Here is a 225,721-nt window from a genome sequence, read left to right on the forward strand (position 1 = left end):
GGTTCGCGGTAGAACTCGACGAAGGTGCGCGCCGCGCCATAGCCGGCGATGAAGACGCCGGTGACGAAACGCGGCGATCTCAGCTTCAGGAAGGTGTGGGTGCACAGGCGCAAGACGAGCAGCAGGACAAGGCCTTCCAGCGCCGCCTCGTAAAGCTGGCTCGGATGGCGGGCGATGTCGCCGCCTGTCGGGAAGACGACGGCCCAGGGCACATCGCTCGGGCGGCCCCACAGCTCCGAATTGATGAAATTGGCGACCCGCCCGAAGAACAGGCCGATGGGTACGACGGCGGAGACGATGTCGATCAGGCTCCAGACCGGCAGGCCGCGCCGCCAGGCGAAGGCGAACATGGCGACCGTCGTGCCGATCAGTCCGCCGTGGAATGACATGCCGCCCTGCCATGTCTGGAGAATGCGGGACGGTTCCTCCAGATAGAGAGGCAGGTCGTAGAACAACACGAAGCCGAGCCGCCCGCCGACGATGATGCCGATGGTCGCCCAGAGCAGGAAATCGTCGAGATCGGGAACGGAAACCGGGGCCTTGCCGCCCCAAAGCCGCTCATTGCGGACGATGCGGCGGGCATAGAGCCAGCCGAGCACGATGCCGACGATATAGGCGAGCGAGTACCAGCGGATGGCGAGCGGGCCGAATTGCACGATGATCGGATCGATGTCCGGGAAGGCGATGGCGAGTTGGCTCAATGCGGGGGAAAACATCGGATCCAGTTTCTCTTTGGCGGGCGTTCTGCCGGACGCAATGGCGGTCATGCTCTCGCCGGCTTGCAATGCGCCGGGCGCGGCAATACCTATTGTCTTGAACACGGGAGTAGCCGCCATGACAACTGGCCCGAACAAGTTTATGGATGATTTTGCCCGCCTGATGACCGACATGGCCGGCACTGCGCAAGGCATGCGCCGCGAGGTGGAAACAGCCTTCCAGCACCAGGCGGAGAAGTTCCTGGCCGGCATGGATCTCGTCCAGCGCGAGGAGTTCGACGCGGTGCGCGAGATGGCCATCAAGGCGCGCGACGAGAACGAAGCGCTGGCAAAGCGTATCGCCGAACTCGAGAAAAAACTCGCCGATTCCGCCAAATAGGCGGCGGCAGAGCCTTTAATTAAAATTCACAGTGATTTTTTTTCGCCTCTTATTCCTCGAAAAAATCGAGGATTAAGAGTCGGTTAATGACTCCCCGGAATCGCGCGCCCAAACCTATCCACACCTGATTTGGGTTGGGGGGGCTTTTCCGCGACTCACGGATCAATAGACTGAAATTATTGAGTGATTCGTACCATGCGAATGAAAGTAAGCGCAGCCGCGTCAGTCCGTTGCAGCACTCGTTCGCCTTCATCGTAACCGTGTCGCGTCTCTTGAACCGGTTTTGAAAGCGCCGCCTTCGGGCGGGAAACGAAAATAGGATTGGCAATGAGCCTGATTGAGCTTGATTATTACCGTGCCGCGCATCCCGTCGATGTGATCGAGCAGGTCGCTCACGTGAATGACTGGAATTTCGAACGAACCGGCGACGACGAGATCGCCGTTGCGGTCGCGGGGCACTGGACCAACTACCACATCTCCTATGCATGGATGGAAGACTTCGAGTCGCTTCATTTCGCCTGCGGCTTCGACGTCAAGGTCCATGAAAGCCGCTTCGTCGAGCTGATGCGGCTGCTGTCGCTGATCAACGAACAGTTGCTGATGGGGCATTTCGACCTCTGGGAGAAGGAGGGCGCCGTGATGTTCCGTCACTCGCTTCTGCTGGCCGGCGGCGCGGAGCCGACGGAGGCCCAGGTCGAGGTGATGCTGTCGAGCGCCATCGAAACCTGCGAAGCCTACTATCAGGCATTCCAGTTCGTTCTGTGGTCGGGCGCGACCGCGAAGGAAGCGCTGGAAAGCACGATGTTCGAGACCCAGGGCGAAGCCTGAGGGAGATGATGGATGGCACAGGATCTCGAGGCGCTCGCGCCTGAGATAGGTTTCGACGACTATCTGCGGGTCGATATCCGGACCGGCACGATCGTCGAGGCCGAGCCGTTTCCGGAGGCGCGCAAGCCGGCGATCAAGATGATGATCGATTTCGGTCCCGAGATCGGCGTGAAGAAATCGTCGGCGCAGATCACCGAGCACTACAAGCCGGAAGAGCTGATCGGCCGCCAGGTGATGGCGGTCGTCAATTTCCCGCCGCGCCAGATCGGGCCGATCCGCTCGGAAGTGCTGACACTCGGTTTCCACGACGAGAACGGCGCGGTCGTGCTGGCCGGACCGGGCCAGACCGTGCCGAACGGCAAGCGGCTTCTCTAGACCTGCTTTTTCCTGTCTTCCCCGTGGCCCGGCCATGTGTCGGCGACACGGTAGCCTGCGGGCCAGGGATCGCCCGGGTCCAGCATGTGCTGATGGGTGCCGGTGATCCATGCGCGTCCGCTGATCTGCGGGCGGATGGCCGGCAGGTCGCCGACGCGGGTGGTGCCGAGAATGCGCCCCTCGAATTCCGAGCCGATGATCGAAACGCCGGTGAAGCTGTCCGCCTCCGTCATTTCGCCTTGCGCGTGAAGAAGTGCCATGCGGGCCGAAACGGCGGTGCCGGTCGGCGAACGGTCGAGCTTGCCCGGCTGGATCGACACGACCGATTTGGCTCTCAGCGACGAACCCCGGCGTTCGATCGGGCCGGCGAACAGGCAGAAGGAATGATGCTTCCAGTCTTCGCGTTCCGGATGGGCGAAGGCATAGCGGTCATTGGCGGCGTTTGTGATCCGGACGCCGAGTTCGGCGAGATGGCGCGCCTCGGCGGGCTCGAGCGATAATCCCAGGGCATCCGCGTCGACAACCACGAAGCTGTCGCCGCCGAAGGCCGTGTCGACCGTGATCGTGCCGAGGCCGGCGACCTCGAGAGGCACGCCGGCAAGGCCGACGAAAGCGGGCAGGTTCTCCACCGTGATCCGTTCCGCCTTGCCGTTCGCGCAGTCGGCGCGAACGCGCACGAGGCCGCCGGGCGCTTCGAGCACCATCTCCGTCACCGGCTCCTGCATTGCGACGATGCCGGTTTCGAGCAGCACGGTGGCGACGCAGATGGAATTCGAGCCGGACATGGGCGGCGTGTCTTCCGGCTCCATGATGATCCACGCGGCCTGCGCCTCGGGATGCTTCGGGGGCACGAGCAGGTTCACATGGCGGAACACCCCGCCGCGCGGTTCGTTCAGGACGAAATTGCGCAAGGTCTCGTCCTCGGCGATCCATGTGCGCTGGTCCCAGACCGTGTCGCCCGGCGGCGGCGCGACGCCGCCGACGATAACGTCTCCCACCTCGCCCTCGGCATGGCAGGAGACGACATGGATGACCTTTGTGCTGCGCATCAGGGTTCCTTCAGACCGGCAGGCGGAGAACGGCACGCAGGCCGCCCATCGGGCTGTCGTCGAGTTCGATGTCGCCGCCATGGCCGCGCGCGATGTCGCGGGCGATTGAAAGACCAAGGCCCGTCCCGCTCTCGTTCAGGTTCCTCGCCTCGTCGAGCCGGAAGAAGGGGCGGAACACATCCTCGCGCCGGTCCTCGGGAATGCCGGGTCCGTTGTCGTCGATGGTCAGGGTCAGCCGGCCCTTCGAATTGCGGGCGACGATATCGACATGGTCGGCATAGCGGAAAGCGTTCGAAGTCAGGTTGGTGACCAGCCGCAAAAAGGCGCCGGGCCGCACGACGATATCCGGACGGCCGATGAGGCTGGTCTTGACGGTGTTGCCGGAGAGCTTTCCGTCGGCGCGGATCTTGTCGAGAACCTCGTTGAGGTCGAGTTCCTCTGTCTCCTCCTTCGCGTCGCCCTTGGCGAAGGACAGGTAGCCCTCCAGCATGGACTGCATGTCGGCGACGTCCTTTTCGAGCGCCTCGTTGACCTTCTTGTCGCCGGAGAGCGCGAGTTGCAGCTTGAAGCGCGTCAGGATGGTGCGCAGGTCGTGGCTGACGCCGCTCAGCATGGTCGTACGTTGCTCGATCTGCTTTTCGATGCGTTCGCGCATCTGGATGAAGGCGAGGCTGGCGCGGCGGACCTCGATGGCGCCGCGCGGGCGGAAATCGGCGGGCAGGGGACGTCCCTTGCCGAAACTCTCGGCGGCTTCCGCGAGTTTCTGGATCGGCCTGATCTGGTTGCGCAGGAACAGGATCGCGATGAACAGCAGGACCAGCGACGTCCCCACCATCCAGAGCAGGAAGATATGCGTGTTGGACGCGTAGGCCTGGCTGCGCCGTGCCAGCACCCGAAGCACCTTGCCCTCCATCAGGATGCGGATTTCGACGAGATTGGAGTTGCCGACCGTGTCGATCCAGAAGGGTCTGCCGATCTGCCTGGTGATTTCCTCCGAAAGAATGCGGTCGAGAATGGAAAAGAACGGTTTCGGCGCGGGCGCGGGCAGCGGATCGGGCGGCAGGATGGCGACGTTCAGCGCGAGACGCTCGCGCGCCATGCGGATGACATCCTCATATTCCGCGTCATGCGGATAGGTCTCGATGATATCGATGATCGCCGCGATATCGCGCGTCACGGCGGTCGACAGGCGCTGGGTGACCGTCTGCCAGTGGCGCTCCATGAACACGAAGGCCACGACCGACTGCAGCAGAACCATAGGCGCGATGATGATGATCAGCGAGCGCGCATAGAGGCCGCGCGGCATCGACCCGGTGAAACGTCCGAGGAAGCGCCGCAACTGGATGGAGGAATTGCGCGCGAGCCGACGCACGCGTAGCGCCATTGTGCGCCTGCGCGATCTCTTCACCCGGTTTTCGCCGAGGTCTGCCGTGGCCATGCCGCCCGTCTGTCATTCGAACGGGATCGTCCCGTTCCGTTTCGTTATTCGATGGAGAGACGGTAGCCTATTCCACGGACGGTTTGAAGATAACGGGGATTGGCCGGATCCGCTTCGATCTTGCGGCGCAGGCGGTTGATCTGCACATCGATGGTGCGCTCGCCGATGCCGGCGCCTTCGGCGAACATCTCGTGGCGCGGAATCGTGTCGCCGGCATTTTCCGCGAACCGGACCATGATCTCCTGCTCGCGGTCGGTCAGATGAACCAGTTCGCCGTTGCGCTTCAGTTCGCGGCGTCCGATCACGAAGGTGAAGGGGCCGAAGACAATCTGCTCGATCTTGGGCTGGGATGCGGGCGCGCCGCGCCTGACGATGTTGCCGACCCTTAGAAGCAGTTCGCGCGGGTCGAACGGCTTGGGAAGATAGTCGTCGGCGCCGGCTTCAAGGCCTTCGATGCGCTGTTCGGTGTCCGAGCGGGCGGTCAGCATCAGGATCGGCACCTGGCTGTCGTCCTTGCGCAGGTTGCGGGCCAGCGACACGCCGCTCTCGCCGGGCATCATCACGTCGAGAACAAGGAGATCGAATTCGAGGCCGGCGATCTTGCGGCGCGCTTCCTCGGCGGTGGCCGCGCTGGTCACGCGGTAGCCGTTCTGGCACAGAAATTCCGTCAGCAATGTGCGAATTCGGGTGTCGTCGTCGACGATCAGGATGTGGGGGGCATCATCTGTGATGCCGGCATCTGCGTTTTCGTTCATTCATCCTCGCTCGCGGCCGTTCCGGTACCTTCCGGTTTCCGGGTCGGACCGGCTTCGCGTTGCGCCGCGGACAGCATGGCGATCTGGGTTTTTGCGTCCTCGGTCGCCATGGCCAGCAGAAACTTCGCGATTTCCTCCTCCGCGCAGCCCGACCGCTCCAATGCCGCCACTATGCGGCGAGACTGTGGCTCCCGCAGTTCGCGGATCAGCGTCTTTCCGGTGTCCGTCAGGTAGAGTTCGCGTTGCCGGCGATCCTCCGGCCCCGGCTTCTGCGCCACATGGCCGGCATCGACCAACTGCTTGAGAACCCGGGCAAGGCTCTGCTTGGTGATCTTCAGGAGATCGAGAAGCTCGGCGACGGTCAGGCCCGGCTTGCGGTCCACGAAATGCAGCACCCGGTGATGCGCGCGTCCGAAGCCGATTTCGCCGAGAATCGTGTCCGGATCGGAGATGAAGTCCCGATAGGCGAAGAACAGGAGCTCGATCAGTTCGGATGCGGGAAGGGGGTCGGTTTTCGGTTTCATCGCGGAAGTTGGCCGGAGGGAACGGGAAGGCATCGTTATATGTCAGCTATGTTGACATAAATTGCAACGACGAGTAATTTCTTTCAAGGGTGCGGCATGTACCGCGCAGCATTTGAAAAGAACCGCGATCCGGTTTTTCATGGTTGTTGCGCCCAAACGGGTTCATACTGTCCCTCAAAACAAGACGCAAAACAAAAGATCACGGCGGAAGAACGGAGTTTCCCATGGCTGGAGTGCCTTTTGATCAGCTGGACGGCCATATCTGGATGAATGGCGAATTCGTGCCGTGGAAGGACGCCAAGATTCACGTCCTGACCCATGGCCTGCATTATGCGAGCGCGGTATTCGAGGGCGAACGTGCCTATGGCGGCGAGATCTTCAAGCTGACCGAGCACACCGAGCGGCTGCATGAATCGGCCCGGCTGCTCGGTTTCAAGATTCCCTATTCTGTCGAGGAGATCGACCAGGCCTGTATCGACCTGCTGCACAAGCAGGGCTTTACCGATGCCTATGTTCGTCCGATCGCCTGGCGCGGTTCGGAGATGATGGGCGTGTCGGCGCAGCAGAACCGCATCAATCTGGCGATCGCGATCTGGCAGTGGCCGTCCTATTTCGACCCGGCCCAGAAAATGAAGGGCATCCGCCTCGATCTCGCCGAATATCGCCGTCCCGACCCGCGTACGGCGCCGTCGAAATCCAAGGCGGCGGGCCTCTACATGATCTGCACGCTGTCCAAGCACGCGGCCGAGGCGAAGGGTTATGCCGATGCGCTGATGCTCGACTGGCGCGGCCAGGTCGCCGAGGCGACGGGCGCCAATGTGTTCTTCGTCAAGGACGGCGTGATCCACACGCCGACACCGGACTGTTTCCTCGACGGGATCACCCGCCGCACGGTGATCGGCCTCGCCAGGAAACGCGGCTACGAGGTTGTGGAACGCGTGATCATGCCGGAAGAGATGGAAGGCTTCGAACAGTGCTTCCTCACCGGTACGGCAGCGGAAGTCACGCCGGTTTCGGAGATCGGGCCGTATTCCTTCGAGGTCGGCGAGATCGCGTCCACGCTGATGAACGACTATACCGAAGCGGTTCATCCGCGTGCGGAAGCCGCGGAATAAGTCCGACGGATCGGCGGCAAGGTATCAGGGCGGCTCGAGTGGCCGCCCTTTTCCATTGGCCTTGAAGTTGCGGCGGATAAGTCGCAGGTAGCGGGAACGACAATCCGGAAACGAGGAAATTCCCATGGCGGCGACGCTCAACGCGCTGATCATCCCGGTCACCGCATTCCAGCAGAACTGCACTGTGCTGTTCGATTCGGAGACAAAGCAAGGCGTCGTGGTCGATCCGGGCGGGGACGTCGATCATATCCGCGAGGCGCTGGACAAGAACGGCATCACGGTCGATGCGATCTGGCTGACGCATGGCCATATCGACCACGCCGGCGGCGCGATGGATCTCAAGGAGGCGCTGGGTGTCGAGATCATCGGTCCGCACAAGGACGACAAGATGTTGCTCGACGGACTGGAGGCCCAGGCGCGCATGTTCGGTCTCGACGACAAGGTCCGCAACGTGACGCCTGACCGCTGGCTGGATGAAGGCGAGACGGTCTCTTTCGCCGGGCACGACTTCGAGGTGCTGCATTGTCCCGGTCACGCGCCGGGCCATGTCGTCTTCTACAACCGGACGGCGGGTTTCGCCCATGTCGGCGACGTGCTGTTTCGCGGTTCGATCGGCCGGACTGACCTGCCGGGCGGCGACCACGCGACGCTGATCGCGTCGATCAAGACCAAGCTGTTTCCGTTGGGCGACAATATCGGATTCATCTGCGGGCACGGGCCGGGCGGCCAGATCGGCGAGGAACGGAAAACCAACCCGTTCCTGACCTGAAGGTCTTCGGCTGCTGGTGTCGTCTTGTGGCGCGGAAGCGGCCGATCCGATAGCCGTCTAATTAATTTCGATATTTGGCATTATTCATGTGCTTTACGTTGAGTAACGTGCTAGCGTCGCCACGTTGGCGGGGGGCTTTCTTCCACATCGTTGCTCCGTCGGTATCGGCGGCTAGGTTCGGGCCAAATCCGGGTTCTAGCCGCCTTTGAAGGCCGGGAGCATGGGCCGTGCTGCGCATTCGCCGCCGAACGCCCAACTCGAATGACAAAGGCCCGGCGGCGGATGCCGGCCGGGCCTTTCCTTTAACGTCCCTGGAGGTCACTTGGGGACGCAGAAATGATCCAGCCCGTCATAGCCGCGATAAGTGCCGGTCTTCGGGTTGAACGAGCGGTAGCGCTCGTCGCACCATTCGTACCAGCCGACCGTCCAGGGCTCGAGCGAGGACTCGTAGGTGATGACGTTCGGTCCGCGGGACGGTGCGGGCGGGTAGGCGTCTGGCGCAACATAGTGATCGCGCGGGGCCGGATTATTGGCTTCCGACAGCGCGCCGGCGATGATCGCGATACCGGCGATGCCGAGGATCGCGGCGGCCGCCGCATCGCCATTGTCGCGATGGACCGGGCGGGGATTGTGCCATCCGCCGCGCGGACCGCAGATGCGCTTGCCGTGGCGATAAACGCAGTTGTTGCCGCGGCGATCGTAATGGCGCGCCGAATTGCCCTTGTGCCAGCCATCGGCGGCGGCCGGCGCTGCGGCGAGCGGCGAAAGCGCGGCGGTCGCGACCGTTCCCGCGGCGATCAGGGATTTCAGCGCTGATGTCTTGAATGTCCGTTTCATGTTTTCTGCTCCGTTCGCGTCGTTCCCAACCGGGGTATGCCCATCTTGGCGATCCGGTTTTCCGGCGGGCGGTCATGCGACGCCCGAACACGTGACGCCGATAATGGCGCGGCCAAGCTGAACGCAGCCTGAACGGCCGTTCACGGTTGCTTTCGGCGCGCCGCCGGGACGCGGCCAAGCAAAAGGCGCGAACCGGTGACCGGTCCGCGCCTTGCAAGACTGTTCCGCAAAGACGGCGATTTTACGCCGTCGATGTCGGACTATTCAGCGAGCTGAAGATTGACGGCCTTCGGGCCCTTGCCGCGACGATCCGGCTCGGTGTCGAAGGAAACTTTCTGGTTTTCGGTCAGGGACATCAGGCCCGAGGCCTGCAGAGCGGAGATGTGGACAAAGATGTCCGCGCCGCCGTCGTCCGGCTTGATGAAGCCGAAGCCCTTGTCATTGTTGAAGAATTTCACAGTACCAGTCTGTGCCATTGAATCGGATCCTTTTCCGTTCGCATAAGCGGCTGCCCATTCTGCCGCGTAAAAATCGCCGCACGCATCATGCGGGCGGTCAGGGCAGGCAGTTCTCGAATGCATGGAAAGGAACCAGTTCTCGCGCCACCCTTTCAGGAGGCGCCCGGCTTGTTCTTCAGCGTGCCGGTGCGCGGTATTTCCGACTTCCGTTGTTCGCAAATTGCCCGAACGGAAAAATCGTTGCGTCATCCGGGTCCGGAAGTAAAGCAAAACTTTTGTGAAGTGGGCCGTGAAACGGTTGCATAATCTCGCATATATGCACGCGTCAGCCGTGACAGAACGGCCGAAGCATCCTAGAGTTCAGTCTCAAATCGGGAGACGGCGATGCGTAATCCGGCGGGCGTTTCGAGGGGTGCGGTCATGGCTGCGGCGGTGACGACAGCCGCGCTGGCATTGGCCGGATGCGAGGCGACCGTCGCGCCGCAACCCGCCGATCCGCAATATTGCCCGAAGGTCTACCAGCCGGTCTGCGCACGGCGCGGGGCGGAACGCAAGACGTTCCCGAATGCCTGCGTGGCGAGCGCCGAGGGCTACGACGCCTTTTCGCCGGGCGCCTGCGAGCAGCCCAAGCCGGATCGTATCTGCCCGCAGATCTACCAGCCGGTCTGCGCGGTGCGCGCCGGTCAGTATTCGACCTATTCCAACGACTGCGTCGCCGGCGCCGAGGGCGCGCGTGTGGTGAAGCCCGGCCCGTGCTGACCAGGGCCGCGTGGAGGATATCGTGACCGGGAGGACAACATGATCAGGACCCTGCTTTTCGCCGCCGTTGCCATGGTGCTCGGCTATACGGCGCGCGGCCAGGCGGAGGAATTGAAGGTGGGCATCGCGCGCGACATGCCGAGCGTTATGGTGGAGACCGCCGATGGCCCGGTCGAGATCAGCCGCATCCAGGACCAGGATCACGAGATCACCGGCGATTTCGCGAAGACCTCGCGCGCCTGCCCGCCCTTCTGCATCCAGCCAATGACGCCGGCCGAGGGCGTGACGACGATCGGCGAACTCGAACTGATCGCCATGCTGAAAGATCCGGAGGCGCTGGTGGTCGACAGCCGCACGGTCGACTGGTTCGCGGGCGGGTCGATCCCCGGCGCTATCAGCCTGCCTTACACGCAGGTGGGCGACCGGCTTTCCGATCTTGGCTGCGAGCCGGATTTCGACGGCTGGGACTGCACGAACGCCAGGCGCGTCGCGCTGTTCTGCAACGGGCTGTGGTGCGGCCAGTCGCCGACGGCGATCCGGGCGATGATCGCGGCCGGCTATCCCGCCGAGCGGATCTTCTATTATCGCGGCGGCATGCAGAGCTGGCGGGTGCTGGGATTGACGGTGACCGGCGGGGAAGGCTGACGGCGGGCCGTTTTCAAGCCGACCGCATCGCGCTATGATGGGCTTTCGCCGCCCCGGAACCCTTGCAGGAGGGACGCATGGTGGAAAGCCCGGTCAAGAACCCGAAAACCACGACAAAGCCCAAGGTCGAGCGGCCGAAGCTGCACAAGGTCATCCTGATCAATGACGACTACACGCCGCGCGACTTCGTCTGCATGGTGCTCAAGGCCGAATTCGGCATGGGCGAGGACCGCGCCTACAAGGTGATGATCACCGCGCACCAGCGCGGCGTCTGCGTCGTCGCGGTCTATCAGCGCGACGTGGCCGAGACCAAGGCGAAGCGGGCCAGCGAATACGGCCAGAAATACGGCTATCCGCTGATGTTCACCACCGAACCGGAAGAGTGAGTACCACCCCGCGGAGCGATGGCGCGGCGATCGGGGCTTATTGGATCAGGTCCAGGATCAGTTGGTGGATGGGGCCGTTGCGGGCCATTTCGGCTTCCTCGAAGGCCCGGTTGCGGGCCTTGTAGCGTGCATAGGCCTGTTTGAGCGGGGTCTGGATCGACTGGCGGATCGCCTTGCAGCCGGGGTCGTTGTCCTGCCGGAAACCGACCGTCGTGTCGTAGATCTCCTGCGCCATGGCGCGGATGTATTCGCCATGGACGGCCTCGTGGGCGCGGATGCCGGCGATGAAGACGCGCCAGCGCGTGGCGACGGCGGGCGGCAGATTTCCGGAGGGTTGGGGCAGCGTGTAGGTGATGGTGAGGAACGGCCGGGCGGCGGCGAGGACGCAGGCGTTTCCCTCGCGCACATAGTCGCGGCCCCATTTGAGATCGAAGGTGGTGTGGGCGATGGCGCGGGCAACGCCGACCTTCGGGCCGCGCTCGCCGATGGAGGCGTAGAGCGCGCGGCCGGTCGCGCCGGAGACCGCATAGGCGTTTACGACCTCCTTGCCCCTGATATCCGCCTGGGCGGACAGGGCGGGGAGGAGCAGCAATAGTATAAGGCCGAGGCGTTTCGTCATGCAGGGTCTCTCTCGCCGGGGCATGGCCGGCCTTGCCCGCCACCTTTACCGATTGGCGCATGCGGTCAACCCCGGGCGGAAAGTCAGGCCGCTCGCGAATTTTTACCGTTGGTTGTTTATTGTGATAGGATGCACGCAGAGCGCGCGATGACGCGCGCCGTTTTCAAAGATTGGATATTCAATGCAGATTCCCGAGTGGATGAAACCCGCGCTGACCGGCGCGGCGGCTGGAGCGATCGCGCTCGCGATTGTCGGCTTCGGCTTTGCCGGCTGGGTTACGGGCGGTACAGCACAGGAAATGTCCGACAAGGCAGCGCGCGACGCCGGCGTGCAGGTGGTCGCATCGATCTGCGTCAACCAGTTCGCCGCCGCACCGAACGCCAACATGCAATTGGCCAAGCTGAAGGAAGCCAAGGCCTGGGACCGCGACGACTTCATCGAAGAGGGCGGATGGTCGACCGTGGCCGGTGTCGACGAGGGTGTCCGGGGTGTTGCGGCGGAATGCGCCAAGCAGCTCGCCGCCATGGACACGCTGCCTTCCGAAGCGCCGATGGTTCCGAACGCCGACAATAGCTGACCCTACGCGGAACTCGCAAAAGCCCGGCATCTCGCCGGGCTGTTTTTTTGTCCCATCCTTAAGCTTCGCGTTTCCCTTTTCGTAAGCGGCAAGCCGCTATCCGGCGGGCTCGCTGATGGGCCCCTGATTGTCCCATCCTTAAGCTTCAAGTTTTCTCCTTCATAAGCGGCAAGCCGCTGTCCGGTTGGCTCGCTGATGGGACGCCCCTCTATTCTCGCCACCTCGATCGATCAGGCCAGCGGTTTCTCGTCCGCCAGGACGCCATCCTTCTCGCGCATGCCGATCTCGATGCGGTCGGGGGCGTTGGCGAGGAGGGCGAGGAGGAGATCGCTCATGGTGGAGGCGGGGGCGGTGCCGAAATCGGCCTCGAAGGCATAGCCGGCCTCCGTCACCTCGGGCGTGGTGGCCGTGTGGATGACGTGCTGCAATTCGATATTGTCCTCCGCCTCCTCGTCGCCAAAGGCGCGGCGGTGCCAGTCGGTGAAGAGCCGCGTGGCGAGCGGGTCCCAGTCGCCGGCAACGCGCAGCTCCGCATAATCCCAGGCAAAGGGCGCGACGACGATCTCGGTGGGGCCGAGCGTGAAGGAAAATGTGTCGAAGCGAATCTCGCGCGGCGCGGTGAACGATTCCAGCTTCCCGGTCTCCAGCGAGGCGTAGTCGGCCCGGTAGGGCAGCCGCAGCGGACCCTCGGTCGCGATGTCGCCCTCGGAATCGAGCAGAACCGGCTCGACCACATGCGTCTCCTCGGAAAAACCGGCCACGGTTTCCGAGAATTGCGCGACATAGATCTCGCGCACGGCTTCCACGATCTCGACGAATTGCGGGGGGAGGGTGTCCATGCAGTGGAAGTAGGTCGAGCGAGAGGGGAGTGCAAGGCAGGGCGGCGCGTCCCTTGCGCGCGCCCTTGCCCGCCTGTCCCGTTACTGGACCGTGACCGTGCCCTTCATGCTCGAATGGAAATTGCACTTGTAGTCGATCGCGCCGGCGGACGCGACCGTCACCGAGGCGGAGTCGCCCTTGTTGAGGCGGCCGGTATCGAAGCTGCCGTCGCCCGCCGTGGCGGTGTGCGGCGCGCCGTCCTCGTTGACGAAGGTGATCGTGTCGCCGGCGGCAACGGTGATCGCGGCCGGCTGGAAGGCGAAGCCGCTGATGGTGACCGTGTGGTCGGCGGCAAGCGCCGCGCCGGCGGGCAGTATGGCGAGGCAGGCGAGAGCGGCGGCGAAACTAGCAATGCGGTTTGTCATGGGGGCGTCTCCTGTTGTGACGGCGGCGAGACTACAGCGGAAACGGGCGGGGGTGCCATAGGGGAAACCTTGGCGGGCGGCGGGTGTCCGGACAGGCCGGCGCGGGCGTATAGGCGCGCGTATTCGGCTCCGCGCCCTGGGCGCGAAGACGGATGCAGCGGCAGTGGCATCTGTGCGGGGATCACGACGTGTCGAGCCGCCGGGCATTGAGCGCCATCGTGTGGCACTCGCGCAGAATGTCGTCGATTTCCTGAGTGGGCCGCCGGCAGTGGCCCGGCGGGCGGCCGAGGCGGAACGTTCGTCTATGATACGTGCCCTTTGTCGACTTCAAAGCCATTTCGCGCCGCGCCTCGTGGCGCGCGAGCCGTTTTGCGTGGCCGTCGAGATCGTCCAGCGCGCGTTTGAGCGCCAGCACGCGGCGGCAGATGCCGGTGGCGTTCACGTCCTCGTTCGGATCGGCCGGGGCGACACCATCCTCCGGGAAGGGGCGAAGCCCCTCCCATCGCAGCGTGTCGAAGCGGCGGGGCGGGTCGGTCAGGCAGAAGGCGGGCATGCGCGGCGTCGCGGCGCGCGGCCTGGCGGCGTCCGCGTTTCGTGCCGCGGGAACCTCATCTTCCGGGCGGGGCTTCGGGGCCTCGATGTCGAGCCCACGCGCGGCGACGACGATCAGCCGGCGGACGGCGGATTCGGCCGGGCGCAACAGCCGCATGATCCGCCGCCAGACCCGGCGCGGCACCTCATCCGCGCCGCCCCCGTCCAGCCCGGCCATGAAGAACAGCGTCGTCACGATGCGCAGAAGCGCGGTGCGGTTGCGCGTGATCGCCGGGGTCCAGCCGAGGGGTTGCGGGTGCGTCATCCGGGGGAGGGTACGGGCGGTGGGGAGAAGGTGGATGGGTTTTTTTCGGTGGGAGGTGCAAGAGTGGAGGCAGTTAGCAAGCGAATAGGCTTATCGAGCCGAACAAGCGGCGCGCGACGACTGCCGCGGCCGGATTGAGGGACAGAGTATTCAGAAACGCAGTTATCAAACACAAAAACTGTGTCGGAACCTTGAATTCAATTGGTTCCATCACAATATGTTAAAAGCAGGGCTCTGCACGAAAGCGCAAGTTTTCGGATCGCCAGTAGCGCGGCGAGTCAGCTGTTAGCGCTGTCAATAGGACAGACGGTGTCCAGTAGCATATTTATAAGATGCATTAATTTGTATCCTCGTGCTGCTGCCCGTCTAATCATGACTGCGGCCAAGGCCTTAGTCATGCCTACACAGACAGTATAACATACTTCGTTGTATTAAGGACGATATGTGGTCTTCTTGACCATGCTTAACTGGCGGGGGGAGTGACAATATCATGCCTAGTGATGTCATTCCCCTCTCTCACACTAAAGAGTGGGAGCCCCGCGAAAAAGATATTAAAAATTATATTCATTTTGATCGCCGTATCGGATCGAAGAAACTTAAGAAAATTTGCAACGATCCGGATCTTGTTGCTAAACACGCCTTTTATCCTTTACTGCGTTTTTCGCAAGAGTGGATTCGTTTTCGGGGAAATGGTTCGAAGAAGGTTAAGAAGAAGCGGCCTATACGCTATGCTGCAAGGCTTGATGCTGCAATTTTTGCAAAATACAGATCAGATTTGTCTGATTTGTATGAGAAGGAGCTTGTTCGCCGGGGGCTTGAAGATGTGCCAACGGCATATCGAAGAATTCCAAAAGATAATAGTGGTGGTAATAAATCGAATATCGAGCTCGCACGAGATGTTTTTGATTTCATCCGAGACGTCGAGGATTGCGTCGTTACAGTAGTTGATATTTCTAGTTTTTTCGAAAAAATCGATCACTCTAAGCTGAAAAAGGCTTGGATAGGATTGCTGGCCGGTGAAATGCCCCCCGATCATAGCGCGGTTTTCAAAGCTGTCACAAAATACAGTGTTGTAGATTTTGAACCTATGGCAGCGCGATTGGGGCTTTATAAGTCAGTTAATGGTACAAATCGATACGCTAAAAGAAAGCGCCGTATAGATGAAATGCGGGATCTGGGTCATACTCAAATTTGCTCTAATCAGGATTTTAGACGTTTAATATGTGGTGGTAGCCCACAGCACCCCAGTTTGATTCAAAAAAACAATTCAGATTTTGGAATCCCGCAAGGGACACCTATCTCGGACCTGCTGGCAAACATCTATCTTCTGGATTTTGATGAAAGAATGCATCACTGGGCTACAAAGCGCCACGGAATTTATCGTCGTTACTCTGACGATATAGTTTTGATAGTTCCAAGTTGTAAGATTACAAAAGTTCTTGAGGTAAAAGAGCTCCTCCAATCTGAAATCTCTAGAGAAGGCGCTGAGCTTCAGATCAAAGATAAAAAGGTCGCTGTTTGCCGTTTCTCCGCAAATGGAAGCAATCAAGCTTTCTCTCACATTTTTGGAGAAGCATCTAAGAATGGTCTAGAGTATCTGGGATTTCAGTTTGATGGTAAGCGGGTTTCTATTAAGGACTCCACTCTATCGAATGCTTGGCGGAAGCTTAAGAGGCGCTCTTACGGCTTTGCTCGGCGATATGTACGTCGTTACCGCGGAAAAGGTCAGATTTGGATAATAGAAAATTATCCTTTTAATTTTTTAATTAAGAAATTTCTCTTGAAGGTTACGTACGGGCAAGACATTGGGTATGAAGTCTGGACTTTTCGGAGCTATGTTAGGCGAGCTTCAAACGCATTTTCTGGTTATGAAACTATATTTTCAAAACAAACGAAAAAATATCGATCTTTTGCCGAAGATCTTTTAACTCGCGATTTAAATTTGGCTTTGAGGCGTCACTTTAAAAAGTGACTCAAGTTATTTGGGTACTACTGCCCCGTTTTCTCCGCCTTGCTCTCGCGGGCGTCCTCTTCCTCGACCAGCTTGCGGATGTTCGCCGGCATCTCGCGGCAGGCGCAATGGGCGGCGTGGGCGCGGTGCCAGGCTATGCGTTGCGTAAGCGTCGGGTTCTTCGGAATAGGATTGGCGTTGTGCCATTCGGCGTTGACCTTGCCCATGTCGGTGCTCCTTACCGCCCCGGGCGTCCGGTCTTACCCGGCTTGCGCTTGCGGGCGCGTTCGTCGGCGGGGTCTTCGTAGCTGCCGACGCCGATCTTGTGGCGCTTGATGGGTTTGGCGGCGTTGTCGTCCTCCGTTGAAGGCAAATCGCCGGGTTTTTGTGGCTGCTTGCCCGTGCCCACGGGCTTCTCGGTGCGGCCGACGGTCATTTCGTCGAGGGTGTTCTTGCGGAAGTAGCTGACGCCGTCGGAGCCCATTTCGTCGAGGTCGGGTTTCTTGAAGTTTGAGGACGGCGCGTCCGTCTCTGGAATGGGTCCCCTTGCAACGACGTCGCTACGCTTGTCTTGGGTCAAGCCCGAGGATGACGGCGGTGTTTTACCGTCGGGCTTGGAGCCCTTCGGCGGTTTGCCCTGGGCGGTGCGTTTGCGGGAGTCCCTGGTGTTCTCGATGCCGGTGTTGCGCGCCAGGGCGTCGTCCATGACGGCCAGTTCGGTTTCGCGGAGGCGCTTGATCTCGTCGCGGAGGCGGGCGGCGGTTTCGAAGTCGAGGTCGGCGGCGGCGTCGCGCATCTGGGTTTCCAGCGCCTTGATATGGGCCTCCAGATTGTTGCCGATGAGCGCGCCCTGGTCCTTTGCCCCACCCTTTGCCCCGGTGATGTCGGCGCGGACGTGGTCGCGCTCGTAGACCGAGTCGAGAATGTCAGCGATGTTGGCCTTGACCGATTGCGGCGTGATGCCGTGTTCCTCGTTATAGGCGAGCTGCTTCTCGCGGCGGCGGGTGGTCTCCTCCATGGCGCGTTCCATGGAGCCGGTGATGTGGTCGGCATAGAGGATGACCTTGCCGTCGACATTGCGCGCGGCGCGGCCGATGGTCTGCACCAGCGAGGTTTCGGAGCGCAGGAAGCCTTCCTTGTCGGCGTCGAGAATGGCGACGAAGCCGCATTCGGGAATATCGAGGCCCTCGCGCAGCAGGTTGATGCCGACCAGCACGTCGAAGGCGCCGAGGCGCAGGTCGCGGATGATCTCGATGCGCTCCAGCGTGTCGATGTCGGAGTGCATGTAGCGGACCTTGACGCCCTGCTCGTGCAGATATTCCGTCAGGTCCTCGGCCATGCGCTTGGTGAGCACGGTGACCAGCGTGCGGTAGCCGGCCCGGGTGGTCTGGTGGATCTCGTCGAGCACGTCGTCGACCTGGGTCTTGGCGCCGCGCACCTCGACGGGCGGGTCGATCAGGCCGGTGGGGCGGATGACCTGCTCGGCGAAGACGCCGCCGGACTGCTCCAGCTCCCAGTTGCCGGGCGTCGCGGAGACGGCCACCGTCTGCGGGCGCATGGCGTCCCATTCCTCGAAGCGCAAGGGTCGGTTGTCCATGCAGGAGGGCAGGCGGAAACCGTATTCGGCCAGCGTCGCCTTGCGGCGGAAGTCGCCGCGATACATGCCGCCGATCTGCGGGATGGTGACGTGGCTCTCGTCGATGAAGACGATGGCGTTGTCGGGGACATATTCGAACAAAGTGGGCGGCGGCTCGCCGGGATTGCGGCCGGTCAGGTAGCGCGAATAGTTCTCGATGCCGGCGCAGGAGCCGGTGGCTTCCAGCATTTCGAGGTCGTATTGCGTGCGCTGTTCGAGGCGCTGCGCCTCCAGCAGGCGGCCGGCCTTGTTGAGCTCCTCGAGGCGCTGCTTCAGCTCTTCCTTGATCGACTTGGTCGCCTGGTTGAGCGTCGGGCGCGGCGTGACATAGTGAGAGTTGGCGTAGATCTTAACGCTTTTCAGCGAGTCGTTCTTCTTTCCCGTCAGCGGGTCGAACTCGTCGATCGACTCGATCTCGTCGCCGAACAGCGAGATGCGCCAGGCGCGGTCCTCAAGGTGGGCGGGGAAGATGTCGATCGTGTCGCCCTTCACGCGGAAGGTGCCGCGCACGAAATTGATGTCGGCGCGCTTGTATTGCTGGGCGACGAGATCGGCGAGGAGCTGGCGCTGGTCGATGCGGTCGCCGATCGACATCTGGAAGGTCATCGCCGTGTAGGTCTCGACCGAGCCGATACCGTAGATGCAGGAAACCGAAGCGACGATGATGACGTCGTCGCGTTCGAGCAGCGCGCGGGTGGCCGAGTGGCGCATGCGGTCGATCTGCTCGTTGATCGAGGATTCCTTCTCGATATAGGTGTCCGTGCGCGGGACGTAGGCCTCCGGCTGGTAGTAGTCGTAATAGGAGACGAAATACTCGACCGCGTTGTCCGGGAAGAAGGACTTGAACTCGCCATAGAGCTGGGCGGCCAGCGTCTTGTTGGGCGCGAGGATGAGCGCCGGGCGCTGCGTCTCCTCGATCACCTTCGCCATGGTGAAGGTCTTGCCCGAGCCGGTGACGCCGAGCAGCGTCTGCGTGCGGTCGTCGTCCTTGAGGCCGGAGACGAGATCGCGGATCGCGGTCGGCTGGTCGCCCGCCGGCTCGTAGGCCGACTTCATGACGATCTCGATGCCGCCCTCGGATTTCTCCGGCCGCTCGGGGCGGTGCGGCACCCACATCTGGCCGTCCTTGAACAGCGGATTGCCCGAATCGATCAATGCCTTGAGGGATTCGACGGTCGCAGTGACGCCGGCGGTGGAGGTGAGCTGGGTGGCTTCCTCCAGCGACACGTCGAGGCCGGCGACCGGGTTGAGGCCCGCCGCGGCGCGCTCGCGCGGATCGTTGGTGCCGCCGATGGAGACGCCGCCGCCGGTGCGCTTGTCGCCGACCGTGTAGGTGCGGTCCTGTTTGTTCTTACCCCGCGAAGGCTCGGACGGCCGGTCGGCCTTGCGGCCCTTCGGGCCGGGACGTGCGCTACCGCCATCCGCCTTTTCGGCGGCTGCCGCATTCTCCGCCTTCCGGCGGTGCTTGCCGGCCTTGGAGCGGATTTCGCGGGTTTCCTGCGCGCGGGCGTCTCGCTCGGCTTCGGCTTCGAGCTGCTTCACCCAGTCCTCGACACTGCCGCCGAGCGGCGCGCCCTCGAATTCCGCCTGAGGCGCTTCCTCGAAGCCGGAAGGCTTGCCCGTTTTCTTCTCTTGTCTGGCCATGGGGCCAATATGGGAAATGGCGTGCGCGATGGGAAGGGGAAAACGGGAACATCGTGCCGGGATGCTGACAGCAGGGTGTCAGGAGGCGCGGGATTGCGGCTGACGCGAAGGAACCGAACGGCCGCGCCGCCGTTGCGTTCAGGATGACACATGTTCAATCCGTTGAAACCGCCCACGGGCGCGAGGCGCGCGCCATGCGCGACGGCCTTCGCAGCCGGCTCGATCCAAATCACAACCATCCGCCGCTCGCCGTGCTCTGGTCGATCGTGGCCGGAAGCGTGCTGGTGTTCGCGCTGACGGCTTTCGCGGTGCGCAATGGCTGGACGGACTCCCTCGACCGGAGCATCCTTCTCGCGTTGCGCGACGCGTCCGATCCCTCCGATGCGTGGGGGCCGGCATGGTTCGAGGAGACGGCCGCGGAGCTGACCGCGCTGGGCGGCTATCCGATCCTCGTGACGGTGTCGGCGCTGACACTGGCCGTGCTCGCGCTGATGCGCAACTGGGCGGCGGCGCTGTTTCTCGCCATTGGCCTGAGCGGCGGCGCGGCGCTGTCCTCCGTGCTGAAGCTCGGTTTCGAGCGCGCGCGGCCCGACCTCGTCGACCATATGGACCGGACCTTCACGTCGAGCTTCCCCAGCGCGCATGCGATGGTGGGAATGCTGTTCTACCTGACGCTGGCGGCGGTGGCCGTGCGGTTCGTTCCGCGTCATTCCGTGCGCGTCTTCATGGTCTGCGCCGCCTTCGCGATCGCCATCGTCATCGGGTCGAGCCGGGTCTATCTCGGCGTTCACTGGCCGAGCGACGTGCTCGCCGGATGGTCGCTGGGCGTCGGCTGGGCGAGCCTCTGCTGGCTCGCGGCACATTATCTTTCGCGCAGACGCGGCGACCGCGACGCGCTCGGCCACTCCAGGACATGACAGGAGCGCCCGTGCACAAGGCCAAGCCATGGATCGAACCGCTCGCGCGCATGGGTTATGCGGCGCGGGCGCTCGTCTATCTGATCATCGGCGTTTTCGCCTTCCTGTCGGCCATCGGCGGCGTCGAGAAGAAAGGGTCGCGGGACGCGTTGCGGACCCTCTTCGAGCAACCCTTCGGCGAGATCATCGTCTGGCTCATGGTGGCCGGGCTGGCCGGCTATGTCGCGTGGCGGGCGGTGCAGGCGCTTCTCGACACGGACGGGCACGGCATCGGGCCGAAGGGGCTGGCGATCCGCGCCGGACTGCTGGTCAGCGCCTTCACCTACGCCACCATCGCGATCTATGCGCTGTCCCTGCTCGGCGTCTTCGCGGGCGGTTCCGGCGGCGGGGGGAGCGGGTCGACGGTCGCTGATTTCGTCGATGGCGCGATCGGGCAGAGAAACGTCTCGCTCGGGCTCGCCATCGTGGTGTTCGGCGTCGCCTGCGCGCATTTCTGGAAGGCCTTCAAAAGGAAATATGCCGACCGGTTCGATGCCGGGCCGCAGGCGATGGCGATCATCGATCCGATCTCGATCGTCGGCCTGACGGCGCGCGGCTTCGTGTTCGCGGTGATTTCCTTCCTGTTCCTGCTGCGCTTCGTGAATGCGGAGGATTCCGGGGAGCATCCGGGTCTGGAAGAGGCGCTGTCCTATGTGCAGTCGCTCCCCGGCGGCGCATGGCTGCTCGCCGCGACAGGCGCGGGGCTCGTCGCCTTCGCGGCCTATTCCGCAATCGAGGCGCGCTGGCGGAGAATCCGCATCAATTCGGCGGTCTAGTGCATTTCAGGTTGCAATAGAATCAGAATGCGCTGCCTCTCGCCTTCGGCTCGAACGCGCATTCCGATGCTGATGTTTCAACCAAAACCTGAATTGCACTAGTGCAGTTCAGGGTGGATTGAATCAGGCCCTGTATCTTTGCGGCCAGCGGACGCCGGATATCATCAGCACGGCGAGTGTCGCCAGAAGCAGGCCGGCGAGCTGGATCGGGCCCAGCGTCTCGCCGAACAGGAAGTAGGCGATGACCGAGGTGACGGCGGGGACGAGGTAGAACAGGCCCGAAACGCTTGCCACTGCGCTCTGGCGGATCAGGAGCATCAGCAGAGAGATCGCGCCGATCGACAGGACCAGAACCAGCCAGGACAGCGCGAAGATGAATTTCGGTGTCCAGTGGATAACGCGCGTTTCCAGCATCAGCGATCCGGCGCCGACCAGCAGCAGCGCGCCGGCATATTGCCAGACCGTGCCGACCACGAGATCGGTGCCGGTGGCGAAACGTTTCTGGTAGATCGTGCCGGCGGTGATGCCGAGCAGGGCACAGGCGCAGGCGGCGACGGTGGCCGGGGTAATGCCGCTGTTAGCCTCCATCGCGCTGGCGAGACCCGGTTCGAGGATGAGCACCGCGCCGGCAAGGCCCAGCGCCAGTCCCGTCCAGTGGCGGGCCGAGAGTTTTTCGCCGAGAAGGGGCGCGGACAAAAGCGATGTCAGGACCGGCTGCAGCGAGACGATCAGCGCGGCGACGCCCGCGGGCATGCCGTGGCGGATCGCCCAGAAGACGCCGCCGAGATAGGCGCCGTGGATCAGCATGCCGACGACGACGGCATGTCCGCGCTCGTTCCATCCGCGCGCCCGGCGGCCCGAGACGACCAGCACCGGGGCCAGCAGGGCAAGGACGATCAGGAAGCGCAGCGCCAGAAAGGTGAACGGCTCGGCATCGTCGGCGCCGAGTTTCGAGCCGATGAAGCCGGTCGACCACAACAGCACGAAGACGACGGGCGCGATGCGCATGAGCATGGGGCAGGATCCGGATTCAGGAGCAGGCCGGAACGCCGGCGCTGGTGGCGGGTCTATTCGGCGCGACGAGGGGCGTCAATCGGGGGAGGCGGGTATGTTTCTTAAGCACATGTTATATGGAGGCGATGCGCGAATACTTGCCTGAAAAATGCAAATGGTGGTAAAAAACCTAAATGAAACATGATCGTCAGCCGCTCCTGCGACTTAGAAACTCTAAGGTCATCGATTCTAAAGGCCAGCCTTTACTTGTTTTTCGAGGAGAGCATGGGCCGATAGTTAAAGAAAGAATTTTTCACACTAGGTTGGGATCGATATCTTTCGGATCTAAAAGTGCGGCCAAATTATATTCAAATATACCAAATTATAGATCAGATATAGTTTCTCATTCACGTGTAATAAGTTCGTATTTGTCAATCAACAACCCAGTAGTGAATCGCCCTTTTGATCCATTTGTCGATTTTACAGAAATCATAGCTGCGATTGGGTTTGATAAATCTAAAGAGATAGCCCTTCGCCTCTCATGTTATATTGAAAATACAAATAATTGGACTGATAAGATTCAATATGGACATGAGTCTGTGGTTGAATTTATTAATTCTATAGATGACGCTTTGGAGCATCTGTATGTTGATGCTTATGCAATTTTTGACGAAGCGGAATTTGTGAAATGGTTTAGCGATGTCGGGTTTGATGGGGCAATTCATGGCGGTTCTGGGATGACAGCCGGCGAACCAGAATACAAAATATTTAGTTCTTCTCAGGCGCTTTCTTGCAAAATAATTTAATTTTTCTCTGTAAAAACCTATGACTAAGGAATAAATTTCATATCTTGATGGTATTCAATAAACTCGAGGGTCGGGCGAAATTTGTTTGGAAAATATATAAATTCTCTGTTGGAAATAGATATCAATTTTTCCCTAGAATTCGAATCTAGAGCTGATGAATATATTATTTTCCCTTTTGCGGTAAATGTCATAAGCCCGTTTTCGAACGCTGAGTCATGTAACCTGTTTAGACAAATCCCATTACGCGGATTAAGACGATTTTTTGGGTCAATGGCCCATGGTTTAATATGCCCGGCAATAAGAAGTTCCGGTCGAAAAATACCGGAGATTGCGCATCGATTATCATACGCGGAAAGCACCATACGTCTAAAAAGGCTCTGGTTTAGGCGTACCTTTCCTAAGCGAATCGTATCCAGGCCATTCGTCTGCTCGAACTCAAAATCGGCTTGATGTTCTTCTTGCACGCTTAGAGCGGAACCCGACTGGTCGAATGGATTTTCGGAGCAGGCCATTCCTGCCTGTTCCAGTTCATCGAAAAAAGAAGCCCAAACCTGTCGGTCTAACAACGATGTTTTGGACATTCCCTTCCGTGGAAGTGAGTTATCTAGATTAGCAAAATTGGCGAGTTTAAGCGCTATGGACCCGGGTGTTCTTTGTAAGGAGGCGGCGAGTGATACAATCTCAGGATTACGAGAATGAATCCGTCCGAACGGCGTTCGAAGGTAGAGCTCAAGAGCGGCCCTTGTTTCGAATTCTGTCCATCGTTTCCGTGCCATTTATGAGGCAGTTTTCTGTGTCTGTTTGCTAAAGCCAGATTCGCAGATTTCCAATGTCTTTCAAGCTATGGTTTGGAAAGAATTTTGTCGGACGAATTTTCCGTCAAATCTTCGTATTGAAGTCCAACTGTCTTCAAAAATAACTTTCGTATAACCCATACCCGCTTCCTTGTGGGGCAATTCTTGAGGGGCGGCGTTATATCGGTGTTAAGGATATTCCGAGCGGCGCGGCGACCGACTACAAGAATTAACACTATGGCAAGCGTCCCGACCCCAATCTGCCCGAAACGAACCGGGGATGTTTATGGACGGAATAGCGGCTTATTCGGCTTTCCTTCAGGGGCTCGGTGTGGTCGCGTTCGCGGTCAGGCTGCATGAATTGGCCCTTACGCGCTGCACGTCGCAGCGGGCGGAAGTCTTTGCGACGTCCATGACCTTCGCGCTGGGCGCCGCGGTCTCGATGACGTTTCCCCTGCATTTCACGCCCGGCATCACCTTCGATCTTCGCCATGTCTTTCTCGTGCTCGCCGCGCCCTTCGGCGGATGGCCGGCGGTGCTGGCGACGGCCGGAACGGCCGGGTTCCTGCGCTTCCTGCAGGGCGGCATCGGCATGGAGGCGGGATTCGCGGGGATCGCCATTTCCGCGATGGTCAGTCTCGTCATCGCACATTTTCACGCCAAGCGGCGCGGATACAGCTTCGTCGGGCTTTCGGTGATAGGTCTCGCGTCATCGCTTTCCCTGATCAGCCTGTTCCTGCTGCCGATGCCCCTCGCGATCGAGGTGTTTCAGCGCGTGGCGCTGCCGTTTATCGGGGTGAATTTCGTCGGTGTGCTGGTTTCCGCCGAGTCGCTGAACAAGATTCGCCTGCAGCTGCATCGCGAGAAGGCGCTGGTGCGCGACACGTCGATCGATCCGCTGACCGGGCTGTCGAACCGCCGCGTCTTCGACGCCAGGGGGCCGGAGCTTGCCGAAAGCGGCATCCAGGACAAGGGCCGCTACGCGATCATGATCATCGACATCGACCGCTTCAAGTCGATCAACGACACGTTCGGCCATGCCAATGGCGACAAGGTTCTCAAGGACGTCTCCCGCATCATCTCCGATTATGCCCGCGAGGACGATCTCGTCGTGCGGTATGGCGGCGAGGAGATCGCGCTGGTGCTGCCGGGATGCGACGAACAACGCACGGCGGTGATCGCGGACCGGATCCGGGAAGGCATCGAGAGCAACACGATCGAGGTGAGCGGCATCAACCTCAAGGTGACGGTCAGCATCGGATATGTGGTGGTCGAGGAAACCGGCAAGGGCTTCTGGGCCGCCTTCGAGGAGGCCGATACCGCGCTCTACCGCGCCAAGAACGCCGGCCGAAACCGTGTCGAGCAGGCCAAGGGCAACGAACTGGCCGCCTGAGCGGCCGGTACCGTTTCAGCGGGCCCAAAGGCGTGAACGGGCGCCATAGCGGTGCTGTGACGGAGTGCACATCGCCTGGCGGGGCAGGCGGGTAGCTTCATGGTCAAGGAGGCGGTGACAGGGATCACCGTAGAGCACCATGACAAACACCAACGTTACTTTCGGAACTTTCACCTACGAATCCTCAACCCGCCGCTCGGCTGCCGAAGCCAGGGGCCTGCGCCGCGCCGTTGCGCTGGCCGCCGCCGCTGCCACGCTGTTCGCCGCAACGGCGCTGTTCTCGGCGACCCAGCCCTCCGCCATGCCTCTCGAGGCCGAAGCGGACGGTTCCTACCTCGTCGCCTATGCCGAACCGGAGCAGAACCGTTTCGGCGTTCTCGACGGCGTGTTCGGCGACGACAATCACGAGATGAACGACGCCTGGATGGGCATGGAAGTGATCAGCGCGGACGGGACCATGCTCGGTTACGTTTCCGACGCCTTCGTCAATCCGGACGGCTCGATCGACGAACTGGTCGTCACGCCCTCCGGCAACGACAGCCCGTTCTTCGCTCCGGTCTACCTCCCGGCGCGCTACGCCGAACTGGGACCGGACGCCGTCCGCATCTCGCTCGGCACGACCCGCGCCGTCGCCACGCTGACGCCGGCAAACGATCTCGCCTACCTTCCGCTGTAAGCCGCGACCCGGAAAACATCGCCGTTAACCGCGCGTTAACGGCGTTTTCGAAAGGCTTGTTTACCGCCCCCGCTTACCATTCGTTCGGGACAAACCGGATGGATGGACACAATGCGAAGGACCCCATTGGCGGGACTGGCCGCCTTGACCGTGTGCAGCGCGCTGCTGAGCGGCTGCCTCATGCCGGAGCTGCTGGTTCCCTATGCGGACCCGTCGCCGACGGCGGCGGTGCCGGTCGCGCAGGTCGATGCGCCTCAACCGGTGGTGCAGACGCAACAGGCCATGGCGCAGCCGCAGCAGGCGATGGCACAGCCGGTCTTCGGCTTTCCGAATGTCACGAAACCGCTGTTTGGCGGCGGGGCCGGGAACTTCATGCCTGCCGAGGAAGTACAGTGCCGCCAGCAGCTGAAGCGCCTCGGCGTGAGCTTCCGCGACATCCCGCGTATCCGTGATTCCGAATCCTGCGGTATCGACTATCCCGTCGAGGTGAGGTCGCTCGGCCGCACGATCGCGCTCAAGCCGGCGGCGAAGCTCAATTGCGCCATGGCCGTCGAAGCCGCGCTGTGGGCGCAGCGCGATCTCGCGCCGGCGGCGCGCACGCGCTACCTCTCGGGTATCGCCGAAGTGCGCCAGATGTCCTCCTATTCCTGCCGCAAGATCGCCGGGTCGCGTTCCATGTCGGAACACTCCAAGGGCAATGCGCTGGATATCGGCGCGATCAAGCTGAAGAACGGCAGGCTGATCTCCGTGCACCGGCCGGGACCGTTCGCCTTCCGCGAGCGCAGCTTCCTGCGCAAGGTGCGCGGCGAGGCCTGCGGGCGTTTCGGCACGGTGCTGGGCCCCGGCTACAACCGCGCCCATGCCGATCATTTCCATCTCGACCTGAAGCAACGCCGCAGCGTGGCCTGCCACTGACAGATCCGGCCACGGGCCGAACCGGAAAAGGCAACATGACGGATTTCGCGCAGCCATATCCCGACGCGGTCGAAGACGAACGGCCGGCGCGGACAGCACCGACCGGCGCAATCGGCGCTGACATCGTTCCGGCGCGGCGTTTCCTCTATCCCGCCTTCGCGGCGCTGGTTGTCCTGAAACTGGTCAATGTGTTCCTCGCCGTGCCGCTGGCCGACGAGGGCTATTACTGGCTGTGGGGCAAGTTTCCGGACTGGTCCTATTACGATCATCCGCCGCTTGGCGGCTGGGTGAACGGGGCGGCCAGCGCGATCTTCGGCGACGGGCTTCTCGGCATCAGGCTGGCGACGCTGGTCAGTTTCGCGGCGACGATGGCGGTGCTGGCCTGGTGGACGCGGCGGCTGACGCCCGCAATGCGCGGCCCGGACGCGCTTCTGGCGGCCGCCTGCGTGTGGCTCGCCTCGCCATGGCTGATGAATTTCCAGTCGATCGCCTTTCACGACCATCTGCTGATCTGTTTCGGGGTGCTTGCGGCGCATTTCCTCGGCCTGTTCGTATTGTCGATGGACGCGGCCGAGGGGCCCCGGTTCCGCTGGCTCTATGCGGGCTGTGTGGCGGTCGGCCTTGCCGGGCTGTCGAAATATAGCGGCGTCTTCATCGGGCTTTCCTTCGCGGCCTGGACGATCGCGACGCCGAAAGGGCGCGGGCTTTTGAAAAGCCCGCATCTGTGGGCCGGCGGGGCGCTTGCCGTCGCGATGCAGGCGCCGGTGATCTACTGGAACGAGGTCAATAACTGGCCGTCCTTCCAGTACAATCTGCATGACCGGATCGGCGACACGCATCACGCCACCGCCGCCGAACGCATCTTCTCCTTTTCCAAGAATTACGTGCTGCTGTTCTCGCCGGTGCTGTTCGTGGCGCTGATGCGCTTCGTCTTCGGGCGGCGTGTCGACGGGCCGGCGGCGGCGCTGCAGGGGATCGGCCGGTTCGGCTTCGCGATCCCGACCGTCGTGTTCCTGGCGCTCGGGTTTTCGACATCCGTCCTCTATTACTGGAACGTCGTGTCGCTGGTCTTCTTCCTGCCGGTGGCGCTGCTGTTCATGCGCTCGGCGATGGAAGTGCGGCTGCATGTGTTCTGGGGCATCGCGTTCTCGGCGATGGCGCTGTTCAATTCTACCTTCTTTCCGCTGACGCTGATCACCGGCCGGTCGGTCAGCGATTTCAACATCTCGCACGGCCTGCCGGAAATCGCGGCGATCGTCGAGGAGGAGGAACAGCGGCTCGGCGCGGATATGGTGCTGACGACGGACTACCGGACCGCGTCGCTGCTGGCGCTGACGACGAAGCGCACCGATATCGCCTCGCTCGGCGAGCGCGAGGACATGTGGGATTTCTGGTGGGACCCGTCTCTCCACAAGGGCGAGGACGCCGTGGTGCTGGCCTATGACCGGTTCCCGGAGACGGAACTGATCGACAAGGTGTTCGGGCGCACCGAGGTGATCCGAGAATTCACGATCGTCCGCCATGGCTACGAGATCCAGCGCTACTGGCTGGTTCATGCGGAAAACTACTCGGGCGAGGGACCGCAATAGGCATGGCGACGGATATCGGATACGGCAGCGCAGGCGTGCCCCGGCGGCGGGGCGCCGCGGTGTTTGCCAAGCACGACCTGCATGCGGTTCTGCCGCGCGGACGCGTTCTCGCCGTTGTGCTTGCCGTGCTGATTGCGATGAAGGTGGCCGCGCTGCTTTTCGCGATGCCGCTTCCCGACGAAGGCTATTACTGGCTGTGGGGGCAGCATCCCGGCTGGTCCTATTACGACCATCCGCCGCTCGGCGGCTGGCTGCACGCGCTGACAAGCTTCCTGTTCGGCGACGGGATCGTTCCGGCCCGGCTCGCCACGCTGCCGACATTCGCCGGAACGCTCGCCATCCTCTGGTACTGGTGCGGGCGGCTGACGCCGCCCTTCCTGCGGATGCGGGCCTTCCTGACTGGCGTCGCCATCTGGCTCGCCTCGCCGCTGATGCTGGTCTATCAGAGCCTCGCCATCCACGATCACCTGCTGATCGTCTTTTCGCTTGCGGCGCTGCATTTCTTCGTCCTGTTCGCGGAAAGCCGGGACATCGGCCGGCCGCGCTACGCGCTGCTCTATCTTTGCGCCGTCGCGCTCGGTTTCGCGGCGCTGTCGAAATACAACGCCGTCTTCGTCGCGGCGGGGCTTGCGGTCTGGATCCTGTCGCGGCGCGACCGGGCGAGATGGCTGACGGACAAGCATCTCTGGCTGGCGGCGCTGGTGACCGTCGCGATGCTGGCGCCGGTGATCGGGTGGAACTGGAGCCATGGCTGGCCGTCCTTCCGGTTCTACGCGCATGACCGGATCGGCTTCGAGGCGACGACGCCCGGCGCGCATCTCTACCGCTTCACGATGCAGAGCCTGCTCGTGGTTTCGCCGGTGCTGATGTTCGCGATGCTGCGCTTTCTCATCCGCGGTGCGGAGGGAATCGGAGCCGCGTTGCGGGGGCCGGCCGTGGCCGTGTTCCTGACGGGCACGGTTGCCTGGTACGCGCTCTGTTTCGTGACGCCGGTGGCGCATTACTGGAACGTGACGTCCTATCTGCTGCCGCTGGCCATCGCGCCGTTCCTGCTGCGCAGCGCGATGGAGTTTCGGCTGCATGTCCTGTGGGGCGTGCTCTATGGCGGCTCTTTGCTGTTCACCTCGACGGTGATGCCGGTCGTGACGCTGACCCAGCCGCCGGGCCGTCATGACGAGAACATCCTGTTCGCCGCGCCGGCGATGCTGGACGAACTGGAGGCGGCGGAGGCGGAATACGCGCCGGACATGCTGGTGACGACGGACTATCTGGCCGCTTCGCTCCTGTCGCTGCACGGGCAGCGCACGGATATCGTGCATCTGGGACCGCGTCGCGACATGTGGGATTTCTGGTTCGATCCGGCGGCGCACAAGGGCGAGGACGCGCTGGTGATCGCCTATGACGCCTTTCCGGAAACGGAGCTGATCGACACGGTCTTCGAGCGCACCGAAACGGTGGCGACCTTCGCGGTCGAGCGTTTCGGCACCGAGATCATGCGCTACCGGCTGATCCACGCCGAGAATTATTCGGGCGCGGGGCCGCAATAGTCATGGGCGAGGCGCGAACCCGGCAGTGGCTCGATGCCGGCCGTTTCTCTGGCGCGGGCGCGGCGGCGCGGCAACCGGGCCTCGATGCCGTTTTGCCGGCGACGCGCTGGCTCGTTGTGCTGCTGCTGCCGCTTCTGGCATTGAAAGGCGTGCAGGTGTTCGCCGCTGCGCCGACCGCCGACGAGGCCTATTACTGGCTCTGGGGCCAGCATCTCGACTGGTCCTATTACGACCACCCGCCGCTGGCCGCATGGCTGCAGGGGCTTTCGGCCTCGCTGTTCGGGTGGAACCTGTTCGCCTTGCGCGCGACGACCCTTCTGAGCTTTGCCGGAAGCCTGTGGATCCTGTGGTTCTGGTCGAAGCGGCTCGCCGGCCGCGAGGATGCACCACGCGCCTTCCTCGCCGGTCTGGTCGTGTGGTTGTCGATGCCGATCCTGATGCGCTTCCAGTCGCTTGCGCACCAGGATCACCTGCTGATCTTCTTCGGGCTTGTGGCAGCGCATTTCTGGGCGCTGTTCATCGAAGGGCTCGGCGACGGCAAAAGGATCTGGCGGTTTTATTATGCCGGTTGCGTCGCGCTCGGGCTTGCGGGGCTGACGAAATACAACGCCGTCTTCATCGGGCTCGGTTTTGCGGTCTGGGTGATGGTCTCGGCGAAAGGTCGCCCGTTGCTGGCTTCGCCGCATCTGTGGGCGGGCGCTGCGCTGTCGATGGCGATGCAGGCGCCGGTGATCGCCTGGAACGTGGCGCATGACTGGCCAAGCTTTCACTACAATCTGGAAAGCCGGATCGGTCAGTCGGTCCATGGCGGTTTCGCCGGCAATCTGCGCGACTTCGTGATTTCTTCTTCGATGATGCTGTCGCCGGTCATCGTCCTGGCGCTGGTGCGTTTCGGGACGGGCAGCGGCGCGATCCGCACACCGTTCGAGGCTGTCGGGCGCTGGGTTCTGGTCGTCTCGACGGCGGTCTTCGTGGTGCTGTGCGCCTCCAACACGATCCTGTCCTACTGGAACCTGACGGCCTATCTCTTCGCGCTGCCGGTGATGGTCTTCTTCCTGCGCAGCCGCGCCGAATTCTCCATTCACGCCCTTTTCGGCATCGGCATGAGCGCCTGGATCGTGCTCGGACAGGTCGTCTACCCGTCCTACAAGCTCAATGGCGGAGACTTGCGCGACAACGACATCTCCTTCGGGCTGAAGGAAATCGCGGCGATCGTCGCGGAGGAAGAGCGGTTCATCGGCGTCGACATGGTCATGACGACGGACTACCGCACCGCGTCGCTGCTTTCCTTCGCCGGCAAGCGGACAGACGTCCTGAAGATCGGGTTGCGCAACGACCAGTTCGATTTCTGGTGGAACCCGGCCGACTACAAGGGCAGGGACGCGCTGGTTCTGGTCGACGATTATCTGCCGGAAGACGAACTCGTCACCGCCGTCTTCGAGCGGGTGACGACCGTGCGCGAATTCACGATCGAGCGCTTCGGCCTGCCGATCCACAGCTACCGTCTGGTACTGGCGGAGAACTACTCAGGCGAAGGGCCGCACTGACCGCATCGGGTGCCGCCGGGTCACGTTGTCAGGGCGCCCGAATCGCGACTATGTCGGGGTGCTTCCAAGGCGCGACCCATTTCGGGGCGCCGATAGACCCAAGAAAGGATCACCCCATGAAGCGCATTTCGCTCGCGCTCGCGTTCCTGCTTTCCGCAGCCGCGCCCGCCTTCGCCCATCTCAATCCCGACGAGCACGGCTCGTTCTCCGCCGGCTTCTCGCATCCCATGTTCGGCGCCGATCACATCCTTGCCATGGTCGCCGTGGGATTGTGGGCGTGGATGATCGGCGGGAGGGCGATCTGGATCGTACCTGCCGCATTCGTCGGCACGATGCTTGTCGGCTTCGCGCTGGCGCTTGCCGGTGTCCCGCTGCCCTTCGTCGAGCCGGCAATCCTCGCCTCGGTCGTCGCGCTTGGACTTCTGGTCGCCGTCGCGGTGAAGCTGCCGGCCGGCCCGGCCGCTGTCGTGGTCGGCGTTTTCGCGCTGTTTCATGGCCATGCGCATGGCGGTGAAATCGGCACGGCGGGCGAACTGGGCTATGCGGCCGGTTTCGCGATCGCCACGGCGATCCTGCATGCGATCGGCCTCGGGCTTGGGTTCGCTTTGTCGCGTATCTTCGGCGAAAGCGACCGCCGCGCCCATTTGCTGGCCCGTGTGCTGGGCGGCCTGACGGCAGTCAGCGGGCTCTATCTGATGGCCGGCTGATCCCGACCGAAGACCTCTCAAAGACGCGCCGGCGGCAATCGCCGGTGCGTTTTAGATTTGAAGGGCGCATTTCAGTTCGCAACGGAATCAGGATGCGCTGCTTCTCGCCTTTGGCTCGAACGCGAAATATCTCGATCCAGACGTGAATTGCGCTACAGGCCGGCGGCCTTGCGGAGCGCCCTGTTGATGCGGTCCTGCCAGCCCGGGCCCTGGTCCTGGAAATGCTCCAGCACATCGTGGTCGATGCGCAGGGTTACGCTCTCCCGCGCGGCTGGAACCGCAGTCTTTCGCGGCTCTTCCGTCGCTTCGGAAGGTTTCTTGGTCGCAGCTTTGAACAGCGCCTCCGCCTTGTCTCGGGCGCTGGAAGTGCGGCGCGGTGAATAGGCCATGTCGGTTTGCCCCGTTAGATCGCAACGCGAATCACGCGTCCTATTATTGCATGATTGTCGCGGAATGTTCCGACGCTTCGTCGTCGTCGGCGGTCGATCCACATTGTTTCGCCAAAATGGCGCAATTCCGGCGGGTGGGAAATTTTTCGGCCCGCCGCCTTGACCCTGTCGCAAGGGCGGCCTTAACACCGTCCGCCTCGGGGCCATTGGCCCGCTTCCCTGAAACCGACACGAAGAGCTTCTTTCATGAAGACGACCGCGATTGGCGTGGATTTCGGCACGTCCAACAGCACGGCTGCATTCGTCGATGGCGCGGAGCCGGTTCTTGTGCCGCTCGAAGGGGGCCGGTTCGACCTGCCGAGCGCGGTGTTCTTCGATTTCGAGACCGGTTCGCGGAAATACGGCCGCAGCGCCATCGACGGCTATGTGGGCGACGCCGAGGGGCGTTTCATGCGGGCGCTGAAGAGCATCCTTGGAACCAGCCTCGAGGACGACTCGACCTATATTGCGGGCAAGCGCGTCGCCTTTTCCGACATCATCGCCGGTTTCATCCGGTCGATCAAAGCCACGGCGGAGGAGTTTCGCGGAACGGAGATCGATACGGTCGTCGCCGGACGGCCGGTCCATTTCGTGGATGACGACAGAAAGGCCGACAGGCAGGCGGAGCAGACGCTCGAACGGATTTTCCATGCCGCCGGATTCCGGGACGTCGCGTTCCAGTACGAGCCGATTGCCGCCGCGCTCGATTACGAGCAGACGGTGGAACGCGAAGAAATCGCGCTGATCGCCGATCTGGGCGGCGGCACGTCGGATTTCTCGGTGGTGCGGATTTCGCCGGACGGCCGGACGCGGACTGACAGGGGCGACGACATTTTGGCGACCGGCGGTGTCCATGTCGGCGGCACCGATCTGGACCGGCTGGCGAATTTGAGGAAGGTGATGCCGGAACTGGGGCTCGACAGCCGCCTCCGGCGGGATTTCGGCGACGGGCTGATCACCATCCCGCGTCACGTCTTCGTCTCGCTCAGCACATGGCAGCGGATCCATCTTCTCTACGACCGGGCAATCCTGCGCGAGGTGAAGGATTATCTCAGGCTCTCGAACAGCCCGCACCTGATCGAACGGCTGCAGCATGTGCTGGAGGAGCGTCTCGGGCACAAGCTGGCGCTGGAGGTCGAGGCGGCGAAGATCGGGCTGACCGATGCGCCGACAGCGCGGATCGGGCTCGATGTCATCGAGCAGGGCTTGGGCGTGGAAATCGACCGGGCCGAGTTCGACGCCATCATTGCCGCCGAAACGCGCGCGATCCGGCGCGCGCTGGACGGGACGCTCGCGGATGCCGGGCTGGGGCCGGAGGCTGTCTCCGCGATCTTCCTGACCGGCGGCACGACGGCGGTGCCGGTCGTGCGGCAAGCCCTGCTCGAAGCGGTGCCGCAGGCGGCGGTCGTCGAGGGCGACCGGTTCGGCAGCGTGGGTATCGGGCTGGCGCTGGAGGCGGAACGCCGCTTCGGCCCTGCGCGCTGACGGCGACGCCGGACTTCGGGCGTGTTGCGCTTCCTACCGCGCCCTGGTTTCGGCCCGGTTCCAGAACTCCAGCAGAATATTTGCCGTGCGCTCCGGTTCGGTGCGATGCGGCGGGTCGAAATGGTGGCGGTCCTCGAAGATTTCGACGGTGAAATCGGGGAAGATTTTCGCGGCACGTTCCTGGATGCGCAGATACATTGACGGGTTGGAGCGGGCGCCGCGCATGTAGAGCACGGGGCAGGCGAGGCTGCGCAGCGCGTCGAGGTCAAGGCGATGGTCCCGGCAGGCCGGGCCGATCGCGAAAATGCCGGCGGGGCGGTGCTCCATCCATGCGGGCGGGTCGCCCTGCGGCGGGGCAGGTAGCTCGACATCGTCGGCGACGTTGAGCCGGGCGAAGGCGGCAAGCGATTCTGCGTAGGGCAGATCTTCCGTCGCGCGGATCGCGTCGCGCACAGCGATCTCGTCATCCGTCTGGTCTTCATTGCCGAGCCAGGCGGGTTCCAGCAGGGCGAGGCTTGCGAGGCGGTCCGGATGCCGCGCCGCGAAGGCGGCGGAAATCGCGCCGCCGCCGGAAAAACCGCCGAGATGGAAACTGTCCAGCCCGGCATCGTCGGCCGTTCGCAGAATGGCGTCGATCTCCATGTCGAAACTGTAGTCGGGCGGCGGTGCGCCCTTGTCGTAAATGGCGAGGTCGCGCGTGATCACCGATGCTGCGCCGCCGAATGCCGGCAGCAGATACCGGTAGGTGATCTCGGCAGGCGTGATGATGCCGGGCAGGAGGATGGCGGTGTGGTTCATGACCGGCTTCGCCTAGCGCGGGATCGGGGTCGGCTTGCCCTCGGCGTCGAGCGCGACCATGACAAAGCGCGCGTCGGTGACCTTTTCCATGACATGCGACAGGTAGCGCTGCGCCCAAGCCTCGATCAGCAGGATCATCGAGGTGCGGCCGATCTTCTCGACCTCGGTGTAGACGCACAGCGTGTCGCCGACCTTCACCGGCATGGCGAACGACATCTCGTTGACCGCGGCGGTCACGATGCGACCGCCCGCCACCTCGGCACCGCGAATGCCGGAGGCCAAATCCATCTGCGCCATCACCCAGCCGCCGAAAATGTCGCCGGCGGCGTTTGTGTCGCCGGGCATGGCAAGCGTTCTGAGTGTCAGTTCCCCGCGCGGGGCGGCAGTCTCGTCGACCATGGCGGCGCAATTCCTTTCAGCAAATCCCGAGCGCCACTTGAAGGCCAAAAGCCGCCCGGACGCAACAGCCGGGCCGCACGCGGTTTTCACCCCGCGCGCGATGTGATTAGCTTATTACGTTACGTAATTTGGAGGCGTGCATGGCAGATCGGAAAGCGCTCGGCATTGTCGGTGGTACGGGAATGCTCGGAGGCGCGATCGCGCGGCGGCTGCTTTCGAGCGGGTATGTCGCTCCCGATTCGCTTGTGGTGTCCAACCGGTCCGGCCTGCCTGCGGGGCTCGAAACATGGCCCGGCGTCAGCGCGGTCGCAAGCAATCAGGTTCTGGCCGATGCCTGCGACACGATCCTGCTGGCGGTGCCGCCCGCGCAAGCCGGGTCGCTCGAGATGAGTGTCGCCGACACGCTGGTGATATCGGTGATGGCCGGCGTCAGCCGGGCGCAATTGTCCGATTTCACCGGTTCGCCGCGCGTCGTAAGGGCGATGAGCAGCCCCGCGGCGGAACATGGTCTGGCCTATTCGCCCTGGATCGGTTCGGACGCCGTCACGGAAGCGGATCGCGCGACGGTCGGCGGATTGCTGTCCGCTTGCGGCGCCAGCGACGCGGTCGCCGACGAAGGCCAGATCGAGTGCTTCACGGCGTTGACCGGACCGGTGCCGGGCTTCGTCGCGCTGTTCGCGGACGCCATGGTCTCCTATGCGGTCCGGTCCGGGATCGAGCCCGACATCGCGCTGAAGGCGATCCGGCAGCTTTTCCTGTCGGGCGGGACGATGCTGCATGATGGCGGGAAAACACCGGGCGATCATGTTCAGGAGATGATCGATTATGCCGGGACGACGGCGGCGGGGCTTGTCGCAATGCGCGACGCCGGACTGGTGGACCTCGTGCATGACGGTCTCGATATGGCTGTGCGCAAGACCCGATCGATGGCCTGATTTCCCGTCAGCATCACAAAGCCGACAGACAATGTCGCCGCAAATAAGGACGGCGGGACGGGGCGGGCACTAGCGTTTCCGGACGTTCAACCGGATTTGCCTCCATGCCAGAGACCATTCGAGCGGCGGTTTGCCGCGACTTCAATGCGCCGCTGTCGATCGAAAGCGTGACGCTCGCCGATCCCGGGCCGGGCGAGGTGAAGGTGGCGGTGAAAGCCTGTGCCATTTGCCATTCCGACGTCATCTTCGCCGAGGGCGGCTGGGGCGGCGAATTGCCGATGGTCCTCGGTCACGAGGCGGCGGGCGTCGTGGAGACGGTGGGCGCGGGCGTGAAGGGCGTGCAGCCCGGCGACCACGCCGTGGTGACGCTGATACGTTCCTGCGGCCAGTGCCCCTATTGCGCAGGCGGCGATCAGGTGTTGTGCGAGGAGGTGTTTCCGCTCGACCGGCGCTCGCCGATTGCAACGCAGGGCGGCGCGCCGCTCGTCCACGGGCTGCGCACCGGCGCGTTCGCCGAAAAGGTGGTCGTGGAAAAAAGCCAGATCGTGGTGATCCCGAAGGATATCGCCTTCGATGCCGCCTCGCTGCTCGCCTGCGGCGTGATCACAGGGTTCGGCGCGGTCACCAACACGGCGCGGATTCCGGCCGGGGCCAATGTCGCGGTGATCGGCTGCGGCGGGGTCGGCCTGAACGCGGTGCAGGGCGCGCTGGCCGCCGGCGCGCGAATCATCGCGGCGATCGATCTCGCCGATGACAAGCTCGACGCCGCGAAGCGCTTCGGTGCGACGCTGGCGCTCAATCCGGCGCATGGCGATGTCCGCGATATCCTGATGACGGCGACGGGCGGGCGCGGCGTCGACTATGTCTTCGTTACGGTCGGCGCTAAATCGGCGATCGACGGCGCGTCGCAATATATCACCAAGAACGGCTCGATCGTCATCGTCGGCATGCCGCCGTCGGGCGTGATGGGGGAATTCGATCCGGGGCTGCTGGCCGCCTGGAACCAGCGCATCATCGGCTCCAAGATGGGCTCGGCGCGGGTGTCTCGCGATATCCCTTATCTGGTCTCGCTCTACAAGGCGGGACGCCTGAAGCTGGACGAGCTGGTGACGGGGCGGTTCGCGCTCGACGACATCAACGCGGCGATCGAAAGCACCAAGCGTGGCGAAGCACTGCGCAATGTGGTGGTGTTCTAGTCGGTCGTCATTACGGGCGCATTCGCGCAGCGGAGGATTTCATGCAGATCAAGGACGTCGAAACCTTCATCGTCGGGACGCCGGAGGGCGCGCCGGGCGGGCGGTATTTCCTGTTCGTCAAACTGACGAGCGACGGTGGCGTGACCGGTTGGGGCGAGGCCTATGGGGCGACCTTCGGGCCCAAGGTGATGGCAGCGGCGATCGAGGATGTCGCCGCGCGGCATCTCGTCGGCCACGATCCGCACGACATCGAAGCGTTCTTCCGGCGCTGCTATTCGTCCGGTTTCACGCAGCGGCCGGACCTTTCGATGATGGCGTGCTATTCGGCGCTGGAGATGGCCTGCTGGGACATCGTCGGCAAGGAGGCCGGCAAGCCGGTCCATGCGCTGATCGGCGGGCGTGTGCACGAGGCGTTGCGCTCCTACACCTATCTCTACCCTGCCGACGGGCCGATCTATCCTGACGAGGCGAGCGGGAAGACTGTCTACAACGATCCCGACATGGCGGCGGAGAATGCGGTGCGCTGGGTCGAGCAGGGCTTCACCGCGGTGAAGTTCGACCCGGCCGGGCCCTATACGCAATACGACCCGCACCAGCCGCTGCTGACCGATATCGAGCGCTCCGCCGCGATGATGAAAGCGGTGCGCGAGGCGGTCGGCACGCGGGCCGACATATTGTTCGGCACGCATGGCCAGTTCACGCCGTCGGGCGCGGCGCGGATGGCAAAGGCCATCGAGGCCTGCGATCCGCTGTGGTTCGAGGAGCCGGTGCCGCCGGACATGCCGGAGGCGATGGCGGAATTCGCGGCGAAGACCTCGATCCCCGTGGCGACCGGCGAGCGGCTGACGACGAAATACGAATTCCAGCGGCTGCTGGCGCTTGGGGCGGCGCAGATCGTCCAGCCCAATTGCGGCCGGTCCGGCGGTATCTGGGAAACGAAAAAGATCGCGGCCATCGCGGAGGTGCATCACGCGCTGGTGGCGCCGCATTGCTATTGCGGGCCGGTGGTCGCCGCCGCGAATATCCAGCTTGCCGCCTCGACCCCGAATTTCCTGATCCTTGAAGCGATCAAGGACTGGGGCGGGTTTCACGCCGAGTTGCTGAAAATCCCGCTGAAGATCGAGAATGGCTACACGGTGATCCCGGACGCGCCGGGTCTCGGCGTCGAGATCGACGAGGCGGTCGCGCGCGCCAATCCGTATGAGGGAACGCATCTGCATCTGGGCATGGCGGAGACGCCGGTTCAGCCCTGAGCGTGACACGGTAGTCTTCCCCGGGCGATACTGGCGTGAACGAGAAGGAGCGGACCATGCCCAAATTCATAACGATCGGATACGGCGACGAAGCCGGTTATGCGCGGACCCCGGCGTCGGTACGCGCCGCCGCGCATGAGCAGGATGCGTGGCTCGGCGCGCAAGGTGCACTGATGGGCATTGCGGGAACGCCGGTCCAGGTCCGTAATCCGGAAGCGACCGGTGTGAAGACGGGTGAGGGCGCCTTCATGTCCGCGCCCCTTCCGGTTGCCGGCTTCGCAGTGATCGAGGCCGCGACGATCGAGGAGGCTATCGAGAAGGTCTCGGGCGTGCCATGCGCGGTGGCGCATGGCGTTGTCGAGGTATGGCCGCTGGTTCAGGGAGACGAATGATGATTCCTGCCGTCAATCTCGCCGACAAGCTGTCGCAGTTTACCGAGCACTGGTCGCCGAAGATCGTCGGCGGGTTCAACGGCCATGACCTGATGGTGGTGAAGGCGAAGGGCGAGTTCGTCTGGCACTCGCATCCCGACACGGACGATTTCTTCCTCGTCCTGAAAGGGCGGCTTCGCATCGAGATGCGGGACGGTAGCGTAACGCTGGGCCCGGGGGAGCTTTTCGTCGTGCCGAAAGGGGTGGAACACCGCCCGGTGTCAGAGGAGGAGACCGAAATCCTCATCATCGAGCCGGCGGGGACGCCGAATACAGGCGATCCCGAAACAGCGGTAACGAAAACGTTGATCTGAACGAAACGGCCGGACACGGGGTCCGGCCGGTCGTGGCGGAGCGCGGAATCAGTCCGCGAACACGATCTTGGTGATTTCGCCCGAATTGTCGTCGACGACGATGTTGACGAGATCGCCTTCGGTGATCGAGGAATAGTCGACGCCTTCGGCGACGATCAGGGTCTCGCCGTCATCGAGGGTTATGGCGTTGGCGTCATAGTCGACGGCTTCGACGACGGCCTGCATTTCGGCGGCATGAAGGGAGACGGTCGCGGCAAGCGTCGCGACCATGGCGATGAGAGCTTTTCTCATTTCGGTTTTCCGTGAAAACAAACCCGGTCTCAGGAGGCACGTCGATGTGGACGGCGCTGCCGGGCGGAAAGTCACTAGCGCTGTCCGGAGCGCTTTGCAATTGAATTTTGCGTTTGAAAACAGTGGCTTGAAAAAGCCCCGAATTTGCCGTGAAAACGCCGCGATCGAAATCGCGGTCCGGTCGAAGACGGGATGGCGACGCCCGGCAGGAGGCGCGCCATCCCTGCTGGCGGACCGGAGAGGGACCGGTCGGCCGGGCGCCTACATCGCGGTCTTTTCGACCGACGTCAGCATTGTGGTGCCGTCTTCATAAACGACCTTGATCGCATCGCCGGGCGCCAGCGCGGCGAGATCGACATCATCGGCCGCGGTCCAAGTGGAGCCGTCCTGAAGCACAATGGTGCGGGTCTCGGCGTCGACGCTGGCAATGACGCCCTCGCCTTCGCCGGCGAACGACGCGAATGCTGTCGCCGTCATGGCGACGCCGGCGAGAATGGCTGTGACGAATTTCTTCATGCTCGGGATCCTTTCCCATTTCTGTTGGCTTTGTCGCCGCGACCGATCCGGGCTGGTAGGGAGGGGGCTTGGATCAAACCGCGGCGACGGGCCGAACTAGACGCCGGAAGTGACCGAATTCAAATCACGAAGCGTGTCGATAAATAACTGAAAACAATGACATAATCCGGCCTTCTTGCCCGAATTCGGCCACAGTCGGCGCATGCGCGCCGTCCTGTCCGGGAACGAGCGGCACCTGGCGCGGTGAAATTGTGGCGCGCGGGCATCCGTCCTTCGTTCCGACGGGGCTTCGACCGGTCACGCGGCACGCGGCGCCCGCTCGATTTGATCGCGGTTACACTTGGTGAGAAGCGCTGTCGCGGCCGGTCTGCGCCACGCAGGCGGGCATCCCGGAGGATCAGGCATGTTCTTCGGAGAAACCGGCAGGCTGCTTCGGCGACGGATCGCTAGCTCCGTACTGTCCCAAGACGACACGTGGACACAGGAGACAAGCATGACCACCGAAACGAAAATCGCCCTGATCACCGGCGGCAGCCGGGGGCTGGGCCGCAACACCGCGATCCATCTCGCCCGCAAGGGTATCGATTGCGTCGTGACCTACAATGCCTCTCGCGAACAGGCCGAGAGCGCCGTCGCGGAGATCGAGGCGCTCGGGCGGAAGGCCGTCGCGCTGCAACTCGACACGTCGGATATTTCCCGCTTTCCCGGTTTCATCGACGCCTTGAAGGCGGCGCTTGGGGAGATCTGGGGCCGCAACACGATCGACATCCTCGTCAACAATGCCGGGACCGGGTCGCACAATCCGATCACGGAGACCACGGAGGCCGAATTCGACGCGCTGATGAACGTCCATGTGAAGGGTGTCTTCTTTCTCACCCAGGCCCTGCTGCCGCTGATGGTGGATGGCGGACGGATCGTCAACATCTCGTCCGGTCTGGCGCGTTTCGCCCTGCCAGGCTACGGCGCCTATGCGACGATGAAGGGCGCGGTGGAGGTGTTCACGCGCTACCTCGCGCTTGAGCTGGGACCGCGCGGCATCGCCGTCAACACGGTGGCGCCGGGTGCGATCGAGACGGATTTCGGGGGCGGTGCGGTGCGCGACAATCCGCAGGTCAACCAGATGGTCGCTTCGACAACGGCGATGGGCCGTGCCGGCCTGCCGGACGACATCGGCGGCGCGATATCGAGCCTGATCGCCGCCGAGAATGGCTGGATGACCGGTCAGCGCATCGAGGTGTCCGGCGGGCAGTTGCTGTAATTGCAAGGGGCGGGCGGCTCAGGCCGCCCGTTTCGGCGTTCGCATCATCGGGACGATTTCGACGGAGAGCATGGCGACGAAGATCAGCGCGCAGCCGGCGAAACCGGCCGGGCCGATGCGCTCGCCGAGAAGAAGCGCGCCGAAGAGCGCGGCAAACAGCGCCTCCGAGGACATGAAGATCGCCGCCTGCGGCGCAGTGGTGTGACGCTGGGCGATCGCCTGCAGCGTGAAGGCGAGGCCGCCGGACAGGACGCCGGCAAAGAGGATCTCGCCGGCCGACTCCCGGATCATCGACAGTCCGACCGGTTCGATGGCGAATGCCAGGGCGGTTCCGGCGACACCGCAGACGAAGAACTGCGTGCAGGCGAGCTGCAGCGGACGCGCGCCGGAGACGAAGCGGCCCAGAAACTGGACATGGCAGGCCCAGAGGCCGGCGCACAGGATCGTCCACCAGTCGCCAGCCGTAAGGCCCGTCGGCTTGCCGCCGGACAACAGCCAGATGCCGCCGAGCGCGAGCAGTGCCGCCGGCCAGATCACGGGATGCGGCCAGAAGCGCCACAGAACGACACCGAGTATCGGCGTCAGCACGACATAGAGCCCGGTGAGGAAGCCCGAATTGGTGACGCTTGTCGTCAGAAGCCCGACCTGCTGGGCGGCGAGCGACGAGAACAGCAGCATGCCGAGCAGCGAATAGCGTTTCCACTGGCCAGCGTCCGGCAGTAGCGGCGCCTTCGCACGGCGCGCTTCCAGCGCCGCGAATGGCAGGACCGCGAGCGCGGCGGCGAGGAACCGTATGCCGGTGAACAGCACCGGCCCCATCGTTTCCATCGCGGTCGCCTGCGCGACGAATCCACCGCCCCAGATCGCGCCGGTTATCAGGAGCAGGAGGTTGGCTGTGGCGCGGTTCATGGGATTGTCACGAGATGATGCGGATACGCGCAAACACGCGAATCCGGGCAAGAAACGGTAAACCAGAATTTGCTAGCGTGTGGCGAATGGCGACGCAATTGTCCAAATATATCTCGCGACGGGTGCGGATTCTGATCCTCACCGTGATCCTTGCAGGACTGTTCCTGGCCGCTGCCGATTTCGTTCATCGGCAGATCGCGACCACTTTCAAGCACCAGAGCGTGGCCGCTCTCGCCGAGAGCACGCTGGCCCGCGCCGAGATCGCAACCGATTACGCGGTCATCCGGCTTGGCGAACTTTACGAGAAGGGGCATGTCGACTGCAGCACCGAAGCCATGGTGGCGCTCAACGACGCCGTCTTCCGCTCCGGGTCGATCACGGACATCCTCACGGCGCGCAACGGCAGCTTGTGCTCTGTCGCCACGCACAGCCAGACGCTGACGCGCAACTATTTCAATCCGGTCGACGGCTTGCAGGCCCGCAATTCGAGTATCGTGCTCAATCCGCTGCGCCTGGACGGTACGCCGGCGCTGGCCGTGTCCTGGTTTTTCGACGAGACGACCTCGGCGGCGGCGCTGGTGAACACCGAGGCGATGTTTTTCGACGTGTTGCCGCCGGTCTTGCGCGAGAACGGGGCAGTCCGGCTGTCGTTGAACAACGGGCGAACGATCGGCAAATTCGAAGGCACGCGCTGGGAAATCGGCGGCGCGACCGAGATGTTCGAGGTGCGGTCGCAGCGTTATCCGTTCACGGTTCGCATCCATGTGCCGATCGTGTTGCTGGAGGCGCTGAACGCACAGCGCAATCCGGCGACGCTGGCCGCGGAATCCTTGCTCGCCATCGTCCTTGCCTATCTGATCGCGCGCGGGCTGATGTCGCCCTCCAATATTTCGAGCAGGATCGGGAGCGCTTTGTCGCGTGGCGAGATCGTGCCGCACTTCCAGCCGATCTACGACATCGAAAGCGGTGAAATGACGGGCTTCGAGGTGCTCGCGCGCTGGCCGCAGCCGGACGGCTCCTTCGTGTCGCCGTCGGTCTTCGTGCCGATGATCGAGGCCGGCGGCCATTCCGACCTTCTGCTCGAAACGCTCGTGTTCCAGACCGCCGAGGCGATGGGAGATCTCATCGAAGAGGCTCCGAACCTGACGTTCTCGTTCAACGCATCGCCTTCGCAGGTCGTCGACGAGGCTTTCGCGAACCGGTTCGCCAACCTGCTGCGCCGGGCGCGACTGGAACCGTCATGCGTGGTGATCGAAATCACCGAACGCGAAGAGATCGGCGACGTGCGCAAAGCGCGCCGGCGCATCGAGGCCTTGCGGGTGAATGGCGTGCTCATCGCCATCGACGATGCGGGGACAGGCCATAACGGCCTCGTCGCCATCCAGGGGCTCGGCGCGGCGATCCTGAAGATCGACAAGTTCTTCGTCGACGGTATCGAACTTGACCCGCGCGCCGGCACGATGGTGCGGATGCTGGTGAGCATGGCGCGGGAATACGGCATGAAGGTCGTGGCAGAGGGTGTCGAGACGGGCGAACAGCTCAGTGCGCTCAGCAAGATCGGCGTCGATGCGGTTCAGGGCTATTTCCTGTCGCGGCCACTCGATGCAGATGCCGCCAAATCCGAATATGCACGCCACCAGGCGATCCTGCTCGGCACCCGAATGTCGGGTTCCGAACCCGGCGCCGCTCAGGCGGATATGCCGGAGCGCGAGGCGATCTCCGCATAGACAAAACGTCGCTCCGGCCTTTTCCGGGAGCAGGGGCTGCTATAGGTATGGCTCGTCAAACGCGGTTCGAAAAAGGATATCCATGCGAGCGTATTCCCGGAACGGTTTGTGGCCCCGACTTGGGCGCGCGCTGTTTGCCGTTCTTCTTGTCGCCGGATGGGCGGCGATCGCGGGCACGGCATCCGCAAGCCAGTTCAAGCGCATTCGCGACATATCGGTGAGCTGCACGGACGGGCTGACCTGCGACGTGTCGGCCTACAACGCGCAATCGGAAGTCTACACGGTGATTTTCCGGCGCACGGCGCGGCCGGAAGCGCCGGTGCGCCTCGTTCTCGGCGTGCGTGAGACGCTGACCGCAGGGTCGAGCGTCGGCATATCCATCGACGGGCGGACCGTGCTGCAAATCCCGGTATCCGACCTTTCGTACCGGGCGGCGGTCTACGAGTATATTTTCGACGACGAGGAGCAGATATCCGCACTGATCGCGGAGGCGAAAGCCGGGCGCGAATTGCGGGTCACCTATCGTTCGCGCGGCCTCGACACAGGCTCGTCCTTCTCGCTGTCCGGCTTCGTCGCCGGGCTGATCTTCATGGACGAGGTGCAGGGGCGCGTCGGGCGCGAAGACGCCATTCAGGCCGAGGGTGCCGCTCCGGGCGATCAGGGCGCGCCGGTGCGCGCGATCGCGGCGATCTCCGATCTTCCGTTCCAACTGCGCGGCGAGTTCCGCGACAGTCCGGACGCCGCATGCGGTGCGATGGACGATGAGCTTTTCGCAAATCTCGGCGGTTTCGAGGCGCATTCCGGCGGCGATACATGGCTGATCGGCCTGCCCTGCGGCATGGGCGGCGCCTACAACCAGCCCTATGCCTTCTGGGAACGGATCGGTTCGAGCCTGCGCATGGTTCCGCTGCCGGTGATGACCGAGGAAGGCCCCTCGACCGACAACGTGGCCTGGAACATCTCCTGGGATCAGGACAAGCAGGAACTGTCCGGTTTCTTCAAGGGGCGCGGGCTCGGCGATTGCGGCGTCTACAACCGCTGGACATGGCGCGAGTGGACGAAGGGCCATGTCTTCATTCTCGCGGAATCGCGCGCAAAGGGCGATTGCGACGGCGACCCGGCGGGCGGACCGGAAAACTGGCCGGCACTCTGGCCGCCGGAGTGACTAAGTGCATTTCAGGTTGCAACAGGGATCAAGGGCGCTGCCTCTCGCCTTTGGCTCGAACGCGCATTGTGATGCCGATGTTTCAATCCAACCCTGAATTGCGCTAGCGGTCGATCCGCGAGACGATGGCTTCGAGGCGCTTGCGGTTGTTGCCGACGTCCGATTTGCCGAGCTGGGCGCGGGCATAGGCGACAAGCCCGGTGCGCCCGTCGCCAAGCGGGACGGCCTCGAAGGAATTCGTGTCCGGAAAGCGCAGCGCCTCGGTATAGGTGACGAAACGGGCTTGTGCGGGGTCGCCGCCATCATCGACGCGCTCCGCGACAGGGGCGATTTCATCCATCGCCGCGACGATCCTCTCGATCAGTTCACCGGGCGGCATGGCATATTCGGGAAGCTCCCGGTCGACCGGCACGCCCTCGCAAAGGCCGGGGGTGCAGAACAGGGCGTCGTTGGGTTGTTCGGAGCGGGCCGGCGCCGAACGGTCGAACTGGCCGAGATCCGGATCGCCGGCGACAAGCCGCCATGTCTCGGCGCGGCCGTAGACAAGGAAGAACGCGACGAGAATGGCGACAAGCGCCGCGAAAGCTATCAGAATGGTCAGCATTATCTTGCGCACGCGTCAGTCGCGGGTGACCCGGACGATCGCGCCCGGATCCTCGTCGGTTAAAAGATAGATCGATCCGTCCGGCGCGACGGTGACATCGCGGACGCGGCCGAACGCGCCCTCCAGCAAGCGCTCCTCGCCGGTGATCGCGCCGCTTTCGTCGCGGTCGAGGTGAACGAGCATCCGGTATTTCAGCGCGCCGACCAGAAGGTCGCCATTCCATTCGGGAAACATTTCGCCCTGATAGACCGCCATGCCGGACGGCGCGATGGAGGGATCCCAGTAATATTGCGGCTGTTCGTAGCCGGGGGCCTCGGTTCCGACACCGATCTCGGCACCAGAATAGTGGCGGCCATAGGAAATGACGGGCCAGCCGTAATTCTTGCCGGCTTCGGGCCGGTTGATCTCGTCGCCGCCACGCGCGCCGTGTTCGACGGTCCACAATGCGCCGGTTTGCGGATCGAGCGCCGCGCCCTGCAGATTGCGGTGGCCTTTCGACCAGATTTCCGGCGCGGCGGCCTCGTCGCCGGCATAGGGATTGTCTTCGGGTATCGAGCCATCGCGATTGACGCGCAGCACGGCGCCGGCGTGATCGGAGAGATCCTGCGCGCGTTCGGAATCGCCGCGGTCGCCGGTTGTCACGAAGACCGTGCCATCGCCGGCAAAGACGATGCGGGAGCCGAAGTGGTGGCCGGTGCCGGTTTTCTTCGCCATCGAGAAGATCGTCTCGACGCCGGAGAGGCGCGGGGCGGGGCTGTCCCAGTCTTCCAGGACCGCGCGGCCCAATGCGGTGCCGGCGCCACCCGGTCCGGGTTCGGAGAAGGTGAAATAGACCTCGGCGCTATCGGCGAAATCCGGGGCGAGGGCGATATCGAGAAGCCCGCCCTGTCCCTCCGCCGCGATCTCCGGCAGGCCGGTGGCCGGTTCGGACAGTTCGCCGTCGCGTGCAATGCGCAAACGGCCCTCGCGTTCGGTCACGAGCAATGCGCCGTCGGGCAGGATGTCCATGCCCCAGGGATGCGACAGACCGTCGGCGACCACCGTGGCGGAGATATCGACCTTGTCGGTCTTTTCGACGTGGGTGTCAGCGGCGGCCGGAAAGACGGCCACCGCAAGAGCAAAAAGGGTTACTGGCAAACGGTAATGGGTCATGCCGGATTACTTAGGTAGGCAATCCGGCAAGCCAAGGGTGGTTTCACCAGGAACGGCGTCTGCGCTCGGTTTCGGAGATCTCGCGGGCGAGGCTGCGGAACATCAGCGCGCTGACGCCGGCCATGGTGGCGAGCGCCGCGCTCATCAGCGCGATCAGCAGGAAGCGGTGATGGCGCTCGGCGGACAGCGCGACCGCTTTCGTGCTTGGCGAGGCCTCGCTGCGGATCTCGACGAAATTGCGCGCCGTCGCTGATGTCGCCGTGTCGATTTCGTCGCGCAGCAGTGGGCGGACGGCCGATGCGGCATTCGTTGCGGCGGCGGTTTCGGCCTGCGGCGCCTGGTGCATGACCGGCGCCTTCTTCTCCCATGTCATCGGGGCGTAGCGCAGCGCGTCCGGGAAGTCTCCCGCTTGAGCGGCCGCGCCGAGGCCGAGAATGGCGACGACATTGGCGAGGACCAGCACCGCCATCAAAAGCGCGGTCGATCTGAGCGAATGGCTCCTGCTCTGGAGGCTCGATTTGCGAAGTGCCGTAAACATGTCGTGTCCTCTCCGGTCCCGCTTGCGAACGCGATTGCGTACGCCATCGCAAATTCCGCCGGGATTCGGGCCGGTTCACGGAGACAAATGGGCGGCCACCGGGAGATTTTGTGGCAATTTGAAGAAATCGATTAACGAAACCTTTATGCCGCGCCCGGGACGAAGGCGAGCGGCACATGGCCGGGCTCGGCCGCGATCCGATCCAGCCACGCATTGACTGCGGGAAAGCGCTGCATATCGAAGCCGCCCTTTTCGGCACTGTGCGTGTAGCCGTAGAGCGAGATGTCGGCCACGGTCGGCGCGTCGCCGGTCAGGAATGGCGTTTTCTCGAGTTGGGCTTCCATGATCGACAGCGCGCGATTCCCGCTTTCAAGCAGCGGGTCTAGCCTGTCCGGCGTGCGCAGATGGGCGCGTTGCGGGTAGGTGAGGATGGCGGCCCGAACGGCGATGCTGGTCTCGTGGCTGTTCTGCTCGAAGAACATCCACTGGTGGCAGTGGGCCTGCTCGTAGGCGTCGTCCGGCAGGAAGCGCGTGCCGCGAGCGAGATAGAGGAGAATGGCGTTGGATTCGGCGATCAGGCGGCCGTCTTCCAGCTTCAGCAGCGGCAGCTTGCCGGCCGGATTGAGCGCGCGGAACGCATCGCTGTCGGTCAGGCCGCTGCCGTATTCGCCGCCGATATGGTCGTAGGGCGTTCCGAGGAAGGCGAGCAGAAGGCGCACCTTGTAGGAGTTGCCGGAGCTCGGCATCGAATAAAGCGTCAACATCTCTATGTCTTTCAGCGGAAGGTCTTGACCATCCGGACAGCGGGGGCTTCGGGCTGCGGACGGAACTGTGCGATCCAGTTGGAGAAATCCGTACTCACGATGCGTGGCGCGGCGAGGGCGTAGCCCTGGACCATGGGCGCGCCCGTGCTTTCGGCCGGGCCGATTTCCCACAGGGCCTCGAGGCCTTCGAGGACGGAATGGATGCCTTGCTTGTGGAACTCGGAAACCATCATGCGCAGCGTCGCGGCGCCCGCCGGATTGGACAGAAGCCTTTTGACCATGCGTCCGTCGAACTTGACGATGTCGGGCGCGATGGCCGCGATGCGTTGCTGGCGCGAGGCGCGGGTTCCGAAATCGTCGACGGCGAGCATGTAGCCGCGGGCGCGCAGCTCGTAGGCGAAATGGGTGAGCGCGGCGTTGTTCTGCGTTTCCGCCTCGGTGATTTCGCAAACGACGTCGGCCGGCGAAATCCCGGCGGCGCGCAATTCCGCGCCGAGGGTGCGCAGGGCCGCCTCGAAGCGGGCGGGATGCTCGGGGATGCGCGGATCGAAATTCAGGAAAAGTCGCCGCTCGGAGGACGGGATATGACAGGCGTTGCGGATGTGCAGGCTGCGCAGTTGCGGTTCCAGCGCCTCGAAGGCCGGCTTATCGAGCGACGTGAAGAAGGTGTCGGTGAGCACCGGGTTGCCGTCGCGCGACACGCGCAGCAGCGCTTCGCAGGCGATCGGTGCGAGGCGGCCTTTCTCGAATCGGAAGATCGGCTGAAACGCGGTGCGCAGGACATGACCGGCATAATCGCCGACCCATGTCCCGTCCGGACTTTTCTCGATGCGAAACTCCGGCGTTTCCGGCAAGGCTTCCGTCTCCTTCGTCCACCACGCCCGAAATTGCCCCCGAAGCGATGAATTTATGGTTAACGAAGGGTTAGCGCGTTTGCGAAGCCGCCGCAACGCTTGCGAATTTTCGATCAATAGCGCAGATAGCACGCGCGATGCGGAACCGGACCGCACAACATCCCAGGAGACATCGAAATGGCCTTCCTCGCCGACACCCTTTCCCGCGTGAAACCCTCCGCCACGATCGCCGTGGCCCAAAAGGCACGGGAACTGAAGGCCCAGGGCCGGGACGTTATCAGCCTCGGCGCGGGCGAACCCGATTTCGATACGCCGGACAACATCAAGAAAGCGGCGATCGAGGCGATCAATCGCGGCGAGACGAAATATACGCCGGTCTCGGGCATCCCGGATTTGCGCAAGGCGATCGCGGCGAAGTTCAAGCGCGAGAACGGCCTCGACTACGAGTGGACGCAGACCATCGTCGGCACCGGCGGCAAGCAGATCCTGTTCAACGCGCTGATGGCGACGATGAATCCCGGCGACGAGGTGGTGATCCCGGCGCCGTTCTGGGTTTCCTACCCGGAAATGGTGCTGCTGTGCGGCGGCACGCCGGTCCCGGCGCCGACGACGCTGGAAAACCAGTTCAAGCTGACCGCCGAGGCGCTCGAGGCGGCGATCACGCCGAAGACCAAATGGCTGATCTTCAACTCGCCCTCGAACCCGTCGGGCGCGGCCTATAATCGCGACGAGATGAAGGCGATCACCGACGTGCTGATGCGCCATCCCCATGTCTGGCTGCTGACCGACGACATGTACGAGCACCTCGTCTACGACGATTTCGAGTTCGTCACGCCGGCGCAGGTCGAGCCGGGGCTGATGGACCGCACGCTGACCATGAACGGCGTGTCGAAGGCCTATGCGATGACCGGCTGGCGGATCGGCTACGCGGCCGGGCCGATGGAGATCATCAAGGCGATGGACATGATCCAGAGCCAGCAGACATCGGGCGCTTGCTCGATCGCGCAGTGGGCTTCCGTCGAGGCGCTGAACGGGCCGCAGGATTTCATCGCGCGGAACAAGGCGATCTTCCAGGGCCGCCGCGACCTCGTGGTCTCGATGCTCAACCAGGCCTCCGGCATCGAATGCCCGACGCCGGAAGGCGCGTTCTATGTCTATCCGTCGGTTGCCGGCCTGATGGGCAAGGAAGCGCCGTCGGGCAAGGTGATGCAGAACGACCAGGACTTCGTGACGGAATTGCTGGAAAGCGAAGGCGTGGCGGCGGTGCATGGCGAGCCGTTCGGCCTCGGCCCGAATTTCCGAATCTCCTATGCGACGTCGGAGACGCTGCTCGAGGACGCCTGCGGCCGCATCCAGCGATTCTGCGCGAACTGCCGTTAATTTGTGCAATCCGCCGGCGTAACTGCGCGCCGGCGTATTTTTCGTGCCTTTTTCTTGCCGTTGAGGAACGATTGTTGCCGATTTGCACTGGAGTCTTTGCGATTTAACCGTTTATAAACTCGCAGGTCATGCATGCGAGAGGGCGGATGCGACGTATGAGGCGGGTACGAAACAGTGTGGCGGCGGGACGATTGGTCCTGATTTTGACGCCGGCCGTCCTTGCAGGCGCTCCTGCTGCGGCCGACGAAGCGTCCTATTACAATGCATTCGACCTGCGGGTCACCGACATCGGCAGCCGGACGGCGCTCGACCGGTTCGTGGTCGAAGCGGTCAATCAGGGGCAGTATGATCAGGCGCTCTCGACGCTGGAAGAAGTGATCCTGCGCAATCCCGCCGATATCGGCGCGCGCATCGCGCTGGCCCGGATCTACTACCAGATTTCCTCCTACGATCTCGCCGCGGCCCATATCGAGCAGGCATTGCTGACTGCCGGCTGGGAAGCTTTCGAGAAGGAGATCGAGGCACTCAAGGCCAAGATCGACCGCGCGCAGTCGGGCTGGGAGTATATTTTCACGATTTCGGGCGGTGTCGACTACAAGAACGTCACCGAAACGGTCGATACGTTTCTCGGTCCGGACAAGAACGATGGGTCCGGAACGGTCCCCTACGGTTCGATCAGCGGCGTCGTGATCCGGGATCTGTACACCGCATCGAGCGACGAGATCCGGTTCGGCGGCATGATCCGGTACATCCGCAATGTCGGCGATCCCGATTTCGACAACAATTACGACCAGTTCGATCAGTTCAAGGGACGCGCCTACACGACCTATTCGAAGGGCCTGCCGGATATCGTCGATACGTTGAGGGTGGACCTGACGGCCTATGCCGAATTCGACCGGCAGAACAGTATCCGCCAGATCAACACCTACGGGGCCAAGGCCCAGATATCGGTGCGGCCCAGCGTGGAAAGCCAGTTGTGGGCGTTCGTCGATTACGGCTGGCTCGGCAGTTCGCAGAATTATTACACCGATCATCGCCTGACCTATGGTGTGCAGGGCGAATATCGCATCGCCGCCGGCATCGCGCTCGGCCTCTATGCGAACGGTTATTACGAATGGGGGAGATCGCCGGAAGCCTTCGATTTCATAAGCGATTTCGACTTCGAAACCAGCGGCTATGAAGTCGGCGCTTCCGTGTCGCATCTTTTGTGGGTGTTCGAGGACGGGCGTAGCTGGGTGCATGAGGGCGGTGTGCGCTACACCAATGGCGAGGTTCTCGACTACGCTTCGCTTGCCGACTTCTTCGCCAATGCGAGCCTCGTCGACCGGGAGGCCTGGGAGGTGTTCTGGAATCACACCGTGCAGGTTCGCACAGACACGATCCTCGATTTCGGCGTCTATTACGGCTAGGCGGACTACACGAACTCGACGATTAGCTTCGATCGCAGTAGCGCGTATTGGGGCGTCAAGGGCGGTCTGACCTTCCAGATCAATTGAGGGCGAACAGATGCTCGGAACAACCAAATATCTTCTGGCCGGCGCGGTCTGCATGGTCTCGGTCGCGAGCGCGCAGGCCCAGGACGTCGGAACGATGACGATGGAACAGTCCACGGTCATGCGCGACGGCGCGCGGGTCACCGATGGTACGGGCATTGCGCTCGGCGACCAGCTGGCGGCAAACGCCACCGGTTCCGGCGTTATCGTTTTCAAGGACGAATCGACGGCCCGGATGGGCCCGAACGCGGTTCTGACCATCGATGAGTTCGTCTACGATCCGTCGCGCCGCAACGGTACGATCCGGTTGCGGCAGACGAACGGTCTCGCGCGCATCTATGGCGGGCAGATCTCCAAGCGCGGACGCTCCGAGGTCCGCACGCCGCATATCGTTCTCGTCGTGCGCGGTGGTATCGTCGACACCTATGTCGACGAGGGCGACGGCAATGGCAACAATGGCGAGACGATCACTACGCTGCGTGGTGGTATCATGAAATGCACGGTCGGCGACGAGACGCGAACGGTGACCAATCCCGGCATGTCCTGCGTCAGCGACGGAGAGACCCTGACCATCACGCGCAATACACAGTCGGGCGGGCAATTGGTGCCGCCGGCCGGACAGGGCGGCGGGACCTCGTCGGGCGGCAACTACGACCAGGCGAATTGTGCCAGCGCGAATGCAAGCGCCTCATGCAAATCGGATAATGGGGGGCTTCCGCGACCGGGCACAAACACCCAGGGCAGAGATCCGCTGGGTGGAGGCGCGTCGGGCGGCGGCAGGGACGATTGCGACCCCGAATATGACGAGTGTTATATCATTACTTACTGATCGAGAAACACGGCTGGTCGGTCCTGTTTCAGGTTGGCCCGTCGACTCCGAACGCGTGGCATGGCTGAGAGAAAATCCATACGGCCCCGAAATGCCACGCTGAGCCGGCTTCTTGCGTCCTTTGCAGCCTTGTCAGCGATCATGGTTGCGGGGCATGTCGCGCTCAACGACACGTTTTCCACGCTTCGCGAAAAAACCTACGATCTATACCAGGCCTCGGCGCCAATTCCTCTCGATTTCTCCCAGGTCGCTGTGGTGACAATTGACGAGGCGAGCCTGCGCGCTTACGGGCGATGGCCGTGGCCGCGCCGGCAGGTGGCGGAAGTGGTCGATGCGATCACGCAGAGCGGTGTCGCGGCGGTCGGTCTCGACCTCTTCTTCTCGGAACCGCAGGGCGGGCCGGATGGCGACGCCAGCGACGCGGCGCTGGCCGAGGCGCTGCTGCGCGCACCGTCGGTGCTTGCCATGTCGCTCGACCCGAATGCCGGGCCGCTCGACATCAAGAGCAAGGCGGGGTGGACGGTGGTCGGGCTCGATCCGAATGCGGCGGCTGCGGTGCAGGGCGGTATCGCGCCGCTGCCGGCATTCGCCGACGCATCGGCCGGTCTCGGCATCGTGCGCACGCTTCCCGGGCGCGACGGCGTGATCCGCCACGTGCCGCTGGTCTGGGCGGAGACGCGTGACGGTACCGATGTGCGGCTGTGGCCGACGCTTGCCCTGGACCTGCTGCGGGTCGCGCAGGGCGAGGCGAGCTACACGCTGCGGCTGGAGGGCGTGGCGACCGACGCGGTGCGCGCGGGCGGGGCAACCGTGCCGCTCGGCGAGGACGGACGCATTCGCATCGTCGATACGACAGTGCCCGTGCCGCATGTCTCGGCGAAGGACCTGCTCGAAAACGGCCCGTCGGACGCGCTTGCCGGACGGGTCGTGGTGCTTGCGGTCGATGTCGCCGGCGTCGACCAATATCACCTGACCGCGCGCGGCGGGCACCGGCTTGGCGCCGACATTCATGCCCTGCTGCTGGCGCAGATGCTGAACGGCCGCTACCTGTTCGAGGCGCCGCATGCCCGCTGGATCGAGCGTGGCCTGTTCGTGGGCGGGGCGCTGGCGCTGCTGATCATCCTGACCGCCTTTTCGCGGCGGCCGTTCCTCGCCGTTTTGTTTTCCGGCCCTGTCATCCTTGCGCCGGTGGCCGTCGGGGCGGTCGCTTACGCTTCGCGCGACCTGCTGCTGGACGGTGTCCAGCCGGCGGCCGGATTGCTGATCATGGGCGCGGCGGGCGGATATATGCTCTATCGCGAGGCCGAGCGGCGGCGCGGCGTGCTGCAGAAACAGTTCTCGCAGTTCCTGTCGCCGGAAGTTGTCAAGCGCCTTGCCGAGACCGACACGGCCGCGGCCCTGAAGGTCGAGGACCGCGAGATCACGGCGATGCTCGTCGACATGCGCGGCTTCACGGCGATGTCCGGCCAGCTCGGCGCGGAAAAGGCGGTCACCGTGGTGAACCACTTCCTCGCGATCGCCAGCCGCGAGATCTTCGCGCGGGAAGGCACCGTGGACAAGTTCATGGGCGATGCGGTGCTGGCCTTCTGGAACGCGCCGCTGGAGGTGTCCGACCATGCCGACCGGGCGATCGATTGCGCGCAGGCGATCATCGCGTCCGTCGCGGCCTCCAACCCGCAACTCGAGGCGCAGGGCCTGCCGGCGATCGAATGCGTTGCGGCGATCGAGTCCGGCGTCTGCTCCGTCGGCAATATGGGGACCGAACAGCGTGTCGACTACACGGCGATCGGCCCGACCATCAACACGACCTCCCGGCTGGAGGGCGAGACCAAGAAAATGGGCCAGAAGATGCTGATCGGCCCGACGGCGGCGGGGCTTTCGAAACGCGGGCTCACGGCGCTGGGCGAGGTGGAGCTGCGCGGCGTGGAAGGTCCGGTCACGGTCTACGGCCCGACCGCCGGAGCCGCCTGACCGCTCACGCCTGCCGCACAAGGGCCTGGCGGGCGGTCCGTTTCATGGATTCGACATAGTCTTCCTGCGTCCAGCTGCACTGGCGAACGAGCTGTTCCCAGTTGCGCACCGACAGAAGCGTCCACAGCAGGTCCGTCGCGCGTTTGCCCGGATGGTCCGGTGACAGAACGCCGTCGCGTTCGAGCGCCCTGACGGCGACCTCGCAACCTTCGCGCACGGCCTGCATGCGGCTTTCCCAGGCGTGGCGGGCTTCCGCGTCGGTCTCCTGCATGGCCATTAGCGCCCTTCCGACACCGTAGATCTCGGGGATGTAGTTTCCCCAGGCCTCGATGAACGCGTCGAGGCGTTCGACGCCGCCGGTTGCGGCGCGGCTCGCGGCGAGACGGGCGTCGACATTCTTGACCGCGTCGACATGCAGGGTCGTCGCGACCAGCAGTTCGGCCCTCTTTGGAAAATGGAGATACAGCGCCTGGCGGCTGATGCCGGCGGCGCGGGCGATATCCGACATGCGGACCTCGCCGCCAGTGCCGGATTCCAGAAGTTTCCAGGCGGAATCGAGGATGCGGGTTCTCGTATCGGGTTTTTCACTTGACATGGTGTCAAGGTAACTCTAATTGACGCCATGTCAACTTGACGCGGTGTCAAGTTGTGAAAAACCTGGAAAGGACCGGATCATGAAAGTCATCGTCTTCGGCGCCACCGGCACAATCGGAAGGCTCGCCGTCGAAACCATGTTGAAGGAGGGGCACGAAGTCACGGCCTTTGCTCGTCGGCCGGGATCGCTTGGTATCGACGATCCGAAACTGGGATTGTTCGCGGGCAACGCGCTGGATCCGGCCTCGGTATCGGATGCGGTGCGCGGTCACGATGCGGTGGTGATTACGCTGGGCGCCGGAATGTCGCGCAAAAGCGTGATCCGTTCGCAGGGCACGATGAACGTCATCGAGGCGATGCATGCGCATGGCGTGCGCCGGCTGATCTGCCAGTCGAGGCTGGGCGCGCATGAGAGCTGGAGCAACCTGAACTTCTTCTGGCAACGGATCATGTTCGGCCTGCTGCTGCGGCCGGTCTTCCTCGATCACGAACTGCAGGAAAAGCTGGTGCGTGCCAGCGGGCTCGACTGGACCATCGTGCGCCCGAGCGCTTTCGCGGACGGTCCGGCGCGAGGCGGTTTCCGGGAGAATTTCGGCCCGGAGCTGCGCACGCTGAAACTGACGATCCCGCGCGCCGATATCGCTGCCTTCCTCACCCGGCAGCTTTGCGACGCGACCTATATGCGCCGCGCCGTCGGCATCTCCAACTTACATCAATCACCGGAAAGGACAGAACAATGGTCGATCAAATCTTTCCCTGGGTGCTCGCGGCGGCGTCCGTCGCCACGGGGCTCGTCGCGGGCGTCTTCCTGACGTTTTCGGACTTCGTGATGCGTTCGCTTGTCGCTTCGGCACCGGTGGCCGGCATGGAGGCGATGCAGGAGATCAACCGCAAGGTCTACCGCTCGGTTTTCATGGTGCTGCTGCTCGGCATGGTGCCGGCCTCGCTCGCCATCGCGGCTTATGGCGCGGTTTCGGCCACCGGCGCGGCGGGTGCGTGGCTGGTCGCCGGTGCGGCGCTTTACATTATCGGCGTTTTCGCAGTGACCGCGGCCGGCAATGTGCCGATGAACAAGCGGCTCGACGCGCTGGAACTGACGGAGAGTGCGGGGTTTGGATACTGGGCCCATTACGGGCAGAGATGGACGGCTCTGAACCATTTGCGCACCGCAGGGTCTGCAGGCGCCGCGATCTGCTACCTCGTTGGAGCGATGCTGCTTGCAGGCAATGCCGCATGATCCATGCCTCATCGACGATGAAAAGGGCGCCTCGTCGGTTTCGAATGGGCGCCTTGTTTCGTTGAATGGGCGCTAGGTCGGTCGCCGAATTCCCGCTACGCTCATCAGCCAACCAAGGAGTTCCATGATGACCATAGAAAACGGCCGTTGCCTGTGCGGAATGGTTTCTTATGCCGTCTCAACCGAACCGATGCGGGTGACCTTTTGTCATTGTCGGTTCTGCCAGCGGGGCACGGGCGGCGCCTATCTCGTGGAACCGATCTTCGACAAGGACGCATTCACGGTGACTGCCGGAAAGCCGAGGACCTATGATCATCGTTCCGAGGGCAGCGGCAAGATAGTCCATATCCATTTCTGCGAGAATTGCGGGACGAAGCTCTTCATGACATTCGAGCGATTTCCTGCTGTCGCCGGCGTGTTTGGCGGCACATTCGACAATCCGAACTGGTTCGAGCGCTCACCCGAAAATGCCAAGCACATATTCCTCGACGTGGCGCAGGTCGGCACCGTCATACCGGCGGGATTCAACACATTCGGCGAACACGCGGCGACCAATGACGGATCACCGATCGCGCCATTGGTCTTCGAATGCCATCACGTGATCGGCGAGGCGTGACCGCGCGCTAGCGCAGATAGAGCGTCGAGCCCTCGACCTTCGAAATCTTCGGCCGGTAGTTTTCCGGATCATACATCGACGCGACATTGACCCGGTGTTCGCCCTGCGTGGAGATGTTGGCGGGCTGGGTGGTGTAGTGGCCATCCCGGATGGACATCATCAGGCCGGTGCGGCCTTCCTCGATCAGGTGGACGGCCATGGTGCCGAAATTCTTGGCGACGGTCAGGTCAACGGCGTCCGGCGGGCCGGAGCGCAGCAGATAACCGAGATTCTGGATCATCATGTCGGTGCCGGTCAGATCCTTGAGGCTGACGCCGATATGTTCGCCGATGCCGCCGAGCTTCTTGTGGCCATAGGCGTCGGCCTCGCCCTTCTCGATGATACGGCCGCCGCTCTCCATCGCGCCTTCGGAGACGATACAGACCGTGTAATTGGAAGGGTTGGCGGCGCGGTCGCGGCTCAGCAATTCGGCCAGCCGCTCCATCTCGAACGGAACCTCGGCGATGAGCGTGCGATCCGCGTCGGAGAGGTAACCGGCGCCGAGCGCCGACATGCCGCAATTGCGGCCGAACATCTCGACGATCAGGAAACGCTCATGGCTTCCCGCCGTGGTGCGCAGATTGGCGATCATCTCGACGGAGCGGGTGACACAGGTGGAAAAGCCGATGCAGTAGTCGGTGCCGAAGACATCATTGTCCATGGTCTTCGGGATGCACATGGTCGGCGCGCCGCGCTCGTGCAGTTCGGCGGCGTAGGACAGCGTGTCGTCGCCGCCGATCGCGATCAGGACGTCGATCTTCAGCGCATCGATGACCGACAGGACATGATCGGTCGCGTCGACATAGCCTTCATCGGCATGCGGGGCGGTCTTCTTCACGTGGCCGGGCAGATCGGCGGCCTTCATGCGCGACGGGCGGGTGCGCGACGAATGCAGGATCGTGCCGCCCGAGCGGTTGATCGACCGCACGAAATCCGGCGTCAGTTCCTGGCGGTGGGCGGCGGTGGCTTCGAGATCGAGCGGATCGGTCTCAACGGGACCGGCCCAGCCGCAGCGAAAGCCGGTGACTGTCCAGCCGCGCGCGAACGCCTCGTTCACCACGGCCTTGATGGCGGAGTTCAAGCCCGGAACGTCTCCGCCGCCGGTCAGGATACCCAGATGCATGTCGACCTCCTCGTTTCATGACCGCAATGTTAGAGCAAGTCAGGTCGTCTTTAAATCGATTTGTTTCGCCTTTTTCAAACCGCTCTTGCGTTCGAGGTCAAAATCAGGGCACGATGGATTTTTGTGCAGTGCGACACCAGGGTTTGCGGGACGGATGATCGCTGTCAATTCGCAGTTGCGGGCGCGGTTGGTGTCGCTCGTCAAGGAAATCTATCCGGACGAGGATGCCGCGCATCTGGCGCGGAGGATCATCGAGGCCTTCTGGCCCGACGGTCGCGGGCCGCGTCAACGCGTCCGTCCGCCGGGCAACACGTTGTGGTCCCAGAAGGACTCCGTGGTCATCACCTATGGCAACACGGTGATCGACGGCCAGCACAAGCCGCTCGACCTGCTGCACGACTTCCTTCGCCGCTATCTCGCCGACGCGATTACCGGCGTGCATATCCTGCCGTTCTTTCCCTTCACCTCGGATGACGGCTTCGCGGTTACCGATTACGAGCAGGTGAACTCTGCGCTCGGCGACTGGGCCGATGTGAACCGCATCGGCGAGCATTTCCGGCTGATGTCGGATCTTGTGCTCAACCACATGTCGGCGCAGTCGAAATGGTTCAACGAATATCTGCAGGGCCACGAGCCCTATGACCGCTATTTCTTCGAGGCCTCGCCTGAGGACGATCTCCGCAGCGTGGTGCGTCCGCGCGCCCACGACCTGCTGCGCGAGGTCGAAACGCCGAACGGCAAGCGCCATGTCTGGTGCACCTTCTCCTATGACCAGATCGACCTGAACTACGCCAATCCGGACGTGCTGGTGGACATGATCCGGATCATGCGCCTGCATGTGGCCAATGGCGTGCGCATCGTCCGGCTCGATGCTGTCGCATTCGTCTGGAAGGAAATCGGCACGAGTTGCATCCACCTGCCGCAGACCCATGCCATCGTGCGGCTGATGCGGCTGTTGTGCGACTATGCCGAGGAACGCATCGTGCTCCTGACGGAGACGAATGTGCCGAACGCGGAGAACCTCTCCTATTTCGGCAACCGCAACGAGGCGCATGCGATTTACAATTTCTCGCTGCCGCCCTTGATGCTGCATGCGCTGCTGAACGGCACCTCGCGCTATCTCAACACCTGGCAGATGGCGATGCCGCCGGCGCAGCTTGGCTGTGCCTATCTGAACTTCAGCGCCTCGCATGACGGGATCGGCATGCGGCCGGCCGAGGGCCTTCTTTCCGAGGACGAGATCGACAGCGTGATCGCCACGGTGCAGCGTTTCGGCGGTCTGGTCTCGATGCGCGCCATGCCCGACGGGACGCGCCGGGCCTACGAACTCAACATCGCCTATTACGAGGCGATGAAGGGAACGGTGGACGGGCCCGACGAATGGCAGTTCGAACGCTTCATCGCCAGCCAGACCATCATGATGGGACTGGAAGGCATTCCGGCATTCTATGTGCATTCGCTGCTGGGCACCGGCAACGACCACGAGGGCGTGGAAAAGACCGGGCACAACCGGGCGATCAACAGGAAGCGCTGGGATTACGAGGAACTGCGCGGTCTGCTGGACGATCCGGAAACGACACATGCGCGCGTGCTGGCGGAACTGAAGCGCCGGATTATCCTGCGGGCGGGCCAGACGGCGTTCCACCCGAACGCGACGCAGTTCACGCTGCAATTCGGTGACAAGCTGTTCGGCTTCTGGCGCCAGAGCCTCGACCGCGACCAGTCGATCTTCGCGATCCACAATGTCACCAACGAGGAAATCTCCATCCCGGCGGTGTCGATCAACCTGATCACCGGCATGGCATGGAAGGATTTGCTGTCGGGCGAGGCGATCGACCCGGCGCGCGGCGACATCATCTTCGCGCCCTATCAGTGCCGGTGGATCTCGAACCGGGGATAGGCCTCAGGCGAGAACCGCGAAAGCCTCCCAAGGCGCGAGATGCATCGTGCCCGCGACCCGGTCGCGTGGCGTGTGGTTGAAAACGACACATTCTCCCGAAGTCTCGAGGTCCTGCGGCACAGGAAACTCCGTCGGTTCGCCGGAGAAATTGCAGACGACGACAAGCCGCGTGTCATCGAGACGCCGCTCGAAGACGAACAATCGAGGATCGTCTTCCAGCTAGGGAGTGTAGTCGCCCAGAGATATGACCTTGTGGCTCCGCCGAAGAGCGATCAGCGTGCGGTAGTGGGCCAGAACGGATTTCTTGTCGCCGGTCTGCGCCTCGACATTGATCGTCGCGTGGTTCGTGTTCACCTCGATCCACGGAACACCGGCCGTGAAGCCGGCGTTTTTTCCTGCGGTCCATTGCATCGGCGTGCGGGCGTTGTCGCGGCCATTTGCGGCGGCGCCGGCCAGAAAGGCCTTCGGGTCTCCGCCATCCGCAACCGTTTCCTCGTAGTGATTCAGCGTTTCGACATCGCGATACTGGTCGATCGCGGTGAAGCCGGCATTCGTCATGCCGATTTCCTCGCCCTGATAGACATAGGGTGTCCCGCGCATCAGGTGGTTGACCGTGGCAAGCGCCGTGGCCGACTCGCGCCAGTGGTCCGTGACGTCGCCGTAGCGCGATACGGCGCGGGGCAGGTCGTGGTTCGAGATGAACAGCGAGTTCCAGCCATCGGATGCGAGTGCGCGCTGCCAATCGTTCAGGGCCTTCTTGAAGAGCACGAGATCGAAGAGTTTAGGATCCCATTTGCCCGCGTCGCCCCAGAAGCAGGTCACATGCTGGAACTGGAAGACCATGGACAATTCTTTGCTGGAGCGGCCTGAAAAGAGGACACCCATTTCAGGTGTCGCTTCCCAGGTTTCTCCGACGGCGAGCACGTTGCGGCCCGCCAGCGTCTCCCGGTGCATTTCCTTCAGATAGTCGTGCAGGCGCGGGCCGTTGTTGAGGATCTGCCGGTTGGGTTCCTTGCCGATCAGGTCGATCACGTCCATCCGAAAGCCGGCGATGCCGCGGTCGAGCCACCAGTTCATCATGGCGTATATCTCGGCTCGCAGGTCCGGATTTTCCCAGTTGAGATCCGGCTGGCCCGGCGCGAACAGATGCAGATAGTACTGGCCGGTCACCTCGTCCAACGCCCAGGCGGACCCTCCGAAATAGGAGCGCAGCGTGTTGGGCGGGCCGCCGTCGGGGGCGGGGTCGCGCCAGATATAGTAGTCGCGTTTCGGGTTTTCGCGGGAGGACCGCGCCTCGGCAAACCACGCGTGGTCGCTGGAGGTGTGATTGACCACGAGATCCATGACGATGCCGATATGGCGCTCCGCGGCCTCGGCGATCAGCCTGTCTATGTCGGCCAGCGTGCCGAATTCCGGCGCTATGTCGCGATAGTCGGCGATGTCATAGCCATTGTCCTCCATCGGCGATGTGTAGACCGGGGACAGCCAGATCGCGCCGATGCCGAGATCCGCGAGATAATCGAGTTTCGAGATGATGCCCGGGATGTCGCCGATACCGTCTGCGTTCGAGTCGCAGAAGCTGCGCGGATAGATCTGATAGATGGCGGATGACTTCCACCATTGCAGATCGTCGCGGTAGGGTTTGCGTGTCATGAGGGTCCTTTGGCGGCGCCAGAGATGAAACGCGTCGGTCTGTAACTGCGTCGGCGGCCTCAGCCGAATTCCGCGTCGTCCGCCTTCACGGCCTCGACGAGGTCGCGCATCAGGTCGGGGTCGGCGGCCTGGACGCGGCTCCAGTTGGGAATGAAGGGCGTTTCCATCGGATTGTCGAGGAAGGTCTGGCCGGCCTCGACGATGTTGGAGGCAAAGAGCTCGACGGCACGTTCCTCCGAATGGCGGTCGATGTGGAGGCCGTTCATGCGGGCGTCGTTGTAATAGGCCTCGATCATGTCCAGTGCCTCGCGGTAATAGGTCGCCTTGATGGTGCGGAAAGTCTCCTGGCTGAAGATCGTGCCGTCGGTGGCGAGCTTGCGGTACAGCGCCTTGCAGATGTCGATCGACATGCGCGACAGGCCCTTTTGCGGGTCTTCCTGCGACAGCGGCTGGTGCTTGTGATCATAGGCGTCGGCGATCTCGACCTGGCAGACGAGGCGGGTCGACAGATTGCGCCAGACTTCGGACAGGACGCCGATCTCCAGCCCCCAGTCGGACGGAATGCGGATATCCGGCAGGATCGCGGTGCGCATGGCGAATTCGCCGGCAAGAGGGTAGCGGAAGGCGGCGAGATAGGTCAGGTAGTCGCGGTGCCCGACCGTCTTGGCCAGCGACAGCAGGAGCGGGGTGACGAGCAGCCGGTTGACCCGGCCGTTCATCTTGCCGCCCGCATAGCGCGCGTAGAATCCCTTGCAGAAGAGGTAGGAGAAGGCCGGGTTGGCGACCGGATAGATCAGCCGTGCCAGCATCTCGCGCGAATAGGTGACGATGTCGCAGTCGTGCAGCGCCACAACGTCGGAATCGCGACGCGCGAGCGTGTAGCCGATACAGTACCAGACATTGCGCCCCTTGCCGGGTTCCTCCGGCGAAAGGCCGGCTTCCTTGAGCCGCGTGTCGATCGCCTTGAGGCGCGGGCCGTCGTTCCAGAGGATTGAATGCGGCTGCGGAAGGACCGAGAAGAATTCGCGGGCGTGGCGGTATTCCGCCTCGTTGGCGCGGTCGAGGCCGATGACGATGTTGGAGATGAAGCGCGCGCCGGAAAGTTCCTTGACGATATTGGCAAGCGCCGGGCCTTCCAGTTCGGAAAACAGGGATGGCAGGATCAGCGTGATCTTGCGGTGTGCCGACAGGACCTCCAGTTCGCGTTCCAGCGTGCCGGTATTGTCGGCGCGAAGATTGTGAAGCGTGGCCACGTGGCCGTTCTGGTGAAAGTCCGCCATGTCGTTATCGCGCTCCGCTGGCTGTCCGCATCTCATCAATTATCCGCAGAACGGATTCGTTCCAACCGGTCGGACCGGATTTTGCGGTGCGGCGAATTCGTCCTTCGGCCTCGCCCGACAGCGCGGGAAGCGCCGCGCCGTGCGGATTTGTCACGATCACGCCGATATCCGCCGTTTCGAGCATTTCGATGTCGTTCGGCGCATCGCCCAGCGCGATCATGCGCGGGAGGTCACCGTCCGACGCGTAGCGGCCCGCGATCTCGCGCATGCGCGCGGCCTTGGTGGCGCCGAAGGAGAGGGTGAGGTAGCGGCCGCCCTGACGCGCCGTGATGCCGCTTTTTTCAAGTTCGGCCTCGAACCGGGCGCGCCCGGCCTCGGTGCCCGTCCACAGGCCGGGTTCGGAGAAGCGCCGTGCGGCGGCTTTCTTGGCGGCATCGGGCGCGAGCCCCGTCCGCGCGGCCACGTCTTCGACGGACCAGTCGGAAAAGCCGGTATAGTCGCCGCGCAGATCGGCGGGCAGGCCGTCGAGCGCGGTGCGCAGCCGGCGATGGACAGTGTCGTCGTCCGGCGTTCCATCCTGTCCTTCGGGTTCGAGGATGCCGGCGCCGTTTTCGACGATCGCGGGGCAATGCGCGAAGCCCATCTCTGCGCGCAGATCCGCGATTTCGGCAGCGGTCTTCGAGCTGGCGAGGACAAGCGGGATGCCGAGCTTTGCGAGTTCGCCGAGCGCGGGGCGGGCGGGATCGAAGGAATAGGTCTCGTGGTCGAGCAGCGTGCCGTCGAGATCGGAAAAGACGATAAGGTGCGGGGCGGAGTGGGCAGGCATGCGCCGTGAACCGGTCATGCTTCTTGTTACCGTGCCGCCGATTGTCGGGAAAGCGCTTATTCGCGAAACGCGGACGAAAGGGAACCGTCAGGCCTCTCGCCGTGTTATGCGTGGCGTGTGGACCGCATGGCGGTGACCGACGCAAGGCCGGACCATCCGGGTCCGGTGACAGGAGAACGATCTTGAAAATCCATAGTTGCCCTGTCTGCGGGGAATTGATCGCCTTCGAAAGCCTCTTTTGCGGCTGTGGAGCGGCGGTCGCCTTCGATCCCGACGCCGACCTCTTCATTCCGCTGTCGGCGGGATGCGCCAACAGGGACAAGATCTCGTGCAATTGGGCGGTTTCCTCCGACGGCGCGCTTTGCCGGTCCTGCGAGATGACGACGGTGATCCCGGACACGTTCCATGGCGAGAACAGCGCTTTGTGGGCCGAAAGCGAACATGCGAAGCGCTGGGCGCTCGCCAATCTCGCGCGCTGGGGCTGGTTCACGTCGTCGGATGAGGGCCCGAGACCGGAGTTTCACCTTCTTTCGGAAAGCACCACGCACGGCAGCGTTCCCGTCACGATGGGACATGCGGATGGCGTGGTGACCATCAATGTCGCGGAGGCCGACGAAGTCGAGCGCTCGCAAAGGCGCTCCGATCTCGGCGAAAGGCTGCGCACGATGATCGGCCATTACCGCCACGAACTCGGTCATTTCTTCTTCTTCAAGCGGCTCGCCCCGCAATATGGCTTCACCGAGCGGTTCCGAATGCTGTTCGGCGACGAAACGATGGACTATTCGGAGGCGCTCGAGCGGCATTATCGCGATGGGCCGCCGTCGGACTGGAACCAGAACCATGTCAGCCCCTATGCGTCGAGCCATCCGCACGAGGACTGGGCCGAGACCTTTGCGCATCTGCTGCATCTGACCGACATTACCGACAGTTTCGCGGCTGCGGGCCTCTCGAACCGGGACGTCACGGGCCCGGATTACGACGCCTATGAGGAGGCCGATTCCGAGCGGCTGATCACGATCGGCGCGGGGCTTGGCATAGCGCTCAATCACGTCAATCGCTCGATAGGTCTCCAGGATATCTATCCCTTCGTTCTCACGCCGGTCATCCGCGAGAAACTGGCCTTCGTCCACCGCTGGATGCGGGGCAACGCGGCCTAGGATTGCCGTCCGCGGCAGAGCGATGAGGCGTTGCGCGTCCGGTCAGTCCGCTTCCTTGTCCGGGGCGGTCTCCGGCTCGCGCGGGTTGAAGGCGATGAAAAGTCCGTGGAACGCCAAGGCCGAGATGGCGAGAAACAGAACGCCCCAGAAGGTCTGGCCGGTCATCAGTTCGACAACGGCCCAGAGCGCCGGGGCGACGACTACCGCGATCCTGATCCAGAGCGGCTTGAAAAACGGGTCGTTGAAATCAAAAAACTTCAGAATGCTCTTTCTCCTTGCGGACGGCGAATGTGTCCCGGAGGGACGTCACTCAACCATAATGGTCTTCGGCGATCCTTGAAACCGGCGTTTGGTTCCGTGGCGGCAAATCGCTGCCCAAAGCTTGGCAGTATCGGGATCGGCCGCTTTTTCGAAGAATTTCGTGGACTTGGGCAAGGAACATGGCCGTAATGACTTGCCGAACCGGCCGACTCACCTAATCTGGCCGTCCGAAATTCATTGAGGAGAAATGCATGCCCCACAAGTTCAAGATCGTGGAACGCAAAGGGGGCCAGTTCGGCGTCCAGTTCCTGTACAACTCCGAAATCATGGTCTGGTCGGAGAGCTACAAGTCGAAGTCGAGCGCCCAGAACTGCATCGACTCGATGAAGAAGAACACGCCGGGCGCACCGATCGTCGACCTGACGAAAGAGGAGGAAGGCTCCGGCTATCGTTGGGAGATCGCCGGCTCGAAGGACGGGCAGTTCTACAACCGCTTTGTCGCGTCGAATGGTGAAACGATGGTGCGGTCGGAGACCTATACCGACAAGCGCAACGCGATCGGCTGCGCGGAAAGCGTCTCGAAGAACAGCCCGGACGCGGCTGTCGAAGACGAGAGCTGATCGGAACCGTTTGCGGCCCGGTTTGGCCGGGCCGCTCTTTCTTCAGCGCAGGGCCGCTTCGATATTGCCGCCATCGACCGTCATGACATGCGCGGTGGTCCGCTCTGCGCGGGCCAGTGCGACGAAGGCGTCTGCCACGTGGCGCGCCTCGACCTCGGCGTGAAGCAGGTTCCCGGCCATATAGTCGTCCACGCTCACGCCGCGCGCCTCGGCGCGCTTGACGATGAAATCGTCGGTCAGGAGGCCGGAGCGGATCCGGTCCGCATTGACGCCATTGACCCGGACGCCTTCCGGTCCCAGTTCCAAAGCGAGTTGCCGTACGAGAAAGAAGGTCGCGGCCTTCGGCAGGCCATAGGCGCCGAAGCCCTTGCCCGGATTGACCGCCTGCTTGGAGACGTTGAACAGCAGCTGCCCGCCCGCGCCCTGCGTGCGAAACATTTCGACGGCGGCGCGCGCGAGCGCGAAGTGCGAGAAGAAATTGAGTTCGAAGCTGCGCCGGAACTCCGCCTCGTCGAGATCGCAGATCATGCCCTGAAGCGCCGCGCCGGCATTGGACACGACGATATCCAGCCCGCCGAACCGGGCGGCCGTGCGGGCAACGGCATCGGCAGGCCCGTTTGCCGACGTGAGGTCGACCTGGACGGGGAAGGCGGAGCCGCCGAGCGTGGCGACGGCCGTGTTGAGCGCCTCGGCGCTGTAGTCCACGAGGGCGATGTCGGCACCGAGATCGGCAAAAGCCTTCGCCGTGGCGAGGCCGATGGCGCCGCCGCCGCCCGTGACCATCACGACCCGTCCGCCGAAGGCTTTCGGTTTCGATTTCGCCAGCTTGGCCTGTTCCAGCGACCAGTATTCCATGTCGAAGAGGTCGTCCGTCCCGATCGGGTGGAAACCTCCGGCGGCCTCGCCAAGCGTCATGACCTCGACGGTCTGCTCGGCGATGTCGGCGGCCGCAGCGGCCGAGGCCGCGTCCTTTCCGATGCCCGCGATGCCGACGCCTTCGATCCAGGCGACGTTGGGCGAGGGGTCGAGCATGGTCTTGCCGCCGCCGATGCGCTTCGACTGGCTGGAGAAATAGGCCTTGTAGGCGTCCGTGTATTCGGCCACCGCCGCCGCGATGGCGTTGGCGTCGAGCCGGTCCTGCCTGAGAACCAGCGGACGGCCCTTGGTGCGGATGACATGGTCGGGCGACGCGACGCCGCGTCCGGACAGTTCTGCCAGATCGCCGCGTGCCAGGAATTCGTCGATGGTGTCGCTCATGCGCAGATCGACCACCGGCAGGGCGGCGCCCGCGCCGGCATGGTCGCGCCGCGCCGCGCCGATCGCGCCGCGCAGCGTGGGCAGGACGTCCGCCGTCGCCGGACGATTGCGTCCGACCGTGCAGGAAAAGGTGCGTCCGCCGGTCCGCCCGGCGAGCCATTCCTCGACCCGGTTGGTGTGGTCGATGACCCGGTCGTAGCTTTCCTTCGCCGTCTCGCCAAAGGTGAAATGGCCGTGGTTGAGCAGCACCATGCATTCGACGGACGGATCGGCCTCGAAGATTTCGGCGGCCTTCTTCGCCAGTGCGAAGCCCGGCATGATGTAGGGAACGATGGCAGCCTTTTCGCCGAAGATCTCGCGGATGGCGTCCTTGGCTTCGGGAAGGTTGGCGAGGGCGAGAAAGGCGGTGGCGTGGGTGTGATCGACGAAGGTATGCGGCAGATAGGCATGCAGAAGCGTTTCGACGGACGGATTGGGCGCGGAGGAATCGAGCAGGTTCGAGCGCTGGATATTGACCATGTCCTCGTCGGAGAGGCTGTCGAGGGTGCGCAGCCGCATCAGCGGGTCCATCGCGACGCCCGGCAGGCCGGGGGCCTCGATCGTGTCGAGATCCCAGCCGCTTCCCTTGACGTGGAGGACCCGGATTTCATCGCCGTGGATGTTGCGGCGGGTCACCTTGACCGAGGTGTTGCCGCCGCCATGCATGACGAGATCGGGATCGGAACCGATGAGGCGGGAGGAATAAACCCTGAGGGCAAGCGCCTGGTCGGCGGGCGTATCGCTCGCGGCCGCCGTGAATTGCGATGCCTTTTCGTCATTCCACAGATTGTGCCGCATGGTGTTTCGTCCTCCTCGGTCAGCGATCCTTTTTGACAAATGTCAGCGCCATATGTCAAATATTGAAAAAGCGAGGTTTTGACGATGCCGTCGATATCGACAAGAAGGGCTTCGGGGCAGATCAGCGGCGAGGATATCGTGGTCGAGGCCGCGTGGCTCTACTACCATGACGGCCTGAACCAGAACGAGATCGCCAACCGCCTCAAAGTGTCGCGCGCGACGGTGGTCAACTACCTGCAGGAAGCGCGTGAGCGCGGCTTCATTCACATCTCGCTTGCGCCGGAAGCTTTCACCAATCACCGCCTGGCCTGCGAATTGTGCAGCGTCTTCGGGCTGCGCGCGGCCTATGTCCTGCCCGACGGAACCGGCGGGCCGGACGAGCAGTTCGCGCGGGTGACGCGCGGCGCGGCCGACTGGCTGCCCTCCCTCGTCGCGCCGGGGGATCGGCTCGGTGTCGCCTGGGGCAAGACCATCTACGACATCGCCGAGAATATCGAGGAAGTGGTCATTCCCGGCCTGACGGTGCTGCAGCTGGTCGGATCGATGTCGACGCCCTACGGCTTTTCCGCCGAGGTGTGCTCCTCCAACGTCGCGCGCAAGCTCGGCGCGAAATGCCTCAACCTGCATGTGCCGGCGGTGTTGAGCGCGGCGGAGGTGGCGACGGTGCTGCGCAAGGAACCGATCATCGCGGCGCAGCTCGAGGCGACGCGGACCTGCAACAAGTCGCTGTTCGCGGTCGGGTCCTGCGACCATGACAGCCATATCGTCTCCAGCGGGGTCTCCACGCCGGAGGAACTGGACTGGTATGTCGATCACGGCGCGGCCGGGGTTCTGTGCGGCCGGTTTATCGATGCGGCGGGCAATCCGCTGCCCGGCCCTCTCGACGAGCGTATGATGGGCGTCGACCTCGAAGACCTGCGCGGCAAGGAAATGGGTATGCTCGTGTCGCTCGGCGAGGAAAAGGTTGTGCCGATGATCTCGGCGATCCGTGGCGGCTATGTCACGCATCTGGTGACGGGGCAGAGCGCGGCGCGCCGCCTGCTCGACATGGCGGCGGCCGAAGCCGCCTGACGCGGGATCAGGCGGCCGTCGTCTGACGTTCCGGGAACAGGCCGAGAAGACCTTCGCGGCTTGCCGCCGCAACGCCGCGCTCGGTGATCAGCCCGGTGACGAGGCGCGCAGGCGTGACGTCGAAGGCCGGGTTCTCGCCCGGCGTGCCGTCGGGCGAAATCTGCACCGAGGTGACCGAGCCGTCCTCCAGCTTGCCGAAGACGCGGGTGACCTCGCTTTCGTGGCGGTTTTCGATCGGGATTTCCTTGACGCCGTCATCCACGTTCCAGTCGATCGTCGTCGAGGGCAGGGCGACGTAGAAGGGGATGCCGTTGTCCCTGGCGGCGAGCGCCTTCAGATAGGTGCCGATCTTGTTGCAGACGTCGCCGCGCGCGGTGGTCCGGTCGGTGCCCACGATGACGAGATCGACCTGGCCGTGCTGCATCAGGTGGCCGCCGGCATTGTCGACCACGAGATGGTGCGGGATGCCGTGGCTGTTGAGTTCCCATGCGGTCAGTTGTGCGCCCTGGTTGCGCGGGCGCGTCTCGTCCACCCAGACATGAACCGGAATGCCCGCCTCGACGGCCTGGTAGATCGGCGAGGTCGCGGTGCCCCAGTCGACGGTCGCGATCCAGCCGGCGTTGCAGTGGGTGAGGATGTTGACGGGCTCGCCGGGCTTCTTGGTCTTCGCGATCTCGCGGATGATCTCGAGACCGTGAACGCCGATCATGCGGTTGGTCTCGACATCCTCGTCGGCGATTTCGCCCGCGCGCTTCATGGCGAGCGCGGGCCGGTCGGCTTCGGGCACGCCGCGCAGCCGCTCTCGCATGTCGTCGAGCGCCCAGCGCAGGTTGATGGCCGTCGGGCGGGTCTCGTGCAGCACGTCCCACGCATTGTCGAGCGAGGCGTCGGAGGCGTCGCGCGCCATCTCGACCGCCACGCCATAAGCGGCCGTCGCGCCGATCAGCGGCGCGCCGCGCACCCACATGTCGCGGATGGCCACCGCGAATTCGTCCAGCGTTTTCAGCGGCACGACGTGGAAGTTGTGCGGCAGCCAGCGCTGATCGAGGATCATCACCTCGCCCGTGTCGGCGTCGCGCCAGATCGCGCGGTAATGCGTGCCGTCAACCTTCATCGTCCGTCTCCCTCGTCGATTGCGCGCGCCATGGCGATCACCGCGTCCATGCCGGCGAAGCCGGCCCGGTTCACGGCCAGATGCCGTCCGAGCCTCAGTGCCTTCGTCTCGCATGCGGCGCGCAGCGCCGTGTCCTCGATCTCGTCAAGCTCGGCGATATGGGCGAGCCCGAGGATGCGGCGGTGCATTTCGACACCGGCAAAGCCAAGCAGGTCGCAGAAAATCTCGTGCAGCAATTCCTGCAGCGCCTGTTCGGCGGCGAAGCCCTGGCCCTGATCCTCGTAGAGCGCCGCGGGATAGAGCATGCCGTTGCGTTCGGTGCGCCATAGGGTCGAAAACTCCTCGCGGAACGTCTCCCAGGTTTCCGCGACGACGTCGAGAAGCCAGTCCTTGTAGTCGGACCGTGCCGCCTCGTCGACGATGTGGCCGGGCATGGCGTAATAGGCCATCAGGTAGTTGCCGATCAGCATCCCGACATCGAAACCCAGCGGTCCATAGAATGCGAATTCCGGGTCGATCACCCGCACCTCGTCGGCGGTCACCATTGCCGAGCCGGTATGCAGGTCGCCGTGGCAAAGCGTTTCCGAGCGCGCGGCAAAGGCGCGCTTGAGATGCTGGGCGGCAATCTTCAGGTCGATGTCGGCGCGCAGTTCCGCGACGATTCCGTCGAGTTCCGGCGTGTGGCGGTTCAGTTCCGCGTCGAAATAGGGATCGGTGAAAACCAGGTTCTCGGTGATGTCGCAGAGTTCGACATTGCCGGCGAAGAGCGCGACATCGGCCTTGCGGTCGGGCGCCGACATGGAAAGGTCGGAGCCGCGAAAGGCGGTGCGCGCGGCGAAGGCGCCGAGCACCTTGCCGAGATCCTTCACCTTTTCGCCGGCCATCATCTGCTGGCGCAGGATGATGTGCGGGTGAAGGCGCTCCATGACGATGAGCGCCTGCTCCTCGTCGAAGTGGAAGATTTCCGGCACGCTGCCCGGGTCGCGCGCGGCCTGTCGGGTCAGCGCGTGATATTCGAAGAAGGCGCGCTTCAACGGCAGCGGCCAGCTGTCGCCGACGAGGCGAACATAGGGCAGGGCCTGCTTGACGATGACGCTGTCGCCACCGCCCTCGACGATGAAGACGAGGTTGAGATTGCCGTCGCCAACCTCGCGGACGGTCCATGATGACGGGTCGGTTCCGAGCCGGTCCGTAATCGCTCCGATCTGCGCCAGCCTGCCGCCAAGCGTCTCGGGTGTGAGGGGTTCGTATTGCGAGCTCATCGCGTGCATTCCTCCCATTTCCCGGCGGCCGAAGCGCGCCTTTTGACCACAGCGTGAAGTCAATTCATGCAGTTGTCAATATCCATTGACTTTTGTCATGTAGCCTGTTTTCATCGTCTCGGGAGGAGACAATGCACGAAGCCGCATGCCGTATCGACAGGGTCGAGAAAGCCTTTGGGGACAACCGCGTCCTGAAGGATATCACGCTCGATCTGCCGGCAGGAACCGTCACCGTGCTCATGGGCGCGAACGGCGCCGGCAAGTCGACTCTCGTCAAGATTCTCAGCGGCGTGCATTCCAAGGATAGCGGGACGATCCGGCTGAGCGGTTCGGAATTCCGCCCGGAAACACCTGCCGATGCGATCCGCGCCGGCATCGTCACAGTGCATCAGAACATCAATGACGGCGTGATCCCCGACCTCGATGTCGCCTCCAATCTCATGATCGACCGGCTGGCCGAGAATTCCTACGGTTTCCTGTTGAAGCGGTCGAAACTGTTCAAGGCGGCGGAGGACATTGCGCGGCGCATGGACCTGCCGGTCAATGTGCGCCGACCGGTTTCCGATTACAGCATCGCGGACCGGCAATTGATCGCCATCGCGCGCGCGCTGTCGCATGATCCCAAGCTTCTCATCCTCGACGAGCCGACCTCGTCGCTCTCCGCCTCGGAGGCGGAAAGGCTGTTCAGCTATATCGAGCGGATGCGTGCCGAGGGCGTGGCCGTGCTCTACATCTCGCACCGCATGTCCGACATCCGCCGCATCGCGGACCGTATCGTCTCGATGCGCGACGGGGAAATCTCCGGCGTGTTCGAGGGCGAGAGCCTGGACTATGAAGGCGCGGTGAACGCCATGCTGGGGCATCGCATGACCGATGTCGGCATCGTCGTCCCCGAGCAAGGAAAGGCCGTCGCCGAACTGAGCGATATCCGGCTCATTCCGACGGCGAAGAGTTTCTCGCTGACGCTGCGCGAAAACGAGATCGTCGTGGTCACCGGGCTGCTCGGCAGCGGCAAGACCGCGCTGGCGCAGGCGCTTTTCGGCCTGCATCCGGTTCATGCCGGGTCAATTCGCCTCGACGGGCGGGACTATCGGCCGAAATCGCCGGGCGAGGCGGTCGCGCGGGGCGTGTTCATGTCGCCGAAGGATCGCGCCAACAACGCGGTCATCCGCGACTTCGACATCACCCGCAACATGACGGTGCCTTTCCTGCGCCGTTATGCCGGGCTGTCCTTCGTCAATCGCGGCGCGGAGCGGGCGAAGGCGCGGGAGATGATCGACGCGCTGTCGATCGTCTGCCAGAGCGAGCGCGACGACATTTCGACGCTTTCCGGCGGCAACCAGCAGAAGGTGATGCTGGCGCGCTGGCTCGCGCAGCAATGCCGGCTGCTGGTGCTCGACGAACCGTTCCAGGGCGTCGACATTCGCGCCCGGCGCGATATCGGCCACAAGATCCGCGAGACGGCGGGCAATCGCGCGACGCTGGTGATGGTGGCCGAGTTGGACGAGGCTCTGGAAATCGCCGACCGCATCATCGTGTTCTCCGAACACGCCGTCGTGGCGGAGTTCCGCAACGAGAACGTCAACCCGAACGACATCCTGACCGCGGTCGCCGGTTTCGCGGCCGCAAACCAGACTGTGCAGGCCGCATGACCATGACATTGAACGAGAAGGACGCAACCGTGGCGCAGGAGGGCAAGCCGGCCCGCAAGGACGGCGCACAGTCGAGGAACGCCATCGATTTCGCCATCCGTTTCGGCTTCATCGGCCTGCTGGTCGGACTGGTGATCTTCTTCAGCCTTGCCGCCGACGGCTTCTCGAGCCCGCGCAGCGCGGTCTTCATCTTCCAGTCGGTGGCGATCACCGGCATCCTCGCGCTTGGCGTGACGTTTACGCTGGTCGTCGGCGGGTTCGACCTGTCCATCGGTTCGGTCGCCACCTCGTCGATGATGCTGTCGGCCTATGTGATGGTGGTGCTGGAACAGTCGGCCTTCGTCGCCATCGTCGCCTGCCTCGTCATGGGCGCGGTCATCGGCTTCATCAACGGCGTGCTGATCGTCAAGACGAAGGTGCCAGACCTGCTGGCGACGCTTGGCATGATGTTCCTGCTGGTCGGGCTGCAGCGCATTCCTACCGAGGGCCGCTCCATCGCGACCGGCATGACGCTGCCGGACGGCTCGACGGCCAACGGCACCTTCTCGCCCTTCTTCCTGCAGATGGGCCGGCACCGGTTCGATCTCGTGCTGGACAATCTCCTGCCGATCTCGGTCGTGTTCCTGCTGGTCATCGGGGTGCTCGTCTGGGGCTTCCTCGAACTGACGCGGCATGGGCGGCTGATGTATGCGATCGGCTCGAACGAACGCGCGGCGAGCCTGACCGGCACCAATGTCAACGCCTACAAGATCGTCGCCTACATGTTCTCCGGCGTGCTCGCCTCGGTTGGCGGCATGCTGCTTGCCGCGCGGCTCGGCCGTGGCGACATCGCGTCGGGCACCAACCTGCTGCTGGACGCGGTGGCGGCGGCGCTGATCGGCTTCGCGGTGCTGGGCGCGGCCAAGCCGAACGCCTTCGGAACCGCGATGGGCGCGCTGTTCGTCGGGATCCTGCTGCAGGGCCTGACCATGATGAACGCGCCTTATTACACGCAGGATTTCGTCAAGGGCGCGGTGCTCGTGGTCGCCCTGGTCTTCACCTTTTCGCTGTCCGGCCGGAAAGCCGGAGGGCACTAACACGCAGTCAAATATCAACGGGAGGAAATGACATGAAAATCATCCGCAGAACCGCCATGGCCATGATGGCCGGGCTGACTGTCGCCGCGACCGGGCTTTCGGTCCGCGCGGCGGACATGCCCGCGCCGCTCGACAATCCGGGCGAAGTGAAGATCGCGCTGGTGCGTTATCTTTCGACCGGCGACTTCTTCCAGGCCTATCTGTCGGGCGTCGAGTCCCAGGCCGAGGCGCTGGGTGTCGATCTGCGCGTCTTCGACAGCCGCCAGGACGCAGCACTCCAGGCCGACATGGTCGACCAGGCAATCGCGCTCGGCGTGGACGGCATCGTCATCCAGCACGGCCTGACCGAATCCATGAAGGAAGCGGCGCAGCGCGCCGTCGATGCGGGCATCAAGGTCGTCGCCTTCGACGTGAATGTCGAAAACGAGGCGATCCCGCAGATCGAGCAGTCGGACTACCTGCTCGGCAAGCTGGCGCTGGAGCAGGCCATCAAGGACAACGGCACCGAGTGGGAAGCCGGCTATGTCTATGTTCCGGGCATTGCGCCGCTCGACCGCCGCCACGTCGCCTGGGAAGAAGTGAAGGAAGCCAATCCGGGTATCGTCGAAGTCGCCCAGATGGGAACGCTGGACAACCCGATCGCCAACTCCAACGCCAACCAGGCGCGCTCCGTGCTGCAGGCCAATCCGGGCATCTCGGTGTTTTTCGCGCCTTATGACGAGTTCGCCAAGGGCGTGAAGATCGCCGTCGACGAGGCGGGTCTCTCGCAGGACGTGAAAATCTATTCGGCAGACGTCTCGACCGCCGACATCTCCGCGATGCGCGAGCCGGACAGCGCCTGGGCCGCGACCGTGGCGACGAACCCCGCCGTCGTGGGCGAGGTTTCCGTGCGCGCGCTTGCCATCATGCTGACGGGTGGCGATCCGGGCGCACAGGTCGTGGTTCCGCCGACGCTGATCACGCAGGACTTCCTCAACGAGAACGACATCAAGAACATGCAGGATCTTTCGGCCAAGATGCCGCAGTTCGCTCATGCGGATGTCGCCATGACCGACTGGATGCCGCTGCCGGCGCGCTGAGCCGGCCAAGGCACCGAATACGAAAAGAAAAGGGGCCGCCATCGAGCGGCCCCTTGCACGAAGGAGGCGAGACACATGCTGAAAACCATCGATCCGCGCATGACGCCCGATCTCATGGATTGCCTGATGCGGATGGGACATGGTGACGAAATCGTCATCGTCGATGCTAACTACCCGGCCGAGTCCACCGCGGTGCATACCGTAAATGGCGCAGTTGTGCGGTTGCCCGCCATCGATGCGCCGGAGGCGATACGGCTGATCACCGGGCTGATGCCGCTGGACGGCTTTGCCGATTATTGCGCGCTGCGCATGGAGATCGACAATTCACCCGACGAGCTTGGAGACGTGCATCGCGCGGCGCTGGCGGTCATCGACAGCGAGAAACCGGAAGGCGCGGCGGTCAAGGGAATCGAGCGGCAGGGTTTCTACCAGCATGCGCGTAAGGCCTATGCCGTCGTGGCCACGACGGAGGCGCGCCCGTTCGGCTGTTTCGTGCTGCGCAAGGGCGTGATTTTCTAGGCCGCGTCCACGGCTTCGCGCATGGCGCGCACGCCGTCGGCGATACGGTCGCCGTAGCGGAGAAGACTCCCGCCGAGCAGGTAGACGACGTCTTCACCATACATGGACACCATGTCGCCGGCCCTTTCGACGCTCATGCCGCCGCCGGGGCTCGGGAACATCGGCTTGCCGATGCCGTCCGGCGCGCGGCAGGCTTCCGCGATCGAGCGGCATTCGTTGGCGGAAAAGCCGAAACGGCCGCCGACATTGGGGAAGACCGAGATGTCGGAGCCGGCGAGGCGCTGCAGGACGCCGAACATCATGGCGTGGGTGAAGCCCGTGTCTTCCGATAGCACATAGGGGCCGAGGAAGCTCGGATGGGTCATGATGGGCAGGCCGAACTCCGCGTCGCTTGCCAGTTCATGAACCGCGCCGAAGCCGTGCAGGCCCGGCATCAGCAGCACGCCACCGGCGCCGCATTGTTTCGCAAAGCGCGCATTGGCGACGATGTCGCTGCCCGGACCCGCGAGGTTCGGGAAATAGAGCGACGAGCCGCCCGTCTCGGCGTTGGCCTTCGCGACGGCGGCGGAGACCTTCTCGACGCGCTCGCGGAACGGCGCCATCGCCTGGTTGGCGAGGCCGTGGTCGTCCTTGACGATATCCGCGCCGCCGAGCGAGCAGCGATAGGCGATTTCGGCGAGTTCATCGGCGGTCGAGCCCATCGGCTTGATGACCGGCGAGATCAGGCCGCCTGTCGGCCGGTTGGCGAGGCTGCGGACGCCCTCGATGCCGAAGCGCGGCCCGGAAAACCGTTCGGCGATCGTCGCGCCGGGGTCAAAACCGATGACCTTGATGCCCTTCTGGATCGACGAATTGCCGAAGATCACGTTGAGCAATTGGACGATGTCGTTCCCGGCGCTGTCCGGGCTGTAGGAGATCGCCGTGTCGTACATGCCGGGCCCGGCGTCCTCGATGCGCTCGATCCGGCCGACGATCTCGTCGCGGATATAACCCTCGGGCACGATGTCGTCCGGGATTTCGACGGTCTGTTCGAGGGCGATGCCTTCGGCGCGTTCGCGGGCCTCCTTCTCGGACCCGGCGAAGATCCGGTAGCTGACGGTGAAGCGCTCCATGGCGTCAGAGCGCCTCGGCCTTGACGGCGGAGTGGACCGCATCGACACGGGCGACGGCCAGCGCGTCTTCGGTAATCCCCGTCCTGGCGCCGATGATCTTCTCGATACCGGCAACGAGCGCGGCGGCGTCGAGCCCGTAATGCTTCATCAGGTAGGCTCGCGAACCGCCATGGGCGTAGGTATCGCGCAGGCCGAGGCGCACGAGCGGTTTGCCGACGGCGTTCTCCGCCATGATCTCGGCGACGAGCGAACCGACGCCGCCGTCGATAACGTGGTTCTCAAGGACCACGACGCCCTTCTTCACCGAGGCGATGTGATCGAGCAGCGGCTGCGGATCGAACGGCTTTATGGTGTTGATGTGCAGATGGCGGATCGAGACGCCCGCGCCGGACAGGGCGTCGCGCGCGCGCAGCGCCTCTTCGGTCGCGATACCGGAGGTCACCACGAGGACGTCTTCGCCCATCGCCAGTTCGCGCATCCGGCCGACCTCGATGGGCGTGTCGAAGAGGCGCGGCACGGAGCCCCGCAGGACGCGACAATAGACCGGTCCGTCGATGGAATCGGCGGCCTCGCAAATGCTCTCGACCTCTGTCGCGTCACCGGTCTCCAGGATCGTCATGTTCGGAATAGACCGCATGACCGCGACATCCTCGATCGCCTGATGGGTCATGCCGCCGGGCGTGGTGATGCCGGGCAGGAAGCCCATGAGGCGGACCTTGCGGCGCGGATAGGCGACCGACGCCATGAGCTGGTCATAAGGGCGGCGGTAGAGGAAGACGCCGAAGGAGTGAAGGAAGGGCCTGAAGCCGGCGAGGCCAAGGCCGCCGGCAAAGCTCATCATGTTCTGCTCCGCCATGCCGAGCGACAGGAACTGCTCCGGATGGCGGTCGCGGAACCCGTCGATCTCGCAGGAGGATGTCAGATCGGCCGACAGGCAGAGCACATCCGGATTGGCGACGGCAAATTTCTCGAAGGCGCCGGCGTAGGGGCGGTTGACCATCTCGACCATGTCAGTGCGCCTCCAGTTCGACCGGCTCGATTCCGAGTTCTTCGGCGATCGCCGCATTCATTTCGTCGCGTTCCTCGGTCGTCTTGAAGCGGACGTAGTGAAGACGGGGGAAGCGTCGCTGCAGGAAGGACATTCCGTGTGTGGGCGAGGACCGCGCCAATATGATCAGGGGCTGGCCCTCATGCGGTTCGGCTTTGGCCTGGCGCAGCGCGTCGAGGTCGTGGGCATCCACCTCGACACAGACCGCGCCGAAGGTCCGGAACTTGGCGGCGATGTCGCGCACATCCATCACGCTGTCCATCGCGCCGTCGCATTGCTGGTCGTTGACGTCCATCAGGGCCCAGAGATTGTCGATGCCGTGGTGGGCGGCGGCTTGTACGGCTTCCCATGTCTGGCCTTCCTGGACCTCGCCGTCCGACATGAACACGCAAACCTGTCCGGTTTCGCCGCGGCGCTTGCGGCCCCAGGCGAGGCCAGCCCCTGTCGACAGGCCGATGCCGAGTGTGCCGTTGTGGACTTCCATGCCAGGCGAATGTTCCGCGCCGATCATCTCGACGGAGGAGCCGTCCCGGTTGAACATCTCGAGGCCTTCCGGCGCCATGCGTCCGGTCTCGATCAGGGTGGCGTAGGCGACGAGCGCGTAATGGGCGGGCGCGATGAAGAGGCGGTCATATTGCGGCTCGAAAGGACCGTTGTAGCCGGCACCGGTGACATATTCGTCATTGCCCGCGCGCGGAACGCCCGCGAAGGGTTTCGGGATCGCCGGCAGCGTCGGATCGCCGAGATTGAGCGCCTCGTTGTAGAGAAAGGCGAGCTGTTCGGCGGCCGAGCAGGCCTGGCTCAGATAGCCACCATTGTTGCGCATCGAATGCTCGAAAACGCGGCGACGTATGCCCAGCGCGACGTCCTGTGTCGATTTGCGATTGGCCACCTGCCTCACTCCCTTCGGTCACCGACCATAGGAGGGGGATTATACAAATGTCAAGGTGATTGGCTTTTGTATATAAAGAGTGGAAATCAGGTGCAGGGGATTGTGTTTCTCAAGCCGCGATCCGGGGCGCGGATGATCGCAGAATTCGAACGCAGCATACGCTTTGCAATCATCCTGTGTTCGGGGGTCGTGCGGCAAGGCCGTGAACGTGACGATCAGTGCCTGGCTGAGCTCGCCCGGCGAAGGAGGTTTCCTTCACTCATGACGTTCTGGCGGGTTGGCCGGAGGCGGCTTGGCGCATGGGCATTTGGCGAAGGCCGCCTGCCGGTTCCCGATTTCCATCGCCCCAATGGACCCGATGCCGGCTATGCACTAACAAGCGTTCCTGATCCGTGAAACGAGGCCGCTCGCCGATGAGTCGGCTCGCTACCAGTTGGAAGCAACAATCAATGAAGAATGCAATTCTGAGCTTTGCCATGTTGCCTTCCGAAGAGCTCGTCCGTCTTCGAGACGCTTTGAATGGGTATGAAATCGCAGTGCCCGCCATTGCGTCGCATCTCTCTCAGCGGGGCACCATCCGAAAGACTTTCGAACAGGCCGAACACTACGCCTGGGCATCCTACAGATACGACATAACCTGGGACGAAAAACTCGACCTGAAGCGGTTCTCCGAGATCGCCGGGGATCCCGCGACCTACCTGCCGGTTTTCGACCGGTACGGCCCGTATGAAGGGGGGAGCATCGCGACGATGACGCGGGCGCTTCACGACTTCTCGCGCGCGGAGCAGATCATCGGGAAGCACCGGCCGGATATCGTCATGTTCGTGAATCAACCCGAATCCGGTCTGGATTACATGCTGTACCGGATCGCGCTGCACGAGAATATCCCGATCATACTGACCCGGAACGGCGCGTTCTTCCATGCCCGGATCGCCGCAACGCGCTATGACGGTCCGATCATCGGTGAAGACGGTTTGCCCGCACCGTCCATCATTCCCCTGCACATGGCGAGCAGCGAAGGGAGGTTGTCCGTGGCGTCGCAGGCCGAAGTGGACAAGGTCATCCACGGGACCCGGACCTACAAACCGGGCTATCTGAAATACCGGCCCAACTTCAGGAAAAAACTGAGAAGACTAAGAACCGAGGGGCATCCGTTCAGGCCGGAAAAGCTGAAGAAGATTGCGGATATCTCGCAGAGCGGGTTCATCTTCAAGCGGCTGCTGAAGAGCCGGTACAAACGCTATTGCACGCCACTGGATCGCGCTCCGGTCAACGGGGTTTCGGTCTTTTTCCCGCTTCACTATCAGCCCGAACTGACCACGATGCCGCTTGGCGGCCGCTATGTGAACCAGATTCACGCGGTCAAGGCGCTTTCCGACACGCTTCCCGAAGGCTCGGCGATCTATGTCAAGGAACACACGAGCATGTTCTCCGCCGGGACGCGGGCGAGCACGAATTTCAGGCCGAAAGATTATTACAAGTGGCTGGCGAGCATCCCGAAGGTGCAACTGGTAGGGCTGGATGTTCCCTCACGCGAATTGCAGGAGATGACCGACTGCACGGCGTGCATCACGGGCACGGCTGGGTTCGAGGCGCTTCTTCGCGGCCGCAAGGCGATCCATTTCGGGACTGCCGCCTATGCCAATGCACCCAATTCGGTGGCGTTCGACGCGCTTGCGGCTTCGGGCGTGGAAGACTTCCTCGCGCACAGCGAACCGGTGGAGCGTGTCCTGGATTTCGCGGTCAAGGTCGAGCAACTGTCATATGTTCCGGACGAATTCGAGCGCCTGGAGGATATCTTCGCCTTCGGTATGCCGCGGCTTCGTGTCGAGACGCTTCTGAAGGGTATCGCTGCGTCCGCCTGAGCGCATTCTCCGGCGATTATGCGAAATCGTTCCGTCCCGGCTCGGCCGTTGCGAGATACTCCCCGAGGGCTGCCGGCATCGTTTCGCGGAACTTGATCTCGGCGAGATGGAAGTCGTCCGGTCCATCGATATCGATCGCCGTTTCCAACGGCACGTGCAGCGCGTGAATGTTTGCGCCTGTCATCGATCCGCCGAGAAGCGTCTCGGTGCGAATGACGTCGACCTGGCCCGTATGCCAGAGGATTTCCGGCAGTGACTGGCGCGGCAGGTTATAGGCCTCGTCCACGCCCGGGAGTTCCATCGCGGGCATGAGCCGATCGCCATCGGCGCTGCGCCACATCTTGTAGGGCGTGATCGGCGTCGGCGTGACGGAGCGCATGCATGTGATGCTTCTGTCAACCTTCATCCGGGCAATCGCGCGGTCGATCCATTCCGGCTCGCGGAACGGTGTCGTCGGGCGCAATTGCACGAAGAACTCGGGCAGATCGGCGCCGCGTTCGGTATGCCATTCGATGAGGTGAGAGAAAACGTCCATATCCGTGGCGGCGCTGCCCGCCGCGCTGGAAGGGCGGCGAAACGGCACGTCGGCTCCCGCGTCGGCGGCGGCCCGCGCGATTTCGGCATCGTCGGTGGAGCAGAGGACGCGGTCAACGCCGCCGGCGAGTTTCCCGACCGCAACGGCCCAGGCGATCAGCGGATGACCGCCGAGTTGCCGGACATTCTTTCCGGGCAGGCCCCTCGATCCTCCGCGGCCGAGGGTGAGCCCCCAGCACAGATCGGGGACGATGCGCACGGTCACGACCCGGAATCCACCGATTGGCCGAGCCATGGCTCAAGCTTGTTCAGCGCGTACCAGAAGCCGGCGCCATTGTTCTTGTGGCCCTGCCAGACCTCGGGGACGAAGCTCGCCTCGGGGCAGGTTTCATTGAGCACGTCGCATATGGGCTTCAGATCCATTGTGCCGTCGCCCACCTGCAGGCCTTCGCCGTCGATCCCCTTCGCATCGGCGATGTGGAGATGCGCCGTATGCGGACCGACCTTACGGGTGAAGTCGATCATCGACCATTTGAAATGGTTGCAGGCGAGTTGCGAGTGGGAGATGTCGAAGCAGACCCGCATGCCGGTGCGGGCGCAGAAGTCGGCGATCTCGTCCGGATCGACGAACAGATTGTGATGGCTCTGTCCGCCGAAATGCCAGGGAAAGGGCGGCATGGTCTGCGGAATGATCTCGACGCCGGTGGCGTCGATCTGGGCGAGGCTTTCCTCGATGAGCGCGTAAAGGCGGGTGCGCTCGGACAGGGGGCGGAAACCGCTCGTGGTGAAGCCGCCGAGATTGGCGATGATGAGCGGAGTGCCGGACTTGCCGTGCCAGGCCGCCAGCTTGCGGGTGAGGTCGCACACACGCTGAAGTTCACGGATCGAGCGGGACCGATACGCCTCGTCCTCCGAGGCGAGGTCGAGGATATGGTCGCCGGAGAACAGTTCCGGGGCGTGGACCGTCAGGTCGATGTCTAGAACGTCGTCGAACCAGTTTTCCAACGGTTCCTCCATGTCCTTGTAGGACAGGTGGTACTCGAGGAGGTCGGGGTTCGAGACATCCAGGATTTCCCGGTAATCGTGCCAGCGGACGGGGATGCCCCAAGGCCTGTCGAAATGGAAATCGCGGGCGGAAACATCGACGTCCTCGAGGTCGGTCCTGAAGAACGGCGTTCCCGGCGCAATCGCCCGGTTCGCCCTGCGGCCGATCAGGTCGGCGCGGTAGTTGGGCTGCAGCCCCTGGCCCGGGCTTCGGACCTCGATCAGGTCGTCGGTGATGACGGTCCCCGCCTCGATGGCGCTGCTTGCATAGAGCGATTTCGCCAGGACCTCGCGGTTCATCATTTCGCCCTGGGTCAGTTCGCGCTCGGCGGGCTGGCCGGTCGCTTCCTCGATCGCCCGGATGGAGCGAACCATCTCGGCAAGTTCATCCGGCAGGAGCGACACCTTGTGATCGTTGCCTTCCATGGAGCGGTCGACCGAGATGTGTTTCTCGATGATACGCGCGCCGAAGGCGATCGCCGCGAGAGGAACGATCCATCCCCTTTCGTGCCCGGAATAGCCGACCGTGCAGTCGCCGATCTTCGCCAGACGGGGAATATATCGCAGATTCACGTCCTTGTAGGGCGTGGGGTAGGTCGAATTGCAGTGCAGCAGCGCATAGGACGCGCTGTTTGCGCGGAGCAGCCGGACAGTGTCGACGATCTCGATCTCGGTCGCCATGCCGGTCGAGCAGATCAGCGGCTTTCCGGTTTCGGCCAGCACGGTCAGGAAGCCGTGATTGGTGAGATCGGCCGATGCGACCTTGTAGCCTTCGAGCCCGTAGCTCTCCAGCGCATGGAGGCTAGGCTCGTCCCAGGGCGTGCAAAGCGGTTCGATGCCGACCGCGCGGCAGTGATCGAAGAGCCGGAACATGTCGTCACGGCTCAGATTGTATTTCGCCAGCAGGTCGAGCGTGTATTGGGCGCCAAGATCGTGCGAGGCGCCCGCCGTGCCGCGGCCCGAGCCGTAGAGGGCCTCCATGTCGCGCATCTGGAACTTGGCGCAATCCGCGCCCGCGCTCACCGCGATGTCGACCAGCCGCTTCGCCAGTTCGACGTCGCCATTATGATTGTTGCCGATCTCGGCGATGATATAGGCGGGTTCGGCGTCGCCGATCTTCCGCGCGCCGATGCGGAACTGGTCCTGTCCCTGCCGGGCGATCGCGATCAGGTGGCCGGCTTCGTCGGTCAGTGGAATGACCCGGACGCGACTGTCCAGCCTTGCCGCTATCTCTTCCGGGCTTGCCGTGACGGGCAGGGTGACGAATTCCCGGTTGGCGACGAGGCCGACGGGGACATTCAGGTCGAGCTTGTCCGCGCTGGACAGCCAGCGCCGCACGTCGCCGTCGGTCAGGACGCCGATCGCACGGCCCTTCTCCGAAACCGCGACGACGAAGCCGCTCTTGTTCTCCGATATCTTCTGCAGGGCGAGGATCAGCGGATCCTCGCTGTAGATCAGAAATGGAGAGGTTTTTCTGTCGATGATCATTCGTCTTCGCCGTAACCGCGCATATGCATTTAAACCGGTGGGTGCGCCGGTTCACCCCTTCGGGACCCGGGCAATGCCGCCGGCACTCGCACCCTTGTCAGGATTGTCGCGCGCCTCGGGCATCGACAACGCGGCTGCTTACTACGCACTCGCCGCGATGTTGTCGATGGCGGGATGTTCCGGGGGGCTTCGACCGGTCATTCACGAACAGTCGATGATGGACAAGGGACAAAGACCGGAGGTCAGTTTCCGGCGGAGGGCCCGAATTCGACTGTGCAGCGCTGGCCGGCGAGGATGGCGCCGTCGGGATTGTCGAGCGTAAGCCTGACACCGAATGTCCCGGTGGCGCCGTCGAGGAACGGGTCGATCACGGTCACCCTGGCGCTGGCCTCGCCACCTGTTTCCAGCAGAACCGAAACGGTTTCGCCCGGCTCCACCTCGGTCAGTTGCTCGGACGGCAGGAAAGTCTCGATATCGAGCGGATCGATGCTGGCGAGCGTCAGGATCGGCTCTTGTTCGTTGTAGAGTTCGCCTTCGGCCATCAGCCTTTCCGTGACCACGCCGTCGAACGGGCTGCGCACCATCTTTCGTTCGAGCGCCGCTGACTGACGTCAGTGACAACGATCGCCGCGCATGAGGACACTACGGATTTTTTCCGCCATCGATCGGACCTCGATCCACGACGCCACGCGGAGCGTAAGTCTTTGATAGTCAACAGATTTCAATGGGTTGGAATGGTGCTGCCGGAGAGATTCGAACTCTCGGCCTCTCCCTTACCAAAACATGCGTCGGCTTTGTCGGCCAACAAAGAAGCCGTTGAAATCGCAGTTACACGGGGCTGCGGGTTTATCCAATCAGGTTTGTAGGCCGACAAAAGTGTGCTGCGATGCTGCATTTCAGAGCGTGTGCTGCACTTTGCAGCATGTCTTCCGGCACTGTTTATTGTCGATCAACTCACGCTACCTAGAGCAGAATCCGTTCATGCTGCATCGTATCCGGCGGCGGCGAAGTAGTTCGCGCATTCCTGCGTCGTGAATGTCGGGATCAGGCTCCCGATCCTGTCCCACAGGTCATCTATGGTCCGCTCGGCCGCCTTCCTGAGCATGGCCTTCAGCTTGGAGAAGGCATTCTCGATAGGGTTGAAGTCTGGGCTGTAGGGCGGAAGAAACAGCAGGGAGGCTCCGGCCGCCTCGATCATCTGGCGGGTCCGAGGTCCCTTGTGGCTGGAGAGGTTGTCCATGATCACGATGTCGCCATGCCGCAGTTCCGGCACGAGCACTTGCTCTACATAGGCCTCGAAAGCGATCCGGTTGATCGGCCTGTTCAAGACGAAGGGCGCGATCATGCCCCGCAGCGTCAGTGCGCCGACAAAGGTCGTAGTCTTCCAATGGCCATGAGGCACGCCCACCCGCAACCGTTCACCGCGCGGAGCCCGGCCATGGGTGCGCGCCATGTTCGTCTTGGCCCAGGTTTCATCGATGAAGACCAACCTTGCCGGATCGAGGTCGATCTGGTCGTTGAACCACGTCCTTCGTCGCTTCAGGATGTCCGGACGGTCCTGCTCACTGGCGTGCGCGGTCTTTTTTTGCGCGTGATCCGGTGACGCTTGAAAAAGCGTTGGATCGTGCCGAAGCCGAAAACGTGGCCGCGTGCGGCAAGCGCTTGGCGCATCTCCTGGATGGTAATGTCGGGCGTCTCCTTGAGCAGCGACAAGATCAATCCCTTGCAGGCGTCGATGCGCCCGGACCGTCGATCGCCGCCCAGCGCCTTGGGACGAGGATCGCCTTGTTCGCGTTCACGCGTCCGCCAGCGGCTGACACTGGCCGCGCTGACGCCAAAGCGCTCACCCGCCTGACGATGGCTGAGACCGCCGGCGACAGCGGCGAGAACACGTGTGCGAAGATCGAGCGACAGAGCCTTGGACATGTCCGCCGGCCTCCTTGCTCCGGCAGACATCATGAATCATCAAACCGCTGATTTGGGAATCCCTGCCGATTCAATCAGATCGGGTGCCGCTCTAGTGGTTGCCGGAAACCTACTTTGTATCAAACATGGCGCATGTTCTTGCGCCGTTCAGGCCAGCGGACTTGATACTTTTCCATCCGAGTCTTACATTGTGTAAGCATTATGGATGGAGGGATGAGATTTGCGTGTCTCGCGTATGGAATATGAAATCTTAAACCTTCTGCGTTCGCAGGAGATGTACGGATTAGAAATGGTCAAAACCTCCTCGGTCTTGAAGCGGGGAACGGTATACGTCACGTTGGATCGAATGACTGACAAGGGCTATGTAAGGTCGCGGACCGAAGACAATCCCAAGGAGCCGGGAATGCCTCGGCGCTTATATTCAATAACTGCCCTCGGACAGCGTGTCATGCAGGCTACTGATGCCGCAACCGCAGTGTTCGCTGCCGGCGAATTGGCGGGAGGGGTGTGATGTCCTTCGGCGACAAAAAAGGAGCAGACAATTCATCAAAAATCGTGGCCGAAAATTTGGAGAGAAGTCGCGCGGGAGTCGAAGCAAGGATCGTGTGGTTCAACATACAGGAAAACATCCGAGCACAATTCGGTAGGCCGCTAACGCAAGCTGAACTGGAAAAGGCCAGCGCGGAACATTTGGCTTATCGGAAGATGACGCAAAAATTTAGGCTGGAACTCAAAGCCACATCATTGAGTATTGAAGCCGCAGAAAAGTTGTTGCAGCCGCGTGTAACACGTCCACCAGCAGCCCGTCTTGTCGGGTTGTTCCGTCTTGTATTTACACGAAAAGCGTTTGAACACGTCTTCTCACAGGTAATCCTTGATGGAAGAGAAGAGTACTATGAAGCTTTGAGTGACGGAAAAATTGGTTTGGCGCGTTTCCGCGCGATCCGCCTGTATGGCATCCTGCTGTTCGCCGTGGTCGTCTGGGCGGCATCAGGAGTTCTGCATCCCATTGCTAAGAGTCCGACTCGAAACTCATGCTGACCGGGCCAGTCGTCGTGTGAGCAGCATGACGGATGCGGCGTAGAGGAAGACCTCGGCGGAGGCGATGGTGCCTTCGAAATCCTTGGCCAGCCGTCGGTTGCGACTGATCCAGGCGAATGTGCGTTCGACCACCCAGCGGCGCGGCAGGACGTGGAAGCCGATCTGGTTGGCGATCTTCTTGACCACCTCGATGGCGATGCATGTTGCATCCTTGACCCTCTGGGCGCCATAGGCGCTGTCGGCGAAGGTGATTTCGACGAAAGGGAAGGATCGTCGTGACGCCTTGAGCAGCGGGACGGCACCGTCACGATCCTGAATGTCGGCCGGATGCGCCTGGATGACCAAGGCCCGGCCATCGGTATCGACCATGGCGTGGCGCTTGCGCCCTTTGATCTTCTTGCCAGCGTCAAAGCCCCTGGGGCCGCCGGCCTCGACGGTCTTGACGCTTTGGCTGTCGATCACCGCCGCCGAGGGACTGGCCTCACGTCCGGTCCGTTCTCGATCGGTCATGACAAGGTGGTGATTGATTGTCTGGAACAGACCTTCGCGGCGGAAGCGCAGGAACCAGCCATAGACCGTCGTCATCGGCGGGAAGTCCTTGGGCAGAAGCCGCCAGGCGATGCCACCCCGCAGCACATAGAAGATGGCGTTCATGATCTCGCGCATCGGCCATTGACGCGGCCGGCCGGTCCTTGCCGGCGCCGGCATGAAAGGGGCGAGAATTTCCCATTCCGCATCACTCAGATCGCTTCCATAACGCAGATGATCGCGGCTATGCTGCCGCCGGGTGGCCGGTGTCCACATGAGGCTCTCCAAACTGGCTTTGACAACCGTTTGGAATCACATTCGGGACCGGCCATCCAGCCTCGCCCCGAGTTTCAGGACGGCCTCTAAGATTTTCAAAATCGGGGAATGAAGCTAGCCGCTATCGCGGACCCGGACCCCGATGTGTTTCTGGCTTGAGGTCGAGGATCGGTGTCTGGACCCAGTAGGTCCGCGGACCTGAAAACAGGTCCAGGTCCGGAAACGGCATTCGTAACACGACATTTTGTGCTGCGATGCTGCACTTTGCAGCATGTCGGTCGCTTTGTCTGGCGGCGACAAGAACTGAAAAACAATAACAATTTCAATGGGTTGGAATGGTGCTGCCGGAGAGATTTGAACTCTCGGCCTCTCCCTTACCAAGGGAGTGCTCTACCCCTGAGCTACGGCAGCGTATCCGGAAAATCGTGAGCGGCTTCTGCCACAAGCGTTTTGCGAGTGCAAGGCGTAATCACCGGCAATATCGGTTGTCCGGGCTCCTCATCTCCGGGCCATGCGGGGGCTTTGCCGGGGCGGCGTTTTGCGCCATACGGGGTGGATGACGCAAAAGCCGCCGAATGATCCGAAGAAGGACCGTCTCGCGAAACAGCTTCGCGCCAATCTGGCGCGGCGCAAGGCGCAGGCGCGCGCCAAGCGGGCGGGCGGTGCGGATGACCGCGCCGAGGGGATCGACGCAGCGGGGCGGGGGGCTGTCGAAAAGGCGTCGCCGGAAGACGGCGCGCCGGGTGGCGGTGGAAAAAGCGACTGAAATCGTCCCACGGACACGGTCCGGGCATGTCCGCGCAATAATTGGACAATTTTCCCACTTGATCAAAATTTGATCATGCGCTTCGATGTGCGCCGCAGCATCAATCACGATGCAAGGGAGATTGACGTGTTCAAGAAGATGTTCATCGCGGCGGCGCTGCTCGCAGCCGCCGTTTCGCAGGCCGGCGCGCAGGAGAAGGCTCCGTTCGCGCTCGACTGGAAATTCGAGGGGCCGGCGGCTCCTTATCTGATCGCCATCGACAAGGGCTATTTCGGCGACGAAGGCCTCGCGGTGGAGATTTCCGAGGGCAAGGGCTCGCTCGACGCCATTCCGAAAGTCGCCACCGGCGCGTTCCCGTTCGGCCTCGCCGATATCAATTCGCTGATGCGCTTCCTCGACCAGAACCCGGGCGCTCCGGTCACGGCGATCATGATGATCTACGACAAGCCGCCCTTCGCGGTGGTCGGCCGCAAGGACATGGGCATCGAGACACCGAAGGACCTGGAAGGCAAGGTGCTGGGCGCGCCGCCGCCGGACGGCGCATGGGCGCAGTTCCCGATCTTCGCCGCAGAGAACGATCTCGACATGTCGAAGATCACTGTCGAGCCGGTCGGCTTCCCGACCCGCGAGCCGATGCTCGCCGAAGGCAAGGTGGCGGCCGTGACCGGCTATTCCTTCACCTCGACGCTCAACGTCATGCGTCTGGGCGTGCCGATGGAAGACCAGACCGTGCTGCTGATGTCGGATTACGGCGTGTCGCTTTACGGTAACGCGATCCTGGTCAACACCGATTACGCGGCGGAGAACCCGGAACTCGTGAAGGGATTCGTCAAGGCCGTCGCCATGGGCTGGAAGGACGCCATCGCAGATCCGGCCGCCGCCGTGAAGCCGTTGATGTCGCGCAACCCGGCCGCCGACGAGGCGCTGGAGACCGAGCGCCTGTCGCTCTCGATCAGGGACAACGTCCTGACCGACTGGGTCAAGGAAAACGGCTTCGGCGGCATCGACGCCGACCGCATGGCCAAGTCGATCGAACAGACCAAGTCGGTCTACGAGTTCGTCAACGAACCGGATGCAGCGCTCTATTTCGACAGTTCGTACCTGCCGGAAGAGCCCTTCATGCTGCAGTAATGCCTTGTCCGCCCGCCGATCCGGCGGGCGGACTCTTCCCTGGGGGCGCGGGTGACCAATCTCATCGAAATCAAGGGCGTGACGCACGCCTACAAAACGCCGCTCGGGCCGCTCCCGGTGCTGGACAATCTCGATATCGCCGTGCCGGAGGGCGAGTTCTGCGCCGTCGTGGGGCCGTCGGGTTGCGGCAAGTCCACGCTGACGCGCCTGATCGCCGGGCTGATGAAGCCGGACAAGGGCGAGGTCTGGCTGCATGGCGAACTGGTCAAGGGGCCGCGCAAGACCGTCGGCATGGCGTTCCAGAACCCGGTGCTGCTGGAATGGCGCACCATCCTGCACAATGTGATCCTGCCGCTGGAAATCGTCGCGCCGTCGATGCCGAAGAAGGACCGCGAAGCCCGCGCGCACGAATTGCTGACGCTGGTCGGGCTCGAGGGGTTCGAGGACAAGCGCCCGTCGGAACTGTCGGGCGGCATGCGCCAGCGCGCATCGCTGTGCCGCGCGATCGTCCACAAGCCGGACGTGCTGATCATGGACGAGCCCTTCGGAGCGCTCGACGCATTTACCCGCGAGGATCTGTGGCAGACCATGCACCAGCTGCGCGAGAAGGAGCCCTTCACCTGCGTGCTGATCACGCATGACCTGCGCGAGAGCGTCTTTCTCGGCGATCAGGTGATCGTGCTGTCCGGCAGGCCGGCGACGACGCAATATGTGCTCGACGTGCAATATCCCGGCGAACGGGTGCTCGACGGGCTCTATACACCGGAATGTTCCGACATGCTGCACACGCTGCGTGACCAGATTCGCATCGCGCAGGGGCGCGCCGGGGAGGACGCGGCATGAAAACCGCCCTGCACAAGATCGGCGTGCCGATTGCCGCCATCGTCATCTTCCTCGTGCTGTGGGAGCTGCTGGTCTGGGCCAATGGCTGGCCGGATTACGTGATGGCCTCGCCCTCGGACCTGCCCAAGGCCTACTCGCGATTCTGGGAACTGTTCCTGATCGGCAGCTGGCAGACGCTGTGGCGCACGGTCGCCGGCCTCATCATCGCGGTTCTCGCCGGCACCCTGCTCGGCATGGTCATGGGCTTTTCGCGGATCGCGCGCGATGCGCTCTATCCGCTGCTGGTCGGCTTCAACGCCATTCCGAAGGCGACGCTCGTGCCGGTGCTGGCGCTGCTGTTCATCGGGCAGCACAATTTCAACACCGTGATGATGGCCTTCATGATCTCGTTCTTCCCGATCGCCGTTTCGGTGGGCATCGGACTGTCGACACTGGAGCCGGAATATCGCGACATCCTGCGTTCGCTCGGCGCGTCGCGCTACACGATCTTCACCAAGATCGCGCTGCCGAAGACGCTGCCGGAGTTCTTCGGCGCGCTGAAGGTGGCGGTGACGCTGGCCTTTATCGGCACTAACCTGGTAGAGATCGTCTCGCCGCACGGGCGCGGCCTCGGCGCGCTGTTCCTGTCGGCGCAAACCAACTCGAACTATCCGCTGATGTTCGCGGTGCTGATCGCGCTCGCCGTCCTGGGCATCGTTCTTTATTACGCCGTCGTCTATCTGGAGCGCATCTTCGCCGGCTGGGCGGAGCGGCCGGCGACCTGACGGCCCGCGCCTTGAAGCGGCCATGACGATGCGTTAAACGCTCGCCACCGCATAATCGGCCACGACGTGCCGTCCCGCCCGGGGACGGCAGCCGCCCGAGGGGATTGGGAACAGCAGACATGGACCAGATCAGGATCAGGGGCGGCAATGCGCTCAACGGCGTCATTCCGATTTCCGGAGCCAAGAATGCGAGCTTGCCGCTGATGATCGCGAGCCTGCTCACCGACGACACGCTGACGCTGGAAAACGTGCCGCATCTGGCCGATGTGGAATCGCTGATCCGCATCCTGTCGAACCATGGAGTCGATTATTCCGTGACCGGCCGCCGTCAGGCGGAGGCGTCGGATTACGCGCGGACCGTGCATTTCACGGCGCGCAACATCGTCGACATCACCGCGCCCTACGAACTCGTCTCGAAGATGCGGGCCAGCTTCTGGGTGATCGGGCCGCTTCTGGCGCGCATGGGCGAGGCGCGGGTTTCGCTGCCGGGCGGCTGCGCCATCGGCACGCGCCCCGTCGATCTCTTCATCGATTCGCTTGAAGCGCTGGGCGCCGATATCGAGATCGAGAATGGTTATGTTCACGCCAAGGCGAAGAACGGCCTGATCGGCACGCGCTACCGGTTCCCCAAGGTTTCGGTCGGCGCGACGCATGTGGCGCTGATGGCGGCATCGCTCGCCAAGGGTGACACGATCATCGAAAACCCGGCGCGCGAGCCGGAAGTCGTCAATCTGGCCGATTGCCTGAACGCGATGGGCGCGAAGATCGAGGGCGCGGGAACCGATGAAATCCGCATCACCGGCGTCACCTCGCTGTCGGGCGCGCGCCACCGCGTGATCCCGGACCGTATCGAGACCGGCACCTATGCGATGGCGGTCGGTATGACCGGCGGCGACGTCGTGCTGAAAGGAGCGCGGGCGGACCTTCTGGAAAGCGCGCTGGATGCCCTGCGCGAGGCGGGCATCGAGATCACGGACACGGAAGAGGGCGTCCGCGTCTATCGCAACGGCAACGGGCTGATGCCGGTCAATGTGCGCACCGATCCCTATCCGGGCTTCCCGACGGATCTTCAGGCGCAGCTCATGGGGCTGATGACCATGGCCAACGGCACCTCCCACATTACCGAGACGATTTTCGAGAACCGTTTCATGCATGTGCAGGAACTGGCCCGTCTCGGCGCGGATATTTCGCTCGACGGCCAGACCGCGACCATCCACGGCGTGCCGGTGCTCAAGGGCGCGCCGGTCATGGCGACCGACCTGCGGGCCTCGGTGTCGCTGGTGATCGCCGGGCTTGCGGCGCAGGGCGAAACGACGGTCAATCGCGTCTACCATCTCGACCGGGGTTTCGAGCGGCTTGAAGCCAAGCTGCAGGCCTGCGGCGCGGATATCGACCGCATTTCGAGCTGACGGACGCCACAAGGCGTGAAACGCCTGTCCGGTCCGGTTGCGTTGCACCATGGAAAGCCGTATCAGCACTGCGATATGGCGGCGCGCGCCTGTTGAAAAACCCTGGTTGCAAGGACGATGGACCGGCTCAGACTGATGGCCCTGGATGCGGAAGACCTCGCCGTCGTTTCGGCGCAGGTTCAGGATTCCGTGACGAAATTCGAAGCACTGGACTATCGGCCCCGCGAAAAGCGGTTCACGCTGGTCGTCAACCGTTTCGCGTGGGACGCGGCAGGACGGCAATCGGGCGGCAAGGACAGCTATGAGCGCCGGCAATCGGTGCTGTCGTTTGCGCGTGTCCTGAAGGTTCGCACATCCGGCATAAAGCGGAACGACACCGACCAGGTGCTGTCGCTGCTGGCCATCCAATTCGCCGAAACCGACGCGCCGGCCGGAACCATCGAACTCGTCTTCGCGGACGGCCCGCTGATCCAGCTCTACGTCGAATGCGTCGAGGCGCAGATCGAGGACCTCGGCGCCGCATGGGAGACGCGTTTCAAACCGCGCCATCCCGCGAACTGACCCGGCGGAGAACCAAAGTGCCGCTCTTTCTCAAATCAGGCGATCCGGATTTCGAATCCCGTTTCAAAGCGCTTCTCGCAACCAAGCGGGAAGTGTCCGAAGACGTCGATGCGACGGTTCGCGCCATCCTGGACGACGTTCGCGCACGCGGCGACGCGGCTGTCATCGAATACACCGCCAAATTCGACCGGCTCGATCTGACGGCCACGACAATGTGCGTCGGCGAGGACGAGATCGCGGCGGCGCTTGAGTTGGCCGATCCCTCGGTGGTCGAGGCGCTGCGTCTGGCGCGCGACCGCATCCGTTCGCATCACGAGCGCCAGATGCCGAAGGACGATGTCTATGTCGACCCGATCGGCGTGAAACTCGGCTCGCGCTGGACCGCGGTGGAGGCCGTCGGCCTCTACGTGCCGGGCGGCACCGCGTCCTATCCAAGCTCCGTGCTGATGAACGCCATTCCGGCGGTTGTCGCCGGGGTGGAGCGCATCGCGATGGTGGTGCCGTCGCCGAACGGCACGCTCAACCCGCTTGTTCTGGTCGCCGCGCATCTGGCCGGGGTGAGCGAGATCTACCGGATTGGCGGGGCGCAGGCCGTGGCCGCGCTCGCCTATGGCACGGAAACGATCGCGCCGGTGGCGAAGATTGTCGGGCCCGGCAACGCCTTTGTCGCGGCAGCCAAACGGCGAGTTTTCGGCACGGTCGGCATCGACATGATCGCCGGGCCGTCGGAAGTGCTGGTCATGGCCGATGGCGAGAACGATCCGGACTGGATCGCCGCCGACCTTTTGGCGCAGGCCGAACACGACACCTCGGCGCAGTCGATCCTGATCACGGACGACGCGGATTTTGGCGCGCGGGTGGCCGAGGCCGTGGACAACCAGTTGAAGACACTGCCGCGCGGCGAGACGGCGGCGGCGAGCTGGCGCGATTTCGGCGCGGTGATCGAAGTCGACCGGATCGACGGCGACACGGCCTTCTCCATCGCCAACCGGATCGCGCCGGAGCATCTCGAACTGGCTTTCGAGACAGCGGAAGCGGCCGTCGAAAAGGTGCGAAACGCAGGCGCGATCTTCATCGGACGCTATACGCCGGAAGTCATCGGAGACTATGTCGGCGGATCGAACCACGTCCTGCCGACCGCCCGCTCGGCGCGGTTCTCGTCCGGGCTTTCGGTTCTGGATTTCGTCAAGCGGACCTCGTTGCTGCAACTGGGTCCTGACCAGTTGCGCGAACTGGCGCCGGCGGCGATCGCGTTGGCCGAAGCCGAGGGGCTGGACGCGCATGGCCGCTCGGTCTCCATCCGGCTCAATCTCTGAGGATCGTGTTGCAGCGATGGCGAGCGACGAAACATTCGGGTCAAATTCGCGACTGGTCGATGTCGTCCTCGACGAATCGATCGGGCGGTCGACGCCGGATGTCGAGCATGAGCGCGCCGTCGCGATCTTCGACCTGCTGGAGGAAAACAGGTTTCAGCCGGTCGGCGACGAGACCGGCGGTCCCTACAAGCTTTCGCTCTCGATCATGGAAGGGCGCCTGGTCTTCGACGTGACGCGCGAGGACGGCGAGAAAGTCGCGACGCATATTCTTGCGCTCGGTCCGTTCCGGCGGATCATCAAGGATTATTACATGATCTGCGACAGCTATTACGAGGCGATCAAGATGTCGACGCCGGGGCAGATCGAGACGATCGACATGGCGCGGCGCGGCGTTCACAACGACGGATCGCAGACGCTGATGGATCGCCTGGCCGGCAAGCTGGACATGGATTTCGATACGGCGCGGCGGCTTTTCACCCTCGTCTGCGTGCTGCACTGGCGCGGATAGGCGCGGAACCTCCGGGGTTTGCGGGCATTAAACGGTTGTCGGTTTCCGATCGACGCGATAAGAGATGGCCGAACAACAGGCTGCGCCCGAACGCCAGCCTTTTTTGCATTGGAAGAAAAGAGACCGAATGGCGAAAGAAGAAGTTCTTGAATTTCCCGGCGTGGTGACGGAATTGCTGCCGAATGCCACGTTCCGCGTGAAACTGGAAAACGAACACGAAATCATTGCCCACACGGCTGGCAAGATGCGCAAGAACCGCATCCGCGTGCTCGCCGGCGACAAGGTCCTCGTCGAAATGACACCCTACGACCTTACCAAGGGCCGTATCACCTATCGTTTCAAGTAACGTCCGTCCGGCGCCCGCGCGCGGCAAGACCGGCGGCGTTGCGGAACAGGGTATTCCGAGACCATGAGCGTGCAACAGAAACTTGTTCTGGCATCGGGATCGCCCCGGCGGGTCGAACTGCTGAACCAGGCCGGCATCGAGCCCGACCGGCTGCTGCCGACCAATATCGACGAAACGCCGCTCAAGTCGGAACATCCGCGATCGCTGGCGCGCCGCCTGAGCCGCACGAAGGCCGAAAAGGCGTTCGAGCACCTGCGCGAAAACGACAGCCATCACGATTGTTTCGTGCTTGCCGCCGACACGGTTGTGGCGGTCGGCCGGCTGATCCTGCCGAAAGCGGAACTGGCCGAAGACGCGCGTCAGTGCCTTCGCCTGCTCTCCGGCCGAAACCACAAGGTTTATACCGGGCTCTGCCTGATCACGCCGAAAGGCAAGATCCGCCAGAAGATCGTCGAGACGCGGGTGCGCTTCAAGCGGCTCTCCTCGGAGGAACGCGAGGCCTACCAGTCGTCGGGCGAATGGCGCGACAAGGCGGGTGGCTACGCCATTCAGGGCCTTGCCGGGACCTTCGTCGTGCGGCTTGTCGGCTCCTATACCAATGTCGTCGGCCTGCCGCTCTACGAGACCTCCGCTCTGCTTGGCGGAGAAGGCTACAAGCTGCATCTGCGCTGGCAGCAGAGCGGAGCCTGATCGAGCGATGAGTGCCAAGATCGAACCGCTCCGGCCAAAGCGCAAATGCCCGGAATGCGGCAAGGAATCGAAGCGCGAGACCTATCCCTTCTGCTCGCAGCGCTGCAAGGATATCGACCTCAACCGCTGGCTGTCGGGCGCTTATGCTATCCCGGTGACCGAGACCGAGGACAATCTCGACGACGAATGACGCGGGGCGCGATCGCGCCGGATTCCGGCGCGGATTGTGGCGGAGCGCCATCCCGAAGGGCTACACTGGCCCCGGGAGGTTCGCCATGGAACACGATGACGACAATCCGGCCACATTCGCCTCGCCGCCCTGCATGGCGCATGAACTGGCGGAAGGGTATGACGGTGGCTTCACTCCGGTCGACGCGGAACAGCGTCGGGACGTCGCGCGCCGGCGCAAGGCGGAGCGGGAACGGCTGATCGCGGCGCGGCTTGCCTGTTCGGCGGATGAGCGGCGGCAATGGTCCGCGACGATCGCCGAGCGCGTGGCGGAACTCGCCGGGGATTTGTCCGGCCGTATCGTCAGCTTCTACTGGCCGTTTCGCGGCGAACCGGATCTGCGGCCGCTGATGGATCGGGTCCGGACGAAAGGCGGCGAGGCTGCTCTTCCCGTCGTGATCGCCAAGGGACAACCGCTCGTCTTCCGAAGCTGGAAGCCGGGCGAGGCGCTGGAAAAGGGTGTCTGGAACATCCCCGTTCCGAAGGCGGGACGCGAGGTCGTGCCGGATATCGTGCTCGCGCCGGTCGTCGGTTTCGATGACGACCTGTTTCGCCTCGGCTATGGCGGCGGTTTCTTCGACCGCACATTTGCCGCGATGGCGCGAAAGCCACTGGCGATCGGTGTCGGCTACGCCTGCGCGCGGATTGCGACCATCTTCCCGCAGCCGCATGACGTTCCGATGGATGCGATCGTCACGCCCGAGGGCGTGCGCATGCCGAAGGCGGGCTGAGGGGCGGGCGCAGTTGACGCGCTGCTCAAGAAGGTGTGATTCCCGCGCCGGAACATGTGAAACCGGCCCCAGAAGCCGCGTGATATAGCGTGAATATGCCAATCATGCCGTGAGGAGGCACAGTTGCCCGCATATCGTTTCCCCGTTCCGCCGGCGTCCGAGATCACGCCAAAACATGCCATTCTCAACCGCCGCGCCTTCATGGCCGGCGCGGCCGGCTTGGCCGTTGCCGCCGCCGGCGCTCCTGCCCGGGCCCAGGCGGGAGAGATGCTGAAGACCGTCGCCGGTCCGTTTTCGACCGACGAGACGCCCAATTCGCTGGACGACATCTCGGGCTACTGCAATTTCTACGAATTCGGCACCGGCAAGGGCGACCCGGCGAAATATGCGGACAAGTTGACGACGCGACCGTGGGCGATCGAGGTCGGCGGGATGGTGAACAATCCCGGCGCGATCGATATCGAGGACCTGCTGACGCAATATACGCTGGAAGACCGCATCTACCGGCTGCGCTGCGTCGAGGCGTGGTCGATGGTGGTGCCATGGGTCGGCATTCCGCTTTCCAGCGTGCTGGAGAAATTCGATGTGCAGGGGAGCGCGAAATATGTCGCGTTCGAGACCCTGGTGCGGCCGGAAGAAATGCGCGGCCAAAGCTCCACCTTCCCGATCCTGCCATGGCCCTATGTCGAGGGTCTGCGTCTCGACGAGGCGATGCATCCTTTGACGATCTTGGCGGTGGGGCTGCATGGCGAGGTGCTGCCGAACCAGAACGGCGCGCCGGTGCGGCTGGTCGTGCCGTGGAAATACGGCTTCAAGAGCATCAAGTCGATCGTCTCGATCAGGTTCACCGAGGAGGAACCGCCGGCGACCTGGAACCTCCAGAATCCGCGCGAATACGGCTTCTACTCCAATGTGAACCCGACCGTGGACCATCCGCGCTGGAGCCAGGCAAGCGAACGCCGCATCGGCGGCGGCCTTTTTTCCTCGCGCATCGAGACGCAGATGTTCAACGGCTATGGCGAACAGGTTGCGTCGCTTTATGACGGCATGGACCTGAAGAAATATTTCTGACCCGATGGCGCAATCGAAACTCTGGACCGCGGCGCCCGAATGGGCCGTCTATCCGCTCGGCCTCCTGCCGGCCGTCGATCTTTTCGTGCGGGCGTTTTCCAATTCGCTCGGCGCTGACCCGCTGCGCGTGCTCGAAAACGGCCTTGGCGAGTGGGCGCTGCGTTTCCTGATCCTCGGCCTCGCGGTGACGCCGCTGCTGCGCTTCGGACGGATCAATCTGGTCAAGTATCGCCGCGCCTTCGGTCTTGTCGCCTTCATCTATGTGGTGCTGCATCTGTCGGTCTATCTGGCGCTCGACAAGCAGTTCTTCTGGGGCGAGATCGGCAAGGACATCATCAAGCGGCCCTATATCACCATCGGCATGGCCGCCTTCCTGATGCTGGTGCCGCTCGCGGTGACGTCGAACCGCTTCTCGATCCGCAAGCTCGGATCGCTCGGCTGGCGCAAGCTGCACCGGCTTGTCTATCCGGCCGTGCTCGCGGGCGCGGTGCATTACCTTCTGCTGGTCAAGGCATGGCCGCCGGAGCCGATCATCTATCTGGCCATCGTCGTCGCGTTGCTCGCCGTGCGGCGGATCAGGCCCGCGCGCCGGGCAAGACAGGCTGCGTAGACGGTCGCGCCTTGCCAAGCGCCGCTTTCGCCAATAGACGGGGCGGACCAGCCGGCCGGACGGCCGCGCCCGACCAATGCCGAAAGGCGGCGGGCGAGGAAAGTCCGGGCTCCATGGAGACACGGTGCCGGATAACGTCCGGCGGGGGCGACCCTAGGGAAAGTGCCACAGAAAGCAAACCGCCCCGTCTGCCTTTTTCGCCGTAAGCGGGCGCAAAAACAGGCGGGGCAAGGGTGAAAGGGTGGGGTAAGAGCCCACCGCATGGCTGGTGACAGGCATGGCATGGCAAACCCCACCGGGAGCAAGACCGAATAGGGATGGCACAGGGCTTCGGCCCGGCTCTGTTTCCGGAGCGCCGTCCGGGTAGGTTGCTTGAGGCGGACAGCAATGTCCGTCCCAGAGGAATGGCCGTCACGGCTCACGCCGTACAGAACCCGGCTTACAGGCCGGCTGGTTCAATCTATTTTCGTGTTTAGCACGAGAATTGCTTCTCTCGGGGGCTACTAAAGGTTTATTTTAATGAGTTGTGGAATATTTTAATAGTTTTAAAAAGTGATGAGTTTTGAGGTGAATAAGGATGAAGAAAAAGTTCTTTATTAAGGCTCGTTTTAAGCGATATTTGAATCGATTTAAAAAAGCGAATGAAAATTGGTCTATTCCTGGAACAGGAATTAAGGTTCCTGTGCTTCCGTCTGGGGGTATCAGTCCGTCTCGTTCTGGTATAGATTACGAAGATAAACTTGGCAATTATGCACTTGAGTTAGCAAATGCCAAATGATAGAAAATCCGGCGACAGGCCGGCACCAGAAATCGAAATTACTCCTGCTATGATAGAGGCGGGGGCGGAAGTCATGGCGGGGTACGACCGCGACTTTGACACGCTTGAATCGATTGCGTCCGAAACGTATCGAGCGATGGCGGCACTTAGTCGAGGGGAATGCCGGAAAGCGGGTTCTCTTGATCGGCGAAGTGCGGAAATTGAGCCTCTATAATCGCGATTGTGTAGAGGGAGATTGTTCCCAGAAACCGGCGTCGCGGGGTGTTCATTGGTTGGTCTACACCTTCCCATCGGGAGGGATCAGGGAACCGTTCCGGCAGTGTTATTTGCGCGCAGGCGTCAGAGATTTCAGGCGTATCGAAAAAGATCACTTTTCGGGAATGCGCAAAGGCGTTGCGTATTAATCGGATAATATCGAGGTCGCGCCTTGTGTTCTTGCCGATCAGGCCAAGCGCATAGGCCATCTGCGTTTTGGCGCTAAACGAGCCGAGCAACCGTTCGCCCGTAAACATTTCGTCCGTTTCGGTCTTGTTCAGAGCGACCATTTGCGCCGCTAACAAATCACGAAGACCGTCCTCCAGGTCGGTCGCGGCGATGATTGCTGCCGGCCTGTCTTCGGTTTTCTTGATGTAATCGAACTTTGTGAAAACGTCGCCAATGCTCTGCCTCTCGCGGGAGAGCTGCTTAAGCGCGCTGATGAATGTTGGATCGCGTGACATCGCCGCCAGCCCTAAAAATCTTCGAAAAACCTCTTACTCGGCGCACCGCCCAAGGCCTCGCCGGTCAGGAATTCCCGTGTCCAAGCCAGCAGCTCCATCTCTTCAATATGATCTTTCCGATGATCGTCCTTCAGATCGCGAAAGGCCCACTCTAGTCGCTTTAAAAAGCGCTCTCGAAAGGACGGATCGGATTCATGAAGAGTTTCAACGATGCAAGCGGCTAGGATTGCCGCTCCCCTCTTTGCACGATGTAGATCGGATGTTTGGTCGGTCATAAGTTTCTCCTGATCGTTTCGCTTTATCCGAGTCGATGATAGACTCCGCCCATGAGCGATGACGACACAATGACAGAAAAGGAAGTGGAACAGAAAGAGCGCGACACGCTGCAGCGCCTGCTTTCCACTCCGCCAAAGCCAAGAGCCCAAAAGAAAGGGACGGCGAAGCCCAAAAAGCCTGACCGTCCATCAAAGGCGAAAGAGCGAAGCGACTAATCCTTCGCCCAACGCTTGCGCCGCCTCTTGTCCGGTTTTGGCGCCGGTTTCTCGGGCGGTTCCCAAGGCCGCTTAGTGGGCGGCCCCGCTAGCAGGCTGTTGGTAGGTAAGCCGCTTGCCTTCAATGCCCTTGAGGACCAGTGCAGCCCGCTTGGCGTCGTCAACGCCGAGTGCGACACGGTTGGAATACCTGAAATCGAACTCGTTCAAGTAGCGGTGCAAATGCGCCTCGCTGACGGTGTGATAGACGCCAGTGATGCCGCGCTTGAGAATGCTGAAAAAGTTCTCGGCGGTGTTTGTGTGGATGTAGGAGCCGAGGCGCACATACTCGTTAGCCGAATGGTTCACGGCATGGTGACTTTTGAACTCCCTGCCGACCTTGGGATAGATCGGGCTTTCATCCGTCATCATGACGCTGGCGCGGTCTGCATTGGTGACGATCAGCGGGCGGACCTCTTTCGCAGAGACGTTCGCAACGTGAAAGGACTTCGCGCGCCCGTCGCGTTCGATGAGCGTGAGAACAGCCTTCTTCTTGGCAGGCTCACGGAACGCACGGTTCTTTGCCTTGCCGCCGATATAGCTCTCGTCAGCTTCGATCACATGGCCGTCGCCACCCATGCCGCCCGATGCCGTATGGCTGTCGTCGCGCATGGCTTCACGGATACGGTGGGCGAGAAACCAAGCCGTGCGATAGGAGCCAAGGCCAAGGTTGCGCATGAGTTGATGCGCCGAAATGCCTTTCTTGCTGGACGCCATCAAATGGATCGCCAGCAGCCACTTATGCAGCGGCACATGCGAGCGTTCCATGACGGTTCCGGTGCGGCAGGTGAACTTGCCCCGGCATTCGTTGCAGAGAAACATACCGGCCTGCGTCTTGCCGCCCATGCGATGAACGTTGTCGCTGTTGCAAAGCGGGCAAACAGCGCTATTCGGCCAACGCGAGGCTTCGATATGCTCGCGGGCTGCATCTTCGTCGTGAAAGCGTTTTTCGGAAAGGCTGGTCATTGTCGTGATCTCCAATAACCGGAATATAGCAAATCATATCTGCTAACTCAAGTGCATAATTGCCATAAACTTAGTCCCTTTGTTCATGAAAATATCGAGATTCTTTTCAATTATTATAGCAGATATAAAAATAGCGTAGAATATAAATCTATTTTAGCACCATATGCGGAGACGGTTCCGCTTCGCCAGGGAGATTTGGGCTTTATTGATGGCGTTGATGTATCTAATATGAGGGTTAAATTGCTATCCTCTTCTTATAGTATACCTAAACGACTGCAGGCGCATAGGGATGGCGCTGTGAAATTATTTAAAGCGCTAGGCAAAATTCGTAAAGGAAATAATGGTGATTGGGAAAACAACCAATCAGCGAGAATCTGTGATGCTGATTTTCAGAATAAGATAATAACAATCTCGCGTGCGATGTATTTTGATCAAGTGGGAACAAACTTAACCTCTGATTGGGCTTCTGGTCTTTTGGGTGGCGATGAGCTTAATACGCTTAGACAAGTTGAGCCTCCGCAGAATGGTGAATTGTGTAATTTGCGAGATTCGATACTTGCTAACACCTTAGGTGTGGCTGCTGTTGTAGTAGATCGCAATAAGGACATGCTGATTCGAATTAGAGGTAGCGAGCAGGCGGTGATGAACGCCCAAGGGGGTAGGTTTCATTGTTCTGTATCAGGTGTATTTGAGCTTGATGAATCGTTATCCCATGGGAATCTTGATTTTTCCGAATTTTCAAAAGGTATGACTGCAGAAATAAGAACAGAATTAAATATAGATCAAAATGAATATGATCTTTTCCCTGTTGCTTTTTCCAGAGAGCTGGTTCGGCAGGGTAAGCCTCAATTGTTTTTCGTAATTAAAACTGAACTTACGTTTGACGAAATAGAAAATAGGGCGAGAAATGCAGAAGAGGCTTGGGAGTTTATCGATCCTACGGATATTCCCGAATCTAATCCTCTTTTTCCATATTTGGCGTCGCCGGGAGATGCGCCAACCGAGCTTTTCAGTTTCGAAGGGAGTATGGCCTTGGCAATCGTATCGAGCTACTTAGATGGTACGATCGGGCCCTTTAGGCTATAGCTTGGTAGGGTGTCTTTAAGTATGATATATACTTGCTGCGCTTGTGTAAATTTGTTGTTCTTTTATGCTGATTCTTCCATTTTCATCGGATCTGAATTGAGGTGATATCGGAGTGGCGGCATTTTCCCGTGTTGGGGAATTCTCGGACCAAAGAGTGATTGACGCCGGATGTTCTAGAGCCGCTGTTCATTCCGCAGCTTCGCTTTAATAGCGGTTTTCCGCTCGTCCCTATTTCGTTGTCCTTCACTTGAAAATGTGGAGCTCTATATAAAGGGCTTAAACGTGGGCGGAATTCCAATCTGTTCGCTGTCTGCGGTGAAACGGTCGTTCCTTATTCTGTTTTTTGTTAGAGCGCTTGGTAGGTGGACATAAAGGTGCTCGCCTTGTTCAAGTTTCCTCCCAGTACGATAAATTACCCAGCATAAACGGCATAAAGTCTAGTACCTGTTTTGAAGGTTAGAGGGCTGGCGATGTATCGCGACACGTTATGCTGACGTGCCCAAAGCCTTCCGCTCTGTAATCGGCTTCGAAGCAATTCTATCCTAGCTGTGATCGACGAGATCGGAGTTTGGCGTCTCAACCGTTCCTTAAGGTTAATCCCAGCATAATGACCAATGCCCGCATTGCGCGCGCAATTGGCTGCGAATGCGGAATGTGTCCCTTGATCCCATTGATTCCCAAGTTGACCCATGTTATCCCATAAGCACAAATTTCGAGCCGGGCAGGAACGCCTTCCTCACCAGGAATTGCACGCCGCTCGCAAGGGGCGGGCGAAACGGGGGCTGTCGTCTCCGGCAGCGCCCTTTGCCCTTTACACGGCACTTCTGGACGGTCGGCGCGAGGTCAAACCGCCTTGCGCGGCTCGGTGAACGGAAAGTCTTTGTCGATGGCTTTGGGACGGGCCTTCAGCGGGACGGAAGCGGCGGGTGTTTCGCGTGGACCGGTTTCTGTCAAATGCAGTGAACAGGGTGGACTCCAAGGGGCGCGTCTCCGTGCCCGCCCTGTTTCGCACGGTTCTGCAGCGGCGTGGCTTGGGGGAGCTTTACGCACTGCAGGCCATCGACATGCCGGCGATCGACACTGGCGGAACAGACCTGTTGGAACGCTACGAGGAGCGGCTGGCGCAGGACGATCCGTTTCTGCGCTCATCCGACGACATGTCGATCTTCTTTCACGGGGATGGCGCGTTCCTGAAACCCGACGGGGAGGGCCGGATCAGCGTGACGGACTTCATTCGCGAGCATACCGGGATCACGGACGAGGTCGCCTTCGTGGGACGCGGACATTTCTTCCAGATGTGGAAGCCGGAAACCTTTCGCGCCTATCGCGAGGAAGTTCGGGCACGGCTGCGCGCGCAGCGCGAGGCGCAGGCTTGACCGCCGAGGCGCCTCATATCCCTGTCATGCTCGACGAAGTCGTCGCCGCGCTGGCGCCGGCCGACGGCGAGCACGTGATCGACGGCACGTTCGGCGCGGGCGGCTATTCGCGTGCATTGCTTGACCGTGGCGCGCGCGTGACCGGTTTCGACCGGGACCCGGACGTCATCCGGGACGCGGCCGCGATGCTTGGCGAGTACGACGGGCGGCTGGAGCTGATCCACGCGCCATTCTCGCAGATGGGCGAACATTTTGACGCGGCGAGCGTCGATGGCGTCGTGCTCGATATCGGGGTTTCCTCCATGCAGATCGACCAGGCGGAGCGCGGCTTTTCCTTCCAGAAGGACGGGCCGCTCGACATGCGCATGGCGCAGTCGGGTGTGAGCGCGGCCGACGTGGTCAACACATTCGCGGTTTCCGACCTGATCCGGATCGTCGGCATTCTCGGCGAGGAACGCCATGCCAGCCGCGTGGCGCGCGCCATCGAGCGGGAGCGGGAGGCCGGCCCGATCGAGACGACGGCGCGTCTCGCAAGAATTGTCGAAAAGGCGGTCGGTCGCGGGCCGAAGGACAAGATCCATCCGGCGACGCGAACGTTCCAGGGATTGCGCATCTTCGTCAATGACGAACTCGGCGAACTCGGGCGTGCGCTGTTTGCGGCGGAAGGCATTCTGAAGCCCGGCGGGCGGCTCGCGGTCGTCACCTTCCATTCGCTCGAAGACCGCATCGTCAAGCGCTTCTTTCAGGAGCGGACGGGCGGTTCCGGCGGATCGCGCCACATGCCCGAAGTCTCGGCGAAACCGGAAACGTTCCGCGTCGCGGGCCGGGCGATGGTCAAGGCGTCGGAGACCGAGGCGGAGCGCAACCCGCGGGCCCGCTCGGCGAAACTGCGCGCCGGCATTCGCACGGACGCGCCGGCTCCGATGGCAGACATGGCGCTGTTCGGCCTGCCCAACCTTCCCTGGCCTTCGGGCGAAAGCGAGACACGGAGACGGACATCATGATGCGGATCGTCAACATCGTTCTCGTGGTGGTGATGCTGGGCGCGGCGACATGGACCTATGCGGTCAAGCACAGCGCCGAACGCAATGTCGCGCAGATCGAGGAACTGGAGCGGCGGATCACGCTGGAACAGGAGACGATCGACCTGCTGGAGGCGGACTGGGCCTATCTGAGCCAGCCCTCGCGGCTGAAAAAGCTTTCCGACCTCTATGCCGAGGAACTGCAGCTCCTGCAAACCCAGCCGCGGCAGATCGTGCATCCCCAGGAACTTCCGGCGGCGCCGGAAATACCGGCAGGCGACGGGATCGCCGACATCATCGCGGGCGAGATGCCCGACACGATGACGACCGGCAGCGTGGGGGGCAACTGACATGGCGTTATCGCTTGCCGGCCTGAAGCCGCGTCCCAGGGACAGCGCCGCGCAGGTGCGCTCGCGCACCGGGATCGCGATCGCGTGTTTCCTCGCCGTCTATGGCGCAATCGGCGCGCGGCTGGTGCAGTACGGTCTGGCGGATGTGGAGAGCGGGCGTCACTACGCCGTGACGGACCGCAGTCTCGCTTCGCGTCCGGACATTGTCGACGTCAATGGCGACGTTCTGGCGACGGATATCCATGTCGCCTCGCTGTTCGGCGAGCCGCGCCGCATCGTCGATGCGGACGAGGCCGTCGAAGCGCTGTCGTCGGTGCTGCCCGACGTGGACTACCGCGAGTGGCATCGCAAATTGTCGTCGGGCGCGGGTTTCGTATGGCTGCGCCGCGAACTGACGCCGCGCCAGCAGGCCGACGTGCTGGCGCTCGGTATTCCCGGCCTCGGCTTCCGCACCGAGAAACGCCGTTTCTATCCGGGCGGGCCGCTGGCCTCGCATATTCTCGGTCTCGTCAATATCGACAATGCGGGGATCGCGGGGCTCGAGAAATATGTCGACGACCAGGGTCTCGGCACCATGCAGGATCTCGGCCTCGACATCACGACGGATCTGCCGCCGGTCAAGCTCTCGCTGGATGCGCGCGTGCAATATGCGGTGCGCGACGAGCTGAACCAGGCGCTCGAGCGCTATCAGGCGATCGCGGCCGGCGCTGTCGTGCTCAATGCACGTACCGGCGAGGTGGTGGCGATGGCGTCGCTGCCGGATTACGACCCGAACAATCCCTACAACGCGCTCGACAAGGACCGGCTGAACCGCATGTCGGGCGGCGTGTTCGAGATGGGATCGACCTTCAAGAGCTTCACGACCGCGATGGCGCTGGACACCGGGGTGGTGAATATCGACTCGCGGGTCGACACCCGACCGTTCCGGGTCAGCGGCTATACGATCAAGGAATTCCACAACAAGGGCAGTTCGCTGACCGTGCCCGAAATCTTCAAATATTCTTCGAATGTCGGCTCGGCGCGCGAGGCCGACATGGTTGGCATCGAGGGGCACAGGGAATTCCTGACACGGCTCGGATTGTTGAGCCGCCTCGAAACCGAGCTGCCGGAAGTCGCGACGCCGACCCAGCCGAATGAATGGAAGAAGATCAACTCGATGACGATCTCCTTCGGCCACGGAGTCGCCACGACGCCGCTCAATACGGCCGTGGCCGCGGCCGCGCTGATGAATGGGGGCTGGCTTATCCCGCCGACTTTCCTGCCGCGCAGCGAGGAGCAGGCGGCCGCGATCGCCAAGCGCGTGATCTCGGAGCAGACGAGCCGTTACATGCGCGAGCTCTACGATCTCAACGGTGCGCACGGCTCGGGCCGGCAGGCGCTGGTGGAAGGCTATGGAGTTGGCGGCAAGACCGGTACGGCGGAGAAGGTCATCAACGGCCGCTATGTCGGCAACAAGCGGTTCAACGCCTATCTCGCTTCCTTCCCCATCAACGATCCAAAATATGTCGTGCTGGTGGTGGTGGACGAGCCGAAACCGGTGCCAGGTTCCGGGCAAGGGGCAACAGCGGCGTCCAATGCTGCGCCGACTGCCGGCGCAATCATTCGCCGTTCTGCACCGCTTCTCGGCATCACGCCGGAGTTCGGCGATGGCAAAGACGCCTTGCTCGTGTCGTATTGACGTTTAAACAGGCAAGGGAAACGAATCGGGGAAGATCAGGGCGACCCATGCGATTGCAGGAACTGGACGGGGTAACATTCGCGAACCCGGCAGCGTCGCCGATCGATGTCGAGATTACGGGTGTGACCGCGGATTCGCGCAAGGTTGCGCCGGGTGACCTGTTCGTCGCCGTCACCGGCGTCAAGGCCGACGGCGCGGCCTATGCGAAATCGGCGGCGGACGCAGGGGCCGTGGCGGTGCTGTGCGGTCCGGATGCCGATGTGGGCACACTTGGCATTCCCGTCATCCGCACCGACGATCCGCGCCGCGCACTGGCCCTGATCGCAGCGAAACTCCATGCACCGCAGCCGGAAACCGTGGTCGCGGTGACCGGCACCGCCGGAAAGACCTCCGTCGCCTCCTTCACCCGTCAGATCTACGCCCATGCCGGGCACAGTGCTGCGAGCCTTGGCACGACAGGCGTCGCCTCCCCGAAAGTGACCATCGATGCGTCGCTGACAACGCCGGACCCGGTGGTACTGCACTCGATCCTGCACGATCTCGCGGAAGCCGGAACGACCCATGTGGCGATGGAAGCATCGAGCCATGGGCTGGTGCAGCGCAGGCTGGACGGCGTCACGCTCGCCGCCGGCGCGTTCACCAATCTCGGCCGCGATCACATGGACTACCATCCCACGGTCGAGGATTACCTCGCCGCCAAGATGCGGCTGTTCGATACGCTCCTGGCCAAGGGCAGCCCCGCCGTGATCTTCGCGGACGACGCGTTCTCGCAGGCGGCATGCGATGCGGCGGCCGGAGCCGGGCTCGAGGTTCTCACCGTCGGGCGCAAGGGCGCGTTCATTTCCCTCAAGCGGGTCGAACACGAGCGCTACCGGCAGGTGATCGAGGTCACGCATGCCGGGGAGACCTATCGGGTCGAGCTGCCGCTGGCGGGCGATTTCCAGGTTTCCAACGCGCTGGTTTCGGCTGGTCTCGCGATTGCGACCGGCGTTGCGCCGGCCATCGCCTTCGAGGCGCTGGAGAAGCTCGAAGGCGCGCCGGGCCGGCTCGAACTCGTCGCCAACACCGAAAACGGCGCGCTGATCTACGTGGACTATGCGCACAAGCCGGAGGCGCTCGAACAGGTGCTGCTGTCGGTCCGCCCGTTCACCTCGGGCGAGGTGGTGGTCGTGTTCGGCGCGGGCGGTGACCGCGATGCGGGCAAGCGTCCCATCATGGGCGAAATCGCCAGCCGGCTGGCGGACCGCGTCTATGTCACCGACGACAATCCGCGTTCCGAGGTTCCGGCCGCGATCCGGGCGCAGATCATGGCGGCGGCGCCCGGCGCCATCGAGATTGGCGACCGGCGCGAGGCGATCCGCGCGGCGGTGGCGTCGCTGAAACGTGGCGACACGCTGATCATCGCCGGCAAGGGCCACGAGACCGGCCAGGACGTGAATGGCGTGAAGACCCACTTCTCCGATCATGAGGAAGCACGCGCGGCCATTGATGGAGCTGCGGCGTGAGCGAAGCGGCGGACCTCATCGCGGACGAACCCTTGTGGACGGGCCAGGACATGGTCGATGCCATGGGCGCGCGCCCGGTGCACGACATGCCGGCGGCCGTCACGGGGATTTCCATCGACAGCCGGACGCTGAAACCCGGCGATGCGTTCTTCGCCATCAAGGGCGACAATTTCGACGGGCACAATTTCGCAACTGCTGCTGCGGCCGCGGGTGCATCGGTGCTGGTGATCTCGGAGAACAAGCTTCCGGCGCTCGGCCGGCTGACCGTGCCGATGATGGTGGTCGGCGACGTGCTGGAGGCGCTGGGGCGGCTCGGCATGGCCGCGCGGGCGCGCACCAAGGCGCGGATCATCGCGGTGACCGGCTCGGCGGGAAAGACGACGACAAAGGAAGCGCTGCGCCACGTGCTTGCGCCTTCGGGCACGGTGCATGCGTCGGCCGCCTCGTTCAACAATCACTGGGGCGTGCCACTGACTTTGGCGCGCATGCCGGCGGCGACGGATTTCGGCGTGTTCGAGATCGGCATGAACCATCCTGGCGAGATCACGCCTTTGGTGAAAATGGTGCGTCCGCATATCGCTATCATCACACTGATCGCGGCGGCGCATCTCGGTCATTTCAAGGATCTCAAGGAGATCGCGCATGCCAAGGCCGAGATTTTTGCCGGCGTGACCTCGGACGGCCATGCGCTGCTCAATCGCGACGACGCGCATTTCGGGCTGCTGCAGAAGCTCGCGAAGCAGGCCGGCGTGCCCAATGTGCATGGATTCGGAGCGCATGACCGCGCCAATGTCCGGCTTATCAACGCCAAATATGCGGATGGCGGCACGGAGGTGACGGCCAAGGTTTTCAAAGACGAGGTATCGTTCCAGCTTCCCGTTCCAGGCCGGCACATGGTCCAGAACGTTCTGGCCGTGCTCGGCGCGGCGAAGCTGGCCGGTGCGGACATGGAAACGGTCTGCGAGGCGCTCGGGACGCTGCAGTCGGAAAAGGGCCGCGGGCAGCGGCACCGGCTGCAAGTCGGTGCCGGATATTTCACGCTGATCGACGAGAGCTACAACGCCAACCCGGCCTCGATGCAGGCGGCGCTGGACGTGCTGGCCTCGGCGCCGATCGAGGATGGCGGGCGGCGTATCGCGGTTCTCGGCGACATGCTCGAACTGGGCGATCATTCGCGCGACCTGCATGCGGGCCTAGCGGACGCGGTCTCGGCGGCTGCCATCGATCGGCTCTATCTGGCCGGGCCGGAGATCAGGGTGCTGGCGGACGCATTGCCGAACGACATGCATTGCGAATACGAGGCGTCCGCGGACGACCTGACCGGCGCGCTCGTCGCGTCGCCGCAGCCCGGCGACGTGATCATGGTCAAGTCGTCGAACGGGATCGGGTTTTCGCGTATCGTGAAGGCATTTCTGGAGAAGTACCCGCAAGCGGCGGGTTAGGGGATATCGTCCGGCAGGCCGGGAGAGGGATTGGCGACATGTTTTACTGGCTGACGGAATTCTCCGATCACTTTCAGATATTCAACCTGTTCCGGTACCTGACATTCAGGACCGGCGGTTCGCTGATCACCTCGGCCTTCATCGTCTTTTTGTTCGGGCCTCGGATCATCGCGTCCTTGCGTATCCGCCAGGGCAAGGGTCAGCCGATCCGCGCCGACGGGCCGCAGACCCATTTCAAGAAGGCCGGAACGCCGACCATGGGCGGGCTGATGATGCTGTGCGGCATCGTCGGATCGACGCTTCTGTGGGGCAACCTGACCAGCCTCTATGTCTGGGTCGTGTTGCTGGTCACGCTGGGATTCGGCCTGATCGGCCTTTACGACGACTATCTCAAGGTCACCAAACAGAGCGACAAGGGCTTTTCCGGTAAGGCGCGTCTCGCGCTCGAGTTCGTGATCGCGGGCGCGGCGACCTTCCTGATCATGAAGACCGGCGATTCGCCGTTCTCGTCGAGCCTGACCTTTCCCTTCTTCAAGGACTGGATCATCAATCTCGGCTGGTTCTTCATTCCGTTCGGCGCCTTCGTGGTCGTGGGCGCGGGCAATGCGGTCAACCTGACGGACGGGCTCGACGGACTGGCCATCGTGCCGATCATGATCGCGGCGTCCTCCTTCGGCGTGATCGCCTATCTGTCGGGCAACGCCATCTTCGCCGAATATCTCCAGATCCATTTCGTGCCGGGCACCGGCGAGTTGTCCGTCATTCTCGGCGCGGTCATCGGAGCCGGGCTGGGCTTCCTGTGGTTCAACGCGCCGCCGGCGGCGATCTTCATGGGCGACACCGGTTCTCTGGCGCTGGGTGGCCTGATCGGCACCGTGGCCGTGGCGACTAAGCACGAGATCGTCATGGCGATCATCGGCGGGCTGTTCGTGGTGGAGGCGATGTCGGTGATCGTTCAGGTCGCCTATTTCAAGGCGACGGGCCGGCGGGTCTTCCTGATGGCGCCGATCCACCATCACTATGAAAAGAAAGGCTGGACGGAGAGCCAGATCGTCATCCGTTTCTGGATCATCGCGGTGATTCTCGCGCTGATCGGTCTGTCTACGCTGAAGCTCAGATGATCCCGGTCACCACAGCCAAAGGCACGCGTATCGCGCTGTTCGGCCTCGGCGGCTCGGGGCTCTCGACCGCGCGCGCACTGATTACCGGAGGAGCCGAGGTGACCTGCTGGGACGACAATCCGGGCACGGTGGAAAAGGCCGAGGCGGACGGGATACCGGTCGGCGATCTGCATGCGCTGGACTGGGCGTCGGTCGACAGCCTCGTTCTCGCGCCGGGCGTGCCGCTGACCCATCCCAAGCCGCACTGGTCGGTCGATCTGGCGCATGGGTCGAATACGGAGGTGATCGGCGATGTCGAGCTGTTCTGTCGCGAACGCCGCGCGCTGGCGCCGAAATCGCCTTTCGTCGCGATCACGGGCACCAACGGCAAGTCGACGACGACGGCGCTGATTGCGCATATCCTTCGCGAGGCGGGCCGCGACGTCCAACTCGGCGGCAATATCGGCACGCCGATCCTCGAGCTGGAGCCGCCGGCGGCGCATCGCCACCACGTCGTGGAGTGTTCGTCGTACCAGATCGATCTCGCGCCTTCGCTCGATCCGAGCATCGGCATCCTGCTCAATCTCTCGCCGGATCATCTCGACCGCCATGGCACGATGGAGCGCTATGCCGCGATCAAGGCGCGGCTGTTGCAGGCGAGCGACTACGCGGTTTGCGGCATCGATGACGACTGGTGCCGGCGGATCGCGATCGGGCTTGAGGACGACCAGGCGCGTATCGAGACGATATCGGTGACCGACGGCGCATCGCTCGATCTGTCGGACGCGCCGTCGCTGCGCGGCGACCACAATTTGCAGAACGCGCTGGCCGCCGCCGCGGCATGCCGGGCGCTGGGGCTCGATGAAAACGAGATCAAGGCCGGGCTCGACAGTTTTCCGGGGCTCGCGCACCGGATGCAGATCGTGGCGCGGCGCGGCAATGTCAGCTTCGTCAACGATTCCAAGGCGACCAATGCGGATGCGGCCGCAAAGTCGCTTTCGAGCTTCAACGGGATCCACTGGATCGCCGGCGGCCTGCCCAAGGAAGGCGGGATCGAACCGCTTCGGCCATTGTTCGGGCGGATCGCCAAGGCCTATCTGATCGGCGACGCCGCGCCGCAATTCGCGGCGACGCTGGGCGAGGCCGTGCCCTACGAGATATCGGGCACGATGGATATCGCGGTGGCCCATGCTGCCGCCGACGCGGCGGATGCGCCGGAGGGCGAGCCCGTGGTGCTGCTCGCGCCCGCGGCGGCCAGCTTCGACCAGTTCAGGAACTTCGAAAAACGTGGTGAAGCCTTTGTTAATGCCGTCATGGCATTGAAGGGGATGGGTACTTTACCGACAGGGCAAACGGGGGACGATGCATAATGTATAATCGCAGCGACCGCAGCGCCGTGGCGGAATGGTGGTGGACGATCGACCGCTGGTTCCTCGCCGCTTTCATCGTGCTGATCGGCTTCGGTGTCGTCCTGTCCTTTGCGGCCAGCCCGGCCGTTGCCGAACGCATCGGGCTCGACGCCTATCACTTCGTGGAGCGGCACGCGCTGTTCCTTGCGCCCGCGATCGCGCTGATGATCGGGGTCTCCTTCCTCGATCCGCGCCAGATCCGGCGGCTGGCGCTCGTCGTGCTCATTGTCTCGGTGGCGCTGATGGTGATGGCGCTGTTCTTCGGCGTCGAGGTCAAGGGATCGCGGCGCTGGGTGCGTATCGCCGGGTTGTCGCTGCAGCCATCGGAGTTCATGAAACCGGCCTTCGTCATTCTGTGCGCGTGGCTGTTCGCGGAATCCAAGCGCCGGCCGGAAATTCCGGGAAGCCTGATCGCCATGATCCTGTTCGCGGCGATGTCGGTTCTCCTGATCGCGCAGCCCGATCTCGGCCAGACGGTCCTGCTGGCGGGAACATGGGGCGCGATGTTCTTTATCGCCGGCCTGTCGTGGCTGTGGATCGTTGTGCTCGGCGGCGTTGCCGCATCGGGCATGGTGGGCGCCTATTTCGTCTTCCCGCACGTGGCCGCGCGCATCAACCGGTTCCTGACCGGCGAGGGCGACACCTACCAGGTCGATACCGGCCGCGAGGCGATCATCCGCGGTGGATGGTTCGGCCAGGGGCCGGGCGAGGGCACCGTCAAGCGTATCCTGCCGGACAGCCACACCGACTTCGTCTTCTCCGTGCTGGCCGAGGAATTCGGCATTCTCTTGTGCGCCGTGCTTGTCGGGGTTTTCGCCTTCATCGTGCTGCGCGCGCTGTCGCGGGCGATGCGCGACCAGGACCCGTTCCAGCGTTTTGCCGTGAGCGGGCTGGCCGTACTGATCGGCTTCCAGTCGACGATCAATATCGCGGTGAACCTGCAACTGATGCCCGCCAAGGGCATGACGCTGCCCTTCGTTTCCTATGGCGGTTCGTCGATGCTCGCGGTCGCGCTGACGGCGGGCATGCTGCTGGCGCTGACACGCCGCCGTCCGGAAAGCCGGGCCGGGCGCGTGCAGTTCCACGCCTCATCGCATTTCCAGCCGGCGGCGTAGGTCGGGCAATGGCGAAATCACGAGGCACGATCCTGATCTCGGCCGGCGGGACCGGCGGCCATCTGTTTCCGGCAGAAGCGCTGGCGCATGAGTTGAAGGCGCGCGGCTGGTCCGTGCCGCTGGCGACGGATTCGCGCGCGACGCGCTATGCCGACCGCTTTCCCGAGGACAAGCTGCACGTCATCCACTCGGCGACGCCGTCGGGCAAGAACCCGGTTCGGCTGATCGGCGCGGCGTGGACGCTGTTCAAGGGCATGCGCCAGTCGAGCGCGTTGCTGAAATTTCTCAAGCCGAAGGCCGTGGTCGGGTTCGGAGGCTATCCGACCGTGCCGCCGCTATGGTCGGCGACAGGGGCGTTTCCCACCGTGATCCACGAACAGAACGCGGTGATGGGCCGGGCCAACAAGATGCTGTCGCGCCGGGTGACGGCGATTGCCGGCGGCTTCCTGAAAGCGGAAGGGCCTTTGGCGGACAGGATCGTCGAGACGGGCAATCCGGTGCGTCCGGCGGTTATCGCCGCGTCTCAGACGCCGTTCGAGACGCCGCAGCGCGGCGGGAAGCTTCGGCTCGTTGTCTTCGGCGGCAGCCAGGGCGCGCGGTTCTTTTCCGATACGCTGCCGGAAGCGGTCGCCCTGATGGGCGAGGACATGCGGTCGCGTCTCGAGGTTGCCCAGCAGGCACGGCCGGAAGACGAGGAACGCGCAAGGGCGCGCTACGCGGAACTCGGCGTCAAGGCGGAGGTTTCTCCCTTCTTCTCCGATCTTCCGGAGCGGATCGCCGGCGCGCATCTCGTCATGTCGCGGTCCGGCGCATCCACCGTATCCGAGATCGCGGCCATCGGCCGGCCGGCGGTCTTCGTTCCCTATCCGCATGCGCTCGACCACGATCAGGCCGCCAACGCGGCGGCGCTGGAGGCTGCCGGCGGAGCGCTTGTGCGCCGCGAGCAGGATCTGGACGCCGCCGCCGTCGCGGCGCTGCTGGAGGAGCTTCTCGACGATCCGGACCGGCTCGACGCCATGGCGGAAGCCGCCCGCAAGGCCGGCAAGCCGGAGGCCACCGCCTTGCTTGCGGACCTTGTAGAGGCTATTGCCTCGGGCCGGACCGCGGCCGAATTCAAGGCCGGCTAGGACAGCAAAGCAGGACAGTTTCCCATGAAGATGCCGCAGAATATCGGCCTTGTGCATTTCGTCGGAATTGGCGGCATCGGCATGAGCGGTATCGCGGAAGTGCTGCACAATCTCGGTTACGAGGTGCAGGGTTCCGACCAGTCCGACAACGCCAATGTGCAGCGGCTCAAAGCGAAGGGCATCGAGGTCTTCATCGGGCATTCCGCCGACAATCTCGGCGCGGCGGAAGTGGTCGTGGTCTCGACGGCGATCAAGCCGGACAATGCCGAACTGATCGCGGCGCGCGAGCGGGTGCTGCCCATCGTGAGGCGCGCCGAGATGCTGGCCGAGATCATGCGGTTCCGCAACGCGGTCGCGATCGGCGGCACGCATGGCAAGACGACGACCACCTCCATGGTGGCGACGCTGCTGGAGGCCGGCGGGCTCGATCCGACCGTGATCAATGGCGGCATCATCAACGCCTACGGCACCAATGCCCGCATGGGCGAGGGCGAGTGGATGGTGGTCGAAGCCGACGAGAGCGACGGCACCTTCCTGAAGCTCCCCGCCGACGTCGCGGTGGTCACCAATATCGATCCGGAGCATCTCGACCATTACGGTTCGTTCGACAAGGTGCGCGACGCGTTTAGGCAGTTCGTCGAGAACGTGCCTTTCTACGGCTATGGCGTGATGTGCATCGATCATCCCGAGGTGCAGGCCCTGACCTCGCGCATCGTCGACCGGCGTATCGTGACCTATGGCGAGAATCCGCAGGCGGATGTGCGCTTTTCGGGTCATCGCATGGATGGCGCGGTTTCCGTGTTCGACGTGACGATCCGCGACCGCAAGACCGGCGCAGTGACCGAAATCCGCGACCTGCACCTGCCGATGCCCGGCCGGCACAATGTTTCCAACGCGACGGCGGCGATCGCCGTTGCGCACGAACTCGGCATGGACGCCGAGGCGATCAAGCGCGGGCTGCTGTCGTTTGGCGGGGTGAAGCGGCGCTTCACGCCGACGGGAACGTGGGACGGCGTGCGCATCTTCGACGATTACGGCCACCATCCCGTCGAGATCAAGGCCGTGCTGCATGCGGCGCGCGACGCTGCCGGCGAGGGCCGGGTGGTCGCGGTCATGCAGCCGCACCGCTATACGCGCCTGCGCGACCTGTTCGACGATTTCGCGTCCTGTTTCAACGAGGCTGACACGGTGCTCGTCGCACCGGTCTATGCGGCGGGCGAACAGCCGATCGACGGGATCGGCTCGGCCGAACTGGTGTCGCGCATGAAGGCGGGCGGGCACCGCGACGCGCGCGCCATCGACGGACCGGAGGCCATCGCGCCGATCATTCGCGATGTCGCAAAGGCCGGTGATTTCGTGATCTTCCTTGGCGCCGGCAATATCACGCAGTGGGCCTACGCGCTTCCGAAGGAGCTTGGAGGCGAACCGGTCTCATGACGGCGATCGACGGAAATCTCCTGCTCGAGCGCCTTTCGGACCGTCTCGACGGCATTCGCGGCCGGCTGACGCCGAATGCGCCGATGGACCAGATCACATGGTTCCGCACCGGCGGACCCGCCGAGCTGTTGTTCCAGCCTGCGGATGCGGACGACCTCGCGGAATTCCTCAGGGTGCTGCCCGCCGACGTGCCGTTCACCGTCGTCGGTGTGGGCTCGAACCTGCTCGTGCGCGACGGCGGTATCCCGGGTGTCGTGATCCGGCTTTCGGCGAAAGGCTTCGGGCAGGTCGCTCTGCAGGAAGGCAATCGCATACTGGCCGGCGCGGCGCTCCCGGACAAAAGGCTCGCCGCATTCGCGCTGTCGCAGTCGCTTTCGGGTTTCTCGTTCTACCATGGAATTCCGGGCTCCATCGGCGGTGCGTTGCGCATGAATGCCGGTGCAAATGGCGGCGAGACGCGAGAGCGTGTCGTCGAGGTTTATGCGGTCGACCGCCAGGGCAACAGGCATACGCTGTCGAACGAGGCGATGGGCTATTCCTACCGCCATTCCGGTGCGCCGAAGGATCTGATCTTCACCGGTGCGCTTTTCGAAGGCTATACGGAAGACGAGGCCGTCATAAAGGCTGAGATGGACGCTGTTCAGCACCACCGCGAGACGGTGCAGCCGGTCAAGGAGAAGACGGGCGGATCGACCTTCAAGAATCCGGAAGGCACCTCGGCCTGGAAGGAAGTCGACAAGGCGGGTTGCCGCGGACTGATGATCGGCGGCGCCCAGATGAGTCCGATGCATTGCAACTTCATGATCAATACCGGCACGGCGACCAGTCACGATCTCGAAACTCTGGGCGAGACGGTGCGCGCGGAAGTCCTGGAGACCTCGGGCATCCGTCTGGAATGGGAGATCAAACGGATCGGCCTGTTCAGGCAGGGACAGGAAGTCCAGGAATTCATGGGCCTGATGCTCTAGGGCGCATTTCGGTTGCCCCATATGCAAGAAGGCGGTGACCTCGGTCGCCGCCTCCCTGCATCAGCTCGGGTATCCGGTCAAAAACGCTGGCCCGAAGGCATCACAACGTCATTCACCGACGTCTCGACCGATGTTTGTCCCTGAGGTCCGCAAGGAACCTTTCGGGCCCGCTGTCCAAAAGCCCGAAGGCTTCCCGACCGCGTTGGCGTTACGGTAAGAACCGCCGTTCGCCACGTTACCGGCCGCACCGGCTCCGGCCGAAGCCGTCTCCGATACGCCCCACCGCTACGACCTGAAGATCGCCCTTGCGGGCCTTCGCGGCTTCACGATTGGGCTGCGGCTGGATCCGGTCCGGATTTCGCTGCTCGGCAGGTAATTTCCTTGTCCGGGCCGCAGTAGGGACAGTCTTCTCCCGATCGCGCGACGTGTCGAGCGGCGAATCGTGCTTATCCCCGGTGTCCCCGGAGTTCACAGGCAGGAATGTCAGAAAAGGGTCAGGAGTCGCAGACGATGCGGTTGCGGCCCGATTTCTTGGCTTCGTAGAGCTTTTCGTCGGCGCGCGTCAACAGCTGCTCCGGATCGTCGCCCGCGCGGAATGTCGCAACGCCGAAGGAGGCGGTGAGCTTGCCGATCGGCTTCTTGCCCTGCGAGAGGACGAGGCGCGATTTGTCGAGCTGGTGCATGATGTGCTTGCAGAGCGTGCGAGCACTGTCGGCCTGCCTGGCCGGCAGGATCAGCGCGAATTCCTCGCCGCCATAGCGCGCCGCGAGATCGCGTCCCTTGACGTTGGCCATCAGGATCGTGGCGAAATAGCGCAGCACGTCGTCGCCAACGAGATGGCCATGCGTATCGTTGATGACCTTGAAATGGTCGATGTCGAGCAGAACGAGGCACATGGGCGCCTTGCTTTTCTCCGCCTCGACCACTTCCTGGGCGAGGCGCGTTTCGAAGAAGCGCCGGTTGGCGAGATTGGTCATCGGGTCGCGCAATTCCTTCTCGCGCGATTTCTCAAGGCTGGAGCGCAGTCTTCGAACCTGCGCGCGCGACTTGGTGAGGCATTCGTTGAGCGCCGACGTTTCGGACCGCATCCGGGCGTTTTCACGAAGCAGCAGTTCGATTGCGCTCCGGACCTGCGAAGGCGATGAATTCGCCGACAGGTTGCCGGCCATCTTCGTCAACGAACCGGAATAGCTGTCGCTGGACGAAAGATGCGCCTGCACCAGCTTCGCGATCTCGTCCATTTCGCGGTCGAGATGGTAGCTGACGGCATCCTGGTGCCGGCGTTCCTGCTCGGTCGCGGAAAGATGTTCCAGGTGAACCTGGTCGAGTTCGTAGGTCCCGAGCGAGCCGCCTTTTTCGAGGATCTTGTTGATCTTGCGGGCGACCGCCTCCGGAATGCCGGAGGCGTAGGAGTACCAGACCTCGTAGGTCTTCGGCACCGGCGGCGTCTGATAGGTGTTGGCGAGCAGCATCGCCTTGGCGGCGAGAGCCTCGGCCGCCTTGAACTCGGCGTTCTCCGACTTCGGCGTGTCCGGTTTCACCGGCGCCGGTCTCATGAAATCGAGCATCGGATCACCCCGTTCGGCGCATTGTCGCGGAAGATCGTCACGCGGCCGGATTCTCGCCAGCCGCCGTTTCGGCGCGCGGTGCCCGTCTCTTTCCGCAGATCGATATCGCCTGACATTCCAACCCCTTTTCCCCACGTGACCCGTTTCGCCCGTTTCCGACAGGAGATCCGGACATCGCGCATGGATATGCGCGGTCGAACGGGTCTCACTTGAAGGAAAACATCCCGGATCGATGCCGGGCCACAGTGCGGTGTCATGCCGCCGGAAGGCGCTAGGTCGCGTATCGCCGGTTGTAAACGAGGCGGCTTAAGAAAGCTCGAAGCGGGATGGTTAACCGTCCGGAACTTAGGACATGTTGCGCCGGCGGCGAGGATTTGCGTGGCGCCGTCGTCCGAAATCGGGCATAGCGCGGCGATGACCCACACTGTCGATTCCAAACCGTCTGGCGGCGAACTCCGGAGCGAGACCGCTGCGCCCATGGGGCGCATCGGGCATTTGCGCGCGACGCTTGCGCTGGGCGTTCCGCTGGTCGGGTCGCAGATCGGGCTGATGCTGATCAATACAACCGACACGATCATGCTCGGCTGGTATTCGGTGGAAGCGCTTGCGGCCAGCGTGCTGGCGACGCCGTTCTTCTTCGTGGTGATGATTTTCGGTTCGGGCTTCAGCCAGGCGGTGCTGCCGATCGCCGCGCAGGCGGAGGGCAAGGGCGACACGCGCGGCGTGCGACGCGCCGTGCGTATGGGCCTGTGGGTGGCCATCGCCTATTCGGCGCTGGTCATGCCGCTGCTCTGGTATGCCGAGGCGATCCTTCTGGCGCTCGGGCAGGAGGCCGACGTCGCGGCGCTGGCGGGGGATTACATGCGAATCGCCCAATGGGCGATGCTTCCTGCGCTGGCCGCGCAGGGGCTGCGCGCCTTCCTGTCGGCGGTCGAGCGGCCGCGTATCATCTTCTGGTCGACGGTCGCCGGCGCGCTGTTGAACGGGTTTCTCAACTGGCTGCTGATCTTCGGCAACTGGGGCGCGCCGGAAATGGGCGTGCGCGGCGCTGCGATCGCCTCGCTCGGCACCACCGCGCTGACCTTCGCGGTGCTCGCCGCGCATGTCGTCACCGACCGGAAAGCGGCGGAGTACGAGATATTCGCCCGTTTCTGGCGGCCGGACTGGCCGGATCTCCGCGACGTGCTGCGCATGGGCGTTCCGATCTCGATCACCATTCTCGCGGAGGTGATGCTGTTCGTCTTCACCTCGGTGATGATGGGCTGGCTCGGCGTCGTGGCGCTGGCGGCGCACGGCATCGCCATGCAGCTTTCCTCCATCGCCTTCATGGTGCCGCTCGGCATGTCGCAGGCGGCGACCGTGCGGATCGGGCGGGCGTTCGGGCGCGGCGACGCGCTCGGGCTCAATCGCGCGGCCGTTTCGGCGATGGGCATATGCCTGGCCTTCGCGACGATGAGCGGGCTGGTGTTCTGGACGCTTCCGGCGCCACTGATTTCGCTGTTCCTCGACAATACCGAAGCGAAGGCGGCGGACGTGATCGCCTATGCCGTGCCGCTGCTGGTCATCGCGGGCGTATTCCAGCTCTTCGACAATGCCCAGGCCGTCGGCACGGGGCTGTTACGCGGGCTGAAGGACACGCGCGTGCCGATGCTGCTGGCGATCCTGTGCTACTGGGGCATCGGGTTTCCGCTGGCCTACGTGCTCGGTTTCGTGTTCGATCTCGGCGGCGCCGGGGTGTGGACCGGTCTTGCCGGCGGGCTGGCTTTTGCGGCCGTTTCGATGAATTTGCGCTTTCTCATGCTGCGCCCGAAACCGCCAGAACAGACCGCGGTCACATCAAGCTGACTCTCGGTTTTTTGGCCGCTGCTCTTGCCAGCGAATCAAACCTCTGATTCTTTTCGGTTCAGTCCCATGATCGGCTGATTCGGACGCTGTGCGCGTCAATCTGTTCGCGTAATCCCGGCACGCGACGCCGTGCGGATTCATGCCGTCGCCGAGCGGGAAGGAAAGGGAAACATGAACGATCGCAAGCCGAAGCACGTCGCAGTCCTGATGGGTGGGTTCTCGTCCGAACGACCCGTCAGCCTGATGTCCGGCACGGCCTGCGCCGACGAGCTGGAGAGGTGCGGCTACACGGTCACTCGCGTCGATGTCGACCGCGACGTCGCCACTCGGCTCGCGGAACTCAGGCCGGACGTCGCCTTCAACGCGCTGCACGGTCCGTTCGGCGAAGACGGCAAGATCCAGGGCATCCTCGAATATCTGGAAATTCCCTACACCCATTCCGGCGTCCTTTCGGCAGCCGTGACCATGGACAAGGAGATGGCCAAGCGGGTGGCGAAATCCGTCGGCATCCCGTTGGCCGAATCGAAGGTCATGAACCGGCACGACTTCGCGTCGACCCATCCGCTCAAACCGCCCTATGTGGTCAAGCCGGTTTCGGAAGGGTCCAGTTTCGGGGTCGTGATCGTCAAGGAGGACCAGCCGCATCCGCCGCAGATCCTGACCTCGCCGGAGTGGAAATATGGCGACCGGGTGATGGTGGAGCGGTACGTTCACGGGCGCGAACTGACCTGCGCGGTGATGGGCGACGTCGCGCTCGGCGTGACCGAGATCGTTCCGCAGGGACATCAGTTCTACGATTACGATTCCAAATACGTCGCCGGGGGATCAAATCATGTGTGTCCGGCAGAAATTTCACCAAATATTTACCAAACAATAACCAAGCTGGCACTCAAAGCACATCAGGCCTTCGGGTGCCGGGGCGTGACCCGTTCCGACTTCCGCTACGACGACCGGTTTTCCAAGAACGGAGAGGTCATCTGGCTGGAGATCAACACCCAACCGGGGATGACGGCGACGTCGCTGGTTCCCGAACTGGCCGAACATGCCGGGCACTCCTTCGGGGAGCTCTTGAGTTGGATGGTGGAGGACGCATCTTGTTTGCGTTGAACGGGAAAAGCAGAGGAAAGGGCCGCGTCGCGCCGGATGGCAGCGAAGGCGAAGGCCGTTTCGTCGTGCCCAGGCTCCTGCGCCGCCCCGCCCGCCTGTTTTCCAAGATTTTCGCCGGTGACATCACGGTTCCGCGTTACGCGGAAGCGGTGGGGCTCGTTTCGCTCTTCGCGGCGACCGCACTCTACGGTTCGGTGGCGGGCGGTCAGTTCGGCGCGGTCGCCAACACGGTGACGGCGTCGCTCGGATTCGCGGTGCAGGAAGTCGAGATTTCCGGCCAGGTGAATACGTCCGAAGTCGCCGTGATCGACGCGCTGGGCCTCGGCGAATCAACGTCGCTTGCCCTGCTCGACGTGCGCGATGCGCGCGAATCACTTCAGGATCTGCCCTGGGTCGAGCGGGCCGAAGTCCGCAAGGTCTATCCGGGCAAGCTGGAAATTCGCATCGACGAACGCCAGGCCTTCGCGATCTGGCAGTCCGGTGACGCGCTGTCGCTGATCGAACGCGACGGGCGGGTAATCGCCGCCTATTCCGGATATGGCTTCAACAATCTGCCGCTGGTCGTCGGACCTGGCGCGGCGACATCAGCGGCGTCCTTCATGGAACTGCTTTTGGATTATCCCGCTGTTGCCGGCAAGGTGAAAGCGCTGATCCATGTGGGCGAGCGCCGCTGGGATGTCCGGCTGGCGAACGGTATCACCGTGAAGCTGCCCGCCGAAGAGCCCGAAAAGGCGGTCGAGCGGCTGCTCGTCATGGATGCGGGCACGCAGATCCTGTCGCGCGATATCGCCTCCATCGATCTCCGGCTCGCCGACCGCACGACCGTTGCGCTGACCGAGAACGCCATGGCGCGCCGCGAGGCTGCGCTGAAGGCGCGTGAAAAGGCCATCAAGGCCGCGAAGCGGAGCAGCATCTGATGCCAACCAAGCCCCGCGCTCCCGAACAGAAAAAGCCACGGCGGACCGCCGTCGTCACGGTGCTCGATATCGGCAGCGCCAAGACGGCCTGCATCATCGCGCGCATGGTGCCCAACGAGGGTGGACAGTACCTGCACGGCCGCACGCATGCGCCGGAGGTGATCGGCATCGGTCACACCAAGTCGCATGGCGTGAAATCGGGCCTGATCAACGATCTCGACGCCGCTGAGCAGTCGGTGCGCCACGCGGTGGACGCCGCGGAACGCATGGCCGGGCTGACGGTCGATTCGATGATCGTCAATGTCAGCGCCGGGCGGCTTTCGAGCCATGTTTCCAGCGCGTCGATCGAACTCGACGAGAACCGGCCGATCTCGAAATCGGATATCGCGAAGGTCCTGAAGGCCGGCGTGGCGCGCGCATCCAATGTCGATCGCACCGTTCTGCACATGCTTCCCGTCGACCACGTGCTCGACGGCGAGCGCGGCATTGTCGATCCGCGCGGCATGGTCGGGCGCGAGCTGACGCTCAACATGCATGTCCTGACCGCCGATGCCGCACCGCTGCGCAACGTGGAAATGTGCGTGAACCGCGCGCATCTGAGCGTCGAGGCGATGGTTGCGACGCCCTATGCGAGCGGGCTTGCCGCGCTTGTCGATGACGAACTCGACCTCGGCTGCGCCTGTGTCGACATGGGTGCGGGCACGACATCGGTGGCGATTTTCGCCGAGCGCGCCTTCATCCATGCCGACAGCATCCCGGTTGGCGGGCATCACGTGACGATGGACATCGCACGCGGCTTTTCCTGCCGGCTCGACGATGCCGAAAGGCTGAAGGTCATGCAGGGCTCGGCGCTTGCGGGGCCGGCCGACGAACGCGACGTCATCCAGGTGCCGGCGATCGGCGATGAGGACAGCGGTTACGCGACGCAAGTCCCGCGCAGCCTGCTTAACCGTATAATAGCCGCACGTGTCGAGGAGACCCTTGAGATGCTGCGCGATCGCATCAACAAATCCGGCTATTCCAGCGTTGTCGGCAAGCGCGTCGTCCTGACGGGCGGCGCGGCGCAACTGACCGGCATGCCGGAACTGGCGCGGCGTATTCTCGGGCGCAATGTGCGGATCGGACGTCCTCTCGGCGTCAGCGGCCTGCCGGCAGCGGCCAAGGGGCCTGCTTTCGCGGCAGCGGCGGGGCTTATGATTTATCCGCAGGTGGCGAAAAACGACCACAGCACGATGAAATTCGGGCACCCGTTCCGCATGGCGGGCACGGGGACCGACGGGCCATTGGGACGCATGACCCAGTGGCTAAGGGACAGTTTTTAAAGGAATCGCGGGGCGGCCCGCGTTCGGATGTGGCGGCGCATCCGGCATCAGAAAGGATGGAAACCATGACGATCAATCTTCAAAAGCCGGATATCACTGAGTTGAAGCCGCGTATAACGGTCTTCGGCGTTGGTGGCGGTGGCGGAAACGCCGTCAACAACATGATCAATGCCGGCCTGGAGGGCGTCGACTTCGTGGTCGCCAACACGGACGCGCAGGCTCTGTCCATGAACAAGGCGGAGCGGATCGTCCAGCTCGGGCTCGGTGTTACCGAGGGTCTCGGCGCGGGATCGCAGCCGGATATCGGACGCTCGGCCGCCGAGGAATGCATCGACGAGATCAACGATCATCTGAACGGCACGCATATGTGCTTCGTCACCGCCGGCATGGGCGGCGGCACGGGCACGGGCGCGGCACCGGTCGTTGCCAGCGCGGCGCGCGCCAAGGGCATCCTGACCGTTGGCGTCGTCACCAAGCCGTTCCATTTCGAAGGCCAGCGCCGCATGCGCACGGCTGATGCCGGCATCGAGGAACTGCAGCAGAACGTCGATACGCTGATCGTCATTCCGAACCAGAACCTGTTCCGAATCGCCAACGACAAGACGACCTTCGCGGACGCCTTCGGCATGGCCGACCAGGTTCTCTATTCCGGCGTCGCCTGCATCACCGACCTGATGGTCAAGGAAGGCCTCATCAACCTCGACTTCGCCGACGTGCGTTCGGTGATGCGCGAGATGGGCAAGGCGATGATGGGAACCGGCGAGGCATCCGGCGAGGGCCGGGCCATGACCGCCGCCGAAGCCGCGATCGCCAACCCGCTGCTCGACGAAACCTCGATGAAGGGCGCGCAGGGCCTTCTGATCTCGATCACGGGCGGCCGCGACATGACCCTGTTCGAGGTCGACGAAGCCGCAACCCGCATCCGCGAGGAAGTCGATCAGGACGCCAACATCATTCTCGGTGCGACCTTCGACGAATCGCTCGAGGGCATCATCCGCGTCTCGGTCGTCGCGACCGGCATCGAAGCGCAGCCTGCCGCGTCGAGCCGCCCGGATACGGAACTTCGAGCCCAGCCGCGCGCCGTCTCCGCTCCCGCGGCCCGTCCGGCCGCAGCACCGTCTTCGACGCCTGCGCCTTCATCGACCGCACCGCGCGCCGCGGCACCGTCTCCGGCGCCTCAGGCCACGGCGCCCGCGCCCCGGCCAGCGATGCAGGAAGAAGAGGTTAGCGAAGTGATTCGCGAGGCCGAGCGCGACATGTCGGCCTTCGAGCAGAAAGCCGCCGCGGCACCGGCTGCTCCGGCTCCGGACTTCAAGCCGCAGAGCCGACTCTTCACCAGCGCGCAGCAGCCTATGCGCGCGGCACCGGCAACCGCGCCGATCGCAGCCACCCAGGCCGCGCCTGCCGCTCAGGCTCCAGCACCCGCCGCTCATGCCGCGCCCGCGCGGCCGCAGCCGATGGAAACGCAGATGAGCGAATCGCCGCGGATGCCGCGCGTCGAGGATTTCCCGCCGATGGTTCAGGCGGAAGTCGATTCGCATTCGACGCACAGCCATGCCGGCGAGGAGGACGATCGCGGTCCGATCGGTCTGCTCAAGCGCCTGACCCATGGTCTTTCCCGCGATGAGAAACCGGCTGCGGCGCCGAAGTTGCGTCCGGCCGATCCCGGGCTCGATCATGGCCAGGCGGAGCCCCGTCGTCAGCTTTCCCAGGATGCCCAGCTCTATGCTCCGCGGCGTGGACAGCTCGACGATCAGGGCCGTCAGCAGGCACATGGCGGGGCTGCTTCGGAAGACGATCAGTTGGAGATTCCCGCGTTTTTGCGCCGGCAGGCCAACTGAGCCTCAACGAATGTAACGAAGTGAAAGGGCGGGCCGTCGAAAACGGCTCGCCCTTGTCATTTAAGCTTCTGAAATAAAAGGGTTTTCTTTTAGGTTCGCAAATTGTAAACTAGGTAACAATTAGTAAAAAAGCGTGATTTGGTCCGAGGGGCGAGTCACGGATAATGTCCCCGCAGAGGGGAGAACCAGCCTGGTGGAAGCCGCAGGCGGTTCGTGCATTACGCCAAAGAGCATCGCGTTTTCGTTGGTGCTTCAGCGGAAAGGCCAATGGGGACCAAGTTGCAAGGATACCAAGCCACACTCTGCGAAAAGGCAGATTTGTCCGGCGTCGCTGTCCACAGCGGTGAACAGGTTTCAATCAGGCTTCTCCCTGCTGCCCCGAACACTGGTGTCAAATTCAGGCGAATTTATGAGGACGGATTGGTCGCGGAACTGACGGCAGTCGCCGGTCAGGTCGGCGCGACGGACCTGTGTACGATGCTGGGCGATCCCTCCGGCGTGCATGTCGCAACCGTCGAGCATCTCATGGCCGCGTTCTGGGCGACCCGCCTGGACAATGTGGTGGTCGAGATCGACGGCAACGAAGTGCCGGTGATGGACGGATCGAGCCGCGTTTTCATCGAAGCCATCGACGAGGCGGGCATCACGCACCACGCGGTGAAGCGCCGCTATGTCCGCGTCAAGAAGACGGTCCGCGTCGAGATCGGCGGCTCATGGGCGGAGTTCAAGCCGCATATGGGAACGCGTTTCGAGGTCGTGATCGATTTCGACAGCCCGCTGATCGGCCGTCAGGAATTCAAGTCCGACGTCAATGGCGACGTGTTCCGGGGTGAACTCGCCAATGCCCGCACATTCGGTTTCATGAAGGATGTCGAGCGGCTTTGGGCGTCCGGCCATGCGCTCGGGTCCTCTCTCGAGAATTCCGTAGTCATCAGCGACGATCACGCCGTGATCAATCCGGAAGGGCTGCGTTTCCGCGACGAATTCGTTCGCCACAAGACACTCGACGCCATTGGCGATCTCGCCCTTGCCGGCGCGCAGTTTATTGGGTGCTATTCATCCTATCGCGGCGGGCACCGCCTCAATGCGGCGGCGCTCAAGGCGCTGCTGACGGACCGTACAGCCTTCGAAATCGTTGAAACGCCGGAAAAACGCGAACGTGTTTTCTCCGGCGATTTCGTTGCCGTCGCGGCGGCACAGGCACAGATGCACGCACCCTGGGTGCTCTGATCCCGAACGGCGTGCCATTTTCACAACGCATCGCAACTGATTGCAGTGAAGGACGTGGTGATTGACGCCGCGCCACAAAATCGCGACATTCTGGCCGCACGGCGTTGCCGGTCGAATTGCGACACGGTAATGGACGATCTCGCGAGCGGCTTCCAACCGCCAGCCGCGAATACGGGAAGATGAATATGACGACCTTGTCTGCGGAAAATGCAATGCGAGCCAGCCGAAATCTCGTTCGTGTCGCGACGGTGGCGGCCTGTGCCGGGCTGATCGGCGCTTGCGCAAGCAAGGACAAGGGCGTGGACCTGCAGGCCTATGTCGACACGATCGAACCGGCCGACGTGCTCTACAACCAGGCGCTCGCCAATATGAACAACGGCAAGTACCGCGAGGCGGCGCGCAAGTTCGAGGCGGTCGACCGGCAGCATCCCTATTCGGAATTCGCCCGCAAGGCGAATGTCATGGGCGCTTTCAGTTCCTACAAGATGGGCGCTTATGACGATGCGGTGCAGGCGGCACGGCGGTTTGTGAATCTCTATCCGACCGACGAAGACGCGGCCTACGCCCAGTATATCATCGGCCTGTCCTATTTCGCGCAGATGCCCGAAGTGACGCGGGACCAGCGCGACACGGTGCTGGCGATGCAGAACTTCAACGAGCTGATCGAGCGCTATCCCGATTCGATCTATGTCGAGGACGCGAAGGAAAAGATGCGCGCGGCCCGCGACCAGCTCGCCGGCAAGGAAATGCAGATCGGGCGTTACTATCTCGAACGCCGCGAATACCCCGGTGCGGTCAATCGCTTCCGCACGGTGGTCGAGGATTATTCCAATACGCGTCACGTCGAAGAAGCACTGGCCCGCCTGGTCGAGACCTATCTCTCCATGGGCCTTGTTTCCGAGGCGCAGACGGCGGCCGCGGTGCTTGGCCACAACTTCCCGGACAGCCAGTGGTACTCCGATTCCTACGCATTGCTGCAGAGCGGTGGCGTGGAGCCACGCGAGAACACCAATTCCTGGATTTCGCGCGCCAGCAAAATCTTCGGTAGCTGAGGCAAGCGGGCCGGGGGAAACTGAGCGGTCATGCTGTCACAGCTCTCGATCCGCGACATCGTACTGATCGAGACTCTCGATATCGATTTCTCCAAGGGGCTTTCCGTCCTGACCGGCGAAACCGGTGCGGGCAAGTCGATCCTGCTCGATGCGCTGTCTCTGGCGCTGGGCGCGCGTGGTGACGCCTCGCTGGTCCGCCACGGCGCGAAGCACGGCCAGGTTACGGCGTTGTTCGACCTCGCACCCACTCATCCCGTTCGCGCATTGCTGGAAGAAAGCGGTATCGACGCCGAGGCGAGCGAACCGGTTATCCTGAGACGCATGCAGTCGGATGACGGGCGGACCCGGGGCTTCGTCAACGACCAGCCGGCAAGCGCGGGGCTCCTCAAGTCGATCGGCCGCGCGCTGGTCGAGATCCACGGCCAGCATGACGACCGGGCTCTGGTCGATGCGGCGACCCACCGCGATCTCCTCGATGCGTTTGGCGGCCTCAAATCTGAAGTGGCGCATGTCGGGTCGCTTTTCCGGTCCTGGAAAGCGGCTGAGAAGGCGCTGGCGGTTCATCGCGCGCGTGTGGAGGAAACGGCGCGCGAGGCGGATTACCTGCGCGCTTCGCATGAGGAATTGTCCAAGCTTGCACCGGAACCGGGCGAGGAAGAGGGGCTGGCCGAAAAGCGTGCGCAGATGATGCGCGCCGAAAAGATCGCCGGCGACCTCAACGAAGCGCATGACGTGCTGTCGGGACAGGCGTCGCCCGTGCCGCATATCGCAAGCCTGTTGCGGCGGCTGGAACGCAAGGCGGAAGAAGCGCCGGGTCTGCTCGACGACGTCAACACCGCGCTCGGCTCGGCGCTGGACCATCTTGCCGATGCGCAGGCTCGCATCGAGGTGGCGGTCAACACGTCGGAATTCGATCCGCGCGAACTGGAAGCGATCGAGGAGCGTCTCTTCGCGCTTCGCGCCGCCTCGCGGAAGTTCAATGTCGCGGTGGACGACCTGCCGGCGCTCACCATCGATTTCGCCGACCAGCTTGCCGATCTCGATGCCGGCGAGAGCCGGCTCGGCGAACTGGAAAAGGCGGCGGAGGAGACGCGCGAGGTCTATGACCGGGCGGCCGCGGCGCTGTCCCGGGCGCGCCTCGGCACGCGCGACGAACTCGTCGCGGCGGTGATGGCGGAGCTTCCGGACCTGAAGCTGGAACGCGCCGAGTTCATCGTGGAGATGGCCAGCGACGCCGAACAACGCTCCGAAGAGGGCATCGACCGGATCGAGTTCTGGGTGCGCACCAATCCCGGGACACGGGCCGGGCCGATGATGAAGGTCGCCTCGGGCGGAGAGCTGTCGCGTTTCCTGCTCGCGCTGAAAGTGGCGCTCGCCGATCGCGGCTCCGCGCCGACGCTGGTCTTCGACGAGATCGACACCGGTGTCGGCGGCGCCGTGGCGGATGCGATCGGGTCGCGGCTGCGCAGGCTGTCGGAGACCGTGCAGGTGCTTTCGGTGACCCATGCGCCGCAGGTCGCCGCGCGCGCCGCATCGCACTTCCTGATCGCCAAGGCCCCGTCGCATGGCGAGCAGGTGGTTACCTCGGTCGCCTGCATGGGCGATGACGAACGCCGCGAGGAAATCGCGCGCATGCTGGCCGGCGCGACGATCACGGACGAGGCGCGGGCAGCCGCCTCGCAGCTTCTGAAAGCCGGCTGACAGCAGAGTTCATGGATTGCGGCGAAAGCGGTTTGCCCGTTGAAGGTTCGCCGCTAAATTCCGCTTGGATATGAGTCGGATAGGCGGCATGGCTGACAACAAGCTTACACCTGTTGAGAAATTGAATCAGGACGAAGCCGCCGCCGAGCTGGCGCGGCTGGCCGCCGAGATCGCGGAGCATGACGCGCGCTATCACCGCGAGGACGCGCCGACGATTTCGGATGCGGAATACGATGCTCTCAAGCAGCGCAACTTCGCCATCGAGGCACGCTTTCCGGACCTGAAGCGCGCGGATTCACCGAGCGAGAAGGTCGGGGCCGCGGTCTCCGAGAAGTTCGAAAAGATCCGCCATCGCATTCCGATGCTGTCGCTCGACAATGCGTTCTCCGATGACGACGTACGCGATTTCGCGGCGCGTGTGCGCCGCTTCCTCAAGCTTGGAGAGGATACCCCGCTCAAGCTGACCGCCGAGCCGAAGATCGACGGGCTGTCGCTTTCGCTGCGCTACGAAGAGGGCGCGCTCGTCTATGCGGCGACGCGCGGCGACGGTACGACCGGCGAAAACGTGACGGCGAATGCCCGGACGATTTCAGACATTCCGAACCGGCTGAAGGGAAACCCGCCCGCCGTCATGGAGGTGCGCGGCGAGGTCTACATGACCAAGGAGGATTTCGCCGAGCTGAATGAAAGGCAGGCGGCGGCGGGCAAGCAGACCTATGTCAATCCGCGCAACACGGCGGCCGGTTCGTTGCGTCAGCTGGACTCTTCCATCACCGCCGGCCGGGCGCTGAAGTTTTTCGCCTATGCCTGGGGCGAGGTTTCGGACATGCCGTCCGATACACAGATGGGAATGGTCGAAGCGCTGAAGGAATTCGGCTTTGTTACCAATCCGTTAATGGCGGTCTTTGAGAATGTTGAGGAACTTCTCGAGCATTATCACGCCATCGAGATGGAGCGGGGCGAACTCGCCTACGATATCGACGGAGTCGTCTACAAGGTCGATGATCTGAAATTGCAGGAGCGTCTCGGCTTCGTCTCGCGCAGCCCGCGCTGGGCGATCGCGCACAAGTTCCCCGCCGAAAAGGCGATGACGACGCTCAACGCCATCGACATTCAGGTTGGCCGTACCGGTGCGATCACGCCGGTCGCGCGGCTGGAGCCTGTTACAGTGGGTGGCGTGGTGGTCGAGAACGCGACGTTGCACAACGCCGAGGAGATCGAGCGGCTTGGCGTAAAGATCGGCGACACGGTGATCGTGCAGCGCGCCGGAGACGTTATTCCGCAGATCCTCGGCTTCGTGGAAGAGAAGCGGCCGGAGGATGCTACGGCGTTCGAATTTCCGACTGTCTGCCCATGTTCGCTTGAAACGCCGATCGTGCGCGAGACCAATGCGAGCGGCGAGGAAAGCGTGGTGCGGCGGTGTTCCGGCGAGTTCGCCTGTCCGTTCCAGCGCAAGGAGCACCTGAAGCATTTCGTGTCGCGCCGCGCCTTCGACATCGAGGGATTGGGCGACAAGCAGATCGAGTATTTCTTCGATGACGAGAGCGGGCTCGAGATCAGGACCCCAGCGGACATCTTCACATTGGCGAAACGCGACGAGAGCGCGCTGACCAAGCTGAAGAACCGCGACGGCTATGGCGAGGTCTCGGCGCAGAAGCTGTTCGACGCCATCGAGGAGCGGCGCACGATCCCGCTCGAACGGCTGATCTATGCGCTCGGTATCCGGCATGTCGGCGAATCGACGGCACGGACGCTCGCGCGGTCCTATGGCGACTGGGGCGCATTCGAGGAAGCTTCACTGAAGATCGCGGAAGGCGACGAGCCGGCGCGGGAGGAGATGGACGCGCTGGAGGATGTCGGCGGCGCGGTGATCGACGCGGTGGCGCGCTATTTCTCGGAGCCGCACAATCGCGACATGATCGACAAGCTGATCGGCGAACTGACGGTGGAAGAAGCCGAGAAGCCGCAATCCGATACCGCGTTCTCCGGCAAAACGATCGTCTTCACCGGCTCGCTGGAGCGAATGTCGCGCGACGAGGCGAAGGCCATGGCGGAGCGTCTGGGCGCGAAAGCGTCGGGCTCCGTGTCTAAGAAGACGGATCTCGTCGTCGCCGGTCCCGGCGCGGGGTCGAAGCTCGCCAAGGCGCAGGAATTCGGCGTCGAGGTGATCGACGAGGACGAGTGGTTCCGCCGCGTCGAGGCGCTTTAGCCTTTCCGGCTATTTTTTCCTGGCGCGGGTGAACTTCATGGTGTGCCCGGTTATCGCCTCGGGCGTGCCCGTCCAGGCATAGGCGAGAAGGGCGGGTTCGTGAATCGACGTCCTGATCGTGTGGGTCGTGCCGGCGGCATTGAAGATCATGGATGGCGGCCGGAAGACGCCGAGATCGTTCTCCGAAACAGCCCCGGAGAGGATGGTGTAGCTCTCGGTGACGCCGTCGTGGCGATGGGAGGGGTAGACGCATCCGGGTGCGAAGAGGACGAAACCCAGGACAAGGTCCGAGGCTGCCACGTGGCCGGCGGGGCCAAGAATATCGGCGTAACCGTATTTGCGGGCCAATGCCGGCCGGAGGTTCTCGTAGCCATATTCCCAGCGCAGACGCGGCGCCATCTTGGCCGTCGTGCGCACGAAGACCTCGGTCGGCTCACGTTCGCCATTGTCGAGCGCGCGTCCCAGATGGCTCGTCACTGGCAAGGTTGCCGGCTCGGTCAACCTTATCGGCGGATTTGCCTTCATGATCTTCGCGAGCCGTTCGCGCACCATGCGCATATGGGCGCGGATCGGGGCACTTCCGCCGGTCGGCGCATAGCGATAGGCGGTTTCGAATTCGCGCAGAAGGTAGAAAAGGTCGGTATCTTCCGCGAGCAGCGGAGAGGCGGGCGTTTGGAGTTCGGCAGTCACGAGACGTCTCCCGCGTAGTGAAACTGGATGGCGTGACCCGCGGCACGCCGATGGCACGCCTTGAGATTATGCCAAAACAGGGTTCGATGATGATGCAAAAGCGGCGTCGTCCAGCCCAATGATGGCGTTTTTTTGCTCCGGCGGCCCGCAGCCATATTGGCTGGAAACGAAAAAGACGGTGGTGGGACATGGCGTGAGCGCTGTCCGCCAATCGTTGTCTCCCTGACAATTCTTTCCGTGACGCGTCAGTATTGTTGACCTATACCGCTCGCGGAGTTGATCACCATGAACGCAAGACGGGACATAGCCGCAGGCATTCGTGCGGTCTTGCCGGCGATGCTGGCTGCCGCGCCCTTCGGGCTTCTGTTCGGCGCGCTCGCCGTGGACAACAGTTTCACGGTTGGCGAGACGGTGCTGATGAGCGCCACGATCTTCGCCGGGGCGAGCCAGATGGTCGGCATCGACCTGTTCGGCGACAAGATCGCCCCGTGGCTGATCGTCCTGTCGATCTTCGCCGTGAATTTCCGGCACGTTCTCTATTCGGCCGTCATCGGTCGGCAGATGCGCGCATGGTCGGCGCTTCAGCGTTATGTCGCGTTCTTTTTTCTGGTCGATCCGCAATTCGCCGAGTCGGAAAAGCGTGTCGAATCCGGCAGGCCGCTGACCTTCGCCTGGTACATGGCCGGCGGGCTCACATTCTACACGACATGGATCGTGGAAGGATGGCTGGGCGCGACCTTCGGCAAAATGGTGGACAATCCGGCGGCCTATGGCGTCGATTTTCTCTTGCCGATCTATTTCCTCGGCCTCGTCATGGGGTTCCGCAGGCGCGCCAACTGGCTGCCGGTGGTGGCGGCCAGCGCCGTCGGCTCGATCATCGCCTATGTGCTGGTCGGTTCGCCCTGGCATGTCTCGATCGGCGCGCTGTGTGGTGTCGCCGTGGCGGCGGTCATCGGCGCGAAACCGGCGGGCGAGGCGGTGGAGTAGACGATGGAACTTTCCACGATAACCTGGATCGTGCTGGCAGGTGCGCTCGCCACATATCTCACGCGGATCGGCGGCCATCTCATCCTGTCGCGGTTCAAGACGATCCATCCGCGTGTCGAGGCGGCGCTGAACGCGGTGCCCGCCGCGGTCCTGACGACGCTGGTCGCCCCGGCCGCTGTGTTCACCGGCCCGGCGGAGACGGCGACCGTCATCGTCTGCGCGCTCGCCGCCTTCTACCTGCCCGGCATGGCGGTTTTCGTCATCGGATGGGCGGCGGTGCTGGCGTTCCGGGCCCTTATCGGCTGATCGGTGACGTCATCGTTTCCAGCCATGACCTGACAACCGGATCCTCAATCAGAGGGCTCACTTCCTCCAGCACGCGGGCGTGGTAGGCGTTCAGCCAATCGAGCTCCGCCTCCGACAAGAGCGAGATGTCGATCAGCCGGCGGTCGATCGGGCATAGCGTGAGCGTCTCGAAGGAATGCACGGCGATCTCTCCGCCCTGCGGGATTTCGGCGGGCTGGACCAGCACCAGATTCTCGATGCGGATGCCATGCGAGGCAGGCTTGTAGTAGCCGGGTTCGTTGGAAACGATCATGCCGGGCAAAAGCGCCTGCGTGCCGCGACGGGAAATGTTCTGCGGGCCTTCATGAACGCCAAGGAATGAGCCGACGCCATGGCCGGTGCCATGGGCGTAGTCGAGCCCGGCCTGCCAGAGGGCGTTGCGCGCCAGCACATCGATGTCGACGCCGCGCGTTCCCGCGGGAAAACGGGCCAGCGTGATGGCGATCATGCCTTTCAGCACCAGCGTGAAGTGGCGGCAATATTCCGCCGACGGTTCGCCGAGCGGGATCACCCGGGTGATGTCGGTCGTTCCGTCATGATATTGCGCGCCGGAATCGACCAGCAACAACTCGCCGGTCGCCAGCTTGCGATTGGTCTTCTCGGTCACTCTGTAATGGACGATGGCGCCGTTCGGGCCGGCGCCGCAAATCGTGTCGAACGATATTTCCGCGAGCGGCATGGCGAGGCGCTCGCCGGTTTCGCGGCGGAATTCCTCGAGCGCGCTCACCACGGCGATTTCGTCGAGTTCCTCCGGCTGCTGATTGTCGATCCAGGCGAGAAAGGCCGCCATGGCGGCGCCGTCGCGGCGCTGGGCATTGCGCGCGCCGGCCTGCTCGGCGGCGTTCTTGCAGGCCCGGGGCAGGCGCACGGGATCGGAAGCTTCGACAAGGCGGGCACCGGCGTCCTGCAACTCGTCTGCGATCTTGCGGGCGGTGAGAGCCGGGTCGATCAGCACCGCGCCGCCTTTCGCACCCAGTTCACGCAACCCGTCGTCGAATTCTGACGGCGGGCGCAACGTCGCCAGTTGCGTGAGATAGGCTTCCGTGCGGATGGGCAGCTTGCGCTTGTCGATGAAGAGCACCGGATCGCCCTCGACAGGCAGGATGGCGAAGGCGAGCGCCAGGGGCGTGTGCGAGACGTCGTTGCCGCGAATATTGAACAGCCAGCAGATCGAGGCGGGATCGGTGAGTATCGCCGCATCGGCCTTCTCGTCGCGCACCGCATCGGCGATGCGGCCGATCTTGTCGCGGGGCGTTTCGCCGGCAAATTCGAAGGGATGGATGGCGACCGGTTCGAGCGGCTGGGCCGGCAGGTCGTTGCGGATGGCGTCCACGAGGTTGCGTTCCACTGGCACCAGACCGGCGTCCGCGCCGGAACAGGCGGTTGCGAGCTGTTTCGCGCCCTGGACGGTGTGCAGCCATGGATCGAACCCGATGCGCATGCCGGGCTTCAGGTTTTCGGCGAGCCATTGATGCGGCGGCTTGGCCATGAGGTCCTGCGGCGTGAAGACGGCCGGGTCGGTCTGGGCACGGACCTGCAGCGTATATCGGCCGTCGGTGAACACATGGGCTTCGTCCTGAAGGATAATGGCCGCGCCGGCGGAGCCGGTGAAGCCGGTCAGCCAGGCGAGGCGCTCGGCGCGTTCCGGCAGATACTCGTTCTGGTGTTCGTCGGCATGCGGAACGAGGAAGGCGTCGAGGCCTTCCTCCGCCATCCGGGCGCGCAGGGCGGCAACCCGGGCCTTGCCCATCGACGGATCGCTCTTTTCGGTAAATTTCTGGAACATCGCCGGGCCTCTGGTTCGGATTCGCCGGGCGGACGTTATGCGCTGGCCTTAAGCGGATCAATCCGGCGCGGCGCATTTCGACTCATGCTGCGGCGCGTCATTTCATTTCGCATATGCGAAGGGCGCATGGCTGCCTTGCCATATTGGCCGTGGTCACATTTGCCGCAGGCGCCCATATTGATCGTGTCGGTGCGTTACCGATTCAACCAGGAGACCCTAAATGACCGTCAAATCGAAAAAAGGCATGTTCCACAACGCCTTCGACGCCATGGTTAACGCACGCGCACGCCAGGCTTCGTCTTATGTCAACGGCGCGCTGCTGATGCTCGATGACAAGACGCTCGAAGCGCATGGTTACGACCGCGCGGAACTCCGCCGCCGTCCGACCGCCTTCTATCCGTTCTGATTATCCGCATCGTTGATGCGACAAGGGCGGCCACGAGCCGCCCTTTTTCGTTTCAGCCGCGATCGAGATACATCGTGACCCATTCGTCGCGCCAGATCGTTTCGCGGTGATACAGCCCGGCCGAGCGAAAGCCGGCCAGCACCATCTGGCGCTGCGTCGCCAGGATGCCAGACAGCACGACACGTCCGCCCCGGGCAAGATTGCGTTCGATTTCCGGCGCCATGCGCATCAGCGGCCGCGCAAGGATGTTGGCGACGACGAGATCGAACGGCCCCTCCTCGATGAAGGCGCGGCCGGACAGGCCGGCGGTCGTCTCGAATCGGATCAGGCCCGCCTCTCCGTTGAGCCTCGCATTCATGACCGCGACCTTCGTCGCGACCGGATCGATATCCGTTGCGAGTATCGGGCACTTGGCGAGTTTGGCCGCTGCGATGGCCAGCACGCCGCTGCCGGTGCCAAGGTCGAGCAGGTTGGCCGGATGACGGGTCCGGATAAGCCGTTCCAGCATGATCAGACAGCCCGCCGTCGTGCCGTGATGGCCGGTGCCGAATGCCTGCCCGGCCTCGATCTCGACGGCGATGTCGTTGGCGCGGACCGCGTCGCGGTCGTGGCGCCCATGCACGAGGAAACGTCCGGCGCGCACCGGCTTCAATCCTTCCAGCGACTTGGCGACCCAGTCGATATCGGGGAGCACCTCGCGTGCGATCTCCAAACCGAAACCATCCGATCCGAGGCGGTTGGCCATGCGCGCCTCGATATCCGAAACCGCATCCTCGTCGCCATGCGCGTAGACGGACACTTCGTAGATCTGGCGTGGTTCGTCGATCTCCATATTGGCCAGCGCGAGGCCGTCATCCTCGAATTCCCGTTCGAGCAGGTCGAAGATCCTTTCCGCCTCCAGCTTCTCGGCGGTCAGATACAGGCGGATTTGCGTCATTCGGGCTTTCCTTCGGATTCGGCCATTTTGGCGCGTTCTTTTTGGCGTGTTTCGGCTGCGTCGGGCGGGGCAAACCTCAGAATCACGTCGTCCTCCTGCGCCTTTTCGACGTCGGAATTCGTTTCGAAGACAAGCGAGCCGTCGGGCTTGCGCCACAGGATCACGCGCCCCTCTTCGGGGCTGCTGGCGAGATAGGCGTCGTAGTCGAATTCGTCGGTCAGGCGCGTCGACTGAAAGGTCCAGCCCGCGGCATGTTTCTCGCGCAGGTCGCGCAGTCCCAGACCTGGCTTGAAGAGCTGCCGTCCGCCGATGGTGAAGCGAAGGGCGCGCCGGTCTGGCTGTTCGCGCGACACTCCGATCTCGTAGACATTGTTGCGACCGATCTCGGGTCCGAAATTGGTACAGACGAGGGCATTGTAGGCGTCGTTGTCGGTCGCCGCGACAAGGGCGTTGAACCGGCCGATGGCCAGATGATGGTGGGCGTGCTCGGACAGGGTCTCGCCATAATGGGTATCGAGGCCGGCCTGGCGGGCATCGCTGAGGTGGTTCCAGTTGGCGTCGGCGATGGTCACGGGCACTTCCATGTCCTTCAGCTTCGACGCGAATGCGGTCGCCCAACGCGATCCGCCGACGATCAGCACGCCGGGCTTCTCCGCCATGCGCAGGCCGAGGATGCGCGCGAGCGGCGCGAGCGAGAAACCGTGCAGCACGATGGTCGCGACCACCACGGCGAAGGTCAGCGCCACCATGCGTTCGCCATCGGGGACGGATGCCTGAAACAGGAGCGAGCCGAACAGGCTGGCGACAGCCACCGCGACGATGCCGCGCGGCGCGATCCAGGCCGTCAGCAGGCGCTCCTGCCAGGTCAGACCGCCGCCGATCGTCGCGACGAAGATCGCAGCCGGCCGGATCACGAGGAGGAGGGCGGCGACGAAACCCACGGCCCGCCAGTCGAGCGCCTGGATGACCGACCATTCGAGCGCGGCCGTCAGGAGGACGAAGAGGCCGGAGACGAGCAGGACGGTGATCGTTTCCTTGAAGCGACGCAGTTCCGACAGCGAGGCGAGCCGCGAATTGGCCATGCGGATGCCCATGATCGTGACGGTGAGCAGGCCCGATTCTTCCAGAATCAGGTTGGAGACGGCGAAGACAGCCAGCACAGACGCCAGAAGAACCGGCGCCTTGAGGTACTCGGGAACATGGCCGCGTATGAAGGCCCAGATCAGCAACTGGCCCGCGCCGATGCCGGCAACGACCGCGAAGACAAACGCGACGATGATCGTCAGCAGCAGATTGTCGGAGTCGTGACCGCCGTGAAAGGCGAGGAACACCTCGAAGGATATGACCGCCGCCAGCGCCCCGATCGGGTCGTTGACGATCGCTTCCCAGCGCAACAGCGAGGCGGGACGGGATTTCAGCGCCGACGAGCGGAGCAACGGCATGATGACCGTCGGGCCGGTGACGATAAGGATCGCGCCAAGAATGATCGCGACCGGCCATTCGAGGCCGCCGATATAGTGACCGGCGCATGCCGCGCCCAGCCATGTCAAGGGACCGGCAATCAGGATGATTCGTCGGACGGCGGTGGAGGTTTCGCGGATTTCCGTGAAGTTGAGTGTCAGCCCGCCCTCGAACAGGATGATCGCCACGGCCAGCCCGACGACCGGCTGGTAGATGTCGCCGAAATCCTGCGCCGGCACGATGAAACCGGTAACCGGCCCGGCGAGGAAGCCCGCGGCGAGAAGCAGAACGATCGCCGGCAATTGCAGTCGCCATGCGAGCCATTGGGCGCCGATACCGGCCACGCCGATAAAGGCCAGTTTGGCGGCCAGATCTTCCATGTTTTCTCGCGTCCTGAGCGGGTCACACGGTCATATTGCCATTGTACCCGGTGGGGCAAGGGCCTGGATCGCGCTGCGTCAGGTTTCCGCGAGATCGCGCAGTTTCTGGATGGCGGTCTCGGTATCTTCGCCGAAGGCGATCGTCTTGCGGAAGCGCCCCTCGCTGTCGAGCAGGATGACCGAGGCGGTGTGGTCCATCGTGTAGTCGCCGTCATCCATGTCGATGCGTTTGAAATAGATATTGAAGCCGCGCGCCATCTCCCTGACGGCGTCGGGATCGCCGGTAATGCCGCGCACGCGGTCGGTCACGCTCGATACATATCCGCCGAGAATTTCGGGCGTGTCGCGTTCCGGGTCGATGGTGATGAAATACGCCTCGATGTCCTTGCCGTCCTCGCCGAGCGTATCGAACCAGGTGCTCATTTCGTAGAGCGTGGTCGGGCAGATTTCCGGGCAATGGGTGAAGCCGAAGAAGATCGCGGTCGGGTGACCGCGAAAGGCCTGCTCGCTGATCGGCTCACCGTCCTGGTCAATGAGGTTGAAGGCGACACCGTAGGGTTCGCCGGATCCGCCCGATCCCTGACGGTAGATCTCGTATCCCAGCCATGCGCCGACGACGGCGAGCACGACGACGAGACCAGCGATTATCGCACGCATGATGGACCTCTCATTGTTATCGGGTTCCACTTAGGGGAAATGCGTCGGAATTTCATCCGGTCATTTTGGCGCGGCTTCGCTGCGCCGGGTCAAAGGCACCAGGCCAGGCCGGCCTGCAGCATCGACCAGAACAGCGTATCGCCATTTGCGAGCCATCCGGCGACGCCGACCGCGCCGATAACAGCGGCAATCGCGGACGCCACGATGATTGCGCGCGTTTCGGTGCCACGCGCCTGTTGCGGTCGAAGGGTCATCCTGTCGTTCATGGTGGCGTTCTAGCGCATTCGGGCCGTCAATCCAATCGGACCGAATTGCGCCGCGCATGTTGACTTGCGTCAATGAGCACAATTGCCGCGCGTTACAATGTGTCGCAGTCTGTGACGGGAGGACAAATCATGACGAATGAAAACAACGCGGACAGCGCAGCACGGCGGCCGCCGGCCATGCCGACCGTCAACACGATCGCCGTCGGCGACATTGCGGAGGTCCTGAAAGCCGGCCTGTCGGATTTCTTGCGCGCGCCATTGTTCGGGCTGTTCTTCGGCGGGGTCTTTGCGCTTGGCGGCATCATCATCGCCCTTTCGCTGACGACATGGGACATCCCGTGGATGATCTATCCGGTGGCGATCGGCTTTCCGCTGGTCGGACCGTTCGTGGCGGTGGGCCTCTACGAGGTCAGCCGGCGGCTGGAGGCGGGGAAGCCCCTGTCATGGGGTGAAATTCTCGGCGTGGTCTGGCTGCAACGCCAGCGTGAACTGGCCTGGATGGCGTTCGTCATGCTGTTCGTGTTCTGGGTCTGGATGTACCAGGTGCGCCTTCTCGTTGCGATCATCCTGTCGCGTTCGTCCTTCTCGACACTCGACCGGTTCATCGAGGTCGTGTTCACGACGCCGCAGGGCTGGACGTTCCTCGCGGTCGGTCACGTGGTCGGCGCCATCCTGGCGATGGTGCTCTTTTCCATCACGGTCGTCTCGATCCCGCTGCTTCTCGACCGCGAATCCGATTTCGTGACCGCGATGATCACCAGCGTCAAATCCGTGACCTCCAACCCGGTTCCCATGCTCGGCTGGGGCGTGTTCGTCACGCTTGCGGTGATCGTGTCTTCGCTGCCAATGTTTCTGGGTCTGATCGTGACGCTTCCGGTGCTCGGGCATGCGACGTGGCATCTGTACAAGAAGTGCGTTGCGCCTGAATGACGCCGCATAGCCGCTCGGAGGCGGCGCGCGCGCGTTCATCGATCGAGATGAGGCCGCACACGACGTCACAACCGTCGATTGTGCGGCTGCCGAGAAGCTCGAAGCCGAGGCTGAAGACGCGGGTCAACTCGTACATCCGGCGTTCGGTGACGATGATGTAGTGGGTGATACCGTTGCGCAGCGCGTAGTCGAGATTGGCGAGAGACAGTTCCAGCGTCGCCATTCCAAGCCCGACCGGCAGGCGCTCCGCCGCGGCCGCGCTGTCGACGCAGAACCGCGAGAGTTCCCAGATCGTGGGTGAGTGGAAATCGAAGTCCTCCGGCACGAGGCCGTCGAAGGCGAGATCCAGCAGCGTCGTCTGCGTGGTCGGAATCAGCCGGATTCCCGCATTCACCTGGCCGTTTTCATCGACGGAAAGCGCGTAGGTGCAGGGCATGTCGTCGAGGCAATCGCGTTCCTCGTCGCCCTGGACCTCCACGTCCCAGCCAAGCCGGTCATGGAACACCGTCTTGCGCAAACGGTAATAGCCAGCCACTTCGCGCGCATGGTCCGCGCGGTCATGCATTTCCACATGGATGATCATCGACGCCTCCGGTCCGAGCCGGAGTCCGTCTTAGCGAAGGCAGGATCGAATTACAACTTCTGATCGTATCGACTTAACAATTTCAACTCCAGCGCGCGAGCAATCGCCGCCGACTTGTTGGACACATGCAGCTTCGTCTTGGCGCTCTGGAGGTGGGCGATGACCGTCCAGCGCGAGATTTTCAGAATTTCGCCGATCTGCTTGTCGGTCTTGCCCTGCGCGCCCCAGTAGAGAACCTCGATCTCGCGGTCCGTGAGGTCGACCTTGAGCGGATCGTTTTTCAGGAACTGTTCGGTGACGGTCAGCGCGATGATATGGGAGTGTTCCCGGAATTTTGCCATCAGGCCGCTGGCCTCGTCGCGGGCGTTGGTGACATCGACATCGGTGGCGAATGTCGTCACGGAGCGGATGTTCTTGCCGATATGGACGGGCATGCCGATGGTGTAGAGGCCGATATCATGCGCTATCGCGCCTTCGGCCAGTTCGGCGAGTTCGGCATTGTCCGGATGACGGTGATCGAAGATCACGGCGCTGACCGACTCGAGTCCCTTCGCGATGACGGGATCGATCTGCGCATAGTTGCGCTCGGTATAGCGTTCCAGCCACTTCTCAGGGTAGGTCGTCACGATGATGTTGGAGGCGATTCCTCCGCCGCCGACCTGGGCCCAGAAGGATATGTAATTGCTCCCGGTGTCCGCGCATGCTTTCTTCATGGCTTCCAGAATGGCGGGCGGAAAGTCGGGATTCGATGGCGCCACGACGAAATCGGGCGCGACCAACACGCGATACATTACAGATTATTCCCCCAATGACACGCAACCGGACGTCGTCTGACGCGTTCGAAAGACAGTGCCCGAAAAATCATACAATTAATTGTAGGCGATTACAGCGCGCCGGGACAACCCGTATATCGGGGCCGTTATCACCGCCGGGCTTTGGCGATTTGGTGGAGCGCCCCATTTATACTCGCAGCGCCACAGCCGGAGAAAAGAGAGAGGTCGTTTCACCGCCATGCATTTCGCCGCAGTGATCAATCCCGATGCCTCGACGCTGAAAACAGTCGACAGGGACCGGCTTGCCGATTCTCTGCGCGAACGGTTCACCGAAAAAGGCCACTCCATCTCGATCGGCTTCCACCATGGAGCGGAGATGGGCGAGGCGTTGACCGAAGCCTGCGAGGCGAAAAATACCGATGCCGTGATGGCGGGCGGCGGTGACGGTACGATCTCGGCGGCAGCCGGCATCATCCACAAGACGGACAAGGCGCTCGCTATCCTGCCCGGTGGCAACATGAACCTGTTCGCGCGTTCGCTCGGCATTCCGCTCGACATCGAACCCGCGATCGCAGCGCTTGCGGCCGGCGAACCGAAAGCGGTCGATATCGCCTTCGCGAATGATCGTCCCTTCATCCACGAATTCTCGCTCGGGTTGCATCCGGAGATGATCGAGGAACGCGACCGCCAGAAATTCGGCTCCCGCCTCGGCAAGCTGATTGGCGGCATGCGGTCGCTCTCGGGGGCGATCCTGCGTCCTCCGCGGGTACGGATCCGGATGGAGAATGGTGATGAATCTGGGCGCGCCATCGTGACGTCCGTGTTGGCCATTTCAAACAATCCTTACGGGGAAGGGCATCTGCCCTATGCCGACCGTGTCGATACCGGCGAGCTCGGCGTCTATATCGCTCATGCGCGCAAGCCGGCGGAGCTGGCGGCGATAGCGGCCCGGATACCGGTCGGCACCTGGGCGGGCATGCCGCAGATGGAGGTTTTCACGGCGACGCATCTTCGACTGACGCGAAGGCGTACGGTGAAGGCCGCAATCGACGGCGAACTCGTCAAGATGAGCAGCCCGGTCGAGGTGCGGATCGCGCCGGGCGGGCTCAATGTGATCATGCCGCGCGAGGCCGATGCCGTGCGCGGTCAGTAGGATCAGTACTTGCTCGGCACGTAGAGTTCCGGCGGCAGCACGGCGCGTTCGTATTCCGGATTGAACACGCGTTCCGGCAGTTCGATATCGTCGTGCGGTACAGGTTCGTAGGGAATCAGGTTCAACAGGTGGTCGATGCAGTTGAGGCGCGCGCGCTTCTTGTCGTTGCCCTCGACGATGTACCACGGGGCTTCGGGAATGTTGGTGCGCGCGAACATCTCCTCCTTGGCCTTGGTGTATTGCTCCCAGCGCACGCGCGACTGAAGGTCCATTGGCGACAGTTTCCACTGCTTCATCGGATCGTGGATGCGCATGAGGAAGCGCATCTGCTGTTCCTCGTCGGTGATGGAGAACCAGTATTTGACGAGGCGGGTGCCGTTTCGCACCAGCATGCGTTCGAATTCGGGAACGTCGTCGAAAAACTGTTCAACCTGGTCCGGGTTTGCGAAGCCCATGACCCGCTCGACCCCGGCGCGGTTGTACCAGGAACGATCGAACAGAACGATCTCGCCGGCAGCCGGCAGATGCGGGACATAGCGCTGGAAATACCACTGCGTTTTTTCGCGATCGGTCGGCGCGGGCAGGGCGACGACGCGGCAGATGCGCGGATTGAGACGCTGGGTGATGCGCTTGATGACGCCACCCTTGCCGGCGGAATCGCGGCCCTCGAACAGCACGACGATGCGCTCGCCGCTATAGGCAACCCAGTCCTGCAGCTTGATCAGTTCGGATTGCAGGCGGATCAGCTCGCGGAAATAGACCCTGCGGTCGATCTGCGTGGGATGCGCCTTGTTGTAGATCTTGCGCAGTTCCATCGATAATGCGGGCTCGGAAATCTCCAGCTCGAAATCTTCATCGAGCGTGTCCGCTAGTTCCGCCTCCAGCCAATCCTGAACATCGTCGTGCTGACCCGTATCCATCGTCATTGCATCCTTGTCCTTTTGATCTGTCCCGGCGCCGGGCGTGCCGACATTCCTTGGCTGCGCTGTTTGAAGCTTTTGTGACACACGCACCTTACGCCAATCCATCGCGCGGTGGATATTTGGCGGCAGCCGGCCCTTGCGATGAGGGTGCTTCTCCGGTCTTGACGTAAAAAGGCGGGCCGAAGCCCGCCTTTTCTCCTCCTCCAAGGATCGCCGGGTCAGGCGGCGAACTGGTTCATGGTGTTGTCCTTGCCGCTGGCCTTGAGCGCCGCTTCGCCCGCGAACCACTCCTTGTGGTCGTCGCCGATGTCGGAGCCGGCCATGTTCTGGTGCTTGACGCAGGCGATGCCCTGGCGGATCTCGGCGCGCTGGACGTTCTTGACGTAGCCGAGCATGCCCTCCTCGCCGAAATACTCCTTTGCCAGATTGTCGGTCGACAGGGCGGCCGTGTGGTAGGTCGGCAGGGTGATGAGGTGGTGGAAGATGCCGGCATCACGCGCCGCGTCGCGCTGGAAGGTGCGGATGCGCTCGTCGGCTTCGGCGGCCAGTTCCGACCCGTCATAGGCGGCGCTCATCAGCGTCGCGCGGTCGTAAGCGGACACGTCGCGGCCCTCGGCCTCCCAGGCATCGTAGACCTGCTGGCGGAAGTTCAGGGTCCAGTTGAAGGACGGCGAGTTGTTGTAGACCAGCTTGGCGTTCGGGACGACTTCGCGGATGCGGTTCATCATGCCGCCGATCTGGCCGATATGCGGCTTCTCGGTCTCGATCCAGATCAGGTCCGCGCCGTTCTGCAGCGAGGTGATCGAATCGAGCACGCAGCGGTCCTCGCCGGTTCCGGGCCGGAACTGGAACAGGTTGGAGGGCAGGCGCTTCGGGCGCAGCAGCTTGCCGTCGCGCTTGATGACGACATCGGAGGAGCGGAGCTCGTCGGCCGAAATCTCCTCGCAGTCGAGGAAGGCGTTATACTGGTCGCCGAGATCGCCGGCTTCGCTGGAATAGGCGATCTGCTTGGTCAGGCCCGCACCGAGAGAATCGGTCCGCGTGACGATGACGCCGTCATCGACGCCAAGTTCGAGGAAGGCGTAGCGGCAGGCGCGGACCTTGGCGAGGAAGTCCTCGTGGGGAACGGTGACCTTGCCGTCCTGGTGGCCGCACTGCTTCTCGTCGGACACCTGGTTTTCGATCTGCAGCGCGCAGGCGCCAGCCTCGATCATCTTCTTGGCGAGCAGGTAGGTGGCCTCGGCATTGCCGAAGCCGGCATCGATATCGGCGATGATCGGCACGATGTGGGTCTCGTGATTGTCAATTCTGTGCTGGATCTCGGCCGCCTTGTTGGCGTCGCCGGCATCGCGGGCGGCATCGAGGTCGCGGAAGAGCAGGTTGAGCTCGCGTGAATCCGCCTGGCGCAGGAAGGTGTAGAGTTCCTCGATCAGCGCGGGCACGGAGGTCTTTTCATGCATGGACTGGTCCGGCAGCGGGCCGAAATCGGAACGCAGCGCGGCGACCATCCAGCCGGACAGGTAGAGATAGCGGCGCTTGGTGGAGCCGAAATGCTTCTTGATGGAGATCATCTTCTGCTGCCCGATGAAACCGTGCCAGCAGCCCAGCGACTGGGTGTAATTAGCCGGATCTGCATCGTAGGCCGCCATGTCCTCGCGCATGATCTTCGCCGTGTAGCGGGCGATGTCGAGGCCGGTCTTGAACTTGTTCTGGGCGCGCATGCGGGCGACCGCCTCGGCATCGATGGCGTCCCAGCTGTTGCCGCGATCGGCGATCAGATTACGAGCTTCCTGGATATCCTGGGTGTATGACATTTCGGGTTCCTCTCGTCGATTTGTAAAAATCTGTCATGTCGCAATGCAGCGGAGATGGGCGAGAGTCACGAAAATCGCGCAAAACAGCGCCGCAATTCGTGTCGAAATGTTGCGGCGCGGTGTAACGGGCAGTAAAATTGTAAAAAATTTACAAGACGGGGCGTGTCAATCCGGCGTCTGTCAGGCGGCGATGGAGGCCGCGTGGTCGTCGATGAACTCGCGCAGTTCCTCGAGCTGGTAGCCGGCCTGCGCGGCGCTCTGCAGAACCGTGTCGGTGCCGAGGCGGGCGGCGGAGGCCTGCGCCCACAGGATGGTGGAGCGATTGCCGGAGCGGCAATAGAACAGGATCGGGCCGGGAAGATCGCGCAGCGCCTTCGCCTGCGCGGCGACGGGCTCATCCTCGGTGACGTCGTGATTGGTCACGGGCAGGTGGCGATAGACGAGGCCGTAGCGCAATGCGGCGACTTCGGCTTCCTCGCTTGGCAACTGGTCGTTGGCCTCGCCGTCGGGGCGGTTGTTGACGATGGTGCGGATGCCGCGCGCGGCGATGTCCGCGAAATCGTCCGCCGTGAGCTGCGCGGCGACGAAGACGTTGTCTTCAAGCTGTGCGATCCTGGCCATGCGGGCCGCCTTTCCCGTTCGAACCGCCCGGTGCCGGACGCAATCCGGGCTGGCGCCATTATCGCTCTCGCCGAGGCCGGTGGATAAGATGGCGAAGCTCAATTGGCGGTGCGCGGAGGAATTCCTTTGCGCGGGCGCGGCGTTCGGTGAAAAGCGAATCCGCATGCGCGTTTGACGCAGGCGGGCGATTGGCTCATTAAACGCGGCGTTCCTTCCAAGGCGGGCCCCATGAAACCGTTCCTGATCCTGCAATTGCGCCCCGAGGCGGAGGCCTCCGACGACGAGTTTCGCGCCATCCTGGACAAGGGCGGGCTGAGCGAGGATCGCGCGCGGCGCATTCGGCTGGAGCGCGAGGAACTGCCGGCGATCGACCTTGCCGATTATGCCGGCGTGATCGTCGGCGGCGGGCCGGGTTGCGTGTCCGACGCGCCGGAGGACAAGAGCCCGCTGGAAAAGCACATCGAGGACGAGGTGATGAGCCTGATGCCGGCGATCACCGGGGGCGACGTGCCGTTTCTCGGCTGCTGCTACGGCATCGGCATCCTGGCGCATCACCTGGGCGGCCGCGTCTCGAAGGACCGCTTCGGCGAGCCGGTTTCGGTGGTGCGCGCGACGGCGACCGAGGCCGGGCGGGCCGATCCGCTGCTTTTCGGGATCGACGGGCCGTTCGACGCCTTTGTCGGCCACAAGGAAGCGGTGCAGGACCTGCCGGAGGGCTGTGTGCATCTGGTGGCGGGCGATGCCTGTCCGTTCCAGATGATCCGCTTCGGCGAGAACGTCTATGCGACGCAGTTCCACCCGGAAGCCGATGGCGAGGTCTTCGCGCTGCGCATCCGCATCTATCGCGAGAAGGGCTATTTCGACCCCGGCGACGCGGAGCATCTGACGGCGGCGGCGCGGCGGGGCGACCCGCAGGCGGGCGCGCGCATTCTCAGGAATTTCGTCGAACGCTACGGCTAGTGCCTTTTTTCCATAGCAACTTGAGTTGCACCAGCCCTTCACTTCCCCGCGACGCGGCCCTCGGGCCGGTATTTGTCCATCACCGCATCGAGGCGGGTGTTGGAGATCGCGGGATTGGCGGCCTGGAGGCAGGGAAGCAGGATCGCCTTGTTGGCGGTTTCGCGCGCCCCGGACGCGCGGGAGCCTTGCGGGGCCGGGTTCACATTGGAAAAGCAGGCGACGAACTGGCCGGGCGCGATGTCCAGATCGGCGGCGATCTTTTCGACCGGGCGGTGCGGATCGTTCTTCAACGGTTGCCGCGCCAGCGCGGAATTCGCAGCAATGCCGGCCACGGCGACGGCCAGAACGAGCAGGTAGAAGCGCATGGGAGACCTCCGGATGCGTTTCGGATCATGGCACGATAGGGGCGGAATCGCGGCAGGCCCAGTTACAAATCGGTAAGGAAGAAGGGCAGGGCGCGCGCGATCGTCCCCGCGCGCCGGTTGTTCCGGCCGCAAGCGCCTTGCCGTCTTTGTCACGGGCGCACACCCGGTCACGACGTGTTCAGCGGCATCGCCGCCTGACACGCCAGCGCATGGCATTCGCGCAGGATATCGTCGGCCTCGTTTGCCGGCCGCTTGCGATGGCCGGGCGGAAGGCCGCGCCGCAGAAACGGGCGGTGCCAGGGACCGCGCAGGCCGGCATCGCGGCGGGCGCGCCGGCGAGCGAGGCGCTTCGCGTGGCCGTCGATATCGTCCAGCGCGCGTTTCAGCGCCTGAAGGCGGCGGCAGAGCGTGCGGGCGCTCACCTCCTCGTTCGGGTCGGCAAGCATGAACCCGTCCTGCGGGAAGGGGCGCAGGCCGTGCCAGCCCCGCGCATCGAAGCGGCGGGGCGGATCGGTCAACGGAAAGGCGGGAATGGCGGGCGCAGGTTTTCCGGGCCTGGCGGCAGGTTCGGCCCGTCTCGCGCGGGCAAGACCGAAATCGACATTTTCGAGAACGGTCACGCAGCCGGTTGCCCGCGTGACGGGCGCGGGCGCTTTTTGCGCGCGGGGTTTCGGGGGCGGAACCTCGATGCCGCGCGACGCGATGACGATCAGCCGGCGGGCGGCGGCCTCGGCCGGGCGCAACAGCCGGATGATCCTGCGCCAGACCCGGCGCGGCATCTCGTCCGCGCCGCCCTCGTCCAGCCCGGCATAGATGAACAGCACCGCGACGATGCGCAGGAGCGCATCGCGGTTGCGGGCTATGGCTCCGGGCCAGTCGAAAGTGTGGGCTTGCGCGGCGGTCATGGCGCAAGGGTAGGGGGAGGTGGTGGGGCGGTGGATGAGACGTTGGCGCGTCGTCCTGCGCTTTCCTTATAAGGCGCTGTTTTCACGAAGGATCTTTGTGTGTCGCTTCGCGACGACCCCCACCCTGTATCCCTCCCCACAAGGGGGAGGGAGGACGTGAGCATCGCTGCTCGCCGTCACCCTTCAGCCAGCGTGTGGCGCTGTATCGGCGCGGAGGAGCGCGGCGCAGTTGCGGTCGATGGCTGCGGGCCGGTGGAAAGTTTGGGTTTGAGCGGCGATTGTGGCGCAAGGGTAGGGGGCGGTTGCGGGGCGGTGGATAAGTCTTGCCGGGTTTGCGTGATTTCGGGCTTCTTTGAGGGCTCCGATCCAGGAGCCCCCGTTTCGGTTTTGCGGTTCAGGCCCGCACGACAATTCGCGACAGAGCCGATTACTCTGGCGCCGGTGTGAAACGCGCGTAATTGGGGCACTGGTCTGCGTGGAATGTCGCACATCCGGAGTATTTGTTTACGTGGTCATAGTTCGTGCAGCAGACCCGTTTCGTGCCGACCCGACCTGCCTTGAAGGTATTTGAAGCACCTCCGCTGCGCTGACTCGCCGAATTTCCATTGATGATCTGGGTATTGCTTTGCGCCTGGACGAGTATGAGGCTTGAATCGGCGCTCGCAATGGCCGGATTGAAGGTAACTGCCGAAACCAGCAGAACAGATGATACTGCGATATTCGATAGGGAATTCATCTTCCGATCCTCCTTTGTGGATACGGCAAGGATGACCTGTCCGTTACATCCGGGCTGTGCATTTCTGCACAAGCACCGGTGCCTGAATTCTTGACCCGACGCCTGCCCGAACCGCGCGGGGCAGCATGTCTGCGCCGTCCTCGTCGAGACCGGCTTGGATGAAGAGCGCATCGCGATTGCGGGCGATGGCTCCGGACCAGTCGAATGTGTGGGATTGCGCGGCGGTCATGGCGCAAGGGGCGGGGAAGGTGGCGACGCGGTGGATAAGACGTTGGGGAGTTGTCCTGCGCCTTCGTTACAAGGCGCTGTTTTCACGAAGGATCTCGGTTTGTCGCTCCGCGACGACCCCCACCCTGTATCCCTCCCCACAAGGGGGAGGGAGTTCGTGAGCATCGCTGCTCACCCGTCACCGTTGAGCCAAGCGGATGGGCGGTGCATAAGATTTGTCGATCGCCGAGGCTTTATCGGGAAGACGGAACTCGCGAATTTGTTCGGAAACGAGAAGCATCCGGATTTGTTGAAGAGGCGGATGCCGAAGCAGGCGCGTACATAACCATGAGAGTCCGACTCGAAACTCATGCTGACCGGGCCAGTCGTCGTGTGAGCAGCATGACGGATGCGGCGTAGAGGAAGACCTCGGCGGAGGCGATGGTGCCTTCGAAATCCTTGGCCAGCCGTCGGTTGCGACTGATCCAGGCGAATGTGCGTTCGACCACCCAGCGGCGCGGCAGGACGTGGAAGCCGATCTGGTTGGCGATCTTCTTGACCACCTCGATGGCGATGCATGTTGCATCCTTGACCCTCTGGGCGCCATAGGCGCTGTCGGCGAAGGTGATTTCGACGAAAGGGAAGGATCGTCGTGACGCCTTGAGCAGCGGGACGGCACCGTCACGATCCTGAATGTCGGCCGGATGCGCCTGGATGACCAAGGCCCGGCCATCGGTATCGACCATGGCGTGGCGCTTGCGCCCTTTGATCTTCTTGCCAGCGTCAAAGCCCCTGGGGCCGCCGGCCTCGACGGTCTTGACGCTTTGGCTGTCGATCACCGCCGCCGAGGGACTGGCCTCACGTCCGGTCCGTTCTCGATCGGTCATGACAAGGTGGTGATTGATTGTCTGGAACAGACCTTCGCGGCGGAAGCGCAGGAACCAGCCATAGACCGTCGTCATCGGCGGGAAGTCCTTGGGCAGAAGCCGCCAGGCGATGCCACCCCGCAGCACATAGAAGATGGCGTTCATGATCTCGCGCATCGGCCATTGACGCGGCCGGCCGGTCCTTGCCGGCGCCGGCATGAAAGGGGCGAGAATTTCCCATTCCGCATCACTCAGATCGCTTCCATAACGCAGATGATCGCGGCTATGCTGCCGCCGGGTGGCCGGTGTCCACATGAGGCTCTCCAAACTGGCTTTGACAACCGTTTGGAATCACATTCGGGACCGGCCATCCAGCCTCGCCCCGAGTTTCAGGACGGCCTCTAAGCCCTTGGAGCTCTTCCTCTTAAGAAAGTCCCTCTATAGGTCCTTCTGACGGAACAGGTCCGAAATCGACATCCCGCCGGGAAGGTGCAAACCGTATTTGGATTCCGCAGCGGCAGTGCCGTAGGTGGATACTATGTATTCGAATTGGTCCAACGACATCATGTGGGATTCGCTAAGCCGATAGCATCTGGATTTACGCGCTTGGCCACGGTTTCCAGTTGTGAGATCTAAAACAATAAGATCGTGAAAGTTTGGATCGTCGCGAAGATGAAATTCATAACCACCACGCATGACGAACGGAAGTACGTCCGGCATATCAAAAAGGATAGACCTTCTCGTCACCGCGACCACCGGCGAAACTATACCGTCCTTGATAATAATTCCGCGTATACTCGGCTTTATCCATAAGTTATTTGAGGCACGAAAGGGTTTTCGCCCAACATCAATCCAGCGATCTGCGTGCTCTCCAAGAAACTGGTTCATTCCCAGGGCCACTTCCACACATGCGCGCTGAACCCAATCCCTTTTGTCGAAGGCGCGCCTCCGAATATAGTCCTCCTTAAGCAGTCCAGACGGCATCAGCCTGCAATCACTGAAAGCAAGGTTGTATGACATGAATGCGCCACTGCGAGCATTAAGGACTGCTGTGGTGTCGCTAGGACGTATGTCCGCTAATCCAGGACTAGCGTGCTCGACGATATCTATTAGCTCTATGCTTAACCGCATTGCCGAATCCTCGTGCGAGATCAGAGGCCTATTCTAATGGATTCGAGATGATTCGGTATCTGCAAATTAGTTACCTACACGGCTTCCAAAGTTTTCCACAAAGAATTCATTGATCCATTCGTCTGGTATGCGATCGCGCAATCTCATTCCGCGCTCTGCGTTCCGAGCTCGCGTCCACGGAGTTCCGGGTCTGTGGGTAAGTCCGACTAATTCTCTAGCGCTGAATTTAACGTAATAGGAAATAACGTTATCGATATATTCGATATCTTCCTCCGGAATATGTTCAAATCCGGCCGGGATATGAGATTCTTTCAGATAGTCATAGATTAAAGCGGAGTTTGTAATTGGCTCTGCACCATTCTTTTTAAAGGCGTCAAATATCACTTTTACTACGGGGCCATTTTCCCATGCTTCAAAATGATTTCGTATGAGCCTCTTTCCGAACCTCGCACGGTAGAAACCATGTGCGAAATAGAGAAGCTTATTTATTTTAAGATTTGTGATTTGAAATTCGGTCGGGTTGAAACGATCGAGTATCAGGTTTGCAACCTCCCTTGCGTCAAAACCTTCATCGGCGTCAAATCGCATTTTTCAGTTTCTCGTTCTGACACGTATACATGATGCACGAAGAAAGCGTTCTTGTCTGTTTACCCAAGTGATGGCATCGATTATCCACGCGTTTCTAATCACCGCCTGAAATGAAATTTAGCTAAAATTGATTATTAATTTCTGTTGAAATGATCTCAGTCCTATAGACAAGGGGGCTTGGTTATCACGTATAATCGCGCCTGCGCGAGCGCCCATCCTGCGGAAGGTCACTCTTAGATTTTCACGTTTTTGCTTTACCGGTCGAGTGACCTTCCGCAGGATGGGCGCTCTGTTGGGCCTGAAGGCTAAAGCCTTCAGGCCCATTAAGCCAGTAGCCAAATTTCTGTTTTTGTCTTTGATTGGCGGCATTTTCTATGACCTCTTTAAAACGATTCTGCTATCGCTAATATAGCAGAAAAACTTTAAATTTCAAATAGTTATTGATTTTCCTCTTCCGCAAGCCCGTCCAGCACACGCTTCTGCCGGGCATTGTCGATATCGACCGTCAGCTTGTCGCCTTTCGCACAGGCTAGGGGCGAAGACATATTTCGAGATGGCTTCCCTATTCTTCCTCGGACGTACGGCGCATCGAGACAGATGAACTTATCTCAGCGAGTATGCCCAAGGTGACGCCGATCAAGATGGTGTAGATTCCCTTGTCTATAGCCTCGGCGCTCGTAGAGCTTAGATAGCGGTTGGCCGCGAACGCGTATCGTTCCGGGTCATCGATTGAGGCGACGAAAATCCCTGCGCTGACGCGAAGCGACCCGACTATCAGAGTCAGCCAAGCGATGATTTTTCCGAGCGATGTGAAAATCAATCTAGTCCCCTTTTCGAAGCCGGCGACTTGCCCCTCTCTTGCAAAAGCTAAGGGCTTAGCTTCGCTAAACCCAAGCTTTTGCTTTCTCCCCCGCCAAGGGGGAGAGGGGCGAACCTCACACCCGCTCCACAAACCCGTCCAGCACGCGTTTCTGCCCGGCCTTGTCGAAATCGACCGTCAGCTTGTTGCCTTCCACGGACACCACGTTGCCGTTGCCGAACTTCATGTGGAAGACGCGGTCGCCTGTCGTGAAGTCGGAGGGGGTGTCGGAGACGGATTTGGCGACGAGTTCGCCCTCTATGGTGCGGCCCTTGACCGATTTGCGGCCGGCGCCGTAGCCCGAGTCGGTTTCGCCATAGCCAATGCGTTCGACGCCGACGCCGGAGCGCGAACCCCAGTTTTGCGCGGTGCCGGCGTTGCGGTTTTGCCGGGCGCGCTGCCAGCCGGGCGAGGAGCGGTTGGCGGTGAAGGGATCGGCCTTGTCGAAGCGCGAGGCGCCATAGGAGCCGTAGCCGCCATAGTTGGATGACGGCTCGGCGACGTCGCAATGGTTGGCCGGCAGTTCGTCGAGAAAGCGCGAGGGCACGGTGGATTGCCACAGGCCGTGAATGCGGCGGTTGGAGACGAACCAGATGTGGCAATTGCGCTTGGCGCGGGTGAGGCCGACATAGGCGAGGCGGCGCTCTTCCTCCAGGCCGGAGCGACCGCCTTCGTCCAGCGCGCGCTGGTGCGGGAACAGGCCTTCCTCCCAGCCGGGCAGGAAGACGGTCTCGAACTCCAGCCCCTTGGCGGCGTGCAGCGTCATGATGGAGACGGCGTCCATGTCCTCGTTCTGCTCGGCATCCATGACGAGCGAGACATGCTCCAGGAAGGAGCGCAGGCTCTCGAACTCCTCCATGGAACGGACCAGTTCCTTGAGGTTTTCCAGCCGGCCCGGCGCATCGGCCGAGCGATCGTTCTGCCACATGGCGGTGTAGCCGCTCTCGTCGAGGATCTCCTCGGCGAGCAGGTGGTGCGGCGTGTTCTCCAGCCGCTCCTGCCAGCGGCCGAAATGCTCGACCAGTTCGCGCAGGGCGGCGCGCGGTTTCGGCTTCATTTCCTCGGTCTGGACGATTTCCCGCGCGGCTTCGAGCATGGGAATGCCCTGTTTGCGGGCGTGGTCGTGCACCATGCGCACGCTCGCATCGCCAAGGCCGCGCTTCGGCGTGTTGACGATGCGCTCGAAGGCGAGGTCGTCGGCCGGCTGCGCCACGACGCGCAGATAGGCCATGGCGTCGCGGATCTCCATGCGCTCATAGAAGCGCGGGCCGCCGATGACGCGGTAGTTCAGGCCAAGCGTGACGAAGCGGTCCTCGAATTCGCGCATCTGGAAGGAGGCGCGAACGAGGATGGCCATGTCGTTGAGACGGTGGCCCTTGGTTTGCGCGGCCTCGATCTCCTCGCCGACGGCGCGGGCCTCCTCCTCGGAATCCCACGCGGCGTGGACCTGCACCCTGGTGTGGTCCGGGTCGGACATCTCGGTGAACAGCGTCTTGCCGAGGCGGCCCTCATTGTGGGCGATCAGGTGCGAGGCGGCGCCGAGAATGTGCTCGGTCGAGCGGTAGTTGCGTTCGAGGCGGATGACGGCGGCGCCCGGAAAGTCCTTCTCGAAGCGCAGGATGTTGTCGACCTCCGCGCCGCGCCAGCCATAGATCGACTGATCGTCGTCGCCCACACAGCAGATGTTGATCTTGTTTTCGCTCGCGGCCGTGCGCTCGCTCCGCTCGCTGGCCTCCGCGGGGGCGGCCTGACCGGCCGACGGGCGGTCGCCCTTGCCGCCTTCGGCGGAGGGCGGGTAATCGGCGGGGAAGAGGGCTTCCGCGAAGCCTTCATTTTCGCTCACGCTGTCGCCGCTGCGCGGCTCGCTCCGCGAGGGCGCGCCAACGGGCGCGGCGGCCGGTCGGCCTTGCGGGCCTTCGGCCCGGGACTTCGGCCTCTGCGCCAGCAGGCGGAGCCACATATACTGGGCGGTGTTGGTGTCCTGGTACTCGTCGACCAGGATGTATCTGAACTTGTTGTGATACTCGGCAAGCACGTCTGGATTGTCGCGGAAGATGCGGATCGGGTGGCACAGGAGGTCGCCGAAATCGCAGGCGTTCAGCGTCTTGAGGCGGTCCTGGTAGGCGGTGAAGAGTTCGCGGCCCTTGCCGTTGGCGAAGGCGCGGGCGTCGCCCTCGGGGATGTCCTTCGGGCCGTAGCCCTTGTTCTTCCAGCCATCGATCATCTGCGCGAAGGTGCGCGGCGCCCAGCGCTTGTCGTCGAGGCCCTCGGCCTGGATGACCTGCTTGATCAGGCGGATCTGGTCGTCGGTGTCGAGAATGGTGAAATCCGAGCGCAGGCCGGCCAGTTCGGCGTGGCGGCGCAGGATCTTCACGCCGATGGAGTGGAAGGTGCCGAGCCAGGGCATGCCCTCGACCGCCTCGCCGACGAGGAAGCCGATGCGCTCCTTCATCTCGCGGGCGGCCTTGTTGGTGAAGGTGACGGCGAGGATCTGGCTCGGCCAGGCGAGGCCGAGCGACAGGATATGCGCGATGCGTGTCGTCAGCACGCGGGTTTTGCCCGTGCCGGCGCCGGCCAGCACGAGAACCGGGCCCTCGGTGGTTTCGACGGCGCGGCGCTGCTCGTCATTGAGGCCGTCGAGATAGTCGGGCGGCTGCGCCGGCCGGCGGGCCTGCATGGCGCGCGCGGCGAGTCCGGAAGGCTCGCCGACCGGGCGCGGGGGCTCGTCGCCGAAGGGAATGTCGTCGAAAGGATCGCTCATTGACACGGAATGTAGTGATTCGGGGCAGAAAGACCAGAACGGAACAGGAATGGCCCGAGTGGGCGCGCAGGTTTTTTCGGCGCGGGGTTTCGCGGAAATGGCCTGCGGCGGCTCGAAAGCCGTGCTATGGGCGAAACATGATGGGCGTGTTTGTTCGATTTGCGGTGGCGGCGGTGCTGGTTGCGGGGCTCAGCGGCTGTACCGGCATCTCCTATTACGCGCAGTCGGTGAACGGGCATCTGGAGATGCTCTCGGCGCGGCAGCCGGTCGCAAAGCTCGTCGACGATCCGTCGCAGCCGGCGGAACTGCGCGCGGAGATGGCGCTGGCAAGCGATATCCGCCGTTATGCGACGGATGAACTCGCGCTGCCCGACAACGCCAGCTACCGCAGTTATGTCGATACCGGGCGCGATGCGGTGACGTGGGCGGTGTTCGCGGCGCCGGAATTCTCCCTGGTTCCGCAGACATGGTGTTTCCCGGTTTTCGGCTGCGTGCCCTATCGCGGCTATTTCTCGCGGGACGCGGCGATCGAATTCGCGAAGGATGTGCGGGACGAGGGCATGGATGTCCATGTCACAGGCATCACTGCCTATTCGACGCTCGGCTGGTTCAGCGATCCGCTGCTCAACACGATGTTTCGCCGCGACGAGGCGTTTCTGGCGTCGCTGGTCTTTCACGAACTGGCGCATCAGCGGTTCTATGTGCGCAACGATACCGCCTTCAACGAGGCCTTCGCGGTCACGGTGGAAACGAGCGGGGTCAGGAAATGGCTGAAGGACAAGGGCGATGCGGCCGCGTTGGGGCGCTACGAGGCCGAACTGAAGCGCGAGGCGGATTTCCTCGATCTGATCGCCGAGACGCGAACCGAGCTGATCGGGATTTATCGCGGCGCGGACAGCGCTGCGGAAAAGCGCGCCGCGAAGGCGGCCGCCATCGACAGGCTGCGGGCGCGTTACCGGCGTTTGCGGGACGGGCGATGGGGCGGATATGCGGGCTACGATGCGTGGTTCGACACGCCGATCAACAACGCCAAGCTGGCGGCGACCGCCGTCTATAACGACCTCGTGCCGGCATTCGTCGACCTGTTCGAGGTCTGCTCGGGCGACTATCCGAAATTCTACGAGGCGGTCCGGCGGATCGGCGCGCTGGACAAGACAAAAAGGCTGGCCGCTCTCAAAGCGGCGCGCCGTTGCGGGACATGAAAAAGGGCGGCCGTTGTGGCCGCCCTTCTCGGTGCGAATGACCGGTTATTCGGCCGGCGCGGCAGGCGTTGCCGGCTCGGTCGCATTCGGATCGACGGGCGCGATCGCGCCGGTCATGCCCGAATCGGTGCCGAGTTCCTCGATCGTCTTCTTGCGCTGTTCATTGGCGGCCTGCTCTTCCTTCGTCACGAAAGAGGGAGCGGCTTCCAGCTCCTCGCGCGTGGTGTCGAGGACCAGCTTCATGTCGCCGGCTTCCACATTCTCGGAAATCGACAGGGCGTCGAAGCGAACGCCGACATCCTTCTCGCCAATGCCGAGGAAGCCGCCGACGCCGATAATGACGCCTTCCAGCTGACCGTCGGCGGAAACGACGAGGTCGTTGATGTCACCCAGCGTCTCGTCCTGGCCGTTGATGACGGTGTGGCCGACGAGCTTGGTCGAGCGATACTGGTTGTCTTCCTCGTAGATGAAGAACATCGAATCGTCGGCTTCGGCCATCTCGGTGGTTTCGGCAGCAGGCGCGACCTCTTCGGCCGGCGCTTCGCCGGTGATGGTTTCACCGGTGTCGGACCCCATCGTGTCCGTGTCCATCGAGTTGACGTCGTCGCCCGGCAGGATGACAGCCGGCTTGTCGGCCGGGGCCTGGTCCTGTGCAAATGCCGGCGCCAGCGGGGCGGCGATCAGGGCGATGAATGCGGTCGAAGTCAAAAGTGTGCGTTTCATGACAATCTCCTCTGTTCTGGCGACTGGAGGGTGCGCCATTGGGTCCACAACGGCGCCGAAGCCGAACATGTTCCTTTTTCGGTCGGGCACATATTTCGCCCGGGCTGAAATAGAATGTGATGGAACCGGCCGGGCGTATTCTCGTGGTGACGCGACCGCGCCGAGGCCCTATTAATCAGCGGAAGAGCGCCGCATTTTCGGGAGGAACCAGATGGAAGGCACGATCTATGGCGAGGGGCTGGAACGCAACGCGGCCAATTACCAGCCGCTGACACCGCTCAAGCATCTGGAGCGGGCGGCGGCCGTGTTTCCGGACCATGTCGCGATCATTCACGGTTCGCTGCGCAGGACCTATGCCGATTTCTACGCACGGTCGCGCAAGCTGGCCTCGGCGCTTCAAAAAGCGGGCGTTAAGCGCGGCGACACGGTGGCGGCGATGCTGTCCAACACGCCGGCCATGCTGGAAGCCCATCACGGGATTCCGATGGCGGGCGCGGTTCTGCTGTCGATCAATACGCGGCTCGACGCCGACATCATCGCGTTCCAGCTCGATCACGGCGAGGCGAAGGTGGTGCTGGTCGATCGCGAATTCGCCGATGTGATGGCCGCCGCGCTGAAGCGGGCGGAATGCAACCCGCTGGTGATCAATTACGACGATCCCGATTACCCCGAGGACGCGCCGTTCCCGAAGGGCGCGATGATCGGCGATATCGAATACGAGGCGTTAATCGCCGACGGCGATGCGGAGTTCGACTGGCAGATGCCGGCCGACGAATGGGACGCGATCTCGCTCAACTACACGTCGGGGACGACCGGCAATCCGAAGGGCGTGGTCTATCACCATCGCGGCGCGGCGCTGATGGGCTATGCCAATGTCATCGCGTCCGGCATGGCGAAGCACCCGGTCTATCTGTGGACGCTGCCGATGTTCCACTGCAATGGCTGGTGCTTTCCCTGGACGCTGGCCGTGCAGGCGGGCACGCATGTGTGCCTTCGCTGGGTGCGTGCTGGCGCGATGTATGACGCGATCGCGGATCATGGGGTGACGCATCTGTGCGGTGCGCCGATCGTCATGTCGCTGCTGATCAACGCAGCCGACGAGGACAAGCGCGATTTCCCGCAGACCGTGACATTCAACACCGCCGCCGCGCCGCCGCCGGAAAGCGTGCTGTCGGGCATGGCGGATGCGGGTTTCGAGGTGACCCATCTCTACGGGCTGACCGAAACCTACGGGCCGGCGGTCGTCAATGAGTGGCATGCGCAGTGGAACCTGCTCGACGGCCCGCACAAGGCGGCGCGAAAGGCGCGCCAGGGCGTGCGCTACACGGCGCTGGAAGACGTGACCGTGATGGACCCGGAGACGATGGAAAAAGTGCCCGCCGACGGCGAGACGCTGGGCGAGGTGATGTTCCGCGGCAATATCGTGATGAAGGGTTACCTGAAGAACCCGTCCGCGAGCGACGAGGCGTTTCGCGGCGGCTGGTTCCATTCCGGTGATCTCGGCGTGATGCACGAGGACGGCTATATCCAGCTGAAGGACCGGTCCAAGGACATCATCATCTCGGGTGGGGAGAACATCTCCTCGATCGAGGTGGAGGACACGATCTACAAGCACCCGTCCGTCGCCGCCGTGGCGGTCGTGGCACGACCGGACGAGAAATGGGGCGAGACGCCCTGCGCCTTCGTGGAACTGAAACCGGGCAAGGAGGCCTCAGCGGACGACATCATCGCCCACTGCCGCAACCTGATCGCGCATTACAAATGCCCGCGCCACGTGGTGTTTTCGGAGTTGCCGAAGACCTCGACGGGCAAGATCCAGAAATATGTGCTCAGGGAGCAGGCGAAGGGGGTGTGAGCGCGGTTCAGCGCCGTTCCAGGACGATCAGGTTGTCGATTACCTCGGCGGTCTGGCCTTCCGGGCCGGTCGCCTGCCGCGTGAGCGGGCCGACCTGAACCGTGGTCCAGCCTGACATGTCCAGCGCCATGCCGGCGAGGACTTCGTCCGCCGTGGAGAAGACGTGGTCGGGATTGCCGGAACGCCAAGGCAGGGCGGAGCCGTGGGTCGCGACCAGCAAGAGGCCGCCCGGCACGACAGCCGAAGCCGCCTGACGCAGCGCGTTGGCGCGGCCGAATTCGACCGGCGATTCCAGGAACATTGCGTAGACCATGTCGAATTCGCCTTGCGGGAATGTCTGCGACAGGTCGTGGCGGGCGAAGGTGACGCGGTCGGCGACACCGGCGCGTTCGGCATTGGCGCGGGCGAAGCCAAGGACGGTCGCCGAAACGTCGACGGCGGTGACGGTCCAGCCGCGCCCGGCGAGCCAGACGGCGTCGTCGCCCTTGCCGCATCCCAGTTCAAGCGCGCGGCCCGGCGTTCTTTTCTCGGCATATCGCACGAGGACGGTGGAGGGGCGGCCGGAGGTTTCGGGAGAGGCGTCGCGGTAAAGGTCTTCCCAGAAGGTTTCGGATTCACTCGGTGCGGTCATGTCGGTTCCAGCGGTTCGTGAAAGGGATGATGGCGTTCGGGGTTTCATGGAACTTCAATTGATACATGAAAACGGCGTTGTCAATATCACGTAAGTTTCATTGTTGCATGAAAAGTCACGACCGCGACCGAGATTTGGTGCTGCGCGATACGACCCGACCGTTTAAACGGTTTCCGGAGTGATTGTTCGGGCGAGAGCCGCATGGAAGGAGACAGACATGACCCATAAACATTCCGGCTCGTGCCTTTGCGGCGCGGTGGCGTTCGAGATCGATGGGGATTTCGACAAGTTCTTCCTGTGCCATTGCAGCCGCTGCCGGAAGTTTTCCGGGACGGCGCATGCGTCGAACCTGTTCTCCTTTAACGGCAAGCTGACATGGCTTTCCGGCGAGGAGAAGGTGAAGCTGTTCGAGGTGCCAGGCACGCGCTTCATGAAGGCGTTTTGCGCGGATTGCGGCTCGCCGATGCCGCGTGCCCGCGAGGAAGCCGTGGTCGTGCCGGCGGGCTGCCTCGACACGCCGGTCGACATAAAGCCGGACGGGCACATCTTCTTTGCCGACAAGGCGAATTGGGACGAGCATCTGGAGGCGGTGGAGACGTTCGATCAGCGACCGGGGTAGGTGGCTTACGCCGCTCCGATCATCGATGCGATCTTATCGAGAACGAGGCGGCGTTCCTCCTCGCCGAGAATGGCGGTTCCGAAGACCTGCTGGGCTCTCATGCCCTCCAGAACGAGGAACAGGGTGAGCACCGCGCCGGGATCGGGCGTTTCCTGGAGCATCCGGTCGAGAAGCTCGCGGTTGAACGTCTTGACCGGCGCCAGCAGGCACGGATCCTCGGCCAGCGCGGCCAGAAGGCCCGATGACGGCGGCGATTTCTCGTCCAGCGTCCTGACGACCTGATCCATGTAACGCGCCGCGAAATCGTTTCCCTGCAACCGGTCGGCCTTTTCGTCCAGCTCGGCGCGAAATTCATCCAGAAAACGCTCGACGAGGGCACGCATCAGTGCCGCCTTGTTGGGGAAATTGTAGAGCAGGCCGCCCTTTGACACGCCGGCGCGGGCGGCGACCGAGTCCAGCGAGAGATGCGCGGCGCCATCGCTCATGGCCAGTTCGGAGGCCGCCGTCAGGATCTTCTCGCGCGATGATTCTCCACGCGCCATCTGCGACCTCCCATTGACTTTACCGTCCAGACGGTACAGTAAACTGTCCCGGACCGCAACTGCCTTTCCAGCTGGATGGGTGCTGCCGCCGTCCAACGAACGACAACGGACCCCGTTCATGATCAAGAGATTCATCATCGCCTTCATTCTGCTCGTCGTGATTTGCGGCGGACTGGTGGGTTTCAACCTCTTCCGCGATCAGGCGATCGAGGATTTCTTCGCCAACATGCAGCAGCCGCCGGTCGCGGTTTCGACGACCGAGGTCCAGTCCGTTTCCTGGGAGCCGGCGATAAGGGCGATCGGGACGGTCAACGCGGCAAATGGCGTCGACCTGACGATGGAAGTGCCCGGCGTGGTCAAGGAAATCCAGTTCGAAGCCAATGCGACGGTCTCTGAGGGCGACCTCCTGGTCCGGCTCGACGACGAGGTGCAGCAGGCCGATCTCGCGTCGGCGAAATCCCAGCTGAGCCTCAACGAGCAGTCTCTGGTGCGTGCGCGCGAACTCCAGGAGCGGGGCGTCGGCTCGCAATCGACGCTGGAAACGGCGCAGGCGGCCGCGACGGCTTCGACATCGCAGGTGACCAAACTGCAGGCGGTGCTGAACCAGAAGCAGCTGCGCGCGCCTTTCGGCGGGACCATCGGTATCCCGCAGATCGATATCGGCCAGTATATTTCGCCCGGCCAGGTCGTCGCCACGCTGCAGGACCTCGAGACGATGAACGCGAATTTCACGGTTCCCGAGCAGCAGTTCGAATTGCTGGCGATCGACCAGCCGGTGCGCATCGGCCTCAGCGAGGATGATCTGCCCTTTACGGGAAAAATCACGGGTATCGATCCGAAGATCAATCCGGCCACCCGGCTCGTTTCCGTGCGCGCCGAAATTACCAATCCCGAGGGACGGCTGAACCCGGGCCAGTTCGTGCGCGTGCGCGTGGGCCTTCCGGTCGAGGACGACGTGGTCGTCATCCCGCAGACGGCGCTTGTCGCCAGCCTCTATGGCGACTTCGTCTTCCGGATCAAATCCGTCGAGGCCGAAGGGGATTCCGACGCCGAGCCGACGCTGACGGTCGAGCAGGTCTTCGTGAAGCCGGGACGGCGCTCCGACGGCACCGTGGAAATTCTCGACGGTCTGGCGGGCGGTGACGAGGTGGTCAATGCCGGGCAGAACCGGTTGTCCAACGGCGCCCGCGTGACGATCAACAACTCCGTTCAGCCCGACGGGGCGAAGGACAGCGCGCAATGAATATTTCCGCGCTCTTTATCCGGCGGCCGGTTCTTGCGACCGTCTTCGGCATCCTGATCCTGCTGCTCGGTTTCCAGGGCATCTTCAACCTTGCGGTGCGCGAGTATCCGGAGGTCGAGGAAACCGTCATCACGGTGACCACCGTCTATCCGGGCGCGTCGCCGGAGCTGATCCAGGGCTTCGTGACGTCGCCGATCGCCGCCGCTGTCGCGACCACCGAGAATATCGACTACGTGACATCGCAAAGCCGGCCGTCGGCCAGTGTCGTCACGGTGCAGATGAAGCTCGGCTCCAATCCGGACGTCGCGCTGACGGAGGTGATGTCGAAGGTTCAGCAGGTCCGCGGGCAGTTGCCCTCGGATGCGAAGGACCCGACCATCGTCAAGGGTACGGGCCAGCAGTTCGCGATCATGTATATCGCGATGCAGAACCCGAACATGTCGGCGGAACAGCTCACCGAATATATCGAGCGCGTCATCCGGCCGCGCATGTCGACCATCGAGGGCGTCGCCGAGGTGCAGGTGATGGGCGCGGCGAACTATTCGATGCGCGTCTGGATCGACCCGATACGCCTCGCGGCGCGCGGGGTCACCGCAGCGGAGGTCGTCGGCGCGATCAACCAGGCCAACTTCCTGTCCGCGCCGGGCAAGACCAAGAACGAATACGTCACCTATTCGATCACGACGGAAACGACGCTCAGGACGCCGGAGGCGTTCGGTTCGCTGCCGTTGCGGTCCAGCGGCGACGAACTCGTCCGGCTGCGCGACGTGGCGGATGTCGAACTCGCCGCCGAGAGCACCGACATGGTGGTCAATTTCAACGGCGAACCCGGCACGTTCATCGGCATTTTCCCGACCCCCGCCGCGAACCCGCTCGACACGGCGGACGCGGTCATCGCCGAATTGCCGGCCATCCAGGCGACGCTGCCGCAAGGCATGGAGATGAACCTCGTCTACAACGCGACCGAGGCCATCAGCGCGTCGATCGGGGAGGTCTTCAAGACAATCGGCGAGGCGGTGGCCATCGTGGTGGTGGTCATCCTGCTCTTCCTCGGATCGTTCCGATCGGTGCTGATGCCGATCGTGACGATCCCGCTCTCGCTGATCGGTGCCTGCGGGCTGCTTCTCGGCATGGGATATTCGATCAACCTCCTGTCACTGCTCGCCATGGTTCTGGCGATCGGCCTTGTTGTCGACGACGCGATCGTGGTGGTGGAGAATATCCACCGTCATATCGAGGAGGGGATGACCGCGCGAAAGGCGGCCTTTAAGGGCATGAGCGAAATATCGGGCGCGGTCGTCGCCATGACGCTGACCCTTGCCGCCGTGTTCGCGCCGCTCGCCTTTACCGGCGGGCTGACCGGTTCGCTGTTCAAGGAGTTCGCCTTCACGCTGGCGGGCGCGGTCGTGATCTCAGGTATCGTGGCGCTGACGATCACGCCGTCGATGAGCGCCCGGCTGTTGGCGCATGACGGAGAAAGCCGCTTCCAGGCCTTTGTCGACCGGACTTTCGAACGGCTGGAGAACTTTTACGAAAAGCTGGTCTCCGGGTCGCTGAAATACCGGCCGGTGACGCTGATGATCGTCATCGCGCTGGTGACGCTGACCGGCTTCCTGTTCGTGAAGACGTCGACCGAGCTCGCGCCCGAGGAAGATCGCGGCGCGCTGTTCTCGCTGATCACGGCGCCGCGCTATGCGACGAGCGACTACACGACCGTCTATGTGGACGAGATGCGGGAGAAGACGAAGGATCTGCCCGAACTCGACGCCAGTTTCTCGATCGTCGGTTTCGGCGGCCAGACGAATAGCGGCATCGCGGTCTGGGCATTCGACGACTGGAGCGAACGCGACCGGTCGCAGAAGGAAATACAGGGCGACATCCAGGCGCGCCTGTCCTCCATCACCGGGGTCCAGGCGCTGGTCTTCGCGCCGCCATCCCTGCCGGGCGCGGGCGGCGGGCTGCCGATCTCCGTGGTGATCCAGTCGACCGGCGATCCCAGCCTGGTCTACGAGGTGGCGGAGCAAATCCGGCAGAAGGCGCAGGCATCCGGACGGTTCATCGTCGTGCAGAACTCGCTCGCCTTCGACGCGCCGCAGGTGACGGTGTCGGTGGATCGGGAACGCGCCGCGGCGCTCAACATCCCCGCGAGCCAGGTCGGCACGACGCTCGGCGTGCTTGTCGGCGGCGGTGCGGTCGCCCAGTTCGACCGCGATTCCAACAGCTACGACGTGATCACGCAGGTGCCGCGCGAGTATCGGGAGAACCCGGAAAGTCTCGGCGATTTCTTCGTGCGGAGCGCGACCGGCGAGATGGTGCCGCTTTCGGCGGTGACCTCGGTCTCCACGGCGGCGTCGCCGGCCTCCATCGAGCAGTTCAACCAGCTCAATTCCGCGACGATCTCGGCGCTGCCGCTTCCCGGCGTGACCACGGGCGATGGCCTGCAGGCGATCGAGGAGATCGCCCAGGCGGCGCTGCCGGACGGGTTCTTCGTGGATTATTCCGGCCAGTCGCGGCTGGAGAAGGAGCAGGGCAACACGATCCTGATCGCCTTCGCGATGGCTGTGGTCGTCATCTACCTGGTGCTGGCGGCGCAGTTCGAGAGTTTCCGCGACCCGCTGATCATCATGATGGCAGTGCCGCTATCGATCTTCGGCGCGATCGTGCCCCTGAATCTCGGCCTCGGCACGCTGAACATCTATACCCAGATCGGTCTCATCACGCTGATCGGACTGATCACCAAGCACGGCATCCTGCTGGTGGAATTCGCCAACCAGCAGCGGACGCATAATGGCCTGTCGCGCCTGGATGCGATCATCGCCTCAGCGAAGGTCAGGCTGCGGCCCATCCTGATGACCACGGCGGCCATGTCGCTCGGCGTCGTGCCGCTCATCCTGTCGTCGGGCGCCGGCGCGGCCGCGCGCAACTCGATGGGGCTGGTGATCTTTTCGGGCATTCTCATCGGAACGATGTTCACGCTGTTCGTCGTGCCGATGTTCTACACCTTCATCTCCGCACGCGAACTCAGCCCCGAAACGGAGGATGATGCCGAGGCGACGCCGGAACACCCATGACGAGAAGACGCGGCAGCCGGAACAGCTTCGACTGGGCAGGGTTGGAGACCCTGTCCGTGGACGAGGATGAATTGATCACGCCGGCCCAGTGCCGGATGGCGCGGGCGGGTATCGTGATGTCGGTGCGCGAACTGGCGCGGCTGGCGGATGTGTCGGGGCTGGAAGTAACGCGCTTCGAGAACGGCAATGAGGGCGCGCTGCCCGAGATCGTCCGGCGCTTCCGGCTCATACTGGAATCGCGCGGCGTCCGGTTTCTGGATGGCTCCGAAGGCGGTGGGGTGGAAATCACCGAGTGAGGCAGCGCCGGTTCGCCCTCGCAGCGTCGATAATCGCTACTCCGCCGCTTCCACCCGCCCGTTTCCGTCGCTGAGCGGTGCGTCGGCGTTGCCGCCGGTTGTCTGGGCGTCAAGGTCGGGGAAGGCGGCGATGCGTTTGCCGGTGTGGTCCTGGTGCAGGACGATCAGGCCCTGTTCCTCGAACCAGTCGAGGAAGCGTCGTGCGCGGCGCGCGGAATGGGTGCCGTAGGCGCGGGCGATCTCTGCGTCGGAAGGGCATGGCCCGGCGGTGATCGCGGCTTTCGCCAGCATCAGGAAGACGCCCTGGAGATCGTCGGTCACGCCCGTGGCGAGCGACAGCGCCGTCTGCCAGGCTTCGCCGGAGGCCGTTTCCTCGTCGACGCCCGAGCGCGCAACGGCAAGGCGCAAGCGAAATTCCCCCATGGAGAGCGGCGCGCCGGCGATGCGGCGCATACGGCCGCGCATCAGGAAATCCTGATATAGTTCGGAGTCGGAGCGGAAGGCGGACTCCGCGCTGGCCGTGATGGCGGCGAGCGTCTCGGCGATCCAAACCTCAAGTTCCTCGGCGTCCATCGGCGGGCGGCGTCCGGGCGTTTCGGCTTCCGGTTCGGCCTGCTGGACTGACGCGGCGTGCGCGAGGTCCTCCATGATGTCGGTCGTCGCGCGCGGTTGTGGCGCGGCGCGGCGCGTGACGGGAGGCCGGGCGAAATCCTCGGGAGCCGGCGTGAAGATCAGGTCTTCGACGTCCTGCGGCGCGTCGGGAAGCGGCATCAGCTTGGGGCTCGACGAGCGCGCGCCGGTCTCGACCGGGCCGATCGTGACCTTGAGCGGGCGACGCGACATGGCGGGCCCGAGCGCGACGAAGGAGCCGCGCTGAAGATCGCGGAACTGCTCGGCCTGGCGGCGGTCCATGCCGAGAAGATCGGCGGCGCGGGTCATGTCGATGTCGAGGAAGGTGCGCCCCATCAGGAAGTTGGAGGCTTCCGCCGCGACGTTCTTGGCGAGCTTGGCGAGGCGCTGCGTGGCGATCACGCCGGCAAGCCCGCGCTTGCGGCCGCGGCACATCAGGTTGGTCATCGCGCCGAGCGATGCGCGGCGCGCGTCTTCGGCGACTTCTCCGCCGGCGGCGGGCGCGAACATCTGCGCTTCATCGACCACGACGAGGACCGGGAACCAGAATTCGCGGTCCGCGTCGAACAGCGCGTTCAGGAATGTCGCGGCGGCGCGCATCTGGTCGTCGATCTCGAGGCCTTCCAGCGTCAGCACGCAGGAGACGCGGTGCTGGCGGATGCGGTTGGCGATGCCGATCAGTTCGCCTTCGGACCGGTCGGCATCGACAACGATATGGCCGAAGGCGTCGGCCAGCGTGACGAAATCGCCTTCCGGATCGACGACGACCTGCTGGACCCATTTGGCCGACTGTTCGAGCAGACGGCGCAGCAGATGCGATTTGCCGGATCCGGAATTGCCCTGGACGAGCAGGCGTGTAGCCAGCAGTTCCTCGATATCGAGCTTCGCCGCGTCATGCATGGCGGTCGTTCCCATGTCGATGTCGACTTTCAAGGCCGGGCTCGCTGCGGTGATGGTTCGAGGACAGCCGGCAGAGACGCCGGCCCACCCCTCGATAGAGGATTCGCGGGCCGGACGGAAACCGGTTTGCGCACGGTCCACAGGCAGGAGGCGCACGAAACCGCATCAGTCGGGAAGACGATGCGATGCCTTAAAGGTTGTGTGCCCTGAAGTGGCTGCTGGAGAGCCACTCATTGACCTTGGCCAGCAGGGTGTCGGGGCTGATCGGCTTGGACAGGTAATCGTCCATTCCGGCTTCCAGACACTTCTCGCGGTCACCCTTGAGCGCATGCGCCGTGACGCCGACGATCGGCGTCCTGCGGCCGTTCAGCTCTTCGCGCTTGCGGATGATTTCCGTCGCCTCCAACCCGTTGAGTTCCGGCATGGAGACATCCATCAGGATAAGGCGCGGCGGCTTGCGGGCGCTGGTGTCGACGGCTTGTCTGCCATCGCCGACGATCTCGAAGGAGAAGCCGGAATCAAGCAGGATTTGCGAGAAGACGAGCTGGTTGACCTCGTTGTCCTCGGCAATCAGGACATCGAGAGCGAAATCGGTCGCTTCCGGTTCCGCGTCCTTCGCCTGCGCGACGGGGCCGCCGGGGGCTGGCTCAAGCGCGGGGTTTTCCCGAAGCGGGCGCGTGCTTGCCGTTTCCGGTACCTCTTCCGGGGCGATTGCCGCGGGCGAGGGTGCATTCGCGGTCCGGGAATCGCGGGTCCGTTCCGAAGAGACGATGGAGTTCACCATCGCATCGAACAGATGCGACGATCGTGCCGGCTTCATCAGGTTCTTGTGAATGCGCAGGCGGCGGATCTCGTCCGGCGAAACGCCATTGTCGACCGAGGTCAATATGACGATCGGCGTGTCGCTCAGGCGGCTGTCGGAGCGGATCGCGGCCGCGACGTCGGTGCCGTTCATGCCCGGCATCTGATAGTCGAGCACGATACATTCGAAGGGCGCGTCGAGGCGTTTCGCCTCGCGCAGGACCTGCAGTGCCTCGATGCCGGAACCGACCGCGCAGCTGTCGAACCGCCAGGCGTTCATCTGCTCCATCAGAATGGAGCGGTTCACCGAGTTGTCGTCGACGATCAGGACGCGCGCGCCGGTCACATCGGTCGAGGGAAGTTCCGGACGGCTGATTTCGCCGTGTTTGGGAAGCGTGATCGAGAACCAGAAGGTCGAGCCTTCATCGATCTTGCTTTCGACGCCGTATTCCCCACCCATCAGGCTGATGATGGAAGACGAGATGGCGAGCCCCAGACCGGTGCCCTCGTGGCGGCGGGTGGACGAGCCGTCGACCTGCGAGAATTTCTCGAAGACCGTCGCAATCTTGTCTTCCGGGATACCGATCCCGGTATCGGTGATCCGGAAGGTCAGTTTCGCCTCGTCGCCGAGATCGACGGCGTCCACGTTGATCAGCACGTGGCCCAACTCTGTGAACTTGACCGCGTTCGAGACGAAGTTGGTGATGACCTGGCGCAGCCGACCGACGTCGCCGACATAGGCGTCGTGGATCGCCGGGTCGACGCGAACGATCATCTCTATATCTTTCTGCTGCGCGCGTGCGGTCATCAGCGTGGCGACGTCTGTGACGGCCTCGCGCAGTTCGAAGGGTTGCGGATCGAGCTCCATCTGGCCGGCATCGATCTTCGAGAAGTCGAGTATGTCGTTGATGATCGTCAGGAGGGCGTTGCCCGACTTGATGATGACATCGGCAAAAGTGCGCTGCTTGCTGTCGAGATCGGTGGCGGTCAACAATTCCGCCATGCCGAGAACGCCGTTCATCGGCGTGCGGATCTCGTGGCTCATATTGGCGAGGAATTCCGACTTGGCGCGGTCGGCGTTCTCGGCCTTGATCTGGGCGTCGCGGAGCGCCTTTTCACGTTCCTTGAACTTGGAAATATCCTCGATGCGGATGACGAGGTAGTTCTTGCCGTCGGCCAGTTGCTCGCGCGACTTGAAAGCCTTGGCCGCGAAGACCGTGCCGTCGGCGCGCCGGATGTCGTGCTCGTGCGCGAAGGTCGTGCCGGTCTTCATGACCTCGTCCTCGAACATCGTGGCCTGGTTGGCGTTTTGCGGCCCGACGATGTCGATGGCTCTCTTGCCGACGATCTGGTCGACCGACAGGCTGTGAAGTTCGGCGAACGCCTTGTTGGCGATGACGCAGACGCCGTCGGTATCCTTCACGAGAACCGGGCTTGAGAGCCGGTCGAGGATGCTCTGGCCGAGCTCGGCCTTGGTGCGGGCGGCGATGGCTTCGTTCTCGCGCGCCTTCATCTCGTTGATGTCGGTCGTGATGCCGACGACATAGACCGACCCGTCCGAGCCGACGGCCTTCGATTTGCGTGCAAGGCGGTATTGCGGCGAACCGTCTTCGCCGACGCCGATTTCCTCGAGTTGCTGAACCTCGCCGGTTTCCAGCACCTTCCGGTCGGCTCGCATGTATTCATGGCCGGCTTCGCCGAAGACCTCCAGATCGGTCTTGCCCATGCTCTCGGCGACCGTGACGCCGGCGAATTTCTCCCATCCGGAATTGGCGTAAATCAGCCGGAGATCGGGTGTCTTGGCGTAGATCGCGGCCGGGATCGCCTCGATGATGTTCTGGTAGAGTTCGTTCTCGCGGACACGCTCGGCAAGCGCGATCTGCTGGTCCTTCAGTTCCGTGACATCCATCCTGAGGCCGATCAGCATGTTGTCTTCGGTTCTGATGTTGACGACCTTGTGCCAGTTGCCGGAACGGGCGCGGCGCAGCGATTCAAACCGGTGCTGATGATACTCATCCAGCTTGCGCCGTTTCCACTCCGACGGATTGGTGTCGTGCAGCATGTCTATTTCGGGATCTTCGCTGTCGCGCCACAGTTCCTTGGCATGCGCCAGATCGACCGCCGCCGAGAGCGGTTGGCCGGGCCGCATGGCGGGACCGAGAATCGGCTGGTCTTCCTGCAACCGGCGATTTGAGAGCAGGAAGCGGTCCTTGTCGTCATAGACGACGATGCCTATCGGCACATTGTCGAGGACTGTCTGCAGAAGCCGGAAGGATTTCTCGGTCTGAGTTTGAGCCGTCTCCAACTGGAGTTCGTGATCCTTTTCGGCGGTGATGTCGGTGCGTATACCGATGAAAATTCCGCTTTCGAGGCGGCGGTTGTCGATCTTGCACCAGCGTCCGTCGCGCAGCTGTTCAACAATCTCAAAATGGGTCTTGTGATGTTTGGCGACGCGGTCGGCTATTTCCTCGTCGAGTTCCGCTTCCGACAGATCCTCGGCCTTCAGATTCGTGGCGTAGACCTCGCGCAGGATGGAGGCGCGCATGACCGTCGACAGTTCGGCGCCGGGAACGAGCATGTCTGCTACGCCCGGATAGAGATCGTGCATCGCTCGGTTGGTGTAGAGTAGCCTGTCTTTTTCGTCATAGATCACGACGCCGGAGCCGATCGCGTCGAGGCTGGCCTCGATGATCTGGGTCAGGCGGCGCGTCTCGTCGCGCGCGCGCTTCATTTCCTCGAGCATGGAGATGATGTCGCTGAGGTCGTTTCCCGTTCCGCGATAGCCTTCGAATTCGCCGTTCTCTCCAAAGACCGGATGGCCGGAGACGGAAATCCAGTGTTCCTGGCCGCGCGGATCGACGAATTCGTAGATGAAGTCGCGAAAAGGTTCCCGGCGTTCCAGCACCTCGAGATGCGCTTCGGATTTTTCCTTGTTTTTCGTATGGTTGAGGAAGATGTCCCGGCGCGATCTTCCGATCATCTCCTCCGGGGATACGCCGGTGATTTCCTCCACGTCACCAGACATAAAGGTAAAGCGATGGTCCTTGTCGGTGACCCAGATCCACCCGGCGGAGCCCGAAACGATATTCTTGTAGTCGTCGAGGGTCGCGCCTTCCGGAAGGAGGGCCGCCGTGTCAGTTCGCGATCCGTTGTTCATCACTACCCTGCCGCAATCCAAAAGTTGCAGGCGCGCCGAACCACAACTTCAGCACGCGGTGTATGCAGAGTCGCCGAAACAGATGAACCACGCGTTAACCAAGCGCCGCTTTGGGCCGGCCGGGCTTATCTGTGCTCTTCGACCGAAGCGTCTATGAGAGCCTTGTTGAAATAGCGCAGCGCGCGCACCTGGGTCGCCCAGCCGACGATCTTTTCGGGCTCTCTGTCGTCGATGACAGGCAGGCGCGCATGCCCGCCCTTGTCGAACAGGCGCAGCGCGACTTCCAGCGTGTCGGATCGCTTCAGCGTGGGCGTGCCGGATTCGGTATCGTACTGTTCCGGTTCCGCATCGGGATCGAGCGGATCCATGAAATCCATCACGCGGCGCGAGCGGGTGAGGGCGCGGTGTGGTCCCTCGCTGACGAAAAGGCCACGCATCTCGAGCTGCCACTGGAAATAGGAATGGGCATGAACCGCCTGGTTGATGCCGTAGGCGATGGCGACGGTGAGAAGCAGCGCGATCGACAATGCATAACCGCCCGTCAGTTCGAACACGATCATGATGGTAGAGAATGGCGCGCCGAGAACGGCGGCGGCGACGGCGCCCATGCCGAGGATCGAGTAGAGCCCTTCGCTGGAGGCCAGTTCCGGGAACGCCGAGGCGGCGATAAGCCCGAAACTGCCGCCGGCCATGGCGCCGAGATAGAGCGACGGCGAGAAGATGCCGCCGCCGAACCGCGAGGCAAGCGTGATCGCGGTCGCCGCGGTCTTGGCGACGAGCAGCATCAGCATCATTCGAAGCGGGAGATTGTTGTTCAACGCGTCGTCGGTCGTTTCGTAGCCGACGCCGAGCACTTCCGGAAACACAACGGCGATCGCGCCGACGCCCGCTCCGCCGACGACGGGACGCAGCCATGTCGCCATGTTGATGTGGCGCGCGACCCAGTCCGTCGCGACGAGCGAGAACTGCAACAGGATCGCGACGACGGCGCAGGTGACGCCGAGAAGCGCGAAGGCCGGGAACTCCCAGTAGGAGGTGATCTGGTGGTCCGGGATGATGAAGGCCGCGACATCGCCGAACCAGAAGCGGGTGACGAGCGTGCCGACAACCGAGGAAAGCACGATGGGCACTATGGCCGACAGCGCATAGTGGCCGAGCACGACTTCGTGGGCGAAGATCATCCCGGCGATCGGGGCGTTGAACGAGGCAGAGACCGCGCTGGCGACGCCGCAGGCGAGCAGGACGCGGCGCGCGGAATCCGGCAGGTGCAGCCGGCTGCACAGGGTCGAGCCAAGGGTCGCGCCGAGATGGACGACCGGCCCTTCGCGGCCCGCGCTGGCGCCGGAGCCGAGCGACAGGGCGGTAATGAGGGCCGACGAGATTCCCGGCCAGAAGGGAAGACCCCGCTCGCCGAGGACTCGGGCCTCCATGACATCCGCGACGCTGAAGGTTCGCTGTTTCGACTGGATCGTCTGCAGCAATATGCCGACGACGAGGCCGCCGACGACCGGTGCGGCGAAGATGACGATCTTCGGAATGCCGGCGGCGGCGCTGACCACCGATTCCGACGTGGTGCCGAGCCACAGCAACTGGACGAGCCCGATGGCCTCGCGGAAGAGCACGGCCGCAATCGCGACGACCAGCCCGATGATCACCGAAAGAAGCCAGACCGCGGGCAGGCGGCGGCCGGTGAAATCGCGCAGGTTCGTCGTCATCTCGGACAGGGCCGCCGAGAAGCCCGTCTGGAGCATTGCCAGCAGGCGGCGCAGGGGTGAAGGCGTGTCTGACATGGTACCGCCGCGGCCGACTCCGTAAGCGTGAAGTTGCGAATGCGGCGCCATAGTAGAGCGCTTCACGGCGGGAATGAAGCGGTCGCCTTGGGCGATCCGCAGGCGATATGCCCGCCGTGCCTTGATTTTCGCTGCCGCGCGGTTCAGGAGAGGGCTTTCCATGGGCTCCGCTGGCGCATTTCTGCCGATTTCAGCGTTTCGCGCAGACGGTCCTTTCCCTTTCGACCGCTTTCGGCCGTAACAAGAAACGAAGAAAACGGCACCATGCCCCTGTTAGACCGTCTGCAACTCAGCACGACCTCCACCGATCTGCCTCCCCATGAATCGCGGATCGTCTCCCTGCCGCTCCTTTGCATGATCGCCTTTGCGATCGGCCTGGTCGCAGCGGCGGGTGCGGTGGTCTTCCGAATTCTGATCTCGGTCGTTCACAACCTCTTCTTCTACGGGCGTTTTTCGACGGTCTATGACGCCAATCTGTTCGATGCGCCGAGCCCGTTCGGGCCCGCGATCATCCTCGCGCCGGTTATCGGCGGGCTGATCGTCGTCTGGCTGGTGAAGACATTTGCGCCCGAAGCAAAGGGGCACGGTGTTCCCGAAGTAATGTTTGCGATCTACCACGCCAAGGGCAATGTGCGCGGCGTGGTGGCCATCGTGAAGTCGCTCGCCTCGGCCATCTCCATCGGCAGCGGCGCATCGGTCGGCCGCGAGGGACCGATCATCCAGATCGGCGCGTCATTCGGTTCGACCGTGGCGCGCATGCTCAGACTGGCGCGATGGGAGAAGATCACCCTTCTTTCGGCCGGCGCGGGAGCCGGTATCGCCGCGACGTTCAACACGCCTCTCGGCGGCGTGCTTTTCGCGGTCGAGATGCTGCTGCCCGAAGTCTCGACGCGGACCTTCCTGCCGGTCGTGGTGGCGACCGCGACAGCCACCTATGCCGGGCGGATCGCCTTCGGTCTCGACCCGGCCTTCATCGTGCCGCTGGCGAATCTCGAAGTGCACCAGGCCGTGGATTTCGTCCAGCTGATCGCATTCGCCGTGCTTGGCGCGCTCGCCGGCATCGCTTCCTGGGCGTTCATCCGATCGCTTGCCTGGTGCGAGGACACGTTCCCGAAGCTGCCCGGCAACGAATACACCCAGAACATCATCGGCATGCTGATGATCGGCGTTCTCGGATACGGCTTCTTCCTGGTCACCGGCCAGTATCACACCTATGGCGTCGGTTACGCGACGATCCAGGATATCCTGAACGACCAGCCCTACACGCTGGCGCTGCTGCTGCTTCTGTTGGCGGCGAAGATCTTCGCAACCTCGATCAGCCTCGGCGCGGGTGCTTCGGGCGGTGTGTTCTCGCCGTCGCTGTTCATCGGCGCGGCGCTCGGCGGCGCCGTCGGGGTCATCGGGATGACCCTTTTCCCGGATCGCGGCTTTGCGCCGGCGGAATTCGCGCTGGTGGGTATGGGCGCGCTGGTCGGCGGCGCGACGGGCGCGTCGATGACCGCCATCGTGATGATCTTCGAGATGACGCGGGACTACAATGTCATCGTGCCGCTGGTTCTGGCGGTCGGGATCGCGCTCGGGGTGCGGCGCTGGCTGATCGCCGACAACATCTACACGATCAAGCTGCGCCATCGCGGCCGGCCGATCCCGCAAATCCGGCACACGAACATGTATCTCGTGCGCCAGGCAAAGGAATTGATGGCGACGAATTTCATCGTTCTGCCGATCGACATGACCGTGTCGGACGCGCTCAAGGCGCTGCCCGCGGAGATGGATGGACCGATCCACGTGATCGTCGAGGACGAGGGGCGTATTGCCGGTTTCGTCCGGTTCGGCACGATCCCCTACATGGCGGACCGGCGGGCGCATCAGACCCTGCGCGAGATCATGTCGAGCGACTATGTGATCGCGTCGCAGACCCATATCCTGAACTCGGTGATCACCCGCATGAACCAGCGAAACCGGTCCTATGCGATCGTGGTCGCGGGGCCGGGTGTGGTGCCGCGCACCGAAAACATCGTCGGCGTGATCGACACATCGGAAATCGCCGAGGCGGTGATCTCGAACCACTATGCGTGACGGCGCCATTGCGCGCATCGCAGGGCGGACCTAGAAACATTCTCCGCGCAACCATGCCCCGTGACGGGCGACGCGGCATATCGACTGTCGGGAGGAAGACGTGGCCCTCAATGATATCAAGCCGGCCGAACGCAACGAAAGCGGCATCGCCCTTGCGCTCGACATATTGAAGCAGCGTTTCGGCGAGCGGTTTTCGGCAGGCGAGGCGCTGCGCCGTCAGCACTCGCACACCACCACCTATATTCCCTCGCAATTGCCGGATGGCGTGGTCTTCGTCGATAACGCGGAGGAGGCGCAGGCCATTGTGGAAGTCTGCGCGCAGCACAAGGTGCCGATCGTGCCGTTTGGAACCGGTACGTCGCTGGAAGGCCACGTGAACGCGCCGGCGGGCGGCATCTCCATCGATTTCAGCCGGATGAACAGGGTGATCCAGGTGAATGCCGAGGATCTGGATTGTGTGGTGGAACCGGGCATCACGCGCAAGCAGCTGAACGATTATCTGCGCGACACGGGCCTGTTCTTCCCCATCGACCCCGGTGCCGACGCCAGCATTGGCGGGATGGCGGCGACACGCGCCTCCGGAACCAATGCGGTGCGCTACGGGACGATGCGCGAGAACGTCATGGCGATGGATGTCATCATGCCGAACGGCCGCAAGATCACCACGGCGAAGCGCGCCAAGAAGAGCTCGGCCGGCTACGACCTGACCCGGCTGATGGTGGGATCCGAGGGTACGCTCGGCGTCATCACCTCGCTGACGCTGCGCCTGCAGGGCATTCCGCAGGCGATCTCGTCGGGTGTCTGCCCGTTCCCGACGCTGGACGCGGCGACGCATGCCGTGATCATGACGATCCAGATGGGCCTGCCGGTCGCGCGGATCGAACTGGTGAACGAATTGCAGATGAAGGCGATGGTCGACTATTCGAAGCTGGATCTACCGGTTTCGCCTTGCCTCTTCGTCGAGTTCCACGGCACCGATGCGGGCGTGAAGGAACAGGCGGAGACGTTCGGCGAGATCGCCGAGGAGCTCGGCAGTTCCGGTTTCATCTGGTCGACGCGCGAGGAGGAACGCGCGCGGCTCTGGCAGGCGCGACATGACGCCTACTGGTCGTGCCTGCAACTGCGCCCCGGCGCCAAGGCGGTGGCGACCGATGTTTGCGTGCCGATCTCGCGGCTTGCCGACTGCATCTCCGAGACCGAGGCCGATATCGAGGAAGCCGGGCTGATCGCGCCGATCGTCGGTCATGCGGGCGACGGCAATTTCCACGTCTCGGTGCTGGTCGACGACACCGATCCGAAGGAAATCGAGGCGCTGGAGAAATTCGTCGAGCGGCTGAACATCAGGGCGCTGTCGATGGGTGGAACCTGCACGGGCGAGCACGGAATCGGCCAGGGAAAGATGAAGTTCCTGGAACTTGAACTGGGCGGCGCACTGGACGTGATGCGGTCGATCAAGCGTGCGCTCGATCCCGATAACATCATGAATCCGGGGAAGATTGTCACGTTGTAGGGTTGCGGGCTTCGTAACCCTTGATCTTGACGCCGAGTGGCGCATCATGCGCAAGGGCAGTCACCGGCCGTGCCCGGCCGGGTGATGCGGCTCGGCCCCAGGGAGCAGGCAACTGGCGCGGCTTTTAGTCATATTGGGTAGTCTTCTGGTTCTGGCGCTGATCGCGGCGCTGGTGGGGCCGTATTTTATCGACTGGGACGCCTATCGCGCCGATTTCGAAAAGGAAGCGACGCGCATTCTCGGCCAGAAGGTGACCGTGTCCGGCGAGGCGAAGGCGCGCCTGCTGCCATTTCCCTCCGTCACATTCGAGGATGTGCGCGTCGGCGATCCGGAAAAGCCGCTCGCCACGGCCGACCGTTTCTCCATGGATGCCGAACTGGCGCCGTTCCTGAGCGGCGAACTGCTGATCTTCGACATGCGGCTGGTCAATCCGGTGGTCGAGATGTCCATCGACGAGCGCGGGCTGCCGGACTGGGCACTGCCATCGACCGGGCCGGTGAGCCCGACGCGCGTCGTGCTCGAGAATGCCTCGATCATCAACGGGTCTATCACGCTGCGCGACGAGATCGACGGGCGCGACTGGGCGATGGACGGCATCAACGCGTCTGTCTCGGCCGACAGCCTGCTCGGGCCTTACCGGCTCGACGGCAGCGGATGGATGAAGACCACGCCGTTGGCCTTCCGGGTCACCACCGGCGGGTTGTCACGCGAAGGCTTTTCGCTGCGCACGGTGCTGGAGATGGAGCGCCAGGGCATCGAATTGTCGGTCGACGGGCGTGTCGCGGAACCGGAAATCGCCTCGGCCGCGCCCTATAACGGAACCTTCGTGGTGAGGCCGCTCTCGGGCGGTTCCGAGAAGCGCTACGAGGTGGAGGGCAAATTCGCCGCCTCGCCGCGCGGCGTCGAGGTGGAGGAATATCGCGGCGAGTTCGGACCGGTCGCCGATCCCTATGTGATCACCGGCGCGGCCGGGATCACGGGCGGCGCGAACCCGCGCTACCATGTCGAGGTGACGGGCAACCAGGTCACGCTTCCGGATACGGCGGCAGCCGAAGAGGAGAGCGCGGCCGGCCTGACCTTTGCCGAGCGGCTGGCGCGTATCGAATCGATCGTCGCCGCGCTGCCTTTTCCGCCGGTTCCGGGCAGCCTCGATGTCGACCTGCCGGCGATCATCGCGGGCGGCACGACGATCCGCGACATCAAGCTCGTGGCCTCGCCGGACGACACCGAGGAAGGGGATGGCCGGCGGCGGTGGAAGGTCACCGGATTCGAGGCGCAATTGCCCGGGCGCACGACGGTCGAGGCCGATGGGGTCCTTCAATTGCCGGACGCCGACAATGACGAGGAGGCGGCGCGTTTCGCGGGATCGCTGGTCGTCGCGTCGCGCCAGCCTTCCGGCCTCGCGACATGGCTGACCGGGGCCGCCGACGAGGCGATCCGGCGGTTGCCCACTGCGGGCTTCGCCGCCGATGTCTCCTTCGAGCCCAACCGCCAGACGGTGGACAATCTCGAGGTGATCCTCGGACCGGCGCGGCTCGGCGGGCGGCTCGAACGCATCTCGGACCCGTCGCGGCGGGCGACGCTGGACCTCTCGCTGCGGGGCGAGGAGCTGGACTTCGATGCGCTGGAAGCCCTGTCGGCGATGTTCGTCGGCGGCGACGGCGCGGCGCGCTATGCCGACCATGACCTCGACATCTCGCTCAACCTCGTCGCCCCGGACATTCGCGGCATCAAGCTGGACACGCTCGACGCGTCGATCCGGTCGCGCGATTTGAAGACGGAAATCGACCGCCTGTCCGTGACCGGGCTTTTCGGCGCGTCGATCTCCGCGACGGCGAGCCTCGACCGGCGCAACGAGGCGCTCGGATCGGGCGTCGATGCGACCATCGTCGCGCCGGACGGCAACCGGCTGATCGAGGGACTGGCCGAACGCTTCCCCGATGTCGAGGCACTCGCCCGGCTGCGCGAGATCGCGGCGGGCAACGCTCGCGCCTTTGCGGATACGCGGCTCGATATCGTCGGCACGGTGGCGCGACAGGCCTCGCTCGTCGGAGAGGCCAGCCTGTCCGTTTCGGGTTCGACCGGCGGCACCGAACTCTCGGTGACCAGCACGGCCAAGGGCGACATGCGCGATCCCGAAAAGGCTTCGGTTTTCCTCAACGCCTCGCTGGAAAACGAGGCGGCGGAGCGGTTGTTCGCGCAGGCCGGCCTGACGACCCATACGGTCGAGAGCCCCGGGCCGCTTGCCGTTTCGGCGCGGATCGACGGCAGCCTGTTCGACGGGATGAAATCGGCGTTCACGCTGACCAGCGGCGACATGGTGGCGGATCTCGACGGCGTTTTGACGACCGACATCCTGTCGAGCGGGTTCACGGGCCAGCTGCAAATCGAGGCGAACGACATCGAACCCTGGCTGCTGACGCTCGGCTATGCCTTTCCCGGAACCGGGCTCGGCACGACGGCGGACATTTCCGCCGCGATCTCGCAGCGCAGCGGCAAGACGGTGCTGCGCGAGATCGATGCGGTGCTCAATGCAAGCCGGATCACCGGCGACCTGACGTTATCCATGCCGGAAGAGATCCCCGTCGTGCGCGGCGACCTGGCGCTGGAATTCGTCGATGCCGGTCCGTTCTTCGCCATCATCACGGGCGATCCGGCCGCCGCGATCCGTGTCGCGGACCCGGAAGATGCGCTGGAGCGTGAATTCGGACCGCCGATCCTGCCGCGCCACGATATCGAGGTCGGGCTGGCCGCCGGCGAGGTGACCTTCCCGACAAGCGAGGCGACCGTGAAGGCCGTGTCCGGCACCTTCGTCTATCGCGACAACGAGATGGCCTTCAGGGACGTCACGGCCAGCTATGGCGGCGGCACGTTTGGCGGGCTGATCTCGCTGCGCAACGATGGCGGACTGACCTTGCTCAACGCGCAATTGACGGCGGGCGATCTGTCGGTTGCGCAACTCGCGCCAGCTGTTGGCCGGGTGATGGCCGGGACGACCGGCCTGGCGCTGCAACTGACCGGAACCGGCCGCAGCAATTCCGCGCTGCTCGACTCACTGACCGGCTCGGGCGTTCTGTCGACAGGGCAATTGACGGTCGGAGGGGTCAATGCGGACGGTTTCGCGGACCTGATCGCGGAGGCCGACATCGTCGGCTACGACATGACCGTAGAGCAGATGCGCGGGGTTGCCCGCGAAACACTCCTGACCGGCGAAACGGTGCTGCCGCCGGCCGATTATGCGGTCTCGGTTTCGGGCGGTGAAATCCGCCTGTCGAATGCGAGCGCGCGGGTCGGAGATTTCTCCGTCAACCTCAACGCCGCGATGGATCTCGTCGCCGGCACGATCGCGGGCGACGCGCGGCTGAGCTTCGATCCCGGAGAAGAGGCGGCCGCCGGTCCGCAACCGGAAATCGCGCTGGCTTTCTCGTCGGCGGAGGAGGGCGGCTTCGACGTCACGCGCGATTTCGACCCGCTGACGGGCTATCTGACGCAACGCGCGCTGGAGCGCGAGCAGGCGCGGGTCGAGGCGCTGCAGGCGCGGCTGCTGGAAAAGCAGAGGCTTCGGCGCGAGGTCCTGCTGCTCGATTATCTCGCGAAGCTGCGGGAGGAAAAGGCAAAAGAGGCGGCGGAGGACGGGCAGGACGACGCACGCATGCATCCCGTCGATGCGGGCGAACCGCTGCGTGTCGTGCTCGATCCGGCCACCATGCGCACGCAGGCGGCCGAGGAGGCTGCGAGACGGCTCGCTCGGGGCGGCTTCACGCGATCAAGCGCGCGGCGTAACAGCGGCTCATCCGAACTCGGCGCAAGCAACTAGTGCATTTCAAGTTGCGACAGACCCATCATACGGGGCCTCTTGCCTTTGGTTCGAATGCGTATCGTGAGGCTGAGGTTTCGATCCAAATCTGACTTCAGCTCTTCTGGCTGGAGCCGCCGGCGACCGTGAGGGTCGTGCCGGCGGCTTCGAGCGCGTCGGCGATATCTTCCGGCGGATCGCGGTCGGTGATCAGTTCGCTGACCGCGTCGAACTTGCAGACGGAAACGAGGCCCCTGCGGCCGAATTTGGAGCCGTCGGAGACGACGACCTTGCGCTCGCCGCAGGCCAGAACGCGCCGTGCGAATTCGGATTCCTCCAGATCGAAATCCATCACGCCGCCGGCGTCGAGCGCGCCTGCGGAGATGACCGCGTGGGCCACCGTGAAGCGGGTGATGAAGTCGATGGCGGAATTGCCGAAGGCGGCGCCGGAATCGCTGCGCAACTCGCCGCCCGCCATGTAGACGCGATTGCCGTTTACCGTCGCCAGAGTGCGGGCGATGTCCGAAGAATTGGTGACCACGGTGAGGCGGCGGTGGCCGGTCAGTTCGCGGGCGACGAAGCTCGTCGTCGTGCCGGTGTCGAGCATGACGGATTCGCCATTGTGGATGGTCGAGGCGAGATGGCGGGCGATCGTTTGCTTGGCGACGGCGTTTTCGCGCATGCGGCGCTCGAAGGGGGCCTCGCCGATCTGGCCGGCAAGGCCGACCGCGCCATGGATCTTGAGGACGGAGCCGTTTTCGGTCAGCGGCTTGACGTCGCGGCGGACAGTTTCGAGCGAGACGTCGAGACGCGCCGCGAGGGAGGAGATCGTGACCGTTCCCTCCTCGTTGAGGATGCGCAGGATTTGCTGGTGGCGCTTGGAAAGCATGGCTTTCAACTCCGATTCCTGCCCACGGCTTGGGCATGTCTCGCCGATTTTACAGGCATTTCCACAAAACCGGGCATAAAAATCACAAAATACCACACAACGCGATTGACAGAACCCGAAATCTCACGCGTAATTTTGATCAGGACTAGGGTGTGCTGCAATCGCCGACATCGTTCGGCCTGCCAATTGCGATCATCACGGGTCCCGGAAACAGGGTGAACAGGGAGCTCGACATGAAAGCAACTCAACGCAAGACGAAGACGGTACTGGCCGGCCTCGCGGTCTCGGCCTTTGCGCTGACGGCGGCGGCTTTTCCCGCATCGGCGCAGGAATCCTCCGATCCGATCAAGCTGACGCTGCATGACTGGACAGGCCAGCTGATCACGACCCAGCTGATGGGCGAGGTGCTGCAGAAGGCCGGCTACAATGTCGAATATGTCCAGGCCGACTACCTGGCCCAGTTCGCGGGACTGGAAACCGGCGACCTGCATGTCGCCATGGAAATGTGGGAAACCACCGGTCGCGAGGCGATGGACGCCGCGACGGCTACCGGCAAGGTCGAGAATTTCGGCCCGACCGGCATGAAGGCCAAGGAAGAGTGGTGGTACCCGATCTACATGAAGGAAAAATGCCCCGGTCTTCCCAACTGGGAAGCGCTGAAGACCGAGGAATGCGCGGAAGCCTTCTCGACGGCCGAAACCGCGCCGAAGGGCCGTTATCTCGGCGGTCCGGTGACCTGGGGCGGCTTTGACGACGAGCGCGTCGAAGCGCTGGACCTGCCTTTCGAGGTGATCCATGCAGGCACCGACGCCGCGCTGTTCGCGGAACTGGAAAGCGCCTATCAGCGCGAGGCTCCGGTGCTGCTCTGGGTCTATGCGCCGCACTGGGCTCCGGCGAAGTACGAAGGCGAGTGGGTGGAGTTTCCCGAATACACCGCCGATTGCTACAACGACCCGGCCTGGGGCTCCAATCCCGACATGGCCTATGACTGCGGCAAGCCGTTCGGCGAGATCTGGAAGGTCGGCTGGGCCGGCGTGAAGGACAAATGGCCCGGCGCCTATGAAGCGATCAAGGCGTTCACGATCGACAATGACGAGATGGGCGCGATGATTACCGACGTCGATCTCGACGGCGAGTCCATCGACGATGTCGTCGACAGCTGGATGGCGGACAACGAAGACCGCTGGAAAGGCTGGATCGGCCAGTAAGGGCCCGTATCCGACCGCACACCGAAGGCCGCCGCCCGAAAGGGCGGTGGCTTCTCATCCGCAATTCCTTCGATCTGCCGAGGCCTTGAATGTCGCCGCCGGAAGCCAAACTGGTATGCCGCAATATCTGGAAACTTTTCGGGCAGGGCGCCCATGAGTTCCTGGAAAAAACCGGCGGCAACCCGACGCTGGAACAAATCTCCACCGAGGGGCTGGTCAGCGCGGCGCGCAATGTCAGCCTGAGCGTCAACGAGGGCGAAATCTTCGTCATCATGGGGCTTTCGGGTTCCGGCAAGTCGACGCTGGTGCGCTGTCTCTCTCGCCTCGTCGAGCCAACCGCCGGGGAAATCCTCTTTCACGGCGAGAACCTGCTGGCGGCCGACGAAAAGCGGATGATCGAAATCCGCCGCCACAAGATGGGCATGGTGTTCCAGCACTTCGCGCTGCTGCCGCACATGACGGTGCTCGCCAATGTCGCCTTCCCGCTGGAAGTGCAGGGGGTCGACCGCGCGACGCGCGAGGACCGCGCCCGAAAGATGATTTCGCTGGTCGGGCTGACCGGCCGCGAGGATTCCTATCCGCGGCAATTGTCCGGCGGCCAGCAACAGCGCGTCGGTATCGCCCGTTCGCTCGCCGTCGAGCCGGAACTGTGGTTCCTGGACGAGCCGTTCTCGGCGCTCGACCCGCTGATCCGCCGCGAGATGCAGGACGAATTCATCCGCCTGCAATCGGTGCTCAGGAAGACCATTGTTTTCATTACGCATGATTTCGACGAGGCGATCCGGCTGGCGGACCGGATCGCGATCATGAAGGACGGCGAGATCGTCCAGGCCGGAACGCCCGAGGATATCGTGCTCAACCCGGCGACCGAGTATGTCGAGGAGTTCACCCGCGCCGTGCCGCGGGCCAAGGTGGTGCGCGCCGGATCCGTCATGACCCAGGACGATGGCGATGCGCCCGAGGCCGCGGTTTCCGCCCGAGCGACGATCGCCGAGGCGGCGCCCCTTTTCCTCCAAGGGGCGGACCGGCTGCGGGTGACCGGCGAGAGCGGAGAAACGATCGGCGTCCTGCGGCGCGACGACGTTATCGAGCTGATGATGCGGGGCTGACCGATGGCGGATGTGGCGGCAACCCAGTCGGGCAGCGTGACGACCACAACGGCGTGGCGAGGCCTCGTCGTGTTCGTGCTGGCGCTCGCCGCCTTCATCGCCTTCTGGAAGTTCGGCGAGGATATCGCGCCCTGGGCGTTCGAGTATCCCAAGAAGCAGATTATCCCGGCGGCGCGCTGGATCAGCGATTTTACCAAGTGGCTGCTCAATGACGCGACATTCGGCCTGTTCACCTTCACAGACCTGACGCGCTTCATCGCGGCGGTCATCGACTTCCCCTACAAGGTGGCGCTGAGCCTTCTTGCCTCGGGCCTGATGAGCGGACCGGGCTCCAGCGCCGTGCAGCTGCTGCCGCCGATTTCGTGGATCGCGGTGACGGCGATCGTGACGCTGATGGGGCTTTATGCGGGCGGACGCCGGCTCGCGCTGATCGTCGCGCTGTGCTTCCTGTTCATCGCCGTGTTCGGACAGTGGACGAGCGCGATGGTGACGCTCGCCTCGATCCTCGTCGCGGTGCCGCTCGGCGTCGTCGGCGGATTGCTGCTCGGCATCGCCGCCTATCGCTGGCGCTGGCTGGAGCGCGCGCTGCTGCCGATCCTCGACCTGATGCAGACGATCCCGGTCTTCGCCTATCTCGTGCCGATCCTGTTCCTGTTCGGCTTCGGCGCGACGGCGGCGGTGGTCGCGACGCTGATCTATGCCATGCCGCCGATGACGCGCGTGACCATGCTGGCGCTGCGCCAGGTGCCTTCCGAGGTGCGCGATCTCGGCAACATGATCGGATGCACGCGCCGCCAGATGACATGGCGGGTGCTGGTGCCGACTGCCAAGGAAAGCCTGATGGTGGGCGTCAACCAGGTGATCATGCTGTCGCTGAACATGGTGATCATCGCCTCGATGATCGGCGCGGGCGGGCTCGGCTATGACGTGCTGGCGGCGTTGCGGCGGCTGGATTTCGGCGCGGGACTGGAGGCGGGGCTGGCCATCGTGGCGCTGGCGATCGCGCTCGACCGGCTGAGCCAGGCCTTTGCCAACCGCAATGCGGCGACCGATGAAACGCAGGCGCGCGGCTTCGTGGCGCGTCACCCCTATTTGCTGGCGGCGCTCGGTTTCGTGGTCCTTACGGGCGTCGCCGGCCTTTTTGTTCCCGCGATCCAGGCCTATCCGGAAGCGCTGCAGGTTTCGACCGGGACCTTCTGGTCGCGCGTCGTGGAATGGATCAACGTCAATTTCTTCGACACGCTGGAAGCGATCAAGAACACGCTGCTGATCCAGTTGCTGGTGCCGTTCAAGCGGTTCCTCTTAAGCCTGCCCTGGGCCGGCGTCGTGGCGCTGCTGGCGTTTGCCGGCTTCCTGTTGCGCGGGCCGAAGCTGGCGCTTCTCGTCGCTGCGCTCGCCGCGCTGATCGCCGCGACCGGCCAGTGGGAAAAGGCGATGATCACGGTCTATCTGTGCGGGATTTCCGTGATGTTTGCCGGGCTGATCGGCATTCCGGTCGGGATCCTCTCCGCCGAGCGGGACCGGTTGTGGCGCTGGGTGAAGCTTGCGATCGACACGCTGCAGACGCTGCCGTCCTTCGTCTACCTGATGCCGGCGGTGATGCTGTTTCGCGTCGGCGACTTCACGGCGATGATCGCGGTCGTCGCCTATGCGGTAGCGCCGGCGATCCGCTACACGGTGCTCGGCATCAATCGGGTCGATCCGCGCCTCGTCGAGGCCGGCAAGGCGATGGGCTGCACCGAGTGGCAATTGCTGACGCGCATCAAGCTGAAGCTCGCTTTGCCGGAGATCATGCTGGGCGTGAACCAGACGATCATGTTCGCGCTCTCGATGCTTGTGATCACCGCGCTGGTCGGCACGCGCGATCTCGGACAGGAGGTCTATATCGCGCTGACCAAGGCCGATCCGGGACGCGGTCTCGTCGCGGGCCTGGCGGTTGCCTTCATCGCGATCATCGCGGACCGGCTGATCTCGGCGGGTGCGGCGCGGGCGCGGGCGCGGCTCGGGATTGCGGAGGAGCCTTCATGAGCGTGTCAGACCGCGTGGCCGCGCTGCCGTGCTGGACCGGCAGCGTCGAGATGGAGCCGCTGACGGGCGGATTGTCGAACGAGAGCTGGCTGGTGACGGATGGCGCGGGCCGGCATGTCGTGCGGTTCGGCAAGGATTACATCTTCCACCATGTCATCCGCGAGCGCGAGATTGCCTGTGCACGGGCGGCGCATGCCGCCGGTTTCGCGCCGAAGGTGGAATATGCCGCGCCGGGCGTGATGGTCTCGCAATTCCTCGACGCGCGGACATGGACGGAAGCCGACATGCGCGCGCAGCCCGAGCGGATCGCGCGGCTGCTGCATGATTTCCACACCAAGATGCCGGCCGAAATCACCGGACCGGGCTTCATGTTCTGGGCGTTCCACGTGATCCGCGACTATGCCCGCACGATCGAGGCGGGCGGCAGTGCGTTCACGCCGGAGCTTCCGGGATATCTGGAGCTGGCCGCCGAACTGGAAGCCGCGCAGGCGCCGCTGCCGATCGTCTTCGGACATAACGACCTGCTGCCGGGGAATTTCCTCGATGACGGCGAGAGGCTGTGGCTGATCGATTTCGAATATGCCGGCTTCTCGACGGCGATGTTCGATCTTGCCGGCGCGGCGTCCAACTCCAGCATGGACGAGGCCGCGGCCGCCGCGCTGCTCACGACCTATTTCGGCCACGCGCCGGACAGTGCGCTGATGCGCTCCTTCGACGCCATGCAATGCGCCTCGCTTCTGCGCGAGGCGATGTGGGCCATGGTGTCAGACCTTCATCTCAGCGCGCCCGGCGCAAACTACGCCGACTATGCGCGCGAAAATCTCGACCGGCTCTCCGCCGCGCTCGACCGCTATCGCTCCAAACACGGAAAGACCGGATCATGACGCTACCCCAGCACGCGCAGATCGTCGTCATTGGCGGCGGCATCATCGGCTGCTCCACCGCCTATCACCTGGCGAAAGACCACAAGGCCGAAGTCGTGCTGCTGGAGCAGGGGGCGCTGACCTCCGGCTCGACGTGGCATGCGGCGGGGCTCGTCGGCCAGTTGCGCTCGTCCGCCTCGATCACGCGGGTGCTGAAATATTCGGTCGACCTCTACAAGCGCCTCGATGCGGAGACGGGTCTCGCCACGGGCTGGAAGATGAGCGGCTGCCTGCGGCTCGCCACCAATGAGGACCGCTGGACGGAATACCGGCGGCTGGCGACGACGGCGCGCTCCTTCGACATGGAGATGCATTTGCTTTCGCCCGACGAGGTCAAGGCGATGTGGCCGCTGATGGACACGTCCGATCTCGTCGGCGCCAGCTGGCTGCCGACCGACGGGCAGGCGAGCCCGTCCGACATCACCCAGTCGCTCGCCAAGGGCGCGCGCATGCATGGCGCGAAGATCCACGAGAACGTCCGCGTGACGGGCTTCGGGATGGAGGGCGACCGGATCGTCTCCGTGAAGACGGACAAGGGCGAAATCGCCTGCGAGAAGGTGGTCAATTGCGCCGGTCAGTGGGCGCGGCAGGTCGGCGAGATGGCCGGCATCAATGTCCCGCTGCAGCCGGTGAAGCACCAATACATCATCACCGAGCCGATCCCGGGGCTTGCCACCGATGCACCGACGATCCGCGATCCCGACCGGCGCACCTATTTTAAGGAGGAAGTCGGCGGGCTGGTGATGGGCGGCTACGAACCGAACCCGCAGCCCTGGACGACCGGCGACGTGCCGAACGACTGGGAATTCCGGCTTTTCGACGACGATTTCGACCATTTCGAACAGCACATGGAACAGGCGATGGCCCGGATTCCGGCGCTGGCGGAAAGCGGCGTCAAGCAGATGATCAACGGCCCGGAGAGCTTCACGCCGGACGGCAATTTCATCCTCGGCACCGCGCCGGAATGCGCCAACTTGTATGTCGGCGCGGGCTTCAACGCCTTCGGCATCGCGGCGGGCGGCGGCGCGGGCTGGGTGCTCGCCGAATGGACGATGACCGACGAGGCGCCGCTCGATCTCTGGGTCGTGGACATCAGGCGGTTTTCGGAGATGCATCGCGACCGGCAGTGGGTCTGCGACCGGACGCTCGAAGCCTATGGAAAGCATTACGAAATCGGATTTCCGCATGCCGAATACGAGAGCGGCCGTCCGCGCATCGTTTCGCCGCTCTACGACCGCCTCAAGGGGTATCGCGCGGTGTTCGGTTCCAAGCTCGGCTGGGAACGGCCGAACTGGTTCGCGCCGGAGGGCATGGAGGCGGAAGACGTCTATTCGATGGGCCGGCAGAACTGGTTCGGCCCGGTCGGTGACGAACACGCGCATGTGCGCGAGCATGTCGGCATTTTCGACCAGTCGTCCTTCGCCAAATACGAACTCACCGGCCTGGACGCGCAAAAGGCGCTCGACTGGATCTGCGCCAACGACGTGTCGAAGCCGGTCGGCCGGCTGACCTACACGCAGTTGCTGAACAGCCGGGGCGGCATCGAGGCCGACCTGACCGTGGCGCGACTGGCCGAAGACAGGTTCTACATCGTCACCGGCACGGGCTTCCGCACCCATGATGCCGCCTGGATCGCCGACCATATTCCGGCCGATTGCGACGCGACGCTCACGGATATCACGGAGGAGTGGGGCACGCTGTCGCTGATGGGTCCTAAGGCGCGCGACGTGCTGGCCAAGGTTACCGATGCCGACGTGTCCCATGCGGCGTTTCCCTTCGCGCATGTGCACGAGATCGACATCGCCGGATACACGGTGCGGGCGCTTCGCGTGACCTATGTCGGTGAACTCGGCTGGGAACTGCACGTGCCGATCGGCGCGACCGGCGAGATATTCGACGCGCTGATGGCGGCCGGCGAAGCGGACAATATCCGGCCCATCGGCTACCGGGCGCTGGAAAGCCTGCGGCTGGAGAAGGGCTACCGCGCATGGTCGTCGGACATCACGCCGAACGATACGCCCTTCGAGGCGGGGCTCGGCTGGGCGGTGAAGCTGCGCAAGAACACGGATTTCATGGGCCGCAAGGCGCTGGAGGCGAAGGCCGGTCAGGCGCTGACGAAGCGGCTCGCCGGGTTCACGCTGGACGATCCGGACGTCGTACTGGTCGGGCGCGAGACAATCCTGCGCGACGGCGAGACGGTCGGCTACCTGACCTCGGGCGGCTACGGCTACACGATCGGCAAGAGCGTCGGCTACGGCTATGTGCGCAATGCCGACGGCGTCAGCGACGATTTCCTCGAATCCGGCTCCTACGAACTTGTGGTGGCCAATGAACGCTTCCCCGCGACCATCGGCATGGACCCGTTCTTCGATCCTTCAAACTCCCGTGTGAAAGCCTGACATCATGTCGTTCAATCCGGATCGCCATGCGCGCATCGTCATCATTGGCGGTGGCGCTATCGGCTGCTCGCTTGCCTATCATCTCGCCCGCGCCGGGGAAAAGGACGTGCTCGTCCTCGAAAAGGCGCAGATCACCCATGGCTGCACATGGCATGCGGCAGGACTTGTCGGGCAGTTGCGCGGCAAGAAATCGCTGACGCAGTTGATGCAGAATTCCGTTGCCGTGTTCGACCGGCTCGAAGCGGAGACCGGCCAGGCGACCGACTGGAAGAAGGTCGGATCGCTGCGATTGGCGTCGAGCCAGCCGCGCTGGAGCGAAATCCGGCGCTCGATGCAGCTCGCCAAGAGCTTCGGCTTCGAGTGCCACAGCCTGAGCGCGTCGGAAGCGCGCGACAAGTTTCCCTATGTCGATCCGGACGGCGTGGTGGGCGCGGCCTTCATACCGTCGGACGGCTATATCGATCCCTATGCGCTGACGCAGGCGATGGCATATGCCGCCCGGCAAAACGGCGCGCGCATCGAGGAGGGCGTGCAGGTCGAGGACATCGTGATCGAGAACCGGCGCGCGGTGGGCGTCGTCACCGATCATGGCACGATCGGCTGCGACGTGCTGGTGAATTGCGCCGGGCTGTGGGCAAAGCGGATCGGCGAGATGGCCGGCGTCGCGCTTGCCGCAGGCGTGGTGGAACACCAGTATTTCGTCACCGAAAAGGGTCTCGACCATGGCGACGACCTGCCGACGCTGCGCGATCCGGACAAGAATTTCTACCTGAAGCCGGATGTGGGCGGCGCGTTTGCGATCGGCGGCTGGGAGGACGGAACGCCCGGCTGCTGGGGCCAGCGCGCGCCGTTCGATTTCGGACGCCAACTGTTTCCCGCCAATATGGACCGGCTGGAACTGTTCGCGCTGCCGGCGGCCGAACGGCTTCCGGTGCTCAACGAGATTGGCATCCGCACGATCATCAACGGCCCCATTCCCGTTTCCGCCGATGGCGAGCCGATCATGGGGCTGGCGCCGGAACTCGACAATTTCTACGTCGCCTGCGGGTTCACCGCCGGTATCGCCGCATCCGGCGGGGCGGGCGAGGCCATGTGCAACTGGATCATGCATGGCGATCCCGGCCTCGACCTCTGGGCCTTCGATGTCCGCCGCTTCGGCGCGCCGCACGCCCAGGCGAAATATCTCGAGGAACGCGCCGTCGAGGCCTACGGCTCCTATTACAAGATCCACTGGCCGGGCGAGGAAAGCCACGCCGGCCGGGGGCTGCGGCGGTCAGCGCTGCATGCCAACCTTGCGGCTTCGGGCGCGCAGTTCGGCTCGAAATTCGGCTGGGAGCGGCCGAACTGGTTCGCGCTGCCTGGCACGACATCGACCGAAACGCCGAGTTTCGAAGGCAAGCCGGGCTGGTTCGATGCCGTCGGTGAGGAAGCCAAAGCGATCCGCGAGCGGGTGGCGCTGATCGACCAGTCGTCCTTCTCGAAATTCGAGATCACCGGAGCGGGCGCGCAGGCGGCGTTGAACGCCATCGCCGCCGGCGATCTTTCGGGCGAACCGGGAAAGGCCTTCTACACGCAGCTCTGCAACGAGACAGGCGGTGTCGAGGCGGATCTGACCTTCGTTCACGCCGGCCCGGAGCGGTTCCTGATGGTGACGGGCGCGGGTTTCGGCGTGCGCGACAGCGCCTGGGTGCGCCGCCATTTGCCCGACGGCGTCGCGATGCGCGACGTGACGAACGCCTATGCGGTGATCAACATTTGCGGGCCGAAGGCGCGGGACGTGCTGCAATCGGTCTGCGAAGACGATCTGTCGAACGAGGCCTTTCCGTTCCTCGCCGCGCGCGAGATCGAGATCGGGCTGGCGCGCGCGCTTGCGGTACGGGTCGGCTATGTCGGCGAACTGGGCTGGGAGCTTTATGTGCCGCAGGACTATGCGGCGCATGTCTACGAGGCGCTGAAGGCCGCCGGCGAGCCACACGGCATCGCCGATGCCGGTTACCGCGCCATCGAAAGCTGCCGGCTCGAGAAGGGGTATCTGTACTGGTCAGCCGACATCACGCCGGAGACCACGCCCTTCGAGGCGGGCCTCGGATTCGCCGTCGCGCTGGACAAAGGCGACTTCATCGGCAGGGAAGCGCTTGCCAAGGCGAAGCAAGCCGGTGTAACGCGACGCCTCGTAACATTCGCACTACAGGGTTTCGCACCGTTTCTCGGCGGCGAAACCGTGCTACTTGAGGGGAAGGCAGTCGGTTCGCTTTCGAGCGCCGGCTACGGTCATCACCTGGGCAAGACGATCGGCTTCGGCTATCTGCCCGTGGAACTGGCCGGCGAGGGGGCGTTTCAGATCGAAGCGTTCGGCAAGGCATATGAGGCGGTGCGCGGTCCACGCTGCCTCTATGATGCGAGAATGGAGCGTTTGAAGGCATGACGGCTGAAATCGACGAGGCGCGCACAATCATCGCTGGTATTCCGCTGCTCGCGGACGCCGGTGAACCCCAGCGTCTCGGCGGTTTGACCAATCTCGTCTATCGCGTCGGCGATTACTGCCTGCGCATTCCCGGCAAGGGCACCGAAGAATATATCGACCGCGGCAACGAGGCCGCCGCCGCGCGCGCCGCGGCGCTGGCCGGCGTCAGCCCCCGGATGCATTATTTCGATGAAAAGACCGGGGTCATGGTGACCCGTTTCGTCGAGGGCGCGGAGACCATGACGCCGGAAGGGTTCCAGACCCGCGACGGCGCGCCGGCGCGCGCTGGCGAGGTTTTTCGCGCGCTGCATCTCTCGACGGCGGTGTTTCCCTTCCGATTCGAACTGTTCTCGATGATCGACGAGTATCTCGGTATTCTCTCGACCAAGGACGTGGAGCTGCCGGACGGCTATCACGATGTCGTCCGCGAGGCGGAAGCGGTGCGCGAGGCGCTGGCCGTCAATCCGGCTCCGCTCGCGCCATGCCATTGCGACCCGCTGTGCGAGAACTTTCTCGACACCAATGACCGCATGTGGATCGTCGACTGGGAATATTCCGGCATGAACGATCCGATGTGGGATCTCGGCGACCTCTCGGTGGAGGGCGGCTTTTCCGACGTTCAGGACGAGGAAATGCTGGTTGCCTATTTCGAGGGCGAAGTGCCGCCGCGCGAACACGGCCGCATGGTGATCTACAAGGCGATGTGCGACCTGCTGTGGACGCTTTGGGGGCTGATCCAGCTTGCCAACAACAATCCGGCCGAGGATTTCCGCGCCTATGCCGACGGCCGCTTCGCGCGGTGCAAGGCGCTGATGGCGACGCCGGAATTCGCCAGACACCTCGCCGCCATCAACTCGTAAACCGTCCCTGAAGCGCCAGGTCGAGCGCATGGACGCGCAGGGCCGACGACAGGTTCGAATCGCGCGGCCTTTCCTCGTCGATTTCGGCGATGAGCGCCGCGAGCGAACGTCCGTCCTGTTCGGCGGCGCGCTTGAGCAGTGCCAGGAACTCCTCCTCGATCGAGAAGCTCGTGCGGTGTCCTGAAATGCTGACGGAGTGTTTGCGGACGGGCATGAAGCGCCCTTCGCGCTATTTGTTCTTCCTGAAGGAATCGAGCGAGACCACATCGGCGCCGCCCGCGGGCGTTGCCTCTTCCTGGTCGCCTTCGCCTTCCGCCGCAGGGGCTTCGGGCGTTATCTCCGCGACCTGATCCTCCGGATTGGCGGCCGGCAGGACGTCGATCGGCGCATCGGCATTCTCGACATCGAATTCGAGCTCGAAATTCACCGATGGATCGTAGAAGCCGCGAATGGCGGAATAGGGCACATGCAGCTTTTCCGGGACGTCGGAGAAGGACAGGCCGACGCTGAATGCCGTTTCGGTCACTTCAAGGTCCCAGAACTGGTGCTGGAGCACGATCGTCATCTGCTCGGGATACTGTTCGCGCATCCGGTTGGAGACTTTCACGCCCGGCGCGCTGGTGACGAAGGTGATGAAGAAGTGGTGATTCCCGGGCAAACCGGTCTTGCCGACTTCGGTCAGAACCTTGCGGATCACGCCACGCAGGGCATTCTGCACCAGAATGTCATAGCGGATCATGTCTTCGGTCATTGCTCGTCGTCCGGCCCTCGGGGAAGCGTGGAAGTCATGATGTGCTTTTTTCGCGGCGGCAGGTCAAGAGGCAGACGCCGCTGGAAAGCCGAGAGAAGGGTATGGAAGTGGAGGCTTCTGTTGCCAGGTGCCTCCGGACCCCGCCTAGAGGTGCTAGCCCCTAGGACTTAATTCGAAGCTGTCGAACCGCCATTAGGCAGCGAGACGTGCCTCAGCATAGTTGTCGTTTGCAACTACTAGATTGACCCGATAACGGTGGTATCATGCCGAACAAAAGAACGATCTTTACACCCTCGTCGATCCTGTTTCGCCCCCATCAAAAACGGTTCGCGCGAACCGCTTGTGGTGGAGGCGCCGGGTACCGCCCCCGGGTCCGAATGGCTTATTGCATCGCCAGTTTATTGTCATAGCCGGTTGCCCGGCACCCATGCATATAGCTGTTCCCGAAGCGATTTCAAAGGGTCGGCTTGACTTTACAGGACGCGTCGCGAACATGATCGCGCCGAAGTATCGCAAGGTCCGATCGGGGCGTTGGACCTTCGTTCGAAGTCAAACAGCGTGTGGCAGGGAAGGAAATACCGGATGAGCGAATATCTCGATGATGTCAGGCGCTATGACGCCGGGGCCGACGAGGAAAAGGTGTCCAGGATCGTCAAGCATCTCGGCATCGCCCTGCGCAGCCGCGATGCCTCTCTCGTCTCCTGTTCGGACCCGAGCGAACTCGCGCGGGTGCGCGAGAAATGGTGCGAAAAGAAACTGGGCGCCAGCAACGCGGCCGGCGCGGACGAGATCATCGCGAAGGTCTGCGAGGAAATGAGCGGCGACCGGAACAAAAACCGCGTCACCTTCTACTATCTTGTCGCAAAACACATGGGCAAGCTCAGCGATCTCTGAGCGCCGGCGGCAATATCTGCACGGGCTTTGCCGAGAACCGGCAAGGCCCGATCTTATTTGTGAGCCTCGTCTCGCCGCGATGGACGCAAATGGTGGAATCGTGCGAAATTGCGCGCATGAAACAGTATCTCGATCTTCTTGAGCATGTGATGGGCAGCGGCACTGACCGGGGCGACCGGACCGGCACCGGCACACGCTCCGTCTTCGGCTACCAGATGCGTTTCGACCTGTCGGAAGGCTTTCCGCTGCTGACGACGAAGAAACTGCATATCCGCTCCATCGTCTATGAATTGCTGTGGTTCCTGAAAGGCGACACCAATATCGGCTGGCTGAAGGAGAACGGCGTTTCGATCTGGGACGAATGGGCCGACGAGAATGGCGATCTGGGGCCGGTCTACGGTTACCAGTGGCGGTCATGGCCGGTGCCGGGTGGCGGGCATGTCGACCAGATCAAGAATCTGGTGGAGGGGATCAGGATCAATCCCTATTCGCGCCGGCATATCGTCTCGGCGTGGAACCCCGCACTGGTCGACGATATGGCGCTGCCGCCCTGCCATTGCCTGTTCCAGTTCTATGTCGCCGACGGCAAGCTTTCCTGCCAGCTCTACCAGCGGTCTGCCGATATCTTCCTCGGCGTGCCGTTCAACATCGCCTCCTATGCGCTGCTGACGCACATGCTGGCCGAGGTGACCGGTTACGAGGTGGGCGATTTCGTCCACACACTTGGCGACGCGCATATCTACTCCAACCATTTCGAACAGGCCGAGACGCAGCTTTCGCGCGCGCCGCGGCCGCTGCCCTTCCTCAAGATAGGGCGCAAGGTGAACGAACTGACGGACTTCACCTTCGAGGATTTCGAGATCGTCGGTTACGAGCCGCATCCGCATATCAAGGCACCGGTGGCGGTGTGACGATTCGTTCGGCGATCCTGGCGGGTGCATTCCTCGCGGCGGCGATCGTTCCGGGCATGGCGAACGACTCCACCGCGGAAATCGGCGCGGGCGGACTTGTGCTCGCGCAGACCCGCGACATCGCGATGGAAAGCGAAATCCTCTATATTTCCATGGACGAGGTGCGGGTCGACTACGTGTTCCGCAACCGCAGCGACCACGATGTCGAGACTGTCGTCGCCTTTCCCATGCCCGATCTGGAGGTGAGCCCCTATTGGGAGGTCGCGATCCCGAATTTCGAGGACAATTTCCTCGGCTTCACCGTGATCGTGGACGGGACAGCGATCAGGCCTGAATTGCAGCAGCGCGCCCTGGTGGCGGGCGTGGACGTGACGGACAGGGTTATCGAGGCCGGCCTTCCGGTCGCGCCGATCGGCGCTTACCAGGGGCTGGATGTCGGGCATTTGTCGGATGACGCGCTCAGGGACCTGGAAGCCTGGGGGATCGTGACCATCGAGGGCGATCTCGGCGCCGGCGAGCGGCCGATGGTGGTTGCCGCGTGGACCCTGAAATCCGCCTATTGGTGGCGGATGACGTTTCCGGTCGGGCGTGAGGTTGCGGTGGAACACCGCTACACGCCGGCCGTTGGCGGCGCGGCGGGGACGTATGTGCTCGGCGACGGGACGCGCACCGAGCCGCATCCCTATTACGCGAACAAATACTGCGTCGATTCCGGTTTCATGTCGGCGGTTCGCAAGCGCGCGGCGACGGAAACCGACGATGGCGGCCACTATTCGGAGCGGTGGCTTTCCTATGTGCTGTCGACGGGAGCCAACTGGCTCGGGCCGATCGGTAGCTTCCGGCTGATCGTCGACAAGGGCTCGACCGACAATCTCGTCTCGTTCTGCGGCGAGGGGGTGACCAAGACCGGCCCGACCACTTTCGAGATGGATCTCGACGGTTTCGTGCCGGAACGCGATCTCGACCTGCTGTTCATCGTGGCTCCGGAAGGATGAGCGTCCTGCATCCGATCCTCTCGGTCATCGTCGCCGTTTCCAGGAACGGGGTGATCGGGCGTGACGGCGACATGCCGTGGCACCTGTCGTCGGATCTCAAGCGGTTCAAGCAGCTGACGATGGGCGCGCCGGTCATCATGGGACGCAAGACCCAGGAGAGCATCGGCAGGCCGCTGCCGGGACGCCTGAACATCGCCGTCACGCGCAATTTCGACTGGTCGGCGGACGGGGTCATGCGGGTCGGATCGCTCGATGCGGCGATCGAACTCGCCACGGCGCATCTGGAAAGCGCCGAACCGGACCCGAACGATCCCGAAGCGCCGCTCGCGGACGAAATCTTCGTGATCGGCGGTGGCGAAATCTACGCCCAGGCGCTTGCCATCGCCGACCTGCTCTACGTGACCCATGTGGAGGCCGAGGTGGAGGGCGACACGCATTTTCCCGCAGTCGATCCCGCAGTCTGGGAAATCGTGGAGGAAGAGGCGTGTCCGGCCGGCGAAAGAGACACCCACGCGATGCGGTTCGTCACCTATGAGCGGCGGTCCGAATAGACCGGAAACCGCGCCGCAACTCGCCTGACGGCGCTCTGCCCGAACGGCTGTCAATCGATAGGCCAGCGCATTTCAGGAACGTCAAGCTCCTGATTGCCGGTCAAAAGTGATCCGCCCGCAAGACCTGGACATCGGAAACATAGACGATTCCGGCGGTATCCCTGAGCATGCCGTCAGCGACGCGGAGCAACTCCTCGGCGACCGGTTCGGAAACGATGGCCACGATCATCACATTGCCGAAGACATCCGGGAGCGGACCTCCCCGGCGAATGCCCCGGTTGCCTTTTCCCGACACTTTCCGGACGATGCTGTAGCCTTTCGCTCCGGCTTTCTCGAGGGTTTCGATGACCTTGTCGGCCATGATCTGTTCGATGATGATTTCGATCTTCTTTTTCGCATGGAGCTGTTTCATGTCGCGCACCGGTGTTCAGTTTCCGAGAAAAGTCTGAGCGATTGAGAAATAGAGAGGAATACCGACGACGAGGTTGAACGGAAACGTGACCGCGAGCGACAGGGTGACATAGATCGCCGGATTTGCCTGCGGCAGGGATAGTCTCATCGCCGCCGGCACGACGATGTAGGAAGCGCTCGCCGCCAACACCATCAGAAGCATGGCGTCTCCGCTCTCCATCCCGATCGCCAATGCGGACAGGAAGCCGAGAAACGCGCCGACGATCGGCATGAGAATGCCGAATGCGATCAGCGAAGCGCCGACCGACGCAAAGTCGCCGATCCTTCTTCCGACCAGCAAACCCATGTCCAGCAGGAAGACGGCCAGGACTGCCTTGAAGGGATCATCGATCACCGGAGCCATGATTTTCATGCCGTCGTGGCCGGTGATCCATCCAATCGCGAAGCTGCCCATCAGCAGGACGATGCTGCCGCTCAGGAAAATCTCATGCGCGACCTTGCGCGTCATCAGGGGCGTTTTTTGCGCTCCGGGCTCCGAATGGCCGAGCCTTGCCAGCGCCAGACCCGAGACGATCGCCGGTGTTTCCATCAGCGCCATGAGCGCAACCATGAAGCCGCCATAGGCAACGCCCTCGTAGGTCAGGAACCCGGCTGCGGCAACGAAGGTGACAACGCTGATCGACCCATAATGGGCCGAGATGGCGGCGCGATCGACCGAGCCGAGGCGGGTCATCATGCGCAACAGGAAGAAGGCGATCGCCGGCATGACGAAGCTCAGCATGACCGCTGCAAACATGGCGGTGAGTATGCTGCCGGTCAGCCCGCTGGAGCCAAGTTCCGCGCCGCCTTTGAAGCCGATTGCCAGCATCAGATAGAGCGAAATGCCCTTGCTGACCGCTTCCGGCAGGGTGAGGTCCGATCGCAATGCTCCCGCCAGCAATCCGAGTCCGAAGAACAGAACCATCGGCGTCAGCAGGTTGGCGATGGCAAGGCTGAAGATGCTATCCATGAGTCATGTGTCCGCGCCGACAGGTGTGTCGGGAGTTGAATTGGGAAAGGCTGGGGCACTCGGCCGCGCATCCATCGAGTTCGACCGAACACGTCTCTGCGAAGACGCATGAAATCGCAGAGCTCGCAGAAGAATGAACCTGCGCGTGTGCGAAATATGCCGCGCGCCGGTCAGAGCCGATTGATGTTCAGGGGCTTAGCCGCAGCCTTTGGCAATCGCTTCGACTGCCACGACGGGCTAGTCGGTCGAAAGCAACTCTCGTCGGACGTTTTGCTCTATGTTCTTGAAGCGGTTCAGCAAATCGCCACTCTCGAGATCGATGCCGGCGTTTGCGAGATCGGCTTGAACCTTTGCGAGGATGTCGAAGGGGCCAGGCTCTTCGAAATCGGACAACATCACTTCCTCGATATAATCGTCGAGTTCGCGATGCTGGAGACCGAGCTGGGTTCCTGCCCAAACCCCGAGGAAGTAATTGCGCCGCGCGTTCAATTGATCGCGTGTCCGGATTTCCAGTTCGTCTCTGTGCATTTCGAAACCTCTGCTTCACACCAGCCGATAAATCGGCTTTGTCAGGCACGAATACCAATCGAAAATGCGCTTGCTTCCAATAGTTTTTCTCTATCGTTCTCCGCTGTTCCAATCGTGTGCGTCATCTTCTGGCGGAAATCGGACTGACCGGCTGGCGTCGTCCCGGACGCGGCGCCTAACGAATGACGGTGATCTCGGGCAGCCGATCTTCAGCCGTGGCGCGAATGAGTTCGGCGAATTCCTTGAACAAGGGCGCATGCACGGATCGCCTTCGCCAGGTCAGACCGATCTGCCGATAGAGATTGGGCACACCGATGTCCAAAACCGTGAGGCCGCGACGGCTTGCGATTTCCGAGCGAACATACATTGCTGGCAAGAACGCGATGCCGACACCCATCCCGGCCATCAGTCTGATCGTGTCGAGGCTCGTTCCCTCGTAGTCTCGCAACAGGACGGCATCCAGATCGTCGCATAGCTGACTGACCTGTTCATGAAGATGATGACCCCTCTCGATCGCCAACACATGCTGGCCCACGAGATCGGAGCGCTGGATCTTTCCCTTCCGGGCGAGGGGATGATCATCCGCAACAGCCAGCTGTAGCGGTTCGCGAAAAAGCCGCTCGACTTCGAAATCGGCGTGCTGGATCGGCAGCGGCGAAATGACGAGATCGAACGCGCCTGTGTGAAGCTCTTCCTGAAGGTCCGCGGGCTTTCCCTCGCGGACATAGAGCTTCAATCGCGGATACTTCGAATGAAGGTCCGACACGATATGCGGCAAGAGATAGGGGCCGAGCGTCGGCGGCACGCCAAGTCTGATCGTGCCATCGAAACCATGCTGCGACGATGCTGCAAGATCAACGATGTCCTGCACCTCGGCGATAATCCGACGCGCGCGATCCGCTATCTCTCGGCCAAGTGGGGTCAGCATGACACGAGACGTTCCCCTTTCGACCAGAGGGGCGTTCAAATGGCGTTCGAGTTCCTGGATTTGCGCGCTGAGGGTCGGCTGGGTGACGTGCATGCGTTCGGCCGCACGCCGAAAGTGCAACTCTTGCGACAGGGCAACGAGATAGTTCAATTGCCTCAACGTTGTCATCGTCGTTCTCCCTGCTTGCAACGCCCAATGGCCGTGATCGTCCATATGGGGCTGGATTCGGTGATTTCGATAGAGAGTTTCTATCGGAAATTCGCTGATCGTCTATTCGAACATTCCTGTGCGGGATCCCAAATCAGTTCACGTAGACAACGCGAACGTGAAGGAGAGCGTCGCCATGAACCTCAATCAAGTGCTCGACCAGTTTCTCGGAGGCCATTCCGCGGGGAACGATGCGCCGGCGGGTCCCGCCGCTGCGTCGAAAGGTATTCCCGGCGGCCTTGTCGGCGGGCTTGCGGCCGGCGGACTTGTCGGACTGGTTGCGGGCAACAAGAAGCTGCGAAAGAGCGCCGGCAAGGTCGCGACAGGCGCAGCCGCAGTCGGTGGAGCCGCGGCGCTCGGAGCGATCGCCTACAGCGCCTACCAGAAATGGCAGGGACAATCCGCCGCGACGAACGACGCCCATGGCAGCGGCAACCGGCATGCATCCGCGCTTCCGCCGGAAAGCTTCGATCCATCGGGCAAGGAAGCCCGCAACGGGAAGCCTTTCCAGTTCGTTCTTATCGAGGCGATGATTTCGGCGGCGCATGCGGACGGCCATGTCGACCAAAGCGAGCAGAAGAAAATCTTCGACGCGGTCGGGAAACTGCCGCTGGACGCGGCCGACAAGGCTGCGATCTTCGAAGCGCTTCAGAACCCGCCGGACGCCCTGACCATCGCCAGCCATGCGAACGGGATCGAACAGGCAAGCGAGATCTATATCGTGTCGCGTTCCGCGATCGATCCCGATCATCCGCTTGAGAGGGCGCATCTGGAGAGACTGTCCAGGGCGCTTGCCCTGCCGGACCGGCTGGTCGCGGAGATCGAGATCGAGATAGCCGGCGCGACAATGATGGCGGCGTGAGCCCCGGTCGAGCACCATGCATGCCGAGGCACGTCGGGGACGGAGTGATTTTCGACGTTGAAATCGCGTCCCCGGCATCAGTGAAACAGATTGGAAGGATTTACGATCATGACCACCAAACGTCTCAGTCGTTCTGCGATCGCGGCGCGCATTGCAGCTCTGAGGACCCGCCATCGCCAAATCGATGAACAGGTTTCGGCGGAGCAGAAGCAGTCCTGGCGCGACAGCCTGATCCTCAAGAAGCTCAAGCGCCGCCGGCTGCGCCTGAAGGACGAAATCAAACGCTACGAAGGCCTGATGATTACGCTTTCTCGCCGGAGGGTGCCGGGCTGAATGCGCGGCACTCCGAACGCCGGTTTCATCATCCCGGATTCAAAAGGAAAGGACCCGCCATGTTCTTCTTGCCCGCCCTGAACGCACGATCCAGCTGCCGCGTGTTTCATAGCGCGAATATCGCGGAGCTGGAGGAAGCGTTCTCCTCCAGGCCCGGCCGAAAAGATGGAGATCGGGATGCTCATGGCGATGATAAGCGCTTCACCAAGGCGCCATCACGCAAGGGCAATCCGGCTACACCCGCCCAGAGCTGAGGTCGATTCAGCCATACAGCGACCCCCGCTCGATTGGAGACCCGGCAAGCGCGATCCGGCTTGTCGGGTCCAATGCATCGGCAAGGACAAAAGGCCCCAGCCGGCGAGCGTGACGCCCACGCGATGCGGTTCGTCACCTGGCAAGGTCAGTTTTGTTGGGGGGTGTACGCACAAATGGGCGAAAGCCGATGACCGCTATCGGCAGTCGCTCTGTTGCACCGGGTCATGAACTCATGAATCGCAGGCTACTCGCGGCAGCAACCAATCCATCGTTCAATCAAAAATCATGTTGAAGGCCAGCCGAGCTTGCTCTTTCAGCAACTCGTCCTGCTTCACCCATGGAAAAAGAGGGCGGGCGAGGATCAGCGCGACAAGACCGTGAAGTGCTGCCCAAAGGCACTGTGATCTGGTCTGGACAGCCTGCTTGGACAAGTCTGGACGATTAAGGGCGACAATGCGCGCCAGATGTCCGAATGCACGTGGCCCCGGATGACTCTCAAGCGCGAACGCTTCGGCAATTCCCTGACCCGCTTTCTGGGTCGTCGCGCCATGCTCCAACATGAAAGCGATCCTGTAGGCCTCCGGGTTGGCCATTCCAAAATCAAGATAGCCGCGAATGGCGTTGCGCAATTGCGCCTCGGGGCTGTCGTCCATCGATGACGTAATCGCCTGCTCCAGGAGCGCGAAAGCCCGCGCGCCGACTTCCTCCTGTATCATCTGAATAGACGGGAAATGTGCATAAATCGAAGGCTGCGAAATACCAACCTCCAGCGCGATCTGGCGGGTGGTCACAGCCTGCACGCCATGCTGGCCGAACAGCGCACTTGCCACGCGCAAAATCTCCTCCCGACGGGACGGGCTGTCGGTGCTTGAAGCTTTTGGTGGCATGCCCGGGGACTCATTTCTGCGATTGCTGGAGTGACCTTATAGCAGCCTGGAAACCTCTTGCAAAAAGAGCCTATCAACGATAGGCAGAGAGCCTATCACTGATAGGAAAACGCTATGTCATCGAACTCTGCCGCTTGGCTCAATGCCGCGTTCGCCCCGCTGGCCGTCGCGGACGCACCCATTGTCCCGCCCGAACCCGGCCAGATCCAAGTGCGCAACCGGGCTGTCGCAATCAATCCCATCGACCGCTTCAAGCAAAAAATGGGCGACGCACTCTACGGATGGCTAAAATACCCGATGATATTGGGGTTCGATCTGGCGGGAGAGGTCGTCGCCGTCGGATCGGATGTGACCCGGTTCCGCGTCGGCGACCGGGTGGTCGGGCACGCAACCGGGATGGAGAAGGTGCGCAACAAGGCCTCTGAGTCCGCGTTTCAGCTTTATACAAACGTGATGGCGCACATGGCTTCGCCGATCCCGAGCGCAATGTCATTCGAGACGGCGGCGGTGCTTCCTCTTGCCCTTTCCACCGCGGCCTGCGGCCTGTTCGGGACGGATCAACTGGGACTGGATCTGCCGACATCCGATCCGTCTGACAAAGACCAGACAGTGCTGGTCTGGGGCGGATCGACGAGCGTGGGTTGTAATGCGATCCAACTCGCGAAGGCCGCAGGATACCGGGTCGTCACCACGGCGTCGCCACACAACTTCGCGTATCTGAAGGAGTTGGGGGCCGCCGAGGTCCATGATTACCACGGCGATGACGCATCAGAACGCGTGACGCGCGCGCTTCAGGGGCATGAAATGGCTGGTGCCGTGGCGATCGGCGCTGGGTCGACCCAGGCTTGCATTGCTGTTTTGGGTGCGACCGAGGGCAATCCCAAGATGGCGATCGCAACCTTCCCGATCGACATAGACGCGATACCCGACCGCCCGAATGTCTGGACGATGATGACCAAGATGGTGCCGAAAATGGTCGTTGGCATTGGCGGCATGTGGATAGCGGCAAAGCGAAACGGTGTGCGTACGAGCACGATCTGGGGTTCGGCCCTGATGGATACCGACCTCGGCCGGGCGATCTATGAGCGATTTCTGCCCGAAGCCCTGGAGACCGGCCGCCTCGTCGCCGCACCGCCTCCTCTGGTCGTGGGCCACGGCCTGGGCGCTATTCAGTCAGCGTTTGAACGCCAAAAAAACGGTGTGTCGGCGGCGAAGATAGTGGTGACACTGTGATGCCTGCCGGAAGTATCGTCTGACCCAGAGAACATAAGATTTGTCACTGAAACGGACCTTCGTAAACAGTGAAGGAAACGTCACTTTGGGCTCAAAGCGGCCAACCGCCTCTGTGCGCCAGCTGCCCAACTCGGGACGCAATGCAGACATCGAAGCCGGGCGTACGGGCTTGATTCAAGCTCCAAAAGAGAGCCGTGAACATGAGGCACGCTTGCTTCGACGCCGTTTGACGGCAAATTAGCCGGTTCGCTGACCGAAGCCGCCGAAACCCGGGGGCTTTCGTGCCTTCGGCCATGGCGTCTATAGCGCAATATTATCGCAGGGTGAGAGTTTGAATGGGTGGGTGCTCTTGTATCGCCCGTTTTCGCTTTAGATTGAGAATATGATCGGATAGCAACGCGCCGGACAACAGGGAGATATCCGCCGACCATGGACAAGGATTACGAGGACATTCCAGGGACCTTCGTGTTCGATGCGGACCGCTCGCGCGAAGGGTATCACCTGAACCAGTTCTGCATCTCGCTCGGCAAGCAGAAGGGCCGCGACGCCTACACGGCGGATCCGGAGGCCCATCTCGCCAAGTTCCCGATGACCGAGGAACAGAAACAGGCCGTGCGCGACCAGGACTGGAACCGCATGCTCGAACTGGGCGGGAACATCTACTACACGGCGAAGCTCGCCGCCTATCACGGCATCAATTTCCAGAACCTCGCCGGCCTGATGACCGGCATGGGCGTCGAGGCCTATCGCGACATGATGCTGCATGGCGGCCGCCCGATCGAGGGCAACCGCTACAAGAAGGAATGGGGAGAAGAAGAATAATGGCCCGTATTACCGCAGGCGTCGGTTGTTCGCACGTGCCCGCCATCGGCGTGGCGATGGACACCCACATCACCGACCAGCCCTACTGGCAGCCCGTCTTCAAGGGGTTCGAGAAGTCGCGCGAGTGGATGAAGGAGAACACGCCCGACGTGATCTTCCTCGTCTATAACGACCACTGCACGGCCTTCGACGCCTCGTGCATTCCGACCTTCGCGCTCGGCTGCGCGGCGGAGTTCCAGCCGGCCGACGAGGGCTGGGGCCCGCGTCCCGTGCCGGTGGTCAAGAACCACCAGAAACTGGCCAGCCACATCGCGCAGTCGCTGATCCTCGACGAGTTCGACCTGACCATCATGAACGAGATGGATGTCGACCATGGCCTGACCGTGCCGTTGTCGGTCATGTTCGGCGAGCATGGCCCCGACGACGAATGGCCGTCGCTTGTCATTCCGCTCGCCGTCAACGTGGTCCAGTACCCCGCGCCGACCGGAAATCGCTGCTTCAATCTCGGCAAGGCGGTGCGCAAGGCGATCGAGAGCTTCGACGAGGACCTGAACGTGATGATCTTCGGCACGGGCGGCATGAGCCACCAGCTGCAGTACAAGCGCGCCGGCCTGATCAATCCGGAATGGGACAAGGCCTTTCTCGACCGGCTGACCGCCGATCCGGTGGGGCTGAGCAAGACGCCGCATGTGGAATATCTGCGCGAGGCGGGCTCGGAAGGCGTCGAGATGGTGATGTGGCACGTGATGCGCGGTGCGCTGAACGACGAGGTGAAGGAAGTTCACCGCCACTACCACGTGCCGGCATCGAACACGGCCGTCGGGCACATCATTCTCGAAAACGTATAAGTCTCCTCCCGAGACATGCCGCCCGCCGGGAAGCTGGCGGGCATTTTCACTGGCTCAATCTTCCCAGGACCAGTCCGGTTTCGCGCATTCGAGCCGGGCCAGTTCCGCAGCCTTCGAAAAGCGGTCCGGCCAGGTGCTTTCGGACTGTGGCGCCGCTTCACAGGAATTCGCAAAGACAAGCGTTCCGTCCTGCGGCGCGGGTTCGTCGCTCGCATGCGCCATGCCCGTCAGTGCGATGCAGATTGCCAATGAATTGATAAGGCTTTTCATTTCCAGTTCTCCTCTCTGCCAATTCGCCGTCCGCCGGGCTGTTCCGATTTCGGTTTGTGAACCGCCGAGGCGCGGGTAAGATCGAACGGGAAATGCATGCCGAAAGTCACGAAAGCGGCCCGAAAGAATGACGAATTCGCGTCCGGTGGCGGGTATCGGGCCGTTCCGGTTCGACAGGGACGCCAACGAATTGACCGACGATAACGGCCAGACGACCGTGCTTCGGCCGCAGACGGCGACCGTGCTTTCGGTCCTCTTGGAGAATGCCGGTGGCGTCGTCACCAAGGACCACCTGATGAAGACGGTCTGGCCCGATACGTTCGTGACAGACGATAGCCTGGTCCAGTGCATTTCCGAGATACGGCGTGCGCTCGGCCCGCAGACGTCGAAGCTTCTGAAGACCATTCCCAAGAAGGGCTATCGGCTGGATCTTGCCGGCGCGGATGACAAGCCTGGCGAGACGCCGATGGCGCCGCGTCGCAGCCCCCGGATCGTTGCCGCGTTGGCCGGCACCATGTCATTGCTGGTCGTCGCGATCGCCACATGGTGGGTGATGCGCCCGGTGCCCGAAAGCGTCGTGCGGACCATCGCGGTGCTGCCGTTCGCCAATGCAAGTGGAGACGAGGCGCAAGCCTATTTCGCAACTGGCGTGGCGGAAGATCTCATTGTCGGCTTGTCAAAGGTCTCCGATCTCAAGGTCGTTTCGCGTGGCGCGTCCTTTTCTCTGGACGCTGACGCGATGGATATCCGCGAAGTCGCCGACATTCTCGACGCCGACTACGTGCTGGAGGGCAGCGTGCGGCGTAATGGCGCGGCATTGCGGGTCTCCGCGGCCCTGGTCGATGGAGAGACGGGCGAGAACGCCTGGGCGGAACGCTATGACGGATCGACTGAGGACATCTTCGCGTTCCAGGAAAAGCTGCTCAACAGCCTGATGACCGTCCTGACGGTCCGGCTCTCCAAGGCGGAGCGCGAAAGGCTCGGCATATACGGGACCCGGAACGCCGCGGCATACGATGCCTATCTGCGCGGCAGGGAACTTGAGAACCTCTATACGCGGGAAACGAACCGGGACGCGGAAGCGGCGTTGCAGGAAGCGGTGCGGCTCGATCCGGAATTCGCGCTGCCGTATGCCCATCTTTCCCAAGTCTACAGTTTCCGAGCGGAGAACCGCTGGGTCGATCCAATCGGACCCGCAGTCGACAAGGCGCTGGATTACGCCCGCCGCGCGGTCAGCATGGACGACAGCCTCCCATTCGCGCATTTCGCGCTCGGCCGGCTCCATACGCGCAGCTTTTCACCGGATTTCGAAACGGCGATTTCGGAGTTCCGGCGGGCTATCGAGCTCGATCCGAACTATGTCGACGCCTATATGTTCCTCGCCAACACCTATATCTTCGATGGGCGCGCGGACGAGGCGTTGCCGCTGATCGCGGAAGGGTTTCAGCGCAATCCGCTCGCGCCCTACTGGTACTATCTGGCGGAAGGCATGGCCGCCTATTTCCTTGGCGACTACAAGAAGGCGGAGACGGCATTGACGGTGGCGCGCGATCGCAACCCGACCGCGCCCTATCCCTACCGGTTCCTGATCGCCACCTACGGCCAGATGGATATGGTCGACGACGCGGAGTGGATGGCAATGGAATACGAGGCGCTCGGGCGGTCGGCGACAGTCACGGCTCTGCTCGAGACGGCCTCGATCCAGGATCCGGACTATCGGGAGCTGTTCGCCGACGGGTTTCGCAAGGCCGGACTGCCCGACTAGGACTTTCCGGGATCAGGCCCGCGCTGCCTGACGGCGTCCCTTCGCGATGTTCCACCCGAACACCACGGCAAATCCGGCCAGTGCGGTGAAATTCACCCAGTGCGGCGCGGGCCACATCAGCGCTGCGCCGACGGCCAGCGTGACGATGCGCTCGGCGATGTTCATACGGTTTTCCCAATAGCCCTCGATGGCGGCCGCCACTGCCCACAGGCCGAAGACGGCGAAGCCGAAGATGTAGAGCATCTGCGACCAGTCGCCGGACAGGAACGGCGTGTAGGCGAACAGGAGCGGCACGAAGTAGAGCCCCTTGGCGATCTTCCAGGCGGCGAAACCCGTCTTCATGGGCGGACTCCCGGCTATTGCCGCACCGGTGAAGGCGGCGAGGCAAACCGGCGGCGTGACGTTGGAGTCCTGGCTCAGCCAGAAGATGATCATGTGCGCCGAGAGGAGCGCCCCCGCGAGGACGGCGGCCGGGAAGGCCTGGTCGTAGAGCATCGACAGGCTTTCGACGGGCAAGGCCTCGATCATCGCCCGGGCTTCGGCCATCGGCATGGGCCCGGCGAGGGCGGCCATCTTTTCCGGCGTAGCGAGCATGAAGATCGCCTTGGCGGTTTCCGGCAATTGGCCGGACGCCAGGATGTCGGCGAGCTGTGACTGCAGGATCAACTGATAGAGCGCCGGAGCCGACAGGGTGCCGAGCACGATATAGGCGGCCGTGACGGGCAGGCCCATGCCGAGAACCAGCGAAGCGAGCGCCACGAGGACAAGCGCGAGGAGGAGGTTGCCCTGCGACCATGACGAGATCATCAGCGAGAAGGTGTTGCCGATGCCGGCGGTGGTGATGACGTTGACGATGAGGCCGACACCGACCAGCAGGATTGCGGTCATGATCATGTTGCGCGCGCCGAGTTCCAGCGCCTCGATGATCCGAACCGGGCCCATGCGGTTCGGCGTCAGCCAGGAGGCGACGATACAGGCGAGAATGGCGTAGCCGGCCGCGTAGGTGGGCGTGAAGCCGCGCACCAGGAGGAAGATCAGCAGGGCGACCGGAATGACGAAGGACGGCCCCCCATTGCGGAAGACGGTCCATAGACCTGGCCCGTCCTCGTCGGCAAGCGCTGTCGCCTCGGACCGTTTCGCCTCGATGCGTACGAAGAAGCCAACGGTCAGGAAATATAGGATCGCCGGCAGGATCGAGACCGTGACGATGGTCGTGTAGGGAATCTGGGTGAAGTTCGCCATCACGAAGGCGCCGGCGCCCATGATCGGCGGCATCAGCTGGCCGCCGGTCGAGGAGGCCGCCTCGACGCCGCCCGCGAATGTGGCAGGAAAGCCGGCGCGTTTCATCAGCGGGATCGTGATCACGCCCGTCGAGGCGGTGTTGGCGACGGCGGAGCCGGAGATCGTGCCGGTCAGGCCGCTCGACAGCACAGCGACGAAGCCCGGACCACCGGTCATCCTGCCGGCGACCGCGCGCGAGATATCGACAATGAATTCGCCCGCGCCGGATTTCAGCAGGAACGCGCCGAACAGGATGAACATGAAGACATAGGTCGAGGAGATGCGGGCGATCGAGCCGAACATGGCGTCGTCGCCATAGAGCGAGCGGAACAGAACGGTTTCCGCATGCAGGCCGCGGAAGCGGAAGACGCCGGGCACATACTGGCCCCACCAGGTCACATAGGTGATGGCGAGGAGGATCAGGACGGGGATGATCCAGCCCGTCGTGCGGCGGGTGAATTCCAGCACGCCGAGAATGCACAAGATCCCGGCCAGCCAGTCGCTCCAGATCAGCCGCACGCCGCGATCATAGATGGCGCTCTCGGCATTGATGACATAGATCGCCGCCGCCGCGACGGCCGCACCGAAGGCGATGTCCAGAATGCGTATGGCGGGCCGTTTGGCCCAGGCTGCCGGCGCGATCGGCGAGACGAGCACGCACAGCAGGACGAAACCGGCGAAATGGAAGCCGTTCTGGGTGAGGACGGCGACGCTGCCGAAAGAGTTCATCCAGATATGAACGACAGAGATGACGACCGCGACGACAAGCGTCACGAGAGATAATCCGTGGCGGTTCAGTCCCGGCGAGCCGGTCTGCGTCAAGGTTTCGGCGCGCATGGACATCCTCCCGGCGCGGAGAAGGAAAGGGGTGAAAAGGGGCCGCGCGCGGCGGCCCCGAAGTCAGTCGCGGTTACGGCCGCAGACGGTCCGGAATGTCGAGGCCGGCTTCCTCGTAGTAGCGCAGCGCGCCCGGATGCAGCGGCAGCGGCAGACCGGCAATCGCCTTTTCGAGCGCCATGGCCTTGGTGGCCGGGTGGATCGCCTGAAGGAAGGCGAGGTTCTCGTACATCGTCTTGGTGATCTCGTAGACGTCCTCTTCCGGCAGGTCGGCCGATGTCGCGAGGAAGTTCGGCTGGGCGATCGTGGTCACGTCCTCATCGAGGCCCGGATAGGTGCCGCCGGGGATGAGGTATTCCGTCCACAGGTCGCGGTCGCCATTGGCGGTGACGATCTGCTCGGGCGAGAAGGAGAGCAGGGTGACGTCGTCTCCGGCGGTCGAAAAGAGCTGCGTGACCGCGCTGACCGGAACGCCGGCGGGTGTGCCCATGCCGGCTGCCTGGCCGTTCTGCACGGCTTCCGCCGCCGGCCCGTAACCGCCGTAGAGCAGGTCGTAATCGTTATCGATGTCGATGCCGAAACCGGACAGGATCGTGCGGTTGGAGCCGATCGTTCCGGAATTCTGCGAGCCGAGCGCCATGGTCTTGCCCTTGAGCGCGGCCATGTCCTCGATGGAGCCGGTTTCCGCGAATTCCGAGCGGATCACGAAGTGCTCGACATTCTGCCAGAGCATGGAGACCGAGCGCAGGTTTTCCTGCGGACCTTCGGACTCGATCGGACCCGTGCCGGTGCGCGCATAGTAGCCGTAGAGGCCCTGCATAATGGCGAACTGGGCCTCGCCGTCGCGCAGCAGCTTGACGTTTTCGCCCGAGCCGGCCGAGGAAATCGCCGACATGCCGAGTTTCTGCTTCGGCTCGAGCTTCACCTTGGTGAGCGTCGAGATGGCGACGCCGACGGGATAATAGGTGCCGCCGGTCGAGGCGGTGGCGAGGATGTAATTTCGCGGCTCCTGCGCCTGGGCATTGAAGCCTAACGTCGTGGCGAGGGCCAGCGCGGCAGTGGCGGACAGAATCGTGCGTCTGGTGGTCGTTGTCATGGTTTCCTCCCAAAATGACATCGTTTCGGCGGTAGCCGTGCGAAATCAATTGCAAACCGTGTGCCAGATCCTCCCGACCTGTCCACATTCAAGGATTTCAAAGGCTTGCGGGACGCCATTTTGTTGCGGCGCGAAGGAAAGCGGCGGTTTTCCGCCACCCGGCAGTGGCGCAGCGGCAAAAAACCGCCGCAAGCGCCTCAGGTCTCGCCGTCTTCGCGAATACCCAGCCGGTCTATCTTTTCGCCGAGCGTGCGGCGGGGAATCTGCAGGCGGCGGGCCGCCTCGGCCTGGTTGCCGCCGGCCTCCCTGAGAGCGCGGCGGATGATGCCGCTTTCGATCCGCGCCATGGTTTCGGCGAGGCCGGGCGCGCCGCCCTCTGGCACCTCGGTGCGGCCGGGTATGCCGTCGGAGAGGCCGAGGGAAAAGCGGGTCGCGAGCGACTTCAATTCGCGCACATTGCCCGGCCAGTCATGGGCGAGCAGGGCGCTCAGCACGGCATCCGGCAAGGGCCTCGGGGAAAGGCCGCTGCGCGCAGCCTCCTCGGCTGTAAAATGGCCGAACAGGGCTATGACGTCGTCGCCGCGGTCGCGCAGCGGCGGCAGGCTCAGTTCGGAGGCGGCAAGGCGGTAATAGAGGTCGGAGCGGAATTCGCCTTTCTCGCCCAGCGCCTTGAGGTCGGATTTCGTCGCGGCGACGAAACGCACATCGAGCGGGCGCGGCGCGTTGTGGCCGAGCACCTCGACCTCGCGTTCCTGGATGACGCGCAGCAGCCGGGTCTGGAGGCCGAGCGGCATGGATTCGATCTCGTCGAGAAAGACGGTGCCGCCATTGGCGTAGACGAGGCGGCCCTCGCGGGCGCTGTCGGCGCCGGTGAAGGCGCCCTTGGCGTGGCCGAAAAGTTCGCTCTCGAAGATCGATTCCGGGATCGCCGCGCAGTTGATCGCAACGAAGGGTTTCGCGGCGCGCGGTCCCAAATCGTGCAGCAGGTGCGCGGCAACTTCCTTGCCGGTGCCGGTCTCTCCGTGGATCAGCACGTCGATACCATGACCGGCGAGTTGCATCAGACGGTCTTTCATGCGCCGCATCGCGTCGCTTTCGCCGATCATGCGATTGTCGAGGCCGGACGCGCCGGCCAACTGGGCGCGCAGGCGGGCGAGTTCGCGCGACAGGCGGCTTTTCTCGCCGGCATTGCGCAGGACCGCCACGAGATGATCGGCGTCGTAGGGCTTTTCGAGAAAATCATAGGCGCCGTCGCGCATGGCGGAGACCGCCATGGAGACATCGCCGTGGCCGGTCAGAAGGATGACCGGAATGCCGGCATGGCTTTCGGTCACATGGTGAAGGAGGGATATTCCGTCCTCGCCGGGCATGCGGATGTCGGTGACGACGATGTCGGCGCCGTCGCGGGAGAGTTTCGCCCTGGCCTCGGCGACGTCGGCAGCCGTTTCGACCGAAAAGCCGGAGAGCGTCAGCCATTCGGTGGCCGAGCGGCGGACCTCGGCCTCGTCGTCCACGAAGAGGATGCGCGTGTCGCTCATGCCGGGACCGCTTCCGTTTCGGCCGGAGCCGCGGTTCGGGTGGCCGGCGTGGCGGGAAGGCGGATCAACACCGCAGTGCCCTTGTCGGGCTCGCTCTCAATGCGCAGCGTGCCGCCGAAATCCTCGATGATCGAGGTCGAGATCGACAGGCCGAGGCCAAGGCCTTCCCCGGTTTCCTTGGTGGAGAAAAACGGTTCCGCTATGCGGGCGAGATCGTCCGACGCGATTCCGACGCCCGTATCGGCAATGCGTATGGTCACCGTGTCGTCACCGGTCTCGGTGTTGACCGTGACGCGTCTCTCGGTGCGGCCGTCCACGGCGTCGAACGCGTTGATCAGGACATTGAGGAAGACCTGTTCCAGGCGGACCGGTCCGGCGCGCACGAAAATATCCTCCGCCCGCGCGCCGATTTCGATTTCGGCGTCGACGGCCCTGCGGCGCGGTTCGGCGAGGGCGATCGCGCCCTCGATGCAGGACTGGATATCGACATCGGAGAGCTGGCCGGCGTCGCGCCTTGCGAATGTCTTCAGGTGCTTGACCATGCGTTGCATGCGGCGAACGGTCTCGCGGGCGTGATCAAGGGCGGACGCGGTGCGGGTGGTGTCGCCGGACTTCGTATGCACGCCTGCGGTGGCGAGCGTCATGTCCATGGCGGCAAGCGGTTGCGAAACCTCGTGGACGATCGCCGCCGACATGCGGCCAAGCGCGGCGAGCTTGGCGGATTGGACGAGGCTTTCCTGCGCGTCGCGCAGCTCCTCCTCCGTACGCTTGCGCTCCTCGATTTCCTGGGCAAGTTCGGCCGTCCGGTCGGCAACCTTGGCTTCCAGCTCGGCGTTGCGGTCGAGCTTCATGCGCAGAATCGACTGGCGTTGGCGCATGATAACGAGGATGCCGGCAAGCAGAAGCGCGGCGGCACCGGCCAGAACCGCGCCGGTCAGCGCCGAGCGCGTGACGGGTGCGAGTTGCGCGCGTCCGATCAGGGTCCAGCCGTTTTCTCCGACGGGCAGGAGCGACAGCATCGTGTCGCCGGCGACAACACGGCCCTTGTCGAGCGCTTCGCGGCCGAGATCCGGCGAATAGAGCGGCTTGGCGGACTGCAGCTCGATGCCGGTATATTTGCGGCTGGCCTCGATGCGTCCGCGCGCCTCGCCGGAAAGGGCGGTGAAGGGGCGGTACTGCCAGTCCGGATCGCCGGACAGAAAGACGACGCCGTCGCGGTCCATCAGCGCGGTGCCGGGCGCGTTGTCGTGCCACGAGGCGGCGAAGGTCGTCATGTCGACCTTGACGACGATGACGCCGGTCTCGCTCTCGCCATCGATGCGCGAGGACAGGAAGTAGCCGGGGCGACCTGTTGTCGCGCCGACGGCGTAGAACTGGCCCCTGCCGGTCTCCATCGCATCGCGGAAATACGGGCGGAAGCGGTAGTTCTGGCCGACAAAGGTCAGCGGCGTGTCATGGTTGGAGGCGGCTATGGTCAGGCCGGTGTCGTCGAGCAGGAACAGTTCGTCGGCATTCGTCTGGTCGCGAATGGTGGCGAGGAAGGTGTTGACCAGCGCGGCGCGGCCGGACGCGCGGGGGTCGTCGACAAGGGCGCGCAGGCGTTCGTCATGGCGCAAGACACGCGGCAGATTTCGGAAACGCTCGATTTCACTGCCCAGCGACTGGCGGGCCAGCACGAGGTCGGCACGCTGGACATCCGCCAGTTCCCTGAACGCCGAACGATAGACCATCTGCCAGGTCATGAAACCGGCAAGAAGCGCCGCAAGGGCGATGGCGATGACGAACTGAAACTGGCGCACGCGGCACTACCGAACGATTTTGACAAAACCTAGTGGTATCTTCTCCGAGAGACAACATGGCTGCGGTTTCAACCGCTTCGGTGCGCCAAAGCGATTGAAAGCAAAGCAAAAAGCCACAATGCGCGTTGAAAGCACCTTTGCGCATTCCTATAACAGGTCAATGAGTACGCCGTCGGATGCGTCATCCGGCGGTTGTTTGCCATTTGAGAGGATATGAATGCCCTGGAGCAATCAGAACGGCGGAGGCGGCGGCCCTTGGGGCGGCGGTGGCAATAATGGCGGCAATGGCGGTGGCCCTTGGGGCCAAGGACCGCAAGGCCCGCGTGGACCGCAGCGTCCCGGCGGACAGCCGCCGGATCTCGAGGAAATCATCAAGAAGGGCCAGGACCGGCTGAAACGGGCGCTGCCCGGCGGGGGCGGCGCGAGCCCGGCTCTCTTCGGCCTGATCGCCATCGGTCTCCTGATCCTCTATGGCGTTCAGTCCTTCTACCAGGTCGACACCGACGAACGCGCTGTCGAACTGTTGTTCGGCAAGCCGAAGACGGAACTGTCCGGACCTGGACTTCACTTCCATTGGTGGCCGATCGAAACCGTCGAGAAGGTTCAGATCGTCGAGAAGCAGATCGCCATCGGCGCCGGCGGCGCGCGGCAGGATTCCGGCCTGATGCTGTCCGGCGACCAGAACATCGTCGATGTGCAGTTCGCCGTTCTCTACTCGGTAATCGACCCGGCGGCCTATCTGTTCAACGTGGCTTCGCCCGACGAGATGGTCCGCCAGGTGTCCGAAAGCGCAATGCGCGAAATCGTCGGCCGCCGTCCGGCGCAGGACGTCTTCCGCGACAACCGTGCGGCGATCGCCGACGAGGTTCGATCCTCGATGCAGGCGACGCTCGACGAATACGGCGCGGGCATCCAGGTGAACACGGTGTCCATCGAGGATGCGGCACCGCCGCGTGAAGTGGCCGACGCCTTCGAGGAAGTGCAGCGCGCCGAGCAGAACGAGGACCAGTTCCGCGAAGAAGCGAACCAGTATTCGAACCAGAAACTCGGTCAGGCCCGAGGCGAGGCGGCGCAGATCCGAGAGGACGCATCCGCTTATGCGACGCGTGTCGTGCAGGAAGCCGAAGGTGAAGCGCAGCGCTTCATCTCGATCCACGAACAGTACCAGGCCGCGCCCGACGTGACGCGCAAGCGCCTCTATCTGGAAACGATGGAACGCGTTCTCGCCGATTCCAACAAGGTGATTCTCGACGAAGACGGCGAAAACCAGGGCGTCGTGCCCTATCTGCCGCTGCCTGAAGTCCAGAGCCGTCGAACGACCACCACGACCGGAGACGCACAGTAATGAACAGCAACCGTCTCACATTGCTCGGCATCCTGATCGCGATCGTGCTGATCGGGGTCTACGCCTCAATTTTCGTGGTCAATGAACGCCAGCAGGCGATCGTGCTGCGTTTTGGTGAAATCCAGGACGTGAAGACCGAGCCGGGCCTATACTTCAAGGCGCCCTTCGCCTTTGCCGGTTTCGACACGGTGCAGATCATCGAGGACCGCGTGTTGCGGCTCGATCTCAGCGACCAGCCCCCGGTACAGGTTTCCGGCGGCCGTTTCTACGAGGTCGATGCCTTCCTGACCTTCAAGATCACGGATGCGCGCAGGTTCCGCGAGACCGTCTCGGGCGATCTCAACTCGGCCGCCGCACGTCTTCGCACGCGTTTCGACGCGGCGCTGCGCCGGACCTACGGCCTGCGCTCCTTCGAAGCGGCGCTTTCGGACGAACGGACCGAGATGATGCGCGAAGTGCGCGACCTGATCCGTCCCGACGCGCAGTCGCTCGGCCTGACGGTCGAGGATGTGCGTATCGTGCGGACCGACCTGACGGCGGAAGTCTCCCAGCAGACCTTCGACCGCATGAAGGCGGAGCGTCTTGCCGAAGCGGAGCGCATCCGTGCGCGCGGTCGTGAAACGGCCAGCCGCATTCGCGCCGTGGCGGATCGCCAGGTCATCGAGATCGTCGCCGAAGCGCAACGCGAGTCGGAGATCCTTCGAGGCGAGGGCGATGCGGAACGTAACCGCGTCTTCGCCGAGGCCTTCAACCGCGATCCGGAGTTCTTCGAGTTCTATCGCTCGATGGCTGCCTATCAGCGGGCGATGGAGAATTCGGACACGACCATGGTCCTGTCGCCGAATTCGGAGTTCTTCCGCTACTTCAAGAATGCGACGGGAACGCCGCCCGCGGCCGCTCCCGCTCCGTCCGCGCCCGCACAATAGTGCAGACGTGACATGACGATATTTCTGACAGCCCTCGGTCTCATGCTTGTGATCGAGGGCTTTCTTTATGGCGGCGTGCCCGGTTTCGCCAAGCGCATGGCCGCGATCCTGCTGGAAACGCCGGACGAAATCCTGCGTCGCGCCGGGGTGACCGCGGCCCTTCTCGGGCTTGTGGTGATATGGCTCGCGCATTTCCTGTGAGATCACGATTTTCACAAAGCGGCCACGCTTGTCACTTATGCGTGACTGTCCTGTTGTGCGGGACGCGGCGGGCTTTATGTTTCGCCGCAGACAAGGCGGCAATCGCGCTGCCGCACAAGCGGTATTCCATGGAGGCAACCCGATGGCATTCGATACTATGGTCCTGAAGCCGGCGCGCATGGCCGGCGTTTTCGCTCTGTCGCTGGCGATCACGGCGGGCGCCGCCGTTCTGCCCGGCGGCATGGCGATGAACGCCCGTGCGCAGGAAGGCCCGGCTTCCGTAGCGGACCTGTCGGCGCGGCTCATCGATTCCGTCGTCAATATTTCGACCTCGCAGACCGTCGGCGGCGATGACCGCAACGTCCCGCGCCCGCAATTGCCGGAGGGGTCGCCTTTCCAGGAGTTCTTCGACGAATTCTTCGACCAGCAGCCGGAAGGGGGGCCGCCGCGTTCGCGCCAGGTGCAGTCGCTCGGCTCGGGCTTCGTGATCGATGCCGAGGGCATCATCATCACCAACAATCACGTCATCGAGGATGCCGACGAGGTCAGCGTCAACTTCAATGACGGGACCAAGATCGAGGCCGAGATCATCGGCCGCGACCAGAAGACCGACATCGCCGTTCTGCGGATCGATCCGGGCGACAAGGAGCTGAAGGCCGTTTCGTTCGGCGATTCGGAAACCGCGCGGGTCGGCGACTGGGTGCTGGCGATCGGCAATCCGTTCGGCCTCGGCGGGACGGTGACGCTGGGTATCGTGTCGGCCATCGGCCGCGACATCAATTCCGGCCCTTACGACAACTTCATCCAGACCGACGCCGCCATCAACCGCGGCAATTCCGGCGGCCCGCTGTTCAACATGCAGGGCGAGGTCATCGGCATCAACACGGCGATCATTTCGCCGTCGGGCGGGTCCATCGGCATCGGTTTCTCGGTGCCGGCCGAACTGGCGCGGAACGTCATCGACCAGCTGATCGAGTTCGGCGAGACGCGGCGCGGCTGGCTGGGCGTGCGCATCCAGACCGTGACGGACGAAATTGCCGAAAGCCTCGGCATGGACCGCGCGGACGGCGCGCTAGTGGCGGGCGTCATCAAGGGCGGACCCGTGGATGACGGTTCGATCGAGCCGGGCGACGTCATCATCGAATTCAACGGGCGGCCGATTGCGACGACACGCGAATTGCCGCGCATCGTCGCCGATACGCCGGTGGGCCAGGAAGTCGATGTCGTGGTGATCCGCAAGGGCGAGCGCAAGACCGTCAAGGTGACGCTCGGCCGGCTGGAAGACAGCGAGGAACTCGCCATGGCGCCCGACGCGACGGATGACGAGGATCAGGCGGCCGACATGCCGGCGACGATCGAGATGTTCGGCATGACGCTTGCCGAACTGGACGAGACGGTGCGCGAGGCGCAGGACATTGACGAAAGCGTCGAGCGTGGCGTGGTGGTGATGGAGGTCGCATCGGATTCGGCTGCGGCGGAGAAAGGCATTCAGCCCGGCGAGACGATCGTGGAAATTGCCCAGGAAGTGGTGTCCACGCCGCAGGAGGTGGTCGAGGCCATCGACAAGCTCAAGGCGGACGACCGGCGCAATGCGCTCCTGATGCTGGCGGCGAAGACCGGCGAGTTGCGCTTCGTCACGATCCGGATCGACTGAGGTCCGGGCAGGATACGACAAGGGGGCAGGCCATGAACACGCAGAAAGTCGCGCTCGTCACGGCGGGCGGCAGCGGAATGGGCGCGGACGCGGCACGTCGTCTCGCCTCGGACGGCTTCAAGGTCGCGATCCTGTCGTCGTCGGGCAAGGGCGAGGCGCTTGCCGAAAGCCTCGACGGATTCGGCGTTACCGGATCGAACCAGTCGCTCGACGATCTCAAGGGACTGGTCGATGGCGCGATGGAGCGCTGGGGCCGCATCGACGTGCTGGTGAATTCGGCTGGTCACGGGCCGAAGGGACCGGTGCTCGATCTGACCGACGAGGACTGGCACAAGGGCCTCGACGTCTACCTGCTCAACGTCATTCGGCCAACGCGGCTGGTTACGCCGCTGATGCAGGCGCAGGGCGGCGGATCGATCATCAATATTTCGACTTTCGCGGTCTTCGAGCCCGATCCGCTGTTTCCGACATCCGGCGTCTTCAGGGCGGGGCTCGCATCGTTTACGAAGCTCTTCGCCGACAAATATGCCGACGACAACATCCGCATGAACAATGTCCTGCCGGGCTTCATCGACAGCCTGCCGGAAACCGACGAGCGGCGCGCGCGCATTCCGCTTGGCCGTTACGGCCGGGCGGGTGAGGTGTCGTCGCTGGTTTCCTGGCTTGCGTCCGAGGATGGCGGCTACATGACCGGCCAGAACCTGCGTATCGATGGCGGCCTGACCCGTTCGGTCTAGCGCTTCCGCCAGTCCCGCGCTGTGATGCGATAGCAGACGTGGCGCTTGAGATCGGGATGGGTGTCGGGGATCTTCACATAGTCGAAATCGCTCGCCGCATCGCGCTTCATGCCGATCCGTTCCATCACGGCCGTCGAGCGGTGGTTGTCATGCACGGCGAAGGAGACGATCTCCGGCAGGTCCAACTCGGAAAATCCGTAATCGAGCGCGGCGAGCGCCGCTTCGGTCACATAGCCCCGGCCCCAGAAGGGCTTCGCCAGTCGCCAGCCGATTTCCACCGTTCCCGGCGGGAAATGCGGTTCGACATCGCCGACATGCAGGCCGCAGAAGCCGACGCACTGGCCGATTTCCCGCAATTCGAGGGCCGGAAAGACGATCCCTTTCTCCTGATCCTTCAACAGCTTGTCGAGGAACGCGTCCGCCTCCTCGCGCGTGCGGCGGAAGGGGAAGTACTCCATCACTTCGGGATCGGAATTGATCTCGAAAAAGAGGTCGCGGTCGCGCTCCTCCCACGGACGCATGACGAGCCGCTGCGTCTCGATCGGTCTCACCGCGCGAACTCGTCGCGGCGATAGCCCTGGATATAGAGGAGGGCGGTCAGGTCGTTGTGGTCGATGCGGATATCCGCCTGGGCGGCGACCGCGGGCTTGGCGTGCAGCGCGACGCCGGTGCCGGCGAGGCCGAGCATGGACAGGTCGTTCGCGCCGTCGCCGACAGCGATGGCGTCCGCCGGTTCGAGTCCGAGCCGACCGGATATTTCCATCAGGGCATCGGCCTTGGCCTGACGGCCGAGGATCGGTTCGACGACCTCGCCGGTGAGCTTTCCGTCGGCTTGCGCGAGCCGATTGGCGCGGTTTTCCTGAAAGCCGATCTGTTCCGCGATGCGGCTGGTGAAATCGACGAAACCGCCGGAGACGAGTGCGCACCAGGCGCCATTCGCCTTCATGGTGGCGACGAGTTCGCGTCCGCCCGGCATCAGCTTGATGCGCGTCGCGATGACATGGTCGACGACGGAAACCGGCAGGTCCTTGAGAAGGCCGACGCGCTCGCGCAGCGCGCCCTCGAAACCGATCTCACCGTTCATGGCGCGGGCGGTGATCGAGGCGACATAATCTCCGACACCGGCCTCGTCCGCCAGTTCGTCGACGCATTCCTGCTGGATCATGGTGGAGTCCATGTCGGCGATCAGGATCTTCTTGCGGCGCGCATCGGGCGCGATGACCTGTATGGCGGCATCGACGGGCGTTTCTTCGAACATGCCGGCGATATTCGCGGCAAGCGCGGTCCTGTCGGCATCGGCGAGCGGCACGGGAGAGCGGATGTCGGCGACATGCGCTTCCGCCAGCCAGACGATTTCGGTTTCGGGCAGCAGCGCGGCGACGGCGGCGACCGCATCGTCGTCGAGCGTGCCTTTGTCGGGATTGGCAATCAGGGTGACGATGGTGTTCATGGGGGCAGAGGCGCAATCGCGATGGAGTGAAGGAATTGGCGAGCGAGGACCGGTATCCGCGCGCGGTGTTGATAGCCGGGCCGACGGCGAGCGGCAAGTCGGCGCTCGCGTTGCAAAAAGCGGCGGAAACCGGCGGGGTGATCGTCAACACGGACTCCATGCAGGTCTATGATGTGCTGCGGGTTCTGACCGCGCGGCCATCGGATGAAGACCTGGCGCGTGCGCCGCATCGCCTTTACGGGTATGTCGCGCCGAATGACGCCTATTCGACCGGACGCTGGCTTGAGGATGTGCGGGCCGTGATGGCCGATCCGGAGGTCGCTGGCCGGACGCTCGTCTTTGCCGGTGGGACGGGCCTCTATTTCCGCGCGCTGACGCAGGGGCTTTCGCCGATGCCCGATATACCGGACGCGGTCAGGACGCGCTGGCGCGACCGGCTGGCGGAAGAAGGCGCGGAGAAACTGCACTTTGTACTGCGGCAGGAGGACCCCGAGGCCGCGATGTCGATCGGTCCCGGAGACGGCCAGCGTATCGTGCGGGCACTGGAAGTTCGCGAAGCGTCGGGCCGGTCGATCCTCGACTGGCAGGCGGAGGCTGGCGAACCCCTGATCGATGTCAGCCGTGCCGAACGAATCGTGGTGATGCCGGCACGTGAAATCCTCTACCGGAATATCGAGCGCCGGCTCGACCGGATGGTCGGGGAAGGCGCGCTGGAGGAGGTGCGGGCCTTGCTGGAACTGGGCCTCGATCCGGCCATGCCGGCCATGAAAGCGATCGGCGTGCGAGAATTTTCAGGCGTTCTGGAGGGCCGAATCCCGATTGAGGACGCCCTCGTTCTGGCGAAAACCGCGACGCGCCAATATGCCAAACGCCAAATGACATGGTTTCGCAATCAGTTAGATGACGGATGGAAGACGGTGACGGAGCCGTGACCGGCCGGCGGATAAAGTATTCCGTGTATATGTAAGACTTACTAAACCGACGCGTTTAACGGGCATGCAACCCGCGCCAAGTATTTCTTTGCCAGAAACACTTGGCTGGGTGCAATGCGCTTCCATCGTTCCGAAATGTCCTTCATGGGGTATTTGCTGCTGCTGATCGGTGCGGCGGCCTGTGCTTTCTGGGCGAACGATGTGGTGTTCGGCGCGGTGGGTGGCGCCGATGAGGGCGACATGGCTCTCGGCATGGTGGCGCTGCGCGTGCAGCTTGGATTGCTGTGCGCGGCGATCGTCGTCGGCCTTTTTCACTTCTACCCGCTGATCCGCAAACAGGCGCACGAACACGTCCACTGGCGGCAGATCGCCGAGTCGCTGACCATGAAGACCCACACCTTCCAGCGTGCGGCGCTCACGGATCCGATGACCGGGCTTCAGAACCGTCGCTATTTCGACGACGCGCTCGCCCAGTACATGGAGGAGTTCTCCCGGATCGGACGCCCGCTGGGCATCATGATCCTCGATATCGACCACTTCAAATCGATCAACGACACGCATGGTCACGATATCGGTGACGAGGTGATCAAGGGGCTGGCCAACACGATCAAGGACTATACGCGCCATCACGATATCGCCGCGCGAATCGGTGGCGAGGAATTCGCGGTGGTCGCGCCGAATGTCGGGATCGCCGAACTCGACAAGATGGCGAACCGGCTGCGGCTGGCGGTCTCGAACCTGGTGTTCAATCTTGGCGGCAATGTCCGGCTGAAGATCACGATCAGCGTGGGTATCGCGCTATGGGACGGCGAGGAGACCGGCTCCGCGCTCTACAAGCGCGCCGACGAAAACCTCTACGAAGCCAAGCGCGGCGGCCGCAACCGCGTCTGCGCCTGATTTATCCCGCCCGAAACATTTACGCCGCATAGACGCAGCCTCAAACAGAGGTGCGGTGGTGAGCAGGCCCGTTGCGGGCGTGTCGCTACTTGCGGAAGCGGTTGACGAGATCGCGGGCCGATCCGCCACCCGATGACGATGGAGCGGGCTTCGTTGCCTCGGCAGGCACGGGCCTTGCGAACCGGTCGCGGCCGCCATGCAGCGACCCTTCCTCGGTGAACAGGCGCGCGAGTTCCTCGCGATCCGGAATTGTCCTGCGGTTCGTCGGGTCGTGCGGTTCCGGTTCCGTCGCCCCCGAGGGCGCCACGCCGGGCGCATGGAGCGTCGGCCGTTGTTCCGACGCTGGCGCGTCGCCGAGCGGCTGGTTGACGGCGGCGAAGTTGTCGTAGATCTCGTCCGGCCCGCCATGCATGCCGCGCGGGAAACGCATCTTCTGGATCACGTCGCCGACATCGACCGTTGCCTCGCCGTTTTGAACGGCGACCTGTTCATCCATGAGGTGGTTGCCCGGCAACTGCGCCGCGGTGACCTTCTCGAAGGTCATGCGCATCGGCGTCGAGACGCCCTGACCGAATGCGATGGCCTCGCGGTTTGCCAGCGAGGGCAGGAAGTTGATCGCGGAGCGGGACGAGCCGGCGATGGCCTTGCGCATGATTTCCTGGTCGCGCTCGTTGCCGAGACGCATGGAAAAGAAGGTGTTGCACTGGGACAGGATGGTTTCGTCCAGCTCGCCGGGACGCTGCGAGACGATGCCGAGATAGACGCCGTATTTGCGGCCTTCCTTGGCGATGCGCGCGATTGCCGCACGGGTCGGCGCGAAGCCGGCGGACTTGTCGGTCGGGATATAGCGGTGGGCTTCCTCGCAGACGACGAGCGTCTGGATCTGCGACTTCGACCAGATGGCGAGATCGAAGGCGAGGCGGCACAGAACCGAGGCGACCGAGTTGACGATTTCCGACGGCATGCCGCTCATCTGGAAGGCCGTGATCGGCCTGCCATTGGCGGGCACGCGGAAGATCGTCGAGATCACCTCGGTGATGTTGTCCTCGATCGTCTTGTTGGCGAACATGAAGCGGTAGCGCGGATCGTTGACGGCGGCGTCGATGCGGCTCTTCAGCGCCTTGAGGAACGGGCGTTCGACACGGCCGTCGAGCATGCCGATGCGATCCTCGATGAGGTTCATCAGGTCGGAAATACGATAGGGAACGGGCGTATCGGACGTCACGGCCGTGGAATCGTGGGTCTTGCGCAGGCTCGGCTGACCGTTGCCCTTGAACTGCATCTTGGCGAGCGGGATCAGCTCGCGCAGCGCATCGACCTCTTCCGGGATCGGCGGCCTGCCGCGGAACAGGACCTCCGCGAACTCCTCCAGCCGGAACAGCCAGAACGGCAGGTCGAGCGCCGTGTCGTTGATGGTGATCGCGAGGTCGGGGAAGGCGGAGGAGAACTCGTTGTGCGGATCGAGGATCAGGATGCGCACATCGGGACGGGTTTCGACGATCTTGCGCAGAAGCAGGGTCACGGCGGTCGATTTGCCGACGCCGGTCGTGCCGACAACGGCGAAGTGGCGGGAGATCAGGCTGTCGATGGAGATCAGCGCCGGAATCTCGTTGTTCTGGGACAGAAACCCGATCGGGATCGCGCGTTCGTCGCTGTTCTCGTAGATCGCCGCGAGGTCGCCGATGCGAATGCGGTGCGCGACCGCGCCGAGATGCGGATAGGAGGAGATGCCGCCGGTGAAACGCGCCCGGCCACGGTCGTCCTCGACGATCTCGCCGACAAGCTCCACGTGAATGTGGATCATGTTGGGATCGTCCTTGTTCCAGGTGCCGGAACTGGTGTCGACCTTGAAGAGCATGCCGACAGTGCGGTTGTCGCCGACGCGGATGGTGATCAGCTGGCCGACCGCCCAGTAGTCCTCGCTGGCGCTGTCGCCCTTGCCGGCCAGGGCCGCGATCACCGCATGCGTGCCGTCGCAGGACACGACGAAGCCCTCGGTGCGATTGCGCTTCGCAACGTGGGTGTTTTCGGTGAGCCCTAATCCGGCTTCGACCGGCGTGTCTTCCATGATGGTTCGTCCCGCCTCCTGGAGGGCGCATAGTCGCGGATCGAAGTTAAGGAATGGCTACGCAGGCAGGTGTACTTGACTGCAATTGGCGGCGGACATATTGTCCGCGCAATGACGAAGATCATTCTCGTAGTACGACCGCGTATGGGCAGGGCGATGTAATCGCCCGGCGAATGCACCCATGCGCGGAAGACACAAGGCTCCTGAGGGGGCCTTTTTTATTGCACCCCCTCTCCAAAAACATCATTAGGTCTCCAAAGCGACAAGGTGGCGAGACGCCGAAGACGGGAACAGGAACATGAATGCGAATGCCAAGGCGGGCGAACAACGGGAAATGACCGGCGCCGAGATGGTGATCCAGGCGCTGAAGGATAACGGGGTCGAGCATATTTTCGGCTATCCGGGCGGCGCCGTCCTTCCGATCTATGACGAGATTTTCCAGCAGGACGACGTGCGGCACATCCTTGTGCGCCATGAGCAGGGCGCGGGCCACGCAGCCGAAGGCTATGCGCGCTCGACCGGCAAGCCGGGCGTCATGCTCGTGACCTCCGGCCCCGGCGCGACCAACGCGGTGACGCCGCTGCAGGATGCGCTGATGGATTCCATCCCGCTTGTCTGCATCACGGGCCAGGTTCCGACGACGCTGATCGGCTCAGACGCCTTCCAGGAATGCGACACGGTCGGCATCACGCGGCCCTGTACGAAGCACAACTGGCTGGTCAAGGATGTCAACGACCTGGCGCGCGTGCTGCACGAGGCGTTTCGCGTCGCGACGACCGGCCGGCCCGGCCCCGTCGTCGTCGACATCCCGAAGGACGTGCAATTCGCGACAGGTATCTACCAGTCGCCGGAAGTCGCCGAGATGCGGCTGAGCTACCAGCCGAAACTGTCCGGCGACGAGCAGATGATCGAGGCGGCGGTCGAGATGCTGGCATCCGCGAAACGGCCGATCATCTATTCCGGTGGCGGGGTGGTCAATTCCGGCCCGGAGGCGAGCCGGTTGTTGCGCGAACTGGTCGATTTGACCGGATTTCCCATCACCTCGACGCTGATGGGGCTGGGCTCCTACCCGGCGAGCGGGGAGAACTGGCTCGGCATGCTGGGCATGCACGGCACTTACGAAGCCAATATGGCGATGCATGATTGCGACGTCATGATCAATATCGGCGCGCGTTTCGACGACCGCATCACCGGCCGGATCGACAAGTTCGCGCCGAACGCCCGGAAAATTCACATCGATATCGATCCCTCCTCGATCAACAAGGTCATCCATGTCGATATCGGCATCATCGGCGATGTCGCGCGGGTGCTCGAGGACATGGTTCGCATCTGGCGCGCCTCGTCGGGTGCTGGCGACAAGGCTGCGCTTGAGAGCTGGTGGGCGCAGATCTCCAAGTGGAGGGCGCGCAACTCGCTGGCCTATTCGCCGAACAAG

At 63.1% G+C, this 225,721-nt stretch carries 212 protein-coding genes, 1 tRNA gene, 2 other RNA genes and 4 pseudogenes (2 of these 219 cut by a window edge); 128 read left to right on the forward strand and 91 right to left on the reverse strand.

The window, feature by feature from the left end:
• On the reverse strand, positions 1-716 hold the 5' portion of the coding sequence (gene lgt / locus ACQK2M_RS08375) for a prolipoprotein diacylglyceryl transferase (protein ID WP_425420008.1). 121 nt of this gene lie to the left of the window's left edge; the window shows 716 of its 837 coding nt (coding positions 1-716); the start codon lies at positions 714-716; its stop codon lies off the left edge, out of view.
• A 118-nt stretch (positions 717-834) separates the two neighbouring features.
• On the opposite strand from lgt, the gene ACQK2M_RS08380 reads away from it, so the two are divergent.
• The 3 genes from ACQK2M_RS08380 (at position 835) to ACQK2M_RS08390 (ending at position 2,298) form a co-directional block, all read left to right on the forward strand.
• Entirely contained in the window at positions 835-1,095 is a 261-nt protein-coding gene (locus ACQK2M_RS08380) for an accessory factor UbiK family protein (protein ID WP_223475804.1), read from the forward strand.
• Positions 1,096-1,422: 327 nt separating this feature from the next.
• Positions 1,423-1,923: a YbjN domain-containing protein gene (locus tag ACQK2M_RS08385; protein WP_223475803.1), complete on the forward strand. Its 501-nt coding sequence runs from the start codon at positions 1,423-1,425 to the stop codon at positions 1,921-1,923.
• A 12-nt stretch (positions 1,924-1,935) separates the two neighbouring features.
• A complete protein-coding gene (locus ACQK2M_RS08390) occupies positions 1,936-2,298 on the forward strand; it encodes a tRNA-binding protein (protein ID WP_425417410.1) in 363 nt (120 codons plus the stop codon).
• On the opposite strand, the gene ACQK2M_RS08395 is transcribed toward ACQK2M_RS08390, so the two are convergent.
• The 4 genes from ACQK2M_RS08395 to ACQK2M_RS08410 are packed head-to-tail and all read right to left on the reverse strand — an operon-like array spanning position 2,295 to position 6,064.
• On the reverse strand, positions 2,295-3,347 hold the full coding sequence (locus ACQK2M_RS08395) for a trans-3-hydroxy-L-proline dehydratase (RefSeq protein ID WP_425417411.1): 1,053 nt from the start codon (positions 3,345-3,347) through the stop codon (positions 2,295-2,297). The two genes, ACQK2M_RS08390 and ACQK2M_RS08395, sit on opposite strands and share 4 nt — an antisense overlap.
• A gap of 10 nt (positions 3,348-3,357) precedes the next feature.
• Entirely contained in the window at positions 3,358-4,785 is a 1,428-nt protein-coding gene (locus ACQK2M_RS08400; RefSeq protein WP_425417412.1) for an ATP-binding protein, read from the reverse strand.
• 44 nt (positions 4,786-4,829) lie between these two features.
• Positions 4,830-5,540 carry a response regulator gene (locus ACQK2M_RS08405; RefSeq protein WP_425417413.1) on the reverse strand — a complete coding sequence of 237 codons (711 nt, stop codon included), beginning with the start codon at positions 5,538-5,540 and terminating at the stop codon, positions 4,830-4,832.
• A complete protein-coding gene (locus ACQK2M_RS08410; RefSeq protein ID WP_223475799.1) occupies positions 5,537-6,064 on the reverse strand; it encodes a MarR family winged helix-turn-helix transcriptional regulator in 528 nt (175 codons plus the stop codon). The genes ACQK2M_RS08405 and ACQK2M_RS08410 overlap by 4 nt, the downstream gene beginning before the upstream one ends.
• A 224-nt stretch (positions 6,065-6,288) precedes the next feature.
• Here ACQK2M_RS08410 and ACQK2M_RS08415 point away from each other — a divergent pair, with 224 nt between their 5' ends.
• Together ACQK2M_RS08415 and ACQK2M_RS08420 are read left to right on the forward strand one after the other, a co-directional pair.
• Positions 6,289-7,179 carry a branched-chain amino acid aminotransferase gene (locus tag ACQK2M_RS08415; protein ID WP_425417414.1) on the forward strand — a complete coding sequence of 297 codons (891 nt, stop codon included), beginning with the start codon at positions 6,289-6,291 and terminating at the stop codon, positions 7,177-7,179.
• 124 nt (positions 7,180-7,303) lie between these two features.
• Positions 7,304-7,948 carry an MBL fold metallo-hydrolase gene (locus tag ACQK2M_RS08420; RefSeq protein ID WP_425417415.1) on the forward strand — a complete coding sequence of 215 codons (645 nt, stop codon included), beginning with the start codon at positions 7,304-7,306 and terminating at the stop codon, positions 7,946-7,948.
• A 318-nt stretch (positions 7,949-8,266) separates the two neighbouring features.
• Here the strand turns inward: ACQK2M_RS08420 and ACQK2M_RS08425 are convergent, their stop codons facing one another.
• Together ACQK2M_RS08425 and ACQK2M_RS08430 are read right to left on the reverse strand one after the other, a co-directional pair.
• Entirely contained in the window at positions 8,267-8,785 is a 519-nt protein-coding gene (locus tag ACQK2M_RS08425) for a BA14K family protein (RefSeq protein WP_425417416.1), read from the reverse strand.
• 260 nt (positions 8,786-9,045) lie between these two features.
• Positions 9,046-9,261: a cold-shock protein gene (locus ACQK2M_RS08430; protein WP_223475795.1), complete on the reverse strand. Its 216-nt coding sequence runs from the start codon at positions 9,259-9,261 to the stop codon at positions 9,046-9,048.
• Positions 9,262-9,627: 366 nt separating this feature from the next.
• Between ACQK2M_RS08430 and ACQK2M_RS08435 the strand changes: the two genes are divergently transcribed.
• The 3 genes from ACQK2M_RS08435 to clpS all read left to right on the forward strand — a co-directional run bounded on the left by ACQK2M_RS08435 (position 9,628) and on the right by clpS (position 11,033).
• Complete coding sequence (locus ACQK2M_RS08435) at positions 9,628-10,002, forward strand: Kazal-type serine protease inhibitor domain-containing protein (RefSeq protein WP_425417417.1); 375 nt, start codon at positions 9,628-9,630, stop codon at positions 10,000-10,002.
• Positions 10,003-10,041: 39 nt separating this feature from the next.
• Positions 10,042-10,647, forward strand: coding sequence for a rhodanese-like domain-containing protein (locus ACQK2M_RS08440; protein WP_223475793.1), 606 nt, complete (start codon positions 10,042-10,044; stop codon positions 10,645-10,647).
• Positions 10,648-10,724: 77 nt separating this feature from the next.
• A complete protein-coding gene (clpS, locus tag ACQK2M_RS08445; RefSeq protein ID WP_223475792.1) occupies positions 10,725-11,033 on the forward strand; it encodes an ATP-dependent Clp protease adapter ClpS in 309 nt (102 codons plus the stop codon).
• A gap of 37 nt (positions 11,034-11,070) precedes the next feature.
• On the opposite strand, the gene ACQK2M_RS08450 is transcribed toward clpS, so the two are convergent.
• Positions 11,071-11,652, reverse strand: a complete 582-nt coding sequence (locus ACQK2M_RS08450) for a DUF922 domain-containing protein (RefSeq protein WP_425417418.1) — start codon at positions 11,650-11,652, stop codon at positions 11,071-11,073.
• A gap of 181 nt (positions 11,653-11,833) precedes the next feature.
• On the opposite strand from ACQK2M_RS08450, the gene ACQK2M_RS08455 reads away from it, so the two are divergent.
• Positions 11,834-12,229, forward strand: coding sequence for a hypothetical protein (locus ACQK2M_RS08455; RefSeq protein WP_223475790.1), 396 nt, complete (start codon positions 11,834-11,836; stop codon positions 12,227-12,229).
• Between the two features lie 230 nt (positions 12,230-12,459).
• Here the strand turns inward: ACQK2M_RS08455 and ACQK2M_RS08460 are convergent, their stop codons facing one another.
• From ACQK2M_RS08460 to ACQK2M_RS08470, 3 genes are all read right to left on the reverse strand, one after another.
• Positions 12,460-13,068: a hypothetical protein gene (locus ACQK2M_RS08460; RefSeq protein WP_425417419.1), complete on the reverse strand. Its 609-nt coding sequence runs from the start codon at positions 13,066-13,068 to the stop codon at positions 12,460-12,462.
• A gap of 81 nt (positions 13,069-13,149) precedes the next feature.
• A complete protein-coding gene (locus ACQK2M_RS08465; protein ID WP_425417420.1) occupies positions 13,150-13,473 on the reverse strand; it encodes a cupredoxin domain-containing protein in 324 nt (107 codons plus the stop codon).
• 181 nt (positions 13,474-13,654) lie between these two features.
• A complete protein-coding gene (locus ACQK2M_RS08470) occupies positions 13,655-14,329 on the reverse strand; it encodes a hypothetical protein (RefSeq protein WP_425417421.1) in 675 nt (224 codons plus the stop codon).
• A gap of 490 nt (positions 14,330-14,819) precedes the next feature.
• Here ACQK2M_RS08470 and ACQK2M_RS08475 point away from each other — a divergent pair, with 490 nt between their 5' ends.
• Positions 14,820-16,301 carry a reverse transcriptase domain-containing protein gene (locus tag ACQK2M_RS08475; RefSeq protein WP_425417422.1) on the forward strand — a complete coding sequence of 494 codons (1,482 nt, stop codon included), beginning with the start codon at positions 14,820-14,822 and terminating at the stop codon, positions 16,299-16,301.
• A 17-nt stretch (positions 16,302-16,318) separates the two neighbouring features.
• Here the strand turns inward: ACQK2M_RS08475 and ACQK2M_RS08480 are convergent, their stop codons facing one another.
• Together ACQK2M_RS08480 and uvrB are read right to left on the reverse strand one after the other, a co-directional pair.
• The gene (locus tag ACQK2M_RS08480; RefSeq protein ID WP_425417423.1) at positions 16,319-16,507 is read right to left on the reverse strand and encodes a hypothetical protein; all 189 of its coding nucleotides are present in this window, start codon (positions 16,505-16,507) and stop codon (positions 16,319-16,321) included.
• An 11-nt stretch (positions 16,508-16,518) separates the two neighbouring features.
• Complete coding sequence (gene uvrB, locus ACQK2M_RS08485; RefSeq protein ID WP_425417424.1) at positions 16,519-19,560, reverse strand: excinuclease ABC subunit UvrB; 3,042 nt, start codon at positions 19,558-19,560, stop codon at positions 16,519-16,521.
• Between the two features lie 194 nt (positions 19,561-19,754).
• Here uvrB and ACQK2M_RS08490 point away from each other — a divergent pair, with 194 nt between their 5' ends.
• Positions 19,755-20,477, forward strand: a complete 723-nt coding sequence (locus ACQK2M_RS08490; RefSeq protein ID WP_425417425.1) for a phosphatase PAP2 family protein — start codon at positions 19,755-19,757, stop codon at positions 20,475-20,477.
• The gene (locus tag ACQK2M_RS08495; RefSeq protein WP_425417426.1) at positions 20,474-21,292 is read left to right on the forward strand and encodes a DUF1206 domain-containing protein; all 819 of its coding nucleotides are present in this window, start codon (positions 20,474-20,476) and stop codon (positions 21,290-21,292) included. Before ACQK2M_RS08490 ends, ACQK2M_RS08495 begins: the two co-directional genes overlap by 4 nt.
• A 123-nt stretch (positions 21,293-21,415) precedes the next feature.
• On the opposite strand, the gene ACQK2M_RS08500 is transcribed toward ACQK2M_RS08495, so the two are convergent.
• The gene (locus ACQK2M_RS08500; protein ID WP_425417427.1) at positions 21,416-22,306 is read right to left on the reverse strand and encodes a DMT family transporter; all 891 of its coding nucleotides are present in this window, start codon (positions 22,304-22,306) and stop codon (positions 21,416-21,418) included.
• A gap of 173 nt (positions 22,307-22,479) precedes the next feature.
• On the opposite strand from ACQK2M_RS08500, the gene ACQK2M_RS08505 reads away from it, so the two are divergent.
• Positions 22,480-23,091: a hypothetical protein gene (locus ACQK2M_RS08505; RefSeq protein WP_425417428.1), complete on the forward strand. Its 612-nt coding sequence runs from the start codon at positions 22,480-22,482 to the stop codon at positions 23,089-23,091.
• A 23-nt stretch (positions 23,092-23,114) separates the two neighbouring features.
• Here the strand turns inward: ACQK2M_RS08505 and ACQK2M_RS08510 are convergent, their stop codons facing one another.
• Positions 23,115-23,672 carry an HNH endonuclease gene (locus ACQK2M_RS08510; protein ID WP_425417429.1) on the reverse strand — a complete coding sequence of 186 codons (558 nt, stop codon included), beginning with the start codon at positions 23,670-23,672 and terminating at the stop codon, positions 23,115-23,117.
• Between the two features lie 499 nt (positions 23,673-24,171).
• Here ACQK2M_RS08510 and ACQK2M_RS08515 point away from each other — a divergent pair, with 499 nt between their 5' ends.
• From ACQK2M_RS08515 to ACQK2M_RS08545, 7 genes are all read left to right on the forward strand, one after another.
• Complete coding sequence (locus tag ACQK2M_RS08515; protein WP_425417430.1) at positions 24,172-25,278, forward strand: GGDEF domain-containing protein; 1,107 nt, start codon at positions 24,172-24,174, stop codon at positions 25,276-25,278.
• Positions 25,279-25,417: 139 nt separating this feature from the next.
• Complete coding sequence (locus tag ACQK2M_RS08520) at positions 25,418-25,954, forward strand: PRC-barrel domain-containing protein (RefSeq protein WP_425417431.1); 537 nt, start codon at positions 25,418-25,420, stop codon at positions 25,952-25,954.
• Positions 25,955-26,065: 111 nt separating this feature from the next.
• Positions 26,066-26,869 carry an extensin family protein gene (locus ACQK2M_RS08525; RefSeq protein WP_425417432.1) on the forward strand — a complete coding sequence of 268 codons (804 nt, stop codon included), beginning with the start codon at positions 26,066-26,068 and terminating at the stop codon, positions 26,867-26,869.
• 35 nt (positions 26,870-26,904) lie between these two features.
• Positions 26,905-28,458, forward strand: a complete 1,554-nt coding sequence (locus ACQK2M_RS08530; protein WP_425417433.1) for an ArnT family glycosyltransferase — start codon at positions 26,905-26,907, stop codon at positions 28,456-28,458.
• Positions 28,459-28,460: 2 nt separating this feature from the next.
• On the forward strand, positions 28,461-30,005 hold the full coding sequence (locus tag ACQK2M_RS08535) for an ArnT family glycosyltransferase (RefSeq protein ID WP_425417434.1): 1,545 nt from the start codon (positions 28,461-28,463) through the stop codon (positions 30,003-30,005).
• A 2-nt stretch (positions 30,006-30,007) separates the two neighbouring features.
• Entirely contained in the window at positions 30,008-31,552 is a 1,545-nt protein-coding gene (locus ACQK2M_RS08540; RefSeq protein ID WP_425417435.1) for an ArnT family glycosyltransferase, read from the forward strand.
• A gap of 116 nt (positions 31,553-31,668) precedes the next feature.
• Positions 31,669-32,259 (forward strand): HupE/UreJ family protein, encoded by a 591-nt coding sequence (locus ACQK2M_RS08545; protein WP_223475775.1) that lies wholly within the window; start codon positions 31,669-31,671, stop codon positions 32,257-32,259.
• A gap of 152 nt (positions 32,260-32,411) precedes the next feature.
• On the opposite strand, the gene ACQK2M_RS08550 is transcribed toward ACQK2M_RS08545, so the two are convergent.
• Positions 32,412-32,648 carry a BrnA antitoxin family protein gene (locus ACQK2M_RS08550; RefSeq protein WP_223475774.1) on the reverse strand — a complete coding sequence of 79 codons (237 nt, stop codon included), beginning with the start codon at positions 32,646-32,648 and terminating at the stop codon, positions 32,412-32,414.
• Between the two features lie 246 nt (positions 32,649-32,894).
• Here ACQK2M_RS08550 and ACQK2M_RS08555 point away from each other — a divergent pair, with 246 nt between their 5' ends.
• Positions 32,895-34,172 carry an Hsp70 family protein gene (locus ACQK2M_RS08555; protein WP_425417436.1) on the forward strand — a complete coding sequence of 426 codons (1,278 nt, stop codon included), beginning with the start codon at positions 32,895-32,897 and terminating at the stop codon, positions 34,170-34,172.
• A 33-nt stretch (positions 34,173-34,205) separates the two neighbouring features.
• Here the strand turns inward: ACQK2M_RS08555 and ACQK2M_RS08560 are convergent, their stop codons facing one another.
• Both ACQK2M_RS08560 and ACQK2M_RS08565 read right to left on the reverse strand, forming a co-directional pair.
• On the reverse strand, positions 34,206-34,970 hold the full coding sequence (locus ACQK2M_RS08560) for an alpha/beta fold hydrolase (protein WP_425417437.1): 765 nt from the start codon (positions 34,968-34,970) through the stop codon (positions 34,206-34,208).
• Positions 34,971-34,982: 12 nt separating this feature from the next.
• Positions 34,983-35,369, reverse strand: coding sequence for an acyl-CoA thioesterase (locus tag ACQK2M_RS08565; RefSeq protein WP_223475769.1), 387 nt, complete (start codon positions 35,367-35,369; stop codon positions 34,983-34,985).
• A gap of 140 nt (positions 35,370-35,509) precedes the next feature.
• Here ACQK2M_RS08565 and ACQK2M_RS08570 point away from each other — a divergent pair, with 140 nt between their 5' ends.
• From ACQK2M_RS08570 to ACQK2M_RS08590, 5 genes are all read left to right on the forward strand, one after another.
• Positions 35,510-36,304, forward strand: coding sequence for a pyrroline-5-carboxylate reductase family protein (locus ACQK2M_RS08570; RefSeq protein ID WP_425417438.1), 795 nt, complete (start codon positions 35,510-35,512; stop codon positions 36,302-36,304).
• Between the two features lie 104 nt (positions 36,305-36,408).
• Positions 36,409-37,500: a Zn-dependent alcohol dehydrogenase gene (locus ACQK2M_RS08575; RefSeq protein ID WP_425417439.1), complete on the forward strand. Its 1,092-nt coding sequence runs from the start codon at positions 36,409-36,411 to the stop codon at positions 37,498-37,500.
• Between the two features lie 41 nt (positions 37,501-37,541).
• Complete coding sequence (locus ACQK2M_RS08580) at positions 37,542-38,753, forward strand: mandelate racemase/muconate lactonizing enzyme family protein (protein WP_425417440.1); 1,212 nt, start codon at positions 37,542-37,544, stop codon at positions 38,751-38,753.
• Between the two features lie 56 nt (positions 38,754-38,809).
• Positions 38,810-39,145, forward strand: a complete 336-nt coding sequence (locus tag ACQK2M_RS08585; RefSeq protein ID WP_425417441.1) for a transcription initiation protein — start codon at positions 38,810-38,812, stop codon at positions 39,143-39,145.
• Positions 39,145-39,498 (forward strand): cupin domain-containing protein, encoded by a 354-nt coding sequence (locus ACQK2M_RS08590; protein ID WP_425417442.1) that lies wholly within the window; start codon positions 39,145-39,147, stop codon positions 39,496-39,498. The genes ACQK2M_RS08585 and ACQK2M_RS08590 overlap by 1 nt, the downstream gene beginning before the upstream one ends.
• 48 nt (positions 39,499-39,546) lie before the next feature.
• On the opposite strand, the gene ACQK2M_RS08595 is transcribed toward ACQK2M_RS08590, so the two are convergent.
• Both ACQK2M_RS08595 and ACQK2M_RS08600 read right to left on the reverse strand, forming a co-directional pair.
• Positions 39,547-39,789 (reverse strand): hypothetical protein, encoded by a 243-nt coding sequence (locus ACQK2M_RS08595; RefSeq protein ID WP_425417443.1) that lies wholly within the window; start codon positions 39,787-39,789, stop codon positions 39,547-39,549.
• Between the two features lie 261 nt (positions 39,790-40,050).
• The gene (locus tag ACQK2M_RS08600) at positions 40,051-40,305 is read right to left on the reverse strand and encodes a DUF1344 domain-containing protein (RefSeq protein ID WP_425417444.1); all 255 of its coding nucleotides are present in this window, start codon (positions 40,303-40,305) and stop codon (positions 40,051-40,053) included.
• A gap of 493 nt (positions 40,306-40,798) precedes the next feature.
• Between ACQK2M_RS08600 and ACQK2M_RS08605 the strand changes: the two genes are divergently transcribed.
• The gene (locus ACQK2M_RS08605) at positions 40,799-41,563 is read left to right on the forward strand and encodes an SDR family NAD(P)-dependent oxidoreductase (protein ID WP_425417445.1); all 765 of its coding nucleotides are present in this window, start codon (positions 40,799-40,801) and stop codon (positions 41,561-41,563) included.
• A gap of 18 nt (positions 41,564-41,581) precedes the next feature.
• Here ACQK2M_RS08605 and ACQK2M_RS08610 read toward each other — a convergent pair whose 3' ends face one another.
• Complete coding sequence (locus ACQK2M_RS08610; RefSeq protein WP_425417446.1) at positions 41,582-42,472, reverse strand: DMT family transporter; 891 nt, start codon at positions 42,470-42,472, stop codon at positions 41,582-41,584.
• Between the two features lie 98 nt (positions 42,473-42,570).
• Here ACQK2M_RS08610 and ACQK2M_RS08615 point away from each other — a divergent pair, with 98 nt between their 5' ends.
• Together ACQK2M_RS08615 and ACQK2M_RS08620 are read left to right on the forward strand one after the other, a co-directional pair.
• A complete protein-coding gene (locus ACQK2M_RS08615; protein WP_425417447.1) occupies positions 42,571-44,199 on the forward strand; it encodes an EAL domain-containing protein in 1,629 nt (542 codons plus the stop codon).
• A gap of 82 nt (positions 44,200-44,281) precedes the next feature.
• Positions 44,282-45,364, forward strand: coding sequence for a DUF1176 domain-containing protein (locus ACQK2M_RS08620; protein WP_425417448.1), 1,083 nt, complete (start codon positions 44,282-44,284; stop codon positions 45,362-45,364).
• A gap of 103 nt (positions 45,365-45,467) precedes the next feature.
• Here the strand turns inward: ACQK2M_RS08620 and ACQK2M_RS08625 are convergent, their stop codons facing one another.
• The 5 genes from ACQK2M_RS08625 to ACQK2M_RS08645 form a co-directional block, all read right to left on the reverse strand.
• Complete coding sequence (locus ACQK2M_RS08625) at positions 45,468-45,980, reverse strand: DUF1499 domain-containing protein (RefSeq protein ID WP_223475758.1); 513 nt, start codon at positions 45,978-45,980, stop codon at positions 45,468-45,470.
• 3 nt (positions 45,981-45,983) lie between these two features.
• Positions 45,984-47,120, reverse strand: a complete 1,137-nt coding sequence (locus ACQK2M_RS08630; RefSeq protein ID WP_425417449.1) for a PQQ-dependent sugar dehydrogenase — start codon at positions 47,118-47,120, stop codon at positions 45,984-45,986.
• 43 nt (positions 47,121-47,163) lie between these two features.
• Positions 47,164-47,658, reverse strand: coding sequence for a hypothetical protein (locus ACQK2M_RS08635; RefSeq protein WP_425417450.1), 495 nt, complete (start codon positions 47,656-47,658; stop codon positions 47,164-47,166).
• A gap of 143 nt (positions 47,659-47,801) precedes the next feature.
• Entirely contained in the window at positions 47,802-48,422 is a 621-nt protein-coding gene (locus tag ACQK2M_RS08640; RefSeq protein ID WP_425417451.1) for a glutathione S-transferase family protein, read from the reverse strand.
• A gap of 11 nt (positions 48,423-48,433) precedes the next feature.
• Positions 48,434-49,276 (reverse strand): EAL domain-containing protein, encoded by an 843-nt coding sequence (locus ACQK2M_RS08645; protein ID WP_223475754.1) that lies wholly within the window; start codon positions 49,274-49,276, stop codon positions 48,434-48,436.
• 177 nt (positions 49,277-49,453) lie between these two features.
• Here ACQK2M_RS08645 and ACQK2M_RS08650 point away from each other — a divergent pair, with 177 nt between their 5' ends.
• From ACQK2M_RS08650 to ACQK2M_RS08665, 4 genes are all read left to right on the forward strand, one after another.
• The gene (locus tag ACQK2M_RS08650; RefSeq protein WP_425417452.1) at positions 49,454-50,656 is read left to right on the forward strand and encodes a pyridoxal phosphate-dependent aminotransferase; all 1,203 of its coding nucleotides are present in this window, start codon (positions 49,454-49,456) and stop codon (positions 50,654-50,656) included.
• Positions 50,657-50,847: 191 nt separating this feature from the next.
• Complete coding sequence (locus ACQK2M_RS08655; RefSeq protein WP_425417453.1) at positions 50,848-52,065, forward strand: tetratricopeptide repeat protein; 1,218 nt, start codon at positions 50,848-50,850, stop codon at positions 52,063-52,065.
• Between the two features lie 97 nt (positions 52,066-52,162).
• Positions 52,163-52,978, forward strand: coding sequence for a hypothetical protein (locus ACQK2M_RS08660; protein ID WP_425417454.1), 816 nt, complete (start codon positions 52,163-52,165; stop codon positions 52,976-52,978).
• 60 nt (positions 52,979-53,038) lie between these two features.
• The gene (locus ACQK2M_RS08665; RefSeq protein WP_425417455.1) at positions 53,039-54,949 is read left to right on the forward strand and encodes a CHASE2 domain-containing protein; all 1,911 of its coding nucleotides are present in this window, start codon (positions 53,039-53,041) and stop codon (positions 54,947-54,949) included.
• 4 nt (positions 54,950-54,953) lie between these two features.
• On the opposite strand, the gene ACQK2M_RS08670 is transcribed toward ACQK2M_RS08665, so the two are convergent.
• Positions 54,954-55,544, reverse strand: a complete 591-nt coding sequence (locus ACQK2M_RS08670; protein ID WP_425417456.1) for a TetR/AcrR family transcriptional regulator — start codon at positions 55,542-55,544, stop codon at positions 54,954-54,956.
• Between the two features lie 79 nt (positions 55,545-55,623).
• On the opposite strand from ACQK2M_RS08670, the gene ACQK2M_RS08675 reads away from it, so the two are divergent.
• The 3 genes from ACQK2M_RS08675 to ACQK2M_RS08685 all read left to right on the forward strand — a co-directional run bounded on the left by ACQK2M_RS08675 (position 55,624) and on the right by ACQK2M_RS08685 (position 57,396).
• Positions 55,624-56,355, forward strand: a complete 732-nt coding sequence (locus ACQK2M_RS08675; protein ID WP_425417457.1) for an NAD(P)-dependent oxidoreductase — start codon at positions 55,624-55,626, stop codon at positions 56,353-56,355.
• Entirely contained in the window at positions 56,280-56,780 is a 501-nt protein-coding gene (locus ACQK2M_RS08680; protein WP_425417458.1) for a DUF1772 domain-containing protein, read from the forward strand. The genes ACQK2M_RS08675 and ACQK2M_RS08680 overlap by 76 nt, the downstream gene beginning before the upstream one ends.
• Positions 56,781-56,907: 127 nt before the next feature.
• Positions 56,908-57,396, forward strand: coding sequence for a GFA family protein (locus ACQK2M_RS08685; RefSeq protein ID WP_425417459.1), 489 nt, complete (start codon positions 56,908-56,910; stop codon positions 57,394-57,396).
• Positions 57,397-57,403: 7 nt separating this feature from the next.
• On the opposite strand, the gene ACQK2M_RS08690 is transcribed toward ACQK2M_RS08685, so the two are convergent.
• Complete coding sequence (locus ACQK2M_RS08690; RefSeq protein WP_425417460.1) at positions 57,404-58,558, reverse strand: 6-phosphofructokinase; 1,155 nt, start codon at positions 58,556-58,558, stop codon at positions 57,404-57,406.
• 39 nt (positions 58,559-58,597) lie between these two features.
• Positions 58,598-58,762: a hypothetical protein gene (locus ACQK2M_RS08695; RefSeq protein WP_425417461.1), complete on the reverse strand. Its 165-nt coding sequence runs from the start codon at positions 58,760-58,762 to the stop codon at positions 58,598-58,600.
• Here ACQK2M_RS08695 and ACQK2M_RS08700 point away from each other — a divergent pair.
• The gene (locus ACQK2M_RS08700; protein WP_425417462.1) at positions 58,749-60,458 is read left to right on the forward strand and encodes a sugar phosphorylase; all 1,710 of its coding nucleotides are present in this window, start codon (positions 58,749-58,751) and stop codon (positions 60,456-60,458) included. The two genes, ACQK2M_RS08695 and ACQK2M_RS08700, sit on opposite strands and share 14 nt — an antisense overlap.
• Positions 60,459-60,461: 3 nt before the next feature.
• Here ACQK2M_RS08700 and ACQK2M_RS08705 read toward each other — a convergent pair whose 3' ends face one another.
• The 4 genes from ACQK2M_RS08705 to ACQK2M_RS08720 are packed head-to-tail and all read right to left on the reverse strand — an operon-like array spanning position 60,462 to position 64,235.
• Positions 60,462-60,659 (reverse strand): alpha-glucosidase C-terminal domain-containing protein, encoded by a 198-nt coding sequence (locus ACQK2M_RS08705; protein ID WP_425417463.1) that lies wholly within the window; start codon positions 60,657-60,659, stop codon positions 60,462-60,464.
• An 18-nt stretch (positions 60,660-60,677) separates the two neighbouring features.
• Positions 60,678-62,111 (reverse strand): alpha-glucosidase, encoded by a 1,434-nt coding sequence (locus ACQK2M_RS08710; RefSeq protein ID WP_425417464.1) that lies wholly within the window; start codon positions 62,109-62,111, stop codon positions 60,678-60,680.
• Between the two features lie 59 nt (positions 62,112-62,170).
• Positions 62,171-63,391: a glycosyl transferase gene (locus ACQK2M_RS08715; RefSeq protein ID WP_425417465.1), complete on the reverse strand. Its 1,221-nt coding sequence runs from the start codon at positions 63,389-63,391 to the stop codon at positions 62,171-62,173.
• A 4-nt stretch (positions 63,392-63,395) separates the two neighbouring features.
• Complete coding sequence (locus tag ACQK2M_RS08720) at positions 63,396-64,235, reverse strand: HAD-IIB family hydrolase (protein WP_425417466.1); 840 nt, start codon at positions 64,233-64,235, stop codon at positions 63,396-63,398.
• A 164-nt stretch (positions 64,236-64,399) separates the two neighbouring features.
• Here ACQK2M_RS08720 and ACQK2M_RS08725 point away from each other — a divergent pair, with 164 nt between their 5' ends.
• Positions 64,400-65,374 (forward strand): zinc-binding metallopeptidase family protein, encoded by a 975-nt coding sequence (locus tag ACQK2M_RS08725; protein WP_425417467.1) that lies wholly within the window; start codon positions 64,400-64,402, stop codon positions 65,372-65,374.
• A gap of 42 nt (positions 65,375-65,416) precedes the next feature.
• On the opposite strand, the gene ACQK2M_RS08730 is transcribed toward ACQK2M_RS08725, so the two are convergent.
• On the reverse strand, positions 65,417-65,539 hold the full coding sequence (locus ACQK2M_RS08730; protein ID WP_425417468.1) for a hypothetical protein: 123 nt from the start codon (positions 65,537-65,539) through the stop codon (positions 65,417-65,419).
• A 347-nt stretch (positions 65,540-65,886) separates the two neighbouring features.
• On the opposite strand from ACQK2M_RS08730, the gene ACQK2M_RS08735 reads away from it, so the two are divergent.
• Complete coding sequence (locus ACQK2M_RS08735; protein ID WP_425417469.1) at positions 65,887-66,255, forward strand: YegP family protein; 369 nt, start codon at positions 65,887-65,889, stop codon at positions 66,253-66,255.
• A gap of 42 nt (positions 66,256-66,297) precedes the next feature.
• On the opposite strand, the gene ACQK2M_RS08740 is transcribed toward ACQK2M_RS08735, so the two are convergent.
• On the reverse strand, positions 66,298-68,349 hold the full coding sequence (locus ACQK2M_RS08740) for a bifunctional aldolase/short-chain dehydrogenase (RefSeq protein ID WP_425417470.1): 2,052 nt from the start codon (positions 68,347-68,349) through the stop codon (positions 66,298-66,300).
• A gap of 84 nt (positions 68,350-68,433) precedes the next feature.
• Here ACQK2M_RS08740 and ACQK2M_RS08745 point away from each other — a divergent pair, with 84 nt between their 5' ends.
• Entirely contained in the window at positions 68,434-69,420 is a 987-nt protein-coding gene (locus ACQK2M_RS08745) for a sugar-binding transcriptional regulator (RefSeq protein ID WP_223475737.1), read from the forward strand.
• Positions 69,421-69,427: 7 nt separating this feature from the next.
• Here ACQK2M_RS08745 and mtnA read toward each other — a convergent pair whose 3' ends face one another.
• Both mtnA and mtnK read right to left on the reverse strand, forming a co-directional pair.
• Positions 69,428-70,534 carry an S-methyl-5-thioribose-1-phosphate isomerase gene (mtnA, locus tag ACQK2M_RS08750; RefSeq protein ID WP_425417471.1) on the reverse strand — a complete coding sequence of 369 codons (1,107 nt, stop codon included), beginning with the start codon at positions 70,532-70,534 and terminating at the stop codon, positions 69,428-69,430.
• Positions 70,531-71,796: an S-methyl-5-thioribose kinase gene (gene mtnK / locus ACQK2M_RS08755; protein WP_425417472.1), complete on the reverse strand. Its 1,266-nt coding sequence runs from the start codon at positions 71,794-71,796 to the stop codon at positions 70,531-70,533. Before mtnK ends, mtnA begins: the two co-directional genes overlap by 4 nt.
• A gap of 131 nt (positions 71,797-71,927) precedes the next feature.
• On the opposite strand from mtnK, the gene ACQK2M_RS08760 reads away from it, so the two are divergent.
• The 4 genes from ACQK2M_RS08760 to ACQK2M_RS08775 all read left to right on the forward strand — a co-directional run bounded on the left by ACQK2M_RS08760 (position 71,928) and on the right by ACQK2M_RS08775 (position 76,122).
• Positions 71,928-73,448 carry a sugar ABC transporter ATP-binding protein gene (locus ACQK2M_RS08760; RefSeq protein WP_425417473.1) on the forward strand — a complete coding sequence of 507 codons (1,521 nt, stop codon included), beginning with the start codon at positions 71,928-71,930 and terminating at the stop codon, positions 73,446-73,448.
• Positions 73,445-74,524, forward strand: a complete 1,080-nt coding sequence (locus tag ACQK2M_RS08765; RefSeq protein ID WP_425417474.1) for an ABC transporter permease — start codon at positions 73,445-73,447, stop codon at positions 74,522-74,524. The genes ACQK2M_RS08760 and ACQK2M_RS08765 overlap by 4 nt, the downstream gene beginning before the upstream one ends.
• A 32-nt stretch (positions 74,525-74,556) precedes the next feature.
• On the forward strand, positions 74,557-75,603 hold the full coding sequence (locus ACQK2M_RS08770; RefSeq protein ID WP_425417475.1) for a substrate-binding domain-containing protein: 1,047 nt from the start codon (positions 74,557-74,559) through the stop codon (positions 75,601-75,603).
• A 75-nt stretch (positions 75,604-75,678) separates the two neighbouring features.
• Entirely contained in the window at positions 75,679-76,122 is a 444-nt protein-coding gene (locus ACQK2M_RS08775; RefSeq protein WP_425417476.1) for an RbsD/FucU family protein, read from the forward strand.
• Here ACQK2M_RS08775 and ACQK2M_RS08780 read toward each other — a convergent pair.
• From ACQK2M_RS08780 to ACQK2M_RS08790, 3 genes are read right to left on the reverse strand one after another with little or no spacing between them, the layout of a single operon-like run.
• Positions 76,119-77,234 (reverse strand): RuBisCO large subunit C-terminal-like domain-containing protein, encoded by a 1,116-nt coding sequence (locus tag ACQK2M_RS08780; RefSeq protein WP_425417477.1) that lies wholly within the window; start codon positions 77,232-77,234, stop codon positions 76,119-76,121. The two genes, ACQK2M_RS08775 and ACQK2M_RS08780, sit on opposite strands and share 4 nt — an antisense overlap.
• A 4-nt stretch (positions 77,235-77,238) precedes the next feature.
• Entirely contained in the window at positions 77,239-78,243 is a 1,005-nt protein-coding gene (locus ACQK2M_RS08785; protein ID WP_425417478.1) for a transketolase family protein, read from the reverse strand.
• Between the two features lies 1 nt (position 78,244).
• Positions 78,245-79,174 (reverse strand): transketolase, encoded by a 930-nt coding sequence (locus ACQK2M_RS08790; RefSeq protein WP_425417479.1) that lies wholly within the window; start codon positions 79,172-79,174, stop codon positions 78,245-78,247.
• Between the two features lie 449 nt (positions 79,175-79,623).
• Between ACQK2M_RS08790 and ACQK2M_RS08795 the strand changes: the two genes are divergently transcribed.
• Positions 79,624-81,039, forward strand: a complete 1,416-nt coding sequence (locus ACQK2M_RS08795) for a hypothetical protein (RefSeq protein ID WP_425417480.1) — start codon at positions 79,624-79,626, stop codon at positions 81,037-81,039.
• Between the two features lie 16 nt (positions 81,040-81,055).
• Here ACQK2M_RS08795 and ACQK2M_RS08800 read toward each other — a convergent pair whose 3' ends face one another.
• The 4 genes from ACQK2M_RS08800 to ACQK2M_RS08815 all read right to left on the reverse strand — a co-directional run bounded on the left by ACQK2M_RS08800 (position 81,056) and on the right by ACQK2M_RS08815 (position 86,031).
• Positions 81,056-81,838 (reverse strand): cytidylyltransferase domain-containing protein, encoded by a 783-nt coding sequence (locus tag ACQK2M_RS08800; protein ID WP_425417481.1) that lies wholly within the window; start codon positions 81,836-81,838, stop codon positions 81,056-81,058.
• On the reverse strand, positions 81,835-84,105 hold the full coding sequence (locus ACQK2M_RS08805; RefSeq protein WP_425417482.1) for an N-acetylneuraminate synthase family protein: 2,271 nt from the start codon (positions 84,103-84,105) through the stop codon (positions 81,835-81,837). Before ACQK2M_RS08805 ends, ACQK2M_RS08800 begins: the two co-directional genes overlap by 4 nt.
• Positions 84,106-84,347: 242 nt before the next feature.
• Complete coding sequence (locus ACQK2M_RS08810) at positions 84,348-84,689, reverse strand: efflux RND transporter periplasmic adaptor subunit (RefSeq protein WP_223475727.1); 342 nt, start codon at positions 84,687-84,689, stop codon at positions 84,348-84,350.
• A gap of 395 nt (positions 84,690-85,084) precedes the next feature.
• Positions 85,085-86,031, reverse strand: a protein-coding gene (locus ACQK2M_RS08815; RefSeq protein ID WP_425416454.1) for an IS630 family transposase whose coding sequence is annotated in 2 segments (ribosomal slippage) — positions 85,085-85,683 and positions 85,683-86,031 — 948 coding nt in all. Because the reading frame shifts where the segments join, the coding sequence is not laid out codon by codon here.
• A 235-nt stretch (positions 86,032-86,266) separates the two neighbouring features.
• Between ACQK2M_RS08815 and ACQK2M_RS08820 the strand changes: the two genes are divergently transcribed.
• A complete protein-coding gene (locus tag ACQK2M_RS08820; protein ID WP_425417483.1) occupies positions 86,267-86,542 on the forward strand; it encodes a PadR family transcriptional regulator in 276 nt (91 codons plus the stop codon).
• The gene (locus ACQK2M_RS08825; protein ID WP_425417484.1) at positions 86,542-87,072 is read left to right on the forward strand and encodes a hypothetical protein; all 531 of its coding nucleotides are present in this window, start codon (positions 86,542-86,544) and stop codon (positions 87,070-87,072) included. The genes ACQK2M_RS08820 and ACQK2M_RS08825 overlap by 1 nt, the downstream gene beginning before the upstream one ends.
• Here the strand turns inward: ACQK2M_RS08825 and ACQK2M_RS08830 are convergent.
• Positions 87,064-87,876, reverse strand: a complete 813-nt coding sequence (locus tag ACQK2M_RS08830) for an IS5 family transposase (protein ID WP_425416307.1) — start codon at positions 87,874-87,876, stop codon at positions 87,064-87,066. The genes ACQK2M_RS08825 and ACQK2M_RS08830 overlap by 9 nt on opposite strands.
• A 336-nt stretch (positions 87,877-88,212) precedes the next feature.
• Positions 88,213-88,287: transfer RNA gene (locus tag ACQK2M_RS08835), tRNA-Thr, on the reverse strand.
• Positions 88,288-88,432: 145 nt separating this feature from the next.
• Between ACQK2M_RS08835 and ACQK2M_RS08840 the strand changes: the two genes are divergently transcribed.
• The 16 genes from ACQK2M_RS08840 to ACQK2M_RS08915 all read left to right on the forward strand — a co-directional run bounded on the left by ACQK2M_RS08840 (position 88,433) and on the right by ACQK2M_RS08915 (position 99,628).
• On the forward strand, positions 88,433-88,642 hold the full coding sequence (locus ACQK2M_RS08840; protein WP_425417485.1) for a hypothetical protein: 210 nt from the start codon (positions 88,433-88,435) through the stop codon (positions 88,640-88,642).
• Positions 88,643-88,768: 126 nt separating this feature from the next.
• On the forward strand, positions 88,769-89,773 hold the full coding sequence (locus ACQK2M_RS08845) for an ABC transporter substrate-binding protein (RefSeq protein WP_425417486.1): 1,005 nt from the start codon (positions 88,769-88,771) through the stop codon (positions 89,771-89,773).
• 51 nt (positions 89,774-89,824) lie between these two features.
• Positions 89,825-90,616, forward strand: coding sequence for an ABC transporter ATP-binding protein (locus ACQK2M_RS08850; RefSeq protein WP_223475724.1), 792 nt, complete (start codon positions 89,825-89,827; stop codon positions 90,614-90,616).
• On the forward strand, positions 90,613-91,380 hold the full coding sequence (locus ACQK2M_RS08855) for an ABC transporter permease (RefSeq protein WP_425417487.1): 768 nt from the start codon (positions 90,613-90,615) through the stop codon (positions 91,378-91,380). The genes ACQK2M_RS08850 and ACQK2M_RS08855 overlap by 4 nt, the downstream gene beginning before the upstream one ends.
• A gap of 119 nt (positions 91,381-91,499) precedes the next feature.
• Positions 91,500-92,789, forward strand: a complete 1,290-nt coding sequence (gene murA, locus ACQK2M_RS08860) for a UDP-N-acetylglucosamine 1-carboxyvinyltransferase (protein ID WP_425417488.1) — start codon at positions 91,500-91,502, stop codon at positions 92,787-92,789.
• Between the two features lie 117 nt (positions 92,790-92,906).
• Positions 92,907-93,350 (forward strand): DUF2948 family protein, encoded by a 444-nt coding sequence (locus ACQK2M_RS08865; protein WP_425417489.1) that lies wholly within the window; start codon positions 92,907-92,909, stop codon positions 93,348-93,350.
• Between the two features lie 17 nt (positions 93,351-93,367).
• On the forward strand, positions 93,368-94,666 hold the full coding sequence (gene hisD / locus ACQK2M_RS08870; protein WP_425417490.1) for a histidinol dehydrogenase: 1,299 nt from the start codon (positions 93,368-93,370) through the stop codon (positions 94,664-94,666).
• Between the two features lie 16 nt (positions 94,667-94,682).
• Positions 94,683-95,174 carry a UPF0262 family protein gene (locus tag ACQK2M_RS08875; protein WP_425417491.1) on the forward strand — a complete coding sequence of 164 codons (492 nt, stop codon included), beginning with the start codon at positions 94,683-94,685 and terminating at the stop codon, positions 95,172-95,174.
• 127 nt (positions 95,175-95,301) lie between these two features.
• Positions 95,302-95,520 carry a translation initiation factor IF-1 gene (gene infA / locus ACQK2M_RS08880; RefSeq protein ID WP_131567658.1) on the forward strand — a complete coding sequence of 73 codons (219 nt, stop codon included), beginning with the start codon at positions 95,302-95,304 and terminating at the stop codon, positions 95,518-95,520.
• Positions 95,521-95,583: 63 nt separating this feature from the next.
• Positions 95,584-96,210 (forward strand): Maf-like protein, encoded by a 627-nt coding sequence (locus ACQK2M_RS08885; RefSeq protein ID WP_223475718.1) that lies wholly within the window; start codon positions 95,584-95,586, stop codon positions 96,208-96,210.
• A 7-nt stretch (positions 96,211-96,217) separates the two neighbouring features.
• Positions 96,218-96,400, forward strand: a complete 183-nt coding sequence (gene yacG / locus ACQK2M_RS08890; RefSeq protein ID WP_425417492.1) for a DNA gyrase inhibitor YacG — start codon at positions 96,218-96,220, stop codon at positions 96,398-96,400.
• An 85-nt stretch (positions 96,401-96,485) separates the two neighbouring features.
• Positions 96,486-97,169 (forward strand): 5-formyltetrahydrofolate cyclo-ligase, encoded by a 684-nt coding sequence (locus ACQK2M_RS08895; protein ID WP_425417493.1) that lies wholly within the window; start codon positions 96,486-96,488, stop codon positions 97,167-97,169.
• Between the two features lie 123 nt (positions 97,170-97,292).
• The gene (gene msrP, locus ACQK2M_RS08900; RefSeq protein WP_425417494.1) at positions 97,293-98,240 is read left to right on the forward strand and encodes a protein-methionine-sulfoxide reductase catalytic subunit MsrP; all 948 of its coding nucleotides are present in this window, start codon (positions 97,293-97,295) and stop codon (positions 98,238-98,240) included.
• A 4-nt stretch (positions 98,241-98,244) separates the two neighbouring features.
• Positions 98,245-98,850: a protein-methionine-sulfoxide reductase heme-binding subunit MsrQ gene (gene msrQ / locus ACQK2M_RS08905; RefSeq protein ID WP_425417495.1), complete on the forward strand. Its 606-nt coding sequence runs from the start codon at positions 98,245-98,247 to the stop codon at positions 98,848-98,850.
• Between the two features lie 47 nt (positions 98,851-98,897).
• Positions 98,898-99,308, forward strand: an RNA gene (gene rnpB / locus ACQK2M_RS08910) — RNase P RNA component class A.
• Between the two features lie 119 nt (positions 99,309-99,427).
• Positions 99,428-99,628, forward strand: a complete 201-nt coding sequence (locus tag ACQK2M_RS08915; protein WP_425417496.1) for a hypothetical protein — start codon at positions 99,428-99,430, stop codon at positions 99,626-99,628.
• Between the two features lie 146 nt (positions 99,629-99,774).
• Here ACQK2M_RS08915 and ACQK2M_RS08920 read toward each other — a convergent pair whose 3' ends face one another.
• Together ACQK2M_RS08920 and ACQK2M_RS08925 are read right to left on the reverse strand one after the other, a co-directional pair.
• Positions 99,775-100,347, reverse strand: coding sequence for a hypothetical protein (locus ACQK2M_RS08920; protein ID WP_425417497.1), 573 nt, complete (start codon positions 100,345-100,347; stop codon positions 99,775-99,777).
• Positions 100,348-100,358: 11 nt separating this feature from the next.
• Positions 100,359-100,622 (reverse strand): hypothetical protein, encoded by a 264-nt coding sequence (locus ACQK2M_RS08925; RefSeq protein ID WP_425417498.1) that lies wholly within the window; start codon positions 100,620-100,622, stop codon positions 100,359-100,361.
• 51 nt (positions 100,623-100,673) lie between these two features.
• On the opposite strand from ACQK2M_RS08925, the gene ACQK2M_RS08930 reads away from it, so the two are divergent.
• Positions 100,674-100,838 (forward strand): hypothetical protein, encoded by a 165-nt coding sequence (locus ACQK2M_RS08930; protein ID WP_425417499.1) that lies wholly within the window; start codon positions 100,674-100,676, stop codon positions 100,836-100,838.
• Between the two features lie 72 nt (positions 100,839-100,910).
• Here ACQK2M_RS08930 and ACQK2M_RS08935 read toward each other — a convergent pair whose 3' ends face one another.
• Complete coding sequence (locus tag ACQK2M_RS08935; RefSeq protein ID WP_425417500.1) at positions 100,911-101,843, reverse strand: IS1595 family transposase; 933 nt, start codon at positions 101,841-101,843, stop codon at positions 100,911-100,913.
• Positions 101,844-101,894: 51 nt separating this feature from the next.
• Between ACQK2M_RS08935 and ACQK2M_RS08940 the strand changes: the two genes are divergently transcribed.
• The 13 genes from ACQK2M_RS08940 to murB all read left to right on the forward strand — a co-directional run bounded on the left by ACQK2M_RS08940 (position 101,895) and on the right by murB (position 117,458).
• A complete protein-coding gene (locus tag ACQK2M_RS08940; protein ID WP_425417501.1) occupies positions 101,895-102,929 on the forward strand; it encodes a hypothetical protein in 1,035 nt (344 codons plus the stop codon).
• Between the two features lie 935 nt (positions 102,930-103,864).
• Complete coding sequence (mraZ, locus tag ACQK2M_RS08945; protein WP_223475710.1) at positions 103,865-104,305, forward strand: division/cell wall cluster transcriptional repressor MraZ; 441 nt, start codon at positions 103,865-103,867, stop codon at positions 104,303-104,305.
• Positions 104,306-104,331: 26 nt separating this feature from the next.
• On the forward strand, positions 104,332-105,309 hold the full coding sequence (gene rsmH / locus ACQK2M_RS08950) for a 16S rRNA (cytosine(1402)-N(4))-methyltransferase RsmH (RefSeq protein WP_425420009.1): 978 nt from the start codon (positions 104,332-104,334) through the stop codon (positions 105,307-105,309).
• Complete coding sequence (ftsL, locus tag ACQK2M_RS08955) at positions 105,306-105,677, forward strand: cell division protein FtsL (RefSeq protein ID WP_223475708.1); 372 nt, start codon at positions 105,306-105,308, stop codon at positions 105,675-105,677. The genes rsmH and ftsL overlap by 4 nt, the downstream gene beginning before the upstream one ends.
• A gap of 1 nt (position 105,678) precedes the next feature.
• Complete coding sequence (locus ACQK2M_RS08960; RefSeq protein WP_425417502.1) at positions 105,679-107,355, forward strand: peptidoglycan D,D-transpeptidase FtsI family protein; 1,677 nt, start codon at positions 105,679-105,681, stop codon at positions 107,353-107,355.
• 47 nt (positions 107,356-107,402) lie between these two features.
• Positions 107,403-108,860 (forward strand): UDP-N-acetylmuramoyl-L-alanyl-D-glutamate--2,6-diaminopimelate ligase, encoded by a 1,458-nt coding sequence (locus ACQK2M_RS08965; RefSeq protein ID WP_425417503.1) that lies wholly within the window; start codon positions 107,403-107,405, stop codon positions 108,858-108,860.
• Positions 108,857-110,302: a UDP-N-acetylmuramoylalanyl-D-glutamyl-2,6-diaminopimelate--D-alanyl-D-alanine ligase gene (locus ACQK2M_RS08970; RefSeq protein WP_425417504.1), complete on the forward strand. Its 1,446-nt coding sequence runs from the start codon at positions 108,857-108,859 to the stop codon at positions 110,300-110,302. Before ACQK2M_RS08965 ends, ACQK2M_RS08970 begins: the two co-directional genes overlap by 4 nt.
• A 38-nt stretch (positions 110,303-110,340) precedes the next feature.
• Complete coding sequence (gene mraY, locus ACQK2M_RS08975) at positions 110,341-111,423, forward strand: phospho-N-acetylmuramoyl-pentapeptide-transferase (RefSeq protein WP_223475704.1); 1,083 nt, start codon at positions 110,341-110,343, stop codon at positions 111,421-111,423.
• Positions 111,420-112,772 carry a UDP-N-acetylmuramoyl-L-alanine--D-glutamate ligase gene (murD, locus tag ACQK2M_RS08980; protein WP_425417505.1) on the forward strand — a complete coding sequence of 451 codons (1,353 nt, stop codon included), beginning with the start codon at positions 111,420-111,422 and terminating at the stop codon, positions 112,770-112,772. The genes mraY and murD overlap by 4 nt, the downstream gene beginning before the upstream one ends.
• A complete protein-coding gene (ftsW, locus tag ACQK2M_RS08985; protein WP_425417506.1) occupies positions 112,772-113,926 on the forward strand; it encodes a putative lipid II flippase FtsW in 1,155 nt (384 codons plus the stop codon). Before murD ends, ftsW begins: the two co-directional genes overlap by 1 nt.
• An 8-nt stretch (positions 113,927-113,934) precedes the next feature.
• On the forward strand, positions 113,935-115,053 hold the full coding sequence (gene murG / locus ACQK2M_RS08990; RefSeq protein ID WP_425417507.1) for an undecaprenyldiphospho-muramoylpentapeptide beta-N-acetylglucosaminyltransferase: 1,119 nt from the start codon (positions 113,935-113,937) through the stop codon (positions 115,051-115,053).
• Positions 115,054-115,077: 24 nt separating this feature from the next.
• On the forward strand, positions 115,078-116,490 hold the full coding sequence (murC, locus tag ACQK2M_RS08995; protein ID WP_425417508.1) for a UDP-N-acetylmuramate--L-alanine ligase: 1,413 nt from the start codon (positions 115,078-115,080) through the stop codon (positions 116,488-116,490).
• Positions 116,487-117,458 (forward strand): UDP-N-acetylmuramate dehydrogenase, encoded by a 972-nt coding sequence (murB, locus tag ACQK2M_RS09000; protein ID WP_425417509.1) that lies wholly within the window; start codon positions 116,487-116,489, stop codon positions 117,456-117,458. The genes murC and murB overlap by 4 nt, the downstream gene beginning before the upstream one ends.
• 494 nt (positions 117,459-117,952) lie before the next feature.
• Here the strand turns inward: murB and ACQK2M_RS09005 are convergent, their stop codons facing one another.
• Positions 117,953-119,026, reverse strand: coding sequence for a GGDEF domain-containing protein (locus tag ACQK2M_RS09005; protein ID WP_425417510.1), 1,074 nt, complete (start codon positions 119,024-119,026; stop codon positions 117,953-117,955).
• A gap of 414 nt (positions 119,027-119,440) precedes the next feature.
• Here ACQK2M_RS09005 and ACQK2M_RS09010 point away from each other — a divergent pair, with 414 nt between their 5' ends.
• From ACQK2M_RS09010 to ligA (ACQK2M_RS09050), 9 genes are all read left to right on the forward strand, one after another.
• A complete protein-coding gene (locus ACQK2M_RS09010) occupies positions 119,441-120,871 on the forward strand; it encodes an MATE family efflux transporter (RefSeq protein ID WP_425417511.1) in 1,431 nt (476 codons plus the stop codon).
• Between the two features lie 171 nt (positions 120,872-121,042).
• Positions 121,043-121,978: a D-alanine--D-alanine ligase gene (locus tag ACQK2M_RS09015; RefSeq protein ID WP_223475695.1), complete on the forward strand. Its 936-nt coding sequence runs from the start codon at positions 121,043-121,045 to the stop codon at positions 121,976-121,978.
• Positions 121,966-122,895, forward strand: a complete 930-nt coding sequence (locus ACQK2M_RS09020; RefSeq protein ID WP_425417512.1) for a cell division protein FtsQ/DivIB — start codon at positions 121,966-121,968, stop codon at positions 122,893-122,895. Before ACQK2M_RS09015 ends, ACQK2M_RS09020 begins: the two co-directional genes overlap by 13 nt.
• Positions 122,895-124,217: a cell division protein FtsA gene (gene ftsA, locus ACQK2M_RS09025; protein ID WP_223475693.1), complete on the forward strand. Its 1,323-nt coding sequence runs from the start codon at positions 122,895-122,897 to the stop codon at positions 124,215-124,217. The genes ACQK2M_RS09020 and ftsA overlap by 1 nt, the downstream gene beginning before the upstream one ends.
• A 65-nt stretch (positions 124,218-124,282) precedes the next feature.
• Positions 124,283-126,058, forward strand: coding sequence for a cell division protein FtsZ (gene ftsZ, locus ACQK2M_RS09030; RefSeq protein WP_425417513.1), 1,776 nt, complete (start codon positions 124,283-124,285; stop codon positions 126,056-126,058).
• A gap of 267 nt (positions 126,059-126,325) precedes the next feature.
• Complete coding sequence (gene lpxC / locus ACQK2M_RS09035; protein WP_425417514.1) at positions 126,326-127,288, forward strand: UDP-3-O-acyl-N-acetylglucosamine deacetylase; 963 nt, start codon at positions 126,326-126,328, stop codon at positions 127,286-127,288.
• A 212-nt stretch (positions 127,289-127,500) separates the two neighbouring features.
• Complete coding sequence (locus ACQK2M_RS09040; RefSeq protein WP_425417515.1) at positions 127,501-128,340, forward strand: outer membrane protein assembly factor BamD; 840 nt, start codon at positions 127,501-127,503, stop codon at positions 128,338-128,340.
• 30 nt (positions 128,341-128,370) lie between these two features.
• Entirely contained in the window at positions 128,371-130,041 is a 1,671-nt protein-coding gene (gene recN, locus ACQK2M_RS09045; RefSeq protein WP_425417516.1) for a DNA repair protein RecN, read from the forward strand.
• A gap of 88 nt (positions 130,042-130,129) precedes the next feature.
• Complete coding sequence (gene ligA, locus ACQK2M_RS09050) at positions 130,130-132,250, forward strand: NAD-dependent DNA ligase LigA (RefSeq protein WP_425417517.1); 2,121 nt, start codon at positions 130,130-130,132, stop codon at positions 132,248-132,250.
• Positions 132,251-132,259: 9 nt separating this feature from the next.
• Here the strand turns inward: ligA (ACQK2M_RS09050) and ACQK2M_RS09055 are convergent, their stop codons facing one another.
• Complete coding sequence (locus ACQK2M_RS09055; RefSeq protein ID WP_425417518.1) at positions 132,260-132,940, reverse strand: dimethylsulfonioproprionate lyase family protein; 681 nt, start codon at positions 132,938-132,940, stop codon at positions 132,260-132,262.
• Positions 132,941-133,225: 285 nt separating this feature from the next.
• Here ACQK2M_RS09055 and ACQK2M_RS09060 point away from each other — a divergent pair, with 285 nt between their 5' ends.
• On the forward strand, positions 133,226-133,927 hold the full coding sequence (locus tag ACQK2M_RS09060) for an AzlC family ABC transporter permease (RefSeq protein WP_425417519.1): 702 nt from the start codon (positions 133,226-133,228) through the stop codon (positions 133,925-133,927).
• Positions 133,928-133,930: 3 nt separating this feature from the next.
• Positions 133,931-134,233, forward strand: a complete 303-nt coding sequence (locus ACQK2M_RS09065; protein WP_425417520.1) for an AzlD family protein — start codon at positions 133,931-133,933, stop codon at positions 134,231-134,233.
• On the opposite strand, the gene ACQK2M_RS09070 is transcribed toward ACQK2M_RS09065, so the two are convergent.
• Positions 134,223-136,058, reverse strand: a complete 1,836-nt coding sequence (locus tag ACQK2M_RS09070; RefSeq protein ID WP_425417521.1) for an aminopeptidase P family protein — start codon at positions 136,056-136,058, stop codon at positions 134,223-134,225. The genes ACQK2M_RS09065 and ACQK2M_RS09070 overlap by 11 nt on opposite strands.
• Before the next feature lie 220 nt (positions 136,059-136,278).
• Between ACQK2M_RS09070 and ACQK2M_RS09075 the strand changes: the two genes are divergently transcribed.
• Positions 136,279-136,464 (forward strand): hypothetical protein, encoded by a 186-nt coding sequence (locus tag ACQK2M_RS09075; RefSeq protein ID WP_223475683.1) that lies wholly within the window; start codon positions 136,279-136,281, stop codon positions 136,462-136,464.
• 52 nt (positions 136,465-136,516) lie between these two features.
• Here ACQK2M_RS09075 and ACQK2M_RS09080 read toward each other — a convergent pair whose 3' ends face one another.
• The 4 genes from ACQK2M_RS09080 to ACQK2M_RS09095 all read right to left on the reverse strand — a co-directional run bounded on the left by ACQK2M_RS09080 (position 136,517) and on the right by ACQK2M_RS09095 (position 140,165).
• Positions 136,517-137,401 carry a 50S ribosomal protein L11 methyltransferase gene (locus ACQK2M_RS09080; protein WP_425417522.1) on the reverse strand — a complete coding sequence of 295 codons (885 nt, stop codon included), beginning with the start codon at positions 137,399-137,401 and terminating at the stop codon, positions 136,517-136,519.
• Positions 137,398-139,242, reverse strand: a complete 1,845-nt coding sequence (locus ACQK2M_RS09085; RefSeq protein ID WP_425417523.1) for a cation:proton antiporter — start codon at positions 139,240-139,242, stop codon at positions 137,398-137,400. The genes ACQK2M_RS09080 and ACQK2M_RS09085 overlap by 4 nt, the downstream gene beginning before the upstream one ends.
• A gap of 78 nt (positions 139,243-139,320) precedes the next feature.
• On the reverse strand, positions 139,321-139,902 hold the full coding sequence (locus ACQK2M_RS09090; RefSeq protein WP_425420010.1) for an SCO family protein: 582 nt from the start codon (positions 139,900-139,902) through the stop codon (positions 139,321-139,323).
• An 86-nt stretch (positions 139,903-139,988) separates the two neighbouring features.
• Complete coding sequence (locus tag ACQK2M_RS09095; RefSeq protein ID WP_223475679.1) at positions 139,989-140,165, reverse strand: hypothetical protein; 177 nt, start codon at positions 140,163-140,165, stop codon at positions 139,989-139,991.
• Positions 140,166-140,294: 129 nt separating this feature from the next.
• Here ACQK2M_RS09095 and ACQK2M_RS09100 point away from each other — a divergent pair, with 129 nt between their 5' ends.
• A complete protein-coding gene (locus tag ACQK2M_RS09100) occupies positions 140,295-141,095 on the forward strand; it encodes a DUF2189 domain-containing protein (RefSeq protein ID WP_425417524.1) in 801 nt (266 codons plus the stop codon).
• Here ACQK2M_RS09100 and ACQK2M_RS09105 read toward each other — a convergent pair.
• Together ACQK2M_RS09105 and ACQK2M_RS09110 are read right to left on the reverse strand one after the other, a co-directional pair.
• Positions 140,980-141,678 carry an acyl-homoserine-lactone synthase gene (locus tag ACQK2M_RS09105; protein WP_425417525.1) on the reverse strand — a complete coding sequence of 233 codons (699 nt, stop codon included), beginning with the start codon at positions 141,676-141,678 and terminating at the stop codon, positions 140,980-140,982. The genes ACQK2M_RS09100 and ACQK2M_RS09105 overlap by 116 nt on opposite strands.
• Before the next feature lie 50 nt (positions 141,679-141,728).
• On the reverse strand, positions 141,729-142,469 hold the full coding sequence (locus ACQK2M_RS09110; RefSeq protein ID WP_425417526.1) for a helix-turn-helix transcriptional regulator: 741 nt from the start codon (positions 142,467-142,469) through the stop codon (positions 141,729-141,731).
• Between the two features lie 220 nt (positions 142,470-142,689).
• Between ACQK2M_RS09110 and ACQK2M_RS09115 the strand changes: the two genes are divergently transcribed.
• On the forward strand, positions 142,690-143,604 hold the full coding sequence (locus ACQK2M_RS09115; protein WP_425417527.1) for a diacylglycerol/lipid kinase family protein: 915 nt from the start codon (positions 142,690-142,692) through the stop codon (positions 143,602-143,604).
• A 2-nt stretch (positions 143,605-143,606) separates the two neighbouring features.
• Here ACQK2M_RS09115 and ppk2 read toward each other — a convergent pair whose 3' ends face one another.
• The 3 genes from ppk2 to ACQK2M_RS09130 form a co-directional block, all read right to left on the reverse strand.
• The gene (ppk2, locus tag ACQK2M_RS09120) at positions 143,607-144,524 is read right to left on the reverse strand and encodes a polyphosphate kinase 2 (protein ID WP_425420011.1); all 918 of its coding nucleotides are present in this window, start codon (positions 144,522-144,524) and stop codon (positions 143,607-143,609) included.
• Positions 144,525-144,745: 221 nt separating this feature from the next.
• Entirely contained in the window at positions 144,746-146,341 is a 1,596-nt protein-coding gene (locus tag ACQK2M_RS09125) for an isocitrate lyase (protein ID WP_425417528.1), read from the reverse strand.
• A 180-nt stretch (positions 146,342-146,521) separates the two neighbouring features.
• Positions 146,522-146,962, reverse strand: a complete 441-nt coding sequence (locus ACQK2M_RS09130) for a TIGR01244 family sulfur transferase (protein ID WP_425417529.1) — start codon at positions 146,960-146,962, stop codon at positions 146,522-146,524.
• A gap of 228 nt (positions 146,963-147,190) precedes the next feature.
• On the opposite strand from ACQK2M_RS09130, the gene ACQK2M_RS09135 reads away from it, so the two are divergent.
• Complete coding sequence (locus ACQK2M_RS09135) at positions 147,191-147,922, forward strand: glutamine amidotransferase (protein WP_425417530.1); 732 nt, start codon at positions 147,191-147,193, stop codon at positions 147,920-147,922.
• Positions 147,923-147,960: 38 nt separating this feature from the next.
• On the opposite strand, the gene ACQK2M_RS09140 is transcribed toward ACQK2M_RS09135, so the two are convergent.
• From ACQK2M_RS09140 to ACQK2M_RS09175, 8 genes and pseudogenes are all read right to left on the reverse strand, one after another.
• Positions 147,961-148,287 (reverse strand): hypothetical protein, encoded by a 327-nt coding sequence (locus tag ACQK2M_RS09140; RefSeq protein ID WP_425417531.1) that lies wholly within the window; start codon positions 148,285-148,287, stop codon positions 147,961-147,963.
• Positions 148,288-148,454: 167 nt separating this feature from the next.
• Entirely contained in the window at positions 148,455-149,192 is a 738-nt protein-coding gene (locus tag ACQK2M_RS09145; protein WP_425417532.1) for a hypothetical protein, read from the reverse strand.
• Positions 149,193-150,503: 1,311 nt separating this feature from the next.
• On the reverse strand, positions 150,504-151,316 hold the full coding sequence (locus ACQK2M_RS09150) for an IS5 family transposase (protein ID WP_425416307.1): 813 nt from the start codon (positions 151,314-151,316) through the stop codon (positions 150,504-150,506).
• 123 nt (positions 151,317-151,439) lie between these two features.
• Entirely contained in the window at positions 151,440-151,889 is a 450-nt protein-coding gene (locus ACQK2M_RS09155; RefSeq protein WP_425417533.1) for a hypothetical protein, read from the reverse strand.
• Positions 151,890-152,198: 309 nt separating this feature from the next.
• Positions 152,199-152,720, reverse strand: coding sequence for a Panacea domain-containing protein (locus tag ACQK2M_RS09160; protein ID WP_425417534.1), 522 nt, complete (start codon positions 152,718-152,720; stop codon positions 152,199-152,201).
• 562 nt (positions 152,721-153,282) lie between these two features.
• Complete coding sequence (locus tag ACQK2M_RS09165) at positions 153,283-153,540, reverse strand: hypothetical protein (RefSeq protein WP_425417535.1); 258 nt, start codon at positions 153,538-153,540, stop codon at positions 153,283-153,285.
• Positions 153,541-153,655: 115 nt separating this feature from the next.
• Positions 153,656-155,314 (reverse strand): annotated as a pseudogene (locus ACQK2M_RS09170) (ATP-dependent helicase); the annotation flags it as partial.
• Positions 155,315-155,491: 177 nt separating this feature from the next.
• Positions 155,492-156,340 (reverse strand): annotated as a pseudogene (locus ACQK2M_RS09175) (ATP-dependent helicase); the annotation flags it as partial.
• A 140-nt stretch (positions 156,341-156,480) separates the two neighbouring features.
• Here ACQK2M_RS09175 and ACQK2M_RS09180 point away from each other — a divergent pair.
• Complete coding sequence (locus tag ACQK2M_RS09180) at positions 156,481-157,542, forward strand: aminopeptidase (protein ID WP_425417536.1); 1,062 nt, start codon at positions 156,481-156,483, stop codon at positions 157,540-157,542.
• 45 nt (positions 157,543-157,587) lie between these two features.
• Here the strand turns inward: ACQK2M_RS09180 and ACQK2M_RS09185 are convergent, their stop codons facing one another.
• Positions 157,588-158,265, reverse strand: a complete 678-nt coding sequence (locus ACQK2M_RS09185; protein WP_425417537.1) for a PRC-barrel domain-containing protein — start codon at positions 158,263-158,265, stop codon at positions 157,588-157,590.
• 211 nt (positions 158,266-158,476) lie between these two features.
• Between ACQK2M_RS09185 and ACQK2M_RS09190 the strand changes: the two genes are divergently transcribed.
• Complete coding sequence (locus ACQK2M_RS09190) at positions 158,477-160,120, forward strand: acyl-CoA synthetase (RefSeq protein WP_425417538.1); 1,644 nt, start codon at positions 158,477-158,479, stop codon at positions 160,118-160,120.
• A 7-nt stretch (positions 160,121-160,127) separates the two neighbouring features.
• Here ACQK2M_RS09190 and ACQK2M_RS09195 read toward each other — a convergent pair whose 3' ends face one another.
• A complete protein-coding gene (locus ACQK2M_RS09195; RefSeq protein WP_425417539.1) occupies positions 160,128-160,751 on the reverse strand; it encodes an SAM-dependent methyltransferase in 624 nt (207 codons plus the stop codon).
• 217 nt (positions 160,752-160,968) lie between these two features.
• On the opposite strand from ACQK2M_RS09195, the gene ACQK2M_RS09200 reads away from it, so the two are divergent.
• Entirely contained in the window at positions 160,969-161,370 is a 402-nt protein-coding gene (locus tag ACQK2M_RS09200; protein ID WP_223475658.1) for a GFA family protein, read from the forward strand.
• Between the two features lie 5 nt (positions 161,371-161,375).
• On the opposite strand, the gene ACQK2M_RS09205 is transcribed toward ACQK2M_RS09200, so the two are convergent.
• Positions 161,376-161,912, reverse strand: coding sequence for a TetR/AcrR family transcriptional regulator (locus tag ACQK2M_RS09205; protein WP_223475657.1), 537 nt, complete (start codon positions 161,910-161,912; stop codon positions 161,376-161,378).
• A 118-nt stretch (positions 161,913-162,030) separates the two neighbouring features.
• Here ACQK2M_RS09205 and ACQK2M_RS09210 point away from each other — a divergent pair, with 118 nt between their 5' ends.
• From ACQK2M_RS09210 to ACQK2M_RS09220, 3 genes are read left to right on the forward strand one after another with little or no spacing between them, the layout of a single operon-like run.
• Entirely contained in the window at positions 162,031-163,155 is a 1,125-nt protein-coding gene (locus ACQK2M_RS09210) for an efflux RND transporter periplasmic adaptor subunit (RefSeq protein WP_425417540.1), read from the forward strand.
• Positions 163,152-166,226: an efflux RND transporter permease subunit gene (locus ACQK2M_RS09215; protein ID WP_425417541.1), complete on the forward strand. Its 3,075-nt coding sequence runs from the start codon at positions 163,152-163,154 to the stop codon at positions 166,224-166,226. The genes ACQK2M_RS09210 and ACQK2M_RS09215 overlap by 4 nt, the downstream gene beginning before the upstream one ends.
• Entirely contained in the window at positions 166,223-166,522 is a 300-nt protein-coding gene (locus tag ACQK2M_RS09220; RefSeq protein WP_425417542.1) for a transcriptional regulator, read from the forward strand. The genes ACQK2M_RS09215 and ACQK2M_RS09220 overlap by 4 nt, the downstream gene beginning before the upstream one ends.
• Before the next feature lie 36 nt (positions 166,523-166,558).
• Here the strand turns inward: ACQK2M_RS09220 and ACQK2M_RS09225 are convergent, their stop codons facing one another.
• The 3 genes from ACQK2M_RS09225 to ACQK2M_RS09235 all read right to left on the reverse strand — a co-directional run bounded on the left by ACQK2M_RS09225 (position 166,559) and on the right by ACQK2M_RS09235 (position 173,800).
• Positions 166,559-168,085, reverse strand: coding sequence for a helicase HerA domain-containing protein (locus ACQK2M_RS09225; RefSeq protein ID WP_425417543.1), 1,527 nt, complete (start codon positions 168,083-168,085; stop codon positions 166,559-166,561).
• A gap of 157 nt (positions 168,086-168,242) precedes the next feature.
• A complete protein-coding gene (locus tag ACQK2M_RS09230) occupies positions 168,243-172,010 on the reverse strand; it encodes a response regulator (protein WP_425417544.1) in 3,768 nt (1,255 codons plus the stop codon).
• A 125-nt stretch (positions 172,011-172,135) separates the two neighbouring features.
• On the reverse strand, positions 172,136-173,800 hold the full coding sequence (locus tag ACQK2M_RS09235; protein WP_425417545.1) for a chloride channel protein: 1,665 nt from the start codon (positions 173,798-173,800) through the stop codon (positions 172,136-172,138).
• Between the two features lie 264 nt (positions 173,801-174,064).
• On the opposite strand from ACQK2M_RS09235, the gene ACQK2M_RS09240 reads away from it, so the two are divergent.
• The 3 genes from ACQK2M_RS09240 (at position 174,065) to ACQK2M_RS09250 (ending at position 181,206) form a co-directional block, all read left to right on the forward strand.
• Entirely contained in the window at positions 174,065-175,879 is a 1,815-nt protein-coding gene (locus ACQK2M_RS09240) for a chloride channel protein (protein WP_425417546.1), read from the forward strand.
• A 100-nt stretch (positions 175,880-175,979) separates the two neighbouring features.
• Complete coding sequence (locus ACQK2M_RS09245) at positions 175,980-177,389, forward strand: FAD-binding oxidoreductase (protein WP_425417547.1); 1,410 nt, start codon at positions 175,980-175,982, stop codon at positions 177,387-177,389.
• A 112-nt stretch (positions 177,390-177,501) separates the two neighbouring features.
• A complete protein-coding gene (locus ACQK2M_RS09250) occupies positions 177,502-181,206 on the forward strand; it encodes an AsmA family protein (protein WP_425420012.1) in 3,705 nt (1,234 codons plus the stop codon).
• Between the two features lie 94 nt (positions 181,207-181,300).
• Here the strand turns inward: ACQK2M_RS09250 and ACQK2M_RS09255 are convergent, their stop codons facing one another.
• The gene (locus ACQK2M_RS09255) at positions 181,301-182,074 is read right to left on the reverse strand and encodes a DeoR/GlpR family DNA-binding transcription regulator (RefSeq protein WP_425417548.1); all 774 of its coding nucleotides are present in this window, start codon (positions 182,072-182,074) and stop codon (positions 181,301-181,303) included.
• A 233-nt stretch (positions 182,075-182,307) separates the two neighbouring features.
• Here ACQK2M_RS09255 and ACQK2M_RS09260 point away from each other — a divergent pair, with 233 nt between their 5' ends.
• The 8 genes and pseudogenes from ACQK2M_RS09260 to ACQK2M_RS09295 all read left to right on the forward strand — a co-directional run bounded on the left by ACQK2M_RS09260 (position 182,308) and on the right by ACQK2M_RS09295 (position 193,065).
• Complete coding sequence (locus ACQK2M_RS09260; RefSeq protein ID WP_223475645.1) at positions 182,308-183,282, forward strand: ABC transporter substrate-binding protein; 975 nt, start codon at positions 182,308-182,310, stop codon at positions 183,280-183,282.
• A gap of 89 nt (positions 183,283-183,371) precedes the next feature.
• Positions 183,372-184,391 (forward strand): quaternary amine ABC transporter ATP-binding protein, encoded by a 1,020-nt coding sequence (locus ACQK2M_RS09265; RefSeq protein ID WP_425417549.1) that lies wholly within the window; start codon positions 183,372-183,374, stop codon positions 184,389-184,391.
• Positions 184,392-184,874: 483 nt separating this feature from the next.
• Positions 184,875-185,369 (forward strand): annotated as a pseudogene (locus ACQK2M_RS09270) (ABC transporter permease); the annotation flags it as partial.
• A 519-nt stretch (positions 185,370-185,888) separates the two neighbouring features.
• A pseudogene (locus tag ACQK2M_RS09275) lies at positions 185,889-186,419 on the forward strand (ABC transporter permease); the annotation flags it as partial.
• Positions 186,416-187,303, forward strand: coding sequence for a phosphotransferase (locus ACQK2M_RS09280; protein ID WP_425417551.1), 888 nt, complete (start codon positions 186,416-186,418; stop codon positions 187,301-187,303). The pseudogene ACQK2M_RS09275 and the gene ACQK2M_RS09280, both read left to right, overlap by 4 nt.
• Positions 187,300-189,741, forward strand: coding sequence for a GcvT family protein (locus tag ACQK2M_RS09285; RefSeq protein WP_425417552.1), 2,442 nt, complete (start codon positions 187,300-187,302; stop codon positions 189,739-189,741). Before ACQK2M_RS09280 ends, ACQK2M_RS09285 begins: the two co-directional genes overlap by 4 nt.
• 4 nt (positions 189,742-189,745) lie before the next feature.
• Complete coding sequence (locus ACQK2M_RS09290) at positions 189,746-192,166, forward strand: GcvT family protein (RefSeq protein WP_425417553.1); 2,421 nt, start codon at positions 189,746-189,748, stop codon at positions 192,164-192,166.
• Positions 192,163-193,065: a phosphotransferase gene (locus ACQK2M_RS09295; RefSeq protein ID WP_425417554.1), complete on the forward strand. Its 903-nt coding sequence runs from the start codon at positions 192,163-192,165 to the stop codon at positions 193,063-193,065. Before ACQK2M_RS09290 ends, ACQK2M_RS09295 begins: the two co-directional genes overlap by 4 nt.
• On the opposite strand, the gene ACQK2M_RS09300 is transcribed toward ACQK2M_RS09295, so the two are convergent.
• The 3 genes from ACQK2M_RS09300 to ssrA form a co-directional block, all read right to left on the reverse strand.
• A complete protein-coding gene (locus ACQK2M_RS09300; protein ID WP_223475638.1) occupies positions 193,055-193,279 on the reverse strand; it encodes a ribbon-helix-helix domain-containing protein in 225 nt (74 codons plus the stop codon). The two genes, ACQK2M_RS09295 and ACQK2M_RS09300, sit on opposite strands and share 11 nt — an antisense overlap.
• A 15-nt stretch (positions 193,280-193,294) precedes the next feature.
• Positions 193,295-193,816: an SspB family protein gene (locus tag ACQK2M_RS09305; protein WP_425417555.1), complete on the reverse strand. Its 522-nt coding sequence runs from the start codon at positions 193,814-193,816 to the stop codon at positions 193,295-193,297.
• A gap of 106 nt (positions 193,817-193,922) precedes the next feature.
• Positions 193,923-194,279, reverse strand: a transfer-messenger RNA (tmRNA) gene (ssrA, locus tag ACQK2M_RS09310).
• A gap of 119 nt (positions 194,280-194,398) precedes the next feature.
• Here ssrA and ACQK2M_RS09315 point away from each other — a divergent pair.
• From ACQK2M_RS09315 to ACQK2M_RS09330, 4 genes are all read left to right on the forward strand, one after another.
• Entirely contained in the window at positions 194,399-194,710 is a 312-nt protein-coding gene (locus tag ACQK2M_RS09315) for a DUF2853 family protein (RefSeq protein ID WP_223475636.1), read from the forward strand.
• 116 nt (positions 194,711-194,826) lie between these two features.
• Positions 194,827-195,621: a thymidylate synthase gene (locus ACQK2M_RS09320; protein ID WP_425417556.1), complete on the forward strand. Its 795-nt coding sequence runs from the start codon at positions 194,827-194,829 to the stop codon at positions 195,619-195,621.
• On the forward strand, positions 195,618-196,616 hold the full coding sequence (locus tag ACQK2M_RS09325) for a DUF4424 domain-containing protein (RefSeq protein WP_425417557.1): 999 nt from the start codon (positions 195,618-195,620) through the stop codon (positions 196,614-196,616). The genes ACQK2M_RS09320 and ACQK2M_RS09325 overlap by 4 nt, the downstream gene beginning before the upstream one ends.
• On the forward strand, positions 196,613-197,167 hold the full coding sequence (locus ACQK2M_RS09330) for a dihydrofolate reductase (RefSeq protein WP_425417558.1): 555 nt from the start codon (positions 196,613-196,615) through the stop codon (positions 197,165-197,167). Before ACQK2M_RS09325 ends, ACQK2M_RS09330 begins: the two co-directional genes overlap by 4 nt.
• A 100-nt stretch (positions 197,168-197,267) precedes the next feature.
• Here the strand turns inward: ACQK2M_RS09330 and ACQK2M_RS09335 are convergent, their stop codons facing one another.
• Together ACQK2M_RS09335 and ACQK2M_RS09340 are read right to left on the reverse strand one after the other, a co-directional pair.
• Complete coding sequence (locus ACQK2M_RS09335) at positions 197,268-197,579, reverse strand: P-II family nitrogen regulator (protein ID WP_223475632.1); 312 nt, start codon at positions 197,577-197,579, stop codon at positions 197,268-197,270.
• A 15-nt stretch (positions 197,580-197,594) separates the two neighbouring features.
• Positions 197,595-198,587 (reverse strand): sodium-dependent bicarbonate transport family permease, encoded by a 993-nt coding sequence (locus tag ACQK2M_RS09340; RefSeq protein ID WP_425417559.1) that lies wholly within the window; start codon positions 198,585-198,587, stop codon positions 197,595-197,597.
• Positions 198,588-198,695: 108 nt separating this feature from the next.
• Between ACQK2M_RS09340 and ACQK2M_RS09345 the strand changes: the two genes are divergently transcribed.
• Positions 198,696-199,262 (forward strand): hypothetical protein, encoded by a 567-nt coding sequence (locus ACQK2M_RS09345; RefSeq protein ID WP_425417560.1) that lies wholly within the window; start codon positions 198,696-198,698, stop codon positions 199,260-199,262.
• 28 nt (positions 199,263-199,290) lie between these two features.
• Here the strand turns inward: ACQK2M_RS09345 and ACQK2M_RS09350 are convergent, their stop codons facing one another.
• Complete coding sequence (locus ACQK2M_RS09350) at positions 199,291-200,211, reverse strand: hydrogen peroxide-inducible genes activator (protein ID WP_425417561.1); 921 nt, start codon at positions 200,209-200,211, stop codon at positions 199,291-199,293.
• Positions 200,212-200,386: 175 nt separating this feature from the next.
• On the opposite strand from ACQK2M_RS09350, the gene ACQK2M_RS09355 reads away from it, so the two are divergent.
• Positions 200,387-201,112 carry a tellurite resistance TerB family protein gene (locus ACQK2M_RS09355; RefSeq protein WP_425417562.1) on the forward strand — a complete coding sequence of 242 codons (726 nt, stop codon included), beginning with the start codon at positions 200,387-200,389 and terminating at the stop codon, positions 201,110-201,112.
• 108 nt (positions 201,113-201,220) lie between these two features.
• Positions 201,221-201,445 (forward strand): DUF465 domain-containing protein, encoded by a 225-nt coding sequence (locus tag ACQK2M_RS09360; protein WP_425417563.1) that lies wholly within the window; start codon positions 201,221-201,223, stop codon positions 201,443-201,445.
• A 527-nt stretch (positions 201,446-201,972) separates the two neighbouring features.
• Here the strand turns inward: ACQK2M_RS09360 and ACQK2M_RS09365 are convergent.
• Positions 201,973-202,530 carry a TetR/AcrR family transcriptional regulator gene (locus tag ACQK2M_RS09365; RefSeq protein WP_425417564.1) on the reverse strand — a complete coding sequence of 186 codons (558 nt, stop codon included), beginning with the start codon at positions 202,528-202,530 and terminating at the stop codon, positions 201,973-201,975.
• Between the two features lie 171 nt (positions 202,531-202,701).
• Here ACQK2M_RS09365 and ACQK2M_RS09370 point away from each other — a divergent pair, with 171 nt between their 5' ends.
• From ACQK2M_RS09370 to ACQK2M_RS09380, 3 genes are all read left to right on the forward strand, one after another.
• A complete protein-coding gene (locus ACQK2M_RS09370; RefSeq protein ID WP_425417565.1) occupies positions 202,702-203,820 on the forward strand; it encodes a zinc-binding alcohol dehydrogenase family protein in 1,119 nt (372 codons plus the stop codon).
• A 429-nt stretch (positions 203,821-204,249) separates the two neighbouring features.
• On the forward strand, positions 204,250-204,642 hold the full coding sequence (gene ligA, locus ACQK2M_RS09375; RefSeq protein WP_223475623.1) for a protocatechuate 4,5-dioxygenase subunit alpha: 393 nt from the start codon (positions 204,250-204,252) through the stop codon (positions 204,640-204,642).
• A complete protein-coding gene (locus ACQK2M_RS09380; RefSeq protein ID WP_425417566.1) occupies positions 204,642-205,490 on the forward strand; it encodes a class III extradiol dioxygenase subunit beta in 849 nt (282 codons plus the stop codon). Before ligA (ACQK2M_RS09375) ends, ACQK2M_RS09380 begins: the two co-directional genes overlap by 1 nt.
• 54 nt (positions 205,491-205,544) lie before the next feature.
• On the opposite strand, the gene ACQK2M_RS09385 is transcribed toward ACQK2M_RS09380, so the two are convergent.
• Entirely contained in the window at positions 205,545-205,760 is a 216-nt protein-coding gene (locus tag ACQK2M_RS09385; protein WP_425417567.1) for a hypothetical protein, read from the reverse strand.
• Between the two features lie 127 nt (positions 205,761-205,887).
• Here ACQK2M_RS09385 and ACQK2M_RS09390 point away from each other — a divergent pair, with 127 nt between their 5' ends.
• Entirely contained in the window at positions 205,888-207,525 is a 1,638-nt protein-coding gene (locus tag ACQK2M_RS09390) for a winged helix-turn-helix domain-containing protein (RefSeq protein ID WP_425417568.1), read from the forward strand.
• A gap of 12 nt (positions 207,526-207,537) precedes the next feature.
• Here ACQK2M_RS09390 and ACQK2M_RS09395 read toward each other — a convergent pair whose 3' ends face one another.
• The 4 genes from ACQK2M_RS09395 to ACQK2M_RS09410 form a co-directional block, all read right to left on the reverse strand.
• A complete protein-coding gene (locus ACQK2M_RS09395) occupies positions 207,538-209,643 on the reverse strand; it encodes a TRAP transporter permease (RefSeq protein ID WP_425417569.1) in 2,106 nt (701 codons plus the stop codon).
• A gap of 73 nt (positions 209,644-209,716) precedes the next feature.
• Entirely contained in the window at positions 209,717-210,739 is a 1,023-nt protein-coding gene (locus ACQK2M_RS09400) for a TAXI family TRAP transporter solute-binding subunit (protein WP_425417570.1), read from the reverse strand.
• A gap of 197 nt (positions 210,740-210,936) precedes the next feature.
• Positions 210,937-212,277, reverse strand: a complete 1,341-nt coding sequence (locus ACQK2M_RS09405) for a sigma-54-dependent transcriptional regulator (RefSeq protein WP_425417571.1) — start codon at positions 212,275-212,277, stop codon at positions 210,937-210,939.
• The gene (locus ACQK2M_RS09410; RefSeq protein ID WP_425417572.1) at positions 212,274-214,076 is read right to left on the reverse strand and encodes a sensor histidine kinase; all 1,803 of its coding nucleotides are present in this window, start codon (positions 214,074-214,076) and stop codon (positions 212,274-212,276) included. Before ACQK2M_RS09410 ends, ACQK2M_RS09405 begins: the two co-directional genes overlap by 4 nt.
• A gap of 217 nt (positions 214,077-214,293) precedes the next feature.
• On the opposite strand from ACQK2M_RS09410, the gene hflK reads away from it, so the two are divergent.
• The 5 genes from hflK to ACQK2M_RS09435 all read left to right on the forward strand — a co-directional run bounded on the left by hflK (position 214,294) and on the right by ACQK2M_RS09435 (position 218,939).
• Positions 214,294-215,421 (forward strand): FtsH protease activity modulator HflK, encoded by a 1,128-nt coding sequence (gene hflK / locus ACQK2M_RS09415; RefSeq protein WP_223475615.1) that lies wholly within the window; start codon positions 214,294-214,296, stop codon positions 215,419-215,421.
• Positions 215,421-216,347 (forward strand): protease modulator HflC, encoded by a 927-nt coding sequence (hflC, locus tag ACQK2M_RS09420; RefSeq protein WP_425417573.1) that lies wholly within the window; start codon positions 215,421-215,423, stop codon positions 216,345-216,347. The genes hflK and hflC overlap by 1 nt, the downstream gene beginning before the upstream one ends.
• A gap of 12 nt (positions 216,348-216,359) precedes the next feature.
• Positions 216,360-216,548, forward strand: a complete 189-nt coding sequence (locus ACQK2M_RS09425; protein WP_223475613.1) for a DUF2065 domain-containing protein — start codon at positions 216,360-216,362, stop codon at positions 216,546-216,548.
• Positions 216,549-216,690: 142 nt separating this feature from the next.
• A complete protein-coding gene (locus ACQK2M_RS09430) occupies positions 216,691-218,202 on the forward strand; it encodes a Do family serine endopeptidase (protein ID WP_425417574.1) in 1,512 nt (503 codons plus the stop codon).
• A 32-nt stretch (positions 218,203-218,234) separates the two neighbouring features.
• Positions 218,235-218,939, forward strand: a complete 705-nt coding sequence (locus tag ACQK2M_RS09435; protein WP_425417575.1) for an SDR family oxidoreductase — start codon at positions 218,235-218,237, stop codon at positions 218,937-218,939.
• Here the strand turns inward: ACQK2M_RS09435 and ACQK2M_RS09440 are convergent.
• Positions 218,936-219,460, reverse strand: coding sequence for a GNAT family N-acetyltransferase (locus tag ACQK2M_RS09440; protein ID WP_425420013.1), 525 nt, complete (start codon positions 219,458-219,460; stop codon positions 218,936-218,938). The genes ACQK2M_RS09435 and ACQK2M_RS09440 overlap by 4 nt on opposite strands.
• Before the next feature lie 26 nt (positions 219,461-219,486).
• Positions 219,487-220,389, reverse strand: coding sequence for a phosphoserine phosphatase SerB (serB, locus tag ACQK2M_RS09445; protein WP_425417576.1), 903 nt, complete (start codon positions 220,387-220,389; stop codon positions 219,487-219,489).
• 35 nt (positions 220,390-220,424) lie between these two features.
• Between serB and miaA the strand changes: the two genes are divergently transcribed.
• Together miaA and ACQK2M_RS09455 are read left to right on the forward strand one after the other, a co-directional pair.
• A complete protein-coding gene (gene miaA / locus ACQK2M_RS09450; protein ID WP_425417577.1) occupies positions 220,425-221,321 on the forward strand; it encodes a tRNA (adenosine(37)-N6)-dimethylallyltransferase MiaA in 897 nt (298 codons plus the stop codon).
• Positions 221,322-221,435: 114 nt separating this feature from the next.
• Positions 221,436-222,218 carry a GGDEF domain-containing protein gene (locus ACQK2M_RS09455; protein WP_425417578.1) on the forward strand — a complete coding sequence of 261 codons (783 nt, stop codon included), beginning with the start codon at positions 221,436-221,438 and terminating at the stop codon, positions 222,216-222,218.
• A gap of 85 nt (positions 222,219-222,303) precedes the next feature.
• On the opposite strand, the gene ACQK2M_RS09460 is transcribed toward ACQK2M_RS09455, so the two are convergent.
• A complete protein-coding gene (locus tag ACQK2M_RS09460) occupies positions 222,304-224,286 on the reverse strand; it encodes an ATP-binding protein (RefSeq protein ID WP_425417579.1) in 1,983 nt (660 codons plus the stop codon).
• A gap of 298 nt (positions 224,287-224,584) precedes the next feature.
• Here ACQK2M_RS09460 and ACQK2M_RS09465 point away from each other — a divergent pair, with 298 nt between their 5' ends.
• Positions 224,585-225,721, forward strand: partial view of an acetolactate synthase 3 large subunit gene (locus tag ACQK2M_RS09465; RefSeq protein ID WP_425417580.1) — the 5' portion only. Its footprint extends 663 nt past the window's final position; only the first 1,137 of its 1,800 coding nucleotides appear in the window; the start codon lies at positions 224,585-224,587; its stop codon lies beyond the right edge, outside the window.

Origin of the sequence: Oricola indica (genome assembly GCF_965227485.1) — a bacterium.
Taxonomy (GTDB): Bacteria; Pseudomonadota; Alphaproteobacteria; order Rhizobiales; family Rhizobiaceae; genus Oricola; species Oricola indica.

Bases quoted from the DNA above. Each gene is read 5' to 3' on its own strand.
- ACQK2M_RS08380 (WP_223475804.1), top strand. From the start codon at position 835: ATGACAACTGGCCCGAACAAGTTTATGGATGATTTTGCCCGCCTGATG.
- ACQK2M_RS08385 (WP_223475803.1), top strand. From the start codon at position 1,423: ATGAGCCTGATTGAGCTTGATTATTACCGTGCCGCGCATCCCGTCGAT.
- ACQK2M_RS08390 (WP_425417410.1), top strand. From the start codon at position 1,936: ATGGCACAGGATCTCGAGGCGCTCGCGCCTGAGATAGGTTTCGACGAC.
- ACQK2M_RS08395 (WP_425417411.1), bottom strand. From the start codon at position 3,347: ATGCGCAGCACAAAGGTCATCCATGTCGTCTCCTGCCATGCCGAGGGC.
- ACQK2M_RS08400 (WP_425417412.1), bottom strand. From the start codon at position 4,785: ATGGCCACGGCAGACCTCGGCGAAAACCGGGTGAAGAGATCGCGCAGG.
- ACQK2M_RS08405 (WP_425417413.1), bottom strand. From the start codon at position 5,540: ATGAACGAAAACGCAGATGCCGGCATCACAGATGATGCCCCCCACATC.
- ACQK2M_RS08410 (WP_223475799.1), bottom strand. From the start codon at position 6,064: ATGAAACCGAAAACCGACCCCCTTCCCGCATCCGAACTGATCGAGCTC.
- ACQK2M_RS08415 (WP_425417414.1), top strand. From the start codon at position 6,289: ATGGCTGGAGTGCCTTTTGATCAGCTGGACGGCCATATCTGGATGAAT.
- ACQK2M_RS08420 (WP_425417415.1), top strand. From the start codon at position 7,304: ATGGCGGCGACGCTCAACGCGCTGATCATCCCGGTCACCGCATTCCAG.
- ACQK2M_RS08425 (WP_425417416.1), bottom strand. From the start codon at position 8,785: ATGAAACGGACATTCAAGACATCAGCGCTGAAATCCCTGATCGCCGCG.
- ACQK2M_RS08430 (WP_223475795.1), bottom strand. From the start codon at position 9,261: ATGGCACAGACTGGTACTGTGAAATTCTTCAACAATGACAAGGGCTTC.
- ACQK2M_RS08435 (WP_425417417.1), top strand. From the start codon at position 9,628: ATGCGTAATCCGGCGGGCGTTTCGAGGGGTGCGGTCATGGCTGCGGCG.
- ACQK2M_RS08440 (WP_223475793.1), top strand. From the start codon at position 10,042: ATGATCAGGACCCTGCTTTTCGCCGCCGTTGCCATGGTGCTCGGCTAT.
- clpS (WP_223475792.1), top strand. From the start codon at position 10,725: ATGGTGGAAAGCCCGGTCAAGAACCCGAAAACCACGACAAAGCCCAAG.
- ACQK2M_RS08450 (WP_425417418.1), bottom strand. From the start codon at position 11,652: ATGACGAAACGCCTCGGCCTTATACTATTGCTGCTCCTCCCCGCCCTG.
- ACQK2M_RS08455 (WP_223475790.1), top strand. From the start codon at position 11,834: ATGCAGATTCCCGAGTGGATGAAACCCGCGCTGACCGGCGCGGCGGCT.
- ACQK2M_RS08460 (WP_425417419.1), bottom strand. From the start codon at position 13,068: ATGGACACCCTCCCCCCGCAATTCGTCGAGATCGTGGAAGCCGTGCGC.
- ACQK2M_RS08465 (WP_425417420.1), bottom strand. From the start codon at position 13,473: ATGACAAACCGCATTGCTAGTTTCGCCGCCGCTCTCGCCTGCCTCGCC.
- ACQK2M_RS08470 (WP_425417421.1), bottom strand. From the start codon at position 14,329: ATGACGCACCCGCAACCCCTCGGCTGGACCCCGGCGATCACGCGCAAC.
- ACQK2M_RS08475 (WP_425417422.1), top strand. From the start codon at position 14,820: ATGCCTAGTGATGTCATTCCCCTCTCTCACACTAAAGAGTGGGAGCCC.
- ACQK2M_RS08480 (WP_425417423.1), bottom strand. From the start codon at position 16,507: ATGGGCAAGGTCAACGCCGAATGGCACAACGCCAATCCTATTCCGAAG.
- uvrB (WP_425417424.1), bottom strand. From the start codon at position 19,560: ATGGCCAGACAAGAGAAGAAAACGGGCAAGCCTTCCGGCTTCGAGGAA.
- ACQK2M_RS08490 (WP_425417425.1), top strand. From the start codon at position 19,755: ATGCGCGACGGCCTTCGCAGCCGGCTCGATCCAAATCACAACCATCCG.
- ACQK2M_RS08495 (WP_425417426.1), top strand. From the start codon at position 20,474: ATGACAGGAGCGCCCGTGCACAAGGCCAAGCCATGGATCGAACCGCTC.
- ACQK2M_RS08500 (WP_425417427.1), bottom strand. From the start codon at position 22,306: ATGCTCATGCGCATCGCGCCCGTCGTCTTCGTGCTGTTGTGGTCGACC.
- ACQK2M_RS08505 (WP_425417428.1), top strand. From the start codon at position 22,480: ATGAAACATGATCGTCAGCCGCTCCTGCGACTTAGAAACTCTAAGGTC.
- ACQK2M_RS08510 (WP_425417429.1), bottom strand. From the start codon at position 23,672: ATGTCCAAAACATCGTTGTTAGACCGACAGGTTTGGGCTTCTTTTTTC.
- ACQK2M_RS08515 (WP_425417430.1), top strand. From the start codon at position 24,172: ATGGACGGAATAGCGGCTTATTCGGCTTTCCTTCAGGGGCTCGGTGTG.
- ACQK2M_RS08520 (WP_425417431.1), top strand. From the start codon at position 25,418: ATGACAAACACCAACGTTACTTTCGGAACTTTCACCTACGAATCCTCA.
- ACQK2M_RS08525 (WP_425417432.1), top strand. From the start codon at position 26,066: ATGCGAAGGACCCCATTGGCGGGACTGGCCGCCTTGACCGTGTGCAGC.
- ACQK2M_RS08530 (WP_425417433.1), top strand. From the start codon at position 26,905: ATGACGGATTTCGCGCAGCCATATCCCGACGCGGTCGAAGACGAACGG.
- ACQK2M_RS08535 (WP_425417434.1), top strand. From the start codon at position 28,461: ATGGCGACGGATATCGGATACGGCAGCGCAGGCGTGCCCCGGCGGCGG.
- ACQK2M_RS08540 (WP_425417435.1), top strand. From the start codon at position 30,008: ATGGGCGAGGCGCGAACCCGGCAGTGGCTCGATGCCGGCCGTTTCTCT.
- ACQK2M_RS08545 (WP_223475775.1), top strand. From the start codon at position 31,669: ATGAAGCGCATTTCGCTCGCGCTCGCGTTCCTGCTTTCCGCAGCCGCG.
- ACQK2M_RS08550 (WP_223475774.1), bottom strand. From the start codon at position 32,648: ATGGCCTATTCACCGCGCCGCACTTCCAGCGCCCGAGACAAGGCGGAG.
- ACQK2M_RS08555 (WP_425417436.1), top strand. From the start codon at position 32,895: ATGAAGACGACCGCGATTGGCGTGGATTTCGGCACGTCCAACAGCACG.
- ACQK2M_RS08560 (WP_425417437.1), bottom strand. From the start codon at position 34,970: ATGAACCACACCGCCATCCTCCTGCCCGGCATCATCACGCCTGCCGAG.
- ACQK2M_RS08565 (WP_223475769.1), bottom strand. From the start codon at position 35,369: ATGGTCGACGAGACTGCCGCCCCGCGCGGGGAACTGACACTCAGAACG.
- ACQK2M_RS08570 (WP_425417438.1), top strand. From the start codon at position 35,510: ATGGCAGATCGGAAAGCGCTCGGCATTGTCGGTGGTACGGGAATGCTC.
- ACQK2M_RS08575 (WP_425417439.1), top strand. From the start codon at position 36,409: ATGCCAGAGACCATTCGAGCGGCGGTTTGCCGCGACTTCAATGCGCCG.
- ACQK2M_RS08580 (WP_425417440.1), top strand. From the start codon at position 37,542: ATGCAGATCAAGGACGTCGAAACCTTCATCGTCGGGACGCCGGAGGGC.
- ACQK2M_RS08585 (WP_425417441.1), top strand. From the start codon at position 38,810: ATGCCCAAATTCATAACGATCGGATACGGCGACGAAGCCGGTTATGCG.
- ACQK2M_RS08590 (WP_425417442.1), top strand. From the start codon at position 39,145: ATGATTCCTGCCGTCAATCTCGCCGACAAGCTGTCGCAGTTTACCGAG.
- ACQK2M_RS08595 (WP_425417443.1), bottom strand. From the start codon at position 39,789: ATGAGAAAAGCTCTCATCGCCATGGTCGCGACGCTTGCCGCGACCGTC.
- ACQK2M_RS08600 (WP_425417444.1), bottom strand. From the start codon at position 40,305: ATGAAGAAATTCGTCACAGCCATTCTCGCCGGCGTCGCCATGACGGCG.
- ACQK2M_RS08605 (WP_425417445.1), top strand. From the start codon at position 40,799: ATGACCACCGAAACGAAAATCGCCCTGATCACCGGCGGCAGCCGGGGG.
- ACQK2M_RS08610 (WP_425417446.1), bottom strand. From the start codon at position 42,472: ATGAACCGCGCCACAGCCAACCTCCTGCTCCTGATAACCGGCGCGATC.
- ACQK2M_RS08620 (WP_425417448.1), top strand. From the start codon at position 44,282: ATGCGAGCGTATTCCCGGAACGGTTTGTGGCCCCGACTTGGGCGCGCG.
- ACQK2M_RS08630 (WP_425417449.1), bottom strand. From the start codon at position 47,120: ATGACCCATTACCGTTTGCCAGTAACCCTTTTTGCTCTTGCGGTGGCC.
- ACQK2M_RS08635 (WP_425417450.1), bottom strand. From the start codon at position 47,658: ATGTTTACGGCACTTCGCAAATCGAGCCTCCAGAGCAGGAGCCATTCG.
- ACQK2M_RS08640 (WP_425417451.1), bottom strand. From the start codon at position 48,422: ATGTTGACGCTTTATTCGATGCCGAGCTCCGGCAACTCCTACAAGGTG.
- ACQK2M_RS08650 (WP_425417452.1), top strand. From the start codon at position 49,454: ATGGCCTTCCTCGCCGACACCCTTTCCCGCGTGAAACCCTCCGCCACG.
- ACQK2M_RS08660 (WP_425417454.1), top strand. From the start codon at position 52,163: ATGCTCGGAACAACCAAATATCTTCTGGCCGGCGCGGTCTGCATGGTC.
- ACQK2M_RS08665 (WP_425417455.1), top strand. From the start codon at position 53,039: ATGGCTGAGAGAAAATCCATACGGCCCCGAAATGCCACGCTGAGCCGG.
- ACQK2M_RS08670 (WP_425417456.1), bottom strand. From the start codon at position 55,544: ATGTCAAGTGAAAAACCCGATACGAGAACCCGCATCCTCGATTCCGCC.
- ACQK2M_RS08675 (WP_425417457.1), top strand. From the start codon at position 55,624: ATGAAAGTCATCGTCTTCGGCGCCACCGGCACAATCGGAAGGCTCGCC.
- ACQK2M_RS08680 (WP_425417458.1), top strand. From the start codon at position 56,280: ATGGTCGATCAAATCTTTCCCTGGGTGCTCGCGGCGGCGTCCGTCGCC.
- ACQK2M_RS08685 (WP_425417459.1), top strand. From the start codon at position 56,908: ATGACCATAGAAAACGGCCGTTGCCTGTGCGGAATGGTTTCTTATGCC.
- ACQK2M_RS08690 (WP_425417460.1), bottom strand. From the start codon at position 58,558: ATGCATCTGGGTATCCTGACCGGCGGCGGAGACGTTCCGGGCTTGAAC.
- ACQK2M_RS08710 (WP_425417464.1), bottom strand. From the start codon at position 62,111: ATGACACGCAAACCCTACCGCGACGATCTGCAATGGTGGAAGTCATCC.
- ACQK2M_RS08715 (WP_425417465.1), bottom strand. From the start codon at position 63,391: ATGGCGGACTTTCACCAGAACGGCCACGTGGCCACGCTTCACAATCTT.
- ACQK2M_RS08720 (WP_425417466.1), bottom strand. From the start codon at position 64,235: ATGACCGGTTCACGGCGCATGCCTGCCCACTCCGCCCCGCACCTTATC.
- ACQK2M_RS08730 (WP_425417468.1), bottom strand. From the start codon at position 65,539: ATGACCGGCCAGACCTTCTGGGGCGTTCTGTTTCTCGCCATCTCGGCC.
- ACQK2M_RS08735 (WP_425417469.1), top strand. From the start codon at position 65,887: ATGCCCCACAAGTTCAAGATCGTGGAACGCAAAGGGGGCCAGTTCGGC.
- ACQK2M_RS08740 (WP_425417470.1), bottom strand. From the start codon at position 68,349: ATGCGGCACAATCTGTGGAATGACGAAAAGGCATCGCAATTCACGGCG.
- ACQK2M_RS08745 (WP_223475737.1), top strand. From the start codon at position 68,434: ATGCCGTCGATATCGACAAGAAGGGCTTCGGGGCAGATCAGCGGCGAG.
- mtnA (WP_425417471.1), bottom strand. From the start codon at position 70,534: ATGAAGGTTGACGGCACGCATTACCGCGCGATCTGGCGCGACGCCGAC.
- mtnK (WP_425417472.1), bottom strand. From the start codon at position 71,796: ATGAGCTCGCAATACGAACCCCTCACACCCGAGACGCTTGGCGGCAGG.
- ACQK2M_RS08760 (WP_425417473.1), top strand. From the start codon at position 71,928: ATGCACGAAGCCGCATGCCGTATCGACAGGGTCGAGAAAGCCTTTGGG.
- ACQK2M_RS08765 (WP_425417474.1), top strand. From the start codon at position 73,445: ATGACCATGACATTGAACGAGAAGGACGCAACCGTGGCGCAGGAGGGC.
- ACQK2M_RS08770 (WP_425417475.1), top strand. From the start codon at position 74,557: ATGAAAATCATCCGCAGAACCGCCATGGCCATGATGGCCGGGCTGACT.
- ACQK2M_RS08775 (WP_425417476.1), top strand. From the start codon at position 75,679: ATGCTGAAAACCATCGATCCGCGCATGACGCCCGATCTCATGGATTGC.
- ACQK2M_RS08780 (WP_425417477.1), bottom strand. From the start codon at position 77,234: ATGGAGCGCTTCACCGTCAGCTACCGGATCTTCGCCGGGTCCGAGAAG.
- ACQK2M_RS08785 (WP_425417478.1), bottom strand. From the start codon at position 78,243: ATGGTCGAGATGGTCAACCGCCCCTACGCCGGCGCCTTCGAGAAATTT.
- ACQK2M_RS08795 (WP_425417480.1), top strand. From the start codon at position 79,624: ATGAAGAATGCAATTCTGAGCTTTGCCATGTTGCCTTCCGAAGAGCTC.
- ACQK2M_RS08805 (WP_425417482.1), bottom strand. From the start codon at position 84,105: ATGATCATCGACAGAAAAACCTCTCCATTTCTGATCTACAGCGAGGAT.
- ACQK2M_RS08810 (WP_223475727.1), bottom strand. From the start codon at position 84,689: ATGGTGCGCAGCCCGTTCGACGGCGTGGTCACGGAAAGGCTGATGGCC.
- ACQK2M_RS08820 (WP_425417483.1), top strand. From the start codon at position 86,267: ATGGAATATGAAATCTTAAACCTTCTGCGTTCGCAGGAGATGTACGGA.
- ACQK2M_RS08825 (WP_425417484.1), top strand. From the start codon at position 86,542: ATGTCCTTCGGCGACAAAAAAGGAGCAGACAATTCATCAAAAATCGTG.
- ACQK2M_RS08830 (WP_425416307.1), bottom strand. From the start codon at position 87,876: ATGTGGACACCGGCCACCCGGCGGCAGCATAGCCGCGATCATCTGCGT.
- ACQK2M_RS08840 (WP_425417485.1), top strand. From the start codon at position 88,433: ATGACGCAAAAGCCGCCGAATGATCCGAAGAAGGACCGTCTCGCGAAA.
- ACQK2M_RS08855 (WP_425417487.1), top strand. From the start codon at position 90,613: ATGAAAACCGCCCTGCACAAGATCGGCGTGCCGATTGCCGCCATCGTC.
- murA (WP_425417488.1), top strand. From the start codon at position 91,500: ATGGACCAGATCAGGATCAGGGGCGGCAATGCGCTCAACGGCGTCATT.
- ACQK2M_RS08865 (WP_425417489.1), top strand. From the start codon at position 92,907: ATGGACCGGCTCAGACTGATGGCCCTGGATGCGGAAGACCTCGCCGTC.
- ACQK2M_RS08875 (WP_425417491.1), top strand. From the start codon at position 94,683: ATGGCGAGCGACGAAACATTCGGGTCAAATTCGCGACTGGTCGATGTC.
- infA (WP_131567658.1), top strand. From the start codon at position 95,302: ATGGCGAAAGAAGAAGTTCTTGAATTTCCCGGCGTGGTGACGGAATTG.
- ACQK2M_RS08885 (WP_223475718.1), top strand. From the start codon at position 95,584: ATGAGCGTGCAACAGAAACTTGTTCTGGCATCGGGATCGCCCCGGCGG.
- yacG (WP_425417492.1), top strand. From the start codon at position 96,218: ATGAGTGCCAAGATCGAACCGCTCCGGCCAAAGCGCAAATGCCCGGAA.
- ACQK2M_RS08895 (WP_425417493.1), top strand. From the start codon at position 96,486: ATGGAACACGATGACGACAATCCGGCCACATTCGCCTCGCCGCCCTGC.
- msrQ (WP_425417495.1), top strand. From the start codon at position 98,245: ATGGCGCAATCGAAACTCTGGACCGCGGCGCCCGAATGGGCCGTCTAT.
- ACQK2M_RS08915 (WP_425417496.1), top strand. From the start codon at position 99,428: ATGAAGAAAAAGTTCTTTATTAAGGCTCGTTTTAAGCGATATTTGAAT.
- ACQK2M_RS08920 (WP_425417497.1), bottom strand. From the start codon at position 100,347: ATGTCACGCGATCCAACATTCATCAGCGCGCTTAAGCAGCTCTCCCGC.
- ACQK2M_RS08925 (WP_425417498.1), bottom strand. From the start codon at position 100,622: ATGACCGACCAAACATCCGATCTACATCGTGCAAAGAGGGGAGCGGCA.
- ACQK2M_RS08930 (WP_425417499.1), top strand. From the start codon at position 100,674: ATGAGCGATGACGACACAATGACAGAAAAGGAAGTGGAACAGAAAGAG.
- ACQK2M_RS08935 (WP_425417500.1), bottom strand. From the start codon at position 101,843: ATGACCAGCCTTTCCGAAAAACGCTTTCACGACGAAGATGCAGCCCGC.
- rsmH (WP_425420009.1), top strand. From the start codon at position 104,332: ATGCTCGACGAAGTCGTCGCCGCGCTGGCGCCGGCCGACGGCGAGCAC.
- ftsL (WP_223475708.1), top strand. From the start codon at position 105,306: ATGATGCGGATCGTCAACATCGTTCTCGTGGTGGTGATGCTGGGCGCG.
- ACQK2M_RS08960 (WP_425417502.1), top strand. From the start codon at position 105,679: ATGGCGTTATCGCTTGCCGGCCTGAAGCCGCGTCCCAGGGACAGCGCC.
- ACQK2M_RS08965 (WP_425417503.1), top strand. From the start codon at position 107,403: ATGCGATTGCAGGAACTGGACGGGGTAACATTCGCGAACCCGGCAGCG.
- mraY (WP_223475704.1), top strand. From the start codon at position 110,341: ATGTTTTACTGGCTGACGGAATTCTCCGATCACTTTCAGATATTCAAC.
- murD (WP_425417505.1), top strand. From the start codon at position 111,420: ATGATCCCGGTCACCACAGCCAAAGGCACGCGTATCGCGCTGTTCGGC.
- ftsW (WP_425417506.1), top strand. From the start codon at position 112,772: ATGTATAATCGCAGCGACCGCAGCGCCGTGGCGGAATGGTGGTGGACG.
- murG (WP_425417507.1), top strand. From the start codon at position 113,935: ATGGCGAAATCACGAGGCACGATCCTGATCTCGGCCGGCGGGACCGGC.
- murC (WP_425417508.1), top strand. From the start codon at position 115,078: ATGAAGATGCCGCAGAATATCGGCCTTGTGCATTTCGTCGGAATTGGC.
- murB (WP_425417509.1), top strand. From the start codon at position 116,487: ATGACGGCGATCGACGGAAATCTCCTGCTCGAGCGCCTTTCGGACCGT.
- ACQK2M_RS09005 (WP_425417510.1), bottom strand. From the start codon at position 119,026: ATGCTCGATTTCATGAGACCGGCGCCGGTGAAACCGGACACGCCGAAG.
- ACQK2M_RS09010 (WP_425417511.1), top strand. From the start codon at position 119,441: ATGACCCACACTGTCGATTCCAAACCGTCTGGCGGCGAACTCCGGAGC.
- ACQK2M_RS09015 (WP_223475695.1), top strand. From the start codon at position 121,043: ATGAACGATCGCAAGCCGAAGCACGTCGCAGTCCTGATGGGTGGGTTC.
- ftsA (WP_223475693.1), top strand. From the start codon at position 122,895: ATGCCAACCAAGCCCCGCGCTCCCGAACAGAAAAAGCCACGGCGGACC.
- ftsZ (WP_425417513.1), top strand. From the start codon at position 124,283: ATGACGATCAATCTTCAAAAGCCGGATATCACTGAGTTGAAGCCGCGT.
- lpxC (WP_425417514.1), top strand. From the start codon at position 126,326: ATGGGGACCAAGTTGCAAGGATACCAAGCCACACTCTGCGAAAAGGCA.
- ACQK2M_RS09040 (WP_425417515.1), top strand. From the start codon at position 127,501: ATGCGAGCCAGCCGAAATCTCGTTCGTGTCGCGACGGTGGCGGCCTGT.
- recN (WP_425417516.1), top strand. From the start codon at position 128,371: ATGCTGTCACAGCTCTCGATCCGCGACATCGTACTGATCGAGACTCTC.
- ligA (WP_425417517.1), top strand. From the start codon at position 130,130: ATGGCTGACAACAAGCTTACACCTGTTGAGAAATTGAATCAGGACGAA.
- ACQK2M_RS09060 (WP_425417519.1), top strand. From the start codon at position 133,226: ATGAACGCAAGACGGGACATAGCCGCAGGCATTCGTGCGGTCTTGCCG.
- ACQK2M_RS09065 (WP_425417520.1), top strand. From the start codon at position 133,931: ATGGAACTTTCCACGATAACCTGGATCGTGCTGGCAGGTGCGCTCGCC.
- ACQK2M_RS09070 (WP_425417521.1), bottom strand. From the start codon at position 136,058: ATGTTCCAGAAATTTACCGAAAAGAGCGATCCGTCGATGGGCAAGGCC.
- ACQK2M_RS09075 (WP_223475683.1), top strand. From the start codon at position 136,279: ATGACCGTCAAATCGAAAAAAGGCATGTTCCACAACGCCTTCGACGCC.
- ACQK2M_RS09080 (WP_425417522.1), bottom strand. From the start codon at position 137,401: ATGACGCAAATCCGCCTGTATCTGACCGCCGAGAAGCTGGAGGCGGAA.
- ACQK2M_RS09085 (WP_425417523.1), bottom strand. From the start codon at position 139,242: ATGGAAGATCTGGCCGCCAAACTGGCCTTTATCGGCGTGGCCGGTATC.
- ACQK2M_RS09095 (WP_223475679.1), bottom strand. From the start codon at position 140,165: ATGAACGACAGGATGACCCTTCGACCGCAACAGGCGCGTGGCACCGAA.
- ACQK2M_RS09100 (WP_425417524.1), top strand. From the start codon at position 140,295: ATGACGAATGAAAACAACGCGGACAGCGCAGCACGGCGGCCGCCGGCC.
- ACQK2M_RS09105 (WP_425417525.1), bottom strand. From the start codon at position 141,678: ATGATCATCCATGTGGAAATGCATGACCGCGCGGACCATGCGCGCGAA.
- ACQK2M_RS09110 (WP_425417526.1), bottom strand. From the start codon at position 142,469: ATGTATCGCGTGTTGGTCGCGCCCGATTTCGTCGTGGCGCCATCGAAT.
- ACQK2M_RS09115 (WP_425417527.1), top strand. From the start codon at position 142,690: ATGCATTTCGCCGCAGTGATCAATCCCGATGCCTCGACGCTGAAAACA.
- ppk2 (WP_425420011.1), bottom strand. From the start codon at position 144,524: ATGGATACGGGTCAGCACGACGATGTTCAGGATTGGCTGGAGGCGGAA.
- ACQK2M_RS09125 (WP_425417528.1), bottom strand. From the start codon at position 146,341: ATGTCATACACCCAGGATATCCAGGAAGCTCGTAATCTGATCGCCGAT.
- ACQK2M_RS09130 (WP_425417529.1), bottom strand. From the start codon at position 146,962: ATGGCCAGGATCGCACAGCTTGAAGACAACGTCTTCGTCGCCGCGCAG.
- ACQK2M_RS09135 (WP_425417530.1), top strand. From the start codon at position 147,191: ATGAAACCGTTCCTGATCCTGCAATTGCGCCCCGAGGCGGAGGCCTCC.
- ACQK2M_RS09140 (WP_425417531.1), bottom strand. From the start codon at position 148,287: ATGCGCTTCTACCTGCTCGTTCTGGCCGTCGCCGTGGCCGGCATTGCT.
- ACQK2M_RS09145 (WP_425417532.1), bottom strand. From the start codon at position 149,192: ATGACCGCCGCGCAAGCCCACACTTTCGACTGGCCCGGAGCCATAGCC.
- ACQK2M_RS09150 (WP_425416307.1), bottom strand. From the start codon at position 151,316: ATGTGGACACCGGCCACCCGGCGGCAGCATAGCCGCGATCATCTGCGT.
- ACQK2M_RS09155 (WP_425417533.1), bottom strand. From the start codon at position 151,889: ATGAACCAGTTTCTTGGAGAGCACGCAGATCGCTGGATTGATGTTGGG.
- ACQK2M_RS09160 (WP_425417534.1), bottom strand. From the start codon at position 152,720: ATGCGATTTGACGCCGATGAAGGTTTTGACGCAAGGGAGGTTGCAAAC.
- ACQK2M_RS09180 (WP_425417536.1), top strand. From the start codon at position 156,481: ATGGGCGTGTTTGTTCGATTTGCGGTGGCGGCGGTGCTGGTTGCGGGG.
- ACQK2M_RS09185 (WP_425417537.1), bottom strand. From the start codon at position 158,265: ATGAAACGCACACTTTTGACTTCGACCGCATTCATCGCCCTGATCGCC.
- ACQK2M_RS09190 (WP_425417538.1), top strand. From the start codon at position 158,477: ATGGAAGGCACGATCTATGGCGAGGGGCTGGAACGCAACGCGGCCAAT.
- ACQK2M_RS09195 (WP_425417539.1), bottom strand. From the start codon at position 160,751: ATGACCGCACCGAGTGAATCCGAAACCTTCTGGGAAGACCTTTACCGC.
- ACQK2M_RS09200 (WP_223475658.1), top strand. From the start codon at position 160,969: ATGACCCATAAACATTCCGGCTCGTGCCTTTGCGGCGCGGTGGCGTTC.
- ACQK2M_RS09205 (WP_223475657.1), bottom strand. From the start codon at position 161,912: ATGGCGCGTGGAGAATCATCGCGCGAGAAGATCCTGACGGCGGCCTCC.
- ACQK2M_RS09210 (WP_425417540.1), top strand. From the start codon at position 162,031: ATGATCAAGAGATTCATCATCGCCTTCATTCTGCTCGTCGTGATTTGC.
- ACQK2M_RS09215 (WP_425417541.1), top strand. From the start codon at position 163,152: ATGAATATTTCCGCGCTCTTTATCCGGCGGCCGGTTCTTGCGACCGTC.
- ACQK2M_RS09220 (WP_425417542.1), top strand. From the start codon at position 166,223: ATGACGAGAAGACGCGGCAGCCGGAACAGCTTCGACTGGGCAGGGTTG.
- ACQK2M_RS09230 (WP_425417544.1), bottom strand. From the start codon at position 172,010: ATGAACAACGGATCGCGAACTGACACGGCGGCCCTCCTTCCGGAAGGC.
- ACQK2M_RS09235 (WP_425417545.1), bottom strand. From the start codon at position 173,800: ATGTCAGACACGCCTTCACCCCTGCGCCGCCTGCTGGCAATGCTCCAG.
- ACQK2M_RS09240 (WP_425417546.1), top strand. From the start codon at position 174,065: ATGCCCCTGTTAGACCGTCTGCAACTCAGCACGACCTCCACCGATCTG.
- ACQK2M_RS09255 (WP_425417548.1), bottom strand. From the start codon at position 182,074: ATGCTTTCCAAGCGCCACCAGCAAATCCTGCGCATCCTCAACGAGGAG.
- ACQK2M_RS09260 (WP_223475645.1), top strand. From the start codon at position 182,308: ATGAAAGCAACTCAACGCAAGACGAAGACGGTACTGGCCGGCCTCGCG.
- ACQK2M_RS09265 (WP_425417549.1), top strand. From the start codon at position 183,372: ATGTCGCCGCCGGAAGCCAAACTGGTATGCCGCAATATCTGGAAACTT.
- ACQK2M_RS09280 (WP_425417551.1), top strand. From the start codon at position 186,416: ATGAGCGTGTCAGACCGCGTGGCCGCGCTGCCGTGCTGGACCGGCAGC.
- ACQK2M_RS09285 (WP_425417552.1), top strand. From the start codon at position 187,300: ATGACGCTACCCCAGCACGCGCAGATCGTCGTCATTGGCGGCGGCATC.
- ACQK2M_RS09290 (WP_425417553.1), top strand. From the start codon at position 189,746: ATGTCGTTCAATCCGGATCGCCATGCGCGCATCGTCATCATTGGCGGT.
- ACQK2M_RS09295 (WP_425417554.1), top strand. From the start codon at position 192,163: ATGACGGCTGAAATCGACGAGGCGCGCACAATCATCGCTGGTATTCCG.
- ACQK2M_RS09300 (WP_223475638.1), bottom strand. From the start codon at position 193,279: ATGCCCGTCCGCAAACACTCCGTCAGCATTTCAGGACACCGCACGAGC.
- ACQK2M_RS09305 (WP_425417555.1), bottom strand. From the start codon at position 193,816: ATGACCGAAGACATGATCCGCTATGACATTCTGGTGCAGAATGCCCTG.
- ACQK2M_RS09315 (WP_223475636.1), top strand. From the start codon at position 194,399: ATGAGCGAATATCTCGATGATGTCAGGCGCTATGACGCCGGGGCCGAC.
- ACQK2M_RS09320 (WP_425417556.1), top strand. From the start codon at position 194,827: ATGAAACAGTATCTCGATCTTCTTGAGCATGTGATGGGCAGCGGCACT.
- ACQK2M_RS09330 (WP_425417558.1), top strand. From the start codon at position 196,613: ATGAGCGTCCTGCATCCGATCCTCTCGGTCATCGTCGCCGTTTCCAGG.
- ACQK2M_RS09335 (WP_223475632.1), bottom strand. From the start codon at position 197,579: ATGAAACAGCTCCATGCGAAAAAGAAGATCGAAATCATCATCGAACAG.
- ACQK2M_RS09340 (WP_425417559.1), bottom strand. From the start codon at position 198,587: ATGGATAGCATCTTCAGCCTTGCCATCGCCAACCTGCTGACGCCGATG.
- ACQK2M_RS09345 (WP_425417560.1), top strand. From the start codon at position 198,696: ATGAAATCGCAGAGCTCGCAGAAGAATGAACCTGCGCGTGTGCGAAAT.
- ACQK2M_RS09350 (WP_425417561.1), bottom strand. From the start codon at position 200,211: ATGACAACGTTGAGGCAATTGAACTATCTCGTTGCCCTGTCGCAAGAG.
- ACQK2M_RS09355 (WP_425417562.1), top strand. From the start codon at position 200,387: ATGAACCTCAATCAAGTGCTCGACCAGTTTCTCGGAGGCCATTCCGCG.
- ACQK2M_RS09360 (WP_425417563.1), top strand. From the start codon at position 201,221: ATGACCACCAAACGTCTCAGTCGTTCTGCGATCGCGGCGCGCATTGCA.
- ACQK2M_RS09370 (WP_425417565.1), top strand. From the start codon at position 202,702: ATGTCATCGAACTCTGCCGCTTGGCTCAATGCCGCGTTCGCCCCGCTG.
- ligA (WP_223475623.1), top strand. From the start codon at position 204,250: ATGGACAAGGATTACGAGGACATTCCAGGGACCTTCGTGTTCGATGCG.
- ACQK2M_RS09380 (WP_425417566.1), top strand. From the start codon at position 204,642: ATGGCCCGTATTACCGCAGGCGTCGGTTGTTCGCACGTGCCCGCCATC.
- ACQK2M_RS09385 (WP_425417567.1), bottom strand. From the start codon at position 205,760: ATGAAAAGCCTTATCAATTCATTGGCAATCTGCATCGCACTGACGGGC.
- ACQK2M_RS09390 (WP_425417568.1), top strand. From the start codon at position 205,888: ATGACGAATTCGCGTCCGGTGGCGGGTATCGGGCCGTTCCGGTTCGAC.
- ACQK2M_RS09395 (WP_425417569.1), bottom strand. From the start codon at position 209,643: ATGCGCGCCGAAACCTTGACGCAGACCGGCTCGCCGGGACTGAACCGC.
- ACQK2M_RS09400 (WP_425417570.1), bottom strand. From the start codon at position 210,739: ATGACAACGACCACCAGACGCACGATTCTGTCCGCCACTGCCGCGCTG.
- ACQK2M_RS09405 (WP_425417571.1), bottom strand. From the start codon at position 212,277: ATGAGCGACACGCGCATCCTCTTCGTGGACGACGAGGCCGAGGTCCGC.
- hflK (WP_223475615.1), top strand. From the start codon at position 214,294: ATGCCCTGGAGCAATCAGAACGGCGGAGGCGGCGGCCCTTGGGGCGGC.
- hflC (WP_425417573.1), top strand. From the start codon at position 215,421: ATGAACAGCAACCGTCTCACATTGCTCGGCATCCTGATCGCGATCGTG.
- ACQK2M_RS09425 (WP_223475613.1), top strand. From the start codon at position 216,360: ATGACGATATTTCTGACAGCCCTCGGTCTCATGCTTGTGATCGAGGGC.
- ACQK2M_RS09430 (WP_425417574.1), top strand. From the start codon at position 216,691: ATGGCATTCGATACTATGGTCCTGAAGCCGGCGCGCATGGCCGGCGTT.
- ACQK2M_RS09435 (WP_425417575.1), top strand. From the start codon at position 218,235: ATGAACACGCAGAAAGTCGCGCTCGTCACGGCGGGCGGCAGCGGAATG.
- ACQK2M_RS09440 (WP_425420013.1), bottom strand. From the start codon at position 219,460: ATGCGTCCGTGGGAGGAGCGCGACCGCGACCTCTTTTTCGAGATCAAT.
- serB (WP_425417576.1), bottom strand. From the start codon at position 220,389: ATGAACACCATCGTCACCCTGATTGCCAATCCCGACAAAGGCACGCTC.
- ACQK2M_RS09455 (WP_425417578.1), top strand. From the start codon at position 221,436: ATGCGCTTCCATCGTTCCGAAATGTCCTTCATGGGGTATTTGCTGCTG.
- ACQK2M_RS09460 (WP_425417579.1), bottom strand. From the start codon at position 224,286: ATGGAAGACACGCCGGTCGAAGCCGGATTAGGGCTCACCGAAAACACC.